This is a genomic window from Streptomyces sp. NPDC048001 (assembly GCF_043203115.1).
Lineage (GTDB): Bacteria > Actinomycetota > Actinomycetes > Streptomycetales > Streptomycetaceae > Streptomyces > Streptomyces sanyensis.
The window spans coordinates 115344-292393 of sequence record NZ_JBIDBN010000010.1 but is presented as its reverse complement, the minus strand read 5'-3'; the positions used below and the strand labels follow the sequence as shown (position 1 = coordinate 292393).

General features: G+C 74.3%; 148 protein-coding genes and 1 tRNA gene (1 of these 149 only partly in view). 81 read left to right on the top strand and 68 right to left on the bottom strand.

Annotation, left to right across the window (positions count from 1 at the left end; genetic code table 11):
- Window positions 1–104: 104 nt before the first annotated feature.
- Together ACGF15_RS20615 and ACGF15_RS20610 are read right to left on the bottom strand one after the other, a co-directional pair.
- Window positions 105–899, bottom strand: coding sequence for an SDR family NAD(P)-dependent oxidoreductase (locus ACGF15_RS20615; protein ID WP_392800806.1), 795 nt, complete (start codon window positions 897–899; stop codon window positions 105–107).
- Window positions 900–1086: 187 nt separating this feature from the next.
- Window positions 1087–2742 (bottom strand): DNA repair helicase XPB, encoded by a 1656-nt coding sequence (locus tag ACGF15_RS20610; RefSeq protein WP_345613585.1) that lies wholly within the window; start codon window positions 2740–2742, stop codon window positions 1087–1089.
- A 204-nt stretch (window positions 2743–2946) separates the two neighbouring features.
- On the opposite strand from ACGF15_RS20610, the gene ACGF15_RS20605 reads away from it, so the two are divergent.
- The 5 genes from ACGF15_RS20605 to ACGF15_RS20585 all read left to right on the top strand — a co-directional run bounded on the left by ACGF15_RS20605 (window position 2947) and on the right by ACGF15_RS20585 (window position 7774).
- Window positions 2947–3456 carry an RNA polymerase sigma factor gene (locus ACGF15_RS20605; RefSeq protein WP_392800802.1) on the top strand — a complete coding sequence of 170 codons (510 nt, stop codon included), beginning with the start codon at window positions 2947–2949 and terminating at the stop codon, window positions 3454–3456.
- The gene (locus tag ACGF15_RS20600) at window positions 3453–4178 is read left to right on the top strand and encodes a hypothetical protein (protein WP_392800799.1); all 726 of its coding nucleotides are present in this window, start codon (window positions 3453–3455) and stop codon (window positions 4176–4178) included. The genes ACGF15_RS20605 and ACGF15_RS20600 overlap by 4 nt, the downstream gene beginning before the upstream one ends.
- A 199-nt stretch (window positions 4179–4377) precedes the next feature.
- Window positions 4378–4722, top strand: a complete 345-nt coding sequence (locus ACGF15_RS20595; protein ID WP_345613579.1) for a hypothetical protein — start codon at window positions 4378–4380, stop codon at window positions 4720–4722.
- Window positions 4723–4856: 134 nt separating this feature from the next.
- Window positions 4857–5639 (top strand): ABC transporter ATP-binding protein, encoded by a 783-nt coding sequence (locus ACGF15_RS20590; protein ID WP_392800795.1) that lies wholly within the window; start codon window positions 4857–4859, stop codon window positions 5637–5639.
- Entirely contained in the window at window positions 5636–7774 is a 2139-nt protein-coding gene (locus ACGF15_RS20585) for an FtsX-like permease family protein (protein ID WP_392800792.1), read from the top strand. Before ACGF15_RS20590 ends, ACGF15_RS20585 begins: the two co-directional genes overlap by 4 nt.
- Window positions 7775–7896: 122 nt before the next feature.
- Here ACGF15_RS20585 and ACGF15_RS20580 read toward each other — a convergent pair whose 3' ends face one another.
- Window positions 7897–10452: a helicase-associated domain-containing protein gene (locus ACGF15_RS20580; protein WP_392800789.1), complete on the bottom strand. Its 2556-nt coding sequence runs from the start codon at window positions 10450–10452 to the stop codon at window positions 7897–7899.
- Window positions 10453–10588: 136 nt separating this feature from the next.
- On the opposite strand from ACGF15_RS20580, the gene ACGF15_RS20575 reads away from it, so the two are divergent.
- Together ACGF15_RS20575 and ACGF15_RS20570 are read left to right on the top strand one after the other, a co-directional pair.
- Window positions 10589–11698: a hypothetical protein gene (locus tag ACGF15_RS20575; protein WP_392800786.1), complete on the top strand. Its 1110-nt coding sequence runs from the start codon at window positions 10589–10591 to the stop codon at window positions 11696–11698.
- A gap of 92 nt (window positions 11699–11790) precedes the next feature.
- Window positions 11791–12426 carry an HAD family hydrolase gene (locus tag ACGF15_RS20570; RefSeq protein ID WP_345613571.1) on the top strand — a complete coding sequence of 212 codons (636 nt, stop codon included), beginning with the start codon at window positions 11791–11793 and terminating at the stop codon, window positions 12424–12426.
- A 61-nt stretch (window positions 12427–12487) separates the two neighbouring features.
- On the opposite strand, the gene ACGF15_RS20565 is transcribed toward ACGF15_RS20570, so the two are convergent.
- Window positions 12488–12739, bottom strand: a complete 252-nt coding sequence (locus ACGF15_RS20565; RefSeq protein ID WP_392800783.1) for a hypothetical protein — start codon at window positions 12737–12739, stop codon at window positions 12488–12490.
- Between the two features lie 176 nt (window positions 12740–12915).
- On the opposite strand from ACGF15_RS20565, the gene ACGF15_RS20560 reads away from it, so the two are divergent.
- Entirely contained in the window at window positions 12916–13299 is a 384-nt protein-coding gene (locus ACGF15_RS20560) for a cold-shock protein (RefSeq protein ID WP_308315005.1), read from the top strand.
- 161 nt (window positions 13300–13460) lie between these two features.
- On the opposite strand, the gene ACGF15_RS20555 is transcribed toward ACGF15_RS20560, so the two are convergent.
- The 4 genes from ACGF15_RS20555 to ACGF15_RS20540 form a co-directional block, all read right to left on the bottom strand.
- A complete protein-coding gene (locus tag ACGF15_RS20555; RefSeq protein ID WP_345613564.1) occupies window positions 13461–14300 on the bottom strand; it encodes a 1,4-dihydroxy-6-naphthoate synthase in 840 nt (279 codons plus the stop codon).
- Complete coding sequence (locus ACGF15_RS20550; protein WP_392800779.1) at window positions 14297–14989, bottom strand: futalosine hydrolase; 693 nt, start codon at window positions 14987–14989, stop codon at window positions 14297–14299. The genes ACGF15_RS20555 and ACGF15_RS20550 overlap by 4 nt, the downstream gene beginning before the upstream one ends.
- A 15-nt stretch (window positions 14990–15004) precedes the next feature.
- Complete coding sequence (locus tag ACGF15_RS20545; protein ID WP_345613560.1) at window positions 15005–15481, bottom strand: DUF2771 domain-containing protein; 477 nt, start codon at window positions 15479–15481, stop codon at window positions 15005–15007.
- Between the two features lie 293 nt (window positions 15482–15774).
- Entirely contained in the window at window positions 15775–17127 is a 1353-nt protein-coding gene (locus ACGF15_RS20540) for an MFS transporter (protein ID WP_345613558.1), read from the bottom strand.
- 381 nt (window positions 17128–17508) lie between these two features.
- Between ACGF15_RS20540 and ACGF15_RS20535 the strand changes: the two genes are divergently transcribed.
- From ACGF15_RS20535 to ACGF15_RS20525, 3 genes are all read left to right on the top strand, one after another.
- Complete coding sequence (locus ACGF15_RS20535) at window positions 17509–18453, top strand: DUF3027 domain-containing protein (RefSeq protein ID WP_345613556.1); 945 nt, start codon at window positions 17509–17511, stop codon at window positions 18451–18453.
- A gap of 418 nt (window positions 18454–18871) precedes the next feature.
- Entirely contained in the window at window positions 18872–22048 is a 3177-nt protein-coding gene (locus tag ACGF15_RS20530) for a sacsin N-terminal ATP-binding-like domain-containing protein (RefSeq protein ID WP_392800774.1), read from the top strand.
- A 117-nt stretch (window positions 22049–22165) separates the two neighbouring features.
- Window positions 22166–22714, top strand: a complete 549-nt coding sequence (locus tag ACGF15_RS20525) for a hypothetical protein (RefSeq protein ID WP_392800771.1) — start codon at window positions 22166–22168, stop codon at window positions 22712–22714.
- 183 nt (window positions 22715–22897) lie between these two features.
- Here the strand turns inward: ACGF15_RS20525 and ACGF15_RS20520 are convergent, their stop codons facing one another.
- On the bottom strand, window positions 22898–23539 hold the full coding sequence (locus ACGF15_RS20520) for a maleylpyruvate isomerase family mycothiol-dependent enzyme (protein ID WP_392800768.1): 642 nt from the start codon (window positions 23537–23539) through the stop codon (window positions 22898–22900).
- A gap of 338 nt (window positions 23540–23877) precedes the next feature.
- On the opposite strand from ACGF15_RS20520, the gene ACGF15_RS20515 reads away from it, so the two are divergent.
- On the top strand, window positions 23878–24117 hold the full coding sequence (locus tag ACGF15_RS20515) for a hypothetical protein (RefSeq protein ID WP_345613542.1): 240 nt from the start codon (window positions 23878–23880) through the stop codon (window positions 24115–24117).
- 137 nt (window positions 24118–24254) lie between these two features.
- On the opposite strand, the gene ACGF15_RS20510 is transcribed toward ACGF15_RS20515, so the two are convergent.
- The 6 genes from ACGF15_RS20510 to ACGF15_RS20485 form a co-directional block, all read right to left on the bottom strand.
- A complete protein-coding gene (locus ACGF15_RS20510) occupies window positions 24255–24641 on the bottom strand; it encodes a toxin-antitoxin system, toxin component, PIN family protein (RefSeq protein ID WP_362609354.1) in 387 nt (128 codons plus the stop codon).
- The gene (locus tag ACGF15_RS20505; protein ID WP_345613538.1) at window positions 24631–25287 is read right to left on the bottom strand and encodes a DUF433 domain-containing protein; all 657 of its coding nucleotides are present in this window, start codon (window positions 25285–25287) and stop codon (window positions 24631–24633) included. Before ACGF15_RS20505 ends, ACGF15_RS20510 begins: the two co-directional genes overlap by 11 nt.
- Before the next feature lie 92 nt (window positions 25288–25379).
- Window positions 25380–26270 carry a hypothetical protein gene (locus ACGF15_RS20500; protein ID WP_392800764.1) on the bottom strand — a complete coding sequence of 297 codons (891 nt, stop codon included), beginning with the start codon at window positions 26268–26270 and terminating at the stop codon, window positions 25380–25382.
- 286 nt (window positions 26271–26556) lie between these two features.
- Window positions 26557–26781, bottom strand: coding sequence for a DUF397 domain-containing protein (locus ACGF15_RS20495; RefSeq protein WP_392800761.1), 225 nt, complete (start codon window positions 26779–26781; stop codon window positions 26557–26559).
- Entirely contained in the window at window positions 26778–26927 is a 150-nt protein-coding gene (locus ACGF15_RS20490; RefSeq protein WP_392800758.1) for a DUF397 domain-containing protein, read from the bottom strand. The genes ACGF15_RS20495 and ACGF15_RS20490 overlap by 4 nt, the downstream gene beginning before the upstream one ends.
- Window positions 26890–27801 carry a helix-turn-helix transcriptional regulator gene (locus ACGF15_RS20485; protein WP_345613809.1) on the bottom strand — a complete coding sequence of 304 codons (912 nt, stop codon included), beginning with the start codon at window positions 27799–27801 and terminating at the stop codon, window positions 26890–26892. Before ACGF15_RS20485 ends, ACGF15_RS20490 begins: the two co-directional genes overlap by 38 nt.
- A 179-nt stretch (window positions 27802–27980) precedes the next feature.
- On the opposite strand from ACGF15_RS20485, the gene ACGF15_RS20480 reads away from it, so the two are divergent.
- The 3 genes from ACGF15_RS20480 to ACGF15_RS20470 all read left to right on the top strand — a co-directional run bounded on the left by ACGF15_RS20480 (window position 27981) and on the right by ACGF15_RS20470 (window position 30680).
- Window positions 27981–28532, top strand: coding sequence for an ATP-binding protein (locus ACGF15_RS20480; protein ID WP_392800755.1), 552 nt, complete (start codon window positions 27981–27983; stop codon window positions 28530–28532).
- 163 nt (window positions 28533–28695) lie between these two features.
- A complete protein-coding gene (locus ACGF15_RS20475; protein ID WP_392800752.1) occupies window positions 28696–29292 on the top strand; it encodes a dihydrofolate reductase family protein in 597 nt (198 codons plus the stop codon).
- Window positions 29293–29468: 176 nt separating this feature from the next.
- Window positions 29469–30680, top strand: coding sequence for an FG-GAP-like repeat-containing protein (locus ACGF15_RS20470; protein ID WP_362609367.1), 1212 nt, complete (start codon window positions 29469–29471; stop codon window positions 30678–30680).
- Window positions 30681–30860: 180 nt separating this feature from the next.
- Here ACGF15_RS20470 and ACGF15_RS20465 read toward each other — a convergent pair whose 3' ends face one another.
- Both ACGF15_RS20465 and ACGF15_RS20460 read right to left on the bottom strand, forming a co-directional pair.
- On the bottom strand, window positions 30861–33398 hold the full coding sequence (locus ACGF15_RS20465; protein WP_392800749.1) for a cation-translocating P-type ATPase: 2538 nt from the start codon (window positions 33396–33398) through the stop codon (window positions 30861–30863).
- 142 nt (window positions 33399–33540) lie between these two features.
- Window positions 33541–33840 (bottom strand): DUF2530 domain-containing protein, encoded by a 300-nt coding sequence (locus ACGF15_RS20460; RefSeq protein ID WP_392800746.1) that lies wholly within the window; start codon window positions 33838–33840, stop codon window positions 33541–33543.
- A gap of 284 nt (window positions 33841–34124) precedes the next feature.
- Between ACGF15_RS20460 and ACGF15_RS20455 the strand changes: the two genes are divergently transcribed.
- Window positions 34125–35579, top strand: coding sequence for an NCS2 family permease (locus tag ACGF15_RS20455; RefSeq protein WP_345613524.1), 1455 nt, complete (start codon window positions 34125–34127; stop codon window positions 35577–35579).
- On the opposite strand, the gene ACGF15_RS20450 is transcribed toward ACGF15_RS20455, so the two are convergent.
- Window positions 35549–35893 carry a hypothetical protein gene (locus tag ACGF15_RS20450; RefSeq protein WP_362609411.1) on the bottom strand — a complete coding sequence of 115 codons (345 nt, stop codon included), beginning with the start codon at window positions 35891–35893 and terminating at the stop codon, window positions 35549–35551. The two genes, ACGF15_RS20455 and ACGF15_RS20450, sit on opposite strands and share 31 nt — an antisense overlap.
- Before the next feature lie 132 nt (window positions 35894–36025).
- Here ACGF15_RS20450 and ACGF15_RS20445 point away from each other — a divergent pair, with 132 nt between their 5' ends.
- Entirely contained in the window at window positions 36026–36469 is a 444-nt protein-coding gene (locus tag ACGF15_RS20445) for a MarR family transcriptional regulator (protein WP_345613522.1), read from the top strand.
- Window positions 36470–36667: 198 nt separating this feature from the next.
- Complete coding sequence (locus ACGF15_RS20440; RefSeq protein ID WP_345613520.1) at window positions 36668–38011, top strand: MFS transporter; 1344 nt, start codon at window positions 36668–36670, stop codon at window positions 38009–38011.
- Window positions 38012–38133: 122 nt separating this feature from the next.
- On the opposite strand, the gene ACGF15_RS20435 is transcribed toward ACGF15_RS20440, so the two are convergent.
- Window positions 38134–38916 carry a helix-turn-helix domain-containing protein gene (locus ACGF15_RS20435; RefSeq protein ID WP_392800740.1) on the bottom strand — a complete coding sequence of 261 codons (783 nt, stop codon included), beginning with the start codon at window positions 38914–38916 and terminating at the stop codon, window positions 38134–38136.
- A 245-nt stretch (window positions 38917–39161) separates the two neighbouring features.
- On the opposite strand from ACGF15_RS20435, the gene ACGF15_RS20430 reads away from it, so the two are divergent.
- Both ACGF15_RS20430 and thpR read left to right on the top strand, forming a co-directional pair.
- On the top strand, window positions 39162–39830 hold the full coding sequence (locus ACGF15_RS20430; protein ID WP_392800736.1) for a DUF4097 family beta strand repeat-containing protein: 669 nt from the start codon (window positions 39162–39164) through the stop codon (window positions 39828–39830).
- Between the two features lie 245 nt (window positions 39831–40075).
- A complete protein-coding gene (thpR, locus tag ACGF15_RS20425; protein WP_392800733.1) occupies window positions 40076–40645 on the top strand; it encodes an RNA 2',3'-cyclic phosphodiesterase in 570 nt (189 codons plus the stop codon).
- A 232-nt stretch (window positions 40646–40877) separates the two neighbouring features.
- Here thpR and ACGF15_RS20420 read toward each other — a convergent pair whose 3' ends face one another.
- Together ACGF15_RS20420 and ACGF15_RS20415 are read right to left on the bottom strand one after the other, a co-directional pair.
- The gene (locus ACGF15_RS20420; RefSeq protein WP_345613514.1) at window positions 40878–41087 is read right to left on the bottom strand and encodes a hypothetical protein; all 210 of its coding nucleotides are present in this window, start codon (window positions 41085–41087) and stop codon (window positions 40878–40880) included.
- Window positions 41066–41920 (bottom strand): hypothetical protein, encoded by an 855-nt coding sequence (locus ACGF15_RS20415; RefSeq protein WP_345613512.1) that lies wholly within the window; start codon window positions 41918–41920, stop codon window positions 41066–41068. Before ACGF15_RS20415 ends, ACGF15_RS20420 begins: the two co-directional genes overlap by 22 nt.
- 608 nt (window positions 41921–42528) lie before the next feature.
- On the opposite strand from ACGF15_RS20415, the gene ACGF15_RS20410 reads away from it, so the two are divergent.
- Window positions 42529–43497 (top strand): hypothetical protein, encoded by a 969-nt coding sequence (locus tag ACGF15_RS20410; RefSeq protein WP_392800728.1) that lies wholly within the window; start codon window positions 42529–42531, stop codon window positions 43495–43497.
- 93 nt (window positions 43498–43590) lie between these two features.
- Here ACGF15_RS20410 and ACGF15_RS20405 read toward each other — a convergent pair whose 3' ends face one another.
- From ACGF15_RS20405 to ACGF15_RS20395, 3 genes are all read right to left on the bottom strand, one after another.
- Window positions 43591–43911 carry an alpha-amylase gene (locus ACGF15_RS20405; protein WP_392800725.1) on the bottom strand — a complete coding sequence of 107 codons (321 nt, stop codon included), beginning with the start codon at window positions 43909–43911 and terminating at the stop codon, window positions 43591–43593.
- A 490-nt stretch (window positions 43912–44401) separates the two neighbouring features.
- Window positions 44402–45400, bottom strand: a complete 999-nt coding sequence (locus ACGF15_RS20400; protein WP_345613504.1) for an aldo/keto reductase — start codon at window positions 45398–45400, stop codon at window positions 44402–44404.
- A gap of 122 nt (window positions 45401–45522) precedes the next feature.
- A complete protein-coding gene (locus tag ACGF15_RS20395; RefSeq protein WP_362609397.1) occupies window positions 45523–45957 on the bottom strand; it encodes a CBS domain-containing protein in 435 nt (144 codons plus the stop codon).
- 233 nt (window positions 45958–46190) lie between these two features.
- Here ACGF15_RS20395 and ACGF15_RS20390 point away from each other — a divergent pair, with 233 nt between their 5' ends.
- Entirely contained in the window at window positions 46191–46607 is a 417-nt protein-coding gene (locus ACGF15_RS20390; protein WP_345613500.1) for an acyl-CoA thioesterase, read from the top strand.
- A 67-nt stretch (window positions 46608–46674) separates the two neighbouring features.
- On the opposite strand, the gene ACGF15_RS20385 is transcribed toward ACGF15_RS20390, so the two are convergent.
- On the bottom strand, window positions 46675–47370 hold the full coding sequence (locus ACGF15_RS20385; RefSeq protein ID WP_392800894.1) for an SGNH/GDSL hydrolase family protein: 696 nt from the start codon (window positions 47368–47370) through the stop codon (window positions 46675–46677).
- 245 nt (window positions 47371–47615) lie between these two features.
- Here ACGF15_RS20385 and ACGF15_RS20380 point away from each other — a divergent pair, with 245 nt between their 5' ends.
- A complete protein-coding gene (locus ACGF15_RS20380) occupies window positions 47616–48599 on the top strand; it encodes a WD40 repeat domain-containing protein (protein WP_392800720.1) in 984 nt (327 codons plus the stop codon).
- An 86-nt stretch (window positions 48600–48685) separates the two neighbouring features.
- Here ACGF15_RS20380 and serC read toward each other — a convergent pair whose 3' ends face one another.
- Window positions 48686–49804: a phosphoserine transaminase gene (gene serC / locus ACGF15_RS20375; protein ID WP_345613496.1), complete on the bottom strand. Its 1119-nt coding sequence runs from the start codon at window positions 49802–49804 to the stop codon at window positions 48686–48688.
- A gap of 202 nt (window positions 49805–50006) precedes the next feature.
- Entirely contained in the window at window positions 50007–50564 is a 558-nt protein-coding gene (locus ACGF15_RS20370) for an ATP/GTP-binding protein (protein WP_345613494.1), read from the bottom strand.
- Window positions 50565–50825: 261 nt separating this feature from the next.
- On the opposite strand from ACGF15_RS20370, the gene ACGF15_RS20365 reads away from it, so the two are divergent.
- Complete coding sequence (locus ACGF15_RS20365) at window positions 50826–53795, top strand: FAD-binding and (Fe-S)-binding domain-containing protein (protein ID WP_392800716.1); 2970 nt, start codon at window positions 50826–50828, stop codon at window positions 53793–53795.
- Window positions 53796–53975: 180 nt separating this feature from the next.
- Window positions 53976–55229: an ALF repeat-containing protein gene (locus ACGF15_RS20360; RefSeq protein ID WP_392800713.1), complete on the top strand. Its 1254-nt coding sequence runs from the start codon at window positions 53976–53978 to the stop codon at window positions 55227–55229.
- A 70-nt stretch (window positions 55230–55299) separates the two neighbouring features.
- Here ACGF15_RS20360 and ACGF15_RS20355 read toward each other — a convergent pair whose 3' ends face one another.
- Window positions 55300–56157, bottom strand: coding sequence for a LysR substrate-binding domain-containing protein (locus ACGF15_RS20355; protein ID WP_362615858.1), 858 nt, complete (start codon window positions 56155–56157; stop codon window positions 55300–55302).
- Between the two features lie 191 nt (window positions 56158–56348).
- Here ACGF15_RS20355 and ACGF15_RS20350 point away from each other — a divergent pair, with 191 nt between their 5' ends.
- The 11 genes from ACGF15_RS20350 (at window position 56349) to ACGF15_RS20300 (ending at window position 69544) form a co-directional block, all read left to right on the top strand.
- Window positions 56349–57311 (top strand): DMT family transporter, encoded by a 963-nt coding sequence (locus ACGF15_RS20350; protein ID WP_392800891.1) that lies wholly within the window; start codon window positions 56349–56351, stop codon window positions 57309–57311.
- Between the two features lie 330 nt (window positions 57312–57641).
- Complete coding sequence (locus tag ACGF15_RS20345) at window positions 57642–58466, top strand: TIGR03084 family metal-binding protein (protein WP_392800710.1); 825 nt, start codon at window positions 57642–57644, stop codon at window positions 58464–58466.
- Window positions 58463–60208, top strand: a complete 1746-nt coding sequence (locus tag ACGF15_RS20340; protein WP_376426505.1) for an acyclic terpene utilization AtuA family protein — start codon at window positions 58463–58465, stop codon at window positions 60206–60208. Before ACGF15_RS20345 ends, ACGF15_RS20340 begins: the two co-directional genes overlap by 4 nt.
- Window positions 60205–61803 (top strand): acyl-CoA carboxylase subunit beta, encoded by a 1599-nt coding sequence (locus ACGF15_RS20335; RefSeq protein WP_392800706.1) that lies wholly within the window; start codon window positions 60205–60207, stop codon window positions 61801–61803. The genes ACGF15_RS20340 and ACGF15_RS20335 overlap by 4 nt, the downstream gene beginning before the upstream one ends.
- Before the next feature lie 5 nt (window positions 61804–61808).
- Window positions 61809–63779, top strand: a complete 1971-nt coding sequence (locus ACGF15_RS20330; protein WP_392800703.1) for an acetyl/propionyl/methylcrotonyl-CoA carboxylase subunit alpha — start codon at window positions 61809–61811, stop codon at window positions 63777–63779.
- Window positions 63776–64918 carry an acyl-CoA dehydrogenase family protein gene (locus ACGF15_RS20325; protein WP_345613480.1) on the top strand — a complete coding sequence of 381 codons (1143 nt, stop codon included), beginning with the start codon at window positions 63776–63778 and terminating at the stop codon, window positions 64916–64918. Before ACGF15_RS20330 ends, ACGF15_RS20325 begins: the two co-directional genes overlap by 4 nt.
- A 40-nt stretch (window positions 64919–64958) precedes the next feature.
- A complete protein-coding gene (locus ACGF15_RS20320) occupies window positions 64959–66539 on the top strand; it encodes an AMP-binding protein (RefSeq protein WP_345613478.1) in 1581 nt (526 codons plus the stop codon).
- Window positions 66540–66857: 318 nt separating this feature from the next.
- A complete protein-coding gene (locus tag ACGF15_RS20315) occupies window positions 66858–67589 on the top strand; it encodes an enoyl-CoA hydratase family protein (RefSeq protein WP_392800699.1) in 732 nt (243 codons plus the stop codon).
- Entirely contained in the window at window positions 67577–68179 is a 603-nt protein-coding gene (locus ACGF15_RS20310; protein WP_392800696.1) for a TetR/AcrR family transcriptional regulator, read from the top strand. Before ACGF15_RS20315 ends, ACGF15_RS20310 begins: the two co-directional genes overlap by 13 nt.
- Window positions 68180–68257: 78 nt before the next feature.
- Complete coding sequence (locus ACGF15_RS20305) at window positions 68258–68332, top strand: putative leader peptide (protein ID WP_360647131.1); 75 nt, start codon at window positions 68258–68260, stop codon at window positions 68330–68332.
- Window positions 68333–68428: 96 nt separating this feature from the next.
- Window positions 68429–69544: an isopenicillin N synthase family dioxygenase gene (locus tag ACGF15_RS20300; protein ID WP_392800693.1), complete on the top strand. Its 1116-nt coding sequence runs from the start codon at window positions 68429–68431 to the stop codon at window positions 69542–69544.
- Here ACGF15_RS20300 and ACGF15_RS20295 read toward each other — a convergent pair.
- Window positions 69523–70623: a citrate synthase 2 gene (locus tag ACGF15_RS20295; RefSeq protein ID WP_345613471.1), complete on the bottom strand. Its 1101-nt coding sequence runs from the start codon at window positions 70621–70623 to the stop codon at window positions 69523–69525. The two genes, ACGF15_RS20300 and ACGF15_RS20295, sit on opposite strands and share 22 nt — an antisense overlap.
- Before the next feature lie 271 nt (window positions 70624–70894).
- Here ACGF15_RS20295 and pdxH point away from each other — a divergent pair, with 271 nt between their 5' ends.
- Window positions 70895–71641 (top strand): pyridoxamine 5'-phosphate oxidase, encoded by a 747-nt coding sequence (gene pdxH / locus ACGF15_RS20290; protein ID WP_376426514.1) that lies wholly within the window; start codon window positions 70895–70897, stop codon window positions 71639–71641.
- A gap of 559 nt (window positions 71642–72200) precedes the next feature.
- Complete coding sequence (locus ACGF15_RS20285) at window positions 72201–73577, top strand: PAS domain-containing protein (protein ID WP_392800689.1); 1377 nt, start codon at window positions 72201–72203, stop codon at window positions 73575–73577.
- Between the two features lie 53 nt (window positions 73578–73630).
- Here the strand turns inward: ACGF15_RS20285 and ACGF15_RS20280 are convergent, their stop codons facing one another.
- Window positions 73631–74386 carry an SIS domain-containing protein gene (locus ACGF15_RS20280; RefSeq protein ID WP_345613466.1) on the bottom strand — a complete coding sequence of 252 codons (756 nt, stop codon included), beginning with the start codon at window positions 74384–74386 and terminating at the stop codon, window positions 73631–73633.
- 291 nt (window positions 74387–74677) lie between these two features.
- Here ACGF15_RS20280 and ACGF15_RS20275 point away from each other — a divergent pair, with 291 nt between their 5' ends.
- Window positions 74678–75370 carry a metal-dependent transcriptional regulator gene (locus ACGF15_RS20275; protein WP_345613464.1) on the top strand — a complete coding sequence of 231 codons (693 nt, stop codon included), beginning with the start codon at window positions 74678–74680 and terminating at the stop codon, window positions 75368–75370.
- Window positions 75371–76022: 652 nt separating this feature from the next.
- Window positions 76023–76892: an alpha/beta fold hydrolase gene (locus ACGF15_RS20270; protein WP_392800685.1), complete on the top strand. Its 870-nt coding sequence runs from the start codon at window positions 76023–76025 to the stop codon at window positions 76890–76892.
- A gap of 35 nt (window positions 76893–76927) precedes the next feature.
- On the opposite strand, the gene ACGF15_RS20265 is transcribed toward ACGF15_RS20270, so the two are convergent.
- The 3 genes from ACGF15_RS20265 to ACGF15_RS20255 form a co-directional block, all read right to left on the bottom strand.
- Complete coding sequence (locus tag ACGF15_RS20265; protein ID WP_345613460.1) at window positions 76928–78514, bottom strand: transporter; 1587 nt, start codon at window positions 78512–78514, stop codon at window positions 76928–76930.
- Entirely contained in the window at window positions 78511–79326 is an 816-nt protein-coding gene (locus ACGF15_RS20260; protein ID WP_345613457.1) for an ABC transporter ATP-binding protein, read from the bottom strand. The genes ACGF15_RS20265 and ACGF15_RS20260 overlap by 4 nt, the downstream gene beginning before the upstream one ends.
- A gap of 293 nt (window positions 79327–79619) precedes the next feature.
- Window positions 79620–80285: a bifunctional DNA primase/polymerase gene (locus ACGF15_RS20255; protein WP_345613455.1), complete on the bottom strand. Its 666-nt coding sequence runs from the start codon at window positions 80283–80285 to the stop codon at window positions 79620–79622.
- A gap of 480 nt (window positions 80286–80765) precedes the next feature.
- Between ACGF15_RS20255 and ACGF15_RS20250 the strand changes: the two genes are divergently transcribed.
- Window positions 80766–82151 carry a transcriptional regulator gene (locus tag ACGF15_RS20250; RefSeq protein WP_345613453.1) on the top strand — a complete coding sequence of 462 codons (1386 nt, stop codon included), beginning with the start codon at window positions 80766–80768 and terminating at the stop codon, window positions 82149–82151.
- A gap of 43 nt (window positions 82152–82194) precedes the next feature.
- Here ACGF15_RS20250 and ACGF15_RS20245 read toward each other — a convergent pair whose 3' ends face one another.
- A complete protein-coding gene (locus ACGF15_RS20245) occupies window positions 82195–82524 on the bottom strand; it encodes a hypothetical protein (RefSeq protein WP_392800679.1) in 330 nt (109 codons plus the stop codon).
- A gap of 147 nt (window positions 82525–82671) precedes the next feature.
- Between ACGF15_RS20245 and ACGF15_RS20240 the strand changes: the two genes are divergently transcribed.
- Window positions 82672–84024: a hypothetical protein gene (locus tag ACGF15_RS20240; protein WP_392800676.1), complete on the top strand. Its 1353-nt coding sequence runs from the start codon at window positions 82672–82674 to the stop codon at window positions 84022–84024.
- Between the two features lie 91 nt (window positions 84025–84115).
- Here ACGF15_RS20240 and ACGF15_RS20235 read toward each other — a convergent pair whose 3' ends face one another.
- Window positions 84116–85432 carry an ABC transporter substrate-binding protein gene (locus ACGF15_RS20235; RefSeq protein ID WP_362611285.1) on the bottom strand — a complete coding sequence of 439 codons (1317 nt, stop codon included), beginning with the start codon at window positions 85430–85432 and terminating at the stop codon, window positions 84116–84118.
- 182 nt (window positions 85433–85614) lie between these two features.
- On the opposite strand from ACGF15_RS20235, the gene ACGF15_RS20230 reads away from it, so the two are divergent.
- Window positions 85615–86052, top strand: a complete 438-nt coding sequence (locus tag ACGF15_RS20230; RefSeq protein ID WP_376426787.1) for a hypothetical protein — start codon at window positions 85615–85617, stop codon at window positions 86050–86052.
- 180 nt (window positions 86053–86232) lie between these two features.
- A complete protein-coding gene (purU, locus tag ACGF15_RS20225) occupies window positions 86233–87084 on the top strand; it encodes a formyltetrahydrofolate deformylase (protein WP_392800672.1) in 852 nt (283 codons plus the stop codon).
- 68 nt (window positions 87085–87152) lie between these two features.
- Here purU and ACGF15_RS20220 read toward each other — a convergent pair whose 3' ends face one another.
- Window positions 87153–88610 (bottom strand): zf-HC2 domain-containing protein, encoded by a 1458-nt coding sequence (locus ACGF15_RS20220; RefSeq protein ID WP_392800669.1) that lies wholly within the window; start codon window positions 88608–88610, stop codon window positions 87153–87155.
- The gene (locus ACGF15_RS20215; RefSeq protein WP_392800666.1) at window positions 88607–89188 is read right to left on the bottom strand and encodes a sigma factor; all 582 of its coding nucleotides are present in this window, start codon (window positions 89186–89188) and stop codon (window positions 88607–88609) included. Before ACGF15_RS20215 ends, ACGF15_RS20220 begins: the two co-directional genes overlap by 4 nt.
- 289 nt (window positions 89189–89477) lie before the next feature.
- Here ACGF15_RS20215 and ACGF15_RS20210 point away from each other — a divergent pair, with 289 nt between their 5' ends.
- The 6 genes from ACGF15_RS20210 to ACGF15_RS20185 all read left to right on the top strand — a co-directional run bounded on the left by ACGF15_RS20210 (window position 89478) and on the right by ACGF15_RS20185 (window position 93884).
- On the top strand, window positions 89478–89852 hold the full coding sequence (locus ACGF15_RS20210; RefSeq protein ID WP_345613440.1) for an STAS domain-containing protein: 375 nt from the start codon (window positions 89478–89480) through the stop codon (window positions 89850–89852).
- A 104-nt stretch (window positions 89853–89956) separates the two neighbouring features.
- Entirely contained in the window at window positions 89957–90475 is a 519-nt protein-coding gene (locus ACGF15_RS20205; protein ID WP_345613438.1) for an EF-hand domain-containing protein, read from the top strand.
- A 237-nt stretch (window positions 90476–90712) separates the two neighbouring features.
- Window positions 90713–91048, top strand: a complete 336-nt coding sequence (locus ACGF15_RS20200; RefSeq protein WP_392800661.1) for an ArsR/SmtB family transcription factor — start codon at window positions 90713–90715, stop codon at window positions 91046–91048.
- On the top strand, window positions 91048–91779 hold the full coding sequence (locus ACGF15_RS20195; protein ID WP_392800658.1) for a cation transporter: 732 nt from the start codon (window positions 91048–91050) through the stop codon (window positions 91777–91779). The genes ACGF15_RS20200 and ACGF15_RS20195 overlap by 1 nt, the downstream gene beginning before the upstream one ends.
- 425 nt (window positions 91780–92204) lie before the next feature.
- A complete protein-coding gene (locus tag ACGF15_RS20190) occupies window positions 92205–92690 on the top strand; it encodes an ATP-binding protein (protein ID WP_362611296.1) in 486 nt (161 codons plus the stop codon).
- Between the two features lie 339 nt (window positions 92691–93029).
- Complete coding sequence (locus ACGF15_RS20185) at window positions 93030–93884, top strand: hypothetical protein (RefSeq protein ID WP_392800655.1); 855 nt, start codon at window positions 93030–93032, stop codon at window positions 93882–93884.
- 55 nt (window positions 93885–93939) lie between these two features.
- Here the strand turns inward: ACGF15_RS20185 and ACGF15_RS20180 are convergent, their stop codons facing one another.
- From ACGF15_RS20180 to ACGF15_RS20170, 3 genes are all read right to left on the bottom strand, one after another.
- The gene (locus tag ACGF15_RS20180; RefSeq protein WP_345613428.1) at window positions 93940–95109 is read right to left on the bottom strand and encodes an NAD(P)/FAD-dependent oxidoreductase; all 1170 of its coding nucleotides are present in this window, start codon (window positions 95107–95109) and stop codon (window positions 93940–93942) included.
- Window positions 95110–95256: 147 nt separating this feature from the next.
- The gene (locus ACGF15_RS20175) at window positions 95257–95940 is read right to left on the bottom strand and encodes a pyridoxal 5'-phosphate synthase (RefSeq protein ID WP_362611301.1); all 684 of its coding nucleotides are present in this window, start codon (window positions 95938–95940) and stop codon (window positions 95257–95259) included.
- A gap of 129 nt (window positions 95941–96069) precedes the next feature.
- Window positions 96070–96717, bottom strand: a complete 648-nt coding sequence (locus tag ACGF15_RS20170) for a TetR family transcriptional regulator (protein ID WP_345613424.1) — start codon at window positions 96715–96717, stop codon at window positions 96070–96072.
- A 267-nt stretch (window positions 96718–96984) separates the two neighbouring features.
- Between ACGF15_RS20170 and ACGF15_RS20165 the strand changes: the two genes are divergently transcribed.
- The 3 genes from ACGF15_RS20165 (at window position 96985) to ACGF15_RS20155 (ending at window position 101775) form a co-directional block, all read left to right on the top strand.
- On the top strand, window positions 96985–98322 hold the full coding sequence (locus tag ACGF15_RS20165) for a VOC family protein (RefSeq protein ID WP_376426778.1): 1338 nt from the start codon (window positions 96985–96987) through the stop codon (window positions 98320–98322).
- 285 nt (window positions 98323–98607) lie between these two features.
- Window positions 98608–100971, top strand: a complete 2364-nt coding sequence (locus ACGF15_RS20160; RefSeq protein ID WP_362611304.1) for a PQQ-binding-like beta-propeller repeat protein — start codon at window positions 98608–98610, stop codon at window positions 100969–100971.
- 96 nt (window positions 100972–101067) lie between these two features.
- Window positions 101068–101775, top strand: coding sequence for a hypothetical protein (locus ACGF15_RS20155; protein ID WP_345613420.1), 708 nt, complete (start codon window positions 101068–101070; stop codon window positions 101773–101775).
- Between the two features lie 52 nt (window positions 101776–101827).
- Here ACGF15_RS20155 and ACGF15_RS20150 read toward each other — a convergent pair whose 3' ends face one another.
- The 8 genes from ACGF15_RS20150 to ACGF15_RS20115 all read right to left on the bottom strand — a co-directional run bounded on the left by ACGF15_RS20150 (window position 101828) and on the right by ACGF15_RS20115 (window position 111100).
- Window positions 101828–103060 (bottom strand): cytochrome P450, encoded by a 1233-nt coding sequence (locus tag ACGF15_RS20150; protein ID WP_392800648.1) that lies wholly within the window; start codon window positions 103058–103060, stop codon window positions 101828–101830.
- Window positions 103057–104343, bottom strand: a complete 1287-nt coding sequence (locus tag ACGF15_RS20145; protein WP_345613416.1) for a cytochrome P450 — start codon at window positions 104341–104343, stop codon at window positions 103057–103059. Before ACGF15_RS20145 ends, ACGF15_RS20150 begins: the two co-directional genes overlap by 4 nt.
- A complete protein-coding gene (locus ACGF15_RS20140; RefSeq protein WP_345613414.1) occupies window positions 104340–104975 on the bottom strand; it encodes an ATP/GTP-binding protein in 636 nt (211 codons plus the stop codon). The genes ACGF15_RS20145 and ACGF15_RS20140 overlap by 4 nt, the downstream gene beginning before the upstream one ends.
- A 4-nt stretch (window positions 104976–104979) precedes the next feature.
- On the bottom strand, window positions 104980–105339 hold the full coding sequence (locus ACGF15_RS20135; protein WP_345613412.1) for a DUF742 domain-containing protein: 360 nt from the start codon (window positions 105337–105339) through the stop codon (window positions 104980–104982).
- Complete coding sequence (locus ACGF15_RS20130; RefSeq protein ID WP_256524062.1) at window positions 105336–105758, bottom strand: roadblock/LC7 domain-containing protein; 423 nt, start codon at window positions 105756–105758, stop codon at window positions 105336–105338. Before ACGF15_RS20130 ends, ACGF15_RS20135 begins: the two co-directional genes overlap by 4 nt.
- Window positions 105755–107182: an ATP-binding protein gene (locus ACGF15_RS20125; RefSeq protein ID WP_345613370.1), complete on the bottom strand. Its 1428-nt coding sequence runs from the start codon at window positions 107180–107182 to the stop codon at window positions 105755–105757. Before ACGF15_RS20125 ends, ACGF15_RS20130 begins: the two co-directional genes overlap by 4 nt.
- A gap of 458 nt (window positions 107183–107640) precedes the next feature.
- The gene (locus tag ACGF15_RS20120; RefSeq protein WP_345613368.1) at window positions 107641–107862 is read right to left on the bottom strand and encodes a hypothetical protein; all 222 of its coding nucleotides are present in this window, start codon (window positions 107860–107862) and stop codon (window positions 107641–107643) included.
- Between the two features lie 295 nt (window positions 107863–108157).
- Complete coding sequence (locus tag ACGF15_RS20115) at window positions 108158–111100, bottom strand: BTAD domain-containing putative transcriptional regulator (protein WP_345613366.1); 2943 nt, start codon at window positions 111098–111100, stop codon at window positions 108158–108160.
- Window positions 111101–111373: 273 nt separating this feature from the next.
- Here ACGF15_RS20115 and ACGF15_RS20110 point away from each other — a divergent pair, with 273 nt between their 5' ends.
- From ACGF15_RS20110 to ACGF15_RS20095, 4 genes are all read left to right on the top strand, one after another.
- The gene (locus ACGF15_RS20110; protein WP_392800640.1) at window positions 111374–111904 is read left to right on the top strand and encodes a GNAT family N-acetyltransferase; all 531 of its coding nucleotides are present in this window, start codon (window positions 111374–111376) and stop codon (window positions 111902–111904) included.
- 325 nt (window positions 111905–112229) lie between these two features.
- Window positions 112230–113057, top strand: a complete 828-nt coding sequence (locus ACGF15_RS20105; RefSeq protein ID WP_392800637.1) for a TIGR03619 family F420-dependent LLM class oxidoreductase — start codon at window positions 112230–112232, stop codon at window positions 113055–113057.
- Window positions 113058–113192: 135 nt separating this feature from the next.
- Window positions 113193–115835, top strand: a complete 2643-nt coding sequence (locus tag ACGF15_RS20100) for a bifunctional FO biosynthesis protein CofGH (protein ID WP_362613188.1) — start codon at window positions 113193–113195, stop codon at window positions 115833–115835.
- A 142-nt stretch (window positions 115836–115977) separates the two neighbouring features.
- The gene (locus ACGF15_RS20095; protein WP_345613358.1) at window positions 115978–117108 is read left to right on the top strand and encodes an ADP-ribosylglycohydrolase family protein; all 1131 of its coding nucleotides are present in this window, start codon (window positions 115978–115980) and stop codon (window positions 117106–117108) included.
- A 229-nt stretch (window positions 117109–117337) separates the two neighbouring features.
- Here the strand turns inward: ACGF15_RS20095 and ACGF15_RS20090 are convergent, their stop codons facing one another.
- The 3 genes from ACGF15_RS20090 to ACGF15_RS20080 form a co-directional block, all read right to left on the bottom strand.
- Entirely contained in the window at window positions 117338–117547 is a 210-nt protein-coding gene (locus ACGF15_RS20090) for a DUF397 domain-containing protein (protein ID WP_345613356.1), read from the bottom strand.
- 166 nt (window positions 117548–117713) lie between these two features.
- The gene (locus ACGF15_RS20085) at window positions 117714–118595 is read right to left on the bottom strand and encodes a helix-turn-helix domain-containing protein (RefSeq protein ID WP_392800632.1); all 882 of its coding nucleotides are present in this window, start codon (window positions 118593–118595) and stop codon (window positions 117714–117716) included.
- A 328-nt stretch (window positions 118596–118923) separates the two neighbouring features.
- Window positions 118924–119652 carry a GPP34 family phosphoprotein gene (locus tag ACGF15_RS20080; RefSeq protein ID WP_345613352.1) on the bottom strand — a complete coding sequence of 243 codons (729 nt, stop codon included), beginning with the start codon at window positions 119650–119652 and terminating at the stop codon, window positions 118924–118926.
- Between the two features lie 247 nt (window positions 119653–119899).
- Between ACGF15_RS20080 and ACGF15_RS20075 the strand changes: the two genes are divergently transcribed.
- The 4 genes from ACGF15_RS20075 to ACGF15_RS20060 all read left to right on the top strand — a co-directional run bounded on the left by ACGF15_RS20075 (window position 119900) and on the right by ACGF15_RS20060 (window position 127446).
- On the top strand, window positions 119900–122629 hold the full coding sequence (locus ACGF15_RS20075) for a serine hydrolase (RefSeq protein ID WP_392800628.1): 2730 nt from the start codon (window positions 119900–119902) through the stop codon (window positions 122627–122629).
- Window positions 122630–122819: 190 nt separating this feature from the next.
- Entirely contained in the window at window positions 122820–124712 is a 1893-nt protein-coding gene (locus ACGF15_RS20070) for an MFS transporter (RefSeq protein ID WP_392800625.1), read from the top strand.
- Between the two features lie 138 nt (window positions 124713–124850).
- A complete protein-coding gene (locus tag ACGF15_RS20065; protein ID WP_392800622.1) occupies window positions 124851–125669 on the top strand; it encodes an adhesin in 819 nt (272 codons plus the stop codon).
- A 154-nt stretch (window positions 125670–125823) separates the two neighbouring features.
- Window positions 125824–127446: a PH domain-containing protein gene (locus ACGF15_RS20060; RefSeq protein WP_392800619.1), complete on the top strand. Its 1623-nt coding sequence runs from the start codon at window positions 125824–125826 to the stop codon at window positions 127444–127446.
- A gap of 58 nt (window positions 127447–127504) precedes the next feature.
- Here ACGF15_RS20060 and ACGF15_RS20055 read toward each other — a convergent pair whose 3' ends face one another.
- The 11 genes from ACGF15_RS20055 to ACGF15_RS20005 form a co-directional block, all read right to left on the bottom strand.
- The gene (locus tag ACGF15_RS20055; protein WP_392800616.1) at window positions 127505–128221 is read right to left on the bottom strand and encodes a hypothetical protein; all 717 of its coding nucleotides are present in this window, start codon (window positions 128219–128221) and stop codon (window positions 127505–127507) included.
- Window positions 128222–128351: 130 nt separating this feature from the next.
- Window positions 128352–129959: an FAD-dependent monooxygenase gene (locus tag ACGF15_RS20050; protein ID WP_392800613.1), complete on the bottom strand. Its 1608-nt coding sequence runs from the start codon at window positions 129957–129959 to the stop codon at window positions 128352–128354.
- A gap of 174 nt (window positions 129960–130133) precedes the next feature.
- Window positions 130134–130979, bottom strand: a complete 846-nt coding sequence (locus ACGF15_RS20045) for an SAM-dependent methyltransferase (RefSeq protein WP_392800610.1) — start codon at window positions 130977–130979, stop codon at window positions 130134–130136.
- A 322-nt stretch (window positions 130980–131301) separates the two neighbouring features.
- Window positions 131302–131928, bottom strand: a complete 627-nt coding sequence (locus tag ACGF15_RS20040) for a dTDP-4-dehydrorhamnose 3,5-epimerase family protein (RefSeq protein WP_345613336.1) — start codon at window positions 131926–131928, stop codon at window positions 131302–131304.
- Window positions 131929–132007: 79 nt separating this feature from the next.
- A complete protein-coding gene (locus ACGF15_RS20035; protein WP_345613334.1) occupies window positions 132008–133117 on the bottom strand; it encodes a DegT/DnrJ/EryC1/StrS aminotransferase family protein in 1110 nt (369 codons plus the stop codon).
- A gap of 82 nt (window positions 133118–133199) precedes the next feature.
- Entirely contained in the window at window positions 133200–134195 is a 996-nt protein-coding gene (locus tag ACGF15_RS20030) for an NAD(P)-dependent oxidoreductase (protein ID WP_345613332.1), read from the bottom strand.
- A 1-nt stretch (window position 134196) separates the two neighbouring features.
- Window positions 134197–135630, bottom strand: a complete 1434-nt coding sequence (locus tag ACGF15_RS20025; RefSeq protein ID WP_392800605.1) for an NDP-hexose 2,3-dehydratase family protein — start codon at window positions 135628–135630, stop codon at window positions 134197–134199.
- 85 nt (window positions 135631–135715) lie between these two features.
- Complete coding sequence (locus tag ACGF15_RS20020) at window positions 135716–136549, bottom strand: cyclopropane-fatty-acyl-phospholipid synthase family protein (protein ID WP_345613328.1); 834 nt, start codon at window positions 136547–136549, stop codon at window positions 135716–135718.
- An 82-nt stretch (window positions 136550–136631) separates the two neighbouring features.
- The gene (locus ACGF15_RS20015; RefSeq protein ID WP_392800601.1) at window positions 136632–137900 is read right to left on the bottom strand and encodes a cytochrome P450; all 1269 of its coding nucleotides are present in this window, start codon (window positions 137898–137900) and stop codon (window positions 136632–136634) included.
- A gap of 149 nt (window positions 137901–138049) precedes the next feature.
- Entirely contained in the window at window positions 138050–141421 is a 3372-nt protein-coding gene (locus tag ACGF15_RS20010; protein WP_392800598.1) for a ferritin-like domain-containing protein, read from the bottom strand.
- Window positions 141418–142929 carry an NAD(P)/FAD-dependent oxidoreductase gene (locus tag ACGF15_RS20005; RefSeq protein ID WP_345613324.1) on the bottom strand — a complete coding sequence of 504 codons (1512 nt, stop codon included), beginning with the start codon at window positions 142927–142929 and terminating at the stop codon, window positions 141418–141420. The genes ACGF15_RS20010 and ACGF15_RS20005 overlap by 4 nt, the downstream gene beginning before the upstream one ends.
- 485 nt (window positions 142930–143414) lie before the next feature.
- On the opposite strand from ACGF15_RS20005, the gene ACGF15_RS20000 reads away from it, so the two are divergent.
- The 4 genes from ACGF15_RS20000 (at window position 143415) to rfbB (ending at window position 148567) form a co-directional block, all read left to right on the top strand.
- Complete coding sequence (locus tag ACGF15_RS20000) at window positions 143415–144716, top strand: glycosyltransferase (RefSeq protein ID WP_345613322.1); 1302 nt, start codon at window positions 143415–143417, stop codon at window positions 144714–144716.
- A complete protein-coding gene (locus tag ACGF15_RS19995; protein WP_362614089.1) occupies window positions 144713–145963 on the top strand; it encodes a cytochrome P450 in 1251 nt (416 codons plus the stop codon). Before ACGF15_RS20000 ends, ACGF15_RS19995 begins: the two co-directional genes overlap by 4 nt.
- A gap of 457 nt (window positions 145964–146420) precedes the next feature.
- Window positions 146421–147485, top strand: a complete 1065-nt coding sequence (locus ACGF15_RS19990) for a glucose-1-phosphate thymidylyltransferase (protein WP_345613318.1) — start codon at window positions 146421–146423, stop codon at window positions 147483–147485.
- Window positions 147482–148567, top strand: a complete 1086-nt coding sequence (gene rfbB / locus ACGF15_RS19985) for a dTDP-glucose 4,6-dehydratase (protein WP_392800593.1) — start codon at window positions 147482–147484, stop codon at window positions 148565–148567. The genes ACGF15_RS19990 and rfbB overlap by 4 nt, the downstream gene beginning before the upstream one ends.
- A 74-nt stretch (window positions 148568–148641) precedes the next feature.
- On the opposite strand, the gene ACGF15_RS19980 is transcribed toward rfbB, so the two are convergent.
- Complete coding sequence (locus ACGF15_RS19980; RefSeq protein ID WP_392800590.1) at window positions 148642–151602, bottom strand: LuxR C-terminal-related transcriptional regulator; 2961 nt, start codon at window positions 151600–151602, stop codon at window positions 148642–148644.
- A gap of 1444 nt (window positions 151603–153046) precedes the next feature.
- Here ACGF15_RS19980 and ACGF15_RS19975 point away from each other — a divergent pair.
- The 3 genes from ACGF15_RS19975 (at window position 153047) to ACGF15_RS19965 (ending at window position 158807) form a co-directional block, all read left to right on the top strand.
- Entirely contained in the window at window positions 153047–154072 is a 1026-nt protein-coding gene (locus ACGF15_RS19975) for a hypothetical protein (protein WP_392800587.1), read from the top strand.
- A 318-nt stretch (window positions 154073–154390) separates the two neighbouring features.
- Window positions 154391–156562: a hypothetical protein gene (locus ACGF15_RS19970; RefSeq protein WP_392800584.1), complete on the top strand. Its 2172-nt coding sequence runs from the start codon at window positions 154391–154393 to the stop codon at window positions 156560–156562.
- A 1978-nt stretch (window positions 156563–158540) separates the two neighbouring features.
- Window positions 158541–158807 carry a hypothetical protein gene (locus ACGF15_RS19965; RefSeq protein ID WP_392800581.1) on the top strand — a complete coding sequence of 89 codons (267 nt, stop codon included), beginning with the start codon at window positions 158541–158543 and terminating at the stop codon, window positions 158805–158807.
- 989 nt (window positions 158808–159796) lie between these two features.
- Here the strand turns inward: ACGF15_RS19965 and ACGF15_RS19960 are convergent.
- The 3 genes from ACGF15_RS19960 to ACGF15_RS19950 form a co-directional block, all read right to left on the bottom strand.
- Window positions 159797–161677 (bottom strand): hypothetical protein, encoded by a 1881-nt coding sequence (locus ACGF15_RS19960; protein WP_392800578.1) that lies wholly within the window; start codon window positions 161675–161677, stop codon window positions 159797–159799.
- A gap of 654 nt (window positions 161678–162331) precedes the next feature.
- Window positions 162332–163009, bottom strand: coding sequence for an AAA family ATPase (locus ACGF15_RS19955; protein WP_392800575.1), 678 nt, complete (start codon window positions 163007–163009; stop codon window positions 162332–162334).
- Complete coding sequence (locus ACGF15_RS19950) at window positions 163006–163764, bottom strand: GntR family transcriptional regulator (RefSeq protein ID WP_345616003.1); 759 nt, start codon at window positions 163762–163764, stop codon at window positions 163006–163008. The genes ACGF15_RS19955 and ACGF15_RS19950 overlap by 4 nt, the downstream gene beginning before the upstream one ends.
- Before the next feature lie 461 nt (window positions 163765–164225).
- Between ACGF15_RS19950 and ACGF15_RS19945 the strand changes: the two genes are divergently transcribed.
- The 6 genes from ACGF15_RS19945 (at window position 164226) to ACGF15_RS19920 (ending at window position 169151) form a co-directional block, all read left to right on the top strand.
- The gene (locus ACGF15_RS19945) at window positions 164226–164492 is read left to right on the top strand and encodes a DUF6284 family protein (protein WP_345616002.1); all 267 of its coding nucleotides are present in this window, start codon (window positions 164226–164228) and stop codon (window positions 164490–164492) included.
- Entirely contained in the window at window positions 164489–165592 is a 1104-nt protein-coding gene (locus ACGF15_RS19940) for a conjugal transfer protein (RefSeq protein ID WP_392800571.1), read from the top strand. The genes ACGF15_RS19945 and ACGF15_RS19940 overlap by 4 nt, the downstream gene beginning before the upstream one ends.
- Window positions 165592–165939 carry an RRQRL motif-containing zinc-binding protein gene (locus tag ACGF15_RS19935; protein WP_392800568.1) on the top strand — a complete coding sequence of 116 codons (348 nt, stop codon included), beginning with the start codon at window positions 165592–165594 and terminating at the stop codon, window positions 165937–165939. The genes ACGF15_RS19940 and ACGF15_RS19935 overlap by 1 nt, the downstream gene beginning before the upstream one ends.
- Before the next feature lies 1 nt (window position 165940).
- Window positions 165941–166258, top strand: coding sequence for a hypothetical protein (locus ACGF15_RS19930; RefSeq protein WP_392800565.1), 318 nt, complete (start codon window positions 165941–165943; stop codon window positions 166256–166258).
- 105 nt (window positions 166259–166363) lie between these two features.
- On the top strand, window positions 166364–168481 hold the full coding sequence (locus ACGF15_RS19925; protein WP_392800562.1) for an FtsK/SpoIIIE domain-containing protein: 2118 nt from the start codon (window positions 166364–166366) through the stop codon (window positions 168479–168481).
- A 205-nt stretch (window positions 168482–168686) separates the two neighbouring features.
- Window positions 168687–169151 (top strand): hypothetical protein, encoded by a 465-nt coding sequence (locus ACGF15_RS19920; RefSeq protein WP_392800560.1) that lies wholly within the window; start codon window positions 168687–168689, stop codon window positions 169149–169151.
- 22 nt (window positions 169152–169173) lie between these two features.
- Here the strand turns inward: ACGF15_RS19920 and ACGF15_RS19915 are convergent, their stop codons facing one another.
- The gene (locus ACGF15_RS19915) at window positions 169174–170202 is read right to left on the bottom strand and encodes a hypothetical protein (protein WP_392800557.1); all 1029 of its coding nucleotides are present in this window, start codon (window positions 170200–170202) and stop codon (window positions 169174–169176) included.
- A gap of 142 nt (window positions 170203–170344) precedes the next feature.
- Between ACGF15_RS19915 and ACGF15_RS19910 the strand changes: the two genes are divergently transcribed.
- From ACGF15_RS19910 to ACGF15_RS19890, 5 genes are all read left to right on the top strand, one after another.
- Window positions 170345–171208 carry a hypothetical protein gene (locus tag ACGF15_RS19910; protein WP_392800554.1) on the top strand — a complete coding sequence of 288 codons (864 nt, stop codon included), beginning with the start codon at window positions 170345–170347 and terminating at the stop codon, window positions 171206–171208.
- The gene (locus tag ACGF15_RS19905; protein WP_392800551.1) at window positions 171205–172056 is read left to right on the top strand and encodes a bifunctional DNA primase/polymerase; all 852 of its coding nucleotides are present in this window, start codon (window positions 171205–171207) and stop codon (window positions 172054–172056) included. The genes ACGF15_RS19910 and ACGF15_RS19905 overlap by 4 nt, the downstream gene beginning before the upstream one ends.
- A 1-nt stretch (window position 172057) precedes the next feature.
- Window positions 172058–173533, top strand: coding sequence for an ATP-binding protein (locus ACGF15_RS19900; protein ID WP_392800548.1), 1476 nt, complete (start codon window positions 172058–172060; stop codon window positions 173531–173533).
- A 458-nt stretch (window positions 173534–173991) separates the two neighbouring features.
- Window positions 173992–174180, top strand: a complete 189-nt coding sequence (locus ACGF15_RS19895) for a helix-turn-helix domain-containing protein (RefSeq protein WP_392800888.1) — start codon at window positions 173992–173994, stop codon at window positions 174178–174180.
- A complete protein-coding gene (locus ACGF15_RS19890; RefSeq protein ID WP_392800545.1) occupies window positions 174180–175328 on the top strand; it encodes a tyrosine-type recombinase/integrase in 1149 nt (382 codons plus the stop codon). The genes ACGF15_RS19895 and ACGF15_RS19890 overlap by 1 nt, the downstream gene beginning before the upstream one ends.
- A 67-nt stretch (window positions 175329–175395) precedes the next feature.
- Here ACGF15_RS19890 and ACGF15_RS19885 read toward each other — a convergent pair.
- Window positions 175396–175471 (bottom strand) — tRNA-Arg (locus ACGF15_RS19885).
- A gap of 317 nt (window positions 175472–175788) precedes the next feature.
- Between ACGF15_RS19885 and ACGF15_RS19880 the strand changes: the two genes are divergently transcribed.
- A complete protein-coding gene (locus ACGF15_RS19880; RefSeq protein WP_345615992.1) occupies window positions 175789–176295 on the top strand; it encodes a hypothetical protein in 507 nt (168 codons plus the stop codon).
- A 58-nt stretch (window positions 176296–176353) separates the two neighbouring features.
- Window positions 176354–177050 carry the 5' portion of an SPFH domain-containing protein gene (locus tag ACGF15_RS19875; RefSeq protein ID WP_362611571.1) on the top strand. It continues 770 nt past the right edge of the window, so only the first 697 of its 1467 coding nucleotides appear in the window; the start codon lies at window positions 176354–176356; its stop codon lies beyond the right edge, outside the window.

Below are 177050 nucleotides of genomic sequence, written 5' to 3'. Positions count from 1 at the left end.
GTCGGCCCCGGCCGTGTGGTGCGCGGTTTTCCTCAAGTTGTGTTGGGTGGGGGGGGGGGGGGGGGGGGCGGGCGGGGGGGGGCCCCCCCCCCCCGCCACCGCTGTCAGGAGGCGGGGACGGCGGTCACCAGCCCCCCGTCGACGGCGATGTCCTGGGCGGTGACGTAGGACGACCGCGGGGAGAGGAGGAAGGCCACGGTCTCGGCGACGTCCTCCGCCCGGCCGAGCCGCCCGAGCGGCACCTGGGAGCGGATGGCCTCGTGAGAGGCGGGGTCGGGGTTGGCCGCGTGGAACATCTCGGTGACGATGTAGCCCGGGCTGACGGAGTTGACCCGGATGCCGCGCCCGGCGAGGTCGCTGCCCAGCGTGCGGGCCAGATTGTGGACGGCGGCCTTGGTCGCCGCGTACACCGGTGCGACGGCCGGGCCGCGGTGCAGTGTCCACGACGCGTTGATCACGATGGAGCCGCCACCCGCCGCGTCGAGCAGCGGCAGGGTCTTCTGGACCGTGAAGAACACCCCTTTGAAGTTGACGTCGACGCTGCGGTCGAAGTCCTGCTCCGCGACCTCGCCGCTTCGCTGGAACACTCCGGTCCCGGCGTTGGCGAACACCCCGTCGAGGCGGCCGTGGCGTTCGCGGACGAGGTCGGCCAGCCGGTCGAGATCGGCGAGGTCGGCGGAGTCGGCCCGGACCGCGGACAGGCGGGCGCCGTGGTCCGACACCCCGTCCAGTTCCCGGGCCGCTCGGCCGAGGCGGGCGTCGTCGCGGCCGGTGATGACGACATGGGCGCCGCTCTCCAGGAGCAGGCGGGCGGTGGCCAGCCCCATTCCGCTGGTTCCGCCGGTGATCAGGACGGCACGGTCGTGGAACCCGGCCGGGTCGTTGCTGCTGTGGGTCATGAGCACAGCTTCACCTCCGGCCGCAGGGGCGACCAGGTCCCGGTCAGCCCGGGTCCGCCAGGGCCACCCTCCCCCGCCGACGACGCAGGCAGCGCTCCCGGGGCGGGCCCCCGGACACCCGCGACACGGCACGGGCCGGCCCGGCCCGCGTGCCGTGTCGCGGGACCGTCCTCAGGCCTGCCCGTCCTCAGGCCGGCCCGTCCCGCTCCGCCAGCAGCTCGTCGGCGTCCACGATCCGGTAGGCGTACCCCTGCTCGGCCAGGAAGCGCTGGCGGTGCGCCGCGAAGTCCTGGTCGATGGTGTCCCGGGCCACCACCGAGTAGAAGTGGGCCTTGTGCCCGTCCGCCTTCGGACGCAGCACCCGGCCGAGCCGCTGGGCCTCCTCCTGGCGCGAACCGAAGGTGCCCGAGACCTGGATCGCGATGGTCGCCTCCGGCAGGTCGATCGAGAAGTTCGCCACCTTGGAGACCACCAGCACGCTGAGCTCGCCGTTGCGGAAGGCGTCGAAGAGCTTCTCCCGCTGGGCGTTCGGGGTCTCGCCCTTGATCACCGGGGCGCCGAGGTGCTCGCCCAGCTCGTCCAGCTGGTCGATGTACTGGCCGATGACCAGGATCTGCTGCCCCCGGTGCTTGGCGACCAGTTGCTCGGTCACCCGCCGCTTCGTCGCCGTCGTGGCGCAGAACCGGTACTTCTCCTCGGTCTCGGCGGTGGCGTAGGCCAGCCGCTCGGACTCCGTCAGGTTGACCCGGACCTCGACGCAGTCCGCCGGGGCGATGTAGCCCTGGGCCTCGATCTCCTTCCAGGGCGCGTCGAAGCGCTTCGGGCCGATCAGCGAGAACACGTCGGACTCGCGCCCGTCCTCGCGCACCAGCGTGGCGGTCAGTCCGAGCCGGCGCCGGGCCTGGAGGTCGGCGGTGAACTTGAACACCGGCGCGGGCAGCAGGTGCACCTCGTCGTAGACGACCAGGCCCCAGTCGCGGGAGTCGAACAGCTCCAGGTGCGGGTAGACGCCCTTCCGCCGGGTGGTCAGCACCTGGTAGGTGGCGATCGTGACCGGCCGGATCTCCTTCTTCGTCCCGCTGTACTCGCCGATCTCGTCCTCGGTGAGCGAGGTGCGCCGCACCAGCTCGTGCTTCCACTGACGGGCCGAGACGGTGTTGGTCACCAGGATCAGCGTGGTCGCCTTGGCCTGCGCCATCGCCCCGGCGCCCACCAGCGTCTTGCCCGCGCCGCAGGGCAGCACCACGACGCCCGAGCCGCCGTGCCAGAAGCCCTCGACCGCCTGCTTCTGGTACGGGCGCAGCGCCCAGCCGTCCTCGGCCAGCTCGATCCGGTGCGCCTCGCCGTCCACGTACCCGGCCAGGTCCTCGGCCGGCCAGCCCAGCTTCAGCAGGGTCTGCTTGATCTGCCCCCGCTCGGAGGGGTGCACCGCGACGGTGTCCGGGTCGATCCGCTCCCCGACCAGCGGCTGGATCTTCCTGGAGCGCAGGATCTCCTCCAGCACCGGGCGGTCGGTGGTGGTCAGCACCAGACCGTGCACGGGGTGCTTGCTCAGTGTGAGGCGCCCGTAGCGCGCCATCGTCTCGGCGACGTCCACGAGCAGCGCGTGCGGCACGGGGTAGCGCGAGTACTCCACCAGCGCGTCCACCACCTGCTCGGCGTCGTGCCCGGCGGCGCGGGCGTTCCACAGCCCGAGCGGGGTGACCCGGTAGGTGTGGATGTGCTCCGGCGCGCGCTCCAGCTCCGCGAAGGGCGCGATCGCCCGGCGGCAGGCGTCCGCCAGCTCGTGGTCGACTTCCAGGAGAAGCGTCTTGTCACTTTGGACGATAAGAGGACCGTTCACTCCTGCGCCTTTCCGGTTCAGGCCGATGCCTCGGGGAGGCCAAACCTCCAGTGTGCCGCATGGCGGCGGGGTGGCGGGGCGGCCGGGCTCCGGCCCGCCGCACCGTGACGCGGGGTCCGGGGCCTTCCCGGGGCCCGGACCGAAGCGGCGGAAGAATCCACGGGTGCCGGTAAGGATGGGGCCCGCTCAGGACATACACGGGGTGTGGAGAACCAGCAGACCGCGAGTGAGCGGAGCCGCAGCGCGCGATTCACCCGCTTGTACACCCGGGAGTACCCGCGTGTGCACGCCTTCGCACGGCGCAGGACGGGTGACCCCGGGGTGGCCGAGGACATCGCTGCGGAGGTCTTCCGGATCGCCTGGGAGCGCGAACTCGGTGGGGTGGAGACGACCCCCGGGTGGTTGTTCGTCACCGCCAGGAACCTCCTCGGCAACCACTACCGGTCGAGTGCCCGGCTGGCGGAGCTGCACGGGCGGATCGGTGAGGAACTGGGCCGCTCACCCGCGTCGGCAGAGACCTCGGCAGTGCTGGAGACGCTCGACCGGCTGCCCGAGCGGCACCGCGAGATTCTGCTGCTCAGCTACTGGGACGGTCTCGCGGCAGCGGAGATCGGCGGTCTCCTCGACTGCCGCACATCGGCCGTGTGGGTGCGCCTGCACCGGGCGCGCAAGGCATTCCGTGAGATCCACACCTCGTCCCGGGAGTCGGTATGAAGCGTATGCAGTCCAAGAGGTCCCCGGTGTCCGCGCAGCGCGCCGCCGAGCTGATCCGCCAGGCCGACCCACTGGGTTCCGCCGCGGCGGAGCCGGGGCTGTCGCCGCGTGCCCTGAGGGAGTTGAGTGCCCTGGTGGACGGGTCACCCCCGGTCCGGGCGGCCGTCCCACCCGCGCCCCCGGCCGCGGTGGGCAGCGTTCCTCCGGCGGCAGCGCGCCCGCGGCGGCTCGGACCGCTGGTCGCCTCCCTCGCGGTCGCGGCCGCGGTGGCGGTCGCGGCGGTGTTCGTCCTGGCCGGTCGGGGAGCGACGGGGGGCGGCCTCGTCGCCGACGAACCGCACTACGCCTCGGCCGCGGAACTGGAGGACGCCGCCGACCTCATCGTGCGGGCGAAGCTCGGCGGAGGCACGGAGCGGACGGTCGACGACGTGACCTCGACCGAGGCCCCGGCCGACGTGCTCGCGACGGCGAAGGGCTCCGCACCCGGCAAATCCCTCACCGTCCGGTACACACCGCCCGGCGGCGGAGGGCCGGAGACGGCCGATCTGGTGTCCGGCAAGGAGTACGTGCTGCTGCTGGAGCGTCAGGACGACGGCCGCTTCACCCTGGTGAACACCGTCCAGGGCGCCTACGGAGTCGCCGGTTCCGGGGCCGTGCCCGCCGAGGGCAACGAGGTGGAGCTGAGCCCGGCGGTGCTGAAGGCCCTGGGGCTGGAGGGCTGAACCCCTTCCGTCCGGGCTTCCGGGCCGCGCCGGCCCGGGCGCCGCCGTGGGACTTTCGGACGCCTACCCCTCAGCACCCGGTGGGAACCGGCCGAAGTGCCCCGCTCCGCAGGTCCGGACCTTGTGAACGGTGGGGCGCGTGTTGTGGGCTGCCGGGGGCGCCCCGGTCCACGGGGCGCGACAGGAGGGGGGAACGCCCATGCGGATACGTCGACTGGCCGCCGCGGGTGTCGCGGTGGCCGGGCTCGTGGTCTTCGCACCGGCCACGGCGAGCGCGCTGTGGAGCTACAACGGGGACGACTACAGCTATGACCACAACAGTCGCAACAACATCACGACCTGCGACAAGGAGTCCGACCAGACGGGCGTCAAGGCCGTCTACGAGTACGGGCTCGGGGCCAGGGACGAGGTGAAGGACGGCGACGGCAACAACGGCGTCTGCGCCGGGGAGGGGACACCGGGTCCGCTGCTGATCAACGGGCACCAGACCTGCGAGACCCCGCACTTCTGGCCCGACTCGTGCGGCAACTGGAAGAGGTACTGAGGTACTGAGGTACTGAGGTTCCGGGGTGCGGACCGCCGCGGGCGGCCCGCACCCCCTCGCCCCGCACCGGGCCGCGCCCGGTGCGGGCGGCACACCCCGTGGGCGGGACCCCACGGCGAACGGCGGGAGCGGGCATGGCGGACGGACGGCGGGGCGGCGCGGTGCCGAGGGGCGGGGAGCGGGAACCTGCCCGGCCCCAGGACGGGCCCGTGGCCCGGGCCGCCGGGCTGGTCGTCGACGTCCCCGGGCGGAGGATCGCGGACGGGCTCGACCTGGAGGTCGCCGCCGGGGAGGCGGTCGCCGTCACCGGCCCCTCGGGATCGGGGAAGACGACGCTGCTCAACGCCCTGGCCGGCCTGGTGCGCCCCGCGGCGGGCTCCGTGGCGGTCTGCGGGCACTCCCTCCACGACGCGTCCGGGGACGCCGCCGCGGCGCTGCGCCTGGCCCATGTGGGGATGGTCTTCCAGTTCGGGGAGCTGCTGCCCGAGCTGAGCGTGGCGGAGAACGTGGCGCTCCCCGCGATGTTCGCCGGCCACGCCGACGCCGCGGCCCGCGCCGCCGGACTGCTCGACCTCGTCGGGCTCGGGGGCCAGGGGCACCGGGCCCCCGAGGAGCTGTCCGGGGGAGAGGCGCAGCGCGCGGCCGTCGCCCGGGCGCTGGTGTGCCGGCCGCGGCTCGTCCTGGCCGACGAGCCGACCGGCGCGCTGGACGAGGACAACGCCCGCCGGGTCACCCGGGTGCTGCTGGACGCCTGCCGCGAGGGCGGGGCCGCGCTGGTGGTGGCCACCCATGACGCGGAGGTGGCCAGGGCGGCGGACCGCACGCTGCGGCTGCGCTCCGGCCGTCTGCACGCCGTCCCCGCCGGTGCTGGCCCCGCCGGTGCCGGTCCCGGTGCCGGTCCCGCGGAGCGGCCGTGAACGCGCACCGGACCACGCTGCGCCTCGCCGCCCGGCTGGCCTGGGGGCCGCACCCGCGGCAGCGGCTGCGGGCCCTGCTCCTGGGCGCGGCGGCCGCGGCCTGCGCCGTCACGGTCCTGTTCGCCGCCGGGGTGCTGCACGCGCTGTCCGGGGAGGCGGACCGCCTCCGGCAGCGTTCGGTGGTGCCCGCGCGGGGCGGGGCGGAGCCGGTGGTGCGGGTCGACCTGCGCGCCGACACCTGGGGGCTGGAGCAGTACCCCGTGGTGTGGCTGGACCCCGTGGACGAAGGGGACCCGGCGGCGATGCCGCCGGGGATGTCCGCCTGGCCCGAGAAGGGCGGTTGGGCCGTCTCCCCGGGGCTGGCGACCCTCGCCCGGGCCCACCCCGCGCTCGCCGCGCGCTTCCCGGGCGCCGAGGTGCTCGGCGACGCGGGCGTGCTCCACCCCGGTGAGCTGCTGGCCTACCGGCACATGCCCGAGGGCGGGGCCATGGGCGCCGCCGCCTTCGACGCCGCGGGCTTCGGCGGGCCGGGCCCGTCGGTCGGGGAGCGGACGGAGGTGGACCGGCCCGCCCTGGCCCTGGCGCTGACCGGGTTCGTCGGTCTGCCCGTGGTCCTGCTCGCGGCGGCCGGGACGGCCGTCTCGGCGCCGCTGCGGGCACGGCGGCTGGCCCTGCTGCGGGCGCTCGGGACCCCGGCGCGCCGTCTGCGGGCGCTGGTCGCGGTGGAGGCCGCCCTGGTCTTCCTGCCGGGGCTCGCGCTCGGGGTGCTGCTGTGGACTCCGGTCGCCCCCGTGCTCGGGGAGGTCCCGGTGGTCGGGCGGCCCGTGGCGGACGGGGCGCTGGCGCCGCCGCCCTGGGCGACCGCGGCCGTGGCGGCGTGCCTGGCCTGCCTGTTCGCCGCGCTGGCCGTGCTGACGGAGCGCCGTGGCCGGGGGAGCCGGCACCGGGTGGCGCCCCGCCCCCGGGCCGGGCGCCCCCGCCTGCCGGTGCTGCGCACGGCGCCGGCCGCCGCCGGGCTGGTGCTGCTGGCGCTGGCGCAGCTGAGGGACGGCCAGGCGGCCTCGACGACGACCCTCGCCGGCGTGGTCCTGCTCGCGGTGGGCGTCCCTCCGGCGCTCCCGGTGGTGGCCCGGGCCGTCGGCGGGCGGATGGCGGACCGGGCGTCCGGGCCGCGGGGCGTGCTCGCGGGCCGGCGGCTCCAGTACGACCCGCGGTCGGCGGTCCGCCCCCTGTACGGCGTCGCCGCGCTGCTGGTCCTCGCCCCGGTGGTCGCCGCCTGGATGGGCGCCGTCCGCCATCTCGACGCCCCGCCGCCGAGGGACCCGACCGCGGAGGCGGTGGTGCTGCGCGGGGCGCTCGACCGGGTGGACACCGGGGTGCTGCTGCGCGGGCTGCCCGGGGCCGTCGCGGTCCCGCTCGCACCGCGGGACCCCGGCCCGTCCGGCCCGTCCGGCCCGCCGGTGCTGCGCGTGGGCCTCGGCTGCGCCGACGCCGGGCGGCTGCTCGGCACGGCGGTGTGCGGGCCCGCCGGGAGCCTGACGCCCGAGGGCTCACGGCGGCTGGCGGTGCTGCTCGGCACCCCGGCGCAGCTGCGCCTCGTGCCGCCGGGCACCCTGCGCCCCACGCCCGGGGGCGAGCTGGCGGTGATCGCCCCGCGCGACCCGCGCTTCGAGAACGCGATCCGCGCGGCGGCCCTCGCCCACCCCGCCGCGCTGAACGTGGTGTCCGCGGCGGACCTCGTGCTCCAGGAGTCGGAGCTCGTCTCCTGGATCCTCGGGGGAGTCGCGGTGCTCGGCTCGCTGACCTTCCTGGTGCTGGCGCTCGGCACGATCGACCGCACGGCCGCCGGGCGCGACGGCGACCGCCTGCTGGGCGCGCTGGGCCTCAGCCGCGGCCGGGTCCGCGCGATCGGCACCGAGGAGTTCCTGCTCGGCTACGCCGCCGTGGTCGGCACCGGTCTGGCGTGCGGGGCGGTCGCCTCGGCCGCCTGGAGCGCCATGGACCCGGCGATCGGCTACCCCGCCGGGGTGCTGGCGGGCGCGGCCGTCCTGGCCGCGCTGCTGGCCGGGGCGGGGGTGCTCGGCATCCGGCTCGCCTCGGGACGCCGCCCGGGGGAAGGCCGAGCCCCGGGGTGACGCGCCCCCGACCGGGGTGGCGCTCGACCGGGGAGGGACGGGGAGCGGGCCCGGGGCAGGGCGGGCCGGGGTGGGACGGAGCGGCCCCCGACCGGGGCGGGCCCGGGGTCTGCGCGGCCGGATCAGTCCTCGGCGAGTTCGGCGACGCCCGTGATGCGGTGCAGGGGGTAGGTGCGCACCTCGTCCGCCGTGTGGTCGTAGCCCGTGACGAAGCCGCCCTCGACGCGGACCGGTGCGATGACCCGCTGGCTGGCGGCACCGTCCGCGTTCACATAGCCGATCCAGAGCGTGGAGCCCGTCATGGCCGCGGCCTGGACCGTGGCCAGGGTGTCCGCCGGACTGGTGCGCGGCAGCGCGCCGCCGTCGGCGACGGGCCGGGCGGCGGCGGCCGGTGCCGGTTTGCGCTCCACGGTGGCGGCCCGGTCGCCCGCCCGGATCGCCTTCACCGCCGCGCCGAGCAGCGTCCGGTCGGGTACCGGCGGGCCGTCCGGCACGGGGGAGGGAGGCGTGCGGGGCGGGGTGCGCCGGGCGTGTGCGCGGGTGATCAGCACGTCGCCCTCCGCGGACTCCGCCGCCGGGGCGAAGCCCATCGCCCGCAGCCCCTCCAGCAGGGTGCCCGGGTCGGACTGGGCGGCGAGCACCGTGGGCGCGAGGCGGCGCAGGCCCAGGCCCTGGGCCCGCCGGTCGGCCAGGATCTCGCCGAGCAGGGCGTCGTCGTCGCAGCGTACGTACGCCGAGGCCGCGCCGATCCGCAGATGGCCGTGGCGGCGGGCCACGTCGTCGATGAGGTAGCTGAGCGGCTGCGGTACCGGGGTGCGGGCATGGTCGGCGAGGAAGGCGTGCAGCTCGGAGGCGGTACGCCCGGCGTCCAGGGCCCGGCGCACCGAGCCGGGCGTGAAGCGGTAGACGGTCGCCCCGCCCTTGGACTCGACGTCCGCGAGGACGGACAGCGCCTCGGCGAGGGGGCGGCGGAGGGGGCCGGGGGCCACGGCCGTCAGGTCGGCCTGGAGCAGCACATGGTCGAGCGGTTCGGGCAGCAGCGCGGCCAGGAGGCCCACGGCCCGGGCGCGCCGGTCCGCGGCCCCCGCGTCCGGCCCGGAACCGGCAGCCCCACCGTTGCCGACGGCGTCGCCGTCGCCGTCGCCGTCGCCGTCGCCGTCGCCGTCGCCTTCGGCGGGCGGCAGCAGCGCGCGGGCGTGGGCGGAGAGTGCCCCGCGCCCCGTCACGCCCAGCAGTTCGGCCTCGCCGAGCGCCCAGTCCGCGGCCCGGTCGCGCAGGGCGCGCCCCGCGCCCGCCCCCTCACCGCGCAGCGGCCGCTCCCAGCGCAGCCGGTCGCGCAGCGCCACCGGATCGGGGACCGCGCCCTCGGGCAGCCCGGCCAGCAGGCCGAGGACCCTGCGACGGACCTCCGCGACGGCAGGGCGGTCCAGCCCCGGGCCGAGCGCCGACAGCGCGCGGCCCTTGGAGTCCTGCCCGCCGGCCAGGCCGGGGGCGCGGGTGCCCGGCAGCCAGGCGAGCGCCAGGGCGGCCCAGCGCTCCGCCGGGGGCAGCTCCAGCCACTCGTCGTAGGCGGGGGTGGGCGCGTACCGCTCGTCGGCCTCGCCGTCGGAGGCCAGCAGGCCCGCCGCGTAGGCCAGTTCGAGCCAGAAGGCGGCGAGCGGCTCCGTGGTGTCGAGGGCGACCGCGGTGCGCTTGAGGTCGCGCACCGACAGGCCCCCGGCCCGCAGCACGGACGGGCCGCCCTCGTGCCAGTCCTTGAGCAGGTCCTCGACGGTGGTGAGCGCCGTGTACGCCTGCCCGGCCGCGGTGCTGTCCACAACCTGTGGACGGCGCTCGGCGCTTGCCGCCACCGGCGGCGGCACGGGCTCCGGCGACCGGTGCGCCCGCCCGCCGCGCAGGTGCAGCGCCGCCTCCCGCGGCAGGACGACGGTCCTCGGCGAGGCGGGCAGCAGCAGGCCCCGGTCGCGCAGCCACTGCACCGGAGGCGCGGGGGCGGCGGTCACCTCCCCGTACGGAGGACCCCAGACCAGCCGGTCGAGCACGGCCAGCGCCTCGGGCGGCGCCGAGTCCAGCAGCAGGCCCATCCGCTCGCGGTCGCGGAACAGGGCGGTCAGCGCCGCGACCGCGGACACCGGATCGTGGGTCGGGGGCAGCCCGGCCGCCGCGATCAGCTCCTGGAGCCGCCCCGGGGACATGCCCGCGGTCGCCTCGGCCACGGTGGGTCCCAGGCCGGTCGGCGAGGGGCGGTTCGGGGACGGTGCGAGCAGCTCGCGGGCGACGCGCACCAGCCGCAGCCGGTCGTCGTCCCCCCAGACCAGGGCCTGCCGCCGCAGTTCGCCGACCGCGTGCGGCAGGGCCGCGGCGATCTCCGGGCCGGGCTCGTCACCGGTGAGCAGGGCCCGCAGCTCGCCCAGGCCGGCCGGATCCGGCGCGACGGCCAGCGCCTCGGCGGTCTGCAGTGTGAACCGGTCCAGGTGCTCCAGGGCGCGCACCACGGAGGCGCGGGTCGCGGCGCGGGTGGCGAGCTGGGTGACGTCGTTCGGCACCGGGCTCAGCAGATCGGGCCGGGCGCGCAGCAGCGCGGCCAGCTCGTCGTCGCCGCGGGCGCGCAGCGCCTCGGCGAGCGTACGCGGTCCGGCGGCCGTGCCGCCGCCGCTTCCCTCGGGCATCGTCCCCATCCGCCCCACGGTAGCCGCTGGACCGCTACGGTCGGGGGCAGGGCGGGCCTGGCCGGAGCGCCTCGGCCGGGGAGCCTTCCGGTCCGGGGCGGCGGCGCGGTCCGCCGGGGACACGCAGTCGGCGCAGGGGACGTCCGTGGGGATCGAGAGCGACCAGCTGGTCTACGACTACCTGAGCCGGGTCGGAGACCTGGCCCAGCAGGCCCAGTTGCCGTCCGGGCAGCGGATGCGGCTGGTCACCGAGTTGCGGGGCGAGATCGAGAAGCAGCGCGGCCGGCTGGGCGGAAGCAGCCCGGCGGGGGTGCGCCGCATCCTCGGCCGGCTGGGCACCCCGCACGAGGTGGTGGCCGCGGCGGCCTCCGGCGGCCCCGGCGTGGCGGCGCCCCCGGAGGCGCCGCAGGGCGGCCCCGTGCCCGCCGTGCCCGAGGCGGCCCCCGAGGCCGCCGCGGCCGGGACGGAGCCCTCCGATGCCCCCGAGGGCTCCCCGGAGCGGAGCGGGCCCCGGGCGCGGCTGCGGCTGCCCCGCCCCCGGACGCGGGAGGTGCCGGGCCCGCCCGCCGCCTCCCCGCCGCACCTGGCGGGCACGGACGAACTCGGCACCACCGGCTCCGAACCGGACTGGTGGCGGGTGGGCGCCGCCCCGTCCGCCGCGGACCCCTTCGACGCGGGGCCGTTCGGCGCGGGAGCCCGGGTCCCGGGATTCGTCGGCGGGGTGGAGGTGCCGGAGATACTCCGGCCGCCGCGCGGTGAGCAGGACGAGGACCAGGACGAGGACGGCGCCGGTGGCGAGGGCGATGCACCAAACGCCCCCCGGGCCGGGCGCCGCCTGCTGCCGCGGCTGCTGCGCCGCGGCGCAGCGGCGGCCCCCGCGGCGGAGGCCCCGGCCGAGGAGGCTCCGGCGGGCGGGCGGGTCCTCGGCAGCCCGCTGCTGCTGCTGGCCGCGGTGCTGCTCGTGGCCGGTGCCGTCGCGGGCTCCCTGATCGCGCTCGGGGCGGGGTGGCTCATCGCCTACGGCTCACGACGGCTGACGCCGGGGCAGTCCAAGGCGGCGGTCCTGTACCTGCCGGGCGCGGCCGCCGTCGCGGGGCTGGTCTGGCTCTGGGGGCGCCTCGACGGCCGCTGGGGGGCGGCCGTCCCCGAGGGCGGCATGGGGGAGGCGCTGTCCGGCACATGGCCCTGGGTGCTCAAGGGGGCGGCCCTGGCCTCGGCGCTCTTCCTCCTCTGGCGGGCCCGCGCGGCGCGCTGACCCGGGCGCGCTGACCCGGGCGCTCCGGGCCGGCCCCGCGCCCCCCGGAACGCCCGTCCGGTGCCGCCGGGCGCACCGGCACAATGGGGGCCATGACCTCGCCCTCCTCCCCCCGGACGCCGTTCACGGTCGGGTTCGACCTCGACATGACGCTGATCGACTCCCGGCCCGGCATCCACGCCGCCTACCGGGCGCTCTCCGCCGAGACCGGGGTGTGGATCGACGCCGACCTCGCGGTCACCCGCCTCGGCCCGCCCCTGGAGCAGGAGCTGGCCGAGTGGTTCCCCGAGGAGCGGATCCGGGAGATGGGCGACCGCTACCGGGAGCTGTACCCCCGGCACGCGATCGGGCCGACGACGGCGATGCCGGGCGCCCGGGAGGCGGTCGAGGCGGTACGGGAGCTCGGCGGCCGGGCGATCGTGGTCACCGCCAAGCACCAGCCGAACGCCGTGCTGCACCTGACCCGCCTGGGCATCGCCCCGGACGCCACGATCGGCTGGCTGTGGGCCGAGGCCAAGGCCGAGGCGCTGCGGGAGCACGACGCGGCCGTGTACGTGGGCGACCACCTCGGCGACGTGCGCGGGGCGCGGGCGGCGGGGGCGCTGTCGGTGGCCGTGCCGACGGGGCCCTGCGACGCCGCCGCGCTGCGCGGAGCCGGGGCGGACGTGGTGCTCGACGACCTGACCGCGTTCCCCGCGTGGCTGAAGGAGCACCGCCGCGTGTCCTGAACGGGCCCCGCGCGGTGCGGCCCGCGGGCGCCGGAGCGGAGCGGGCCCGCTCCGGCGGTGGTCAGGAGCGAGCAGATCCGGCCTGACGCCGCTGCGCGGCGATCGAGCGCATCACCCCGGCCCCGGCGATCAGGAAACCGACGCCCATCAGCATGGACACGGCATATGCGAGGGTCGGGAAGGGATCGGTCCCCAGGAACAGGGGGGCCACTGTGACCAGAGTGGCCACCGCGCCGATGATGAAGACGACGGCGCCGAGGCGCACCAGCCCGTCACCCGGTGCCGCGGAGTCACCAACAGGAGTAGCAGTCATTCGGCCAGGGTAGTTCCCCTCCGCGGACGAACCGATCGGGGACGTCTTGTCAGCGGCCTGTGGACCATTAGCCTTGAGGCTGGCGGGTCGGACGGCCCGCTGTAGTGCTATCCAGAGCCGTTTTCCGGCGCCCGGCCGGCGCCCGGCGCCCCACGAGTACGAGGACGAGGACAGACGTGCCCACCGGCAAAGTCAAGTGGTTCAACAGCGAGAAGGGCTTCGGCTTTCTCTCCCGCGACGACGGCGGCGACGTCTTCGTGCACTCGTCCGTGCTCCCGTCCGGAGTCGACGCGCTGAAGCCGGGCCAGCGGGTGGAGTTCGGCGTGGTGGCGGGCCAGCGCGGCGACCAGGCCCTCTCCGTCACCCTGCTCGACCCCGCGCCCTCGGTGGCGGCCGCCCAGCGCCGCAAGCCCGACGAACTGGCGTCGATCGTGCAGGACCTGACGACACTGCTGGAGAACATCACGCCCATGCTGGAGCGGGGGCGCTACCCCGACAAGACGCAGGGGAAGAAGATCGCCGGACTGCTCCGGGCGGTCGCCGACCAGCTCGACGTCTGACCGCGACCGGCTCCGCCCGGCCGGGCGTCCGACCGGCCCCCGGGGCCGGCCGGAGCGCCACTGAGCGCCAGCCGGTTGCGGGCACCCCGGGCCCGCCGGCACCCCGCGGCCCCGCCGGGCACCTCAGACGAAGTCCGGGGCGTCAGACGAAGTCCGGGGCGTCAGGCGAAGTCCAGCGCGTCCGGGCCGAGGGCGGGCACCAGCCCCTCGGCCGCGGCCCGGGTCAGCAGGCCGCGGACGGCCGCGTAGCCCGCCTCGCCCAGGTCGTGGGTGAACTCGTTGACATAGAGCCCGATGTGCTGGTCGGCGACCGCCGGGTCCATCTCCTGCGCATGGGCGAGGACGTACGGGCGGGAGGCCGCCGGGTCGTCCCAGGCCATCCGCACCGAGGCGCGCGCCGAGTCGGCCAGCAGCCGCAGGGTCGGCGCGCCCAGCGAGCGCCGGGCGATGATCGCGCCGAGCGGGATCGGCAGCCCCGTCGTGGACTCCCAGTGCTCGCCCATGTCCGCCAGCGCGTGCAGGCCGAAGCGCCGGTAGGTGAAGCGCGCCTCGTGGATGACCAGCCCCGCGTCCACCGCACCGTCCCGCACCGCGGGCATGATCTCGTGGAACGGCATCACCACCACCTCGCCCACGCCCCCCGGCACGGCCTCCGCCGCCCAGAGCCGGAACAGCAGATACGCCGTCGAGCGCTCGCCCGGCACCGCGACCCGCCTGCCCGTCAGCTGCGTGCCCGGCTCCCGGGTCAGCACCAGCGGACCGCAGCCGCGCCCCAGCGCCCCGCCGCACGGCAGCAGCGCGTACTCGTCGAGCACCCAGGGCAGCACCGCGTAGGACACCTTCAGCACGTCCAGCTCCCCGCGCTCGGCCATCGCGTTGGTGACGTCGATGTCGGCGAAGGTGACGTCCAGCTCAGGCGCGCCCGGCACCCGCCCGTGCGCCCACGCGTCGAAGACGAAGGTGTCGTTCGGGCAGGGGGAGTAGGCGATCGACAGGGTCACGGCTGCTCCTTGGCGAGGACGGGGGTGAGCCGGCGGAAGGCGCCGCGGAGCGCGTCCAGGGCCTCGCCGATGCGCCAGGCGGACCGGTCGCGCGGGCCCACGGCATTGGAGACCGCCCGGATCTCGACCACGGGCAGCCCGTGCGCGGCGGCCGCCTCCGCGACGCCGAAGCCCTCCATGGCCTCCGCCGCGGCCCGCGGGTGGCGCCGGGCCAGCGCGGCGGCCCGCTCGGCGGTGCCGGTCACGGTGGAGACTGTCAGCACGGGGGCGTGGGCCGCGCCCAGCACCTCGGCGATCCGCGCGGACAGCGCAGCCGGGGGGTGGTGGACGCTGCGGCCGAAGCCCAGCTCGTCCACCGGGAGGAAGCCCTCCGGGGTGTCGGCGCCGAGGTCGGCCGCGACGATCGCGTCCGCGACGACGAGCGAGCCCACCGGGGCGTGCGGGACGAAACCGCCGCCGATGCCCGCCGAGACGACCAGGCCGTAGGCCCCCGGTCCGGCGGCGGTGAGGGCGGTGGCGGTCGCGGCGGCAGCGGCGGCGGGGCCCACCCCGGCGACGACCGCGTCGAGGACGGGGCCGCGGGTCAGCGCGTACCCGCCCGGCAGCACGGCGGACTCCCCCGCTGCGGACTCTCCCGCGGCGGCGGCCCCGGCCTCGGCCGTCACGGCGGTCACGACCAGTACGCGCACCTCAGGCCTTCCGGCTCAGTCCTTCTCGAACTGGAAGCGGTAGATCCCGATGACCTTGCTGCCGTCGGTCTCCATGACGTTCACGTCGACCGAGGAGGTCGGCTCACCGGTCGCGGAGGAGAAGAACGCGTTGCCGGGGATGGTCCGGTAGGTCTTCTTGTACGGCTCCTGCTCGACCGGCTGCGCGCCGAAGAGCAGTGTCCAGCCGTTGTCCGCGATCTCGGGGTCGACGCCGATGCGGACCTTGTCGTCGAGCCCGAAGGAGATCTTCGTGGGGGTGCCCTCGGTGAGGCACTTCTGCACCTCGGACTCCTTGATGGCCTCGCCGTCGTTGTAGCAGGTGGCCTCGGCGTGCACGGACTCCGTGCCGACCGTCACCGTCACGAGCGGCGTCGGCTTGTCGCAGGCGGAGAGGACGAGGAGGCCGGCGGACGCGGCGCCGAGGGCGGCAGCGGCCCGGCGGCGCTTGCCGGAGAAGAACGCAACGGTCATGGGCCGAAGGCTATCGGGCGCGGTCGGCCCTGCGTCGCGGGGGTACGGCGCGGCGCGCGGTCGTCCCCCGCGGGGGACGCATCCGGGTGAGGCCCGCGCCCCCGCCCGGCAGGTCCCCCGCGCCCGCCGTGGCCCCGCCCGCGGGGTACCTCGTCTGCCCTGACCCCGTCGGCCCGCGCCCCCCGTGAACCCGCCCGCCGTGACCCCGTCGGCCGTGACCCCGTCGGCCCGGCCCGGCCCGCAGCGTGCGTCCCGCCGGGCGTCCCGCCGGGCGTTCCCGCACCCGGCGGCCCTCAGGCGACCCGGGCCGACCGCGGCGGGCTGCCGTGGCGGGAGGCGCTCAGCAGCCCCCGGCCCGCCAGCAGCAGCCCCGTGCCGATGATGCAGGCGGCCACCGCCATGCCCACCGTCCCGTTCAGCGGGAGCGAGATACCGATCGCCCCGCCGACGACCCACGCCATCTGCAGCAGCGTCTCGGAGCGGGCGAACGCGGAGGTGCGGACCTGCTCGGGGACGTCCCGCTGGATCAGCGCGTCCAGCGAGAGCTTCGAGAGCGCCTGCGAGAACCCGGCCGTCGCGCCGAGCACCGCGACCATGCCCGCACCGAAGAACACCGAGGCCAGCACCGCCGCGGTGAGGACCAGCAGCAGCATGGTGACGATGATCACCTCCGGCCCGCGGGCCCTGAGCCACGCGCCCACGGCCGTCCCCAGGGCGTTGCCCGCGCCCGCCGCGACGCCGACGATCCCGAGGGACACCGCTGCCGACTGCCCCGGCAGCGGATGGTCGCGCAGCAGGAAGGCCAGGAAGAAGATCAGGAAACCGGACAGCCCGCGGTGCGCCGCGTTCGCCTGGAGGCCGTGCAGCACCGAGGGCCCCACCGTGCGCAGGCTCGGCTTCTTCTCCCCGTGGGTCAGCATGTGGGCCTTGCGCTCGCCCTTCGCCGAGTCGACCTTCGGCGGCATGGTGAAGGCCCAGAAGGTGCCGAGGACGAACAGGGCGCACGCCCCGTACAGCGGCCACTCCGGCCCGATCCGCTGGAGCCCCACCCCGACCGGCGCGGCGATCCCGGTCGCCAGCAGCCCCGACAGGGTCACCCGCGAGTTCGCCTTGACCAGGGAGAACTTCGGCGGCAGCAGGCGTGGCACGACCGCGCTGCGCACCACGCCGTACGCCTTCGACGACACCAGCACGCCCAGTGCCGCCGGGTACAGCTCCAGTCCCCCGGAGGCGACCGCGCCGGACATCAGCAGCGCCAGCAGCGCCCGGGCCAGCATCGCCCCCGCCATCGCCGCCCGGCGGCCGTGCGGGATGTGGTCCAGCAGGGGGCCGATCACCGGGGCGAGCAGGGTGAAGGGCGCCATGGTGATGGCCAGGTAGAGGGCGACGCGCCCGCGCGCCTCGTCCGTGGGAACCGAGAAGAAGACCGTCGAGGCGAGCGCCACGGTGATCATGACGTCGCCCGCGCCGTTCACGGCGTGCAGCTCGATCAGTTTGCCGAGGCCCGACTCCCCGGCGCCGTGGGCGTGGGTGATCCTGCGGATCCGGCGCCCCGCGCCGGTGAAGGGCCGGTGCAGGGCGCGGCCCACCGCCCGGCCCGCTCGTCCGAGCGGCCCGGCGGTGTCGGACGACCCTTCGGCTGCCACCTCGTCATAGTGCCCCAACCTCCGTCCTCGCGAACCGCGATCACCGCTCCCGCGTACGGCGTGTTGGCCGCGGCAGGCGTCCCGGCGGGCTCCCCGGCGCCCCGCGGAGCCGCCCGCCGCGGGCATCGATCCGTGCCTTCTCGGGACGCGCATGTGGGCGGGGAGCGGCGAAGGGGGTAGCGTGCGTAGCGCGCCACCGGCGGTTGTTCTCGGCCGCGCGCCTCTTCGGCATCCCGCAGAATGGATGACGTCAGGTGTGCCCGGAAACTGAGCGGTCCGGGCGTGGACGTCGATGCGGCCCGAAGGTCCGCTCCGCCCATGCCCCGTACCTCCCGCCCGGCACGCGCACCCGTGAGACGGCGTAGGAGAGAAGCGAGACCTGTGAGTGCTGCGACGACGCGAAGCCGTACCCCCGACCGCCTGTGCGCCGAGGCGGTAGACCTCGCCCGGGAGGCGGCCGAGGAGGCCGCGGCCCCGGGAGTGGTCGGCGAGCACGTGGGCCTCGTCTCCGAAGGGGACCGGGTCGTCACCCACTTCTTCGAGTGCAAGGAGCCCGGCTACCGGGGCTGGCGCTGGGCCGTCACGGTGGCCCGCGCCTCCCGCGCCCGCTTCGTGACGCTCGACGAGACCGTCCTGCTGCCCGGGCCGGACGCCCTCCTCGCTCCCGAGTGGGTCCCCTGGAGCGAACGCCTGCGCCCCGGTGACATGGGCCCCGGCGACCTGCTCCCCACGGACGCCGAGGACCTGCGCCTGGAGCCCGGCTACACCGCCGAGGACGAGCCGCCGCCGAACTCCGCCCTCGCCGCACCGGCGCCCTCGCACGACCTCGCCGAGCGCGTCGACGCCGAGGACGCCGAGCTCACCGACCGCGCGCCGCAGGCCCCGGCCGAGGAGAAGGACGGGCGCGGCCAGGTCGCGTCCCTCGCCGAGGAGCTCGGGATGCGCCGGGCCCGGGTGCTGTCCCGCTACGGTCTGCACACCGCGGCCGACCGCTGGGACGAGTCCTTCGGCCCGAAGACGCCCATGGCGCAGGCGGCCCCGGCCTCCTGCCAGACCTGCGGCTTCCTGGTCCCGGTCGCGGGGTCGCTGCGTCAGGCCTTCGGCATCTGCGCCAACGAGTTCTCCCCGGCGGACGGACGCGTGGTGTCCCTCTCCTACGGCTGCGGCGGCCACTCGGAGGCGGCGGTCATGCCGAAGCCGCCGGTCCCGGCGCAGCCGGTGCTCGACTCGATGACCGCGGACGCCTTCCCGCTGCGCCCGGACCGCGACAGCGGGTCGGTCTCCGCCGAGACCGACGCCGAGTCGGAGGACCTCGGCCACTCGTAGCGGCGGTCCACACGTGGCGGCGGCCCATGCCTGGCGGCGGCCTCGCGTCGTGGCGGCCCACACGTAGCGGCGACCCACACGTGGCGGCCACACATGGTGGGCGGCCACGTGTGGCGACGCCCCGGGGGCCCGGCCCGGGCCCCGGCCCGCGTCCCCCTGCGCGGCCGCCCCGGCGCGCCCGCGCACCCCGCCAGCGGCCCCGCCCCCCCGCCGGCCGCCCTGTGCCCCCGCCAGCGACCGCCCCGCCGCCGGCCGCACCGCCGTCGGCTCCGCCGTGCCCGGGCGCCCCCGCCCCGAGCCCGGGGCGACGGGGACCGGAAACGGGTGGGCGGCCGGGCGGCACGGCCGCCGGACGCGGTACCTTCGCCACAGGCACAGCCCCGGGGCAGAGCCCCACCCCACAGAGCGGAGTCGCAGCGTGAGCGTCCACACCACCGAGGGGGCCGACCCGTTCGCCACGGCGCGGCTGCGGCGCGGGGTGCTCGACGCCTGGGGCGCGGGCCCCGCACGCTTCCGGGAGGACGCCAACGCCGAGGAGGACCTCGCGCTCGGCGGCTACCGCGACCGTCTCGTCGTCGAACTCGCCCAGAACGCCGCCGACGCCGCCGCCCGCGCAGGAGTCCCCGGCCGACTGCGGCTGACCCTCCGCCCCGGCACCGGCGGCGAGCCCACCGTGCTGGCCGCCGCCAACACCGGCGCCCCGCTCGACGCCGCCGGAGTGGAGTCGCTGAGCACCCTGCGCGCCTCCGCCAAGCGCGAGGGCCAGGAAGCGTCCGTCGGCCGCTTCGGCGTCGGCTTCGCCGCCGTCCTCGCCGTCAGCGACGAGCCCGCCGTCCTCGGGCGCCACGGCGGCGTCCGCTGGTCCCTGCCCGAGGCCCGCGAGATGGTCTCCCGGGCGGCGCAGGCCAGCCCCGGGCTCGGCGACGAGCTGCGGCGCCGCGACGGCCATGTGCCGCTGCTGCGCCTGCCGCTGCCCGCCGAGGGCACCGCCCCCGAGGGCTACGACACCGTCGTGGTGCTGCCGCTGCGCGACGGCGCCGCCGTCGACCTGGTCGAGCGGCTGCTCGCCGGCATCGACGACGCCCTGCTGCTGACCCTCCCCGGACTCGCCGAGCTCCTCGTGGAGACACCGGAGGGCGTCCGCCGGGTCTCCCGCTCCACCGACGGCCCCTACGTCCGCCTCGACGACAGCGCCCGCGGCGAGCGCCGCTGGCGGGTGGTGAGCCGCGCCGGAGCGACCGACCCCGCCCTGCTGGCGGACCGCCCCACCGAGGAGCGGCTGCGCCCGCACTGGTCCGTCACCTGGGCCGTCCCGGCCGACGCCGAGGGCGCCCCCGCCCGCCCGGAGACCGCGCCCGTGGTCCACGCGCCGACCCCCACCGACGAGCCCCTGGGCGTGCCCGCGCTGCTGATCGCCTCCCTGCCGCTGGACCCGACCCGGCGGCACCCCGCCCCCGGCCCGCTGACCGACTTCCTGGTCGAGCGCGCGGCCGAGGCGTACGCCGAACTCCTGGGCGCCTGGCAGCCCGTGACCACCGGCACCATCGACCTGGTGCCCGGCCCGCTCGGCAAGGGCGCCCTGGACGGCGCCCTGCGCGCCGCGATCCTGGACCGGCTGCCGCGCACCGCGTTCCTGGAGCCCGCCCTGCCCCGCGAGGACGCCGCGGCGGAGCCCCGCGAGGACGCCGCCCTCACCGGCGACGCGTCCGGCCTCCCGGACCGTGAGGCACCCCCCGCGCTGCGGCCCATCGAGGCCGAGGTGCTGGAAGGGGCGGGCGGCGAGACCGTGCGGGTCCTCGCCGAGGTGCTGCCGAGCCTGCTGCCCGCGGGCCTGGAGCGCCGGGTGGAGCTGCGCACCCTGGGGGTGGCGCGGGTTCCCCTGACCGAGGCGATCGACCGGCTCGCCGGGCTGGAACGCGCCCCCGAGTGGTGGCGCAGGCTCTACGACAGCCTCGCGGGCGTGGACCCCGACCGGCTCACCGGTCTGCCGGTCCCGCTCGCCGACGGCCGCACCACCATCGGCCCCCGCCAGACCCTGCTGCCGCTTGCCGACACCCCGCCCCACCTGGCCCGCCTCGGTCTGAAGGTGGTCCACCCGGACGCGGCGCACCCGCTGCTGGAGAAGCTCGGCGCACTGCCCGCCACCCCCCGCGCGGTGTTGACGACCCCCCAGGTCCGGGCCGCCGTCGCGGCCTCCCTCGACGAGGGCGAGATCTGGGACGAGGACGCCGACACCCTCGACGCCGAGGAACTGGCGGAGACCGTGCTCGCCCTGGTGCGGGACGCCGAGCTGGAGCCGGGCGACGAGCCCTGGCTCGGGGCGCTGGCCCTGCCGGACGAGGACGGCGAACCCGCCCCGGCCGGTGAACTCGTGCTGCCCGGAGGCGCGTTCGCCTCGGTGATGCGTCAGGGCGAACTCGCCCTGTGCGACCGGGAACTGGCGGACCGCTGGGGCGAGGCCCCGCTGGCCGCCTGCGGGGTGCTGGCCGACTTCGCCCTCGTCCGCGCCACCGACGTGGTCCTCGACCCCGACGAACTGGAGCCCCGGGAGGGCGACTTCGCCGAACCCGACGACGTCGGCCTGCTGGACGCCGTCGACGTCTGGTGCGAGGACGTGCTCGACCGGCTCCCCGACAGCCCGGTCCCCCCGGTGGCCACCGAACTGGTCGCCGTGCGCGATCTCGACCTCGTGGACGACGACCGATGGCCGCAGGCGCTCGCCCTGCTGGCCCGGCCCCCGCTGCGGGACGCGCTCACCCAGCCGGTCCGCGTCCTGATGCCCGACGGCACCACCGAGACCGTCCGCCCCTACACGGCCTGGTGGCTGCGCGACCACCCGGTGCTCGACGGCCGCCGCCCGGCGGGGCTGCGGGCCTCGGGCGCGGATCCGCTGCTGGACGGGCTCTACGCCCCGGCGGACACCACCGGTTTCGAGGACGCCCAGGTGCTCCACGCCCTCGGCGTGCGGACCTCCGTGGCCGCCCTGCTCCAGGAGCCGGGCGGGGCGGCCGAGCTGCTGTCCCGGCTGGCCGACCCGGACCGCCCGGTCCGCCCCGCCCAGCTCCACGGCCTCTACACGGCGATGGCCGACCTCGACCCGGAGCAGGTCACCCTTCCGGACGAACTCCGCGCGGTCCTGGACGGTGAGGCCGCCGTCGTGGACGCCGTCGACGCGGTCGTCGCCGACAGCCCCGACCTGCTCCCGTTCGCCTCGGGCCTGCCCCTGCTGCCGGTGGCCCCCTCGCGCGCGGCCGACCTGGCGGAACTCTTCCAGGTCCGCCGGCTGAGCGAGACGGTCACCGCCGGGGTGGCGGGCGACGGCGAGGTGCACGAGGTCCCGGACCCGGTCCGCACCCTGCTCGGCCCGGACACCCCCGAGACCTATGTGGAGCACGAGGAGCTGCTGGTCGCGGGCGTGGAACTGGACTGGTACCGGGCCCCCGACGGCGTGCTCCACGCGGCCACCTTCGAGGGCGTGGCGGCGGGCCTGGCCTGGGCGACCGGCCAGTGGCCGCGCCGCTTCGAGGTCGCCGCCCTGCTGGAGGACCCCTCCCGCACGGCGGAGCTGGAGCGCGACCGCTGGTTCGACGCGTAGGGCCCGCGGCGGGGCGGCCGTCCGCACGCGGCCGCTCCACGCGGCGGCCACCCGCCGAGGCGAGGCCGCAGTTCCGCTGATCGGGGCAGTCCACTGTGAGCAAGGCCCGGGAGAACCGTGAACCGACCGCTGCTGTTCCTCGATGTGGACGGGCCGCTCAACCCGTACGCGGCCAAGCCGCAGAGGCGTCCTGACGGTTACACCACGCTCAGGGTCCCCCGGAACGGCGCCCACGAGGACGACAGGAGCCTCTCGTCCCGACGACCACTACGTGTCTGGCTCAACCCGGAGCACGGACCAATCCTGCTCCGGCTCGGCTTCGAGCTGTGCTGGGCCACCACATGGATGGACGAGGCCAACCGGTGGATTGCACCGGCCCTGGGCCTTCCGGTACTCCCCTTCGTGGACTTCGGCGACGTTCTGTTCCAGGAACGCCCTGATGGAGTCCACTGGAAGACCGGGCCGCTGGTGGACTACGCGGGCGGCCGTCCTTTCGCCTGGGTGGACGACGAGCAGAGCGAGCCGGATCAGACCTACGTGAACGCCCACCACCAAGCCCCCGGGCTCCTCCACCACGTCAACCCGCGGATCGGCCTCCGGGAGGACGACTTCCGTGCACTCGCCGACTTCGCCCGGTCCCCGCACACCTCACGAAGCACCGGCTGAGCGCCTCACCAGTTCCCCAGGCTGTTCCGTACTCGGCGTCAGGATTCCTGCAGGGCAGCCCTTGAGCCTGTGGAGTGAGCCCTTCTCGTTCTGTGTCTGAGAAGGTGTATCGGCGTGACGGGCACCTTGCGGGCTCGGCCTGAGTCAAGGGCCGTTGTAGTGCATCGGGCAAGGCCACGATCGTCAGGTCGGCTGCCTGAGTGCACTGACTCCCCGGCCGTCCAGGTCGTTGAGGGCCACGCTCCGTCCCATAGTCACGAGAAGCAGTGAAAGTGCAGGGCCGGTTACTTCCAGACCACTACCCATCGACACGTCAGCGTCGGTTGCCGCAAGACGGAGAGGGGCCACGAGCTCCTTGGCGCCGCCGAAAGACGCCGGGGTGCGAGCCTGCAAGCGAAGCGCCCTGACGACGGCATCCTGGGGGTACTGGCGGGTGAGTCCCAAGGGGCGGCGGATGTCCTCACCATGGACGACCTCCTCGACGATCCGGCTGTCAAGGGGCGCCGGAGGGGTCGACGTCCGCGAGGCCACCTGCCGAAGTCGCGCCAATGTCTCCAGCGGTGAGGCACCGCGCTCGCGCGCCACACCGTGAGCGTTCAGGCGATGGAAGTCGAACCGTGCCCGGGCAAGGCCGACCACGAAGCCCAGACGCGTCGTGCGAGCTGAGTCGACCAGGTGGGCGACGACGTCATGGACCGTCCACCCCTCGCAAAGTGACTGCTGCTCCCACTGCCTGTCATCGAGACTCTCAAGGTCGTGGATCAGTGCCGCACGCTCCGCATGCACGATCGGCCAGACATCTCTGACGCGCTCAGGTTCTCCCATGGCCGTCTCTTTCCTCGGTGATCGGCTTGTCGCCCTCGTAGGAAGACAGACTCACGATCACCGCAGAACTCATCGCGTAGAGGAGTGTTCCACTTGCGCCACCTTGTCCCGCGTGACCACGAGATTGCGCCACGGCGCCGACACGCAGCTCAGCCGCCCAGAGCCGCACGGGCCGAAACAGGGACCTTGTCGTGGGCCGCAAGCCTGGTGAGCGGGCCGTCGGCATCGGTACAGGCCGCGGTGCGGCAGCAGAGCGGCGTGTGCCGGGCGGCCGGATGGCCCTCGCACGGGTGGGCGAGGGGGCGTGACCCGGGGAGCGGGAGGTCGTTCTCCCGATCATGCGAAAGATCATCTCGACCGTGACCCTCGCCCTGGCCGCCGCGGCCCTCACCACCCCCGCCCACGCCGACGACGACAGCAACTTCGGCGGAGGCGTCAACGGGGCGAACAACTGGGACTTCACCGCCGCCGCCGTCTGCCTCCAGGAGGTCGCCGTCGTCCCCGTCCTGGGCGACTACGTCTCCGACCACGTCAACAACTGCTCCAACGGCAACGTCATCGACCACTCGGGCCGCTAGCGAAACCGCCCCCGGCCACCCCTCCCGCCGCATGGGCCGGTCCCACGCGGCGGGGGCGGGTGTCCGGGGAGGCAGGGACCACGATCCGGGCCGGTCACGGAGAGCAGTGCCCCCGAGGCAAGAGGTTCAGCGCTCCGTCAGGGCCAGGTGCGGTCGATCCGGTCCCGGCGGACGGCGTAGGCGGCAGGCCCGCCCTTCTCCACGGCGCGGTGGATGGCGCTGCGATGGGAGTCGAGGCGCTGCACCATTTCGATGCTGCGCAGTTGCTGGTTGTCGAGGTGGAAGAGCACGCCCGAGCGGTCCCGCACCGGACGGATCTCCAGGTCCCGGGTCTTGATACGGCCGTCCTTCGACAGCGGGACCCACGACCGGTCGAGGCCGTGGGCGATCCACTCCCCGTCCGGCACGTCCTGGGCGTCGGTCGGGAAGACATCGGCGATGCAGTGCACCACCCACCCGCGCATCCGCAGCTCCTCCGCAACGCGCCTGCCGAGGTTGCGGTCGAGGAAGAACTCAGGCGGCAAGGTGGACCACGGCCTCGCAGACGGCTGCCACCTGCTCCGGGGCCATGTCGAACTCGTAGGCGATGTCCTCGATGCTCTCCCCGGCCTCCCAGAGGTCTGTCACGGCCTTCACGGGTACGCGATTGGCCGCGATCACGGGGAGGCCGCGGCCGAAGCGCGGGTCGATGACGACCGGAACGGAATCCGGGTAGGGGCGAAGTCTGAGGCTGGTCGGGAAGTCGTCGCCCGCATCCCACGTCAGGTAGCGCAGGTACTCGGAGACCACTTCCTGGATCGGTGCCTGCCCGTCACGAGCACGGCGGAGATCGCCCAGTCCGTGCTCGACGAAGATGTCGACGCCGTCGGTGGCGATACGTCGCGAGACGAGGCCGTAGGGCGTGTCGAAGGCGCTTCTCACAGCCGCCGCCGCTTCTCTGATCTCACTCATGCGTAGCCCCAGGGCCCGCAGGGACCGCAGAACGTGGGCCTCGGCAACGGCGATGAACGGAACCGAGGGCTGCCCCGAGCGGACGCCCGCCACCTGGTGGACCAAGGGGGACCCCGCCGCGGTCCCCTTCAGCCAGGACGCGAGGGTCGACGCAGGGATCTGCAGGTGTGCCGAGGTTTCCGCCGGGGTGAGAAGCCCTTCGGTGAACCTGTCGACCATGAGTCTCCACCTCCTGCTCCGACTGCGGTTTCCGGACTCCGCATCGTCCCACAACCAGCCTCGGACGAGGTGCGCCCTCGGGGCAGCGCCGCTCAGCACGCCGCCGCCAGTGCCGCGCCCCGTGCCGCCTCAGGGGGAGGGCAGTCGCGGCAGCGGCCGGGCAGGGGGGCGCGGAAGGCGCGTTCGCAGCCGTCGCAGGTCTGCCAGGGCAGGACGGCAGGTCGTGCCGGGGGCGTGGTGAGGGGCTGTTCCGGCAGGGCCGGGGGCAGCTCCCGCAGGCGGTAGGCGAGGATCCGGGCCGGGCGGGCCCGCAGCGGATCGGGCAGCCGGGCGGTCAGGTGCCCGGTGATCTCCTCGGGGCCGAAGCCGAGCGCGAGCCACCGGCCGACCTCCGGTGCCAGCCGGTCGACCTCGTGGCGCGAGAGCACCAGCCGCCGGTCCGACAGGCGCAGCGAGGCGAGCAGCGCGGCGGCCCTCGGATCCGGTGCCGGGGGCGGAGGGGCGGGGCGGCCCGCCTCCGGGCGGGCGGCGGACGGGGACGGGGCGTCCGGCCGCGCGGCGGGCGCCTCCGGCACGGGAGCGGGCGCGCCCACCGGCCACGGAGCCTCGGCCCCCGCTTGGGCCCCCGCCCTGTCGGCCGGCACGTCGTGGAAGAAGGTCCGGGTGCGGATCACGCCGCCCGGCCCGCGCTCGCGGCGGCGCTCCAGGTAGCCGTCCGCCTCCAGCTCGCGCAGGGCGCGCGAGATCAGGATCTCGCCCTCGGTGAAGTGCGCGCAGAGGGCGTCGATGCGGACGGGGGCGCCGTCGGGGAGGGAGAGGATGTACGCCGCGACGCCGACCGTGACGGCGCTTCCCCGGCGCTGGGCAAGCGAGTTGGCGATCACGGCGAAGTCGGCCGTGAGCCGGGTCCGGACGTGGATGACGCCGGAGGTGGGAGTTCCGGTGCGGGCGCGCAGGGGCGCGTTAGACTTCGGTTCAGCCATCGGGAAGCGTCTTCTTCCTGAGAGGTCAGGCCCTCGATCGGGATGCCAGTCCCGGCGGGGGCCGTCCTGTGTCTGGGTCTTTGCCGCGAACGTAGCCGCCCGCTCACCGGCCCCGCAAGCCGTTCACCCGTCCGGGTGAGGCCGGGAGGGGAGGGAGGGCGGGAGGGTTCTTTTCCCCGGTTCTTGAAGGGAGTTCGCGCCCGACCGGTCCCCGGCGGACCGCCCCCCGGCCGCCCCCGGCGACCCCTCGTCCCCCGGCTCCCCGCCCCACCGGACCGCGGTCCGCTCAGCCCCGGTCGACCGCGCCCCGGCCGCTCTTGAGGTGGGTGAGGAAGGTGGTCCAGGGTGCGGTGTGGAAGGTGAGGTTGGGGCGGTCGGGGTTCTTGCTGTCACGGACGGGGACGGTGCCGGGGGTTCCGTGCGCCACCTCGACGCAGTCGCCGCCCTCCTGGTTGCTGTAGCTGCTCCTGTGCCAGACGGCGGCGGTCGGAGCGGGACGTGGTCCCTTCATGCCGGGAGCCGGCCTTCCCCGTCGCGCTCCTCCCGCTTGAGGTGGGTGAGGAAGGTGGTCCAGGGTGCGGTGTGGAAGGTGAGGTTGGGGCGGTCGGGGTTCTTGCTGTCACGGACGGGGATGGTGCCGGGGGTTCCGTGCGCCACCTCGACGCAATTGCCGCCCGCCTGGTTGCTGTAGCTGCTCCTGTGCCAGACGGCGGCGGTCGGAGCGGGACGGGAGTCTCGGGTCACGGTAGTCCTCCATTGCCGATCGGATCAGGCGGAGCGACCTGCGCGCGGGCAGCGCGGCCAGCCGGAGCCGGTCGTAGGTCTCCGCCAACTTCCGCACCTCGTGCGGGTCTTCGAACAGCTGCCCGTGGTGCGCGCCTTCACAGTAGGCGACCTCCGTGCCGTTCGGCAGGCGCAGAACGGTCAGCGACCCGCCCAGCATGTCGTGCTCTCCATGGGCGAAGGGGAGCACCAGGATGCAGGACTGCCGCTCCGCCGCCGTCCTCACGAGCCGGGCGAGCTGCTCCCGCATCGCCTCCTCTCCTCCCACCGGCCGCCGCAGCACGGCCTCGTCGAGAATCGCGAGGAGTTCCGGGCGCCCGGGGCCGTCGAGCCGGTTCTGCCGTGCGAGCCGGGCGGTCAGGCGCTCCTCCAGTTGCGCCTCGTCCCTGAGATCCAGGTCGACCCCCAGCAGCGCCCGCGCGTAGTCCTCGGTCTGGAGCAGGCCCGGCACCACATGGGCGGTGTACTCGCGGATCGCCACCGCCTGCGCCGCGTATGCCATGAAGGTCCGCGACCAGTCGGGGAAGGACTCGCGGTAGACGTGCGGCCACAGGTCGACCAGCAGCCCGTCGGCACCCAGCGCCGCGTCCAGCGCCTTCGCCAGCTCCAGGGTCGGCTTGGCCCCGGAGCAGCGCTCGACCTGGGTGATGCGGGTGCCGACCACATGGGTCATGGCCCCCAGGCGTGCCTGCGTCAGTCCGGCCGACAGGCGTAACCGGCGCACCTGGGCGCCGAAGAGGGCCGCCATCGACTCCTCGGGTTCGACCGCTTTGGCCATGGGATCCCTTCCGTTTCTTACGGCTCACGGTGTAAGGCTCGACCCCCTTCCCGAGCCTAGAGCCGTCCCGCCACGCTGGGGTACGGAATGTCACACCCCGTACACGAATCGGGGTGGGCGCGGATGCGAGCAGGCGGGACGGACCACGGGTGGCGAGGACCAACACCACGGCGGACACGGACGGTACGCCCCGTGCGGCGGACGGGGCGGACGCGGGGGAGGGGCCGGACGCGGTGGCCCGCGTACCGCAGGGGCCGGGGGAGGAGCGGTCCCCGTACGTCTGCTTCCGGGCGCAGTTCGGGGCGACGCCGCGAGGGGCGCGCCTGGCCCGGCGGGTCGCGGTGCGGCACCTGGGCGAGTGGGGGCATCCACCCGCCTCGGAGCTGGCGTGCGCGGCGGCCCTGGTGGTGGCGGAACTCGCGGGGAACGCCGTCCGCCACGGGCGGGTGCGCGGGCGGGACTTCGGGCTGCGGCTGGAACTGAGGGAGGCGGACGGGGGCGGCCGCGGTGTGCTGCGCGTCGAGGTGGCGGACGCCGCCGAGGCCCGGCCGTCGACCTCGGTCCGCGTGCCCTGCGCCGACGAGGAGTCGGGGCGCGGGCTGGTCCTCGTGGACGCCCTGGCGGAGCGCTGGGGGGTGGAGCGCCGGGTGCCGGTGGGCAAGACCGTCTGGGCGGAACTGGAGTACGGGGCAAGGGGGTAGGGGGTGCCGGGGCCGTTCCCTCCGGGCGGCGGGCTCCGGGGCGGAAACCCGGTGGGCGTGCCGGCGATCGGGTGCCATGATCGCCCGGTGGTCCGCGACCCGGCACGCCGCCCTGCGGCCCCGGACCGGGCGCCACGACAGCCGACGACGGAAGGTGCCCGGCATGCGCAGGCTTGTCTACTACATCGCCACCACTCTCGACGGGTTCATCGCGGGCCCGGACGGCGCGGACCCCACCGGCCCGGACGGCTTCTGGCCCGTGCCCGAGGACTACCTGCGCCACCTCGTGGCCGAGTACCCGGAGACGCTGCCGGTCCAGGCGCGGCAGGCGCTGTCCGTCACGGCGGAGGGCACGCACTTCGACACCGTGCTCGAAGGGCGGCGCACCTACGAGATCGGCCTGGCGGCCGGGATCGCCAACGCCTACCCCCATCTGCGTCATCTGGTGTTCTCGCGGACCCTGACCGAGTGCCCCGATCCGGCCGTCGAGCTGGTCGCCGGCGACCCGGTGGAGACCGTGCGCGCACTCAAGCGGCAGGAGGGCAAGGACATCTGGCTTCTCGGCGGCGGTGAACTCGCGGGCTCCCTGTACGCCGAGATCGACACGTTGATCCTCAAGGTCGGCCCGCTGACCATCGGCGACGGGATCCCGCTGTTCTCCCGCAAGGCGGCCTTCGACCCGCGTACCTGGACCCTCGCGGACCACACGGTTCTCGGGAGCGGCGCGGTGTTCCTCACCTACACGCGCGCCGACGGCTGAGCGACCCGGGCCCGGCGGAGGCCCTTCCCCCGTGGGCGGGTCGGCGGGCCCGGTGCGGACGGTGGGGCCGGACCGGACGGCGGGGCCGTCGGTGGCATGATCATGATGGCGAGATATCTTCGTCGTGCGGTGCGTCGAGCCTTCTCCGTGCCGCTTCAGGGAGGGGAAAGACAGCTATGCGTTCGACTCTGCTCCGGCGGGTGGCGGCATTCGCCACCACCCTGGGGCTCACGTCCCTCGCCGTGCTCGGCGCGGGGGCGGCGCCCGCGCAGGCGGCGATCAGCGACTGCCCGTCCGGGTACTTCTGCGCCTGGAAGACCACCGACGGCACCGGCACCATGTTCAAGACCAGGACCGCCCTGGCGACGCTCGGGAGCTGGGACAACACCTTCCAGGCGGTCGTGAACCACACCTCCAAGTTCGCCTGCCTGCACGACGGGGCGAACTTCCAGGGGATCACCGACGTGTGGGACCCGGACCCCAAGGGCACGGAGTGGGGCTTCGCGAGCGGCACGGTCAGCTCGGTGGAACTCGTGCCCACCGCGCGCGAGTGCTCCCTGCCGGCCTACCCGAGCTGGTACGCCTCGCCCGCGGGCAGCAGCACGGACTTCGCGGACATGAACGGCGACCGCCGGTCCGACGTCCTCGTCCGGGACACCGCGGGCCGTCTGTGGTTCCTGCCCGGTGACCAGTCGGGTCGGCTGGTGGGCAGCGGCGGCTGGAACGGGATGAGCGCCCTGACGCGCCACGGTGACTTCAGCCGTGACGGGCGGGAGGACGTCCTCGCGCGGGAGGCGTCGACGGGCAGGCTCTGGATGTACCCGGGTTCGGGCAACGGCGGCTTCACCTCCCGGAAGCTGATCGGGGTCAGCGGCTGGAACAGCATGACCCACATCACCGCCTTCGGAGACCTGACCGGCGACGGGCGCTCCGACCTGATCGCGGTGCAGAAGTCGACGGGCAAGCTGTACCTGTACCCGGGCACCGCGTCCGGTGCTCTGGGGAGCCGGAAGCTGATCGGCGCCGGTGGCTGGAACAGCATGAACACCCTGCTCGCCATGGGCGACACCAACGGCGACGGCCACCCCGACCTCTACGCCCGGGAGGCCGCCACCGGCAGGCTCTGGCTCTACCCCGGCCGTACCGGCGGGGTCAGCGCCCGCAAGCTCATCGGCTCCGGCGGCTGGAACACCATGAAGGACCTGGTCGCCGTCGACGGGAACGCCGACGGCCACCCCGACCTGCTGGCCACCACCAGGTCCAACTGGCTCTCCGAGGAGTGCCGCGGCGTCGGCTGCCAGCTCATCTACGCGGGCCGCGGCACGGGTGGGGTCGCCGCCGGTGTGGTCGTCGACGACGACTGGCACGGCCTGAACGGCGCCTTCTGACGCGCCCGGTTCGTGGGACCGGGTGAAGGGGCCTCCGCCATCGGCGGAGGCCCCTTCCCGTCGGGTCGCCCTCGCGGCCCTCCCGCTCACGCGGCTGACGCGGCTCACGGCTCACGCGCCCCACCCGAGCCCACCCGGGCTCACGCGCCCCACCCCGGGCCCCCCCGGCCCCACCCGGGCTCACGCGGGGAAGCGGCGGCCCACCCAGCGCCAGACGAACTCCAGCAGCAGGCCGGAGGCCGCGGCGATGCCGACGGCGGCCCAGGGCATCACGGTGCCGACCAGCTTCAGCGCGAAGAAGTGCTGCAGCCAGGGGACGACGAGGACCAGCAGGAAGCCCCCGCCCATCGTCGCCACCAGGGCGATCCGCCACCAGGTGTAGGGGCGGGCGATGATCGCCAGCACCCACAGCGAGACCAGGAAGAGGCACAGCGTGGCCGCGCTGGTCTCCGCGTCCAGCGCCGCCGTGCCGCTGTAGTGGGAGCGGGCCAGCAGGTAGGTGGAGAAGGTGGCGGTGGCCGCGATCAGGCCGGAGGGGATCGCGTAGCGCATCACCCGGCGCACGAAGTGGGGCCGGGCGCGTTCCGTGTTGGGCGCGAGGGCCAGGAAGAAGGCCGGTACGCCGATGGTGAGCGTGGACAGCAGCGTCAGGTGCCGCGGCAGGAAGGGGTACTCCACCTGCCAGCAGACGACGAGGATCGCCAGCAGCACCGAGTAGACGGTCTTCGTCAGGAAGAGCGTCGCCACCCGGGTGATGTTGCCGATCACCCGGCGGCCCTCGGCCACCACCGACGGCAGGGTGGCGAAGCTGTTGTTGAGCAGGACGATCTGCGCCACCGCACGGGTCGCCTCGGAGCCCGAGCCCATGGAGACGCCGATGTCCGCGTCCTTGAGCGCCAGCACGTCGTTGACGCCGTCACCGGTCATCGCGACGGTGTGGCCGCGCGACTGGAGCGCGCCGACCATGTCCCGCTTCTGCTGCGGGGTGACCCGTCCGAAGACCGCGCCCTCGTCCAGGCGCTCGCCCATCGCCTCGGGGTCCTTCGGCAGCTTCCGGGCGTCGACCGTGGCCGAGGCCCCGGGCAGGCCCAGCTTGGCGGCGACCGCGCCGACGGCGACCGCGTTGTCGCCCGAGATCACCTTGGCCGAGACGTTCTGGTCCGCGAAGTAGCGCAGGGTGTCCGCGGCGTCGGGCCGCAGCCGCTGCTCCAGCACGATCAGGGCGGCGGGCTTCGCCCCCTGGGCCGGGGACGGCCCGTCGAGGTCGCCGGAGGCCTGCGCCAGCAGCAGGACCCGCAGGCCCTCGCGGTTGAGGGCGTCGACCTCCGCGAGGGCGGGGTCGTGGCCGTCGAGCAGCACGTCGGGGGCCCCGAGCAGCCAGGTCGAGTCCGTCCCGTCGCCCTCGCTGAGGGCGGCTCCGCTGTACTTGCGCGCGGAGGAGAACGGCAGCGACTGGGTGCAGCGCCACTCCTCGTCGTCCGGATACGCCTCGATGATCGCCTGGAGGGAGGCGTTGGGGTGGGGGTCGCTCGCTCCGAGGGCGCCCAGCACCTTCCGGACGTACGCCTCGTCGGCGCCGCCGAGGGGGCGCAGCCCGGTGACGTCCATGCCCCCTTCGGTGAGGGTGCCGGTCTTGTCGAGGCAGACGACGTCGACGCGTGCCAGCCCCTCGATCGCGGGCAGTTCCTGCACCAGACACTGCTTGCGGCCGAGCCGGATCACGCCGATGGCGAAGGCGACGGAGGTGAGCAGCACCAGGCCCTCGGGGATCATCGGCACGATGCCGCCCACGGTCCGGGCGATGGAGTTCCGCAGGTCGTTGTCCTTGACGACCAGCTGGCTGATGATCAGCCCGAGTGCGGTCGGGACCATCATCCAGGTCACGTACTTGAGGATGGTGGAGATGCCGGAGCGCAGTTCGGAGTGGACCAGGGTGAAGCGGGACGCCTCCTCGGCGAGTTGGGCGGCGTAGGCCTCGCGGCCCACCTTGGTCGCGGTGAAGGCGCCGCCGCCCGCGACGACGAAGGACCCGGACATGACGGTGTCCCCGGGGTGCTTGACGACGGGATCGGCCTCGCCGGTCAGCAGCGACTCGTCGACCTCCAGGCTGTCGGCCTCCGCGACCAGGCCGTCGACCACGACCTTGTCGCCCGGGGCCAGTTCGACCAGGTCGCCGAGGACGATCTCGGAGGTGGACACGGAGGCGCCGACGCCGTCGCGCCGGACGCGCGGTTTCGCCTCGCCGATCACCGCGAGGGAGTCGAGGGTGCGCTTGGCGCGCAGCTCCTGGACGATGCCGATGCCGGTGTTGGCGACGATCACGAAGCCGAAGAGGCTGTCCTGGATCGGCGCGACGAAGAGCATGATCCCCCACAGCACGCCGATGATGGCGTTGAAGCGGGTGAAGACGTTGCCGCGGACGATGTCCGCGGTGGACCGGGAGCTGCGCAGGGGGACGTCGTTGACCTCGCCCCGGGCGACGCGCTCGGCCACCTCGGCGGCCGTGAGCCCGCGCGCGGGCGGCTCCGCCGCGGCGGCGGGGGCCGCGCCCGCCTGGGGTGGTGTCGCGGCCGGTGCCGCGCCCGCTCCGGGGGCGGGAGGGGGCTGCGGGGGGTGTACGGGGTCGAGTTCGGCGCCTGCGCCGACGGCGGAGCTGCCGCCGGGGATGTGGCCGTTCGGCTCGGGGCCGTCGGAGTCGATGTCCGCCCGCTGGGTCATGTTCCGACGGTACGGGGCGGGCAGCCGCCTCACCCCCCGAGGGTGCCGAAGATCCGACCGGGGGCGTAGGCGAATCGTCCGCGGGGACCACGGGCGGGTGCCGGGTCCCGGGGCGCGGCGCGGGGCGGCGGTCCCGGAGGGGTCAGGAGGCGGGGGAGGAGGGGTCCGGCTCCCGGGCCGGAGGGCCAGCGTCCTCGGCCGCCCGCGCGCGCCTGATGGCGGCGTCCCGTCCGCGGACGTACCAGATGCCGATGAGGCCGAGGCCGCCGCCGGCCAGGCAGGTCCACACCCACCAGGTCAGGTCGCGGTCGTCGAACCAGCCGTAGAACGGGACCTGTACGAGGAACAGCGCGAACCACAGGACCGTGCCGCCCGTGATGGTGGCGACGATCGGACCCTCAAGGGGTTCGGGTGCCTCGTGCCTCGGGGTCCACTTCGCCATGGGGCCAGTGTAGGTCGGCCGGGGGCCGGGGCCGACGGGGGTCCGGGCGGGTCCGGGGGCCGGGGCTGACAGGTGTCCGGGGCCGGGCCCGGGGCCGGGCGAAGGGCGCGGGCCCCCGGCGTCGGGACCCCGTGCGCCCCAAGGCTCTACGCGCGGAGATAGCGATCTTCCCCTCATATATTCATACTGAAACCGATTACGGCTGACTGGTTCCCGTCGGAGGAAGCTCCAGACCCAGCCGGTTTTTTGTGCCTCCCCGTCCCCTCGCCCGACTGAGGTTCCGCATGCCCTCCTCGGCCACCGCCACGGTCGACACCCCCGACCTGCCGCCGCCGGTCCCCCGGCCCGCGAACGGGCTGGACCGCTACTTCGCGATCTCGGAGCGCGGCTCCACGGTCGCCCGGGAGGTCCGCGGAGGGTTCGCCACCTTCTTCGCGATGGCCTACATCCTGGTGCTCAACCCGATCATCCTCGGCAGCGCCGAGGACATGTACGGGCACCAGCTCGACGGCGGCCAGCTGGTCACCGCCACGGTGGTCACCGCCGCCTTCTCCACGCTCCTGATGGGTGTGATCGGCAACGTCCCGATCGCCCTCGCCGCGGGCCTCGGGGTGAACACCGTCGTCGCGCTCCAGCTCGCCCCCCGGATGTCCTGGGCCGACGCCATGGGCATGGTGGTCCTGGCGGGCTTCGTGGTCATCCTGCTGGTGGCCACCGGGCTGCGCGAGCGCGTGATGAACGCCGTCCCGCTCGGGCTGCGCAAGGGCATCGCGATCGGCATCGGCCTGTTCATCATGCTGATCGGCCTGGTCGACTCGGGCTTCGTCTCGCGCGTCCCGGACGCCGCCGGGACCACCGTGCCCCTCGGGCTGGGCACCGGCGGGCACCTCACCGGCTGGCCGGTCCTGGTGTTCGTGCTCGGCACCCTGCTGACGCTGGCGCTGCTCGTGCGCAAGGTCCCCGGGGCGATCCTGATCTCCATCGTGGTGATGACGGCCCTCGCGATGGCCGTCCACGCGGCCGCCGACGTCCCGAGCTGGGGCCTGACCACGCCCGAGTGGCCCGGCAACCCGGTGGCGGCGCCCGACTTCGGCCTGTTCTGGGAGTTCAGCCTGTTCGGGGGCTTCGAGAAGGTCGGCCTGCTGACCGGCTGCCTCTTCGTCTTCACCGTGCTGCTGTCCTGCTTCTTCGACGCGATGGGCACCATCCTCGGCGTCGGCGACGAGGCCGGGCTGATGGACCGCGACGGCAACCTCCCCGGCATCAACCGGGTCCTGGTCGTGGACGGCATCGCGGTCGCCGCGGGCGGTGCGGGCTCCGCCTCCGCCAACACCTGCTTCGTGGAGTCCACGGCCGGTGTCGGCGAGGGCGCCCGTACGGGCCTCGCGTCCGTGGTGACGGGCCTGCTGTTCTCGGTGGCGCTCTTCCTGACGCCGCTGGCCACCATGGTCCCCTCGCAGGCGGCCACGCCGGCCCTGCTGGCGGTGGGCTTCCTGATCCTGGCCGGCTCCGTGAGGGACATCGACTGGAGCGACTACACCATCGCCGTCCCCGCCTTCCTGGCCATGGTGATGATGCCGTTCACGTACTCGATCACCAACGGCATCGGCATCGGCTTCATCGCCTTCACCGTGCTGCGCCTGGTCGCGGGGCGCGGCCGCGAGGTCCCGGTCGCGATGTACGCGGTGTCGGCGGTGTTCGTCTTCTACTACGCGATGCCGGCGCTCGGCCTGACCTGACCCGGCTCCCCCCACGGCCGGTCGGGGCGGTCCGCCGGACCCGCCCCGACCGCGCCCGTACCCTCCTCGCGGGGGAGGGGAGCGGCGGGCCGGGGCCCCTCGGAGGCGACGGGCCGGGGCCCCTCGGAGGCGGCGGGCCGACCGTAGAACCTCTCCGTCTCGTCCACCGAGGTCTTGAAACGTTCGTCGAAGTCGTCGCGGACGAGCGTGCGCACCACGTAGTCCTGGACGGTCATCTGCCGTCGTGCGGCATGCTGCCGGAGCCGGTCGAGCAGCTCACCGTCTATCCGCAGGCTGAGCACTGTCGATCCCATGCGTGCCAGGGTCACCGGGAAGCGGTCGCCGCTGGGTCGGTTTCCGGCCTGAACTCACTCCTTCGGGTGATGCCTGCCCTCGACGGGTATACCCCTGGTCTTTAGCGTGGGTAATGAGTTACGCTAAAAAACATGCCTGATCTGTCCCACGGCCATGACGAGGACGTCGACGCCGTGAACGCCCTGCGCTCGGCCGTGATGCGGCTGGGCCGACGCCTGAAGCACCAGCGCGTCGACGAGTCGCTCAGCCCGACGGAGATGTCCGTCCTCGGCACCCTCGCGCGCTGCGGCTCCGCGACCCCCGGCGAACTGGCCCGCAAGGAGCACGTCCAGCCGCCGTCGATGACCCGCATCGTCGCCCTGCTGGAGGCCAAGGGGCTGGTCCGGCTGGCGCCGCACCCCGACGACCGACGGCAGAAGGTCGTCAGCCAGACCGAGCAGGCCGAGGCCATGCTCGAGGAGAGCCGCCGCAAGCGGAACGCCTGGCTGACCGCCCTCGCCGAGGGCCTGGACGAGGACGAGTGGGCCAGGCTGCGCGCGGCCGCCCCCGTCCTGGACAAGCTCGCGCGGATGTAGCGCCCGCCGCCCGCGGACCGGCCGGTACGCCGGACGGCTGTAGCGGCCAAGCTCCGCCGCGGCGCCCATCATCCGAAACCGGGCGGCACGCCCGGCACGACCGCACGACCGCACGACCACCACAAGCGAGGCCCGGAGCGAGCGAACAGCGAAGGCGTCCGGAGCGCGCGTACACCGATACAGAGGAGGCGAGCCCCTTTGAGTACGGGACCCGGAGCAGACTCCGCCCCCGCACCGCACACCCACGACACCACCGCACCCCCGCAGAAGCAGACCATGTTCAGCTCGCTGAGGATCCGGAACTACCGGCTCTTCGCGATCGGGCAGGTCGTCTCCAACACCGGCACCTGGATGCAGCGCATCGCCCAGGACTGGCTGGTGCTCACCCTGACCGGATCCGCCTCCGCGGTCGGCATCACCATCGCCCTCCAGTTCCTGCCGATGCTGCTCTTCGGCCTCTACGGCGGCGTCCTCGCGGACCGCCTGCCCAAGCGCAGGCTGCTGCTCGGCACCCAGGGCGCCATGGGCCTGACCGGCCTCGCGCTCGCCCTGCTGACGCTCAGCGGCCAGGTGCAGGTCTGGCACGTCTACCTCACCGCCTTCCTGCTGGGGCTGGTGACCGTGGTCGACAACCCCGCCCGGCAGTCCTTCGTCGCCGAGATGGTCGGCCCCGGGCAGCTGCGCAACGCCGTCTCCCTGAACTCCGCGAACTTCCAGTCCGCCCGGCTGGTCGGACCGGCCGTCGCCGGCGTGATGATCACCGCCGTCGGCAGCGGCTACGCCTTCCTCTTCAACGGGCTGTCCTTCCTGGCGCCGATCGCGGGCCTGCTCATGATGCGCCCCGCCGAACTCCACAAGGTCGAACGAGCCCCCCGCGGCAAGGGGCAGCTGCGCGAGGGCCTGCGCTACGTCGCCGGGCGTCCCGAGCTGGTCTGGCCGATCGTGCTCGTCGGCTTCATCGGGACCTTCGGCTTCAACTTCCCGATCTGGCTGGCCGCCTTCGTCGACGAGGTCTTCCACTCCGGCGCGAGCACCTACGGGCTGCTCAACACGCTGATGGCCGTCGGCTCGCTGATCGGCGCGCTGCTCGCCGCACGGCGCGGCACCTCCCGGTTGCGGATGCTGGTCGGCGCGGCCGTGCTCTTCGGGCTGCTGGAGGTCGTCACGGCCTTCGCGCCCACGTTCTGGATCTTCGCGGCGCTGATGGTCCCGATCGGCATGTTCGGCCTGACCGTGAACGTCACCGCGAACTCCAGCGTCCAGATGGCGACCGACCCGCTGATGCGGGGGCGCGTGATGAGCCTGTTCATGATGGTCTTCACCGGCGGCACGCCCGTCGGCGCCCCGATCGTCGGCTGGGTGACCGACACCTACGGCCCCCGGGTCGGCTTCGCCGCGGGCGGAGCGGTCGCCATGCTGGCCGCGGCGGGCGTCGGTGTGATGCTCGCGCGGGCCGGTGGACTGCGCCTGTCGGTGGGGTGGCACCACGGCCACCCGCGGGTCCGCTTCGTGCCGCGGGAGCGGCTGGCCACGGCGGCGTAGGGCCCCGCCGGGGGGTGCCCGGCCGCGAGCCGGGGGCCCCGGGGGAGGTCAGCGGCCCGGACCGGGGGCGGCGAGCGGCCCGGACCGGCGCCGGGCGGGTCCGCCCGCGCGGGGGACTCCGGCTATCTGCCCTCCGGGCGCTCCGCTGGCTGCGAGGCCGCGGGGCCCTCGGGGGCGGGCGTGCCGTGCGCGGCGGCCGGGAGGCCGCTGTGCAGGATCTCGCGCCCCTGCTCCGCTGCGCGAGCGGTGCTCTCGGCGACGAAGTCCAGGAAGCGGGCGATGTTCCCGAACCGGACGCCGGCCGGGGTGCCGGAGCCGAGGACGCCGACCCCTTCCTCCGCCGTCCGGGCGATCCGGGTGACGGCCCGGGCGCTGGCCATCATCGACTCGTACATGATGTCGTCGTCGATCACATAGCGCTCGCGGCGGCGCTCGTCGCGCTGCCGCCGGACCATTCCCTGGCCCTCCAGGAACGCGATCGCCTTGGACACGGACGCCGGGCTGACGTCGAGGTGCCGGACGAGTTCGGCGGCCGTGAGGCTGCCGCTGTCGGTGAGACTCAGGGCGGCCATGACCCGGGCCATCATCGCGGGCATCCCGGACTGCATCATCGCCGTGGTGAAGCTCTCCTCGTACGCGCGGACCGCCCCGTCGTCGCGCCCGTGGGCGCGCACCGGCACCCTCGGCCCCCGGGGAGCGGTCCGGCGGCGGTGGGCGCGCTGCCCCGTGGCCCGCTGGGCGAGGTCGGCGCGGTACGCGGTGGGGCCGCCGTTGCGCATGACCTCGCGCGTGACGGTCGAGGTCGGTCGCCCGAGGCCCCGGGCGACCTCCGCGTAGGCGAGGCCGTCGGCCAGCCCCGACGCGATCTGCTGACGCTCCTGCTGGGTGAGCCTGCCTCCCGGCACCGCGGCCTCCTCGTGGCCCTCGTCCCCCGGCGGGACCGTGCGGCCCGCCGTCGCCCAGCCTAGCGTTCACCTGCAGTCCATTGCAATGGTCGACCGGAAGGGCGTTGCGTTATCCGGCAGGTCCATTGCAATGATTGGACGGTTTTGACCTGCAAGTTTCCCCTGATGTCGCAATGAAGGTGTTGATGGATTGGTGAATGCAACGTAGCGTTTCTTTCATCGGAAACCTCATGGAGGAGAGCTCGATGCAGACGTTCGACACCCCCGCCCCCATCTCCGCCGTCCTCGACGTCCCCGCCGGGACCATCCGGCTCGTCGCCGAAGACCGCACCGACACCACCGTCGAGGTCCTGCCCGCCGACGCCGCCAGGAGCCGCGACGTCCGTGCCGCCCGGGAGATCCGGGTCGCCTACCGGGACGGCGTCCTGCGCATCGCGGCCCCGGAGGCGCGCAAGCGGCCCCTCGGGCACTCCGGCGCGGTCGAGGTGGCCGTCCGGCTGCCCGCCGGCTCCCATGTGGAGGCCGCCACGGCCGCCGTCGGGCTGCGCGGAGTCGGGCGGCTGGGCACCGTCGCCTTCCACGGTGCGCAGGGGGAGGTGCGGCTCGACGAGGCCGGCGACGCCCGCCTCGCGGTCCAGGACGGCGACATCGTGGTCGGCCGCCTCACCGGATCCGCCGAGATCAGCTCGTCCCGGGGGAACCTGACGGTCGACGAGGCCGAGCGGGGCACGGTGACCCTCCGCACCGCCCAGGGCGACATCAGCGTCGGCGCCGCCCGGGGGACCTCCGCCGCCCTCGACGCAGGAACCTCCTCCGGCCGGATCCGCAACGCCCTCGGGAACGCGGAGGGAGCGCCCGACCTGACGATCCACGCGACCACCCAGCAGGGCGACATCACCGCCCGCAGCCTCTGACCCCGGGGCACCGGCGCCCCTCGCGCCCCTTCCCGCGTGCCCCGCGCGTGCTCCTCAGGCCCCGCACATCCCTCACATCCCGCACGCCCCGCACGTCCCGAGCGACGCCACCCCCACGCCCACCCTCACCCCCACCGCCCGGGCCGCCACCCGGTCCACCCGGGGCGCTCAGTAGCCCCGCCGCGTCCCGGTGGCGGCCCGGTGCGCGCCGGGCCCCGAGGAGGGGGTACCGGCATCATGTGCGCATGAGACTCTTCGCCGCCGTGCTGCCGCCGCCGCGGGCCGCAGAGGAACTCGCCGAGGTGCTCGGCGGCCTGCGGGACCTGCCCGGTGCGACGGGGCTGCGCTGGACCGGGCGCGCCGGATGGCACTTCACCCTCGCCTTCATGGGCGAGGTCGACGACGGCCTCCTGCCCGAACTCCGCGAACGCCTCGGCAGGGCGGCCCACCGCACCCCCGCGTTCCCGCTGCGGCTGCGCGGGGGCGGGCACTTCGGGCGCCGGGCGCTCTGGGTCGGCGCGGACGGGGAGGCCGCGACGATGCGGCTGCTCGCCGAGCGCTCCCTGGCGGCGGCCCGCCGCACCGGGATCACCGTCGACGCCCACCGCCCCTACACGCCCCACCTGACCGTCGCCCGGGCGCGCGAGGACACCGACCTGCGTCCCTACGCGGAGGCCCTCCGCGGCTTCGAGAGCCTGTCCTGGCAGGTCGACCGGCTGTGCCTGGTCCGCAGCAACCTTCCGGTGCGGGGGGTGCGGGGCGAGCAGCCGCGCTACGAGACGGTCGAGTCCTGGCCCCTGCTGGACCCGGGTTAACCTCGAAGCGTGAACCCGAAGACCCGCAACCGGATCATGGCCGCCGCGCTGGTGCTGCTGTTCGCGATCGTCGCCGTGGCCGGCGCCCTGGGCTGAGCCCGGCCGGCCCCGCCGCACCGCCGCCGCCCCGCCGCCCCCGCGGTGCGGCGCACCCCAGTCCCGCGCCCACGCGGTCCCGACGCACGGAGTGCGGGCCGCGCCTGCGCGCCCCGCAGCCCCCGGCCCGTCGGCCTCAGCGCCCCCGCCGCTCCCGCGCCGCCGCGGCCAGCGCCCCGCGGTGGTGCAGCAGCAGCCGCCCCGCGACGAGGGCGGGCAGCAGCATCAGCATCCACAGGGCCGCGGACGCACCCGCCACGATCCACACCAGCAGGGTCGCGGAGAGATAGACACCGCTCAGAATTCCCAGGTCCTTCGCCACGTTCAGCACTTGTACCGCTTCCATCCCGTGATCACGCCCACGTAGCTGACCTTCCATTCCACGCACTGATTCGCCTTGGCCGCATCCTGCATCTGGGACCGCAGCGACGCCATCTGCGCGGTGAGTGCCGCCCCGCAACCGGCAGCGGCGACCGCATTCGGAATCTTGGCGCACGCCATCACCGTTGCCACGGCGGCGAAATGGTAGACCGACGTGCCGGCGAGCTTCTTCACCTCCGCCTTGCCGAACCGCAGATAGATGCTCCAGCCGAGCGAGACCTTCGGGTCGGCGACGACCGGGAACACGGTCCCCGCGTCGGGGGACACGGTCTGGACGAGGCCGTCGCCCTCCAGCCGGTAGGCGGTCCGAACGGCCTTGCCGCGGGCGTCCTTCGCCCAGGGGGCGTCGATCGCACCGAGCACCGCCGTGGCGCCGGGCCCCTCCTCCCGGACGATCAGGTACCCGCCGGTCCCGTCCGGGGCGAGCTGTGAGCCCTCCGGCAGATCAAGGTCGAAGCGGTGGACGCGGGCCGCCGAGCGGTCCTTCAGCGTGACCAGGGCGCGGGCTCCGCCGTCGGTCGTCGGCTGCACGGCCAGATCCACGTCCTCGCCGCCCGCGCCCGGATAGACCACGGTGCCGGAGCCGGTCGCGACCCCTGCCACGCCCTCGGCCTCGGGCAGGCCCAGACGCACACGGCTGCCGTCCGCCGCGCTCAGCTCCACCAGTCCCCCCGCCTCCGCGGGGGCCGTGACGGTGACCTGCCCGGCGGCGGTGCCGGTGACGGCCTTCGCGGCCGCGTCCGGCGCGGGCGCCGTACCGGGCACGAGGTCGGCGACACCGGTCGCGTGCTCCACCACCGCGGCCGCGCGCTCCGCCGGGGCTCCACCGCTCCCGGTGCCGGCGTGGGCCGGGACGGCAGTGGCCAGAACCGCGGCTGCGCTGAGCGCGGATATCCCCGCAAGGACTCCGGAGCCCCCCGATCGCCGCAAGAAAACAGACGACAACTTCATTCCCCTCAAGTGCGATGGCAGGGGTCGGCGTCGCGTTCTGAGTCTGCTCTTCCCGCCCCCTGCGTCAAGGCCGTGGTCAATGGCCTTGAGGCGCCGATGCGGCGCGAGGAAAGAAGTACCACGCAGGGTCACAGGGCTCAAGAAGACCCACTCCCCGTTACCCGGAGTCCTTTCCGGTGAGAATTCCGGCGGATTTCGCGTGCGATCCCTTTGGCCCGGCATTCTTGATTGCCCGTCATGCGCCCGCTCCGGCCGAAGGCGATCGCCCGCGGTGTGATCCGGAACACCGTGCGGTCCCTCCGGCGGTCAAAAGGCGTTCCTGTCGCCGCCGGTCCGCCGGTAGTGTCCCGTCCCGCCCGGACCGTCCCGCCCGGACCGACCTGCCAGGCCGTCCCGCCCCGTGCCCGGAGCGAACGGCCCCGCCCTGCCACCGCCCCCCCAGAACGGAGCGCCCCATGCCCGAAGCAGACGGCACGGACGTCGACGCCGCCGCACTCCTGGCACTCGCACTCCGCCACCTCGACGACCACGACACCCGCCGCCCGTTCACCCGGATACCGACCCTCGACGACTCCACCACGCAGCCCTTCCGCCCCTTCCCCGCCCTGGCCGTGGCCATGGCCGGGTACGTCCTCTCCGCATGGGAGGTCAGGACCTTCCGGATCGAGCGCGCCCGGCCCGGCGAGCGCATACGGTTCTTCACCGCGCAGGGCGGCGATCCCCGGCGGGTGTTCCGCGCGTGCACCCTCTTCGACGCCGAACTGGGCACCCAGCGGGTGGCCGAACTGTGCGGGCACTCCCTCTGCACCAACAAGGCGCCCCTCGGCCCCGGGAGCCGCTGCGCCGACCACCTCGGCGACCCGGTGCCGGACGGCTGCGCCCCGGGGTACTGGCTGCACACGGCGGGCGCGGCGGCGAGGTCGGTCGAGAACGGCCGTGGCGCCCTCACCGAGACGGAGGGCCTGGCCGTGCACGCGGTCCGCAGCGGTCTGCCCGTGGGGGAGGTCTCCGCAGCGACGGGGCTGCGCGAGTGGGCGGTGCGCGTGCTCACCGGGGAGCCCGCCCGAGTGCCGGAGGGCGTCGACGACTCGGACGATCCCACGTGCTGGCCGCTCGTCCTGGCCCCGGTGCGCGACATCACCGCGGCGGACGTCCACCGCGTCCGCGCCCTCGGGGAGGACGGCGGCCCCGCCGAGCCCGCCCCGGAGGCGGTGCTCGCCCGCGCGGACCGCTGGTACTTCTACGAACCGCTGCGCGAGAACGGGCCGTTCCTGGTCCAGGGGGAGGAGGACTGCGCATTCACCCTGGAGTGGTGGCAGGTGCAGGACCACCTCCCGGAGCACCGGCTCGCCCGCCTCGGCGACGAGCGCCGCCGACGGGAACTGTACGAGCCGCCCTGCTCCTGCGACGACTGCTGCTACTGAGGCGCCTGTTCGCGACCGCCGGGGCGCTGCGGCCCCGCCGCCCGTGGGTGCCCCGTGCCCGCCCCGCCCCGGTGGTGCCGGGCTGCTCCGGGCTCAGTCGCCCGCGGGGCAGAGGTCGACCGAGAGCACCCGGTTCCCCTGCGTCCCGTACCCGGGGAAGGTGACGGTGCCGCCCGGGGCGGCCGTACGGCACGGCACCGCCGTGCCGTCGAGATAGGCGACGGTGACCCGCTGGGGGTCGGCGCAGCCGTTGGTGACGAAGGTGTACCGCCAGCCCGAGGAGTGGGTGACGCATCCGGGGGCGGGGTCGGCGGCGGCCGCCGGGGTGCCCGTGAGCGCCGCCGTGCCGGCGAGGAGGGCGGGGAGGGCGAAGCGGGCCGCGGAACGGGCTGCGGAGCGTGCGGAGGGTCTCATCGGGCTTCCTTTGCGTCGGTGGCCGGGCGGCGGGGACGCGGGGGTTCTCCGGCGTCGCTCCGTGACCGGAAGCCTAGGGACGCGCGGTGCCCTGCTGAAAGATTTTGCGGCAACTTGCGCAATGGCAGGGGTGTTTCGGGAGTCCGTGCGGCAGCCGTGCGCCGCGGGCGCGCCGGGGCAGGCCGGAGGCGGGAGAGGGAGGCGCGCAGGCCCGCGCCGGGCGCGGAGGCCGTATACGAAAGGCCACGCCGACCGGCCCGGACGCGTCCTCGCGAAGCTTCCCGATCGGTCCGGAAAGCGCCCCCTGCAAGGGTCTTGCGCCGGGGGCGGGGCCCTTGCGGCCGACCCGGCGACCGGAAGGGCGGCGACCGCCTCGCCCGGGGCCGGGACGGGGGAGGCGGCCGGTGCGGGGGCCACGCCTGCCAGGCGCCGGCTCCGGCGAGGAGCCCGACGTCTACCAGGCGAAGGCCTCCGGCGAGGACCCCCATGCCTACCAGGCGAAGGCCTCCGGCGAGGGGCCCGGGCCGGGGAAGATCTCGTCCAGGGACGCCAGCAGCTCCTCGCCCAGGTCGAGTTCGACCGCGCGCAGGGCCGAGTCCAGCTGCTCCCTGGTCCGCGGGCCGACGATCGGGCCCGTGACGCCCGGACGGGTCAGCAACCACGCGAGAGCCACCTGGCCCGGCTCCAGGCCGTGCTTGCCGAGAAGGTCCTCATAGGCCTCGATCCGTCCGCGCAGGGCGGTGTCGGCCAGTGCCTCCGCCGCCCGCCCGCCACCGGAGCGGGGCCCCGCACCGCCCTCGCGTTCCCTGCGGATCACCCCGCCGAGCAGCCCGCCGTGCAGCGGCGACCAGGGGATCACGCCCAGTCCGTAGTCACGGGCGGCGGGAACCACCTCCATCTCCGCCCGCCGCTCGGCCAGGTTGTACAGGCACTGCTCGCTGACCAGCCCGACCATGCCGCGCCGGGCGGCGGCCTCGTTCGCCTGGGCGATCTTGTAGCCGGGGAAGTTGCTGGAGCCGGCGTAGAGGATCTTGCCCTGGCGGATCAGCACGTCCACCGCCTGCCAGATCTCCTCGAAGGGAGTGTCCCGGTCGATGTGGTGGAACTGGTAGAGGTCGATGTAGTCCGTGTTCAGCCGCCGGAGGCTGGCCTCGACCGCGCGTCGGATGTTGACCGCGGAGAGCTTGTCGTGGTTGGGCCAGGTCCCGCCGGAACGGTCCATCGAGCCGTAGACCTTGGTGGCGAGGACCACCTTGTCCCGTCGCCGCGTGTCGCCCGCGAACCAGGAGCCGATGATCTCCTCCGTGCGGCCCTTGTTCTCGCCCCACCCGTACACGTTGGCGGTGTCCACGAAGTTCACGCCCGCGTCCAGCGCCGCGTCCATGATCGTGTGGCTGTCGGCCTCGTCGGTCTGGGGCCCGAAGTTCATCGTGCCGAGGACGAGGCGGCTGACCCTGAGTCCTGTGCGTCCTAGCTGTGTGTACTCCATGGGCCTCAACCCAACGCCTTCGAGCGCGCTCCGGGCAAGGGCGGCACGGGCTTTCCCGCCGCCCGGAGCAGCGCTCGGGGGCCGGGCCCCGCCCCCCGAGCGGCGGTGCGCCCCGGCGGCCCCTACGCCTGCGCGTAGACGGCCGCGGCGAACTCCGCGATCTGGGCGTCGCTGAGGTTCCTGGCCAGGTTCGCCTCGGTGATCATGCCGACCAGCCGGTGCCCGCTGTTCACGTCGATCACCGGCAGGCGCTTGACGTGGTGCTCCTCCATGATCCGCAGGACCTCGGAGGCACTCGCCCCGGTGTCCGTCCAGTGCAGCTCGCCCGCCAGGGTCCCGGCCTGGACGGTCGCCGGGTCCACTCCCTCGGCGCAGCAGGTGACGACGATGTCCCGGTCGGTCACCATGCCGGTCAGCCGGTTGTTGTCGCCGCAGATGGGCAGCGCGCCCACCCCGAGGTCCCGCATCATCCGGGCGGCCTCGTGCAGTGACTGGTGCGCGCCCACGCAGGTGGCGGCCTGGGTCATGATGTCCTCGGCCCGCAGCTCCTGTGCCATGGTTCGGCCCCTCTCGGGATCGCGGTCGGTTCCGGACGGTGTACCGGGTGCCCCGCCGCGCCGGTTCGAACCCCCCGGCCCGCGGACGGCCGGGAGCCGCGGCCGGGAACACGGAAGGGGGAGCGGCCCGCGGCCGGGAACGCGGAACGGGGAGCGGGCCGCCGCCGGGAACGCGGAACGGGGAGCGGCCCGCCGCCGGGAATGCCGAAGGGGGAGCGCATGGTTGCCCGATCATGACCTTCTTCGTCGATGTGACGGTGCGCGGCTACGAGCTGGACACCCAGGGCCACCTCAACCAGGCCGTCTACCTCCAGTACGCGGAGCACGCCCGCTGGGAGCTGCTGCGGGCCGCCGGACTGCCGCAGGAGAAGCTGCTCGCCAGCGGTGTCGGCCCGGTCGCGCTGGAGGTGACCGTGAAGTACGCCCGCGAGCTGCGCGGCGGCGACCGGGTCCGGGTGACCTGCCGGTTCGTCTATGGCGAGGGCAAGACCTTCCGGGTCGAGCAGCAGGTCCTCACCGAGGACGGCACCGTGGCCGCGGAGATCACCGGTGTGGCGGGGATGCTCGATCTGGCGAGCCGCAGGCTGATCGCCGACCCCGCGGGTCACCTCGCGGGGCTCGCCGACCACCCGGAGCTGCTCTCCGGCTGACCGGTACGGCCCGGGGCGCCTGCTCCGGGCCCCGCCCGGTCCCGCCACCGCGGGGCCGGCCGGTCCCTCAGGCGGCCACGCCGTAGCCGCTGCCCAGCCCCCACGCCTGCCGCATGGCGTCGGCGAAGGCGCCCGCGAGCTTGATCTCGCCGCTGGGGCCCGGGTGGGTGCCGTCGTAGGTGTCGGCACGGAGGTCGTACCCGGGGGGAGGCGAGGCGAGCAGCAGCGGGGAGGCGGGGGAGTCCAGGTCGGCGACGGCCTTGGCGAGCAGGTCGTTGAAGCGCTCGCACTCGGCCGCGAAGGGGGCGTCGGTCTCGGCGCGGACGTTGGGGATCACCGGCAGGAGCACCATGCGCACCGCCGGGTTGGCGGCCCGGGCCCGGGCCACGAACTCCCGTACGTTGCCCTCCGTCTGCCCGGCGTCGGTGTAGAAGCCGAGGTCGATCAGGCCGAGCGAGACCAGCAGCACATCGGGGCGGTGCGCTGTGACCACGTCCTGGATGACGGGTGCCATGTGCAGCCAGCCCTCGCCCCAACCAGCCAGGTGGCGGCGGGCCTCGGCCGGGAACGAGGGGTCGGCGTAGCGGGTGGAGACGGGGGCGTTCTCGGCCGTGTCGAAGAGGGTGTCCCGCGGGCCGACGATCTCGTGCGGCTCGTCGAGCGCGGCCAGGTGCTGCCACATCCGGTAGCGCCAGCTGTAGTCGCCGGCGCACCCGATGGTCATGGAATCGCCGACGAACAGGAAGCGCATGGCCGACATCATCGCCGAACCCGCCGGTAACCCGGCAGTGACCAGCGGTGTGAGGCTGGCCACGACCCCCGGCCTCCCGTCCCCGAGCCGCCGCCCCGACGGGGCCCGGGCGACGGAGCCGCCGCCCCGGCCCCGTCGCCCCCGGCGCCCGGGCGGCACGCGGGGGTTCCCCGCCGCGCCGCGCGCGGGCCCCCGGCGCACCCCTCCGCCCCGGCCGGGGGCGCCGCGCTCCCCCACCGAGGTGGCAGTCTTGGGCCATGCGTTCGCTTCCGCTCGCCACCGGTGCCGCCGCCGTGCTGCTCGTGCTGACCGCCGCCGTGCCCGCGGCCGCCGCCGAGGACCCCGGGTTCACCGTCGAGGACCCGAGGATCGTCGAGTCCAGCGGCCTCGCCGCCAGCCGGGCGCACCCCGGGATCTACTGGACGCACAACGACCAGGACGAGCCCAGGGTGTTCGCGGTCGACTCCCGGACGGGGAAGACCGTGGCGACCGTCACCCTGCGCGGTGTCGGCACGCCGCGGGACATGGAGGCGGTCTCCGTCGGCCCGGACGGCGACGTCTACGTCGGCGACATCGGCGACAACCTCGACGGCGGTTGGGACCACGTCTGGATCTACCGCTTCCCCGAACCCGGACAGCTGCGCGACCAGACCGTCACCGCCACGCAGTTCGACGTGCAGTACGCCGACGGGCCCCGCAACGCCGAGGCGCTGATGGTCCATCCGGTGACCGGCCGGGTCTACATCGCCTCGAAGAGGGAGGACGGCGGCGGCCTCTACGAGGGCCCCGAGAAGCTGACCACCGGCGCCGTGAACGTCTTCCGGCGCATCGGGGAGGTCCCCTGGGTCACCGACGGGGCCTTCTCCCCGGACGGGCGGTTCCTGGTGCTCCGCTCGTACTTCAGCGCCCGCGGCTACCGGTGGGCCGACGGGGGCCTGGGTGAGGACTTCCGGATCCGCGCCCCGATCCAGCGGCAGGCCGAGTCCGTCTCCTTCACGCTCGACGGAGAGGCGCTGATGTTCGGGACCGAGGGCGGGCAGAGCCCCGTGGAGCGGGTGCCCTTCGAGGCCCCGGGGGCCGAGGAGGGCGGGACGGGCGGCGGTTCCGGCGCCTCCGGCGGCGGTGACGCGGCCGGGCCGGACGGCGCAGCGGAGTCGCAGGGCGGCCCCGCGGTCCCGGCGATGCTCGTCCTCGGCGGCGCTGCGCTGCTGATCCTCGCCCTGCGGCGGCGCAAGGGCTGAGGGCCCCGGCACGCGGACCCGCCACCACGCGGCACGGCCCCGGCCGCCCGCCGCGCGGCGGGCACCCGGGGCCGTGCGGCGGCCCGTCAGAGCTTGTCGATCACGTAGTCCACGCAGGCGGTGAGCGCCTCGACGTCCGCCGGGTCGATCGCCGGGAACATGGCCACCCGCAGCTGGTTGCGGCCCAGCTTGCGGTAGGGCTCGGTGTCCACCACGCCGTTGGCGCGCAGCGCCTTGGCGACCGCGGCCGCGTCGATCTCGTCCGCGAAGTCGACGGTGCCGATGACCTGCGAGCGCTTGGCCGGGTCGACGACGAACGGCGAGGCGTACTTGGACGCCTCGGCCCAGCCGTACAGGGCGCGCGCGGAGGCCGCCGTACGGCCCGTCGACCACTCCAGACCGCCCTGGCCGTTGATCCACTTCAGCTGCTCGTTCAGCAGGAACAGCGTGGCCAGCGCGGGGGTGTTGTACGTCTGGTTCTTGCGGGAGTTGTCGATCGCCGTCGGCAGGCTGAAGAACTCCGGCACATGGCGGCCGGAGGCGTGGATCCGCTGAGCGCGCTCGATCGCCGCGGGGGAGAACACGCCGATCCACAGACCGCCGTCGGAGGCGAAGGACTTCTGCGGGGCGAAGTAGTAGACGTCCGTCTCGGCGATGTCGACGGGCAGGCCGCCCGCGCCGGAGGTGGCGTCCACCAGGACCAGGGCGCCCTCGTCCGCGCCCTCGACGCGCCGGACCGGGGCGGCGACACCCGTGGAGGTCTCGTTGTGGGTGAGGCCGTAGACGTCGACACCCGCCTCGGCGTGCGGCTCGGGGTGGGTCCCCGGGTCGGAGGAGACGACGGTCGGCTCGGCCAGCCACGGCGCGAGCTTGGCCGCCTTGGCGAACTTGGAGGAGAACTCGCCGAACGTCAGGTGCTGGGACCTGTTCTCGATCAGCCCGTGGGTCGCGATGTCCCAGAACGCGGTGGAGCCGCCGTTGCCCAGGACCACCTCGTAGCCCTCGGGCAGGGAGAACAGCTCGCGCACGCCCTCGCGCACCTCGCCGACCAGGTTCTTGACCGGGGCCTGGCGGTGGGAGGTTCCGAGGAGGGAGGTGCCGGTGGCGGCCAGGGCGTCCAGCGCCTCCGTACGCACCTTGGAGGGGCCCGCGCCGAAACGGCCGTCGGCGGGCTTGATGTCAGCGGGAATCTGGATATCAGCCACGACCCGGAGCGTATCCCCTCCCCGGGGGGCTCCGTGGCCCCGGTCCGGACGCTGAGACGCGGCGCCGGGACGCGCCGGGGCCCGCGGGCACGGCTCCGGCGGCCGTCCGGGGCACGGCGAGGGGCACGGCGAGGGGCACGGCGAGGGGGCGCGCGAAAACCCCCGAACGAGGTCGTCCGGGAGCCCGCGCACGGGCGGGCGTTCAGACCGCGGAGTGCGGGGCCGCCGTGCCGAGGTGCTCCATCAGGGCGATCAGCACGAACTTGCACGAGGAGTGGTCGCGGGCGTCGAACTCGACCAGCGGGACGTCCTCGGGCAGCGAGAGCCCGCGGCGGATCTCCTCCTCGGCGCGGAACGGCCCGCCGAAGTCGTTCACCGCCACGATGAACGGCGTCCCGTGGCGCCGCAGCAGCTCCACCGCGTCCCGCGCCTCCCCGACGGCCCGGGTGTCCACCAGTACGACGGCGCCGCTGGTGCCGTCGAGCAGCCGGTCCCACAGGAAGCGGAACCGCTCCTGCCCCGGTGTGCCGAACAGGTAGAGGACGAGATCGTCACCCAGGGTGATGCGCCCGAAGTCCAGGGCGACCGTCGTCGCGGTCTTGCCCGGTGTGCGGGCGGGCGGGGTGCCGCCGCTGATCGCCTCCTCGGTGTGCAGGGGGCGGATCTCGCTGACGGACCGCACCATGGTCGTCCGGCCGGTTCCGCAGCCGCCCACCACCGCGATCTTCGCCGCGCCCAGGTGCGCCCCGGTGCGCTTCATCGTTTCTCGGGGGTGCCGGTCATCGAACGGTGCCTTCCGGAGAAGAGGTCGGTTCAGGGCAGGCCGCTGTGGTGAGCTCACGAGTCCGATCAATCGCTGGTCACTATAGGAGAACTGACGATCACTTAGGCAAGAGGCGGGAGCCGCCTTCGCCGCTTCGTTCGTGTCCCGTGACCTTGCGCGCCCGGCCGCCGCCGACGGCTCCCGCGCATCCCGGGCGTCCACTCGCGCACCGGGCGGTCTGCGCGTCAAGCTGAGGCCATGGCGCAGCAGCGAACGGCGGACGGCCCCGACCCCGAGCGCCCGGACGGGCGGACGGGCGGACCACGGCGGGAACGGGGGGCGGGCCCCCGCACCGCCCCGGAGGGCGGCACGGGGCGCCCGGGCGGACACGCGGGACACACAGGGGATACGGACGGGCTGGCCCGGGCGCTCAAGCGGGCGGTCCGCGGCGAGGTCGACTTCTCCGCCGCCGCCCGGGCGCTGGCCACCATGGACGCCTCCAACTACCGGCGGGTCCCCGTCGGCGTCGTGGCACCGCGCGACGCCGAGGACACCGCCGCCGCCCTCGCCGTGTGCCGTGAGGCCGGGGTCCCCGTGGTGCCGCGCGGCGGCGGCACCTCCATCGCGGGCCAGGCCACCGGGAGAGGCGTCGTCCTGGACCTCACCCGGCACATGAACGGCCTCGTCTCCCTCGACCCCGAGGCGCGCACGGCCGTCGTCCAGCCCGGCCTGGTGCTGGACCGGCTGCGGGCGGCAGCCGCGCCGCACGGGCTCACCTTCGGCCCCGACCCCTCCACCCACAGCCGCTGCACCCTCGGCGGCATGATCGGCAACAACGCCTGCGGGGCCCACTCCGTCGCCTGGGGCACCACGGCCGACAACGTCCGCGGCCTGGACGTCCTCACCTACCGCGGCGACCGGTTGCGGCTGGGGCCGGACGGGGCCGGCTCCCCCGCCGGGGTGCGGGAGCTGGTCGACGGGCACCTCGCCGCCCTGCGCACCGCCTATCCCCCCGGCCTGCCCCGCCGGATCTCCGGCTACGCCCTCGACGCCCTGCTGCCGGAGCGCGGGCGGGACACCGCCCGCGCCTACTGCGGCAGCGAGGGCACCCTCGCGGTCCTCACCGAGGCCACCGTCCGGCTGGTCCCCGCCCCCGCCCACCGGGCGCTCGCCGTCCTCGGCTACCCCGACGAGAGCGCCGCCGCCGAGGCGGCCGCGGGGCTGCTGCCGCTCGGGCCGCTCACCGTGGAGGGCATGGCCGAGGACCTGGTCCGCGACCCGGGGGCCCGCTCCGGCCTGCCCCGCGGCGGCGCCTGGCTGTTCGCCGAGACCGGGGGCGACACCCCCGCCGGGGCCCGGGCCGCCGCGGCGGCGCTGGTGTCCGCCGCCGACGCGCTGGACGCGGCCGTCGTCGCCGACCCGGCCGGACAGCGCGCCCTGTGGCGCGTCCGCGAGGACGCCGCGGGCACCGCCACCCGCATGGCCGACGGCACCGAGGCGTGGCCGGGCTGGGAGGACTGCGCCGTGCCCCCGGCCCGTCTCGGCGCCTATCTGCGCGACTTCCGGGAACTGCTCGCCCGGCACGGGCTGCGCGGCACGCCCTACGGCCACTTCGGCGACGGCTGCATCCACGTCCGGATCGACTTCGACCTCACCGGGCCGTCCGGCGTCGCGGCCTTCCGCCGGTTCTCCGAGGACGCGGCCGACCTGGTCGTCGCCCACGGCGGATCGCTGTCGGGGGAGCACGGCGACGGACTGGCCCGGGCCGAGCTGCTGCCCCGGATGTACGGGGAGGAACTGGTCGCCCTGTTCGGCCGCTTCAAGGACCTGTGGGACCCGGACGGCGGCCTCAACCCCGGTGTCCTCGCCCGGCCCGCGCCCCTCGACGCCGACCTCCGTCTCGCGGTGCTGCCCCGGCGCCCGGTGGACACCGCCTACGCGTACCCGCACGACGGGGGCGACTTCGGGCGGGCCGTCGGCCGCTGCGTCGGCGTGGCCAAGTGCCGTGCGGACGGCCCGGGCACGGGGGCGGAGGTGATGTGCCCGTCCTACCGGGTCACCGGCGAGGAGCGCCACTCCACCCGCGGCCGCGCCCGGCTGCTGCACGAGATGCTGGCCGGGGAGGTGCTCACCGACGGATGGCGCTCCGCCGAGGTGCGGGAGGCGCTGGACCTCTGCCTCTCCTGCAAGGGCTGCCGCAGCGACTGCCCGGTCTCCGTCGACATGGCCGCCTACAAGGCGGAGTTCCTGCACCACCACTACGCGGGCCGACTCCGCCCCGCCTCCCACTACGCCCTGGGCCGCCTCCCCGAGTGGCTGCGCCTGGCCGCCCCGGCGGCCCCGCTGCTGAACGCGCTCGCGGGCGCCGGGCCGCTCGCCTCGCTCGCCAAACGGGCCGCGGGCATCGCGCCCGAGCGGGCGCTGCCCCGCCTCGCCCGGCGCCCCTTCACCGCCGAGGCGCGGGAGCGGCTGCGCGGCCGTGCGGCGGTCCTCGACGCCGGGCGTACCGCGGTGCTGTGGCCGGACACCTTCACCGAGCGGCTCTCCCCGCAGGTCGGCACCGCCGCGCTGGAGGTGCTCGGGGCGGCGGGGGTGGGCGCGGTGCTCCCGCCCGGGCGGGTCTGCTGCGGGCTGACCTACGTCTCCACGGGGCAGCTCGACCGGGCCCGCGCCGTCATGCGGCGCACCCTGGACACCATGGAACCGCTGCTCGACCTGGGGGCGGTGGTCACCGTGCTGGAGCCCAGCTGTGCCGCGGCCCTGCGCACGGACCTTCCGGAGCTGCTGGACGCAGACCCCCGCGCCGCGCGGCTCGCGGAGCGGGTGCGCACCTTCGCGGGGACCCTCCGGGAGTGCGCCCCGGCCTGGCGCCCGCCGCGGCTGGACCGCCCCGTCGCGGGGCAGACGCACTGCCACCAGCACGCGGTGCTCGGCGACGGGGCGGAACGCGACCTGCTCCGGACGGCCGGCCTGGAGGGGGAGCTGAGCGGCGGCTGCTGCGGCCTCGCGGGCAACTTCGGCTTCGAGCGGGGCCACTACGAGGTCTCCGTCGCCTGTGCGGAGGACCGGCTGCTGCCCGCGGTCCGGGCCGCCCCCGCGGACGCCGTCCTCCTGGCGGACGGCTACTCCTGCCGCACCCAGCTGGCGCAGCTGGGCGGCCACCGCGCCCGCCACCTGGCGGAGGTGCTGGCGGCGGCCCTGCCGCCGGGCGGGGGCGGCGGGGGCTGAGGCGCCCCCGGCGCCCGTCGTCCCGCCGCGGCCGGGCGCGCGGGGGGACGCAGCCGCGCTGCCGTCGCCCGGCGGCCCCGGGAAGGCGGTGTGGGCGAGGACTCCCGACGAGGCGTACAACCATCGTGGCGGTCGGAGAGTCCTGTGCGCGTAAGCACGTTCTCCAGGGGGTTTCTGACTGTGAAGTTGTCCCGGATCGCCGCGGTGGTCACCACCGCGGCCCTGGCTCCGGCCATCCTCATCGCCTCGCCGGCCGTCGCCGCGGGCGAGGAGGCCGCGAACAGCACTCCGCCGGCTCCGACCGCACCCGACCAGGCGGCGACCGACGAGGCCGGCAAGAACCAGACCGGCAAGGACCAGACCGGCAAGGACCAGACCGGCAAGGACCAGACCGGCAAGGACCAGACCGGCAAGGGCCAGGCCGAGCAGGACCGCAAGACCATCCTCGCCATCATCGCCGACCCGATGGCCAGCACGCACATGAAGGAGGCCGGTCGCCAGGCCATCGCCGACGGCCCCGCGGCCATGCGCGCGTTCATCGAGACGGACCAGCACCGGATCCGCCTCGACGACTACCGGGTCCTGGTCACCCGTCTTCTGAACGACGCCGGCCCCGCGCTGAGGGAGGGCGTGAACGAACTCCTCGACAACGGCCGGACCGGCCTGGAGCAGCTGCGCCACTTCTACGAGGTCACCCAGCACCAGCTGCGCGACCAGGACAACCGGGTCGCGATCGCCCGGCTGATCTCCACCGGCGGCCCCGGAGTGAAGGAAGCGGGCCGCAAGGCCCTCTACGGCACGCCCGCCGACCGCATCGCCTTCCTGGAGACGGGGCGGTACCTCGCGCAGGCCTCCGACGACCGGGTCGAGCTCGCCCGCATCGACGAGGCCTGGGACGGTCCCCTGGTGAGCGAGGCGGTCGGCAGGCTGCTCAGCGGTTCCCCGACCCCGGCCGAGCTGCGTCACTTCCTCGAAGTGACCCAGTTCGAGCTGCGCGACCAGGACAACCGTGCCGAGATCGCACGGATCGTCGAGGGCGGGGGACCGGAGCTTGCCGAGGCCGGGCGCGCCGCGCTCGCGGGCACCGCCGCCGACCGCACCGCGTTCCTGGACAAGGGGCAGCACGAGGCGCGCGCGAAGGACGAGAAGGCCCAGCAGGAGAAGAAGGCCCAGCAGGAGAAGGGCGCGTCCGAGGGCGGGCAGAAGAAGAACGAGGAGCGGCCGGAGCAGAAGAGCCCCGGCACCGGTTCGGGCACCGGCACCACCCCCGGCACGGGCTCCGGCACCGTCACCCCCCAGGGCGGCAGCGGTTCCCTCGCCGCCACCGGAGCGGGCGACTCCGCCGTGATCGCGGGCACCGCGGGTACCGCGCTGGCGGCCGGCGCGGGCCTTCTGCTCGCCGCGCGGATGCGCCGGTCCGCCTTCCGGGGCTGACCGGGTAGCCCACCGGCCGTCGAGGGGCGGGCCGCGACCGCCGCGGCCCGCCCCCCTCGGGCCGTGCGGCTCAGCCCCGTGCGGCCACACGCCGGGCGAGGGCGACCAGCTCGCGGACGGCCGGGTGCGGGGCCGAGGCGCGCCAGGCGAGGAGCACCGGCACCGGGGGAGCGTCCACCAGCGGCCGGTAGGCCACACCGGGGTTGGGGTGGATCTCGGCGGTGGACGCGGCCGAGACGCCCACCCCGCTCCCGGCCGCGATCCCCGCGAGCCAGTCGTCGGTGTTGCGCACCGTCAGCGTCCGGGCGGGGCGGATCGCGGCGGGCCACAGGTCGAGCCGGGTCAGGCCGGAGACCACGTTGAGCAGGACGGGCCGGGAGGCGAGGTCGGCCAGCGTCAGCGAGGCCCGCTCGGCGAGCGGGTCGTCCGCGGTGACCGCGGCCACCCGGGCCTCGGTGAACAGCAGCGCGGTCGCGAGGCCCGGCGCGTCCACCTCGCCCCGCAGCACCGCCGCGTCCACCAGCCCGCGCGTCAGGCCCGCGGTGCGGTCGTCGACGCGCAGCAGCTCGATCGGCGTGTCCGGATGCTCCCGCGCCCAGCTCCGCAGCAGGGGGGTGGTGCGGGCGCCCAGCGCCGACCAGGAGTGGCCCAGCCTCAGCGGCGGGCGCAGCAGACGCCCCGCGTCAAGGGCCTCGTCGAAGGCGGCGACCGCGGCGGCCGCCTTCTCGCGGAAGGCGCGGCCCCCGGCGGTGAGCGCCAGATGATGGGTGGATCGGTCCACCAGGCGCACGCCCAGGGAGCGCTCCAGCGCGGCGAGCGAACGCGAGACGCTCGGCTGGGTGAGGTTCAGCCGCGCGGCGGCCGCCGTCACGCTTCCCTCCTCCGCGACGGCGAGGAAGCAGCGCAGATGACGCAGCTCGATGCTCATGCGTCCCGAGCATAAGCACAGCGAGACAGGCATTTCACGCGGGCCTCCCGGATCCGTAGCGTGGAAGGGCCCGCCGCTTCCGGCGGGCAGGGACGGAAGGGTCGCACGAGGTGAGGGACGAGTCGCAGACCGCCACGGGCGGCGCCGGGGCCGCGGCGGCGGGAGGGGGCGTCGCTCCGGCGGGTGCCGCCGTGGCGCTGCCGGAGGCCGCCGGTCCGCTGGCCTCGGCACCGGAGCACGGGCGACGGCCCGGGGACCGCCTCGGGCCGGTCGCGCTGGTCGTCGCGGGAGCCCTGTCGGTGCAGTTCGGCGCGGCGATCGCGGTCATGCTGATGCCCCGCACGGGCCCGCTCGGGGTCGTCACCCTGCGGCTGGCGCTGGCCGCCCTGGTGCTGCTCGCCGTGTGCCGGCCGCGGCTGCGCGGGTACGGGCGCGAGGACTGGGGCACGGTGGTCGCCTTCGGCACGGCCATGGGCGCGATGAACATCCTCTTCTACCAGGCAGTCGACCGGATTCCGCTGGGTGCCGCGGTCACCCTGGAGGTGCTCGGCCCGCTGGCGATGTCGGTGGTCGTCTCCCGGCGGCTGGTGAACCTGGTGTGGGCGGGACTGGCGCTCGGCGGCGTGTTCCTGCTCAGCGGCGGCGGCTTCGACCGGCTCGACCCCGTGGGTGCGCTGTTCGCCCTGGCCGCGGGCGCCATGTGGGCGGCGTACATCGTCTTCAGCGCCCGGACCGGGCGGCGCTTCCCGCAGGCGGACGGGCTGGCGCTGGCCATGGCCTTCGCCGCGCTGATCAGCCTCCCGCTGGGGGTCTGGGAGGCCGGGTCGAAGCTGCTGGTGCCCTCCACCCTCGGGCTGGGGCTCGCCGTGGCGCTGATGTCCTCCGTGCTGCCCTACACCCTGGAGCTGCTGGCCCTGCGGCGGCTCCCGGCGGCGACCTTCGCCGTGCTGATGAGCCTGGAGCCGGCGATCGCGGCGACCGCGGGGTTCCTGGTGCTGCACCAGGCGCTGTCCGCCGCCGACACGGCGGCGATCGCGCTGGTGGTCGCGGCGAGCATGGGGGCGGTCCGCACCCAGGGTGCGCCGGGCGGGCTTCCGCGCCGGGCCCGTACCCGGCGGCGCGCGCTGCGGACGAGGGCGCGCAGGGGCGGGTAGGGCCGCCCCGGGCCGGGGGCGGCGGGGGTCGGCTGCGAGGGGTCGGCGGCGGGGTCCGCCGCGCCGGCGCCGGGATCCTCGGTCGGCCTCCGCCCTGCCCCGGGCCGCCCTGGGCCGCCCCGGGCCGGGCCGTCCCCCGGCCCGAACCGGCCCGCACCCCGACCCCGCCCCTCGGACAAGCGTGCCCCTCGGACAAGCGTGCCCCTCGGACAAGCGCGCCCCCTCTGGCCGAAAATCAAAGCAAGCATGCTTGCTTGTTTTCCGGGACGCTGTCATGCTCCTGCGCACACCCCGACGTGACCCGCCGCCGTGCCCCCGAGGGAGCGCAACGTGTCCGAACCGGCCGCCGTACTCGACGACCTGCACCGCGAGAGCGAGGAACTCGACCGCCTGGTGGCGTCGCTGGAGCCCGCGCGCTGGGCCGAGCCGACCCCCGCCGCGGGATGGACGATCGCCCACCAGATCGCCCACCTCGCCTGGACCGACCGCGCCGCCCACCTCGCCGCCACCGACGCCGCCGGCTTCGCCGCAGAGGTCGAGAAGGCGCTCGCCGCCCCCGGGAGCTTCGTCGACGACGGGGCCGCCGAAGGCGCCGCCCTGCCGCCCGGAGAGCTGCTCGCCGGCTGGCGCCTGGGCCGTGAGCGCCTGCTCCGCGCGCTGCGCGAGGCCCCCGCAGGTGCCCGCTTCCCCTGGTACGGCCCGCCGATGAGCGCCGCGTCGATGGCCACCGCCCGCCTGATGGAGACCTGGGCGCACGGACAGGACGTGGCCGACGCGCTCGGCGTCCACCGGCCGCCCACCCCGCGCCTCGCCCAGATCGCCCGGCTCGGCGTGCGCACCCGGGACTTCGCGTTCGGGGTGCACGGGCTCACGCCCCCCGCCGAGCCCTTCCGGGTGGAACTGCACGGCCCGGACGGTACGACGACCGCCTTCGGCCCCGAGGACGCCCCGCAGCGGGTGACCGGCCCGCTCCTGGACTTCGCCCTGCTGGTCACCCAGCGCGCCCACCCCGAGGACCTCGGCCTGCGGGCCGAGGGCGCGGACGCCGGGCAGTGGCTGCGCATCGCCCAGGCGTTCGCCGGACCCCCCGGACCGGGCCGCGCCCCCGGTACCCGCGCCCGCGGCGCCGCCGGACCCGGGACGGCCGGGGCGTGAGCGGCCGGACCGCGGACGGCGCGGGCACCGACCGCCGGGCCCCGGGCGGCACCCGCCGCCCCCTGCGCATCGGGAACGCCTCCGGCTTCTACGGCGACCGCTTCCAGGCCGTCCGGGAGATGCTCACCGGCGGCCCGCTCGACGTCCTCACCGGCGACTACCTCGCCGAACTCACCCTTCTCATCCTCGGCCGCGACCGTCTGAAGGACCCCGGCCTCGGCTACGCCAGGACCTTCCTGCGCCAGCTGGAGGACACCCTCGGCCTCGCCCGCGAGCGCGGGGTGCGGATCGTCGTCAACGCCGGGGGCCTCAACCCCGCCGGACTCGCCGACGCCGTCCGCGCCCTCGCCGACCGGGTCGGCGTCCCCACCGCCGTCGCCCATGTGGAGGGCGACGACCTCGCCGCCCGCTTCCCCGGCGCGCTCACCGCCAACGCCTATCTCGGCGGCGCCGGGATCACCGCCTGCCTGGGCGCCGGCGCGGACGTCGTGGTGACCGGCCGCGTCACCGACGCGGCCCTGGTCACCGGACCCGCCGCCTGGTGGTTCGGCTGGGGCCCCGAGTCCTACGACGAGCTGGCCGGCGCGGTGGTCGCCGGGCACGTGCTGGAGTGCGGCACCCAGGCCACCGGCGGCAACTACTCCTTCTTCGCGGAGGCCGACGGCGGACGCGCCGTGCTCCGGCCCGGCTTCCCGGTCGCCGAGGTCCACGCCGACGGCAGCAGCGTGATCACCAAGCACCCGGGCACCGGCGGCTTCGTCGACACCGGCACCGTCACCGCCCAGCTGCTCTACGAGACGGCCGGTGCCCGCTACCCCGGACCGGACGCCACCGCCCGGCTCGACACCGTGCGCCTGGCACCCGACGGCCCCGACCGGGTGCGGATCTCCGGCGTGCGCGGCGAGGCCCCGCCACCGGCGCTCAAGGTCGGCCTGAACCGGCTCGGCGGGTGGCGCAACGAGGTGGTCTTCGTCCTCACCGGCCTCGACATCGACGCCAAGGCGGCCCTGGTGCGCGAGCAGCTCATGGACGCCCTCGGCGCCGACCGGCCGGCCGAGGTCCGCTGGGAGCTGGCCCGCACCGAGCACGAGGACGCCGACACCGAGGAGCGCGCCGCCGCCTATCTGCGCCTGGTGGTGCGCGACCCGGACGCCGAGCGGGTCGGCCGGGCCGTCAGCGGCGCCGCGATCGAGCTGGCCCTGGGCAGCTACCCCGGCTTCCACGTCACCGCCCCGCCCGGCAAGGGCACCCCCTACGGCGTCTTCGAGGCCGCGTACGTGGACGCGACCGAGGTGGCCCACACCGCCGTCCTGCCCGGCGGGGCCAGGACCCCCGTCCCGCCGCCCGCCCGGACCCGGCCCCTCGCACCCGTGCCGGAACCCGCCCTGCCCGAGCCGCTGCCGCCGGGCCCCACGCGCCGCGCCCCCCTCGGCCGGGTCCTCGGCGCGCGGAGCGGCGACAAGGGCGGCGACGCCAACATCGGCGTCTGGGCCCGCACCGAGGACGCCTGGCGCTGGCTGGCCCGCGAACTCACCGCGGACCGGCTGCGCGACCTGCTCCCCGAGACCGCCGCCCTCCCCGTGGAGCGGCACGTGCTGCCGGGACTGCGGGCCCTGAACTTCACCGTCACCGGGATCCTCGGCGAAGGCGTCGCCGCCCAGGCCCGGTTCGACCCCCAGGCCAAGGCGCTCGGCGAATGGCTGCGCGCCCGCTACGCCGACCTCCCGGAGGCCCTGCTGTGACCGTCCTCGGTACGGCCGTCGACCCGACGAGCCCGGAACACTCCGCCCGCCGGGCCGCGATGCTGGCCAGACTGACCGAGCTGGACGCCGAGCACGCCGGGGCCCTCGCGGGCGGCGGCCCGAAGTACGTCGAGAGGCACCGGGCGCGCGGCAAGCTGCTGGCCCGGGAGCGGATCGAGCTGCTGGTCGACCCCGACAGCCCCTTCCTGGAGCTGTCGCCGCTCGCCGGCTGGGGCAGCGACTACCCCGTCGGGGCGTCCGTGGTCACCGGGATCGGCGTGGTCGAGGGCGTGGAGTGCCTGATCACCGCCAACGACCCCACCGTGCGCGGCGGGGCGTCCAACCCCTGGACGCTGAAGAAGATCCTGCGCGCCAACGAGATCGCCTCCGCCAACCGCCTGCCGGTCGTCTCCCTCGTCGAGTCCGGCGGCGCGGACCTGCCCTCCCAGAAGGAGATCTTCATCCCCGGCGGTGCGCTCTTCCGGGACCTGACCCGGCTGTCGGCCACCGGTATCCCCACCGTCGCCGTGGTGTTCGGCAACTCCACCGCGGGCGGGGCCTATGTGCCGGGGATGTCCGACCACACCGTGATGATCAAGGAGCGGTCGAAGGTCTTCCTGGGCGGTCCGCCGCTGGTCCGGATGGCCACCGGGGAGGTCAGCGACGACGAGTCCCTCGGCGGCGCCGAGATGCACGCCCGCACCTCCGGCCTCGCCGACCACTACGCCGTCGACGAGCAGGACGCGCTGCGCCAGGCCCGGCGCATCGTCGCCCGCCTCAACCACCGCAAGGCGCACCCCGATCCGCCCGCCGCCGAGCCCCCGAGGTACCCGGGCGAGGAGCTGCTCGGGATCGTCCCCGAGGACCTCAGGACCCCCTTCGACCCCCGCGAGGTGATCGCCCGGCTCGTCGACGCCTCCGACTTCGACGAGTTCAAGCCCCTGTACGGGACCAGCCTGGTGACCGGCTGGGCGCGGCTGCACGGCTACCCGGTGGGCGTCCTCGCCAACGCCCGCGGTGTGCTGTTCTCCGCCGAGTCGCAGAAGGCCGCCCAGTTCGTCCAGCTCGCCGACCGGCGCGACATCCCGCTGCTGTTCCTGCACAACACCACCGGCTACATGGTCGGCAGCCGGTACGAGCAGGGCGGCATCATCAAGCACGGCGCCATGATGATCAACGCCGTCTCCAACGCGAAGGTGCCTCGTCTGTCCGTCCTGATGGGCTCCTCCTACGGCGCCGGGCACTACGGCATGTGCGGCCGCGCCTACGACCCGAGGTTCCTCTTCGCCTGGCCCAGCGCCAAGTCGGCGGTGATGGGCCCCCAGCAGCTGGCCGGGGTCCTGTCGATCGTCGCGCGGGCCTCCGCCGAGGCCAAGGGCACCCCCTACGACGAGGAGGCCGACGCCGGGCTGCGGGCCGTGGTCGAGGCGCAGATCGAGGCCGAGTCCCTGCCCGCCTTCCTGTCCGGGCGGCTGTACGACGACGGGGTGATCGACCCGCGCGACACCCGCACGATCCTCGGCCTGTGCCTGTCCGCGATCCACACCGCTCCAGTCGAGGGCGCCCGCGGCGGCTTCGGCGTCTTCCGGATGTGAGGCCCATGATCACCACCGTCCTCGTCGCCAACCGCGGCGAGATCGCCTGCCGGGTCTTCCGGACCTGCCGGACCCGGGGGATGGCCACCGTCGCCGTCCACTCGGACGCCGACGCCGGGGCCCTGCACGTCCGGGAGGCCGACGCGGCCGTCCGCCTGCCCGGCTCCACCCCCGCGGAGACCTATCTGCGCGGCGACGCGATCGTGAAGGCCGCACTCGCCGCGGGTGCGGACGCCGTCCACCCCGGGTACGGGTTCCTCTCCGAGAACGCGGGCTTCGCCCGGGCCGTCGAGGACGCGGGCCTGGTGTGGATCGGCCCGCCCCCCGGCGCGATCGAGGCCATGGCCTCCAAGACCCGGGCCAAGGAGCTGATGGGCGTCACCCCGCTGACCGAGGTCACCGAGGACGACCTGCCCGTGCTGGTGAAGGCCGCCGCGGGCGGCGGCGGACGCGGCATGCGGGTGGTGCGCACCCTCGCCGAACTGCCCGGCGCCCTGGCGGCCGCCCGCGCGGAGGCCGCGTCCGCCTTCGGCGACGGGGAGGTCTTCACCGAGCCGTACGTGGAGGACGGCCGCCATGTCGAGGTGCAGGTGCTGGCCGACGCCCACGGCACGGTCTGGGTCCTCGGCACCCGCGACTGCTCCCTCCAGCGGCGGCACCAGAAGGTCGTGGAGGAGTGCCCGGCGCCGGGCCTGGACCCGGGCCTCACCGCCTCGCTCCACGCCTCCGCGGTGTCCGCCGCCCGGGCCGTGGGCTACCGGGGCGCCGGTACGGTCGAGTTCCTCGTCGGCACGGACGGGCGGGCGCACTTCCTGGAGATGAACACCCGCCTCCAGGTCGAACACCCCGTCACCGAGGCCGTGTTCGGCGTGGACCTGGTCGCCCTCCAACTGGACGTGGCCGCGGGCGGGGCCCTCCCGCCCGAGCCCCCGGCCCCGCGCGGCCACGCGGTCGAGGCCCGCCTCTACGCCGAGGACCCCGCCGCCGGGTGGGCCCCGCAGACGGGCGTGCTCCACGCGCTGGACGTCCCCGAGGCCCCCCGGGCACCCGGACCGGAGGGCGGCGGGCCGTCCGGGATCCGGGTCGACACCGGCTACACCGCGGGCGACACCATCGGGATCCACTACGACCCCATGATCGCCAAGGTGGTGGCCTGGGCGCCCACCCGCGGGGAAGCGGTGCGGCGCCTCGCCCACGCCCTGGAGCGGGCCCGCGTCCACGGCCCCGTGACCAACCGCGAGCTGCTCGTCCGCTCCCTGCGGCACCCCGGCTTCACCGACCCCGGCCGGCTCGGCACCGGCTTCTACGAGCGCCACCTGGACCGGCTCACGGAGCCCGGCGCCGGTGCCGGGCTCGCCGCCGTCGCCGCCGCCCTCGCGGGGGCGGCCGCCCGGGCCGGGCGCTTCGGCGGAGCCTGGCGCAACCTGCCCTCCCAGCCCCAGAGCGCGGCGTTCACCGCCCAGGGCGACCCGGACACCGTGCACGAGGTCCGCTACCGCCCCCTGCGCGAGGGCGGCTTCGCCCTGGAGGACCGGCCCGGGGTGAAGGTCCTGGCCGCCGCACCCGACCGGGTCCGGCTGGAGGCCGAGGGCATCGCCCGGGAGTTTGCCGTCACCTCCTACGGCGACGGCCGCGTCCACGTCGACGGCCCGCTCGGGCACCACGCGCTCCTCCCGCGCCCCCGCTTCACCGACCCCGCCCTGCGCGTCGAGCCCGGCTCGCTGCTCGCCCCCATGCCCGGCACCGTGGTCCGCCTGGGCGAGGGCGTCGAGGAGGGAGCGCAGGTCGCCGAGGGGCAGCCCCTCGTCTGGCTGGAGGCCATGAAGATGGAGCACCGCATCGACGCTCCCGCCTCCGGCACGCTCACCGCACTGCACGCCCGCCCCGGCCGCCAGGTCGAGGTCGGCACCCTGCTCGCCGTCGTGCACGACGTCCCCTCGAACGTCCCGCCAGCACAGGAGGCATCCGGATCATGAGCCCCGCCACGAGCACCATGGAGAGCCAGGAGCACCGCGACCTGCGCGCCGCCGTCGCCGCCCTCGCCCACCGCCACGGTCCCGGCTACGACCGCGCCGCCCTGTGGGCGGAGGCGGGCAAGCTCGGCTACCTCGGCGTCAACCTGCCCGAGGAGTACGGCGGGGGAGGCGGCGGCATCAGCGAACTCTCCCTCGTCCTGGAGGAGTCCGGGGCCGCGGGCTGCCCGCTGCTGATGATGATCGTCTCGCCCGCCATCTGCGCCACCGTCATCGCCCGCTTCGGCACCGACGAGCAGAAGCGCACCTGGCTGCCCGGGCTCGCCGACGGCTCTCTCACCATGGCCTTCGGCATCACCGAGCCCGACGCGGGCTCCAACTCCCACCGGATCACCACCACCGCCCGCCGCGACGGCGGCGACTGGGTGCTCACCGGCCGGAAGGTCTTCGTCTCCGGGGTCGACATCGCCGACGCCACCCTGATCGTGGGCCGCACCGAGGACGCCCGCACCGGCCGGCTCAAGCCCTGCCTGTTCATCGTGGAGCGCGATGCCGAGGGCTTCGGGCGCACCGCCATCGACATGGAACTCCAGGCGCAGGAGCAGCAGTTCGAACTCGTCCTGGACGACGTCCGGCTGCCCGCCGGGGCGCTGGTCGGCGAGGAGGACGCCGGACTGCTCCAGCTCTTCGCCGGCCTCAACCCCGAACGCATCATGACGGCCGCCTTCGCCATCGGCATGGGGCGCCACGCGCTCTCCCGCGCCGTGGCGTACGCCAAGGAGCGCCGGGTGTGGAAGGACCCCATCGGCGCCCACCAGGCGATCGCCCACCCCCTCGCCCAGGCGCACATCGAACTGGAGCTGGCCCGGCTGATGATGCAGAAGGCCGCCGCGCTGTACGACGCGGGCGACGACGCCGGGGCGGGCGAGGCGGCCAACATGGCCAAGTACGCGGCGGGCGAGGCGTGCGTCCGGGCCGTCGACCAGGCCGTGCACACCCTCGGCGGCAACGGGCTCACCCGGGAGTACGGGCTGGCGAGGCTGATCGCCGCCTCCCGCGTCGCCAGGATCGCGCCGGTCAGCCGCGAGATGATCCTCAACTACGTCTCCCACCAGTCCCTGGGTCTCCCCAAGTCCTACTGAGAGCCGTCATCCTGGCCGTCCACAACCGCAGGGAGGGCCCATGGTGTTCCGCAGCAGCCACGCCGACGTCCCGGCCGTCGTCGAACCCGTCCACGAGGCCGTGCTCGGCCGCGCGGCCGGGTACGGCGACGCCGTCGCCCTCGTCGACGGCGTGAACGGCACCACCGTCACCTACCGGCAGCTCGACCTGTTCCACCGCGGCATCGCCGCCGCGCTCGCCGCCGCCGGGCTGCGCAAGGGCGACGTCCTCGCCCTGCACAGCCCCAACACGATCGCCTACCCGGCCGTGTTCCACGGGGCGAGCCGCGCGGGCGCGGTCGTCACCACCGTCCATCCGCTGGCCACCGCCGAGGAGTTCGCCAAGCAGCTCCGGGACTCCTCGGCCCGCTGGATCGTCACCGTCTCCCCGCTGCTGGAGGTGGCCCGCCGGGCCGCCGAACTCGTGGGGGGCATCGAGGAGATCTTCACCTGCGACCGCGCCGAGGGGCACACCTCCGTCATCGACATGTTCACCTCGACCGCCCCGCAGCCCGAGGTGGCGATCGACCCCGCCGAGGACCTGGCCGCCCTGCCCTACTCCTCGGGCACCACCGGGGTGCCCAAGGGCGTCATGCTCACCCACCGCTCCCTCGCCACCAACCTCGGGCAGCTCGACCCCTTCATCCCGATGGGCCCCGGCGACCGGATCCTCGCCGTGCTGCCCTTCTTCCACATCTACGGCCTCACCGCCCTGATGAACGCGCCCCTGCGGAACGGGGCTACCGTGGTGGTGCTGCCCCGCTTCGACCTGGAGACCTTCCTCGGCGCGATCCAGCAGCACCGCATCGACGGCCTGTACGTCGCGCCGCCGATCGTGCTCGCGCTCGCCAAGCACCCGGCCGTCGACGGCTACGACCTGTCCTCGCTGCGGTACGTGGTCTCGGCCGCCGCCCCGCTCGACGCCGAACTGGCCGAGGCGTGCGCCAAGCGCCTGGGCCTGCCGCCGGTCCGGCAGGCCTACGGGATGACGGAGCTGTCGCCCGGCACCCATGTGGTGCCGCTGACCGAGCCCGACCCGCCCCGGGGCTCGGTGGGCCTGCTCCTGCCCAGCACCGAGATGCGGCTGCTCGCGCTGGACGGCTCCGGCCGGGACGTCGGCGAGGGGGAGGAGGGGGAGATCGCCATCCGGGGCCCGCAGGTGATGAAGGGCTACCTGGGGCGGCCCGAGGCCACCGCGGACATGATCGACGCCGAGGGCTGGGTGCACACCGGCGACGTCGGACGCGTCGACGGCGGGGGCTGGCTCTACGTGGTCGACCGGGTCAAGGAGCTGATCAAGTACAAGGGCTACCAGGTGGCCCCCGCCGAACTGGAGGCGCTGCTGCTGACCTGCGAGGCGATCGCGGACGCGGCCGTCATCGGGGTGGCCGGCGCGGACGGGGGCGAGGTGCCCAAGGCGTACGTGGTCCGGCAGCCGGGGGCCGAGGAACTGGACGAGGCGGCGGTGATGGCCTTCGTCGCCGAGCGCGTCGCCCCCTACAAGAAGGTCCGGCAGGTGGAGTTCACCGCGGCCATCCCCCGGGCGGCCTCGGGGAAGATCCTCCGCCGGGAGCTGCGCGACCGCGAACGCGGCGGCAGGTAGGGCATGCCCCGGGAGCCCCGCCCGGCCCCGGGCGCCGGTGGCGCGCGCCCGCCGCGTTCCCCCGGCCGGGTGCGCACGCCCGGTGCGAGGGCGGTCCTCCGCCGGGCGGGCGCACGGGACGCCGCCGGGTGGGCGCCCGTACGGGACGCCGCGCGCCCCGCCGCCCGGGGCCGGACGGCGCCGCTCCCGGAAACACGCCCAGGCCGGCCCCGGGCGCGCCCGACCCGGCGCGCCCCGGCCGGCGACCGGGCGGGGGACGTCCCCGGCCGGGCAGCCGGGACCGCGCGGCCCGCGGTCCCTCTCTCGAAGGAGCGTCGTATGAGCGTGGCCACCAGCAGCGACCGGGGCGTCACCACCCTGGCCCTCGACAACCCGGGCAACCGCAACGCACTGTCGGCCGCCCTGGTCACCGAGCTCGCCGAGGCGCTCGAGGCCTGCGCGGAGGACCCGTCCGTGCGGGCGGTGGTCCTCACCCACACCGGGTCCACCTTCAGCTCGGGGGCGGACCTGAAGGCACCGCCCAGCCCGTACGCCTTCGTCGCCCTGCTGCGGCGGATCGTGGCCCTGCCCAAGCCGGTCGTCGCCCGGGTGGCGGGGCATGTGCGGGCGGGCGGCCTCGGCCTGGTCGGGGCCTGCGACATCGCCGCCGCCACCTCCGCCTCCGACTTCGCCTTCACCGAGGTGCGCCTCGGGGTGGCGCCCGCGGTGATCTCCCTTCCGCTGCTGCCCCGGATGGAGCCGAGGGCCGCCGAGCGCCTCTACCTCACCGGGGAGCGCTTCGACGCGGCCGAGGCCGTCCGCAGCGGGCTGCTCACCCTGGCCGCGGACGACGTGGACACGGCGCTCGCCCCGCTGCTCGACGCGCTCCGCAAGGGCTCCCCGCAGGGGCTGGCGGCCGCGAAGCGACTGGTCGCGGCTAGGGTGCTGGAGACCTTCGACCGGGACGCGGAAGACCTGGTGCAGCGGTCGGCGACGCTGTTCGCCTCGGCCGAGGCGCGCGAAGGGATGACGGCCTTCCTCGAACGACGGGATCCCGCATGGGTGTTGTGACCTCCTCCCCGCCGCCGTCCGGCCCCAAGCAGGACCGCAGCCGGGCAACCAGGCAGCGGCTCCTCCAGGCCGCCGTCGACTGCCTGGCCGAGGTCGGCTGGGCGGGGTCGACGGTCTCGGTGGTGGCCGAGCGGGCCGGGGTGTCGCGGGGGGCCGCCCAGCACCACTTCCCGACCCGGGAGGACCTCTTCACGGCGGCCGTGGAGTACGTGGCCGAGGAGCGCTCCGGGGCCCTGCGGGAGCTGGCGCCCCGGGACCGGTCCGAGGTCGTCGCCGCTCTCGTCGACCTCTACACCGGACCGCTGTTCCGGGCGGCGCTGCAGCTGTGGGTGGCGGCCTCCGACGAGGAGCAGCTGCGGCCCCGGGTGACCGAGCTGGAGGCCCGTGTCGGCCGGGAGACCCATCGCATGGCGGTCCGGCTGCTGGGCGCGGACGAGTCGGTGCCGGGTGTGCGGGAGACCGTGCAGGGCCTGCTGGACATGGCCCGCGGACTGGGGCTGGCGAACCTGCTCACCGACGACGAGGCGCGGCGGCGCCGGGTCGTCGCCCAGTGGGCGGAGCTGGTCGACGGGGCGCTCGGGCACGGCTGACCCCGCGCGGCGGCACCTCCGCCAGGGTGTGTGATGCAGATCACATGACGGCTTCGCGGGGCGCAGTAGGCTTCTCGCATGCTCCTGCTCGTACGCCGCCGCCACGTGGACCTGCTCCGCGTCACGAGCACGGGCTGTCGGCCCGGCGCCTGACCGGCCCCGCAGCCCCCGGCCCCTCGCCCCACGGCGACCCCCGCCCCCGCCCACCCGGCGGCCGCGGGGGACCTGCTCACCCCGCGGACGCACCCCATGTCGCACAGCACCCCACCGCCCCACCCCTCCCCGCCGGCCCCGACGGCACGCGCGGACTCCCCCGCCGGACCCGGCGGGAGCCCGCCGGCCCCGGACCAGCTCCCGGTGATCGACCTCTCCGCCGCCGACGGCACCCGCGCCGACCGGCGCCGGTTCCTGGCCGGGCTGCACACCGCCGCGCACCGCGTCGGCTTCTTCCAGCTCGTCGGCCACGGCGTCACCGAGGCCGAGACCGCCGCGCTGACCGGTGCGATGCGCTCCTTCTTCGCCCTGCCGGAAGCCGACCGGCTCGCCCTCGACAACGTGAACTCACCGCACTTCCGCGGCTACACCCGGACCGGGGACGAGCGCACCGGCGGCAGCCGCGACTGGCGCGACCAGCTCGACATCGGCGCCGAGCGGCCCGCCCGCGCGCCCGGCCCCGGCGAGCCCGCCTACTGGTGGCTCCAGGGCCCCAACCAGTGGCCCGAGGCACTGCCCGAGCTGCGCACCGCCGCCCTCGCCTGGATCGAGCGGCTCTCCGCGGTGGCCGAGCGGCTGCTCCACGCACTGCTCGCCTCGATCGGAGCCGACCCCGGCTTCTACGACGACGCCTTCGGCGAGGGCGCCCACCCCCATCTGAAGCTGGTCCGCTACCCGGGCAGCCCCTCGGACGGCAGCGGCCAGGGCGTCGGCGCCCACCGCGACTACGGCTTCCTGACCCTGCTCCTCCAGGACGAGGTCGGCGGCCTGGAGGTGGAGCGCGAGGACGGCCGCTTCCACGGGGTCCCGCCGCTGCCGGGCGCCTTCGTGGTCAACCTCGGCGAGCTGCTGGAGGTGGCCACCGACGGCTACCTGAAGGCCACCCACCACCGGGTGGTGAGCCCGCCGGGCGCCCGGGAGCGGTTCTCGGTCCCCTTCTTCTACAACCCGCGCCTCGACGCCCGGATCGACCCGCTGGTCTTCCCGCACGCCGGGACGGCCCCCGGGGTGACGGCCGACCCGGCCAACCCGCTGTTCGCCGAGTACGGCAGGAACGAGCTGAAGGGGAAGGTCCGCGCCCACCCGCTGGTCGCGGCCCGCCACCACCCCGGGCTGGTGGACCCGGGGCGTCAGCCGACGATGTCCCCGTAGCCGGAGATCTCCCGCGGGTCGCGGGCGCCGGGGCCGACGTAGCGGGCCGAAGGGCGGACCAGGCGGCCGGTGCGCTTCTGCTCCAGGATGTGCGCCGACCACCCGGCGGTCCGGGCACAGGTGAACATCGAGGTGAACATGTGCGCCGGGACCTCGGCGAAGTCCAGCACGATCGCCGCCCAGAACTCCACGTTCGTCGCCAGGACCCGGTCGGGGCGGCGGTTGTGCAGCTCCTCCAGCGCGGCTTTCTCCAGGGCCTCCGCCACCTCGAAGCGCGGCGCGGCCAGCTCCCGGGCGGTACGGCGCAGCACCCGGGCCCGCGGGTCCTCCGCGCGGTAGACGCGGTGGCCGAAGCCCATCAGGCGCTCGCCCTTGTCCAGCGCCTGCCGGACGTAGCCCGCGGCGTCGCCGGTGCGCTCGATCTCCTCGATCATGCCCAGCACCCGGGAGGGCGCCCCGCCGTGCAGCGGGCCGGACATCGCGCCCACCGCGCCGGAGAGCGCGGCCGCCACGTCGGCGCCCGTGGAGGCGATGACGCGGGCGGTGAAGGTGGAGGCGTTCATCCCGTGCTCGGCGGCCGAGGTCCAGTAGGCGTCCACGGCCTTCACATGGCGGGGGTCCGGCTCGCCGCGCCAGCGGATCATGAAGCGCTCCACCACGGACTGCGCCTTGTCGATCTCGCTCTGCGGCACCATCGGCAGACCCTGGCCGCGGGCACTCTGTGCCACGTAGGACAGGGCCATCACGGCGGCGCGCGCCAGGTCCTCGCGGGCCTGGGCGGCATCGATGTCCAGAAGCGGTTTCAGGCCCCACACCGGGGCCAGCATGGCCAGCGCGGACTGCACGTCGACACGGATGTCACCGGAGTGGACGGGGATCGGGAAGGGCTCCGCGGGAGGCAGGCCGGGGTCGAAGGCCCCGTCCACCAGCAGGCCCCACACCTTGCCGAAGGAGACGCTGCCCACGAGGTCCTCGATGTCGACGCCCCGGTAGCGGAGGGAGCCGCCCTCCTTGTCCGGTTCGGCGATCTCCGTCTCGAACGCGACGACTCCTTCGAGCCCAGGTACGAAGTCGGACATCAGGCGGCTCCTCACGGTGGTTGCGGCAGGCACGGGTCGGACACCCCGGTGATTCCCCGTCCGGGCGGTCGTCACCCTGCCGCCGTTCAACGGGCTGTATGGAGGCCACAGTGACCCGACCCAAGATTTTGGCCGGTCCCGCCGATGCGGGGAAGCGTGAGATCCGGCACACTGCCCCGGCCTCCGCAGGAGGATTGGCGGCACTCGGTGCCGGGCAGAATAGGCCCGCCGAACCGGGCTCCACTCCCACCGGACGGCCCGCTGCGGCAGGATGACCCCCGTGACCGACGACCACGCCGCACCCAGCCCCGGCACCCCGGACGTGACCGTCTCCGGCCTGCCGGTCCCCGACCCCGCAGAGACCGGGCTCGTCGTCCCCGACCCCGCCGTGATGCGCGAGCAGTACCGCTCGACGGCCCTGGACGAGCAGGCGCTGGCCCGGGGGCCGATGGAGCAGTTCGCCCGCTGGTTCGCCGAGGCGGCCGCCGCCGCGCTGCTCGAACCGAACGCCATGGTCGTCTCCACGGCCACCCCCGGCGGGCGCCCCTCCTCGCGCACGGTGCTGCTGAAGAAGTACGACGAGCGGGGCTTCGTCTTCTTCACCAACTACGCCTCCCGCAAGGGCCGCGAGATCGACGCCAACCCGCAGGTCTCGCTGCTCTTCCCCTGGCATGCGCTGGCCCGCCAGGTCATCGTCTCCGGGACGGCCGTCCGCATCGGGCGCGCGGAGACGGCCGCCTACTTCCACAGCCGCCCGCACGGCTCGCAGCTGGGCGCCTGGGCCAGCGACCAGTCCGCGGTGATCCCCTCCCGCGGGGACCTGGTCCGGCGCTACGAGGAGCTCGCCGCCCGCCACCCCGAGGGCAGCGAGGTGCCGGTGCCCGGCCACTGGGGCGGTATCCGGGTCGTGCCGGAGGCCGTCGAGTTCTGGCAGGGCCACGAGAACCGGCTCCACGACCGGCTCCGCTACGCCAAGGAGGAGGACGGCGGCTGGCGGGTGGAGCGCCTGGCGCCCTGAGCCGTCCACGCGGCGCCCGGCTCCCCGGAGAACGCAGACGACCCGCGGGCCTTGGTCCCTCCGTCCGGACGGAGGGAGCCGGCCGGACGTACCGGCGGCCCGCGGGTCGGGTGACTGCTGGGAATTTCGGCAGGCGGCCTGCCGAGGCACACAGAGTGCGACGGCAGGCGTCAGCCCGCAGTCACCTCACGAGTCCGAAAAGAAACCATGTTTTCGGATCACCTCCTTTCGCGTGTACCCACAGACTAGGAAGGCGCGCGAAGGGGTTCAAGGGATTTCTTCGGGCCCTGGCCTCCGGCTGCCGCCGGTGCTCCGCCCCGGGCCCGGAACGGCCTGCGGTCCCCGGGTCCCTCCGCCGCACCCGGGCCCCATGCCGGGCGGCCCCCGCGTGCACCGCCACCGTGCGCCCCCGCGCGCCGGTCCCCGCGCCCCGCGCGCCGATGCGATCCGCAGCGGCCTCCCGGGCGTTTCGGCGAAGGGCGTGTGGTTCAGGTCACGTTGGCGTTGAATGAGTCCCGCCGTATCGGCATACGCGGACGCGTCCTTCAGGGGGACCGGGATGAGTGCTTCCAGGAGCGGGATCACCGGCGGGGTCGGGGCGGAGGGAGCGGAACCGGCACCGCGCCCGGCGGCCTCCGGGCCGCCGGGCGCCGACCTCCTCGCCGCACTCCTCGACGGCATGGACGCCGCGCTGTGCGCCCTGGACGCCCGGGGCAGGGTGACCCACTGGAACCGGGAGGCCGAGCGGGTCCTCGGCTGGTCGGCCGCGGAGGCCGTCGGGCGCCTCGGCTTCACCGGGTGGGCCGTGCGCGACGCCGACGCCGACGAGGTGCGCGCCGGGCTGCTGGCGGCCATGGACGCCCCCGGGCGGCAGGTGCGGGAGTTCGCCCTGGTGCGCAAGGACGGCGGCCGGGTCCTGGTGCGTACCCAGTCCTCCCGGGTGCTCGGCGCCGACGGGCGCCCCGCGGGGGTGTACTGCGCCTTCGGCGAGGTGCACGCGCAGATCGACCTGGAGCGGTCCATCGCCCTGAGCGAGGCCCTGTTCGAGGAGGCGGCCTGGGGCGTGGTCCTGCTCGACGTGGACCTCCGTCCCGCCGTGGCCAACGCGCAGGCGGTGCGCCTGCTCGGCGCCGCGCACCGCTCCGCCGTCCTCGGCCGCCCGCTCGGCGCGCTGCTCCGCGAGGGCGCCGAGGAACTGGAGGGGGCCCTGGCGCACGTCCTGGCCGAAGGGCCCCCGCGCGGACCGGCCGACCTCTGGGTGCGGACGGCGGCCGAGGGCGCCGGGCGCCGCTGCTGGCACGGCGGCTTCGTGCGCCTCGCCTCCCCCCTCGCCCAGCGGCCGGTGCCCCTGGGCGTGGGCTGGCTGTTCCAGGACGTCACCGCCGCCCGCCTCGCCGAACGGGAGGCCGACCGGCTGCGCTTCCGCACCGGGCAGCTCCACCGGGCGGGCCGGGCGGCGGCCGAGTGCGAGGACGGGAGGGAGGCCGCGGCGGTCTGCGCGGACTTCGCCCTGGCGGGCTTCGCCGACCATGTGCTGGTCGACACGGTGGGCGAGGGCCGGCGCCTGGTGCGCGCCCTCGCCTCGCCCCCGGGGGCGGCGGGCCCCGCCGCGGGCCCCGCGGGCGGCGGTCTGCCGGTGCCCTATGCACCGGGGCACCCGGTGCTGCGGGCGATGGAGCGGCTGGGGCCGGTGCGGGCCGGCGCCGGGGAAGGCGACGCGGCGGAGGGCTGGGCGCGGCGGCTGCGGTGGCCCGCGGGCACCGTGCACGCCCTCGCCACCGTGCTGCGCCACCGGGGCCGCACGGTCGGGGCGGTCACCTTCCTGAGGTCCGCGAGCCGCCCCGCCTTCGACCGCCCGGACGCCGTGTACGCGGAGAGCGTGGCGGCGCTGATCGCCTCGGCCCTCGGGCCCGACGCCGGGCGGCCCCCGGCCTGAGGGGAGCGCTCGCCCGGCCTGAGGGGAGCCCGCGCCCGGCCGTCCCGCGGTGCTCAGTTCCGGTAGAAGATCCGGTCCCGGTACTCGGTCATGACCCTGCCGTTCCACTCGTGTCCGCCGTCCACGTTGCCCGAGCGCAGCAGCGGGGGCTCGATGCCGCGCTCGGCCAGCTGCTCGGCGGCGGCCGCCATGGTCGCCTGCATCAGCGCGCTGGTCACCACCGTGGACGCGGGCGCGAACGGCGCCTCGATCCCCTCGTGGGTGAGCTCGGCGTCCCCGACGGCGATCTTGGAGTCCAGGACGATGTCGCAGTGGTCCTTGAGGAAGGTGCCCGAGGCGTGCCGCGAGCGGGTCTCCTCCGCGTAGGCGACCGAGGTCACGCCGATCACGGTCAGCCCGAGCGCACGGGCGTTGATCGCCATCTCGACGGGCAGCGCGTTGCGCCCCGACAGGGAGATGATCACGAGCAGGTCGCCCTCGGTGGCGGGGCTGGAGTCCAGCACGGCGCCGGCCAGCCCGTCCACCCGCTCCAGTGCCGAGCCCAGGGTGGCCGGCACGACATCGACCCCGACCGCGCCGGGCACCGTGAGGAGGTTCATCAGGGCGAGGCCGCCCGCCCGGTAGACGACGTCCTGCGCGGCGAGGGAGGAGTGGCCCGCGCCGAAGGCGAACAGCCGCCCGCCCGCGGCCACGGTGTCCGCGACGGCCGCCCCGGCTGCCGCGATGCGGGCGGCCTCCTCGTCCCTGGTGCGCTGCAGCAGACCGATGGCGGCGTCGAAGAACCGACCGGCCAGCTTGCTCTCGCTCATCGCCGAGCCCTTTCCGAAGGTGGTGTCGAGGGTAGTGCGCGCCGGCGCCGTGACCGGAATCGTGCTCCGGCTCCGGGAGGGCGTCTGTGCCGCGGATCACGGTGAGGTCTGGACCATTGCTCTGTCAATAGAGCGCGGGCGCCCCGGTGGGGCGGAGCCGGCCCGTGGCCGGGCCCCGACCCCGTGCGATGCGGTCTCTCCCCGTGCGCGGCACGGTTGTCGGCGGGATGCGCAAGAATTGAGGCCGGGGCCATGCACGACGTTTCCACGCCACAGCATCGAGGGGCACGTATGTCCGGACTGATCGACACGACGGAGATGTATCTCCGCACCATCCTCGAGCTAGAGGAGGAAGGTGTGGTGCCCATGCGGGCCCGTATCGCGGAACGGCTGGACCAGAGCGGACCCACGGTCAGCCAGACCGTCGCCCGCATGGAGCGCGACGGGCTCGTCACCGTCGCCGGCGACCGCCACCTGGAGCTCACCGAGGACGGGCGGCGGCTGGCGACCCGGGTGATGCGCAAGCACCGGCTCGCCGAGTGCCTGCTGGTCGACGTCATCGGCCTGGAGTGGGAGCAGGTCCACGCGGAGGCCTGCCGCTGGGAGCACGTCATGAGCGAGGCCGTCGAGCGCCGGGTGCTGGAGCTGCTGCGCCACCCGACGGAGTCGCCCTACGGCAACCCCATCCCCGGTCTGGAGGAGCTCGGCGAGCAGTCGGAGGCCGACCCCTTCCTCGACGAGAGCATGGTCTCGCTCGCCGAGCTGGCACCGGGGCCGGACGGCAAGACGGTGGTCGTGCGCCGGATCGGCGAGCCCATCCAGACCGACGCGGCCCTGATGCACACCCTGCGCCGGTCCGGAGTGCAGCCCGGTTCGGTGGTCAGCGTGACGGAGTCGCCCGGCGGTGTGCTGGTCGGCAGCAGCGGTGAGGCCGCGGAGCTGACCGCGGACGTCGCCGCCCATGTCTTCGTGGCCAAGCGGTAGGCGCCGTTTCGGGCCGTCCCGGCGGGCCCGTGCGCCGGAGGGCGCACGGGCCCGCGGTGCGTTCCGGGAGCTGCGGTGCGTTCCGGGGCCCGTCGCGCTCACGGGTGGGCCGACGCGGGCCCCGCACCCGCGGCGGCCGCACCGGCGGCCCGCGAGGCACCCGCGCACGGTGCCGCGGCGCCGCGCCGGGGCACGGGCGCCGGGGTGCGTGCCGCGGCCGCCGGGCCGGGATGCGCTCCCGCGGTGGCGCTTTCCCCGCGGAACGCCAGCGGCCGGGCGGATCGCGTGCCACTCTGAAGCCGAGGCATATGACGTGAGCCGGGGAGGGGAGCCGCGGTGGTGCGCCCTGGGTCGTGTGCTGCCGGTGCAGCGCGGAGGGCCCCGGCACCCTGGGGTGCCGGGGCCCTGTCCTCCCCTGCGCCGGCCTGGAGCCCCGAGCTCCCGAGGCCGGTCCCTTGCGGACCGTTTTTCCCCGAGCGGTCCGCCTCCCGGAGGAAATCTCCCCCCGCTCGCCGCGTCCAATCCACCACGGCCGTCACCCGAACGAGGGTTGTTGCGTGGCAGAACCGCGTTTTCGAATAAGAGTTCGATAGTCTGGACGGGCTCCGGAAGGGCCACCGACGCGGGGGAGGGAAGAGGGGGTGCCAGGATCATGGTGAGGCGCACGGACGTGATCGGCGCGGGCGGCGTTCGCCTCGCCGCCTGGGAGTTCGCCGATCCGCTCAAGGGCCCCGGGGGCCACGGGCAGGCGGACGCCCCCGGTGTCCTCCTGCTCCACGGGCTGATGGGCCGGGCCTCCCACTGGGCGTCGACCGCCCGCTGGCTCGCGGAGCGCCACCGCGCCGTGGCGCTCGACCAGCGCGGGCACGGGCGCAGCGGCAAGCCCGCCGAGGGCCCCTACACGCGGGAGGCCTACCTCGCCGACGCGGAGGCCGCCGTCGAGCAGCTGGGCCTCGCCCCGGTGACCCTGATCGGCCACGGGATGGGAGCGCTGACCTCCTGGCAGCTCGCCGCCCTGCGCCCCGACCTCGTGCGCGCCCTGGTGGTCTGCGACATGCGCGCCTCGGCGCTGGGCGCGGCCTCGCAGCGGGAGTGGGAGGCGTGGTTCCGGTCCTGGCCGGTGCCGTTCGCCACCCTCGCCGACGTCCGCAGGTGGTTCGGCGAGGACGACCCCTGGGCCGAGCGCCCGAGCGCGGCCCGCGGCGAGTACTTCGCCGAGGTGATGGCCGAGCAGGCGGACGGCTGGCGCCCGGTGTTCGACGTGGCCCACATCCTCGCCTCCCGCGAGGCATGGGCCCTCCACGCGCACTGGGAGGAGCTCGCCCAGGTGTCCTGCCCGGCCCTGGTGGTACGCGGCCCGGACGGGAAGCTCGGCCGGGCGGAGGCGCAGGAGATGGTGCGGGTCCTGCCGCGCGGCAGCTACGGAGAGGTCCCCGACGCGGGCCACCTCGTCCACCACGACCGGCCGGACGGCTGGCGCGCGGTGGTCGAGCCCTTCCTGGACTCCCTCCGGGAGGTCTGAGCGGGGCCGGGCCGCCCGGCCGGGCGGCCCGGCGGTCAGCCCCTGGTCACCGCGGCCAGGATCTCCGGCAGCCGGTCCGCCGTCCTGGTCGCGGCGAGCCGCACCCCCGCCCAGGCGGTCAGCGCACCGTACGCCGCCCCCGCGGGGAGCACCGTCCACAGCGCGCCGGAGCCGGAGACATGCAGCCACACCGCGAGCGCCAGCACCGGCAGGGCCGTGACCAGCGAGGCCACCAGTCCGCCCCCGAGCGACAGCCAGGCGATCGCGCCCTGCCCGGGCGCGACGTTCTTGTAGGCGCTGTCCTGCGGGATCGAGTACGGGAACAGCGCGGAGGCCAGCGCCCCGGTCGCCAGCATCGCCCCCAGCAGGGCGAAGGACAGGCCCACCACCTCGGGCACGGCGTCCCAGCGGTCCATCACCGCCGCGGTCACCGCCGCCACCAGCACCGTGTACGGGACGGTGACCAGCAGGATCGCGAGCGCCCGCGCCCGCAGCTCCTGGTAGGCGTCCCGGGCGGTGGAGATCGTCTGAGCCACCATCCAGAAGCCCGAGTGGTCCTGGCCGAACTGGTTGTACGTCAGCATGCCGAGCATCGCGGCGCCGAAGCAGGCGAAGTAGACCGAACCGGTGCCCTGGAGGGCGTTGAGGACCGGCACGATCAGGCCGATCGCCAGCGCCGTCACCCAGGCCCCCTTGGTCTTCGGGTCCCGCCACGCGTACCGCAGCGTGCGCAGCACCACCGCGCCCGTGCGGCCCTCCGGGAGCAGCCGGTGCAGCCCGGAGGAGGACCGGTCCCGGGTGGGGGCGGCCCCGAGCGTGGAGGAGTCCGGCGAGGTCATCAGCCGGGTGAGGCTGCGCTGCCACCACCACAGCAGCCCGGCCAGCGCCAGCCCCGTCAGCAGCAGCCGGGCCGCCGCCTCCCCGTAGGCGCCCTCGCCGGCGGCGTCGACCGCGGCGACGGCCGCGGCGGGCGGCAGCCAGCCCACCACCTCGGCCGCGGGCCGCAGGGCGGACAGCCCGCCCGCCCGGCCCAGGTTCTGGAGGCCGAAGTTGAGGAACTGGAGGCCCACCGCGATCAGCAGTCCGCTCAGCAGCGCGAGGTCACGCCCCTTGCGGGAGGTCAGCAGGCGGATGTTGGCGGCGGCGACGGCGCGGGCCAGCGCCAGGCACACCAGCAGCAGCAGCGGGACCGCCGCCACCGCGGCGACGGCCGCGGCCGCCCCGTGGGCCACCGCGAGGACCGCACCCACGGCGAGGCACAGCGTGACGAGCGGGCCGATGCCCACCACCGAGGCGCCGAGCAGGGCTGCCACCAGCGGCCCCGGGCGCAGCGGCAGCATCACCAGCCGGCTCGGGTCGAGGGTCTCGTCCCCGCCGGGGAAGAACAGCGGCAGCACCGCCCAGCCCGCGGCCAGCACCCCGGCGAGCAGCACCGCCACCGTGGCCGCCTGCGCGTGGCCGCGCAGCAGCACCAGCCCGAGGAGCAGCCCCGCGGCCGCCAGCGAGGCGAACACCAGGGAGACGACGAAGACGGCCGTGCGCCCACCGGACCGGCGCAGCCCGCCCCGCAGCAGGGAGAGCTTCAGCCGGACGAGGATCCCGGTCAGTCGGGCGGTGCTCACCGGGCACCGCCGCCGAGCCAGTCCAGCGAGGCGCCGGTGTCGCGCCCCTGGGCGCCGACCAGCTCGAGGAAGGCCGCCTGGAGCGTCGGCCGCGCACCGCGCACCTCGGCCAGCGGGCCCTGGGCGCGGATACGGCCCGCCGCCATCACCGCCACCCAGTCGCACAGCGACTCGACCAGCTCCATCACATGGCTGGAGAAGACCACCGTGGCGCCCGAGGCCGTGTAGCGCTCCAGCACCCCGCGGATGGTCTGCGCGGAGACCGGGTCCACGCCCTCGAAGGGCTCGTCCAGGAAGAGGACCTCGGGGTTGTGGAGCAGCGCGGCCGCCAGCCCGATCTTCTTCCGCATGCCGGTCGAGTAGTCGATGACCAGCTTGTTCTGCGCACCCGCCAGGTCCAGGACGTCCAGCAGCTGGGCGGCGCGCTGGTCGACCTCCTCGCCCGGCAGCCCGCGCAGCCGGCCGCTGTAGGCGAGCAGCTCCCGGCCGGAGAGCCGCTCGAACATCCGCAGCCCCTCCGGGAGGACGCCGATGCGGGCCTTGACCTCGACCGGGTCCCGCCAGACGTCGTGACCGGCGACGCGCACCCGCCCCTGGTCCGGCCGCAGCAGGCCGGTGACCATGGACAGGGTGGTGGTCTTGCCCGCGCCGTTGGGTCCCACGAGCCCGATGAACCGGCCCGCGGGAAGGGCGAGGTCGATCCCCGCGACGGCGACCTGCCCGCCGAACCGCTTCCACAGGCCCTCCACCTGGACGGCGGGGGGCGGAACCTGCACCGCGTCCCCCACCGCGTCGATCGTCTCCTCCGGCATGGCCGCCCGCCTCCTGTGCTCCCCGTCGGTACGGACCAACCCTACGGAGGCGGCCCGCCGCCACCCAGGGGCGGTCCTGGAAGCGGTCGCGGGCGGAGGCTGCCGGAACCCGGAACGGAAGGCCGCCGGACGCAGCCGCGGGCTGCCGGGCCCCGCCGCGGACCGGAGGGGCGACTGACCGGAGGGGCGACTCACCGGAGGGGCGACTCACCGGAGGGACGGCAGGGCGGCTGACCGGCTGCGACCGGCGGGCAGGGGCGGCCGGTGCCGGGAGCGGCGAGCGGGCGGAGGCGTCAGGAGGAGCGGGTGCGCCGCTCCGCCGCCTCGCGGCCGCAGGCGTAGGCGAGCGGGCTGATCAGCTCCTCCGCGTCGGGCAGCCAGCGGTTGGCCGGGGTCGGGCGCTGCGCCCACTGCACCGCCCCCCGGCCGCCGATCCGGGTCGGCGGGGCGGCGACCCAGTGGCCCTCCCCGCGGGTGACCAGGTCGATCGCGGAAGGCATCCACCCGAGGTTGCGGATCAGGTCCGGGGCCTTGAGGGAGGCGCCGGGGAGGACGAAGAAGACCATCCGGCGGTCGGGCGTGCAGGTGACCGGACCGAGCGGGAGGTCCATCCGCTCCAGCCGGGCGAGCGCGAGGAACCCGGCCGATTCGGAGACCTCCAGCGCGTCGAAGGTGCGGCCCGTCGGCAGCAGGATCGAGGACCGGGGCTGCTTGGCCCACAGGCGGCGGACCGCGGTGGCGCTGCCCGTCGCCTGGTTCGCCCAGTCCGGGCGGGCCGGGTGGGCGCCGGGGGCGGGGCACGCGGCGTCACCGCAGGAGCAGTGCTCCGCGCCGTCCGCCGCCTCCAGCCAGGTACCGGGGAACACGTCCCAGTGCCGCTCCTCCGCGTACCGCACGGCACTGTCCCGTAGTTGCTCGCCCCGCTGGTGAGGGATCGGTGCGGCTTCCGTGACTCCCATGGTCTCATCCACGCCACACTCAACTACCGCCGCGACCTCGGGTTACGGCCGGTGCACGCCCGCGCGTCGGCGCATCGATCCTTCGTCCGGGGCGCACGGGTGCACGGCCGGGGGCGCGCACGGGGCCGCGCCCTCGGTACCGGGTAGCCAGAGCGGGGGGCGTTGCCGGCGGTACGCGGACGCGCCCCGCCCGTACACGGGCCCGCCGGACCCGGGGAGGGTACGCGCACCGCACTGTTCAGGCCAAACAGCGTCAAAGCGCCAAAAGGAATCAACCGGCGGATTCCGCATTCTCCGTGGTTCATCCGGGCAGTGATCGACCCGGCGGCCGACATATCGACCCGGTGGCCGGCGGCCCCGTCGGCCGATTCACCGATCCACCGACCTGTCGACCGACTCTTCGACCGATCCACCGACCGATTCACCGACCGATTCACCGACCGACTCATTGATCGACGCGGCATCAGGGGGTCACCATCCATGGCAGCCAGGCCACTCGTCGCCCGCCAGCCGAACGAACGGCTCCAGGCGCTCATCCAGGAGGCCGGGTGCTCCAACGCCGGCCTCGCACGGCGGGTCAACATCGTCGGCGCCGAACGCGGGCTCGACCTGCGGTACGACAAGACCTCGGTGGCGCGCTGGCTGCGGGGCCAGCAGCCCCGCGGCCGGGCCCCGGGCGTCATCGCCGAGGCGCTCGGGCGCAAGCTGGGGCGCACCGTCACCATCGACGAGATCGGCATGGCCAACGGCAAGAACCTCGCGACCGGCGTGGGGCTCCAGTTCTCGCCGACCGTGCCCGGCGCGATCGAGCAGGTCTGCGAGCTGTGGCGGTCCGACGTGGGCCGCCGGGACTTCCTCTCCGGCTCGGCCGTCGCCGCCTCCGCGCTCGTGGAGCCCAGCCGCGACTGGCTGATCACCGGGGCGGACGCGCAGGTGGCGCGCACGGCGGGCGCGCGCGTCGGCCCCTCGGACGTCGAGGCGGTGCGCGCGACGACGGCCGCGCTGACCGAACTCGACCACCGCTTCGGCAGCGGGCACGTCCGGCCGGTCCTGGTCCACTACCTCAACAGCGTCGTCTCCGGGCTGCTCTCGGGCGCCTACCGGGAGGCCGTGGGGCGCGAACTGTTCGGCGCCGTGGCCCGGTTGACGGAGCTGGCCGGCTACATGGCGGTCGACACCGGCCAACCGGGCCTCGCCCAGCGCTACTACATCCAGGCGCTGCGGCTCGCCCAGGCGGCGGGCGACCGCGCCTACGGCGGCTATGTGCTTGCCGCCTCCATGAGCCACCTCGCCGCCGAACTCGGCAACCCCCGCGAGATCGCCCAACTCGCCCGTGCCGCGCAGGAGGGCGCCAGGGGCCGGGTCACCCCCCGTGCGGAGGCGATGTTCCACGCGGCCGAGGCCCGCGGCCACGCGCTGCTCGGGGACGTGCGGTCCTGCCACGAGTCGGTGTCCCGGGCGGTCGCCTCGCTCGACCGTGCGGAACCGGGCTCCGGTGACGACCCGGCCTGGATCGCCCACTTCGACCACGCCTACCTCGCGGACGAACTGGCCCACTGCCACCGGGACCTGGGCGAGGCGGAGGCCGCCGCCCGGGCGGCCAGGGAGGCCCTGACGCACCTGCCCGCCGCCAAGGCCCGCCGCCGGGCGATCGGGCTGGTGCTGCTGTCCTCGGCCCAGGTGCAGCAGCGTGAGGTGGAGCACGCCTGCCACACGGCCGCCCGCGCGGTGGAACTGCTCGACGGCCTGCGCACCGGCCGGGGCGCCCAGTACCTGGAGGATCTCCAGCAGCGGCTCGACCCCTACGCACAGGAGCCCCCGGTAAGGGAGTTCGCCGCACGGCTCGCCCTGCGGACGGCGGCCTGAGCCGCCGCGGCCGGGGCGCGGGGCCGCCCGTGTCCCGGCTGTGTCACCACCGCTGCACACGTGTGCGGGGGCGTTGGGCCACCCGGTAGCGTGAGCCGACGATTCCGTAGGCCCAGACGTAGGAGTCCCGGTGACGCACAGCGGACAGGGTGACGAGCAGCGGCCGCCCGCCGCGCGGCCCGCGCACGAAGGCGTCGTGCTGCCCGCCGACGGCCAAGAGCCCGTCATACCCGGCCCGTCGGGCGCGCAGGCGGCCCCCGCGGGCGGCCAGCCCTGGGGTGCCCCCTGGGGCCCGCAGCAGCCGTTCGAGGGGCAGGCCCCGGCCGGCGGCCACGGCCATCCGTCCCCGCCCGGTGTCCAGGCGCCCGGTCACGGCTATCCGCCGGTGCCGGGCGGCCCGGGCCCGGAGGCCTCGTACGGGGGCGGTCCGGGTGCGGGGTACGGGGGTGCTCCGGCGCCCGGTGCGGGGTATGGAGGTGCTCCGGCGCCGGGTGCGGGGTACGGGGCCCCGTCCGCGCAGGTGCCGCAGGGCCAGGGTTACGGCTACCCGCCCGGCCCGGGGGCGCAGACCGCGGCCCCGCCGTACGGCGCCTACGGCACCCCCGCGCAGCCCCTGCCGCCGCAGAACGGACCGGGCCCCCATGCAGCCGACCCGGGAGCCGCACCCGCGGCGGCGGACGCCGAGCAGACCCGGCTGCTGCCGCCGCAGGGCGGGCCGGCCGCCCCGGCTCCGGGCGGGGCGGAGGACGCCACCCAGTACCTCGCCCCCGTGCCGCCCGCGCCGCCCGGCGCGGGCGATGCCACCCAGTACCTCGCCCCGGTACCGGGCGGTGCCGGTCAGCCCGGCGCACTGCCCCCCGAGTCCCCGGCCGAGTCCACGACCTTCCTCGGCACCAAGGTCCCCGCCCGGGACGCCGCGTCCCACCGGGCGGCTCCGGCTCCGGGCGGGGCGGAGGACGCCACCCAGTACCTCGCCCCCGTGCCGCCCGCGCCGTCCGCCCCGCCCTTCGGTATCCGGCCCGGCGCCCCCGGGGACCGCCAGCCGCCCGCCGAGTTCGACAGCCTCTTCCGCGCCGATGCGCCCGGCGGGGCGGGAGCCGACTCCACCCGGCAGCTGCCGCGCCAGGACGCCGGTCCGGCGGCACCCGGCCGGCCGGCCGGCCCCGGTGGCGGCCAGGAGCCGCCCTACGGGTCCCCGCCGTACGGCGCCCCCGGGCGGGGCGACGGCCGGTCCGGGGCCCGGCGCTCCGTCGTCCCGGTGGTGGCGGCGGTGGTCGTCGGCTGCGCCGTGCTCGGACTCGGCGTCGGTGCCGTCCTGTTCAGCGGCGGGGACGAGGGCCCGGCACCCGCCGCGGCGGCCACCGTGGCCGCCGAGTCCCCCGGGCCTCCTCCGAGCGAGGCCCCCGAGCCCTCCGATCCGGCCGAGGAGCAGGCCGAGGCGCTCGACGAACTGCTCGCGGACAGCAACGACAGCCGTTCCGCGGTGATCCGCTCCGTCGAGAACATCAAGAAGTGCACCGAGCTGGACCAGGCCGCCACCGACCTCAAGGACGCTGCGGAACAGCGCCGGGGGCTGGTGACCCGGCTCGGCGAGCTGACGGTGGACGAACTCCCCGACCACGCCCGGCTGACCGCCGCCCTGACCGAGGCGTGGCAGGCGTCCGCCTCGGCCGACGACCACTACGCGGCCTGGGCGAAGCAGGTGAAGGGCAAGCGGGGCTGCAAGGACGGCCAGGCCCGCACCACCTCGCACACCGCCCAGGGCAACCGCGCCAGCGGCGAGGCCACCCGGGCGAAGGACGAGGCCTCCGCGCTGTGGAACGCCATCGCCCGGGAGCACGGGCTCACCGAGCGCCGGAGCACGCAGCTCTGACGGTCCGTCCGCCGAAGCGGGATCCCCCGGGGCGGCGGCACGGCGCGGCGGTCCCCGGGGCCCCACCGGCCCCCGGGACCGCCGCGCCGCCTCAGAAGGCCGAGGTCAGGGTGTCGGCGACATCGACGAACTCGTCCTGCGCCGCCACCAGGCGGCCTCCCCTGACGATCTGGAAGGTGACGCTGCGGTTCACGATGCGCGGGAAGCTCGGCGCGGGGAGCATGTCCTCGTAGCCCCAGCGCAGTTCGGGTGTGAGGCCGTCGGTCGAGACCTGCAGTCCCTGGTCGAGGGTGTAGGCCAGGGTCCGGGGGGTGACGGTGTCCCGGTCGATGGCGCCCACGACCTTCTCCAGGACCGTGTAGGCGATCCAGGTGGTCTGGACGCCCGCGTCGGCCGGGTCGACGGCGTTGTCCCCGAAGGCGTGCTCGTCGATGACCTCCCGCATCGCATCCCAGCGCCGGTCGTCGGCCTCCGGGTACCAGCCGGTGACATAGGCGCCCTCGAAGGGCCCCGAGCGCCCCCCGGTGCGGTCGACCAGGGGCTGGCCCACGCTGCCGATGACCGAGGCGATGCGGATGTCGCGGCCGTCGTCGGGCAGGCGGCGGTAGGAGTCGAAGAAGGTCTCCGTGCGGTCCCCCAGCGCGGCGGTCACGCAGCCGGGCCGGTCGCCCTCGGCCTCCGCCCCCGTGTCGCGCGGCTTCGCGGCCTGGGTGCGGGCCTGCCGGGCCTGCTCGGTGTAGTCGGTGGCGTCGTCCTTGGCGAGGATGTCCGCGGTCGTGGTGTGGTCCCGGTCCGAGGTGAGCCCCGAGTGCAGCAGCTGCGACAGGTCGTCGCCCGCCAGGCTGTCCGGGCGCACCAGCGCGACGCCGCCGCAGGACCCCGCGAGCTGGATGCCGTTGCCGGCGAGCAGCGCGGGCTGGCCGCCGTTGACCGGGTAGGACAGATAGCTGGTGAACTCCTCCTCGGAGATGCCGTATCCGCCGATGAAGGGGATCCCGGCGGCTTCCAGCGGCGCCATGAAGGTGCCGTACTGGCTGTAGGAGCCGACCACGGCCACCACGCCCTCCTTGACGGCGCGCCGTGCGCAGGCCGCGGCCCCTTCGGGGGTGTTCTGCTCGTTGCAGGTGATCACGCGGAGTTCGTGGCCGTCCATGCCGCCGCGGCTCTCCACCCAGCGGGCGTAGGCACGGGCCATCGCCGGCATTCCGGGCATGTTGGTCGCCCGGGTGTCCACCGGGGCGAAGGTCATCACCGTCACCGGGTCCCGCGAGGCACCCGCGTCGCCTGGGAGGACACCGCAGCCGGATATCAGCGACGCTCCGGCCGCCACGGCCGCGGTGCAGGCGAGTCGGATGCGCGAGGAGGTCGGGGAGGTGCGGGGGGAGGTGGAGCGACGCCTACCGGTCATGGCTCCGTACGCTTCCTGCCCAGGGGGAACGCCGCTGTGAGCACGGTTCAACAGGGGGTGACGGCACGGTGAATTGCGGGGGCGGATCCGGAGGCTCCGGGGCGGACCGTACGATCGGGTGCGTGCAGCAAGGTTCGGTCCCCTCTTCCCGCCGCGGCCGTCGCTCCTCCACCATGGGCGGCATGCCGCTCAACGACATGCCCTGGTGGCGCTGGCGCAGCAATGTGCGCTCGGCGCTGCACATGCTGTCCGACCCCGCCTTCCACCAGGAGTGCTGGCTCACGGGCCGGGAGGGGTACGGCGACGTCACCGACGCCGTGTACCGCCTGGTCGAGGACACCTGGCTCGACAACTGGTCGGCCGAGAAGTACGTGGGGACGATCTTCCGCGACGGGGGCGAGGCCACCCTGGTGGACGCGGCCGTGCTGCGGGTGCTGCGCATCATGCACCAGGTCGGCCCGGACGCCCCCGTCTCCGCCTACCTGGAGCACCAGGGCTGGCCGGAGGCGGTGCAGGCCGCGCGCGAGGCGCATGTGGCCCTCGCGGCCGGCGACGGGGAGGACCCCGACGTACCGCCGCGCTCGCTGGACGCACTGCGGATCCTCACCGCCGGAGCCTGACCGCCCGTCCCCGCGGCGCTCCGCGCGCCCGGTCCCGCGCGCCCGGTCCCGTCCGCCGGGTCCCGTCCGCCGTGCCCGCCGTCCGCCGGGTCCCGCCCCCACCGGGGAACCCGCGGCGGCGGGACGTCCGGGGTGCGGACGCCGCTACGGCCGCGGCGGCGGGTGTGGCAGGCTACGAGGATGAGCGACGAGTATGTCCTGACGCTGTCGTGCCCGGACAAGAAGGGCATCGTGCACGCCGTTTCGAGCTATCTGTTCATCACCGGCTGCAACATCGAGGACAGCCAGCAGTTCGGGGACCGGGACACGGGCCTGTTCTTCATGAGGGTCCACTTCACCGCCGAGGCCCCCGTCACCCTGGACAAGCTCAGGGCGAGCTTCGCCGCCGTCGGCGACTCCTTCGCCATGGAGTGGGAGATCCACGACGCGGCCGAGCGGATGCGGGTCGTGCTCATGGTCAGCAAGTTCGGCCACTGCCTCAACGACCTGCTCTTCCGCGCGCGCACCGGGGTGCTGCCCGTGGACATCGTCGCGGTGGTCTCCAACCACACCGACTTCGCCGATCTCGTCCACTCCTACGGCATCCCCTTCCACCACATCCCCGTCACCAGGGACACCAAGGCCGAGGCCGAGGCCCGGCTGCTGGAGCTCGTCCGCGCCGAGGGCGTGGAACTGGTGGTCCTCGCCCGCTACATGCAGGTGCTCTCGGACGACCTGTGCAAGGAGCTGAGCGGCCGGATCATCAACATCCACCACTCCTTCCTGCCGAGCTTCAAGGGCGCCAAGCCGTACCACCAGGCGCACGCCCGCGGAGTGAAGCTCATCGGCGCCACCGCGCACTACGTGACGGCCGACCTCGACGAGGGGCCGATCATCGAGCAGGAGGTGCAGCGCGTCGGGCACCAGGTGACCCCCGAGCAGCTCGTCGCCACCGGACGGGACGTGGAGTGCCAGGCGCTGGCCCGCGCGGTCTCCTGGCACGCGGAGCACCGCATCCTGCTGGACGGCCGCCGTACCGTCGTCTTCGCCTGAGCCTGAGGCCGCCGGAGGGCGCTCCCGGCCGTGTACGCCTCCCGCCGGGGGCCGTGCACGGGCCGGGTTCAGATCCTGCTGAGCCCGGCCGCCGCGCAGAGCACCTCGCGCACCGCCTCCCGGTCGCCGTCGTGGCCCGCGGCGGCCTCCTGCGGTGACACATGGCCCGCGACCAGCCGGCAGAACTCCACGCCGTCCAGCGCCACCTGGGCGACCGAGTGGTCGGCGGAGCCGAGCGCCGCGGGGGAGTCCAGGGCGATGTACCAGTGCCCGCCCCCGCACCCCTCGATCTCCAGGTGCAGCGACCGGCCGGGCGACCCCGCCGAGACCAGCTGCCGCGGCGGCCCGGCGAGTCCGGCCCGGCGGCGTTCGGCGAGGGCCGCCGGCAGCAGCCGCGCCGCCAGGTCGATCATCCGGTGCAGATGGGCGCCGCCGGGGGCCGGGTAGGGGTAGTCCACGGCGTCCGCGATGTCGTCCGCGTGGATCCAGCACTCGAAGGCGCGGTCGAGCAGCGAGTCCCGCAGCGGGAGGGCGAACGAGCCGTAGGAGACGGGCAGTTCGGCCGCACCGCCACCGGCGAAGGACACCGTGCGGATCAGCGCGTGGCTCTGCTCGCGCCACGGCTCCCGGACACGGGGCCCGGAGCCCGTACCGAGGCCCCACGCGGCCTCGGTGCGCAGCGCGGGCAGCCGGGGCGCCTCGGCGCCCAGCGGGTCCTGGAGACCGAGGGCGGCCGCGACCAGCCCGTCGACGCCCATGAGGTGCGCGATCACCCCGCCCACGGTCGTCCGGCGGTCCACCTGCCGCTCGCCCTCGAACCACTTCAGGCGTACCGGAGCGTCCCAGTCGGAGCGGCCGATGTCCCGCAGCAGCGCGTCCAGCCGGGCGGTCTCGGCGTCGTAGGCGTCGGCCCAGACCGGCACCGGGATGCGCGCCGGGCGGCGGACCAGGCAGTTCTCCAGCACCTGGAAGCGCAGCAGCGGATCCAGGTCGAGGTCCCGGTCGGTGTGCAGCAGGCCGACGGCGTCGCGCAGGCGCAGCGCCTCGTCCGCACAGGGCGCGCACTCGCCGAGGTGCTCCTCCACGGCCGCGGTCTCCTCGGCGGAGCACGCGGACAGCGCCCACGCCCCGAGCAGCGACTTCAGGACGCCGTGCGAGGGGGCGCCGGGCGGCGGGCCCGCGGCCGGTACGTGCTCCGCCCGGTCGGCCCCGGGCGGTTCCCCGGTCCCCGAGGACGCCGCCGGGGTCCCGTCCGGTATCGCCTCCTCCGGCGCGGGGGTGTCCGCCTCCGGGGCGTAGGCCGCCGCGGTATCCGCCCCGGGGGATGCCGCGGCGGAGCCGTCGGCGGGCGCCGGGTCCGGTTCCGGCGACCCCCGGGGGCCGGGCGCGGGCGGCGGGCGGTACGCCTCCGGTGGGAGGTCGTCCGCCGCCCCGCGCGGACCCGGGATCCGCGGAACGCCCCGCACCTCGTCGTGCTCGCCGTCCCGGCCCTCCCCGCCGTCGAAGGGGCCGCCGCGCCCGCTCACAGGACGCGTCCGTGTCCGGGGGGCGAGGACCCCTCCAGCGGGCGGGTGTGCGCCGTCGACAGCAGCTGGAGGCCGAGCCGCAGCCGCCGCCGGGCCTCGTCCTCGGTGACGCCCAGGTCCGCCGCGGTCTGCCGGTAGTCCCGGCGCTGGAAGTAGGCCAGTTCCAGGGCGGCGCGCAGCGGCGCGGGCATGGAGCTCCTGATGTAGTCGGCACGGGCGGCCACCGCGGCCCTGTGCACCCGCTGCTCCAGCTCCTCCGAGGCGCCCCCGTCGCCCGGGGCGAGCGAGGCGGCCTCGCTCTCGCGCAGCCTGCGGACGGCCCGGGTGTTGGTGAGCCGGGCGACCCAGGCGCGCATCGGGCCCTGCCGGGGGTCGTAGGCGTCGGGGTTCTCCCAGATGTACCCGAAGACCTCGCGGGTGACCTGGCCGGCCGCCTCCTCGTCCTCCAGGACGCGGTGGGCCTGGCTGTGCACGAGCGAGGCGAAGCGGTCGTAGAGCTCGCCGAGCGCCGCGGCCTCGCCCCGTGCGAGCCGCTGCTGCATCCTGCGGTCCCAGCGCGGTGGTGCGTCCTTCGCCATACGGCCCCCAGTCCCTGCGTCCGTTGCCGCGGTCCCGCCGTGCCGTCCGCTCGTCCGGTGGTCCGCCGCCCCGTGTCCAGCCGAATGTAGTCGGCCGTGCCGAGAACCCACCATCCTTTGCGACAAAGAGGGACAAGGGGCTGTCGCGCGTGGTAGTTCCGCGGTATCGGAGGGTGGAGCGGGGAACCGTGCACGGCATCCGCGGCGTTTCAGTGGGAGACGGTCGGGCAGGGGCGTGGGAAGGCGGCTTCCGGTACCCGGGCCGACCGGTTCGAGAAGGGGGCCGTGGATGATGCTCAGGGTGGCCGAGACCCGCGAGGGCCGGTGGACCGTCCTGCATGTGCGCGGCGAGCTCGACCTGGTGTCCTCGCCCGTGGTGCGCCAGCGGGTGCACGATGCCGTGGCCGCGGGCGACCGGCAGGTGGTGCTGGACCTCTCCGAGGTGTTCTTCTGCGACTCCAGCGGCGTGGGCGTCCTGGTGGCCGCACGGCGGTTGATGCGCTCCTGCCAGGGCCGGCTCCGGCTCGTCCTGCCCGCCCGCGGGGCGGAGGAGGGCTCCCACGTCAACCGGGTGCTCGCCGCGCTCGGGGTACGCAGGCTCTTCGAGGTGTACGCGGACGCGGCCAGCGCCGCGGACGACGAGGCCAGCCCGCTGTCCGCGTAGGGCGGCGGCCACCCGCCGGACACCGGTCCTTCGCCCGTCCGCCTCCGGGGGGCAATTCGGCGGTGGCGTCCCCGCCGGGGGGCGAGGGGTCGTACGCTCACCGCATGGACAGCGCAGAATACGAGCGGAAGGTCGCCTCCCGCTTCGCGGCCTTCGATCAGGACGGCAACGGCTCCATCGACCGCGAGGACTTCAGCAGGGCCGCCGCCGCGGTGCTCGCCGAGTTCTCCGTGACCGCCCGTTCCGACAAGGGCCAGGCCCTCTACAGCGGGGCGGAGGCGTTCTGGCAGGGCATGGCCGGCATCGCCGACGTCGACGGGGACCAGCGGGTCAGCCGCGAGGAGTTCGTGACCGGGGCCGCCAAGAGACTGCGCGACAACCCCGACCGCTTCTGCGAGATCGCCCGCCCCTTCCTGCACGCCGTGGTCGCGATCGCCGACGAGGACGGCCGGGGCGTCACCCCGGCCGGAGCCGAACGGGTCCTGCGCGCCCTGGGCGCGACCGAGGCGGACGCGGTCTACGCGGCCCGCACCCTGGACGGGGACGGCGACGGCCGGATCGCCGAGTCCGAGGTGGTCGCGGCCTTCGCCGCCTACTGCGTCACACCGGAGCGGCCCAGCTAGCCCCGTCGGGCGGGGTTCGCCCCGTCGCGACGCTCCTCGACGGGCGAACCCCGCCTGATGCGGCGCCAGGGCCTGTCCGCCGCAGGGACCCCACCGCACCCCACCCGGCCCGTCCGGGCTGGTGCGCCAGGGGTGCTCGGGCCCGTGGCGCCGCCCGGACGCGGGGTCACCCGGGGTTCTGGCGGCGATCGGCTGTACAGGATTTCCTGAATCCAGGAAATCCTGTACGGTCGTGCCGTGCTGACCATCGCCCCCGAGGTCGAGGTGCTGGCCCGTTTCGGCCGCGCGCTCGCCGACCCCATCCGCTGCCGCGTGCTGCTCGCCCTGCGGGACGCGCCCGCCTACCCCGCCGATCTCGCCGACGCCCTCGGCGTCTCGCGCACCAGGCTGTCGAACCATCTCGCGTGCCTGCGCGACTGCGGCCTGGCCGTCGCGGTCCCGGACGGCCGGCGCACCCGCTACGAACTCGCCGACCCCCGCTTCGGCCGTGCCCTGGACGACCTGCGCGCCGCCGTGGTGGCCGTCGAGACCGACCGCAGCTGCCCGGACGCCGAGGCGGAGGGCTGCTGCTGATGGCCGCGGACACCCCCTTGTCCCCGGGCTTGGCCCCGCGGCGGCCCCCGGCGCACCGCGATGCACTGGCCCGCCGGATACGGCTGCTCGTCGCCGCGACCATCGCCTACAACGCCGTCGAGGCGACCGTCGCCCTGACCGCCGGCGCGATCGCCTCCTCCACCGCGCTGATCGGCTTCGGCCTGGACTCCCTCGTCGAGGTCTCCTCCGCCGCCGCGGTCGCCTGGCAGTTCTCCGCCCGCGACCACGCGCTGCGCCAGGCCCGGGAGAAGGCCGCCCTGCGGGTCATCGCCCTCTCCTTCTTCGCCCTGGCCGCCTATGTCTCCGTCGAGTCGGTGCGCGCCCTCGCCGGAACGGGCGAGGCGGGACACTCCACCGCCGGCATCGTCCTGGCCGCCCTCTCCCTCGCCGTGATGCCGTTCCTGTCCGCCGCCCAGCGCCGGGCCGGGCGGGCGCTCGGCTCCGCGAGCGCGGTGGCGGACTCCCGGCAGACCCTGCTGTGCACCTGCCTCTCCGCCGTGCTGCTCCTGGGCCTCCTCGCCAACAGCCTCCTCGGGCTGTCCTGGGCCGACCCCGCCGCCGCCCTCGTCATCGCCGCGGTCGCCGTCAGGGAGGGCCGCGACGCCTGGCGGGGCAGGGGCTGCTGCGCCCCGTCCGCGGCGCCGGCGGCCGACGTCCCCGCGGCGGCGGACCCCTGCGGCTGCCCGCCCGGCGGCGACCGCTGCGCCTGACCGGCGGTCGGCGCAGCGGTGGGCGTGCCTTTGGCCCGAGCACTCTGGAGGGTCACCCTGTGTTGATACCGGGTCGTGTCCTTTGTCGGGGCGGTCACGGCCCGGAGTCGGGTTAACACTCCGGTACGCTCCGTGGGATGCGAGTCGCTGCGAGGGCGGGGTTCCACGGCGCGGTCGCTCCGGCTGCTCCGGAGCCGGCGATGCGCGCTGATCATGGCGTGTGGGCGCGATCCGCAGCCCTGTGTTCGACCCCCTGCGCGGTGCGTCGCACAGTATGCACCATGGGTACTCCTTCACGCTGGAATATGCCCGAAGCGCTTGTTGCGGTGACGGAACGTCAACCATGCTGTCCGACACGGGAATCACGTTCCGTGATGGCAGTGAGGCGCAAGGCGATGTGTCCGCCGGTTCGGATGGTGTGAGCGGTGCAGGTGCTTCAGGTGCAGTTGGAGATCGGGCCCGATCCCGCCGAGGTGGGACGGGCCCGCAGATGGGCCCGCTCGCGACTGGCCCGCTCGGGGCTCGGCGACGAACCCCTCGCGGACACCCTGGTCCTGCTGATCTCCGAACTCGTGACCAACGCCGTGGTGCACACCGGCTGTCCGGCGGTCCTGCGGATACTGTTCGGCGCCGGCCCGGGCGACAAGGACACCGTGCGGGTGGAGGTCGCCGACGCCAGCGCCGTCCCGCCGCGGCCGCGCCGCGCCGACGGGGACGACACCAACGGCCGCGGCCTGGAACTCGTCGACGGCCTGGCCGACCGCTGGGGCTGGACCGCCGAGGGGGCCGGCAAGGCCATCTGGTGCGAGATCGACCGCTGTCCGGCCGCCCCGGCCCCGCGGCGGGCCCCGGCCGCCCGCCCCGCCTTCGGGCGGGATGCCCTCGGCCCCCTCAGGGCGACCGCGGGCTGACCGGGCCCCTCCCCGCCGCCCGTGCCCCGCGGCTCCCGCGCGCCTTGAGGCGCCCCCCGGCCCCCGGGCGGCCTCCTGCGGCGCCCCGGCCCGCCCGGCTGCCCCGGCCTCTCGGAACACGGGCTGCCCCGGCCCGGCTCTCCCGCCGTGCGGGCCCACCCCTCCCCGTCTCCTCGCGTCCCGCCCCGCGTTCGGCGGCTCCCGGCCATGCGCTATCGTCCCCCCTATCAGTTGAACAGGTTCAAAAATGGGGGTGGGGAGATGGCCGCGGCGATACCGGCGGAGTGGAACCAGGCGCCTCGGGCTCCGCGCCGCGGCCGGGGGCCGGGGGCGGGGTCGGTGGCCTGCACCGCCGCCTCGGCGTTCGGCACCCAGGCCCTGGTCGCGTTGTTCGCCCACGCCCTGCTGCCGCCCCAGGAGGAGACGTACTACACATACGACCCGATCGCGGACAGTCTCCTGCTGCTTCCGTGCGCCCTGTTCGTGCTGGTCGCGGCGGCCTTCCTGCACGCCCTGCTGTTCACCCTGCCCGCCCTGGCGCTGGGCGCCGCCGTGGCCCGCCGCGCGGGCGACCCCGCGGTCGGCTGGACCCTCGCGGTCGCCGGAGCGCTCGGCGCGGCCTATGCGGTGCTGGGCCGGGCCCTCGGCGCGGACTACCCGACGGCCCTCCTGTGGGCCGCGGGAACCGGCCTCCTGCCGGTCTGCGCCGCGCTGGCCGTGGACCGGCGCCTGCTGGGCGGCGTCCCGGTCTCCTGCGGGCGGCTCGCGGGGGAGTCGGTCCTCTGGCTGCTGGGCGGCCTGGCGGTCGCCGCCCTGGTCGTCGGGGCCGGGCGGCAGACCGGGCACCTCTCCGGGTACCGGCCGCCCGAGATCGGCCGCGCGGCGGTCGTGGGCACCTGGACCGAGGAGTCGGGCACCACGGAGCTGCGCCTGCGCGGGGACGGCACGGCGAGCGTGATCGACGCCCCGGCGGGCGAGGCGGGCCCGGAGGCCGTGCACTGCAGCGGACCGGCGACGTGGAGCTACGCCGACGGAGGCCGGGACGGCCGCGCCGCGGTCGAACTCGCGGTGCCCGCCTGCGAGGGCCGGGCGTGGGGGCGGTGGCTGTTCGCGGGGACCGAGGAGGCGCCGGAGCTCTTCGCGGTGGTCGGCGACCCGGAGTCCGGGGAGTTGTACGTCCTGCGCCGGGGCTGAGCGCCCGGACCGGACTCGGGGCGCCCGCGGGGCCCGGAGCCGTCCCGTCCCGGCCTCAGTGCCGGGCGGCGACCGCGCGCGCCAAGCGCCCGGCGTCCAGGGAGAGTTCCCGCAGCATGCCGCTGATCGGCGTGGTGAACCCGGTGAAGTACAGGCCCGGGGCCTTCGGGGTGCCGCGCCGCCCGTGCGCCAGCGGAAGGCCCGCCTCGTCCAGGACGCCGAGGTGGCCCACGAGTTGCTCCAGTCCGCTGCGGTACCCGGTGGCCGCGATCACCGCGTCGGGTGCGATCCGGGTGCCGTCCGCCAGGACCGCCTTGGCCCCCTCGAAGGAGGCCACCGGTGCCATGACCTCGATCCGGCCCGTGCGGACGGCGGCGACCAGGCCGGTGTCCACCACCGGGGCCGCGCCCTGGCGCATCCGGGTCCCGAGCGGGGTCCCCGGGCGGGGCAGCCCGTGCTCCGAGAGGTCGGGGGTGCCGAGCGGGCCGCGCAGTCCGGCCGCCGCGTCCAGGAGCCGCACGGGCATCCGGCGCACCAGGACGCCGGTGCGCTGGGCGGGCCACCCCGCGACCGAGCGGCGCACGATGTGGGGCGGTGTGCGCACCGCCAGGCCCACCCGGGCCGCGCCGCCCTCGACCAGGTCGACGGCTATCTCGGCGGCGCTGTTGCCGGAGCCGACCACCAGCACCTCCCGGCCCGCGTACGGGGCGGGGGAGCGGTAGGCGCGGGAGTGCAGCAGCTCGCCCGGGTAGTCCTCGCGCCCCGGCCAGGCGGGGAGGTGCGCGGTGTGGCACCGCCCGGTGGCGACCACCACGGCCCGGCCGGTCAGCAGGCGCCCACCGGTCGCGTGCAGCGTCCAGTCGCCGCCCTCGGCCCGGTCGATCCGGGAGACGGAAACGCCGGTGACGATCTCCAGCTCGTGGTGGTCCGCGTAGGACTCCAGATAGCGCACGAGGTCGTCGCGGGAGACCCAGCGGCCGCAGGACCGGGGGAGCGGGAGCCCCGGGAGGCCGGACAGCCGTCGCGTGGTGTGCAGGCGCAGGCGGTCGTAGTGCCCGCGCCAGGAGGCGCCCACCGCGTCGGACCGCTCCAGGACCACGGCGCGCACTCCGCGCGCGCGCAGCGCGGCGGCGGTCGCGAGTCCGCCGGGCCCTCCGCCGACGATGTAGACGGGCCGGTCGTCGGTGCGGTCGACGCCGATGGTGCTGCCCTTTTTTCCGGCCATGAACGGAGAGCGTAAATGTTCCGTTTTCTTGATGGGTCTCAGTCAAGACCGAGTTCGGTTGCGGTTGGGTCACGCCCTTGCATCGTCAACCACCGTGTGTGACGGCATGTCACCCTCCGGTCCGGGGCGCCCCGGACCGCGGGCGGTTCAGGGCCACAGCAGTTCGCGGTCCCATCCTCGGTCCGCACGCAGGCGGTAGCGGAGGCGCACATGCCGCCGACGGGTGTCCCCCTGGAAGAACTCGACCTCCTCCGGCGCCAGGGAGTAGGCGGTCCAGGTGGGCACGGGGGCGTCCGGTTCCTCCTGGGCGCGGGCCCAGGCCGCCTCGGACTCCGCCGCCAACTCCGCCTGCGAGCCCAGCACTTCGCTCTGGCGGCCGGTCAGGGCCGCTGCCAGGGCGCCCGTGGAGCGGGCGTGGAGGTCGGCCTGCCCCTCCTCCGCCGTGCCGGCGGTGACGGCCCCCCGCACCCGCACCTGGCGTGCCTGCGCGGACCAGTAGAACCCGAGGGCGGCCCGCGGGCGGGCGGCCAGCTGGCGCCCCTTGGCGCTGGTGGCGTGCGAGGCGAAGTGCCAGCCCGCGCCGTCCGCGCCGTGGAGCATCACGGTGCGCACGTCGGGCAGGCCCGCCTCGTCCACGGTGGCCAGGCTCATGGTGTGCGGCTCGGCCTGTCCCGCGGCCGCCGCTTCGGCGAACCACCGCAGGAACAGGGCAAGGGGCTCCTCCGGGGCGGCGCCCGGGTCGAAGGAGGGCAGGGAGGGCAGGTCCCAGACCCGCTGGCGGTGCAGCAGCCTCCGGAACGCCTCCTGGGCGGTGCTCGGGTCCTCGCTCATGTGCCCATTCAACAGCGCGGGTGCGCGGGGGCGTGGCGGACCGGGCCCGGAAGACGGACGACGGCGGCCACCTCGCGGGTGGGCCGCCGTCGGCGTGACAGGACGCGGGAGGGGGAAGGGCCGGGGCGGCTACCGGGTGGGCTTGCGGCCGGTGATGCCGAGGTGGACCAGCAGGGCCAGGTTGGGCCGGAGTTCGGCCTGCTTCACCCCGAGGGTGGTGAAGCCCTTCTGGTGGGAGGCCACCGCGGCCAGCATCGCCACCAGGGAGCCCGCGATCGCGGCGGGGTTCACGTCCTTGTCGACCCTGCCCTTGGCGCGGAGCTCCTCCACGGCCTCGGTCAGGGGGGTGGTGACGGAGTTGAGGATCTTCATGCGGAGCCGGTGGAACCGTTTGTCCCCTTCCGCGGCGCCCAGGTCGACGACCCGGAGGATCGCGTCGTGATGGCGCCAGAAGTCGAGGAACCCGTCCACGAACTCCTGCGCCGTCGCCCACCCCGCCTTGCCGGCCCAGGAGCGGCCCGCGACCAGTTGGGCCAACGACGCGCCCTCCTTGGCCATTTCGTCGGCGATTTCGAGGACGGCGCCCTCGACGTCGGGGAAGTACTGGTAGAACGTGGCCGGCGAGGTGCCCGCCTTGCGGGCCACATCGATGACCTTGACGTCCCGGTACGGCGAGGAACTGAGCATCTCGCTGAGGCAGTCGAGCAGCTTCTGCCGCGTCGCCTGGCCTCGTCGACCGGCCACGCGGCCGTCGACGGTGCGTACTTGTCCTGTCATGCCGTCAGCTTACCGAGGGGTGATGGGGGCGCGATTCGGCCGACTGCAAATGGGGTGACGGCCCCGGAAGGTCGCACCTTGTCAACAGGCTGTGGACAAGTTCCGTGGATGAGGCAACGGCTCTGACCTGGAACAAGACGGGCAAAAGGTCACTCCATGGCAGGGATTCGCTCGTGTGTTCGTATTTTTGGTGAGCGATTGCGCGCGCACCGCCTGGGCCGCCCTTAGCGTGAAGGTGACGGTCCTCACACGGAAGGGGCGACACCCATGGCCGGATTCGTACAGGGAACGCCGTGCTGGGTGGACGCATCGCTCCCCGATGTGGCAGCGGGCAAGCGGTTCTACGCGGAGCTCTTCGGATGGACCTTCACCGACCGCGGCGGGGAGCCCCTGCCCGGCGGCGGCACCCGCGGCCGCCGGGCCGACGCCTACCGCGACGGGAGCCTCGTGGCGGCCCTGACGCCCAAGCGCGACGGCCGGATGCCGACCGTATGGAGCGTCTACCTCGCCACCCCGGACGCCGCGGCGCTCGCCCGCCTGATCACCGCCAGCGGCGGCCAGGTGATCAACCAGCCCTTCCCCGTCGGCACCGAGGGCACGGCCGCCGTCGTCGCCGACCCCGGGGGAGCCGTCTTCGGCCTGTGGCAGGCGGGCGACCGCGCCGGCTTCGAGACGCAGGACGAGCCGGGCTCCTACTGCTGGGCCGAGGTCTACACACGGGCCAGGGAGCGGGTGGACGCCTTCTACGAGGGAGTGTTCGGCTTCCGGGGGACGGACCTCGGCGAGGGCCTCGGCCCGGAGGACTTCCGGATGTGGTCCCCGCCCGGGACCGAACCGGGCGAGAGCACGGCCGTGGGCGGGCGCAGCGTCATCGACGACTCGCTGCCCGCCGAGATGCCGGGCCACTTCCTCGTGTACTTCCGCGTGGCCGACTGCGATGCCGCGGCCGCGACCGTGCTCCGCCTCGGCGGCCGGGTGCGGACCGAACCGTATGACATCCCCTACGGCCGCACCGCGGTCCTCTGCGACGACCAGGGCGCGACCTTCGCGGTCCTCGCCGAGCCCCGCGGCGGCCGCCCCGGGACCGGCGCAGCCGCCCGGGAAGGCCGCGAGACCGAGGCGCCCTGGCCGCACGACGCCCCCGGGCCGGTACGCGCCCCCGGGGCCGCCCCCGGCGGCGAGCACTCCGAGACCCCGGAGAGCGCCCCCCGGCCCGTGCCGCCGGAGGAGGGCGGAGCGGCAGCGGAGGAAACGGGCGGAGGGGAGCCCGGACGGGGCAGGCTCGGCCTGAGGCGGCGCATCGGGCGGGAGCGCCGCGCGCGCGGGAGCCGTGCGGAGCAGCGCGGTGAGCGGGGTGCGCCCGGTCCGGGGGAGTCGCAAGCCGAGGAGGGCGGTGAGCGGGGTGCGCCCGGTCCGGGGGAGTCGCAAGCCGAGGAGGGCGGCGAAGAGGGCGCCGAGGAGGCTCGGGCAGATGAGCGGGCCGCCCCCCGGGAGGGTGGTGGACCCGGGGAGCAGGACGGGCCCGCGGAGTCCGGCGAGCGGTCCGGCCGGGGCCGCCCCGGCGGGAGCGGCGCGGACGGCGGCGAGGGCACCGGGACCGGCTGAGACGGCCCCGCGCCGCGCAGGCGCCCCGCCGGGAGGCCTCCGCGCCGGCCGCGACGGCTCCCCTGCCCCGGGTCGTCGCCGTCCGGCGGGGCACGCTCCGGCCCCGCCGGAGGCGTCCGATAAGCGGTGAGACACCCCGATCCGCCCCCGGGTTCGCAACGGCGGCCCCGGACAGGAACAATCAGGGGTGCTCACCTCCGCGGGCCCGCGGGTGAGACCCTGCACGGGGCGGCAAGAGACGGACCTTCACGGTGAGGAGTCCGTACGGGGAGGTGGCACGCGGGTATGGATCAGCTGACGCAGCACGACCCGAGACGGATCGGTCCGTTCGAGGTGCTGGGCCGGCTCGGGGCCGGGGGCATGGGACTGGTCTATCTCGCCCGGTCGGCCTCCGGCCGCCGGGTGGCGATCAAGACGGTGAGGACCGAGCTCGCCGAGGACCAGCTGTTCCGCGTCCGGTTCACCCGCGAGGTCGAGGCGGCCCGGGCCGTCAGCGGCTTCTACACCGCGGCCGTCGTGGACGCCGACCCGCGCGCCGCCGTGCCGTGGCTGGCCACCGCCTATGTGCCGGCGCCCTCCCTGGAGGAGATCGTCAACCAGTGCGGGCCCCTGCCCGCCCAGGCCGTCCGCTGGCTGGCCGCCGGCATCGCGGAGGCGCTCCAGTCCATCCACGGCGCCGGCCTGGTCCACCGGGACCTCAAGCCCTCGAACGTGCTGGTCGTCGAGGACGGCCCCCGGGTGATCGACTTCGGTATCGCCTCCGGGGTCTCCAACACCCGCCTGACCATGACCAACGTCGCCGTCGGCACCCCCGCCTACATGTCGCCCGAGCAGGCGCGCGACTCGCGCAGCGTCACCGGCGCGAGCGACATCTTCTCGCTCGGCTCCACCCTGGTGTTCGCCGCCACCGGGCACGCGCCGTACCACGGGGCCAACCCCGTGGAGACGGTCTTCATGCTGCTGCGCGAGGGGCCCGACCTCGAAGGGCTCCCCGAGGAGCTCCGCCCGCTCATCGAGCACTGCATGCAGATGGACGCCGGTCTGCGGCCCACCCCCGAGGACCTCCAGGCGCAGCTCGCCCCGCACCTGTTCTCCTCCGGCCACGACGACAGCGGCACGGCATCCGCCTGGCTCCCCGGGCGGGCCACGGCCATGATCGAGACCCGCCGCGGCGGCGGCCGCACCCAGGCACCGGCCCGTCCTCCGGGGCCGCCGCCGGCGCCCGTCCCGCCGCCGCCCGACCGGGAGCCCGCCCGGGTCGCGTCCGGCGACCCGCGCGGCTCCGCGGGGGCCCCGCCCGCCTCCGCCGACGGCGGACCGGTCCGCCTGGCCGGCGCCGGAGTGGCCATCGGCCCCGGCCCGGCGGTCGCGGCCGCCGGGCGCCCGTCCGCCGCCGACGCGGGACCGGCGACGGGCTGGATCCGGCCCCCCGCCGGAGTGACCGGCGCCGACACCGCCACCCGTGCCGTCCCCGGGCCCTCCGCCACACCGGTACCCGTACCGCAGCAGGACGCCGCACCCACGCACTGGCGCCCCTGGCGCTTCCGCATGTCGAACGACGTCTGGGGGACCCCGGTCGTCGACGGCGACCTCCTCTACGTGACCTCCTTCGAGGTCCACGCCCTCGACGTCGCCAGCGGACGCCGCCAGTTCAAGACCCGGGACGTCGCCTGGTCCATGGCCGTCGACGGCGGCCGCATCCACGGCTCCGACGGCCCCACGCTCTACGCGCTGGACGCGGCCACCGGCGCCGAGCGCTGGCGCCTGACGACCGACGCCTGGGTGTACTCGCTCCGGGCCGACCGGGGCACGGTGCTCACCGGCACCCGCGGCGGCGGCGTGCAGGCCTGGGACGCCGCCGGCGGCGAGAAGCTGTGGGAGCTCAACGGCGCCCAGACCGAGTTCGAGACCGCCGAGGCAGGACCGGCGATCTTCGGGGACACCGTCTTCGTGTGGAAGGACGCCCGGCTGCGCGCCCTGGAGGCCCGTACGGGCGCCGAGCGCTGGTCCTACCCCGTCGGCGACGCCGCCTCCTGCGGCCATGTGCCGGTCCGCGTCCAGCCGGCTCCCGACGGCTGCGCCTATGTCTCGGCCGGCACCCGGGTGATCGCCGTGGAGGTCGCCTCCGGCCTGGTCCGCTGGCACTTCGAGGCGCCCGCGGTGTTCCTCTCCCCGCCCGCCTTCGCCCCGGGCCCCGCCGTCACGGGCGGAGGGGTGTACCTGGCCGACTACCTGGGCACCGTGTACGCGCTCGACGCCGCCACGGGCAAGGACCGCTGGCGGATCGCCACCGAGCCCCGCCCCTCGGTCGAGCCGGTGCTGGTCGCCGCCGGGAACGTCCACGTCGGCAGCGGCAGCGCCCTCTACACCCTGGACGCCGTCACCGGCACGCCGATGTGGCGTTTCGCGGCGGGCGGCGAGGTGGTCGGCACGCCCGTGGCGGCCGACGGGCGGGTGCACTTCGGCTCGGCGGACCATGTGCTCTACACCCTCGACGCGAGCGGCGGCCAACTGCGCTGGAAGCTCGCCACCGGCGGCGAGATCAGCGGGTCGCCCGTGGTCCGGGGCGGTGTGGTGTACGCGTGCAGCAAGGACCGCTGCGTCTACGCCCTGGACGCGGGCAAGGGCACGGCGACCGGGCGCCGCTGAGCGGCCCCGGTCCGCATGGCGGGGGGCCCGGGGCGGGCGTAGCGTCGGCAGCGGGAGCGGTATCGGCCGCAGACGGCTGACACGAGGAGGCCGGCGATGGTCCGCAACGTCATCGGCTCGCTGATCGCTCTCGCAGGAGCGGCGGCCGCCGTATGGAGCCCCTTCCGTGACTGGTACGACGGCCGCCTCGGGCGCGACTACCGGATCCAGGACCTGTTCGGGGGCATCACCGCTGCCGAGGGCGCGCTCGCCACCTCGCTGCTGCTGCCGTTCGCCTTCGCCGCCCTGCTCACCGTCGTGGGCGTGGCCCTGCGCCTGCGGGCGCCGGTCGCCCTGGCGGGCCTGGTGGTCCTCGGGTTCACCGTGCTGTGGATGGTCCGCCAGGGGCAGGCCGCGGGCAGCCTCACCGTCGGCGGGGACGGCGGCGGACTGGGCGAGGGCGTGGCGCTGGCCGCCGGGGGAGGCGTCCTGCTGCTGCTGGGTGCCCTGGTGATGAGCGGCCGCCGACGGCACGTCCCGGTGCAGGAGGCGGCTCCGGCGCCGCCGGAGGAGGACTGGGGCCCCTACGGCACGGACCCGACCGGCCCCGTGCCCTACCGTCGCGGCCCCTACGCGCTGCGGCCCGACGACACGCTGCCCGGCGCCCCGCCGGTCTACCGCCCGCCCCCGTACGCGGCACCCCCGCAGGGCGCCCCGCCTCCCGGCCCGCAGCGCTGGAGCGATGCGGGGCGCGGCGGCGACGGGGACCGGGAGCCCGGCGGCCCTCCCCCGCACGGGGGGACCGGCCGGGCCGACGAGGGGTGAGCGGGGCGCCGCCCGACGGCGCCCTCCACGCGTTCCGCCCCGGCCGGGCCGGTCAGCCGTGCAGGCGGACCGGGATCTCCTGCCAGCCGTAGGCGATGAAGGACGGCACCTGCCGCAGCTCCGCCGGATCCACCGCCAGCGCCAGGTCCGGATACCGGTCGAAGAGGGCCGGCAGCGCGGTGATCGCCTCCATCCGCGCCAGCGGGGCGCCGATGCAGCGGTGCACCCCGATCCCGAAGGCCATGTGGTCGTCCGCCGAGCGCGTGGCGTCGAACTCCGCGGCCGTCGCCCCGTAGTGCGCCGGGTCGTTGCCGGCCGCCGCGTACGTGGTGAGGATCGCGTCCCCGGCCGGGACGGTGACCCCGTCGACGGTCAGGTCCTCGACCGCGAAGCGCAGCGGCAGCGAGGCGATCGAGGGGTGCACCCGCAGCACCTCGTCCACCACCTGGTCCCAGGAGGTCTTCCCGGCGCGCACGGCCGCCAGCTGTTCGGGGTGGCGGAGCAGGGCCACCACCGCGTTGCCGATGAGGTTGACCGTCGTCTCGAAGCCCGCGCCGATCACCAGCAGCAGCGTGTACAGCAGCTCCTCGTCGCTGAGCCGGTCCCCGTCCTCGTCGCGGACCCGGATCAGCTCGGTGGTCATGTCGTCGCCCGCGTTCTCCGTCTTGTGGGCGATGAGGGCGCCGAGCACCGAGCCGATCTGCTCCTGCACCCAGGCGGCGCGCTCCGGGCTCGGGTCCGAGGTGTCCATCAGGGCCGCGATCAGCCGGCCGGTGTCCTCCCGCAGCCGGTCCGGGACGCCGAACAGCTCGCAGATCATCCGCATCGGCAGCGGGTGCGCGTAGGCCGCCTTGAGGTCGACCGGCGTTCCGTCCCCGCCCGCCGCGTCCACCTGCGCCAGCAGCTCGGCGGTGATCCCCTCGACCCGCTCGCGCATAGCCTCCGTCCGGCGGGCGGTGAAGCTGGGTGCGACCAGCGTGCGCAGGCGCCGGTGGTCGCTGCCGTAGGTGGAGAGCATGTTGACCACGCCCACCCAGCCGAGGATCCAGGTCCACTCGGGCCGCTCCGGCACGTGGGGGAAGAGCGACCAGTGCTTGCGGGGGTCCTTGCTCACCCTCGGGTCGAGGATCAGCGCCTTCAGGGTGTCGTAGCCGGTGGGCGCCCAGGCGGGGATGCCGCCCGGCAGCTCGACGGGCACCACGGCGCCCAGCGCGCGCAGACGGGCGCTCTCGGCGACGATGTCGGCCCCGAACGGGTCGATGGCCACACGGGTGGACGCGGTCATGCGCGATCTCCTGCCTGGTCGGTCGGGGATTCGGCCGCAGGCCCGGGGGTCAGGGCGGGGGTGCGGTCGGGGGTGCGGGGCGTGAAGCGGACGGGCAGCGCCCGCAGGGACCGGTGGAAGGGGCCCGGCCGCCATTCCAGCCGCTCCCGCGGCAGTACCGGGTCGAGGTCGGGCAGCCACTGGGTGAGGCGCTCGATGGCGCCGGTCGCGATCAGCAGGGCGGGCTGCTTCACCGGGCAGGCGTGCGGACCGGCGCCCCAGGACATGTGCGAGGCGTCGTGCGGATGGTGGGCCCCCGCGAAGTCCTTCTCGGCGAAGTGCCCCATGGCGCCGAAGGAGATGACGATCGGCACGGCGGCCTGGAGCCACATCCCGTGGAAGCTCGTCGACTCCCGGGCGAAGTGCACCCCGTAGTTGGAGAGCGGGGTCTCGTACCGCAGCACCTCCATCACCGCGTCCATCACCGGCCGCGCCCCGGAGGTCAGGGTGGAGTAGTACGCCGGGTTCCCCAGGATCCGCGAGAGCGCGTTGGAGATCAGGTTGGCCGAGGGCTCGTGGCCCGCGCCCAGCATCAGGAACACCTGCCACACCACCTCCTCCGGCGTCAGCTCCAGGGGGTGGTCGAGCAGCCGGCTGGTGAGGTCGTCGCCCCGCTCGGCGGTCTTGGCGGCGATCAGCTCCATCACGTACCGGCCGTACTCGGCCTCGCCCTGGGCGGAGCGCTCACCGCCCTCCATCATGGCGCCGAGCGCCGCGTCGAGCCGTCCGGACTCGGTGTCCGGCAGGCCGAAGAGGCTGTTGAAGATCAGCGCCATCATCGGGCGGGCGAACTCGGTCACCAGGTCGGCCTCGCCCCTGGGCCCGAACCGGGACACCAGGATGTCCACCGCGCGGTGCACCCGCTCGCGCAGGTCGTGCGGCTCCACCAGGTCGAAGGCGTCCAGCATGGTGGTGCGGTAGCGCACGTGCTCGGCGCCGTCCGCGAAGAGGGCGTTGGCCCGCCACCGCATCATCCCGAGGACGGGAGAGTCCTCCGAGACGGTCCGCTCCCAGGGCCGGGGGTCCACGGAGAAGGTCTCGGTGTCGTGCAGCAGGTCGAGCGCCGCACGCCGGTCGGTGACCACGTAGGCGAAGATCCCCGGGGCCAGTTCGGCCCAGCCGATCGGACCCTGTGCCCGCAGGGTGGCGTAGTAGGCGTACGGGTCGGTGGCGAAGCCCTCCTCCCACAGCCGCACGGGCGCGGTGAGCGTGAAGGCGTCGGAGCGGGCGGGGTACGCGGTCACTGCGCCTCCGGGGCCATGCGGTCGATCAGGTGCTGGACGAGCGCGAGCAGGGAGTCGACGGAGGAGTTGGTGTCCCTCGCGTCGCAGGTGACCAGGGGCGTGTCCGGCTCCAGGTCGAGGGAGCGCCGCAGCTGCTCCTCGGTGTACTGCTTCGCGTCGGGGAAGGTGTTGAGGGCGACGGCGTACGGCAGGCCGGACTCCTCGACCAGGCCCAGGACGTCGAAGGAGGCGTCGATCCGGCGGGTGTCGACGAGCACCAGGGCGCCGAGCGCCCCGTAGGCGATGTCGTCCCACAGCGGGCGGAAGCGCTCCTGCCCGGGTGTGCCGAAGAGGTACAGCACCACCGAGTCCCCGAGGGAGACCCGCCCGAAGTCGATGGCGACCGTGGTCGTGCTCTTGTCCCGGACCCCGGCCAGGTCGTCGACCCTCGCGGAGACCTCGGTCAGATGCTCCTCGGTGTGCAGCGGGCGGATCTCGGACACCGAGTCGATCAGGGTGGTCTTGCCGACCCCGAACGGGCCGGTGACCAGGATCTTCACCAACTCGCGCGCGGAGTCGGGGAGATGGTTCACCTCGTCCGGCGCCACGGGGGCCGACGTGGTCGCGGAGGGCGGTACCCCGGGGCTGTGCATCCGGTCAGAGCTTGAGGGCGCGGAGGCCATCGGCCACTCTCTTCAGCAGGTCGCGGTCGGGCAGGGCGGCGGGCGGGACCGGTGGGCGCGCGCTCACCAGCCCCTGGTCGATCAGGGCGGCGGCCAGGACGCGTACGGCGGAGACCGGCAGCCGCAGCAGGGCCGCGCTCTCCATCACCGTGAGCGAGCCGCCGTCGAGCAGGCCCAGCAGGGCCACCTGGGCCGAGGGGAGCCCGGCGGGCGGCGGCCCGCCCGCGCCGGTCAGCACGGACAGCCGCTCCAGACTGTTGCGGCTCGGCCGCGCCACCCCGCCCGTGGACAGATAGGCGGGGACGAGCGGCCGGCCGCTCCGGCGGCCCGTCATACGGGGTAGCCGCCCTCGGCGCCGCGTGGTGCGGCGGCCATGGCCTTCTCGCCCAGCCGCGCCACCTGGGAGTGGACGCGGTGGCCCAGCAGGTCGAGCCGGACCTCGGGGCCTCCGTAGGCGGCCACGCAGGTCCCGTGGTCGGTCGGTGCGACCAGGATGTAGCCGTGGTCGGACTCGACGACCACCTGCCGGAGCTGGGCCGCGGGCGCGTCGGCGAACGCGGCGGCGGCGGTGCGGCAGGCGCCCTGCACGGTGGAGACGATCGCGGCGACGCGGTCGGCGGAGTCCTGCGACAGGGCGGCGGAGAAGCCGGAGACGAGTCCGTCCCTGGTCAGCAGTACCGCGGCGCGCACATGAGGGATCTCCAGGATCGGATCGAGCACCCAGGCCGTGTCACCGGTCTCGCGGCTGTTCATCGGGGGTCGCTCCCTTCGGAGGCGGCGGCCCTGCGGGCCGCGTTGGTGGCGGACTGGAGTGCCCCGAGCGCCGCGGCGGACTCCTCGGGGCTGCGTGAGGGGGAGGCGGGGCGGCGCAGGTCCGCGGGGACGGCGGCAGGGGCGCGCCGACGGCGCCGGGGGAGGCCGTCCTCCCCCAGGGGCTCCGGGGCGGGGTCCGCGGGGGCGTGCCGGGCGGGTGCCGGCGCCGGTTCGAAGGGCGACCGTGCGCCGGGAGCCGGCTCGGGGGAGGCGGGCCGCCGGCGCGTGCCGTCGGCGCCGTCGGGGACGAGGTGCACCTGGTCGGGCTGAGGCTCGTGGTCCTCCTGCTGACGGGTCGTGGGGGCGGCGCTCGCGGACGCCGGGTGGAGCACCGGATCGATGTAGGACAGCAGATGGTTCTTCACGAGCAGGACCGCGCGCACACCGCCGTAGGGGGAGGGGGTCGACAGGTCGACGGTCAGGTCGAACTGCCGGGTGAGCTGGCCGATCGCGGCGAGCCCCATGCGCGGCGGGTCGCCGAGCTCGGACAGCAGGATCGGCTCGCTGCCCGCCACCATCCGCTGGGCGCGTGCCCGTTCGTCGGGGGCCATGCCGACCCCGGCGTCGTCCACGGTCACCGTCACACCGTGGTGGGCCCGTTCGAGGTTGACGACGACGGCCGTGTCCGGGGAGGAGTGGCGCAGCGCGTTGTCCAGCAGCTCGGCGACGATGATGGCCACGGGCTCGACCGCGTGGGAGACCAGTGCGGTGCCCGGCTCCAGATGGTGGTGGACCTGGATGCGGTGGTAGCCGACCAGCCGGGCCTGGCCGCCGGTGACGGCGTCGACCAGGTGGGACTCCTCGCGGGCGAGGCCGACCCAGGCGCCGCAGACCACGGCGGCGACCTGGGCCCGTCGCAGGGACTGCTCGTTCTCGTGGTCGAGGGCGTAGAGGGTCTGCGCCAGTTCGGGGTCGTCGTAGCGCTGCTGGAGGCCGTGGAGGACGTCCTGGAGGCGGTAGAGCCCGGCCTGGATCTCCCGGGTGGTGCCGCGCATTCCGGCGCGGGCGGCGGCGTCCACGCGCTTGCGTTCGTGGGCGATGGCGTTGCGCAGTCCTTCGAGTACGCGGTCGGTCCCGGTGCCGGCCGGGCCCAGCGGCCCCGGCACCTGGACGTGTGCATGGGCGCTCCGGGTCGCCTCGGCCGGCATCCGCTTGGTGACCAGGTGCTCGATCTCCGCGGTGAACGCGGCCGCGGCGCGGTCGAGTTCCTGTCCGGTGGCGTCGAGGCGGGCGCGCAGGGCCTCGATCTCGGCCTGCTGCCGGGCGCGCGCACGGCGGGCGCGCAGGAGCCCGCCGCCGAGGGCGAACGCCGACAGGGTCCCGGCGGCCAGGCCGCCTGCGGCCAGCTCCGGTATCTCGATCATTGTGGTGGACCTCGGGGAAGGCAGGGGGTGTGGTCCACCCGGATGGGGGTGGACCCCGCCAAGTACACACCGCCACCGTGCGATTGTGCTCGGTTTCCGCACAAGATCCTTTTGGATTTGTCCGAACCCTGCTTAAAGTTGATGAAGTGTCGGGGTGTGCCACCGGCCACAAATCGGCCGCACATGGCCTGAAATCCCTCGTGGGTGGAGCGCCCGCTTCCGCCGCCGGACACCTTCCGCCGCCGGGCCGCTCCCCGGGCCGGACCGCTCCCCGGGCCGGACCGCTCCCCGGTCCGGACCGCCCTTTCTGCCGGACCCCGCCGCCGTACCCCGGCTCCCGGACCGCCCCCCGCGGCGGGCCGTCCCGCGCCCGCCCGGACTCCGCACCGAAAGCGGGCATGCGTCGGCCGCGGCGGCTCCCCATCCGCGCCGCCGCGGCCGTTCCCCTCGTGCGGGACTCAGTCCCGCGGGGGTGCGGGCGTGTGGTTGTCGCCCAGCGTCCTGATACCGCCGTCGGCGGGCGGTGCCGGCGTGTGGTTGTCGCCCAGTGTGGTCACCGGGACCGTGCCGGTGCCGGTGCCGGTGCCGGTGCCGGTGCTGCCGCCGTCGGCGGGCGGTGCGGGCGTGTGGTTGTCGCCGAGAAGGGCGAGTTCGTCCTTGTCCCGCTCGATCCTGCTCATCCCAGTCCCCCTGTTCGTACGTCTGGTGAAAGGTGTCCTCCGCCCGGCAGCTCCCCCGAGGGCCGCCGGACGGAAGACGGCGATCCGTCTGCCCCCCGATGCGACGAACCGGCTGCCGCCGAGTCTGTAGGACGAGCATAAACATCCGATGAACGTGCAGCCCGGGCGGTCCCCGGGCGCAGCTACGGGCCCGGGAGGGGCGGATCGGCCGTGCGCCGCGGCACGCCCCGGAACACGTCCGGGGCGTGCCGGCGCAGGGCCGGGGCCCTGCCGGAGGACGGGCCCGGCGGGGCCCTCAGACGGTGCCCAAGGGGCTCAGCAGGCCGCGCACCTGCTCGGCCTCGGCGGAGCCGCTCTGCTCGTGCAGCGCCAGCGCCTCCTGCCAGCAGGCCCGTGCACGGTCGCGCTGCCCGAGGCCGTCGAGGGCCCGGCCGAGGACCGTCAGCACCCCGGCGCGGATGCGGTCCCCGCCGATGCAGCCCGTCGCCAGCGCCTGCTCGGCCGACCGGGCGGCCTGGGCGGCTCCCCCGGAGGCCAGTTGGGCCTCGGCGATCCGGAAGAGGGTCGTCCCCTCCCACAGCCGCTGCCGGTGGGTCCCGAAGCCCTCCAGGGCCTCGTGCAGGCGATCGAGCGCGTCGGCGCACCGCCCGGCCCGGGTGAGCGCGACCCCCAGGGCGTAGCGGGCGTTGGCCAGCCGCAGCGTGTGACCGGTCCGGTGGTAGAGCTCCACGCCCTTCCCGGCGAGCGCGATGGCCTCCTCCGTCCGCCCCAGCGACAGGTGGATGCGCGAGAGGTTGCACAGCGCACTGGCCTCGCCGGGGCGGTTGCCGTCCGCCCGGGACCCCTCTCGGGCATGGCTCAGGTGCTCCTCCGCCTCCGGGTAGCGGCCCTGGTTGAAGGCGATGATGCCGCGGTCGTTGTCCGACCAGTAGACGGGCACCGGGTCTCCGGCCGCCGCCGCCAGCACCCGGGCCTGTGCCGCCTCCTCGTCCGCCAGGTCGTAGCGGCCCGCCACCAGGTGCACATTGGTCAGCGAGGTCCGCGCCCGCGCCTCGGCCCTGCGGTCCCCGGCCGCCCGGGCGGCCCGCAGCACGGCGCCCGTGACCGTCTCGTACAGACGGGAGTTGGCCCCCGACTCGCCCAGGTCCTTGGCGGCCCACAGCAGGTCCACGGCCCGTCGCAGCCGCGGTCCCGCCGCCGCCTGGCGGGCGCAGGCGAGCAGGCAGTGGGCCTCCGCGTAGAGCCAGTCCTGCGCCCCCCGCCGGTCGGCGAAGGCGAGCCCCGCACCGCCGGTGGGCTCCAGATGGTCCGGCAGGCGGTCGCCGGGCCGCTCGATCCCGTACACCCGGGCGGCCGTGCCCAGATAGAAGTCGAGGAGCCGGGAGAGCGCGGCCTCGCGGTCCTCCGCCCGCTCGTCCCGCTCGGCGCAGGCACGCGCGTAGAGCCGCACCAGGTCGTGGAAGCGGTAGCGGCCCGGCGCGGCGGACTCCAGCAGGGAGGTGTCCACCAGGGCCTCCAGCAGGTCCTCCGTGTCGTGCGCGGGCAGATCCAGCACCGCCGAGGCCGCCGCCAGGGAGACGTCCGGGCCGTCCGCCAGCCCCAGCAGCCGGAAGGCGCGCCCCTGGGCGGGCTCCAACTGCCCGTATCCCAGCTCGAAGGTGGCCTTCACCGCGAGGTCGCCCGCCTGGAGTTCGTCCAGCCGCCGCCGCTCGTCCGCGAGCTTCGCCGCCAGCGCCGACACCGTCCAGGTGCGCCGGGCGGCCAGCCGGGAGGCGGCGATGCGGATGGCCAGGGGCAGGAAACCGCAGGCGGCCACCACGTCGAGGGCGGCCTCGCGTTCGGCCGACACCCGCTCCTCGCCCACGATCCGGGTGAACAGCCGCAGTGCCTCGTCCGGTGACATCACGTCCAGGTCGACCAGGTGCGCCCCGGCCAGGTCGACCATGCGGACCCGGCTGGTGACCAGGGCGGCGCAGCCCGCCGTGCCGGGCAGCAGGGGGCGGACCTGGGCGGCGTCGCGCGCGTTGTCCAGCAGGACCAGCACCCGGCGGCCGTCCAGGGCCGAGCGGTAGAGGGCGGCCCGCTCGTCGAGGGTGTCGGGGATGGCCGAGTCGGCCGTGCCGAGGGCCCGCAGGAAGGCGCCGAGCACCGTCTCCGGCTCGGCCGCCCGGCTGGTCGCGCCCTGGAGGTCCACGTACAGCTGGCCGTCCGGGAAGCGGCCGCGGGCCTGGTGGGCGACATGGACGGCCAGGGTGGTCTTGCCGACGCCGCCGATCCCGGCGAGGGCGGACACGGCCATCACCGAGCCCTCGGCGGTCGCCAGCCGGTCGCCGAGTTCGCGGACGAAGGCGTCCCGGCCGGTGAAGTCGGGCACCGTGGCCGGGAGTTGCGCGGGCCGGGCGGGACGGGCGGCGGCCGCGGGCTGCTCGCTGGGGCGGGCGAGTTCCGCGTCGGCCCGCAGGATGCGCTCCTGGAGGCCGGACAGTTCGGGCCGCGGGTCGACCCCCAGCTCCTCGGCGAGCAGCCGTCGGGTGTCCGCGTAGACGGCCAGCGCCTCGGCCTGGCGCCCGCTGCGGTAGAGCGCGAGCATCAGCAGCTCCCGCAGCCGCTCGCGCAGCGGGTGGGCGGCGGTGAGCGCGGTCAGCTCGGAGACCGCCTCCGCGTGGCGGCCGGTCTCCAGGTCCAGGTCCAGACGGGTCTCCAGCAGCTGGATGTTCCATTCCGCCAGCCGGGCGCGGTGGTTCTCGGCGTACGGTCCCGGCACGGTGGCCAGGGCCTCGCCGTCCCAGAGCTCCAGCGCCCCGGCGAGCAGGGCGCGTGCCCGGCCGCGGTCGCCCGCGGCCAGCGCCTTGTGCGCGTCGTCCGCGAGGTCCTCGGCGACGGTCAGGTCCAGGGCGTCCCGCGCGATGCGCAGGGCGTAGCCGCCCGACTCGCTGACCAGGGCCTGCGTGTCGAGCGCCTTGCGCAGCCGGGAGGCGTAGGTGCGGACGGCCGCGAGGGCCTGCGGGGGCGGCTCCGGTCCCCAGATGGCGTCGATCAGCTCCGGTGCCGTGGCGGTCCGCCCCCCGCGCAGCAGCAGGGCCGCGAGCAGGGCGCGCTGCTGCGGGGAGCCGGGCGGCAGGGTGTCCCCGCCGCGCCGCACCCGGACGGGGCCGAGCACGGAGAAGTGCAGACCGGCGGCGTCACCGCCGTGCGGAGCGCGCTGGTCCGGTACGCGTGGCCCGCTGTCACGGCCCATGTGGCTGCCCCCTGCCCGTACTGCCGGAATCGCCCTCGACAGTCTGCCCTGTCGGCGGCGGCCGCGTCAGCAGCGGGGCGCGCCCGGCTCCCCTCGGGGCGGTGTGACACGTGTCCCAGCGCTGGTCAGAGGTGATGGACGGCCGCAGGCTCCGGCCGGGCGGAGGACAGCGGCCCGGACCCGACGCGGTCCTCGCGCCAAAGGCTTTGAGCCGCCGTCCTGGTGCGTGCTGGCCATGACCGACCGGAACCGTCGAAACAGGAGGTGGCCGCGATGGCCGAGGGGAAGCTGGTGCGTCTGAGGGCGATGGGGCCGGAGGACGCCGACGCACTGTGGCGCTGGAACCACGACCCCGAGGTCATGCGCTGGATGGACGACACCTACCCGGCGACCTGGGCGCAGGTCGAGCGTCGGCTGGCCGACCGCCCCCGCAACACCTACGCCGACGTCCTCCTCGGCATCGAGACCCTGGCGGAGGGGCGGCTGGTGGGCCTGGTCGCGCTCCACGGCGCCGAGCCCGAGAAGGGGATAGCCGAACTGGACGTCTACCTCGGCGAGAAGGACTGCTGGGGCAGGGGGCTGGCCACCGACGCGATGCGCACCGCCTGCCGCTACGGCTTCGAGGAGATGCGCCTGCACAAGATCGAGCTGACCGTGGTCCCCGAGAACCGCGCGGCGCTCGGGGTGTACCGGAAGGTCGGCTTCGTCGAGGAGGGCCGTCGCCGCCAGTCCTTCCGCCGCGACGGGGTCTGGCACGACATGATCGCCATGGGGCTGCTCGCGGACGAACTCGTCCGGGCCTGACGGCGGGGCGGACGGGCCGGGGCGGACGGGCCGGGGAGGGCGGGCCGGGGAGGGCGGTTCCGCGCCAAGCCGCCGGGCGGGCCCGCCGCCCGTTCCGCCACCGCGTCGCCCGCCGGACGGGCCCACCCGGGCCCGCACCGGACCTGGCCCACCCCGCGGGCGGGCTCCCGGCCGCCGTCCGGCCGCCCGGACGGGCCGGCGCGGTCCGACCGGAAGGGCGCCGCCGGCTCCCGGCCACCGCGGACCGGCCCCCGACGGAGGACGAGAACCGGACGGCACGGTCGCGACCGGCGACGTGCCGCCCGAACTCGCCTACCGTGTCCCCATGCGGATCGCGACCACGGTCTTCCTCACCGACGAGACGATCACCCCCGTCCGACTGGCCCGCGAACTCGAACAGCGCGGCTTCGCCGGACTCTTCCTCCCCGAACACACCCACATCCCCGCCGCGCGCACCACCCCCTACGCCGCCGGCGGCGAACTGCCCCCCGAGTACACCCGCACCCTCGACGCCTTCGTGGCCCTGGGCCAGGCGGCCGCGGTCACCGACAGGCTCGCCCTCGGCACCGGCATCACCCTCGTCGCCCAGCACGACCCGATCGCGCTGGCCAAGCAGATCGCCACCCTCGACCACCTCTCGGGCGGGCGGTTCACCCTCGGCGTCGGCTTCGGCTGGAACGTGGAGGAGGCGGCCGACCACGGCGTGACCTGGTCCGAGCGCCGGGAACTCGTCCGCGAGCGGATGGCGCTGATGCGGGCCCTGTGGGCGCCCGAACCCACGGCCTACGAGGGCCGGCTCGCCTCCGTCAGCGCCTCGCTGACCTACCCCAAGCCCGCCGGAGGGGCACCGCGCGTGCTGGTCGGCGGTGCGGCAGGCCCCTCGCTCTTCGCCCACATCACCGAGTACGCCGACGGCTGGCTGCCGATCGGCGGCGGGGGCCTGCGCACCTCGGTCCCCGCCCTGCGCGAGGCGTGGGAGCGGGCCGGACGGGACCCCAAGGCGCTCCAGGTCGTCCCGTACGCCGTCCGCCCGGAGCCCGGGAAGCTCGCCCACTACGCGGACCAGGGCATCGAGGAGGTCATCCTGCAACTCCCCCCGGGGAACGAGCTGGAGGTGCTGCGCGCCCTCGACGCCTACGCGCGGTTCCTCTAGGGGCTCTGCCCCGCCCCCTGCGGGCGCTCCCGCCCCGCGGTGCGGCGGACGCGCAGCCGTCGCGCGGACCGCGGCGGGCGCCGGATCCGGCCGGTGGGGATGGGCCGCGGACGGGGCCGCTCGTATGCTCGACGCATGAGCGATCACCAGGGCGACCACCGGGGTGGACGGCAGAACGGACCGCAGGCCGGGAGCGGGGGCGCCCGACCGGCGGCGCGACCCACCGAGAACGCCGTGCGCCGCGCGCTGAAGCGGGCCCGGGACGGCGTCGCGCTCGACGTCTCCGAGGCCGCCGTGCTGCTCCAGGCCCGCGGGGCCGACCTCGACGACCTCACCGCCTCGGCGGCCCGGGTGCGGGACGCCGGGCTGGCGGCCGCCGGGCGTCCGGGCGTGATCACCTACTCCCGGAGCGTCTTCCTCCCCCTGACCCGGCTGTGCAGGGACCGCTGCCACTACTGCACCTTCGCCACCGTCCCCGGGAAGCTGCGCCGGGACGGCCACGGGATGTTCATGTCCCCCGACGAGGTCCTGGAGATCGCCCGGCGCGGAGCCGAACTCGGCTGCAAGGAAGCCCTGATCACCCTCGGCGACAAGCCGGAGGACCGCTGGCCCGAGGCGCGCGAGTGGCTCGACGCCCACGGCTACGACGACACCCTCGCCTACGTCCGGGCCATGTCGGTGCGCATCCTGGAGGAGACCGGGCTGCTGCCCCACCTCAACCCCGGGGTGCTCGGCTGGACCGACTTCCAGCGCCTCAAGCCCGTCGCGCCCTCCATGGGCATGATGCTGGAGACCACCGCCACCCGCCTGTGGTCCGAGCCCGGCGGCCCCCACCACGGCTCGCCCGACAAGGAGCCCGCCGTACGGCTGCGGGTGCTGGAGGACGCGGGACGCTCCTCCGTCCCCTTCACCACCGGCCTGCTCATCGGCATCGGCGAGACCTACGAGGAGCGGGCCGAGTCGCTGTTCGCCCTGCGCCGCGTCTCCCGCGCCTACCACGGTATCCAGGAACTGATCCTGCAGAACTTCCGCGCCAAGCCGGACACCCCGATGCGCGGCATGCCGGACGCGGAACTCGACGAACTGGTGGCCACCGTGGCCGTCGCCCGGCACATCATGGGGCCCTCCGCCTGCCTCCAGGCACCGCCCAACCTGGTCGACGGCGAGTACGCGCGGCTGCTGGGCGCCGGGATCGACGACTGGGGCGGTGTCTCCCCGCTCACCGTCGACCACGTCAACCCCGAGCGCCCCTGGCCGCAGATCGAGGAACTCGCCGCGCAGTCCGCCGCCCTGGGCTTCGAGCTGCGCGAACGCCTCTGCGTGTACCCCGAGTTCGTGCACCGGGGCGAGCCCTGGCTCGACCCGCGCCTCAGGCCCCACGTGGCCGCGCTCGCCGACCCGGACACCGGGCTGGCCCGGGAGGACGCCCGCCCCGCCGGCCTCCCCTGGCAGGAGCCCGACGAGGCGTTCACGGCCGCCGGGCGCACCGACCTGCACCGCACCATCGACACGGAGGGCCGCACCGGCGACCGGCGCGCCGACTTCGACCACGTCTACGGGGACTGGGAGGCGCTGCGCGAGGCCGCCGCCCCCGGCATGGCGCCCCAGCGCATCGACGCGGACGTCCGGCGGGCCCTCGCCACGGCCGCCGACGACCCCACCCGCCTCACCGACGACGAGGCGCTCGCCCTGCTGCACGCCGACGGCCCCGCGCTGGACGCGCTGACCCGGATCGCCGACGACCTGCGCCGCGACACCGTCGGCGACGAGGTCACCTACATCGTCACCAGGAACATCAACTTCACCAACGTCTGCTACACCGGCTGCCGGTTCTGCGCCTTCGCCCAGCGCCGCACCGACGCCGACGCCTACACCCTCTCCCTGCGCCAGGTGGCCGACCGGGCGGCCCAGGCGTGGGACGTCGGGGCCGTCGAGGTCTGCATGCAGGGCGGCATCCACCCCGACCTGCCCGGCACCGCCTACTTCGACCTGGCACGCGCCGTCAAGGAGCGGGTCCCCGGGATGCACGTCCACGCCTTCTCCCCCATGGAGGTCGTCAACGGCGCCACCCGCACCGGGCTGTCCATCCGGGAGTGGCTCACCGCCGCGAAGGAGGCCGGCCTGGACTCCCTCCCCGGCACCGCGGCGGAGATCCTGGACGACGAGGTCCGCTGGGTGCTGACCAAGGGCAAACTGCCCGCCGCGACCTGGATCGAGGTCGTCACCACCGCCCACGAGCTGGGCATCCGCTCCAGCTCCACGATGATGTACGGGCACGTCGACCAGCCCCGCCACTGGCTCGGCCACCTGCGCACCCTCGCGCGGATCCAGGAACGCACCGGCGGATTCACCGAGTTCGTCACCCTGCCCTTCATCCACACCAACGCGCCCGTCTACCTGGCGGGCATCGCGCGGCCGGGACCGACCGTCCGGGACAACCGCGCGGTGACCGCGATGGCCCGGCTGCTGCTGCACCCCCACATCCCGAACATCCAGACCAGCTGGGTGAAGCTGGGCGCGGAGGGCGCCGCCGAGATGCTCCGCTCCGGCGCCAACGACCTCGGGGGCACCCTGATGGAGGAGACGATCTCCCGGATGGCCGGCTCGGGGTACGGCTCGTACCGCTCCGTGCGCGAACTGACGGCGATCGCCGAGGCCGCGGGCCGTCCGGCACGCCCGCGCACCACCCTCTACGGCGAGGTGCCCGAGGAGCGGCGCCGCGCGGCCGCGGCCTCGGACGGGCACCTTCCGGAGCTGCTGCCCCTGCTGCCGGAGTGAGCGCGAGGGGCGTCGGCGGGCCCGGCCGCGCGGCCGCTCCGCCGGGGTCGCGCCGGGGACGGCGGCCCTGGGGCGCCCCGCCCCGTTCGATTACAGTGCTGGCCCGGGCAGAGTGTCCGTTCGACGTCGGGGGAGGGGCACGGTGAGCGCAGCCGCCGCGGCCGTCTGGGGCCGGGCCGAGCAGCAGGACTTCCGGGCCCGGGTCCGCGGCGCCCTCCTCGGCGGTGCGATCGGGGACGCGCTGGGCGCCGGGGCGGCGGGGCGTTCCCTGGAGGAGCTGCGCACGGCCCACGGGCCCGAGGGCCTGGCCGGACTCGTCCCCGTGGACGGGCGCCGGGGCGCGGTCACCGCGGCCACCCAGATGACCCTGTTCACCGTGGACGGGCTCATCCGCGCACAGGTCCGGCGCGACACCGGCGCCTGGCACCCGCCGACCGACCTCCACCGGGCGTATCTGCGCTGGGCCGCCACCCAGCGGGACTGGGGCCCGGACGAGCGCCGCAAGGACAACGGCTGGCTGGCCGCGCAGGAGTGGCTCTACAGCCGCCGCAACCCCTCCCGCACCTGTCTGACCGGGCTCGGCGACACCGCCATGGGCACCCTCCAGGCACCCAGGAACCCCACCGCGCGAGGCCCGGGCGCCCTGGTGCGGTCGGCGCCGTTCGGGCTGCTCGTGGGCTGGGAGCCGGAGCTGGTGTGCCAGCTCGCGGTCGAGTGCGCGGCACAGACCCACGGGCACCCCACGGCGTACCTGTCGGCGGGGGCCTTCGCCGTGGTCGTCCACGGCCTGGCCCGCGGGGAGACGCTCGACGGCTCGGTGCAGCGGGCTCTCGCCCTGCTGGCGGCCCGGCCGGGCCACCAGCCCGTGACGGACGGCCTGCGGGAGGCGCTCGGCGCGGTGCGCCAGGGCATACCGGGCCCGGGGCGGGTGGCGGACCTGGCGGGCAGCGGGTACGCCGAGGAGGTGCTGTCCGTGGCGGTCTACTGTGCGCTGGTCGGCGAGGACATGGGCCACGGACTGCTGCTGGCCGTCAACCACGACGGCCCCTCGGACGCGACGGGCACCGTGTGCGGGGCGCTGCTCGGCGCCCTGCACGGGGAGGCCGCGCTGCCCCCGGCCTGGCTGTGCGAGCTGGAGGGGCGGGGCACCCTCCTGGAGATCGCGGACGACTTCGCCATGGAGATGACCCAGGGCCCCGCCCTGCACGGCCCGGGGGCGGCTGCCCCGGGCTGGCTCGCCCGCTACCCGCGCGGGGCCGCCGAACTGACCTGAGGGGCGGGCCCCTTCCACCGCCGCGACCCCGCAGCCGGGCGGGGTCCGACCCCGCGCCGGACAGGGCCGGGCCCCCTCGGCCGGGACGGCGATACCAGTCGAGAGGGCTCACAGAAGCGTGGCGCGGTGCGCGCGGGTTTCGCACGCCGGACGGCTCGGACCGGCAGGGTGCCCGCGCTGGTGGCGGCTGCACCCTCCTGCGCCTGGCCGGTTCCCGTCGGGCGGTGCCTCAGCCGAGGTCGACCGCGCCCCGTGCGACCTCGCTGACGAACGAAGTCCACGATCCGGGCCCGAAGGAGAGCTCGGGGCCCTCGGTGACCTTGGAGTCGCGCACGGAAATCGCCTGTACGACAGGGGACTTGACTTCGACGCAGGCACCGTTGCCCGTGGAGTACGAGGACTTCGTCCAGGTCTCCGTGGCACCCTGAATGATGGCCATGATTGCTCCGCTTCGGCGAGTGGGGGTGATGTGCGCCAACGTTCTCGCTGGCGTGATCGACGCTACTCGCCGGGCCGGGCGGGTGAGAGGGGCGTTCACTCGACCGGATGGTATACATCAGGCGCCTCTTCCGTGACGCCCGTCTCGTGGTGTACCTTTCCGCGCTTCAGTCCGCGAACTCCTCCGGATCGTCCTGAGCGTATTCCTTGGCGATCTTCGAGATGAACTGGCGCGTCTGGTCCGCGTTCAGGGCCTGGGCGCGCAGGTGCTCGTACATCACGCTGTACTTCTGCACGTCGTTGGCCTTCTCCAGGTACAGGTCGCTCGTCACGCCCTCGATGTAGACGACGCTCGAGTCCGAGGTGTCCGGGAACTCCAGGATCGCGTACTGCCCGTTGATGCCGGGGTGGGCGCCCATCTCGAACGGCAGCACCTGCACCGTCACGTGCGGCTGGTGGGACATCTCGACCAGGTGCTCCAACTGCTCCCGCATCAGCTGCCGTCCGCCGACGCGGCGACGCAGAGCCGCCTCGTCGATCACGGCCCACAGCCGCAGCGGCGGGTCCGCGTCGTGGACGCGCTCCTGCCTGCGCAGCCGTACGCTGACACGCTTCTCCACGTCGGGCAGCCCGCTCTCCGGCAGCGCGCCCGCGATGAGCGCCTCCGCGTATCCCCGGGTCTGGAGGAGCCCGGGCACCACCTGCGGCTCGTACACGCGCAGGCTGGCCGCGTCGGTCTCCAGGCCGATGTAGACGCTGTAGGGGATGTCGCCGAAGGCGTGCCACCAGCCCTGCTGGCGCGAGTCCTTGGCCATCTGCATCAGGGAGTCCACGATGCGGTGGTCCTCGACCTCGTACACCCCGCACAGGTCGCGGACGTCGCGCTGGCTGATCGAGCGGCGTCCGTTCTCCAGGCGGCTGATCTTGGACTGGGAGACGAGGAGTCGCTCGGCGACCTCCTCCGCCGTCATGCCCTTCAGTTCGCGGAGCCGGCGCAGCTCCTGGCCCAAACGGCGCCTCCTGACGGTGGGGTTGACGTTGGACGCCACGGAAACTGCACCTCCGGCTGCGTTGCCTCGTGTTCGCTGTGCGTATCTACCGTTCAGCAGACTGCCACCAAAGGGCGGGCCGCCGCTGCGAAACGGCCGTAAACGCGAACGCGCGGAACAGCGAAGACGCTGTTCCGCGCGTTCTGCGGCTCCCGGACCGGGTCATGGGGACGTCGGTGCGGCGGTATCGCGGTGGTGCGGTGCGTGCGTGTCCGGGCGCCGTACGGCACGAGCGGTGCGTCGCCGGCCGGTGCCCGGTGCGGGCGGGGCCGTGGGTGCCCGGCCGCCGGCGCGGGTACGCCGGCCGTCCGCGCCTCGGGGGCGCGGCTCAGTGCGCGGCGACGCGGGCCATGCCGGTGCGGCGCGGCTGCATCGGCACGGGCCCGGTCTGGCGGGCCCCGCCCGCCGCCGGCTGCCCGCGGCGCGGCTGCGCGGCCGCGCCGTTCTGGACGTCCATCACGGCGTGCGCCACCAGGCCGCCCATCGGGTCGTGCCTGATCAGGTCCCGCAGCCGGGACCGAGAGGAACGCCCCTCGTTGCCGGGGTACAGGTGCTTGCCGAGGCCGACCGCATGGGCCAGGGCGGCGAGCGCCGCGGTCCGCGGGTCCGGTGGTACGCCGGTACGGATCGCGCTGTCCAGCCGGGCCCGGATGTCACGGCTGATCGCCGTGTCCGTCGCCTGGTAGCGCGTCGTCGGCAGCACCCCGCACATCTGGCCCTCGACGGCATGCACCATGCCGCAGCGTTCCAGGTGCGAGAGGTAGATCTGGCGCAGCCCCAGCCGGGGCCCGCCGATCCAGTGGACCGCCCGGACCGGGCTGCCGCGCCTGCGCAGCAGCTCCAGTGCGGAGTCCAGTGTCGGATCTCCGGTCGGCCGTGGCATCACCACGGCGATACGATCCCCGTCAGGGGCTATCCGTCCTGCCAGAGCCAGCTCCACTAGCTGAGCTCCTGCCAGGCCGAGGTCGAGCGACTGCGGCTGCGCCGTGGTACCCGTGGCCGGGTCCAGAGCGAGCAGCAGAAGCTCTTCCGGAAGTGTTCTGCGGCTCCTGCCCATCCATGCCTCCCCGCGTGGATGAGTGACAGGGTGACCCCTCTCACATTGGTCTGTCGAGGGGGCCTGGGAGCTTTGTTAGGGAACCGATAGGTATGTCGTTCTCGTCTAGCACCGGGGCCAAGCGCTCACACAGGACACTGGTAGATGGTTCGGACACCGCCGGCCTCCTACGCCGAGGCCGGCGGTGGTACGTGTACGGCACGCATCATGCGGCATGGCATAGGCATGGCGCCATGGCGCGTGGCACATGACTCATGGAGGAGGCACGGTGGCGGGCGAGTCCCCCGACAGGTCGGAGCAGCGGGAGTCGTCGGGGGAGACGGCGGGGCGCGAGGGCGACCCGCGTCTCGCGATGTTCCGTGAGGGCCCCCCGGCATCCTCGGCCCCCGCGGCCACGGACCAGCGCACGGCGGTCTTCCGCCTCCCCGCCCCGGCGGGCGAGGGGGACGACCGCGAGACCGGTTCCGCCGGGGCGCGCGACGGCCGCGCCGTGCCGTCCGGCGAGGACGGCACGGCCGCCGAGGAGGCGGGGCGCGACGGCGATGTGCGCCTGCGGGACGCGGTGGCCGAGTGGGTCGCGACGGAGGGTGACGGGGACCGGGAGCCCGACGGCACCGACCGGGGTGACGAGGGTGACGGGGCGGGCCGCCCGGCGGGCGCGAAGACGCAGGCCGCGGGCGCCGCCGAGCAGAATGCTTCCTTCCGCGTCGCGGACGCCCCTGCCGGGGGCGGTCGCGCCGCGGCGGGCCCCTCCGGCGACGCCGGGCCGGACGACGGGGAGGCCGCGCGGGCGGACCGTTCCGGTGCCGGGGTCGCGGCGGACCCTGCCGATGCCGATGCCGATGCCGATGCCGATGCCGATGCGGAAGCGGATGCGGAGGCCGGTGCAGAGGCGGGTGCGGAAGCCAGTGCCGGCGCGGAAGCGGAAGCGGGTGCCGGGGAGGCCGACGCGGAGGCCGAGGCGGACGTGCCCGTCGGCGGCGGGGCGTCCGGGGGCGGGGAGGGCGATGCGTCCTCCCGTGGCCCGGTGGACCAGCCGACCGCGGTGTTCACGACCCGGCCGCGTCCCACCGTGGACCAGCCGACCACGGCGCTCGTCGTACCGCGCGGCGGGGACACCGAGGGCTCCGAGGGCTCCGGGGAGGCAGGGCGCCCCGCCCCGGAGGACGGCCCCGAGGACGCCGGGGGCACCCCCCGGGACGCCGCCGCCGAAGCCGACGACTCCCCGGACTCCCAGGCCCCCGAGGACTCGAAGGACTCCGGGGCTGCCCAGGCCGCCCAGACCGCCGAGGCCGGGGCCGACGACGACCCCGAGGGGGCAGAGGACGCCAAGCGTGCGCAGGGCCCCAAGGACGCGCAGGGCCCCAAGGACGCGCAGGGCCCCAAGGACGCACAGGGCCCCAAGGACGCACAGGGCGCCGGGGACGCCGGGGGCCTCCGGGGCCGGGGCGCCGCAGGGGCACGGGCGGACAGCACCTTCGTGCCGCTCCTCCGCGACGACAGGGCCGCCCCGGCAGCCCGCCGGACCGCCTCCGCCGACGCCCCGGAGGTCGACGCCCCGGAGACCGACGCCCCCGGCACCGCGTCGGCCTCCCCGGCACTCCCGGCCGCCTCGGCCGAGCGCCCCGACGGCGGCGACGCCGCCCCCGCGGCCCTCGGCGAGGCCGAGCGGACCAGGCAACAGCCCATGCCGCCGCTCGGCGCGCTCGATCTGCTGGCCGAGCTGACCAACACTCCGCCTCCGCCGGAGACCCCGGCCCGGACCGTGGTGCGCCGGATCAAGATCTGGACGCCACTGGTCACCCTGCTCCTGATCGCCTTCGCGATTGCACAGGCGTTGCGTCCGCTCCCGACGCCTTCCCTGACCCTCGCCGCCGACGCGGAGTACTCCTTCGAGGGCGGGAAGCCGAGCCTTCCGTGGCCCGGTGAGGGGCAGGGGCAGATCGCGGTGTCGGGCCTCGGGGTCGTCGGGCAGTTCGGGGAGGAGAAGCCCGTCCCCATCGCCAGTGTGACCAAGACGATGACGGCGTACATCATCATGCGCGACCACCCCTTCAAGCGGGGCGAGGAGGGGGAGAAGATCCCCGTCGACGCCCTCGCCGAGAAGGAGGGCGGCTACGACGCGACCAACGACGAGTCCACGCTGAACACGATCAAGGAGGGCGACACGCTCTCCGTGAAGGACGCGCTCAGCGCGATCATGATTCCGTCCGCGAACAACGTGGCCCGGCTGGTGGCCCGCTGGGACGCAGGCTCCGAGGAGGCGTTCGTCAAGAAGATGAACGACACCGCCCAGGAGCTCGGCATGACCAACACCACCTACACCGACCCCTCCGGTCTGGACGCCGCGACCGTCTCCACGGCGGCGGACCAGGTGAAGCTGGGGCAGGCACTGGTCAAGAACAAGGCCATGGTCGACATCACCCGCCAGCAGGAGTGGTACGACCCGTCCGGGAAGCGCCACAGCAACTACAACACCCTGATGCCCAGGAACGGCGCCATCGGCATCAAGACCGGTTCCACCACCAAGGCGGGCGGCAACCTGCTCTTCGCCGCCTACAAGGACATCGGCGGCTCCACGCAGACGATCGTCGGCGCGGTCCTCGGGCAGCACAAGCCGTCCATCCTGGAGACGGTCAACGCCGTCAGCGAGGAGGTGCTGGTCGCCACGCGGGAGACGCTGCAGGCCAGGACCGTCGTCAAGAAGGGCGACGTCGTCGGGCATGTCGACGACGGGCTCGGCGGGCTGACGCCCGTGGTGGCGACCAAGGACCTGACGGTCGTCGGCTGGTCCGGTCTGACGGTCCGCTCCGGCATCACCGACGGCGGCAGGAAGGTGCCCGCCACCGCCGAGGCGGGCACGGTCGTCGGCAGCCTCACCGCAGGGTCCGGGGCCGGGACCATCAGCGTTCCGGTCGCCCTCCAACAGGACCTCGTCGAGCCCGGCTTCGCGCCCAGGCTGACCCGCATCGGCTGATCCGCAGGGCCCTCCACCCGCGCGGGCGTCCCGTCGGTGACGGGACGCCCGCGTGCTAGCGTCGCCGGGCAACCCGGGGGCCCTGCGGTGCGTCCTCCGGGTGAGGCGGGGAGCGCCGGACGCGAGGACGGCGGGACGCGCTCGACACGGGGCAGACGCAGCAGGACACAGGACGACGGGGAGAGCCGCAGTGACCACCGCCGAGCCCGTACGCGCGGACGACCGCACCACCGCCGCGCCCGGGCGGTCCTCCTCCGTCCGGCCCCCGCGGAGCCCCGGCGTCCCCTCCGGCCGGGCCCCGGAGCCGGACGGGGAAGCGGGCCGGGGCCCCGGCGAGGCCGGGCCTCCCGGTACGGACCCCGCGCCGCGGCCCGGTGCCCTGCGCCGGGTCGCACGCCACCCGGTCACCCTGGTCACGGCGACCGCCGCACTGCTGCACGTGGTGTGGATCCTGTTCCTGGCCAACACCGGGGGCGATCTCGCCGCGCAGGACGCCTGGGCGGAGTTCGTCGGCCGCCACCCCGACTCCGCGTACAACCTCGCCTGGTACGGGGGGATGCACCCCGTCTCCTACAGCGTGGTGTCCCCCTATGTGATGTCCGTGCTCGGGGTCCGGACCACGATGATCGTCGCGGGCACGGTCTCCTCCGCCCTGACCGCGCTGATCCTGCTCCGGCTGCCCTCCGTGCGCAACCCGCTGGCCTGCGGCTTCGCCGGGGTGTTCGCCTTCCTGTGCAACGCGCTCTCCGGCCGGGTCACCTTCGGCCTGGGCATGATGTTCGCGCTCGCCGCGGTGGGCGCCTTCTTCTGCTGGCCGCACCGCCTGCGCCGGAAGCGGTGGGCCAAGGGGGCCGTCGCCGCCCTGTTCGCGGGGCTCGCCACGGCGGCGAGCCCGGTCGCGGGCCTCTTCCTCGGCGTCGTCGCCGCGGCGCTGTTCCTGTGCGGCCGCCGCCCCGGTGCCTACGCGCTGGGACTCGCCCCCGTCGCCGTCGTCGGGCTCTCCGCCTGGCTGTTCCCCTTCTCCGGGACCCAGCCCATGTCACTGGGCTCGACCTCGCTGCCGTTCGTCTTCGGGGTCCTGGTCCTCCTCCTCGTGCCCGAGGACTGGCACACCGTACGGGTGGCCTCCGCCGTCTACGCCGTGGGCACGCTGCTGACCTGGCTGATCGACTCCCAGATCGGCTCGAACGTGTCCCGGCTTCCCATGCTGTTCGCCGGTGTGGCGCTGCTGGCCGCCCTGCCGTTCACCGCGCCGCGCTCGCGCCGCTGGTACGCCGTGGTGGTGGCCTTCGCGGGGCTCAACGTCTGGATCGGCTACAAGAGCGTGGACGACATCGTCCGCACCGCCCCCACCGCGTCCTGGAACCGCGAACTCGCGCCCCTCGTCGACCGGCTCCAGCGGGTCGGCGCGGAACGCGGCCGGGTCGAGGTCGTCCCGGCGAGCAGCCACCGCGAGTCGTCCGCCCTCGCCCCCTACGTCAACCTGGCCCGCGGCTGGAACCGGCAGGCGGACATGGAGCGCAACCCGCTCTTCTACGACAAGGACAGGCTCCTCACCCCGGCCGGCTACCGCGAGTGGCTGGACCGCTGGGCCGTCCACTTCGTGGTGCTGCCCGAAGGCCGCCCCGACCACAGCGCGGAGCAGGAGGCCGAACTCGTCGCGGACGGGCTGCCCTATCTGACCCGGGTGTGGGGCGACGAGAACTGGCAGCTGTTCGCGGTGAAGGACCCGGTCCCGCTCGCCGACCCCCCGGCGACCGTGCGTCACGCGGGGGCCGGGGAACTCACCATCCAGGTGACCTCCCCCGGCCGGGTGCTCATCCGGGTCCCCTACTCGCCGTGGCTCGGCCTGGTGGCGGACGACGGCACGAGCGTCGAGGGCCCCCGGGAGACCGAGGCGTCCAAGCTCCGCGAGGACGGTCCGAAGACCTTCGAGAACCCCCACGGCTGCCTGACGAAGTCCGAGGAGGACGAGGAGGGCGACGAGTGGACCGAGCTGCTGGCACCCCGCGCGGGCGTCTACCGGCTGGCCGCGCCCTACCAGCTGCCGCGCGGCACCCCCTGCCCGGACGAACTCCGCTGACCACCGCGTCCCGTCGGCGGACAGCGCCGACCGGCCCGGCACTTACCAGCGTTCACACTTACGCCCGCTCGCGGGCTCGTGCATAGTGGTCCGCTCCGACGGTACGACGATCAGTCGGTCAACAGGGTCCGGTGCGATATGACCTGCGAACGGAACAGTGGCGTCCGCCCCCGGCGAGGCCGCCGCCCCCGCCACGGCCCGGGCGCGGTCCTCCTGGTGCTCCTCGCCCTGCTGCCCCTGGCGTCCGCCTGCGCCCCGCCCGGCGGCGAACGAGGCGCCGCCCCGGGCCCGTCGGGCGGGACGGCCCCACCGGGCGGGATCGAGATCGGCGGCGTCCCGCAGCGGATCAGCCCCCCGCCGCGCCCACCGGAGGGGACCGGAGCGGGCCCGCCCGTCACACCCCGGCCCAAGGCCCCGCCCACCCCCGGCGCCCCTGCCTCCGCCGCGCCGACCGGCCCGGTGTACATCGCCTGGGCCGGGCCCGGCTGCTCCGGCGGGGGCGGCTACAGGGAGGACGGGCGCTACGGCGACGGCGCCGAGGGCTGGTACACCGTCGGGGCCGGCGGACACCGGGGGGACGGCTGCGACGGCAGCTTCACCGCCATGCCGATGTCCGGCGAGGCCGGCCTGGACGGCGGGGGGAGCGCCACCTGGAGCTGGTACGTCGGCAGCGGGTACCGCACCTGCACCGTCGCCGTCGTCGTCCCGGCGGGCGAGCGCGCCCGGGACGCTGCGGGCAGCCCCTCCGTCTACCACGTCCTCTCCGACCCGGACGATCCCGCCAGCGTGGAGCGCTCCTTCGACATCGACCAGGTGGCGCTGCGCGGGCAGGGCGTCGTCGTCGAGCGGGTCCCGGTGCACGACCAGCGGCTGACCCTGCGGCTCCTGGACCGGGGCCGCGGCCGGGGCCTCGCCCACCACGGAGCGGCGCAGATCCGCGCGGAGTGCCGGCCGTGACTGCGGGGCCGGGCGCTGCCCGATCCCCGCAGTCCCGGTTCTCCCGGCCCCGGTGGCGGCGCGCCTTCCGTTCCGGGTACCGGCAGCCGGGGCACGGGAAGTCTGCCGAGACACGGGGCAGCGCCGGGGAAGAGGCGGATGACAGCATCCGCGTATGACCACGGACCAGGCCGTCACCTTCCGCCCGTCCTCGGCACGCGGCCTGGGCGTCCTCGCGGGACTCGCGGGCGCCGGGGCGGCCGCCGCCGTACTGCTCGCGGTGCGTGCGGGCGTCCTTCCGCCGGACAGGCCCGCCGCCGCTCTCGTCGCGGTCCTCGCCCTCGTCCTCACCGCGACGGCCCTCGGCGCCCTGCACGGTGCCGTCGCACGGGTGCGCGGCGACTCCGACGGCCTCCACGTCCGCACCCTGCTCCGGCGCCGGAGCACGGCGTGGGCGGACGTGGCCTACTTCTACGTGCGCCGCTACGACCACCGGCACGGAACCACCCTGCGGCTCGGTGTCGCCCTGCGGGACGGACGGACCCGGCTGCTGCCGATGCCGTACGGGGCCGCGCTGCGGGACGAGCGCTTCGAGGCCCGCGCCGAGGCTCTGCGCGCGCTGCACCGCCGCCACGGAGCACCCGCGGCCGAGCACCGCCCCGTGGTCTCCCACCGCACCGCCGGCGCCGGCGGGTGGGTGTTGTGGCTCGGGCTCTGCGTGCTGCTGCTCGGCGGATCCTTCGCGGTGGCCGGGACGGTGTCCGGCACCGCCGTCCACGAGCGGGCCTGGCAGTCGGCCGCAGCCTGCCCGGACGACGACGAGCCGGCCGGGGCGGGGGGAGGGCCCGCGGCGGACTGCCTGACCACCGTGTCCGCCGTGGTCGAGCGGGCGGTAGAGGAGGGGCGGCACCGCGGCCGCCTCCACTTCGCCGACGATCGGCCGACGGCCGACGCCGCCGTCACCGAGGACGCGGCCCGGGCCTTCCGCCCCGGTGACGCCGTCCTCGTGACCGTCTGGAGGGGCCGTCCGATGGTGGTGGCGGGGGAGCACCATGTGTGGCGCGCACATGTTCCCGGCACCTCGGCGCAGGCGGTGGCGTCCGGAGTGCTCCTGCTCCTCGCGGGCTACCCCGGGGCACGGCTGCTCCAGCACCTGCGGGGGCGCCGGCTGCGGCCCGAGGAGGTCCTCCCGTCCGTCCTGCCCTTCGTGGGCGCGCTGCTCGGCACGGCCGCGTGGCTGCTGCCGCTCTGCTACGTCCACCCCACCGACCCGCTCGGCCCTCCGGAGGCGGTCGCCTGGGCGGGCATGGGGACGCTCGCCACCCTGGGGCTGCTGGCGGCCGCCTGGCGCGCCACCCGGGTCCGGGAGCCGCGGGACGATGTGGCGGGCCCCCACGGGGAGGACGCCGCCGCGCAGCACGAGGTGTTCCTGCCCGCCCGGTTCCTGGACGAGACCGCGTACAACCCGTACGGGTTCGGCACCCATGTCGTCATCGGCGGCGGTGAGCCCGCCGTGGTGCCGCACCCCGGTCCGGGGCGCTTCGCGGCGAGGCGGATTCCGGCGGAGCGGCTGACCCTGGCGGGAGTGCGGCGGGCCCGCGGCGAGGACGGGGACAGCGTCCCCCGGGACTGGCACATCGCCGAACTCGACGACGGGGGCGCGCCGGTGCGCCTCGCGGCCTCTCCCGGGAACCTGGCCCGCATCCTGGGCGCCCTCGGCACCGCGCCCGGGGGGACGGCGCACCCCGCCGGTGCTCCCGGCACCGCGCACGCCCCGGGACCGCCCCCGCCCGCCTGATCACCGGGCCGGGCCGCCCCGCTCGCCCTCCGGCCGCGGCACGTGCGGTCACCGCCCGTCAGCGGCGGGCCCCGCCGGCCGGCGCCCGCCGCTCTTCGGACCGGCGGCGCAGGGCCAGTCCGAAGGCCGCCGCGGCGATCAGCGTCGGCACCGCGGGCAGGACCGCCAGGTTCGCCAGCCAGTCCGCATTCAGGTGCTCGGTCCTGCCGCTGGTGTACCGGCACGTGGCCTGAGGAGGGAAGAACCCGTACTCCAGGGTGGCCGGGGGATGCACACCCCACTCCCCGCCCGCCGCACAGGCCGAGGACGGCCCCGTGAGCAGCGGCCACCCGACGGGCACGTAGAGGAGCAGGAAGGCGGAGCCCATCGACAGCAGCGTCGCCCCCGTGCGGCGCAGGTCCGCGGCCGGAGTCGTCGGCACCACCAGCGGGCCGCCGGGGCGCGGGGCGAAGCACTCCGCGAGGAGCGCCCCCAGCAGGCAGACCACCAGCACGCCCATCGCCGCCCAGAGCAGCACGGCGAGCACCGTGCCGCTCCCGACGGACGACACCTCCCCGCCCTGGAACTCGCAGACGGTGGCCGGGGGATACGCCCGGTAGCGCACTCGCAGGAGCCCGCCGGGCCCCTGCACCAGCCCGTGCATGCACCGCTCGTCGAACTCCAGCATGCCGAAGAGCGCGACCAGGGAGCCCACCACCACGACGGTGAGGGAGACCCCTGCCCCCGCCCACAGCCCGCCGGTCCGGTACCTGCCGTACGCACGTATCTGGGACATCCGTGCACGGTAGCCGACACCGGCCCCGGCGCCGTCCGGGGGCCGACCGCCGCGTACGGGCCCGGTGGCCGGCCGGGCCGGTACGCGCGGGCCGCGGCCCGCAGGGGACCTGACGCCCCGCCGGACGCGGTCAGGCTCCCCGCACCGTGTCCGCGAGCGCCGCCGGGTCCTCGGGCAGGGTGTCGCCGCGCCAGGCGACATGGCCGTCCGGCCGTACCAGCACGAAGGCCCGCTCGTACAGCTTGGCGACCTCCTCGCCGCCCCCGCCGCGGACGGTGAGCGGTATCCCCCTCTCGGCGAAGGCGCGTTCCACCCCGCCCGTCTCCGCCTGCCCGGTGAGGACCAGCAGCACGAAGCCGCGCCCGAACAGGTCCAGGGTGGAGGTCGAGCCCTCCCACCAGGCGTGCGCGGCGCGGTAGCCCGGTTCGCTGCCGGGGCGCCAGTCGGCCGTCGGCTTGCCGTGGCGCACCGGTACCCCGGGGTCCTCGACGATCAGCGGCGAGCGGTAGCGCAGCCCGAAGTGGATCTCCGGGGCGTCGAACTCGCGTTGTGCGCCGCTGTTCCTCAGGCGTTCGGCGGTCTCGGCCCGGGCCCGGTCGCCCTCGGGCCCGTCCACCAGGATGTCGGGCGGCAACTCCCGGCCCAGGGTGCGCTGGAGGTTCCGGTTGGCCTCGTCGAGGCTCTCCACGGCGATCGGCCTGCGCTCCGCCTCGTAGGTGTCGAGCAGCCGGGGACCGGCCCAGCCGTCGAGGGCCGCGGCCAGCTTCCAGCCGAGGTCGGCGGCGTCGGCGATGCCGGTGTTGAGCCCGAAGCCGCCGGACGGCGACAGGGTGTGCGCCGCGTCGCCCGCGAGGAGGACGCGCCCGGCGCGGTAGCGGTCGGCGACCCGGTGGGTCAGGTGCCACTCGCCGTCGCCGAGCAGTTCCACGGGGACGTCGAGGGCGACGGCCTGCCGGATCAGCTCCTCGGCGCCGACGCGGGCCACCTCGTCGGCGCCCACGACCAGGTTGTACAGGTCGCTGCCGTCCAGCGAACGGAGCGGGAAGCGCAGGGTCGGGGAGAGCATCAGGAAGTAGACGAGCGCGGCCCGTTCGCCCAGGCGCTCCCGCAGCCCGGGGGCCCGGAAGAGGATGTTGCGGAAGACCTGCGGCCGGTGGCGCGGCGGTGCCTCGATGCCGCAGGCCCGGCGGATCGGCGAGGCCGCCCCGTCGCAGGCGACGAGGTACCGCGCCCGGACCGTGCCGCTCGTGCCGGCGGCGTGGTCGGTGAGCACGGCGTCGACGTGCTCCTCGCTCTGCTCCACCCGCTCGACGGTCGTGTTCAGCCGCAGCGGACCGTCCGGGTGGACGCCCACGGCCCGGGTCAGGACCGGGTTCAGCCAGTGCGCGGGGCAGATCTGGTCGGGCTCCGGCGTGTGCGCGAAGGCCGGGCGGTCGCCCGCGGTGCCGCGCCGGTAGCGGTACACCTCGTGGCCGCCGACCCGGGTCACCCAGGCGATGTCCAGCGGGTGGTCGGCCGGCCAGCCGGCGTCCCGGATGGCCCCGGCGAGTCCCCAGCGGCGGAACAGCTCCATCGACCTCGGGCCGATCGTGCTCACCTTGGGGTGCCGGACCGTGCCGTCCCCCGCGTCGGCGACCACGCAGTCGATCCCGCGGTAGGCCAGGTCCAGGGCCAGCGCCATCCCGACGGGGCCGCCTCCCGCGATCAGCACGTCGGTCCGTGCACCGGAATGCCTCATAGCGTTCCTGCCCTTCCTCATGGGTGCGTCCGGGTCGCCCGGGTCGTCCGGGTCGCTCGTGGGGTGGTCAACCGGGCTCGGGGGGCGCCCCGTCGACCGGGCCCGGCCGCGGGGCGGGCCCGGGCCGGGGGGCGCCGGGAGGGCGGGACGGACCCTCCCGGCGCCCGCCGGGGCTCAGGGGCGCTCGGCCGTGACCAGCAGGCAGCCGAAGTCGTCCACGCCCGCCAGGTCCGCGGGGTGGAACGCGGCGTCCCCGAAGCCGAAGTTGCCCTCGTCGAGGGCCGCGGGACGCTCACCGGACGACCCGGCCGGGTCGGTCAGCTCCCGGCCGGTGCGCAGCGTGGTCTGCTCGGTCACGTCGAGCAGCTCGCGCACCCGCAGACCGGTGCGGTGGAGCATCGGCACGTAGTCGTCCACGTCGGCCATCGTCGCCATCAGCCCGCGGCAGAAGCTGTCGATGCCCGGGTGGCGCACCTCCTTGCGCGGCGCGCGCTCGAAGACGTCGGTCAGGACGAGCCGGCCGCCGGGGACGAGCACCCGGGATATCTCGGCCAGCACCTGCTCCCGGTCCGGCATGTGGCAGAGCGACTCCAGCGCCATCACCGCGTCGAAGGACCCGTCCGCGAAGGGCAGTTTCATCGCGTCGCCGTGCTGGAAGACGGCCCGGTCGGCGACCCCGGCCTCGGCCGCCAGCCGGTTCGCCGTCCTGATCTGCTCCTCGCTGATGCTGATGCCGGTGACCCGTGCGCCGGTGCGGTCCACCACCCGCAGGCCGGGTCCGCCCACGCCGCAGCCCAGGTCCAGGACGTGCGAGGAGCCGTCCACGCCCATCCGCTCGATGAACACGTCGGTGAGGCGGTCCATCGCGTCCTCGATCGACGCCTCGGAGTCCGGGGTGTCCCAGTAGCCGATGTGCACATTGGGGTTGAAGGTGCCCTCCCGCATGGCGTTCAGCGTGAGCCGGTCGTACAGCTCGCCGACGGCCTCCGGGACGGGCGTGTTCACAGCGGGATCGGTCATGGCAGCGGCCTTTCGGTTCGTGGGGTGCGGGGTTCGTGGGGTGCGGGTCGGTGCCGCGGCGCCGGTGGCGCGCAGGTGCCGGGCCCGGTGGGCGCCGGGGCGGCCCGGGCCCCGGTCCGGTGGCGGCCGGGGTGCCGTCGAGGGGCCACCGCCGCGTCCACAGCATCGCGCCGCGGGGGCGGCCGTGCGGCGGGGTGCGGCAGAACCCACGCGTTCACGCGGGTGCCGGGCGCCCGCCGCGCGGCCGCGCGGCGGCCCGGGCCGTGTGCACCCGCCCGCGGCGGGGCGCGGCGGGGGATACGCGGGCGGGCGGCGGGGGTGCTCAGACGTCGGAGGCCACCCCGGCACCGGGCACGAGCCCCCGCTCGATCTCCCGGCACCGTGCGTAGTCCGGCAGCAGGCCCTCCTCCCGGGCCCGGGCGAGCGTGGGCGCCGCCCGGTCGCGGTCGGAGAGCACGGGCTCGAAGTCCCCGGTGACGGGCAGCCCGAGCGCCGGGTCGAGCGCGGACAGGGCCAGTTCGTTCTCGGGCACATAGGTCCCGGAGAGCATGTACGCCATCACGGTGTCGTCCTCCAGCGCCACGAAGGCGTGGCCCACGCCCACGGGGAAGTAGCCGGCCCGGTGGTCCTCCTGGTCCATCAGGACCGCGTCCCAGCGGCCGAAGGTCGGCGAGCCCACCCGGATGTCGACCACGATGTCCAGGGCCCTGCCGCGCGCGCAGTACACGTACTTGGCGGTCCCGGGAGGCGTCACGGTGTAGTGGATGCCGCGCACCACGCCGCGCCGCGACACGCTGTGGTTGGTCTGCGCGACGGGGAACAGCGGTGCCCCGTGCGCCTCCTCGAACGCCTCCCGCTGGAACGGCGAGAGGAACCGGCCCCGTTCGTCGGGGAAGACGCGGGGGGTGAACTCCAGCGCGCCCTCGACGGCGAGTTCGCGTGCCTTCATGACTGCTCCCGGGGGTCGGTGGTGGTGTCTCGGCGGGCGGCGCGCCGGCGGGGTGCCGGGGCGGGCGGAAGCAGGGGCCTCACAGCGTCTCCAGCACCTCGCGCAGCGCGTGGACGACCTTGTCCTGGAGGTCGAGGGGGAGCGAGGGGTACATCGGCAGCGAGAAGATCTCGCCCGCCAGCCGCTCGGTGACGGGGAGCGAGCCCTCGGCGTATCCGAGGTGGGCGAAGCCGCTCATGGTGTGCACCGGCCAGGGGTAGCTGATGTTGAGGTGGATGTCGTAGGCCCGCAGCCGCTCGATGATGTCGTCCCGCCGGGGGTGGCGCACCACGTACACGTAGTACACGTGCTCGTTGCCGGGGGTGGTGCGCGGCAGCTCCAGCGAGGTGCCGGCGAGGCCCTCGGCGTAGCGGCGGGCGACGGCGCGGCGGCCCTCGACGTAGCGGTCCAGGCGCCGCAGCTTGCGGCGGAGGATCTCCGCCTGCACCTCGTCCAGGCGGCTGTTGTGGGCGGGTGTCCGGAGCGTGTAGTAGCGCTCCTCCATGCCGTAGTAGCGCAGCTGCCGCAGCCGCCGGTCCACCGCGGCGTCGGAGGTGAGCACGGCGCCGCCGTCGCCGTAGGCCCCGAGGACCTTGGTCGGGTAGAAGGAGAAGGCGGCCGCGTCGCCCGTCGTCCCGGCCAGGGTGCCGCCCCGGCGGGCGCCGTGAGCCTGGGCGCAGTCCTCCAGTACGGCGAGCCCGTGCCGGTCCGCCAGCTCCTTCAGCGGGGCCATGTCCACGCACTGCCCGTACAGGTGCACCGGGAGCAGGCAGCGGGTCCGGTCCGTGACCGCCGCGGCCACCTGGTCGGTGTCCATGAGGAAGTCCTCGGCGCGGACGTCCACGAAGACGGGGGTGGCGCCCGCGGCGTCGATGGCGACCACGGTGGGGGCCGCGGTGTTCGACACGGTGATCACCTCGTCGCCCGGCCCGATGCCGAGGGCCTGGAGCCCGAGGGTGAGGGCGTTGGTCCCGTTGTCGACGCCGACGCAGTGGTCCGCCCCGTGGTAGGCCGCGAACTCCTCCTCGAAGCCGCGCACGCTCGCGCCGAGCACGAGCTGCCCCGAATCGAAGACCGTCTCTACGGCGTCGAGGATGTCCCGGCGCTCGGCCTCGTACTCCGCCAGGTAGTCCCATACTCGCGTGGTCATGCGTATGCCTCTCGAAGAGCTGCGGCGGGGGCCGTGGTCCGGCCGGGCGCCTGGGATGGGTGGTGTCTCGACGGCGCGGCCCTCACCGCGGTCCGCCGTCCTGCCGGGCCAGACCGGCGACGGTGCGCCGCACCCCCTCCGCGAGGGATGTCCGGGGCTGCCAGCCGGTGGCCGCCCGGAACGGGGAGGAGTCGATGGTGACGCTCTCGAAGTCGGTGGTGGGGGCGTGCGACGGCGGCGCCACGGCCTCCACGGCGACGGGCGTGCTCCCGGTGGTGTCGGCCACGGTCCGCGCGACCAGCCGGAACACCTCGCCCAGGGCGTCGCCCCGGCCGGCGCCGATCAGCCAGCGGCCGCCCACCAGCGGCTCCGGGTGGTCGAGCGCCGCCGTGAACGCCTCGGCGACGTCGGCGACGTGGACCAGGTCCCGCCGCACGGTGCCGTCGTGCCACATGGTGAGCGCCTGGCCCGAGAGCGCGCGCCGCACCATCGCGGAGACGACCCCCCGGTCGGCGGCGCCCGCGGCCGCGCTCTCCCCGAACACCGTGGGCAGGCGCAGGCCGATGCCGCGGACCCGGCCGTCCGCCGTGGCCTGGAGCAGGGTCCGCTCCGCGGCCAGCTTCTGCCGGTCGTAGGCGGTCCTGGGGTGGTCGGGCTCGGTGCCGTCGAGCGGTTCCCGCGGCGGGACGCCGACCTGCGAGGCGGCCCCGCCGTAGACGACCAGCGGGGGCGCCGCACCGGCCCGCGGGCGCAGCACCTCGACGAGGTCCCGCATCACGCCCACGTTCACGCGCTCGGCCCCCGGATCGGTCTCGGCCGCCCGCCACCCGCCGTCCCCGAGCAGCAGGTGCACCACCGCGTCGGAGCCCGCGACGGCCTCGGCGAGCGCGGCCCGGTCGGTGAGGTCGGCGGTGACGGCCTCCGCCGCGGCCCGCCCGGGCGGCGGCGCGGTGGGCCGGCGTGCCACCAGCCGCAGGCGGACCGGGCGGTCGGCCAGCGCCCGGACGACGGCGGAGCCGACGAAGCCCGAGGCGCCGAGCACGGTGACCAGCGGGCCGGCCGTGGGGGTGTCCTGCATGTCACATCCCTCCCCGGGAGCGTGCCGCGACGGCGTTGAGGCAGGCCAGGAGCGTGCGGGCCTCCACGTTGAGGTAGTGGCCGTGCCGGGTGAGCGCCCTCAGCTGCGCCGGTGTGGCCCACATGTAGCCCGGTGGCGGGTCGAGCGCGGCCGCCGTCCCCTCGGCGTCGACCGCCAGATAGCGGCTGGTGGCCCCGAGGAAGCGTCCGCCCTCCTCGGAGTGGAGGGCCTGGTAGCGGATGCGCGAGGGCGGGGCGGCCAGGACGGCGTCGAGGAAGGGCGGCCGGTCCGCCGGGGGCAGGTGGGCGTGGTTGCCGGGGGTGCACTGGACCGTCGGCGCCAGCTCCACCGTGTCCAGGAAGCCCCCTTCGGCGCGGGCCTGGACCAGCACGTGCTCGACACCGCCGATCTCGCGGACCAGGAAGGCCGCCACCCCCGTGCCCACCGGTTCGATCAACGGCTGGGTCCACCCGGCGACTTCGCGGTTGGTGCCCCGGACCGCGACCGCGGCCACCCGGAAGTAGCGGCCGTCCTCGTGCTCGATCGCCTCGGGTCCCCGCTTCCAGCCGCGCACCGTGGCGAGGGGGATGCGGTGGGCGCGTACGTCCCGGCGGGAGCGCTCGCCGGTGAACCAGGAGAGCAGCTGGGCGTCGGAGAGCAGCGCACCGGGGGAGGTGTCCGGGTAGGGGGCGCAGGAGAGCACCGTGCGCGCGTTCATGTTCACCAGCAGGTCCCGGTGCAGGAGTTCACCGATCTGACCCAGCGTCAGCCAGCAGAAGTCCGGCAGCTCGGGAACGGCGTCCGCCGTCTCGACGATCATGTTCCGGTTGGACTTGCGGAAGAACCAGGAGCCCTGCTCGGACTGGAGGACGTCCACGATCACCCGGTCGGGGTCGGGCCGGACGAAGTGGTCGACGAGGCGGACGTCCGTCCCCCCGTGGGCCCGGGTGTAGTTGCTGCGGGTGGCCTGCACCGTCGGGGAGAGCTGGAGCAGGTTGGGGTTGCCCGGCTCCATCTTGGCCTGCATCAGGAAGTGCAGCACCCCGCCGATCTCCTTGGCCAGGATGCCCAGGATGCCCACCTCGGGCTGGCGGATGACGGGTTGCTGCCAGTCGCGGCGGGGGCCGTCGCCCGCGGGGCCGTCGTGCTCCACCACGTGCATGCCCTCGACGGTGAAGAAGCGGCCGCTGCGGTGCACCAGGTTGCCGGTGCCCGGTTCGGCCGACCACGCGTCCAGCTCCGCGAGCGGTATCCGCTCCACCCGGAAGACGTGCGCCCGGCGGCGCTCGGCCAGCCAGCCGGGCACCTCCGCGGTCGCGAGGTGCGCCCCGCGGACCGTCGCGGCCGACAGGGCGAGGCGCTCGGCCTGCTCGTGGTTCTCGCGGGGGCGCACCGCGGCCGGGGCAGGGGGCGGTGGACCGAGGCGGGACGGCATCGTGGAACTCCCTGTCTGCGTCTGCGGGTGTCTCGGCGGAGGGCGGACACACCGGCGGCCGACCGCCGGCGGTGTGTCCGCCCGGTCAGGTCCGGTGCGCGGTGATCAGCGCGTAGCCGGTGTCCGGGTGCTCCCCGAACGCGGTCATCAGCTCGGCCGCCTCGGTGAGCCGCTCCGCCGCCGGGGCGTCCGGCGAGGCGGCGATCTCCCGGAAGGCGGCCGCCGCGTGCCCGTAGCTGGGGCGCACCTGCTCGCCGATGTCCGCCAGCTCCCCGAGCCGCCAGCCGGACCGGGCCAGATGGGTGCGGTGCTCCTCGGGGGTGCTGATCGAGGCGATCTCGTACATGCCGAGCATCCCGTCGAGCAGTTCCCGGTCGACGCCGGTGAACGGCCTGCGCAGGCACAGGTCGGCGACGACCAGGCGGCCGCCCGGGCGGACCACGCGGTGCAGCTCCGCGAGGGCGGCGGTCCGGTCGCCGATGTGGAGCAGCGACTCGATCGCCCAGGCGCCGTCGAAGGACGCGTCCTCGAAGGGGAGGTCCACGGCGTCCGCGAGGAGGAAGGCGGTCCGGCCGCCGACCCGGTGGTCCCGGGCCCGCGCGGACGCCTCGCGGACCTGCTGCGCGCTCACGGTCACGCCCGTCACCCGGACCCCGCGGGAGGCGGCGATGCGCAGCGCCGGGACGCCGTTGCCGCAGCCCACGTCCAGCAGGTGCGTGCCGTGCTCCGGGGCGAGGCGGTCGGCGACCAGGTCGGTCAGCCGGTCGGTGGCCTCGTCGACGGGGATGCCGGAGCCGGAGCCGTCCGCCCAGTACCCGACGTGGATGTTGCCGCCGAGGGCGTCGGCGGTCCCGGCCTCGGCGAAGGCGTCGTATGTGCGGCCGACGTCCCCGGGGGCGGTCTGGGGGTGCTGTGTCATCGGTGCCTTCCTCGTGTGCGCTGCGGGGGGCCGGCGCTGCTCGGGGCGGCGCGGGCGGGTCGCTTCGGGTCGGGCGGTGCGGTCAGGTCAGGTCGGGCGGTGCGGTCAGGTCGAGCAGCAGGCGCGCCGGGCCGTGGAAGACCATGTCGTCGGCGTACTCGACCCGGTGGCGGCCCCGGTCCAGGCCGGGGAGCGCGTCGAGCAGCGCCCCGAGCCCGATCTCGGCCTCGGCGCGGGCCAGCGTCGCGCCGAGGCAGTAGTGGATGCCCACCCCGAAGCCCAGATGGCGGTCGGCGGGGCGGTGCACGTCCAGGACGTCGGGCCGGGCGAAGCGCTCCGGGTCCCGGTTGGCCGAGCCCAGCAGGGCGACCACCCTGCTGCCGCGCGGGACCTCGTACGGTCCCAGGCGGGTGTCCCGGCAGGCCCACCGGGTGACCGCCTGCACCGGCGCGTCCAGGCGGAGGAACTCCTCGACGGCCCCCGGGAGCAGCGCGGGGGAGAACCGGAGCTCGGCCAGCGCCTCCGGGTGGGCGCGCAGCGCCAGTACGGCCTTCGCCAGGAGGTTGGTGGTGGTCTCGTGCCCGGCGGTCAGCAGATGGACGCAGCTGCCCACCAGGGCGTCCATGCTCAGCGGCCCGCCGGCGTCCCGGGCGCGGACGAGGAGGGTCAGCAGGTCGCCGCGGTCGTCCTCCAGACGCTGCCGCGCCTCGCGGCGGAAGTAGCGGTCCAGCTCGGCGGCGGCGGCCTCGGCCCGCGGGTAGCCGCCCCCGCCCTGCCGGGAGCGGGTGCTGCCCGCCTCCTGGAGGGCCAGCGCCTGCTCGCGCAGCCAGCCGTGGTCCTCGGCCGGGACGCCGAGCAGTTCGGAGACGACGAGGAGGGGGAACGGGGCCGCGAAGTCCTCGACCAGGTCGGCCTCCCGCCGCCCGTCGAGCCGTGCCAGCAGGTCCCGGGCGATCGCCGCGATGCGCGGCCGGAGACCGGTGACGACGCCCGGGGAGAACTCCGCGCCCAGCAGGGAGCGCAGCTCGGTGTGGCGCGGCGGGTCCATGAACACCAGCCAGTTCTCGACCACGGTCCGCAGGGTGCGGTAGACCGCGGGGACGGGGACGGGCGCCGTGGCGGCGGCGCCCGGCGGCGCCGTCCCCGGGTCCCGGCCGTAGTCCCGGCTCGACAGCACCCGGACGACCGCCTCGTAGGAGAAGGCGTAGTAGGTGTCGGGCCCGTCCGCGGGCGCCGGGGAGCGGTGCACCGGGGAGACCTCCCGGTAGCGCCGGTACACCGGGTAGGGGTCCGCGATGTCCCTGGCGTCCCAGCCCCTCAGGTCGAACCGCGGCAGCGTCGCGGATGGCATGCGGTGGGTCTCCTTCGGTCGGCGGGTGCGGCGGGTGCGGCGGGTGCGGCGGGTGCGGCCGTTCGGGCCGTGCGGTGCGGGGGGTCCGGGGGTGTGCGGCCGTGCGGGGCGGTGGCCGCTCCGGGGCGCCCGGGTGCCCCCGGACCGCCTCACCGCGGACGGAAGTGGTCGGCCCAGAAGGCGCTCATCTCCCCCACCCGGGCCGGCACCGAGGGGCACTTGGCGCACTCCGCCGCCAGCTGGTCGAGGTGCAGCGCGATGCCGCGCCTGGCGACGTCCGGGCGGGGCACGGGGGCGGGGGGCGCGTCCAGTTCGAAGGTCGGCCCCGCGGTCGTGCCCCGGCGCCCGGAGGGCAGGGTCACCAGCAGCTCCGCAAGCGGCCGCATCAGGCCCGTCATCATGTCGATCGCCGCGTTCATCAGGTCCGACCGGCGCAGGCTGCCGTCCGGGCGCTCACCGAAGTGCTGGACCATCAGCCGGAGCGCCATCGCGTAGGCGCGGTTGAACAGCCCCGCGACCGTCCGCGCCTCGGGGTCGGTGATCGCCTCCATGGCGAGGCTCCCGCTCCCGAGGGTGGGGTTGCGCAGCACGGGGTACGCCGGGTTCCACGGCCCGGACCCGGGGCGGTCCCCCGCGGGCGTCCCGCGCAGCAGTTCGCCGATGCGCAGGAACGAGGCGTGGTGCGACTCCTCGGCGCCGCCGTCCCCCGGTCCGAGCACCCCGCCCTCGCCCTGCTCCGTGATGACGTCGACGGCGAACAGCGCGCTGGCCAGGTCGTCGACCTCCAGCTGGTAGTCGGGGTGGCGCCGGTCCACCGACTCCCGCAGGAAGAGGTGGTGCTCGCCGCCTCCCCGGCCCCTGTCGACCAGGAACAGGTCCGGGACGCGCTGAAGGCCCTCCCGGATCTCCGCGTACAGCTCGCTGAGCGAGGCGTAGGGGTGCCCCTCCCCGCCGGATGCCCGGAGGGCGCCCGCGGTGCCGCCCTCCAGGAGCACCTCGCCGGTCGGCTCCCCGGGCCGCTCGATCGCGGTGAACCGCTCGACACTGCCGGGACCCAGCCGCTCCAGGCAGAAGTCCAGCGGCACGGGCAGCTCGTGGTTGAGGGTCCCGAAGTCGATCCGCGGCACATGGAAGGGCTCGCCCACCGCGACGAGGATGTTGTTGACGAGGAGGAAGTGGATCATCTCCTCGCGGGCGATGCCCATCAGCATCCCGCGGATGCCCTCGTCGCGGGTCTCCCCGCCGTCGCCGCAGGCGAGCCGCAGCTGACCGGGCGTCCACAGGCCGCGCCGCACGTACTCCAGCCCGGCGCCGTGGGTGGGCACCGAGTACGCCGCGTACAGGTACTGGACCATGACGGCCAGCTCGATCGCGGCCGCCTCGCGCAGCAGCCGCACCAGCTCCCCGCGGGTGGAGACCCGCCCGCCGGTGCGCGGCGCCGCGGGACCGGGCAGCAGGACCGCCTCCGGTGCCTGGCGGGCCCGCAGATAGCTCAGCAGCAGCCGCGCCTTGGGCTCGGACAGGTCCCGCGTGGGCGGCATGTAGTACGTCTTCGCCTTGTTGCGCGGGTCGCACATCTGCCAGATGAGCTTGGCGTAGGTCTCCACCTTGCAGCGGTCCGCCAGGCTGAAGACCTCCTCCTTCATGAAGGAGTACAGGTGCTCGTAGGGGGCGAAGACCTCCCGGTAGACCAGGTCGAAGGTCGCCTCCTCCGGGCCGGTGCCCGCGAGGTGCCAGTCGTCCGGGAGCACCCGCACCGACAGGTGGCCGGCGCCGGGCCAGAAGCCGAGCGCGTCCGCGTGGTCGTAGCCGAGGGCCGCCGAGCCGGGCCGGTCCACCGCGCAGGGCAGGTCGTCCGGGCCGGTGGAGAGCAGGACGCGCGCGGTGCCGGCGGCCGCTCCGCGCAGCGTGAACCAGCCGCGGCCGGCGGCGTCCGTGTCCAGGGAGCAGGATCCCGACCAGGCGCCGGAGGCGTCCCTCCGGCCGGGCCGCAGCCGGACGGTCTCGACGTCCCCGCAGCGGGCCCCGGCGGCCCGCGCGGCCGGATCGCGGGGCAGCGCACGGGGGTTGAAGAACTGCCGCACCCCGATCCCCTCGACCGCGGCGGGGCGGCCCCGCACGAAGGACCGCACCGGCACCTCGGTGTCGTGCTCGGCGTCCTCGGGGCCGCGCGGATGCTCCAGGACGAGGGCGGCGTCGTCCACCTGGACGTTCACCTCGCGCTCGCGCAGCTGCACCACCGGACCGTCCGGCCCGGCCCCCACCAGCAGCAGCCCCTCCCCGGCCACCGCCTCGGCGGGCAGTTCGGCGGGGACCGTCACCAGGCCGCCCGTCAGGTCGGTGTCCGGCCCGAGGTACGCCCGCCGGGGCACCCGGGCGACCAGCCGGTCGCTGTCCGCGGTCCGCAGCTCCAGGTCGCCGAGGCCGCCCGCGGCGCCTCCGTCCGCCCCGGCCGCCCGGTCGGCCTCGGGCACGGCGGTGACCATGTTGAGGGTGACGCGGCCCTCGCCCACGGCGACGGTCAGGGGGCGCAGCGGGCCCCGGGCCCGGCCGGGGGTGCGGCGGTCCGGGACGAGCAGCCGGCCCGCCGGGTAGGTGCGCGGCTCGTCGGGCCGCCAGGGGGCGATCGTCCCGCGCAGCCGCCACCGGGCGGGGCCGTCGGCGGGCCCGCCGGCGGCGGGCGGCAGCAGGGCGAACTGCACCACCAGGCCGTCCGCGTCCGGGGCGGTCGCGGCGGTCCGGAGCAGCCGCGCGGCCGGGGAGGCGTCCGCCTCCGCCGACCAGCTCAGCCGCTCGCTCGCGGGTACGGCGAACTGGTGGACCACGGAGCGCGGCGGGCGCCCGGCCCCGTGCCCGGCGGCCCCGTCGCCCGCGGCGCCTCTGTCCGCCGCGCCCGCCGACGCGTCGCCGGGTGCCGCGAAGTCGTGCCAGCGCGGCGGGTGGAACCCGCTGACGGCCCCGGTGGCCATGTAGCCGACGTCGTGCGAGCGGCCGTCCCGGCCGAAGCCGAACTGCCCGACCATCAGCGTCGTGGTCCACGCCGACGCCGGGTCCAGGTCGAAGACACGGGCCCGGTTGACCGTGGTGGCCAGGTACTCGTTGTAGTGGCCCCACAGGTCCACCGCGCGCCCGACGACGGGGTCGCCGGTGTCGACCCCCTCCGTGTCCCACTCGACGCCGACGATCCGCGCGTCGACGGAGAAGTGGCCGTTGCCCGAGAAGTGGGCGCCCTTGCCCGGGCACCCGCCCCCCGCGCCGTGCGACGGGGCGTTGTCGGCCCCCGTGCCTCCCGGGGCCGCGGGGTCCGCGGCCCCGGCGTCCTGCCGGGTGGCGGACTCCCGCCCGAGGCGGTCGAGATGGGCGTGGTACTCGCCGGGCGGCCGGTGGGCCGGGAAGGGCTCCCCGTCGGCGGTCAGCGCCGTGTTGGTCGCCAGGTCCAGCAGACCGCCGCGCGGTCCGGTGGGCAGCCTGGTCAGCGCCGTCCCCGCGAAGTGCAGCCGGGGCAGGTCGAAAACGCTCATGCCGCGCCGCCCGTGCGGCTCGGCCGGGCACTGGCGAACACACGGCTGGCCCGCGGCTCGTACCACTCGATCTCGTGGGCCGCGTCGATCGCGGACTCGATCGCCCCCTCGATCCACGCGGGTTTGGCCGAGCAGTGCTCGCCGGCGAAGAACAGCCCGCGCTGCGGCCGGGCCGCCTCGCGGCGCTCCGCCTCGCGCAGGGCCGCCTCCTGGCCCCAGCGCACCGTGGCCGCGCCAAGGGACCAGGGGCGCTCGCCCCAGGCGAGGCCCGCCACGCCCAGGATCATCCCGTCCTGCCGCAACTCGGGGTGCATCACGGACAGTTCGCGCAGCACGACCTCGTTGCGCTCCCGCTCGCCGAGCCTGCTCAGCTCGTCGGCGTCCGGGCCGATGGCGTAGCTGGCGAGCAGGACCGCGCCGAGCGCCGGATCGCCCTCCGCGGGCGGGTAGTAGGTCTGCCGGACGTGTCCACCGGTGAAGGAGGCGCCGCCGCTGATGCCGTCCTTCTCCCAGAAGGGCTCCCGGCAGTGGAAGGCGATCTTCGTGGCGGGCCAGTACTTGGTCCCGTGCACGATGTCCAGCTTGTCCTGGTCGAAGCCGGTCAGCCGCATCCTCCGCAGCACCGTGAACGGGACCGTGCACACCACGTAGTCGCAGGAGCGGACGACGGTCCCGGCCCCCTGGCGGATGCGCAGGCGCACCGCGTCGTCCCGGACGTCGATGCCCACCACCTCCCGGCCGGTCAGCACCGGGCCCCGGACACGGGCGGCGAGCCGCCGCGGGAGCGCGTCCATGCCGCCGCGCAGGCGCACGATGGTGGAGCTGGTCTCGTCCAGCACGTCGTCCAGGAAGCGCTCCAGGCGGGGCGGGCAGAAGGACCGCACCTGGGGGTGGTCGGCGAAGAAGGCGTGCAGGTCGAAGCGGTTCGCCGCGGTGCCGGACCGGTAGGCCGACAGGTCGATGTGGTCGACCAGGTTGAGCAGCTCCACGTCTATCTCGTCGTGCAGCGCCTCGTAGAAGCGCCGCGGGGCGATGGCCCTGATGCTGGCGTCCAGCCACGCGCCGAACAGCAGGGTGTTCTCCCGGTAGCGCCGCTCGGGCAGCCCGGCGGAGAACTCCTCGACGAGCGTCTTGTGCGCGTCGCGCACCCGCAGGTACCCGGAGGAGCTCGGCAGGTAGGCGGCGTCGTCCGAGAACAGCGTCCGGAACTCGTGCACCTGGTTCTGCAGGCCGAGTTCGGCGATGTAGTGCATGGTCAGCCGGTGCCCCGCGGGAATCCGCATCGCGCCGAGCTCGGCGAAGGGCCCGGCGCCGCCGGGACCGAAGCGGTGGGTGCGGATACGGCCGCCGATCTCCTGGCTCGCCTCGACGACCTCCACGTCGTGCCCGAGGCGCTCCAGCTCGTACGCCGTCACCAGGCCGGCGATGCCGGCGCCGATGACGGTCACCTTCTTCGGCTCACCGACGGCGCCGTCCTGCCCGTCCATCTCCTGCAAGGGTGCCGCCACAGGTGTCCTCCAACTGCGCGATGTCCATGGCCGGGAGCATGTGTCCGGATGCACCCGGCCGTGCCGCCCGCCGCCGCGAGGGGCCGGGAGGGCGTGCCGGGGAGCGCCCGGCGGCCATTCTTTGCCGGACGGCGGCGCACCCGTATCCCCCGGCGGGCCCCTGGGCGGACGGGTTGGCCGCCTCCGCGGCGCCCGGATCGCGCCCCCGCCGCCGGGCCACCCTGCGCGAGTGCGCAGGGTTTCACCCGCCCCGCAGACCGGTGCCCCGGGCGGGGCGATGCTGGCCTGCGTGACCGGAGTGCCCGGCCGTGCCCCGCACCGGACCGGCCGGCGCGCCCGCGCACGGCTCCGGCCCGGAGCAGAGCCCGCGGGGCCCGCCGCGGACCGCACCCGGTCCGGCCCGCGGGCACCCCGGCCCACCCGGCGGGACCCGGCCGGACCGGCCCACCCGCGCACCAGACCCCACGGAGGCGACGTTGGCACGCGTGTTGATCGCAACCACACCGGCACCCGGGCATGTCGTCGGCATCCTGGACGTCGCCCGCGAACTCACCCTGCGCGGGCACGAGGTGCGCTGGTACACGGGCCGGTCGTTCCAGGGGCAGGTGGAGCAGGCCGGAGCCCGCTTCGAGCCCATGAGCCCCGAGCTCGACTTCGGCGGCAAGAGCCGCGAGGAGGCCTTCCCGGCCCACGCCGGGCTGACCGGGCTGACCAGCTTCACCGTCGGCGTCCGGGACATCTTCTACCGGACCGCGCCACGCCAGATGGAGGACCTGCTGGAGGTGCTGCGGCGGTTCCCGGCGGACTGCATCCTCGCCGACGACATGTGCTACGGCGCCTGCTTCACCGCCGAACGCACCGGCATCCCGCTCGCCTGGCTCGCCAACTCCGTCTACATCCTGGGCAGCAGGGACACCGCCCCCATCGGCTGGGGCCTGCCGCCGAGCGCCACGCCGCTGGGCCGCGCGCGCAACGCCGTGCTCCGGTTCCTCGGCGACCACCTCGCCATGCGGGGCATCCGCCGGGAGGCGGACCGGGTCCGCGCCGAGGTGGGCCTGCCCCGGCTGCGCGCGGGCGCGATGGAGAACATCACCCGCCCGCCCGCGCTGTACCTGGTGGGCACCGTGCCCTCCTTCGAGTACCCGCGCAGCGACCTGCTGCCCGGCACCCACTTCGTCGGCGGCCTCCTCGGGCTCCCCCCGGAGCACTTCGAGCCCCCCGCCTGGTGGGACGAGCTGACGGAGGACCGCCCGGTGGTGCTGCTCACCCAGGGCACCACCGCCAACGACGTCGACTGGCTGCTCGTCCCCGCCCTGCGGTCCCTGGCCGGCCAGGACGTTCTCGTCGTCCTCACCACCGGGAGCGAGGTACCCGCCGAACGCCTCGGGCCGCTGCCCGCCAACGTGCGGGTGGAGCGCTTCGTCCCCTACCACCACCTGCTGCCCCATGTGGACGTGATGGTCACCAACGGCGGTTACAACGGCGCCAACGCCGCGCTGGCGCACGGCGTCCCGCTCGTCGTCGTGCCGGGCTCGGAGGAGAAGCCCGACGTCGCGGCGCGGGTGAAGTGGTCCGGAGCCGGCGTCGTCGTCCAGCGGCGCGCCGTGTCCGAGACCCGGCTGCGCCAGGCGGTGACCAGCGTGCTCCACGACGGGCGCTACCGGCGCCGGGCCCAGGAGCTGGCCCGCGAGTACCGCGACAGCGACGCACCGCGGCGCGCCGCCGAACTCATCGAGTCCATGGCCGATACCCAGGGCCAGATCCCCACCGGAGGAGTCACACGGTGAACGTCACGACCAAGACCGGCCTGGCGGAGGCCCCCGAGGCGCACATGCCGACCGACCCGGGGCCCTTCGACTGCATGCCCGAACTGCTCGCCGCCGCACGGGTCGCCCCCGTCGTGCGGATCCCCTACCTCGGCCGGCACGCCTGGGTGGTGTGCGACCCGGAGCTGGTGCGGACCGCGCTCACCCACCCCCTGCTGGCCAAGGACGTGACCCTGGTCCCCGACTGGATGCGCAAGCCGGGCCTGATGCTGGGCTCCCAGCCGGACCCGGAGTTCGCCCGCACCATGATCATGAGCGACGGGGCGCACCACGCCCGCATCCGGCGGCTGCACGCCTCGATCCTGAGCCCGCGGAACACCGAGCGGTGGGGCGAGCGGGTCGAGGCCAAGGTGGGCGGCTTCCTCGACGAACTGGAGGCCTCACGCTCCACGGAGACCGCCGAGGTCAACGTCGTCACCGCGTACACCCACCGGATCCCGCTGGCCTTCATCTCGGAGATGCTGGGCCTGCCGCTGGAGGCGGAGCGCCGGCTGCGCAGCATCACCGACGTCATCCTCTACTCGGACGACTACCCCGCGCGCGGGGCGGCGGTCGGCGCGCTGTACGGGGCCGTGGAGAGCTGGGTGCGCGACCCCGCGCCGCTGCGCGAGGGGGTGATCACGGACCTGCTCGCCCCCGCCGACTCCCCGGAGGACCAGGTCACCGAGGGCGAGGCCATCGTCTGGACCTTCGCGATGATCATCACCGGCTACGAGACCACCGGCAGCCTGATCTCCGCTTCGCTCTTCGAGGCCCTGCGGCGCCCGCCGGAGGAGCGGCCGCGGACCGACGAGGAGATCAAGGGGTGGGTGGAGGAGGCCCTGCGGGTGCACCCTCCGTTCCCGCACCCGACCTGGCGGTTCGCCACCGAGGACATCGACCTCGGCGGCTATCTCATCCCCGAGGGCGCCCCGGTGCAGGTCAACCTGGCCGCGGCGAACCGGGGCCCGGAGGAGGGGCCCGACTGCTTCACCCCGGAGCGCCAGGGCAGGGGCCACCTCTCCTTCGGTCTCGGGATGCACTACTGCATCGGAGCCTCGCTCGCCCGGCTGGAGGCGCAGATCGCGCTGCGCGGGTTCCTGCGGCGCTTCCCCGAGGCGAGGCTGAGCCCGGCGACTCAGGCGGCGACGGAGGCGGGCGGCGGTGTGGAGTGGGAGTCGGAGTGGATGATCCGCCGCATGATCGTGCTGCCCGCCGAGGTGGGCTGAGCACGGTGTCCACGCGGGTGGCGGACGCGGCGGGGCGCCCGGCCAGGGGACGTCCTCCCGGCGGGCGGTCCTTGCACGGGCGGTCCTTGCACGGGCGTTCCTTGCACGGGCGGTCCTTGCACGGGTGGTCCTTGCACGGGCGTCCCGCTTTCGGGTGCCCTCGCCGGGGCCGTCCCGCCCACGGGTGTCCGGTCCGCGGGCGTTCCGTCCACGGACGTTCCCTTCCGCGGGCGTTCCTTCCAGGGATCGGGGAGACGATGGCTCGAAGCTCTGTGACCGGCCGGATCCCGGCACCCCGCGCTGCGGGCGCCCGCCGGATCCCGGCGGCCCGCGGCGGCCCGCCGGGACGGACGGCGCCCCGCACCCCCCGCACCCCCCGTACGCGCAGGGCGGCGCGGGCCGGTGCGGTGGCCGCCCCGGCCCCCCTCCCGCGGTCCGCCCGGGTCGGGGGGCTCCGGTGAAGGCGCTGGTACTGGCCGGAGGGTCCGGCTCGCGGCTGCGGCCGATCACCCACACCTCGGCGAAGCAGCTGGTACCCGTCGCCAACAAGCCGGTCCTCTTCTACGGACTGGAGTCGATCGCCGAGGCGGGCATCCGCGAGGTGGGCATCGTCGTCGGCGACCGGGCCGCCGAGATCGAGAACGCGGTCGGCGACGGCTCCCGCTTCGGCCTCGACGTCACCTACCTCCCGCAGGAGGCCCCGCTGGGCCTGGCCCACGCGGTCGGGGTCGCCCGGGACTACCTCGGCGAGGACGACTTCGTGATGTACCTCGGCGACAACTTCATCGTCGGCGGCATCACCGGTCTCGTCGAGCGCTTCCGGGCGAACCGGCCGGACGCCCAGATCATGCTGACCCGCGTCGGCGACCCGCGCGCCTTCGGCGTCGTCGAACTGGACGCCCGGGGCCGCGTGGTCGGCCTGGAGGAGAAACCGCGCCGGCCCAGGAGCGACCTCGCGCTGGTCGGGGTGTACCTCTTCACCTCCCGGGTGCACGAGGCGGTGCGCCGCCTCACCCCGTCCCGGCGCGGCGAACTGGAGATCACCGACGCGATCCAGGAACTCGTCGACTCCGGCTGCCGGGTGGACTCCACCCTCGTCTCCGGCTACTGGAAGGACACCGGGAACGTCGCCGACATGCTGGAGGTCAACCGCCTGGTGCTGGACGGGGTCGAGGCCGACTGCGCCGGCGAGGTCCGGGAGAGCGAGCTCGTCGGGCGCGTCGTCGTCGAGAAGGGGGCGGTGGTCACCGGCTCGCGGATCGTCGGCCCGGTCGTCGTCGCGGCGGGCGCGCTGATCCAGGACTCCTACATCGGCCCGTTCACCTCCGTCGACGGCGACTGCAGAGTGGTCGACAGCGAGGTCGAGTACTCCATCGTGCTGCGCGGCGCGTCCCTGACCGGCGTGCGCAGGGTCGAGCGCTCGCTCATCGGACGCGACGTCGAGGTGAGTTCGACGCCCGGTGTGCTGCGCGCCCACCGCCTCGTCCTCGGCGACCACAGCAAGGTACAGGTGACCCCGTGAAGATCCTCGTGACCGGCGGTGCCGGCTTCATCGGCTCGCACTTCGTGCGCACCCTCGCCCACCGGGCCACGGTGACCGTCCTCGACAAGCTGACCTACGCCGGGAACCCGGCCAACCTCGCCCCCGTCGAGGGGCGGTTCGCCTTCGTCCACGGCGACATCTGCGACGCCGGGCTGCTGGCGGAGGTGGTGCCCGGCCACGACCTCGTGGTCAACTTCGCCGCGGAGTCGCACGTCGACCGCTCGATCGCCGAGGCGGACGCGTTCGTCCGCAGCAACGTCCTCGGTGTGGGGACCCTCATGCGGGCTTGCCTGGACGCCGCCACGCCCAGGATCGTCCACGTCTCCACGGACGAGGTGTACGGCAGCATCGCGGACGGCTCCTGGGACGAGAGCGCCCCGCTCAGCCCGAACTCGCCCTACGCCGCCTCCAAGGCGGGCGGGGACCTGATCGCGCTCGCCTACGCACGCACCCACGGGCTGCCCGTCAGCATCACCCGCTGCGGCAACAACTACGGGCCGTACCAGTTCCCGGAGAAGGTCGTCCCGCTGTTCGTCACCCGCCTGCTCGACGGCCTGGACGTGCCGCTGTACGGCGACGGCGGCAACGTGCGCGACTGGATCCACGTCGACGACCACTGCCGGGCCGTCCGCCTGGTCGCCGAGCGCGGGGAGCCGGGCGAGGTCTACCACGTCGCCGGGACGGCCGAGTTGACCAACCTGGAACTCACCGACCGGCTGCTGGACGCGCTGGGCGCGGACCGGGGGCGGGTCCGGCGGGTGCCCGACCGCAAGGGCCACGACCGGCGCTACTCGCTGGACGACGCCCGGCTGCGGGCACTCGGGTACACGCCCCGGACGCCGTTCGGGCGCGGGCTCGCCGAGACCGTCGCCTGGTACGCCGCCCACCGGGCGTGGTGGGAGCCGCTGCGGCCGGACGGCGAGGCGCCCGACGCGGGGCCGGGCGAGGGGCCCGGTGAGGGCCGCGGCACCGCGGACGGCGCGGGCGGCGGCCGGGGCGCCCACCGTGACCGGCCCCCGGAGGACGACCGCGACGCGGAACGCGCCGCAGCCGCACGGTGAGCGGCGGGGACCGGCGGGGCGAGGCGCCCCGGACGGGTGCGTTCGGGCCGCCCCGGCCCCCGCCCGGGGCGGCCTCAGGTCCGGAAGCGCACCAGAGCGGTGCGGGAGCGTATCCCGAGCTTGCGGTAGATCTGCCGCAGGTGGAACCCCACCGTGTGCGGGGAGATGAACAGATGGCGCGCGGTCTGGCGGTTGGTGAGGCCGCCGGCCACCAGCTCCGCCACCTTGCGCTCCGTCTTGGTCAAACTCTCCCACCCGGAGACCGGGCGCTTGGCGTGCGTCCAGTGCCGGCGGCGCACCCCGAGCTCCCGCAGCCGGGCCCGCACCCGGGCCGCGTCCCGGTCGCCGCCGAGTGCGCCGAAGGCCTCCATCGCCCGGTCCAGTTCACCGATCGCGTGCTCCTCCTCGCCGCTCTCCAGCAGCAGCCCCGCATGGTCCTCCGCGGCCGCGGCCCGCGCCCACGGGTTGCGGTGCAGCCCGCCCGCCCGGGCCAGGCACCGCGCGTCCCCGGCGGCCAGCGCCCGCGCGTGCAGCGCCGCCGCGAGCACCGACCGCACCTGAGGGTTCCGCGCGCGCAGCAGCTCGGCCGCGTCGACCACCTGCCGCGCCAGCTCCGGTCGTCCGGCCGCGAGCGCGCAGCGCACCGACCAGGCCGCGGCGGCCGGGTCCTCCAGCACGAGTTCGCGCAGCGCGCCCTCGCGGCACGCCACCTCCGCCAGGACCTCCGCCGCCGCCGCGGGCTCCGCCTGCGCCTCGGCCAACTGCGCGCTGAGCAGCACCCGTGCGGCCCACCAGGGGCTGGAGGTGTGCTGGGGGAAGTCCTTCTCCAGGGTCCTGACGTGCTCCTCGGCCTGCGCCAGCGCGCCCCGGCGCAGTGCCGCGAAGGCCAGCACCAGCCACGCCTGCGGCGCCAGCATCGGCACACAGGGCCCCGCCGCCCCGCCCACCCCGGCCCGGGCGGCCTCCTCGGCCTCGTCCAGATGCCCCTGGGCGAGGTGGAGCGGCGCCCTGAGCACGGCCGGGACGGTGGCGGCCAGCGTCCCCGCCTCGGCGGGCGCCGACCGCGCGGCGCTGCGGACGACCGCCGCGGCCTCCTCGTACTCGTCGATCCGGGTGAGCGCGAAGGCCAGGAACCAGCGCGGGTCCACCGCGTGCGCCTCCTCCCCCGCCCGGTCGAGCGCCACCGCCCTGCGCAGCGCCCCCACCGCGTCGCCCACCCGGCCGTCCTGCCACTGGCCGAAGGCCTGGAAGGCCATCGCCCCGACCCGTACGGCCCGGGGGTGGTCGTCGGGCGCCGAAAGGATCCTGCGGGCCTGCTCCACGGCCGAGTCGTCGCCCGTCAGATAGGAGGCCGCGAGATGGGTGACCACGGCCTCGCGGTGCGGGGGGCCGCCCTCCGGCACCGCGAGGGCGTCTCCCGCGGCGCGGCGGGCCGACTGCGCGTTCCCCAGGAGCAGCAGCGCCGTGGACATCGACGCCCGCAGCGCGGCGAGGTCCCCGGCGAGCGCGTGCGGCGAGGGCGCGGCGAAGCGCACCGCCTCGTCGATCGTCTCCTGCGCCAGCGCGATCGCCCGATCCAGGTCGCCCGCCCTGGTGAGCGCCTCGACCGCGGTCCGCGCACAGCGCAGATGCTCCGCCCGGCCCGGGGGCAGCAGCTCCATGCAGTGGGTCGCCAGCGCGGCCGCGGTCGACGGATCGGAGGCCAGCAGCCGCCGGGACCCCTCGGCGATGGCCCGCAGCTCCTGCGTGCTGCCCGGCTGGGCGACATGCACCAGCTGGAGGGCGGCGCGCTCCACGCCGTCGGGGCGCGGCAGCAGCAGCTCGGCCGCCTGCCGACGCAGCAGCGCGCACACGGGGGGCGGCACGGAGTCCAGCAGCACCCGCCAGATCGGCTCCGTGCGGAACGCCAGGTCGTGCTCGCCGCAGACCAGGAGCCCCCGGCCCACGGCCTCGTCCACCGCGGCCAGCAGCCCGACCGGGGCCTCGCCCAGCATGGCGGAGAGGTCCTCGGGCGCGAACGGAGAGCCGAGCACCGCCGCCAGCCGCAGCGCCTTCATGGTGGGTTCGGAGAGCGAGCGCAGCTCCCGCTGGACCAGCGCGGACAGGCGCCGGGGCACCGGTGCGGGCAGGTGCACGCCGCCCCCGGGGCCACGAGCCCCCTGGTCCGGCGGGCCCAGCCGCGCGGCACCGTCGAGGACGCACACCTCGCCGTCCTCGACGAGCCCGCGCACCAGGTCGATCACCGCGCGCGGGGTGGCCTCGACGCTCTCCACCAGGGCGAGGAGTGCCGCATCGGGAGGGGCCCCCGCCCAGTCGGCCACCAGCTGGGCCAGCGGGTCGCCGGACAGCGGGCCGAGCTCCGGCAGCCGGTCCGCCCCCAGCCCCCGGCGGAGCCTGCCGAGACAGGCCGGGACCGGGTGCGGCGCGACCGTGTCCCCGACGGTGGTGAAGGAGAGCAGCCAGAGGACCGGCCGGGCCCCGGGATCCGCGATGAGCTCACACAACGTTGTCAGGGTGGCGTGGTCGGCCAGATGCAGGTCGTCGAGCGCCACGACCTGCGCGGGAGCGGTCCCTGCGCGTTCGCGCAGGCGTATCGCGACGGCCTCGACCGCGGACTGCCCGGGTGGTGCGAGGAGCGTGCCGCCCGGGGCGCCCGGCGGCCGGGCGCGGACACCGCCGCGGATCGGGGGAGCGCCCCGCGCGGGTGACCCGGCGCCGGGTGGTGCCGCTGCTGCTCCCGGGGCCGGCCCCCCGGCACCGGGAGGCGAGATCCCGGCCGGTGGGCGAGGCGCCCGGCCTCCCGGGTGCGGCGCCCCGGCGCCCGGTGGCAGGCCCCCGGCGACGGCGAAGCCGTTGCGGGTGGCGAGTTCGAGGGCCTCCGCGAGCAGCCGGGTCCGGCCCGCACCGGGAGGCCCCTCCACCACGACGACCCTGCTGCGGAGGGAGTCCGCCACACGGCGGAGGTTCGCGCCGATCTGTGCCAGGTGCTGCTCCCGGCCGCGCAGCGGTGCTAACGCTCGTACCTGAGGACCCATGACGCTCCGTATCACGATGTCGAAGGGGACGGGACCGGCGCATCGCCGAGACGGCGACCCGCACCCCGCGGCCCGTTCGGGCGGGGCGGTGCGGGAGGGCAGGGGCGCCGCGGACGGTGTGTCACCGGCTCGCGGACCGCGGCGTCCACCGGGTCTTCGGTCTTCGTCGGACCACGTCGCCACCCCTCCCTCAAGGGAATGCCCTTGCGCACTCATCCTTGAAAACGCTCTCATATGACCGGCGGTTCCGTAACGGAAGTGACCTGAGTCACGATAGTCGCTGACCGGTACAGGGGGCTCGGCAAGCATTCTGCATTGGCCGGATGTGCAGGCCGAAGCGATCGTGTGAACAGCAGGTTGAGCGCCGCGGGAGGAAGGCGCTTTCTGCTCGACCGGTGCGGTGTGATGCCGCTTCAGGGTGGGCGTATTGGGTCCTGAAGGGCTTGTTTCGGCCGTCCGTGTCCGGTCGGCTGATCACCGGGTCCGGCGTCCGCCCGGGTGGGGCGGTGTTCGGTCGGGCGGTCATCGACCTCAGTGGAGCGGGTGCCGGCTGGTAGCGACGCATGGCCTCTCACCTGTTGTTTCGTGGTGATCGTCCGTTGTGTCCAGATGGGTCCCCGGGCGTGGGCCGGACCTCACCCGATAGGGCGGGTGGCGTCGGGGGGAATGGGAACCGGGTATTCCGTAGAAATGATCCAGCCATTCATTCCTTGATCTGTTGGCTCTTGGCTTCCGGCAGGGAAAGAAAAGGGGATATGCGCTGACGCGCATTCCGGCGGATATGCGGCCGGGTGTGTTCCCGTTGTCGGCGCGCCGCCTTGCAATGCGCTCGGCTGTACTGCATCGTGCGCCGGCTCTTCCATTCCTCCGTGATCCGTTCGTCGGGCCGCCCTCCATGGCTCCGTATTTTCCGGGGGATATCGTCCTGACGGACGGATCAGTCCGCGGGGGACCGGGCGTGCCCCGGGGGGCGGCAGTCCGCGCACGGGGCGGGGGCGACTGCCGCCGGCCAGGGGTCCTCCGGGCCGAAAATCGGCTGGAATATGACGGGGGCGAAGGCGCGAATCCGCCCCTGTGCCCTCGGACCGGGACCCCCGGTGGCAACGCACCGCCCCCCACCCGGCCCGCGGGACACCCGGCCAGCCGCACCGCGAGCGCCGGAACCGGAGGCACGCACCGGGCGGAGGGTCGGCCGAGGAGTACACCTGGACCTCCGCTCCCTCCGGGCGCCCCCGGAGAACTTCCGGGCAGTCCCCCGGACGCCCCCCGCCCCCCGGAGACCTTCCGGACGCCCTCGGGGCGCCCTCCGGGCACCCTCCGAAAGGATGGCCTTGCGCTCCTCCTGGGGCGTCCCGGTGGTGTCGGCGGGCTCCGGACGGCCGGGAGCCCTAGGTTTCCCGGGGCGGGTCCGGCCGGCGGACTCCGCCCGGAAGGAGGGCACACGATGGGACGTCAGCTCACCGGGCGGCGACTGCTGCCGGTCACCGCGGCGCTGGGCGCGCTCGCGCTCGCCGCGTGCGGCGTCGAGACCCCTTCCGGGACCGTCGGCTCCCCCGAAGCCCCACCGGCGGCCGAACGGCAGATCAGGGCACCGCGCGAGTTCAGCGGCATCGCGTGGCTCACCACCGAGCAGGCCCCCTCCGGGGAGGGGGACGGCGAGGAGGCCCAGCAGGTCTTCCTCGTCTGCCACGACGCCCGGGACAACGACGCCGAGCGCGACCTGCCGCGTCTGTCGATCGTGCGGACCCCCGTCGACACCGACGGCATCGTCGTCCGGGAACTCGACGTCGCCTTCCCGAGCGTCCCGAACGACCTGGAGAGCATCGCCCGGCTCCCGGGCCGCAACGCGGCCCTGCTGGCGGAGAGCAACGCCGACGGCGACGACCCCGACCCCACCATCTACCTCGCCCGCTGGAACGAGGACCTGCACGTCGAGATCGCGGGCTCGGCACCGTGGCCCGAGACCCCCGAGCCGCTGGTGAACGTCGAGGCGACGGCCGTCGTGACCCTCCGCGGCCGCGACTACTTCGTGTACGCCGAGCGGGCCGAGGGCAGCGACACCACCCGCATCCACATGACCCGCCTGAAGGTCGGCAGGGACGGCACGCTCCGGTTCGGCGGGGAGTGGACCTCGCTTCCCTTCACGGCGCCCGAGCCCCCGGGCGCGCGCCCCGCCTCCGGGCTCGACATCGACGACAAGGGCAACCTCTACGTCTCGTCCGCATACGACCCGGGTGACCTCGGCCCCTTCGACAGCGCCGTGTACCACGCGGCCACCGCCGTCCCGGGCGGACCGGTGGGAGCGAGCCTCCGCCCGGTCGAGCCGCCCCGGCAGCTCGCCCGCAGCTCCGGCCTCAAGGTCGAGGGCGTCGCCCTGGTCGACGGCGCCTTCCCGATCTTCATCAGCGACGACGACGAGGACTACGGCGGCCTCCTGCGCCAACTGCGCGTCGCCACCGAGGCGTACTGACCGGGCGCGGGGCCGTCGGCGTCCGCCGACGGCCCCACGCCCCGGCACCGCAGCCGGCCGCAGCCTCTCCTTCAGCGCCGGCCGTTGCGCCGCCGGGGAGGCCGGGCGGCACGCGCAGGCGGCTCCGGAGCACCGGGCCGCCCCCCGTGAGGACCACGACGGGCGGCCGCCGCCGGTGAGCTGACAGTGCCGCGGCGGCGACCACGGCACCGGGAACACCGGAACACCGGAACACCGGAACACTGCAGCACCGGAGCACCGGAGCACCGGCGGAAAACCCCTGTGCGCCGGGGCGTTCACCTCTGCGATCATCCCCGAATGGCGCAGAGTCCCGCATCGATCCTCCTCCGTCACACCTACCGCCTCCCCTCCCCCGAGGGCTCCGCCGGAGAAGGCGCCTCCGCCGCCCGGCAGTTCGACGCGGCGCTGATGTCCGTGGGCTTCAAGCTCTCGGCCGAGCTGCTGCAGCGGCTGTCGGGGCTGTCCGAAGCCGCCGTCCTGCACACCGCCACGCGCACGCTGCGCACCGTGCGCGAGCTGGTGGGCGACCACGTCCGGCACAACACGTACTTCATCGACTTCCCGGCGAACGTCCCGGGCACCGAGGAGTTCTGGACGCGGTGCGTGGCGACGGCGCTCGACGACGACGCCTCGCGCGAGACGGTGCTCACGCAGCTGGCGCACGGGGTGCTGGACCTGCTCAGCCTCCCCGCGTACGGCCGCTACCAGCACACCTACGAGGAGATGCTGGCGGCGCAGGACGGGCTGATCGCATCGGCGGGCGACCGGGTGACCGTCCTGCACCTCGGGCGCGGCCTGGACGACGAACTCACCGCCCTCTACCTGTCCCTGGCAGGCAGCACGACCCCATTGAGCGAGGACCACCTGGCCGACCTCAAGCTCCTCGCCGAGCGCTGCGCGGCCGGCCCCCAGCCCGAGTCGATCCCCGTCCGCGAGAACCGGGCGGTCGTCAACCAGGCGCGCCTCGGCCTCGGTGCCGACCTCCTGCTGGACACCGTGACCGACGTGCTGCGGCTGGCATGCGCACTGTCGGGCGGAGACGTGACACTGCAGGAGCCGAGCCGGTTCCGGTCCCTGCCGCGCCCGGTGCGACGGCGGCTGCTCGCGGGCCTCGACGCGGTGGTCGCGGCCAACCCCGCGAAGCTCGCCGACGTGCATGCGCACCGGGAGCCCTTCAAGCGGCTCGGAGAACGCCTCCACCCCCACGAGTACCCCCGCTGGCCGCACGCCGCCGACGTGTTCGCCGTCGCGCGGGGCGAGAAGGAGGCGCGGTCCTTCGACGGCCGCGTCGAGACGCTGCTCCGCGACGCGGACGTCACCGGCGCGGTGAGGCTGCTCGGGTCCGCCCCCGGCAAGCTGTTCCGCACCCTGGACTTCCTGCTGCGCACCGCCGCGGACCAGACGGAGCGGGACGCGGTGGTGGCCGCCGCCGTGGAACTCGCCCCCGAGGTCTCCGGCCGGGTCCTCCTGTCGGTGCGGGAGCATCTCCACAACCGGGAGCGGGAGAGCGGCGAGCCCCGAATCTTCGTCAACCGCCGGGGCCGGGCCTGGGCGGCCCCCGACCTCCGGGCCCCCGTTCCGGCCGCGGACCGCGACCGCCTGGCCGCCGCCCTGGACGCCGAGCTGCGCCGCCGGCTCCCGGCCCCGCACCGGCTGCTGCTCGACCCCGACGTCCTCGACGTCGCGCTCCCGCTCAGCGGCAGGGCGACGGCACCCGGGTTCCGCGTACTTCCGCGGGGCTCGGTCTCGGAGGTCGACGGCGAACTGCTGCGGTTCTTCGTGTACTGGAAGGAGACCCGGAACCGGACCGACTACGACCTGTCGGCCCTGCTCCTCCACAGCGACTACAGCACCGACTCCTGGCTCTCGTACACGGCCCTCACCGCCGTCGGGGGCGTCCACTCCGGTGACGTCACCGAGGCACCCGAGGGGGCCTCGGAGTTCATCGACCTGTCCCTGGACCTGGTGCGGAGCACCTTCATCGTCCCGCAGGTCAACATCTTCACCGGCGAGGGCTTCGAGGAGACCGAGGAGTCCTTCTTCGGCTTCATGCTGCGCGACGGTGAGCAGAAGGGCCGTCCGTTCGAGCCCCGCACGGTGCGGATGACGTCGGAGCTGCGCGGGGTGGGGCGTGTGGCGCTGCCCCTGGTCTTCCGCCGCGGGGACGACGGCCGGTGGCGCGCGAAGTGGCTGCACCTGTATCTGAAGGGCATCTCCGAGGCCAACCGGGTCGAGGAGAACCAGGTGTCGGTGTCCAAGGTGGTGCGCGCACTGGCGGAGCGCGAGCAGCTGACGGTGGGGCACCTGGTCGGGCTGATGTCGCGCGGCACCACGACCGTGGAGACATGGCACGGCGGGCCCGCCCCGGACGAGCCCGTGACGTACATCGGTCTCGAACGCCCCGAGGGGCTGCACCCGGACTCCCGGGTCATCACCCTCGAAAACCTGCGCGACCTGATCCCCGCCTGAGTGCTAGGGTTGACCGCGGCAAGGCCATGAAGGGGCTTCCTTCTCATTCACTTACCCATGAACTCAAGTCCCTCCGCTCTCCTTGCCCTCGACTTCGCCCGGGAAGGCGCCCACGCGGTGCCTCCCCGGGCGCTTGTGTGCCTGCTGCCCGCAGCCCGGGAGCGCGGGCAGCACGTAGTCCCCGTCCCCGGTGAAGCGGGGGAGGGCCCGCGCGTCCGGTGCGTGCCGGGCGGCCACCAGGAGGCCGCAAGAGGGCATCCGGCCCGGCCGTCGCCCGTCCGCCCTGCCGACCGGAACCAGCACGGCCGGGCCCTCGGATTCCCCTCACCACACAGTGATGGCGACCGGTCGAAACACCGAGGTACTGCGGTGACGGGTACAGCGTGTCCACACCAATCCACTGGCATCGCCGACTCCGAGGGCACCCGAGTGCTCTCCGGCTGTGCTGCTGGGGTGATGGGTTGGGGGCAGGCGGTGGCCCGAGTTCCGGCAGGGTGAGAGTTCGGCATGGTCATGGCTCGGGATCACGGCTGGACGGCTGTGAACGGGGCTGAACGAGGTGGGAACCGGGGCGGACGGAGGATGCCCCGTCCGGGTGATCTACAGCCACTTCGACCTCGGAGACCATTCGGCTCTCTCTATGGTGCGTCTCGCTCTTGCACACTCAGCTCACCAAGGAGTCGAAGCACCTTGGCGACACCATCGGGTCAGCAGCCTGCCCAGCCGCATGGGCAGCCCCCGACGATCATCATCAACAACAGCAGCTCCGCCGCGGCGTCTTCCGTGTCGGGCCTTGGTGGAGCGGGCCTGAGGCGTCGCCGTCAGTCACTGTGGGCCCACTTCTGGCTGCTCATGTTCACTGCCGGCATCGGTAACGTCTTCTACTGGATGCACGTGAGCCGCTGGAACCGAGATCGGGGCCTCTGACCGCCCACTGATGACAAGCTCTTCCGTCCTGGCGGGCCGGGATTAGCCTCCGCCACGCCCGCGACCAGTCCGCGGTTCCCGGAGGCAGACGCCGACGTTCCTGGAGGTCATTCGGCGATCCCCGTTCTACGCCGCGACCGTCCTGGCCATCGCCATGGGCCTGCGGGGCAACCCGACTGGGCGCCTGCGTTGGTTGGACGTGTACCCGGAGACAACCCCGTCCCGCGCGTACGCCGGCAGACGCAGCGTCGACGGGTGTGTCAATTAAACGAATGATCGTGGTTGTTGAGGTTCAGTCGTTGGTCGGGGTGAGCCGGTCCTCGAAGGCGATCCGGAAGGCGCTGAGTGGCGCCTTCCAGCGCATGGTCCACCGCTTGCGGCCCTTGCCGGTCGGGTCGAGGCTCATCCGCCATGTAGACGCATAGGTTGCCAGCCCAGCTTGCTCCACTGCGTGCCTCGTTCACCCCTTCGGGCATAGATCAGCTATGAGGCATGCTCGACCAGCTCATGCGGGACGTCGAGCGTGGCACGATGCGGGACCAAGCGAGGCTCCTCGGACGAAGCGTGGTGCGTAGAGAACACCACCGCAACGACCAGGAACCTCGCCTCGTCACGCCACGCTGCTGACCTGCATCTTCATCCCTGCGGGAAGGATGAAAACGGTTCACTCACCTGGCGTCTCCATGATCAACGGATCCGCCGTTGACTAGACACTCCCGCGAGCTCTGGCACGACGACGCGTTCGGAAACGTGCACTGGTACTGCTGCGGCAACCCATTTGAAGGCCGTGCCCTGCTTCTCGGCGTGCGAGCAATACCACTTCGCGGAGCTCGCGAGCTCCGCAAGATCATCGAAGAGCTTGATGCCTTCACGGGCCCGTTTTACCTGGTTGAAGACCGAGAACAAGCTGAGTACCTGTGCTCATGCGTGGTACCCACCACAACAGCATGCTGAGGGGTATGCGAGCAACAGGCTGTCACCTGAATGCAGATCGGTGGTCGTTATGAGGCCCGGGGGTGAACCGTCGATCGGCGAGCAGGTTGGGGTGAGCGTGGCCCTGCTTGTCGTCGACCTGATGGTCGTCGTCTGGCTAGTGATCATCCAGTACGGGATGTCCAGCTGGGCCGACAGCTACAACGGTGGCAATCCGCCCAGTGCGCCCGCGGAAGCACTGCGGGGAATGTGGATCCTGGTCGGCGGCGCTGTCGTCACCGGGGGCGGTCTTCTTGCCTTGGGATGGCGTATTCCCAGCCTCGTGCAGCTGGTTGTCCTGGGAGCCGGAGCGGGGCTGCTCGCCTACTTCGCTGCCCGTGGATAGCGCACATCCGAATACACCTCCGCCCACCACCCTCCCCAACTCCCACTCCGTCCGCCGTCGACCCACACGCATGTGGAGTGGGCGTGATCCTTGGCGTCCAGGTGGAGCGCGCCACTGTACGAACGACCTGGACGCCCGGTGCCGTGTCTGCTCGGCTCTGCCTGGGGCGATGGTGGACGGGATGGGAGTTCCCCACCGCCACAACCCACCGGCCGGCACCTGCCCGCGGGCCCCTCCGATCCCGGAGCCTGAGCGCCCGGCCGGAGGATGTCGGCGACCTGAGGAACCGGTGGCCGTTGGGGCTCGGACTCATGCTTCTGGGTCTATCCCGTTACGCAGGGCGGCGTCGGCGGATCGGGCCGAAGGCAGGAGCGGCGCCCCGAGCGGAGGCCGGAAAGCCCGCGTCGGTGACGTCCAGGCCCAGATCACTGCTGTAGGCGCTCATGCGACTGAGCATGTATGAGGCCCGGCTTCAGTCGGAGGCCGGGCCATTGTCGTCAACTGCGACGGGTTGTGATGGGCTGCGGCGGACCGACTGCTGCGGAGGTACCCCGGTCGTCAGTGACCACCCGCGTTGATTCAGAAGTGGATGTCAAAGGCCCCGGACCATGATTGGTCCGGGGCCTTTTGCCTGGTGCCCCCGGCAGGATTCGAACCTGCGACACCCGCTTTAGGAGATCATCCGGCCAATCTCCTGGCCAGGGCTGAGACCTTTCCGGCTGCTCCGACTGGCGCGAGGTGGGTTCTCCAGGTACGGCAATGTTCGCTGTCGTTGCCGTCAAAGAGTGCCGTCAAGCCTAGGGGCCGGAACTGCGGTTTCGCCCCCCCGCAAGCCAGCTGAGCAGGAACTGCCTTGGGAAAAGTTCATAGCCCCGTGAACTTCCGGCGACTCGGGCAGTCTGGGCTTCCCGCTAAAGCGCGACGTTGGGGCCGTGATCTTCGAGACCTCCCCAGGTAGCTGCTTAAGTCACGGAGCCGCGTATAGATGGTCACACCATGTCGGGCGGATTCAGCAAATCTTCAGCCAACCAATTCCATTTTCCGTCCTCAGCTTGGTCAATCATCGTTTTAACGAACCGCTTTTCTCGTTCCTCGATTTCATCCAAGCTCAGGGGATTCCATTCGAATGGGTCGCTATTGATGGCCCAAAAAGGTCGCCCGAGAAGCTTGTCGTAGCTCAACACGACACGAGAGTACCCTTCATTGGGTGAGTAGGCTGCAAGCTCCTCAAATCCCTCCTCTGAGTCCTTTCCGTATTGACAGGAGGCAACCACCGACCACGGGGAGTTCAGGAAAGAGGTCAGGTGATCGAGTTTTCCTATCTCTCTTTCTGTGAATCCCGAAAAGGTTCGCTTAACCTCTACTGGAATGAATTCTGCGCGTCTCGTGAACAGTAGAACGTCCGCTTCTCCTTCGGGCCGGGCTTGCCCCTTCCGTCGCGCCTCCATGCCAGGGTGGAGGCCGATTAGCCTTCCCTCTCTCCCTGCACCGAAGAGGAGATAGAAGTACCGGGCGACTAGCAAGTGTCCCATCGCGTCTTGTTCATACACTCGCCGTAGTCGTTCAGACAAACGGTACCTGAATTCTACATTAGTCCGATCCCCAAAGGGGGCTGGCATTTCACGCGCGCATCCGCGACAGATAATAGGTGGGGCGAATCCCGCGACCGGTAGCCACTGCTTCGCATCGCAAACATCGCATACCAATTGAAAACCTTTTAGGATAAGGTGTGACTTCTCTGCCCACAGAAGCCATCTTTTGGCAGCCTTGTCGCTGTTTCCGAGTGTTTTCTTGAACTCGTTGAATGTCTTCTCTGGCAGTTCGTCTGTAGTAGGGCCCACCGACTGACTAGGGTCCGCCTCTTGCCCGATATTGCGCAGACGGTTTTTGTACCACCCAAATCCTTGACGCGCCGCCATTTCTTCCAACATCTGGAGCAAAGGGGCATGCGCAAGATTCCCAAGCTCACTGAGGTCGGAAAATCCGGAAAGGAGGACGCGGGCCGCACGGCCAGGTTCTGACTCTTGAAGGTCAAAACCTCTCTCAGACGCTACTGTTCTAGCCATGAGCAAATTACTGGGCCACGCTAGGTTACAGGCTTTCGCACGTTTGGAATGCGAAACACTGACGCTGTAAGTGCCGGCAGAAAATGCAGCGCTAAAAGCAGTGGCTCTTACATCCGGCCCTTCAGGGAAGGGGCTATCTAGCACGCGAACATCTGCATGCATACTTGCCGTGTGAGAGATCACTCCATGCGTGAAAAGACTACGGTGAGCATCGGCCGGCAGCGGAACAAACTGGGTACTTCCTTCGTTCCAGAAAAGTACTTCATTTCGCGAGAGGCTGCCCGGATATCCTAGATGCAGCATCTCCTCGTAACTCGCGATTCCGACCCTCGGTACATCCCCACCGATTAGCTGGCGCAGCTCAGACTTGGATAGGCTGGCGCTTGTTACGTAGAGGCCGTTAACCGCAATACCGTTTCGAGATATCCTGGGCTCGCGCATCAACTGATGAAGACGGTCGGGGGTAACCTCATCTGCAGGGATCCCGATCGGTAGTGGAGCCGAGTCTCCGTTTGCGCCGCGAAGATTCCACAGCAGTGCTACGTCGTGAATGTCATTAGGTGAACAAATCACGACGACATTAGGCCCTGCATCCAACCGAGCAACCCCAGGATCGGGGAGGATGACACTTGTTGTCCTGATGCCAGTACTGCCAGCATTCCCATATCCGAGCCACAGCATGGAGAGTTTTCGTGGCGGTATTACGTCTCGTGAGTTCAAGCGTTGCAAGAGGTCATCCAACGACCCTTTAATGTGAACCCTGTCGACTCGGATAAAGTCTTCGAATGTCAGCTCAGGGATCAAGTTGTGAGAGTGTAGTAGTTCCGGGCTTGGCTTTTCCGGCAAGAGTCCGAGGGATCCTGCGTAGATCATTCTCCATGGATCTCCTGCCTCAAGCTCTACTACTTCAACAGGTCGATATTCGTCCGCCTTTCCGGATTCCAAGAGAGTAAAAGCCAACTGAGGACCGTGAGCTTGCGGTGTCCGGGGAATTGTAACTTTCGCTTCGGGAAGGTGGATCAGGTTGAATGGGTGCAGACCTTCGATACCGTCAATCGCGGAACCGGGGATTATGCGGGCGTAGGCGCTATCAACAGTTCCGTCGGAAGTTACCGGGATTAGGGGTGCGACTGCTCCACCCCAGATTTGGCACTGGTTGCGCACAGCGCTAATAAAGTCTTTCTGAGTGAGTGGAGCCGCCAAAGGCACGGCAGTTCGCTCTGGACGATATGAAATTTGAGCCTCGCTTGTTCCTTCCAGAGGCTCGTCATCGAGCAGGCCCCTCATAGCTCTCCTTTGAAACATGCCAGCGGGTCAGGCTCCGTACCCTACGTTGGCCGCCCTAATACCTGCCCCACAGCGACCAAAGTTGACAGCTGATGTGCGGGCCACGCACGGGGACCGGCCCGAGCCGCCTTGGTGCACGAAGGTGCGGCACTAGGCCGCGACTCCTCAGCGTTAGGGACGAAGGGCTTCCATAACTGCGATCACGGCCGCTGGGTCACCGTCGTACAACAGGTGCGGTTCGTCGGCCTGCGGGGGGACGAACCGCTTGCGGTAGCGCTGTAGGTCGCTCTCTGAGAAGTAGATGGAGTTGGGATCGTTGGCGTGGAACTCGTTGCGCTTGCTGATCCTTGCCCACAGCTCGTCATGGCTGGCTTCGAGGTAGACGAGTACAGGGACCGCCCCGGTCTCGGTGGCGAGCGCTTGCCAACTGGCCCGGTCTTCCGGGGTCCAAAAGCCGTGATCGACTACGACATCGTGCCCAGCTTTGAGCTGCTCCCGGAGGTCGGCCGCCACGTCTTCGAGGACGGGCCGCTCAAGGGTGGGGAAGACGCCTCGGGGGAAGTCGACGCCGTAGACGCCGTGCCTGCGGAACATCTCTTCGTCCGGGCACAGCCGTATGAAACCCCGAGCGGTGAGGGCGCGGGAGAGAGTCGTCTTGCCGGAGCCAGGGAGTCCGGCCATAAGGACACAGAACGGCGGGCGTGGGGGCATCGGTCTCGTCATGGTTCGGGAGATGGCTGCCATCTCCGCTTCGGTTTCGGACGTGATTGTGCCAGCCCTGCGAGCCGCAAGCAGGGCATCTAGGCGGTCTTCGAGCACGCTCACAAGCGTGTCGTCCACGACCGTCACGGGGACACCTCCGATTCTGTGCGCCACGTTCGGCCCGGACCGCCAAGGTCCACGCCGTACTCCACGATGTTGCCCTCTCTGTCCACAAACTTCGCCGTCATCACGACCACTGGGTCCGTCGGCGGGTTGTCGGCGTCCAGCTCCAGGAGTCGCGCGTACTCCGGCGTTAGCAGGCGGGCTGAGGCGGTGTCGATGCGGTGGCTGATCGGTTGGCCGGTCGCCTGGGCGATGAGCTGGAGCGAGGTTCCCCCCGTCAGTCGCTCGCTCGCTGCAAGCTGAGGGATCAGTTTCCCGTACCGCGCGGGAATCCACGACGTGCTGTGAGCGACGATGCCGTGCCGGTCCCTGTACACGCGGCTCCGGCGAATCACGTCTGAGTCAGGCTGAATGTCCAGGGCTTGCGCCACCTCATCGGGCGCGGGCACCACGGCCGCTTGGTGCGAGTCGGACCGCTCGCCTGCCCCCCAGCTAGACCCGGTGCGGCGTCCCCGGTCCTGTCGCTGGGACCCCGACGACATGGGAGCCGGCCGGTCCAGCACTTCAGTCCCGATCCCATGGATGCCACGCACGAGCCCGTCATTGCGCAGCTTGCGCAGGGCTTTCTCCGCTGTCGCGGTGCTCACCTTCCACTCTTCCGACAGGTTCTTGATGCTCGGCAAGAGGGTTCCTGGCTGTAGCTGACCAGACGTAATCAGCTCCGTGTAGTGGGCGGCGATCCTTGCGTATGGCGCCCGATTGTCGGCCTGGCCTGCCATGTTGTCCGCTCCTTGTCGCGAGTTCCCTGAGGTTCCCTAGCCTACCGCTTGACACCGCAGGGAACCCTAGGGAACCTTAGGGATGTGCCCGCCGGTTGGTTCCCCCGACCGGTGGGTGCTGGACCTCAATGCGCTCTCAGTCAGGGGCTGTTCGGGGTCAAGGGGTCCGGGACAGAGCGGGCCGAGGGCGCACCCGACCCTGGTCATTCGGGAGGGCTTAGACCGAAAGGTCACGTCTCCATACGCCTAAAACGGGAGCTCGTGTTCCCGGAGGAGACACCTGCACGACAGCTGCCCACCGCAGCGCTTCTGGGTGCTGCGGCCGGTTGCCTCCGCTGCTCGTCTCGTACGAGCAGCGCTGAGGGGAGCCGGACATTCCGACTTCAACGGCGCGTGCCCCCGGTGCTGGAACACCGGGGGCACTGTTCGGGCCGTTTCACCTGCTAGGGAGACCACGACCCATGGAACACATCGCCACACTTCAGGACGCTGTTACCGCGTTCGCTCCCTGGATGGAGCCGACGGACGCGGAGCTGGACGCGATCGAGCAGGAGATGCCCGTCATCCTGGCGGATGTCGACCTTCTCGACGCGCAGATCATCACCCTTGACCGCACGCCGACGGAGCTGGACCACCAGCGCATCCGCCGGGCCCGCCGTCGGGCGCTCGCCGCCCGTGTGGCGCTGCTCAACCGCACGGCCCGCAGCATGCCGGGCGGTGCCGCATGAGGACGGCGAAGCTGACCCGTGTACAGATCGGGGTGCTGGCTGCCGCGTTCGTGCCGATGCTCGCCACGGGCGTGTTCGGCGGGATCGGCACGTACAGCAACATCGGCCACTCCTACGGCAAGGGCACTGCGCTGGGAGCTCTCGCCGCCGGTGAGGGAGCCACCGCCGTCCTCGCCCTGGTCCTGCTTGGGCTGACCATGCTGGGCCAGTCCTCTCCGCGCATCGTCCGGCTCGGTCTGTGGGCCCTGCCGGCCGCCGCCGCTGCCATGGGGGCGATGGCCGCACCCGATGCGGGCCGCACAGTCATCTACGCCTTGACGCCGATGGGGATGTCCGTCTCGGCCGAGGGCATGGCGTTCCTGGCCCGCAGGATCGTCGTCCACACCGACGGCCGCGACGCGGAGAACGAGCGGCGCACGGCCGATCTAGTGCAGGCCCTCGCCTACCACCGGGCCCGCGCCACTCAGCACCCGAGCGATCGGGTCAGGAAGTGGTCGGAGCGCAAGTCGTGGCGGCTGGCCCGCAGGGTCGGTGTCGGCGATGTGGCGCTCGGATCGAGGCTGCTGGACGTCCAGCGCGATCGAGTCACGGCCGGTGCGGACGCCGCACTCGCCGCGATGTTCGGCGGCACCACCCCCGCCATCGCACTCGATCCCGCACCGACCGTAAATGCGGAGGAATCAACCGAGACTGTCACGAAACGGTCTACGGCTGAGCTGCGGGAATCGACGCCGAACCCGACCGTGACGCTGACCCGGCTGACCGTGCCGGAACCCGTTGCGGTCGACCTTGGCAAGTCGATTACCCCGCTCAAGCCCACCCCTGCCATCACCGCCCCGATCGAGCCGGCGCGCCGTGCTGTTGGTGCTGAGTCGACCAGGCCGCGGCGGGCGACTGGTCGACTCCCCGAGGCGGCCCGATCGCCCCGACCCAAGCGCACGGCCGACGAGCTGCTGGCCGAGGCGCGCAAGGCGACGGCCGATTGGCCGGACGCCCGGCTGACGGCCGAGGGCATCCGCCGGCAGGTGCGTACCTCCCCGGCGAACGCCCGCACCCTGCGCGACACCCTGCGCGCCGAACGCGGCCTCCAGGCCGCGTGATGGCCACGCTGCCGGTCTACCGGTGGCGACTCGCCCCCGACGGCTACGCCACCCGCCGCCAACTCCGAGCCCAAGGGCTACGCCCCGGCGGTCAGGACGTCGCGGCACAGCTGGAGCGGCCCCGCCGTCGGCGGGGTCCGCTGGTTGCCTACCTGTACCGCGTCGACCGCGCCAAGCCCGTGCGGCCGATGACGGCGGCCCGGTGGGCGGCCTTGGCCAAGGCGAACGCGGCGCGCCGTCGCTGTCCCGTCTGCCGGCGTGATGCCGGATACGTCATCCCTGCCTCGCTCGGCACCTGCACGCCGTGTGCCTTTCCCGACCCTGACGGGTCCGAACGGAGTCACTGACATGGGCAACTCCGAGATCCGCCGTCTCGACCGTGAGATCGAGAAGACCAGGAAGAAGCTGGAGGCCGTGCGCAGGGGCGAGTGGTGGCCCCTGACCGCCCGCGAACGCCTCGCCATGAGCCGCGCGCTCGCCTCCGGGGCCCGCAGCGCCCACCGGGACCGCAGCACGACCGGCGCGGAGAACCGCATGGACTCCCTCGGCTCGTCCGTAGAGATGCGCCTGACCGCCGAGCTGACCGCGCTGCACGGCGAGCGTCAGCGGCTGATCACCGAGGCCGCGCGCGCCAAGGCCGCACGCAAGTCGTCCCGCTGGTTCTGACCAGCCCTTCCGGCACCGGGGTGGCCGCTCTTTCCACGGACCCGGCCACCCCGGCTCTCTCCCTCACTCCCGCCCCACGAAGGGGCAGTCAGGAGACACCCCAGCATGTCCGAGAACGTCGTTCACCTCCACAAGAACACCGACCCGCCCGCCGATCCGGCGGCCGTGACGACTCTGACCGTGGTTCCGGACGCGTCCCCGGCGCGGCCCGTGCCGCTGTGGGTCCGCTCCGGCCGCGCGGTGAAGACGGCCGTCACGCACGAGAGGACCAGGGCAGCGGCGCGAGCGGCGGCCCGGCACACGTCCTACACGTTCAACGGCGGGCGGATCGTGGCCCGCCGGGCGTGGGACGGCCGTACCGGAGCCCGCTACGAGCGGATGATCCGCGCGGCGGAAGCCGCGGGGAACCTCGAAGCGGCCGAAGAGTGGGAGGAGCGCCTGCAGCGGTTCCGTGCCTCCCGTCACCACCGCCGCATGGACCTCCTGCACTCCCCGGTGGAGGCTGCCAAGGGTGTCGCCGTCGGCGCCGGCATGAGCATCGGTGTACTAGTCGGCCTCGGCGTCGTCCTGGCCATCAGCACCGGGCAGGCCACCGACGTCATCACGCCCCTGTCGGCCACCATCGAGTTCATCGCCCTGCTCATCCGCATCGTGCAGATCGTGTGGGGCCCGGCCCTCACCATTGGCCCGTTCCTCGCCCTGCTCGCCCTATGGGCCGTCGGCCGCAAGCAACAAGCCGCACCCCAGTGGGCCCTGCCCGCCAACGTGCGGTCCGGCGAGGGGGAGCCGATCACCCCGTCCATCGTGGTCAAGGCCCTGCGCGACCTGGGCATCCCCGCCCTTCGCAGTGCCATCAAGGACATGGGCGACGCCGGCGCCTCAATGCTCGGACCGATCACCATCGCCGGATGCGGCGTCGAAGTCGACGTCACCCTGCCCTCCGGGGTGTCCACGAATGAGGTGCAGAACAAGCGCCGCAAGCTCGCCGAGAACCTGACCCGCCACGAACACGAAGTGTTCATCACCATCCCCCAGGCCGCCCGCACGGTCCGCCTGTGGATCGCCGACTCCGGGGCCCTGGACGAGCCGATCGGCCCGTCCCCGCTGGTCACCGACGACACCATGACCGCCAACTACAAGACCGGTAAGGCGCCGTGGGGCCAGGACCTGCGCGGGGATGCCGCAGCCCTGTCGCTGTATCAGCGGCACCTCCTCATCACGGGTCTGTCGAACCAGGGCAAGACCGTGGCCCTGCGCTCCCTGGCGCTGTGGCTGTCGCTGGATCGGTCGGTGCAGTTCCTCATGGGCGACCTCAAGGGCGTGGGCGACTGGGCCATGTTCGACGGCCTCGCCAGCACGCTCATCCAGGGGCCGACCGATGAGCACGTCATCCAGGTGACCGAGATGGTCGAAGGCGCCGTGGACGAGATGAACCGCCGCATCCAGGCCCCGCCCGGCACGGTGTTCCCGCCGCTCATCGTGCTCGTGGATGAAGCACAGGTCGCCTTCATGTGCCCGGCCAAGGACCAGGACAAGCGCCCCTACGGCGGGTCCAAGGCCAACTCCCGGTACTTCATGGCTGTCCGCAAGATCCACAACCAGGGGCGCGCGGTGAACGTGCTGATGTGGCAGGGCACCCAGGACCCGACCAACGAGAACCTGCCCAAGCTGGTCCGCGAGGGCGCCCACACGCGGGCCTCGCTCGCCCTGGGCACGGAGTCGCAGGCCCGTATGGCGCTGGGGGACAAGGCCGTCGACGGCGGCGCCGCCCCCAACCTGCTGCGCCCCGGCCTGGACAAGGGAACCCTGGTCGTCGCCTCCGACGGCATCACCATCCCGGCCGGCCAGTCGTCCATCACCGTGCGCACGCACTACATCGATGACGACGCGGCCACCGCGATCACCGACCGGGCCAAGGCCCTGCGCGATGGCGTCACCACCCTGCACGCCATCGAACGCGGCGAAGAGCGTGACCCGCTCGCCGACATCGCCTCCGTGGTCGGCACGGCGTCGCGGGTGCTCACCCAGGACGTCCTCAAGCGGCTCGCCGCACTGAACGCGGACGCGTACGGCAAGTGGTCGTTCATCGACCTCAAGCGCGTCCTCGACGGCACCGGAGCCGAGCCCTACAAGTCCGACGGCCGCATGGTCGTCGGCCGCGACCGGCTCACCCGCGCCCTCGCCAACCGCGACACCGACGGTTCCGCTTCCGCCGACGGATGACAGGGACCCGACCCCGCCCGGGTCAGGGAGGCAGGGAGAACTCCCTGAACCCCTCCCTGACCCGCCTCCCTGCCCCTGACCTGCGCAAATGATCGTTCAGGGAGGCAGGGAGGCACCCCAGGTCAGACCCCTGAAACCCCCCTCCACAGCGCACCCCCAAGGGGGTGCTTCCGCCTCCCTGAACCACTCCGCGAAGGGATTCCGCATGTACTCCGAGCACACCCCGCACGCGCCCATCCTGCGGGCCGTGGAGGTCCACCACCCGACCCCGCTACCGCCCGCCGTCGCGACGCCGGCACCGGTCATCCCGATGCAGCCGGGCACAGTCCCGGCGGTGGCGAGCGTCGTCCTGCCGGACGGCCGCGTCGTCACCGGCTACAGCCTCAGCCCCCTGCAGCCCGAACCCCTCGCAGCCAAGCCGCCCGTTTCCCGCGCGGCGGTGAACGTCGCCCTCGGAGGCGTCGGGTTCCTCGCCGTGTGCGGCGGACTACTGCTGCTCACCACGTTCATCGCGGCTCTGACCGCTCTGATCACCCAGCTCATCATCCTCGCCGCCGTCATCTTCGGCGGCTGGATCGCCGTGCAGATCTTCAGCACCAGCGGCCGCGGGGGCGGCACCACTGTGAACATTCGCAAGGCCACGTTCAAGCGCAACCACTTCCGCATCTAGTCGGACGTGCAGCCCGCGGCGTCTACGGCTGGTTGTAGGCGAGCGGCCATCCGACGAACCCGCCGCCTTCCGTCTGGTAGACCAGCTCCACGTACTCCTCGCCGAGGAGATCCTTCAAATCCTCGCTCGGCTCGCTTGGCAGCAACACGACAACCCGGAGCACCTTCTGCCCGGGGATGTGGCGGCGGTAGTCGGCCAACTGGCCGATGGCCATGCGAATGTTGGCCCGCGTCGTCTGCCCCTTCGCCTCATACAGCGCATGGTCCGTCGCGTCGTACAGGTCGGGAATCAACGCCCCGGGCTCACCCTTGATAGTGATCTGGAAGCTGTGGGTTTCATGGCCCGCCGCGGCCAGATGCGCCGCGAACGCCTTGACCAACTCGCCCTCGCGGCGCAGGACCTTGCGTTGTGCGGCAGGAATGTCCGCGACCGTCTCCGTGGTGGCGTGCTGCTCGGTCTTCTTGACCTTGGCTCCGCTTTGCTGCGGCAGCACCACCGGGGCCGGCACCGTCACCACCGGTTCAGTGATTTCGACGTCAGTGCGGGTCGCAGCCGGCATACGGTCCGCCTCAGTCCATGCCGGCGTCGTTCCCTCGGCCGGCCGGAACCGGAACACCAACACATTGCGCATCACGTTGTCCCTGCCGGGCCCGCGACGTACCTCGTAGGGATTGATGGGGTCCAACACCATCTGCCCGATGTAGCGCTGCCGCATCGCCCCGCTGCCGGGAACCTTTCCGTGCGCGACGAACAGATGGATCTCACGGTCCTTCTCCGCCGCGGTCAGCAGTGACCCGTTACGCCCCGACGGCTTCTGATCGCCCTTGGCGCCGGCCCCGGTGTACAGGTACAGCGGCCCGAACTCGTCGTCCTCGGCGCGGCCATCGAAGGTGTAGCCGTACTCCTCGCCCGCGGACGGGTCGGAGTACACGAACACCTTGCCCGCTTCATCGGCCGGCTCGATGCCCTGGAACGTGCCACAGCCGTAGGCCGCCGCGATCGCATCACGCGTCGTCACCATGCCCGGCACAAGATCAACGGTCGTCGTCATGCCGCGACCTTAACCACCCCCACTGACACCCTGCGCCCCTTTGCTCCGGCGCAGGACCAAGGGCGGTCCCCGCATCTCGCCAAAGAACCGGGACCGCCCTCGCCCAACCAGCCCACTACAGACCTGTTGGAGGTCTTCCAGCATGACGCAACCCACCACCTTCCCGCGAGCCTTAGCGGCGGGAGCTCCCGCCGCGGGCGGGCTGCGGTTCTACCTGACCACCCACAAGCGGCACTGGATCAAGCTCACCGACGTGCCGCTGTTCCTGAAGTCCGAGCACTTCGCTGCCGCCGCGAAGCTGTACCCGGCCCGCGGCCGGTACGCAGTCGACTCCGGCGGCTTCACCGAGCTACAACGTCACGGCCGCTGGACCCGCAGCCCGCGCCAGTACGTGGAAGACCTGCGCCGCATCTGGGAACACGTCGGCCCCTACGACTGGGCCGCCGGGCAGGACTGGATGTGCGAAGACCTCATCATCCACGGCGGCACCGCCGGCCCGCTCACGTTCGTCGGGACCAAGTTGAGCGTGCCAGAGCACCAGCGGCGCACCGTGCACAACTTCCTGGACCTGCGCTCCCTCGCCCCAACCCTGCGGATCATCCCGACCCTGCAGGGCCGCACCGTGGACGAGTACCACGCGTGCGCGGACCTGTACGAGAGCTACGGCGTCGACCTGCGCCAAGAGCCCACGGTCGGGCTCGGTTCTGTGTGCCGCCTGCAGTCCACCAAGCAAGGGGCAGCGATCGTCACCGCGATGGCGGCCCGCGGCTACCGCCTGCACGGCTTCGGAATCAAGACCCTCGGCCTGGAACGCGTCGGGCACCTCCTCGCCTCCGCGGACTCCGCAGCCTGGAGCTCCCACGCCCGATGGCGCCCGGCGCTGCCCGGCCACACTCACAAGAACTGCGCCAACTGCATCGACTACGCCCTCAACTGGCGCCGCCGCGTCCTGGCCGCCATCCCCACCCACCAGCAGACGCTACTGACCGACGGGAGCGCGGCATGAGCAAGACGCCCAACCCCCTGCTGCACACCGCCGTGAGTCTCGCCGCGTCCGACGTGCCCGTACTTCCCCTTCGCCGCGGCAAGGTGCCGTTCGGCAACTGCCCCACCTGCATCGGCAACGCGTGCGGCGGCCGGCCGAACATGAAGACCCCGGGGCCGTGCCAGTGCCCCGGCGTCTGCCACGCATGGGCCGCCGCCACCACCGACACGGCCGTCCTCACCTCCCCGGCCTGGGAGACCGCATGGCGGCAGGCTGTCGCCGTCGCCTACCACCCCGGCGGCGCCGGACTGACCGTGGTCGACCTGGACGATGCGGACGCCATCACCTGGGCCCGCGCCACACTGCCCGCCACGCTCACCGTGCCGACGACGCGCGGTGAGCACTGGATCTACCGGGGCACCATGACCTCGCACAACGCGGTCCGGCCCGGTGTCGACATCAAGTCGACCATGTCCTACGCCCGCTACCTGGGCCCCGGCACCGGCCGTCTGGCCGACCTGCCCGACGCGGTTCGCGCACTGGCCGTGAAACAGCCACCCGCCTTCCGCCCGGCGCCCCGGGCCGTGTCGGTGCTCGCGCCGTCCGGTGGCGTGCGGTGCCCGCACCGCACGCCCGTCTTCCTGGAACGCGGGATCACCATGGCAGAGCAGCGCATCACCGCCGCCCGCAGCGCGGTCCACGCCACGGTCTACGGGGCGTTCCTCGCGGTGCTGTCCACGCACGGCCGGTGCGGCTGCCTCACCGACACCCACGTCAACCGGCTGTTCACCGCCGCGCAGGCCAAGGGCGAGACCCCCCGGCACTGCACCGACGCGTGGACTAATGCCCGCACCACGTTGGGACTGTGACGTGTCCGACGACGAGAAGAACCCCGCCCGGCAGGTCATCACCGAATACGCACAGGCGCACTTCCGGTACTTCCGCACCGTCGACGGAACCGTGTACGCGCAGCGCACCGGCCACCCCGTGGCCCGCCCCATTCGCTCCCAGGGCACGACCGGGAGCCACCGGCAGGAACTCATGGTCGGCCTCTTCCGTGACGGGGTCGGCGTCTTCAACGGAACAGCTCTCAAGGAGGCGTTGGACTTGATCGAGGCACTCGCCCTCACCGAGCAGGTGCAGCCCACCCACATCCGCGTGGCCCCTGGATTCGACGGGGCCACGTGGCTCGACCTCGGCCGCGACGACGGCCGGTCCGTGCGCATCCACCCCACCGGCTGGGACATCCGCATCCCCGACCCCGAGGAGGTGTGCTGGCGGCGCACCCAGCTCACCGGGGAGCTCCCCGTTCCCGCCAAGGACACCAACGGCAAGGGCATCGACCTGCTGATGCGGCTGTGCAACTTCGCCGACGCCAAGACCGAGGCCCTGGCCCTCGCATGGCTCATCGGCTGCCTGGAGCCGTCCGTGCCCGTCCCCGCCCCGTTCCTGACCGGCCCGCAGGGCGCCGGCAAGTCCACCGGCGGGCGGATGCTCGTGCGGATCATCGAAGGCATGACCGGCGACCTGCGCCGGGCACCCAAGGACGAAGAGAACATGATCACGGCGGTTGCGGCCGGGTGGATCACCGCCCTGGACAACCTCTCCCACCTGCCCCCGGACCTGTCCGACCTCATGTGCTGCGTCATCACCGGGGCCGAGAGCATCAAGCGCGCGCTGTTCACCGACGGCGACGTCGTCCGCTCCCGCTACCGCCGCCCGATGCTGCTGACCGGCATCGACGTCGGCGTCATCCGCCCTGACCTCGCCGAACGACTCCTCACCCTGCGCCTGGAACGCCCCCGCGTGCGGCGCACCGAAGCGGAGCTGTGGGCCGAGTACGCCGAGATCCTGCCCGTCGTCCTCGGCTCCCTGCTCGACCTGACCGTCAAGGTCCGCGCAGCGCAGGCCGAGACCCCTACCGATCTGCGCATGGCTGACTTCGCCCACCTGTGCGCGCAGCTCGACGCGGCCACCGGCTTCGGGACGCTGGAGGCGTACCGGGCCAGCCTGGACGACCTCAACGACGACGTCATTGAGGGCGATCTTCTGGCGCAGACGGTCCTCAAGCGCGCCGAGGAACTGGCCCCGGGCGAGGACGTGCGGATGACGTCGGCGGAGTGGCTGCACGCCCTCAGCACCCTCTACAGCGGCGAGGAATGCCGCCCCTTGCCCAAGGGCTGGCCCACCACCGGCAAGGTGCTTTCCGACCGGCTCAGGCGCATCCAGCCCACCCTGGCCGCACGGGGCGTCCTGGTCGACTGGGGCCGCACCAGCGCCGCCCGCTACATCGAGATCACCCGCCAGGCCCCGCCCCCGCCGCCCGAGCAGCAGCCCGCGTTCTGACCGCACGCCCGGCGGACAGGTGGAAAAGCAAGAGGAGCACGCGGCGGCGCAGGGTGCTCCTCTTGCTGTTCGGCGGCGACAGCCGCCCTGCGCAGGTCGCGCCGCGAAGCGGCCCGTTCTTCAAGCTCTGAGCGGACGTAAAGACCTACAGACTCCACCCCTTTCTTTTTCCTAAGTAGGGAAGGTCTGCGTCACTGCGTCACCACGAGCCCGACAGACGGCCGCTCACCTGCGACGACACCCAGTGACGCAGACAGCGAATCCTGCGTCATCCCCCGTCATCAACGTCACCCCGTGACGAGCGCCCGCGTCATAGGTGACGCAGAGCCCACACCACTGCGTCACCGGAAACCGCAGGTCAGGCGCCTGATTGACGCACGTGACGCGATGACGCAGAAATCCCCGCTTCGGACAGCAGAGACGACCCAGCCCCCAGGAGATCTCGCGTGAGCATCGCCATGCCCCCGACCCCTCAAGCGCTCAAGGTCCCCGAGGTCATGACCGCCTTACGCCTCAGCCGCAGCAAGGTCTACGACCTGATCCGTTCCAAAGAACTCCAGAGCTACACGTCCGGCCGAGCCCGCCGCATCCCGGTGGAGGCCGTCAACGAGTACATGCAGAACCGACTTGAGGAGAACGCAGCCTGATGGCACCCCGTAAGAGGAACCCGAACGGTGCCGGCAGTATCTGGCAGCGCAAGGACGGACGCTTTGAGGCGCGCGTCTACGTGCCCCAGCCCGACGGCACCCGCAAGCGCAAGACCGTTTACGGCTCCACCTGGGAGGAGTGCGACACCAAGCGTCAAGAGCTGGTGCGACGGGACCGCCAAGGCATCCCGACGCCCACCCGCTCCGCGAAGCTCTCCGAGTGGCTGCCGTACTGGCTCGCGCACTACGTACAGCCGCGACGGAAGCTCAGCACGTACGACAAGTACGAGACGCACGTTCGGCTCTACCTCGCGCCCTTGCTCGGTACCAAGCGGCTGGAGTCGCTGAGTGTCGCCGACGTGCGGCGCTTCATCACGCGCGTGCAGACCACTCACACGGCCGCCACTGCCAAGGAAGCGCACCGCGTGCTTCGTACTGCGCTCACGGCGGCCGTAAGGGAGGAACTGATCACGCGGAACGTTGCCTCGCTGGTGGAGCCACCGCGCGTCAAGCAGCGGGAGATTCGACCCTGGTCCCTGGAGGAGACGTTGACCTTCCTGGAAGCGGCTAGGAAGGACCCGCTGTACGCCGCATTCGTCCTGGCCGTCGCCATGGGGCTGCGACGCGGTGAACTCGTGGGCTTGCGCTGGTCCGATGTGGACCTGGACAACCGGGTACTTCACGTCCGCCACCAAACCCAGCGCCGCAGGGGAGAGTTGTACGACGACGACCCCAAGAGCCGTCGCAGCCGGGTGGTGCCGATGCCTGCGCTGTGCCTTGCTCCGCTCCGCTGGCATCGGCTGCGGCAGCGCGAGGCGTTCGAACGGACGGGCGTCGCCTGGTCGGAGAGTGGCTACGTCTTCGCCACGAGGAACGGGCGGCCGGTCGAGCCCCGGAACGTCTACCGATCCTTCACCAGGGTGGCCGGTGACGCTGGGCTGCGAGTGGTCCGGCTGCACGACGCTCGGCACGGCACCGCCACGCTGTTGACGGCTGCCGGCGTCGCTCCCCGCGTCATCATGGAGATCCTGGGACATAGCCAGATCAGCATCACGATGGACGTGTACACACACGTCGTGCAGGACACGCAGCGGGAAGCGATCAGCCACATGGACCGGCTGCTCAAGCGACGGCGACCGGCCGCCTGAAAGGCGACTGCCGTCAATCGGTGCCGTCAAACGGCCCCGGACCATGATCGGTCCGGGGCCTTTTGGCTGGTGCCCCCGGCAGGATTCGAACCTGCGACACCCGCTTTAGGAGAGCGGTGCTCTATCCCCTGAGCTACGAAGGCCGGGGCCCGTGGGTGCCGGGAAGAGCCGTGGGGATCTTCGGCGGCGAAACGGGGCCCGTGGTCAGGCGGTGGGGTGGCGGTCTGCCCGGGATGCCCCGGGCGGGTACCGCCGGGATCACCGGCCGACCGACTGACAGCGTAGCGGATGCGGTGTGCCGGCACGGAGCGAGTTGCCCGCCGATGTCCGGAGGCGGTGCCCCCGCTGCGCAGAAGCTGGCCGAAGATTGCCGGGACTCGGCAGTGATGCATGACACAGGGATGTGAAAAAATCGTCGTATGGGCAGCCGTTCGGCGACTGGGACGGGGTGACGACGGACATGGGCTGGTTTCTCGGTCTCGGTATCGCCGGTCTGGTGGTGCTTCTGCTGTCGCTGGTCTTCGACGGGCTCCTGGAGGGCGCCTTCGACAGCCTGTCGGGGGGCCTGGACGGTTTTCTGTCACTGCCCGTGATCGCCGGCTTCGTGTCCATGCTGGGTTTCGCCGGGGCGATCGTGCTCGGGGCGACCGGCCTCGGTGCGGGGGCGGCCACCGCGGTGGGCGTGGCCGCCGGTGCCGGAGCGGGGTGGCTGACCTGGCGGCTCAGCCGCGCGCTGATGCGCGACGGCGACGCCGGGACGCCGCGCGGGACCGACTTGGTCGGCAGCGCCGGCACCGTGGTCACCGGGATTCCCGCCGACGGGTACGGCGAGGTGCTGGTCCATCTCGCCGGCCAGCCCGTGAAGCTCTCGGCGCGCAGCTCCACGCCGGTCGCCCGTGGCAGCGAGGTGTGGGTGGAGGCCGTGCTCACCGCCACGTCCGTCTCCGTCCGCGCCGTGGAGCGGTGAGACCAGGCCCGCCCCGCTTCCGATCTGCACTCTCCGTCAGCACCGATAGGGGAATCGCATGAGCCCGGTACTCATCGCAGTGGTGGGAGTCGTCGTACTCCTGGTCCTGCTCGCCCTCGTCGTCATCACGCGTTACAAGGTCGCCGGCCCGAGCGAGGCGTTCATCGTCACCGGGCGGCGCGGGAAGACCTCGACCGATCCGCAGACGGGACGGGTGTTCACCGACAACAGCGGCCAGAAGGTCGTGGTCGGCGGCGGGGTCTTCGTCGTCCCGTTCGTCCAGCAGCGGTTCTCCCTGGACCTGTCCAGCCGGCACATCCCGGTCGCCGTGCGCGGTGCCGTGACGCTGCGGGGGGTCAAGGCCCATCTCGAAGGCGTGGCCATCGTCAAGGTGGGCGGCACGGAGGACTCGATCCGCGCCGCGGCGCAGCGCTTCCTGATGCAGCAGAACGGCATCGTCGGGTTCACCCAGGAGGTGCTGTCCGGTGCGCTGCGCTCCATCGTGGGCCGGATGTCGGTGGAGGACATCATCCGCGACCGGGCCGCGTTCGCCGGGCAGGTCGCAGAGGAGGCCGAGGCGAGCCTGTCGGGGCAGGGCCTCGTGCTGGACGCCTTCCAGATCCAGGACATCACCACGGAGGGCTCCTACCTGGAGGATCTGGGCCGTCCCGAGGCCGCCCGGGCCCGGCAGGAGGCGGACATCGCCGAGGCCGTCGCGCGCCGCGCGTCGGAGCAGGCGCGGCTGAAGGCCGAGG

Bases quoted from the DNA above. Each gene is read 5' to 3' on its own strand.
- ACGF15_RS20390 (WP_345613500.1), top strand. From the start codon at position 46,191: ATGACCTTCTTCGTCGATGTGACGGTGCGCGGCTACGAGCTGGACACC.
- thpR (WP_392800733.1), top strand. From the start codon at position 40,076: ATGAGACTCTTCGCCGCCGTGCTGCCGCCGCCGCGGGCCGCAGAGGAA.
- ACGF15_RS20320 (WP_345613478.1), top strand. From the start codon at position 64,959: ATGGTGTTCCGCAGCAGCCACGCCGACGTCCCGGCCGTCGTCGAACCC.
- ACGF15_RS19925 (WP_392800562.1), top strand. From the start codon at position 166,364: ATGTCCGAGAACGTCGTTCACCTCCACAAGAACACCGACCCGCCCGCC.
- ACGF15_RS20330 (WP_392800703.1), top strand. From the start codon at position 61,809: ATGATCACCACCGTCCTCGTCGCCAACCGCGGCGAGATCGCCTGCCGG.
- ACGF15_RS20325 (WP_345613480.1), top strand. From the start codon at position 63,776: ATGAGCCCCGCCACGAGCACCATGGAGAGCCAGGAGCACCGCGACCTG.
- ACGF15_RS20025 (WP_392800605.1), bottom strand. From the start codon at position 135,630: ATGCCGTCCCGCCTCGGTCCACCGCCCCCTGCCCCGGCCGCGGTGCGC.
- ACGF15_RS20420 (WP_345613514.1), bottom strand. From the start codon at position 41,087: ATGGAAGCGGTACAAGTGCTGAACGTGGCGAAGGACCTGGGAATTCTG.
- ACGF15_RS20050 (WP_392800613.1), bottom strand. From the start codon at position 129,959: ATGAGGCATTCCGGTGCACGGACCGACGTGCTGATCGCGGGAGGCGGC.
- ACGF15_RS20155 (WP_345613420.1), top strand. From the start codon at position 101,068: ATGGTCCGCAACGTCATCGGCTCGCTGATCGCTCTCGCAGGAGCGGCG.
- ACGF15_RS20215 (WP_392800666.1), bottom strand. From the start codon at position 89,188: ATGGCGAAGGACGCACCACCGCGCTGGGACCGCAGGATGCAGCAGCGG.
- ACGF15_RS20455 (WP_345613524.1), top strand. From the start codon at position 34,125: ATGCCCTCCTCGGCCACCGCCACGGTCGACACCCCCGACCTGCCGCCG.
- ACGF15_RS20495 (WP_392800761.1), bottom strand. From the start codon at position 26,781: ATGAAGGGACCACGTCCCGCTCCGACCGCCGCCGTCTGGCACAGGAGC.
- ACGF15_RS20230 (WP_376426787.1), top strand. From the start codon at position 85,615: ATGCCGCTCAACGACATGCCCTGGTGGCGCTGGCGCAGCAATGTGCGC.
- ACGF15_RS20410 (WP_392800728.1), top strand. From the start codon at position 42,529: ATGCCCGAAGCAGACGGCACGGACGTCGACGCCGCCGCACTCCTGGCA.
- ACGF15_RS20105 (WP_392800637.1), top strand. From the start codon at position 112,230: ATGCGGATCGCGACCACGGTCTTCCTCACCGACGAGACGATCACCCCC.
- ACGF15_RS20310 (WP_392800696.1), top strand. From the start codon at position 67,577: ATGGGTGTTGTGACCTCCTCCCCGCCGCCGTCCGGCCCCAAGCAGGAC.
- ACGF15_RS20460 (WP_392800746.1), bottom strand. From the start codon at position 33,840: ATGGCGAAGTGGACCCCGAGGCACGAGGCACCCGAACCCCTTGAGGGT.
- ACGF15_RS20090 (WP_345613356.1), bottom strand. From the start codon at position 117,547: ATGGCCATCATTCAGGGTGCCACGGAGACCTGGACGAAGTCCTCGTAC.
- ACGF15_RS20590 (WP_392800795.1), top strand. From the start codon at position 4,857: ATGGCGGACGGACGGCGGGGCGGCGCGGTGCCGAGGGGCGGGGAGCGG.
- ACGF15_RS20250 (WP_345613453.1), top strand. From the start codon at position 80,766: ATGGCAGCCAGGCCACTCGTCGCCCGCCAGCCGAACGAACGGCTCCAG.
- ACGF15_RS20135 (WP_345613412.1), bottom strand. From the start codon at position 105,339: ATGACGGGCCGCCGGAGCGGCCGGCCGCTCGTCCCCGCCTATCTGTCC.
- ACGF15_RS20150 (WP_392800648.1), bottom strand. From the start codon at position 103,060: ATGACCGCGTCCACCCGTGTGGCCATCGACCCGTTCGGGGCCGACATC.
- ACGF15_RS20580 (WP_392800789.1), bottom strand. From the start codon at position 10,452: ATGGGGACGATGCCCGAGGGAAGCGGCGGCGGCACGGCCGCCGGACCG.
- ACGF15_RS20260 (WP_345613457.1), bottom strand. From the start codon at position 79,326: ATGCCGGAGGAGACGATCGACGCGGTGGGGGACGCGGTGCAGGTTCCG.
- ACGF15_RS19920 (WP_392800560.1), top strand. From the start codon at position 168,687: ATGTACTCCGAGCACACCCCGCACGCGCCCATCCTGCGGGCCGTGGAG.
- ACGF15_RS20355 (WP_362615858.1), bottom strand. From the start codon at position 56,157: ATGAGCATCGAGCTGCGTCATCTGCGCTGCTTCCTCGCCGTCGCGGAG.
- ACGF15_RS19940 (WP_392800571.1), top strand. From the start codon at position 164,489: ATGAGGACGGCGAAGCTGACCCGTGTACAGATCGGGGTGCTGGCTGCC.
- ACGF15_RS20170 (WP_345613424.1), bottom strand. From the start codon at position 96,717: ATGACAGGACAAGTACGCACCGTCGACGGCCGCGTGGCCGGTCGACGA.
- ACGF15_RS19950 (WP_345616003.1), bottom strand. From the start codon at position 163,764: ATGGCAGGCCAGGCCGACAATCGGGCGCCATACGCAAGGATCGCCGCC.
- ACGF15_RS19890 (WP_392800545.1), top strand. From the start codon at position 174,180: ATGGCACCCCGTAAGAGGAACCCGAACGGTGCCGGCAGTATCTGGCAG.
- ACGF15_RS19930 (WP_392800565.1), top strand. From the start codon at position 165,941: ATGGGCAACTCCGAGATCCGCCGTCTCGACCGTGAGATCGAGAAGACC.
- ACGF15_RS19915 (WP_392800557.1), bottom strand. From the start codon at position 170,202: ATGACGACGACCGTTGATCTTGTGCCGGGCATGGTGACGACGCGTGAT.
- ACGF15_RS20365 (WP_392800716.1), top strand. From the start codon at position 50,826: ATGGCGCAGCAGCGAACGGCGGACGGCCCCGACCCCGAGCGCCCGGAC.
- ACGF15_RS20235 (WP_362611285.1), bottom strand. From the start codon at position 85,432: ATGACCGGTAGGCGTCGCTCCACCTCCCCCCGCACCTCCCCGACCTCC.
- ACGF15_RS20130 (WP_256524062.1), bottom strand. From the start codon at position 105,758: ATGAACAGCCGCGAGACCGGTGACACGGCCTGGGTGCTCGATCCGATC.
- ACGF15_RS20430 (WP_392800736.1), top strand. From the start codon at position 39,162: ATGCAGACGTTCGACACCCCCGCCCCCATCTCCGCCGTCCTCGACGTC.
- ACGF15_RS20040 (WP_345613336.1), bottom strand. From the start codon at position 131,928: ATGAAGGCACGCGAACTCGCCGTCGAGGGCGCGCTGGAGTTCACCCCC.
- ACGF15_RS20020 (WP_345613328.1), bottom strand. From the start codon at position 136,549: ATGACACAGCACCCCCAGACCGCCCCCGGGGACGTCGGCCGCACATAC.
- ACGF15_RS19895 (WP_392800888.1), top strand. From the start codon at position 173,992: ATGCCCCCGACCCCTCAAGCGCTCAAGGTCCCCGAGGTCATGACCGCC.
- ACGF15_RS20600 (WP_392800799.1), top strand. From the start codon at position 3,453: ATGAAGCGTATGCAGTCCAAGAGGTCCCCGGTGTCCGCGCAGCGCGCC.
- ACGF15_RS19880 (WP_345615992.1), top strand. From the start codon at position 175,789: ATGGGCTGGTTTCTCGGTCTCGGTATCGCCGGTCTGGTGGTGCTTCTG.
- ACGF15_RS20400 (WP_345613504.1), bottom strand. From the start codon at position 45,400: ATGGAGTACACACAGCTAGGACGCACAGGACTCAGGGTCAGCCGCCTC.
- ACGF15_RS20015 (WP_392800601.1), bottom strand. From the start codon at position 137,900: ATGCCATCCGCGACGCTGCCGCGGTTCGACCTGAGGGGCTGGGACGCC.
- ACGF15_RS20475 (WP_392800752.1), top strand. From the start codon at position 28,696: ATGCGCAGGCTTGTCTACTACATCGCCACCACTCTCGACGGGTTCATC.
- ACGF15_RS20120 (WP_345613368.1), bottom strand. From the start codon at position 107,862: ATGAGCAGGATCGAGCGGGACAAGGACGAACTCGCCCTTCTCGGCGAC.
- ACGF15_RS20570 (WP_345613571.1), top strand. From the start codon at position 11,791: ATGACCTCGCCCTCCTCCCCCCGGACGCCGTTCACGGTCGGGTTCGAC.
- ACGF15_RS20010 (WP_392800598.1), bottom strand. From the start codon at position 141,421: ATGAGCGTTTTCGACCTGCCCCGGCTGCACTTCGCGGGGACGGCGCTG.
- ACGF15_RS20100 (WP_362613188.1), top strand. From the start codon at position 113,193: ATGAGCGATCACCAGGGCGACCACCGGGGTGGACGGCAGAACGGACCG.
- ACGF15_RS20370 (WP_345613494.1), bottom strand. From the start codon at position 50,564: ATGAAGCGCACCGGGGCGCACCTGGGCGCGGCGAAGATCGCGGTGGTG.
- ACGF15_RS19935 (WP_392800568.1), top strand. From the start codon at position 165,592: ATGGCCACGCTGCCGGTCTACCGGTGGCGACTCGCCCCCGACGGCTAC.
- ACGF15_RS19970 (WP_392800584.1), top strand. From the start codon at position 154,391: ATGGCGCAGAGTCCCGCATCGATCCTCCTCCGTCACACCTACCGCCTC.
- ACGF15_RS20380 (WP_392800720.1), top strand. From the start codon at position 47,616: ATGCGTTCGCTTCCGCTCGCCACCGGTGCCGCCGCCGTGCTGCTCGTG.
- ACGF15_RS20165 (WP_376426778.1), top strand. From the start codon at position 96,985: ATGGCCGGATTCGTACAGGGAACGCCGTGCTGGGTGGACGCATCGCTC.
- ACGF15_RS20520 (WP_392800768.1), bottom strand. From the start codon at position 23,539: ATGGGAGAACCTGAGCGCGTCAGAGATGTCTGGCCGATCGTGCATGCG.
- ACGF15_RS20110 (WP_392800640.1), top strand. From the start codon at position 111,374: ATGGCCGAGGGGAAGCTGGTGCGTCTGAGGGCGATGGGGCCGGAGGAC.
- ACGF15_RS20595 (WP_345613579.1), top strand. From the start codon at position 4,378: ATGCGGATACGTCGACTGGCCGCCGCGGGTGTCGCGGTGGCCGGGCTC.
- ACGF15_RS20515 (WP_345613542.1), top strand. From the start codon at position 23,878: ATGCGAAAGATCATCTCGACCGTGACCCTCGCCCTGGCCGCCGCGGCC.
- purU (WP_392800672.1), top strand. From the start codon at position 86,233: ATGAGCGACGAGTATGTCCTGACGCTGTCGTGCCCGGACAAGAAGGGC.
- ACGF15_RS20060 (WP_392800619.1), top strand. From the start codon at position 125,824: ATGACCACGGACCAGGCCGTCACCTTCCGCCCGTCCTCGGCACGCGGC.
- ACGF15_RS20055 (WP_392800616.1), bottom strand. From the start codon at position 128,221: ATGTCCCAGATACGTGCGTACGGCAGGTACCGGACCGGCGGGCTGTGG.
- ACGF15_RS19980 (WP_392800590.1), bottom strand. From the start codon at position 151,602: ATGGGTCCTCAGGTACGAGCGTTAGCACCGCTGCGCGGCCGGGAGCAG.
- ACGF15_RS20195 (WP_392800658.1), top strand. From the start codon at position 91,048: ATGGCCGCGGACACCCCCTTGTCCCCGGGCTTGGCCCCGCGGCGGCCC.
- ACGF15_RS20285 (WP_392800689.1), top strand. From the start codon at position 72,201: ATGAGTGCTTCCAGGAGCGGGATCACCGGCGGGGTCGGGGCGGAGGGA.
- ACGF15_RS20125 (WP_345613370.1), bottom strand. From the start codon at position 107,182: ATGATCGAGATACCGGAGCTGGCCGCAGGCGGCCTGGCCGCCGGGACC.
- ACGF15_RS20465 (WP_392800749.1), bottom strand. From the start codon at position 33,398: ATGACCCAGCGGGCGGACATCGACTCCGACGGCCCCGAGCCGAACGGC.
- ACGF15_RS20300 (WP_392800693.1), top strand. From the start codon at position 68,429: ATGTCGCACAGCACCCCACCGCCCCACCCCTCCCCGCCGGCCCCGACG.
- ACGF15_RS20275 (WP_345613464.1), top strand. From the start codon at position 74,678: ATGTCCGGACTGATCGACACGACGGAGATGTATCTCCGCACCATCCTC.
- ACGF15_RS20505 (WP_345613538.1), bottom strand. From the start codon at position 25,287: ATGGTCGACAGGTTCACCGAAGGGCTTCTCACCCCGGCGGAAACCTCG.
- ACGF15_RS20065 (WP_392800622.1), top strand. From the start codon at position 124,851: ATGACCTGCGAACGGAACAGTGGCGTCCGCCCCCGGCGAGGCCGCCGC.
- ACGF15_RS20205 (WP_345613438.1), top strand. From the start codon at position 89,957: ATGGACAGCGCAGAATACGAGCGGAAGGTCGCCTCCCGCTTCGCGGCC.
- ACGF15_RS20175 (WP_362611301.1), bottom strand. From the start codon at position 95,940: ATGAGCGAGGACCCGAGCACCGCCCAGGAGGCGTTCCGGAGGCTGCTG.
- ACGF15_RS20210 (WP_345613440.1), top strand. From the start codon at position 89,478: ATGATGCTCAGGGTGGCCGAGACCCGCGAGGGCCGGTGGACCGTCCTG.
- ACGF15_RS20295 (WP_345613471.1), bottom strand. From the start codon at position 70,623: ATGTCCGACTTCGTACCTGGGCTCGAAGGAGTCGTCGCGTTCGAGACG.
- ACGF15_RS19910 (WP_392800554.1), top strand. From the start codon at position 170,345: ATGACGCAACCCACCACCTTCCCGCGAGCCTTAGCGGCGGGAGCTCCC.
- ACGF15_RS20565 (WP_392800783.1), bottom strand. From the start codon at position 12,739: ATGACTGCTACTCCTGTTGGTGACTCCGCGGCACCGGGTGACGGGCTG.
- ACGF15_RS20080 (WP_345613352.1), bottom strand. From the start codon at position 119,652: ATGGGCAGGAGCCGCAGAACACTTCCGGAAGAGCTTCTGCTGCTCGCT.
- ACGF15_RS20445 (WP_345613522.1), top strand. From the start codon at position 36,026: ATGCCTGATCTGTCCCACGGCCATGACGAGGACGTCGACGCCGTGAAC.
- ACGF15_RS20280 (WP_345613466.1), bottom strand. From the start codon at position 74,386: ATGAGCGAGAGCAAGCTGGCCGGTCGGTTCTTCGACGCCGCCATCGGT.
- ACGF15_RS20470 (WP_362609367.1), top strand. From the start codon at position 29,469: ATGCGTTCGACTCTGCTCCGGCGGGTGGCGGCATTCGCCACCACCCTG.
- ACGF15_RS20140 (WP_345613414.1), bottom strand. From the start codon at position 104,975: ATGCACAGCCCCGGGGTACCGCCCTCCGCGACCACGTCGGCCCCCGTG.
- pdxH (WP_376426514.1), top strand. From the start codon at position 70,895: ATGACCCCCGTGACCGACGACCACGCCGCACCCAGCCCCGGCACCCCG.
- ACGF15_RS20315 (WP_392800699.1), top strand. From the start codon at position 66,858: ATGAGCGTGGCCACCAGCAGCGACCGGGGCGTCACCACCCTGGCCCTC.
- ACGF15_RS20255 (WP_345613455.1), bottom strand. From the start codon at position 80,285: ATGGGAGTCACGGAAGCCGCACCGATCCCTCACCAGCGGGGCGAGCAA.
- ACGF15_RS20500 (WP_392800764.1), bottom strand. From the start codon at position 26,270: ATGGCTGAACCGAAGTCTAACGCGCCCCTGCGCGCCCGCACCGGAACT.
- ACGF15_RS20180 (WP_345613428.1), bottom strand. From the start codon at position 95,109: ATGGCCGGAAAAAAGGGCAGCACCATCGGCGTCGACCGCACCGACGAC.
- ACGF15_RS19945 (WP_345616002.1), top strand. From the start codon at position 164,226: ATGGAACACATCGCCACACTTCAGGACGCTGTTACCGCGTTCGCTCCC.
- ACGF15_RS19975 (WP_392800587.1), top strand. From the start codon at position 153,047: ATGGGACGTCAGCTCACCGGGCGGCGACTGCTGCCGGTCACCGCGGCG.
- ACGF15_RS20160 (WP_362611304.1), top strand. From the start codon at position 98,608: ATGGATCAGCTGACGCAGCACGACCCGAGACGGATCGGTCCGTTCGAG.
- ACGF15_RS20075 (WP_392800628.1), top strand. From the start codon at position 119,900: ATGACTCATGGAGGAGGCACGGTGGCGGGCGAGTCCCCCGACAGGTCG.
- ACGF15_RS20615 (WP_392800806.1), bottom strand. From the start codon at position 899: ATGACCCACAGCAGCAACGACCCGGCCGGGTTCCACGACCGTGCCGTC.
- ACGF15_RS20485 (WP_345613809.1), bottom strand. From the start codon at position 27,801: ATGGCGGCCCTCTTCGGCGCCCAGGTGCGCCGGTTACGCCTGTCGGCC.
- ACGF15_RS20385 (WP_392800894.1), bottom strand. From the start codon at position 47,370: ATGATGTCGGCCATGCGCTTCCTGTTCGTCGGCGATTCCATGACCATC.
- ACGF15_RS20450 (WP_362609411.1), bottom strand. From the start codon at position 35,893: ATGGGATCGACAGTGCTCAGCCTGCGGATAGACGGTGAGCTGCTCGAC.
- ACGF15_RS20395 (WP_362609397.1), bottom strand. From the start codon at position 45,957: ATGGCACAGGAGCTGCGGGCCGAGGACATCATGACCCAGGCCGCCACC.
- ACGF15_RS20035 (WP_345613334.1), bottom strand. From the start codon at position 133,117: ATGACCACGCGAGTATGGGACTACCTGGCGGAGTACGAGGCCGAGCGC.
- ACGF15_RS19905 (WP_392800551.1), top strand. From the start codon at position 171,205: ATGAGCAAGACGCCCAACCCCCTGCTGCACACCGCCGTGAGTCTCGCC.
- ACGF15_RS20030 (WP_345613332.1), bottom strand. From the start codon at position 134,195: ATGCAGGACACCCCCACGGCCGGCCCGCTGGTCACCGTGCTCGGCGCC.
- ACGF15_RS20045 (WP_392800610.1), bottom strand. From the start codon at position 130,979: ATGACCGATCCCGCTGTGAACACGCCCGTCCCGGAGGCCGTCGGCGAG.
- ACGF15_RS20270 (WP_392800685.1), top strand. From the start codon at position 76,023: ATGGTGAGGCGCACGGACGTGATCGGCGCGGGCGGCGTTCGCCTCGCC.
- ACGF15_RS20545 (WP_345613560.1), bottom strand. From the start codon at position 15,481: ATGACCGTTGCGTTCTTCTCCGGCAAGCGCCGCCGGGCCGCTGCCGCC.
- ACGF15_RS20115 (WP_345613366.1), bottom strand. From the start codon at position 111,100: ATGGGCCGTGACAGCGGGCCACGCGTACCGGACCAGCGCGCTCCGCAC.
- ACGF15_RS20405 (WP_392800725.1), bottom strand. From the start codon at position 43,911: ATGAGACCCTCCGCACGCTCCGCAGCCCGTTCCGCGGCCCGCTTCGCC.